The sequence below is a fragment of the Actinosynnema pretiosum genome (assembly GCF_024171695.1).
Lineage (GTDB): Bacteria > Actinomycetota > Actinomycetes > Mycobacteriales > Pseudonocardiaceae > Actinosynnema > Actinosynnema pretiosum.
The window spans coordinates 1-224689 of sequence record NZ_JAMTCF010000007.1 but is presented as its reverse complement, the minus strand read 5'-3'; the positions used below and the strand labels follow the sequence as shown (position 1 = coordinate 224689).

General features: G+C 72.0%; 227 protein-coding genes, 5 tRNA genes and 1 CRISPR repeat array (1 of these 233 cut by a window edge). Of the genes, 61 read left to right on the top strand and 171 right to left on the bottom strand.

Annotation, left to right across the window (positions count from 1 at the left end; genetic code table 11):
• From LV78_RS16530 to glmS, 4 genes are all read right to left on the bottom strand, one after another.
• Positions 1-1023, bottom strand: partial view of an alpha/beta fold hydrolase gene (locus tag LV78_RS16530; protein WP_253846136.1) — the 5' portion only. It extends 78 nt beyond the left edge of the window; 1023 of the gene's 1101 nt are visible here — the first part of the coding sequence; it begins with the start codon at positions 1021-1023; its stop codon lies beyond the left edge, outside the window.
• Complete coding sequence (gene alr / locus LV78_RS16525; protein WP_253846135.1) at positions 1020-2120, bottom strand: alanine racemase; 1101 nt, start codon at positions 2118-2120, stop codon at positions 1020-1022. The genes LV78_RS16530 and alr overlap by 4 nt, the downstream gene beginning before the upstream one ends.
• 115 nt (positions 2121-2235) lie before the next feature.
• Positions 2236-3639 carry an NAD(P)H-hydrate dehydratase gene (locus LV78_RS16520; RefSeq protein ID WP_253846134.1) on the bottom strand — a complete coding sequence of 468 codons (1404 nt, stop codon included), beginning with the start codon at positions 3637-3639 and terminating at the stop codon, positions 2236-2238.
• A gap of 115 nt (positions 3640-3754) precedes the next feature.
• The gene (gene glmS / locus LV78_RS16515; RefSeq protein WP_253846133.1) at positions 3755-5617 is read right to left on the bottom strand and encodes a glutamine--fructose-6-phosphate transaminase (isomerizing); all 1863 of its coding nucleotides are present in this window, start codon (positions 5615-5617) and stop codon (positions 3755-3757) included.
• Between the two features lie 134 nt (positions 5618-5751).
• Between glmS and LV78_RS16510 the strand changes: the two genes are divergently transcribed.
• A complete protein-coding gene (locus tag LV78_RS16510; RefSeq protein WP_253846132.1) occupies positions 5752-6564 on the top strand; it encodes a dienelactone hydrolase family protein in 813 nt (270 codons plus the stop codon).
• A 198-nt stretch (positions 6565-6762) separates the two neighbouring features.
• Here LV78_RS16510 and LV78_RS16505 read toward each other — a convergent pair whose 3' ends face one another.
• From LV78_RS16505 to LV78_RS16460, 10 genes are all read right to left on the bottom strand, one after another.
• Positions 6763-7233, bottom strand: a complete 471-nt coding sequence (locus LV78_RS16505; RefSeq protein WP_253846131.1) for a hypothetical protein — start codon at positions 7231-7233, stop codon at positions 6763-6765.
• Positions 7230-10097, bottom strand: coding sequence for a hypothetical protein (locus tag LV78_RS16500; protein ID WP_253846130.1), 2868 nt, complete (start codon positions 10095-10097; stop codon positions 7230-7232). Before LV78_RS16500 ends, LV78_RS16505 begins: the two co-directional genes overlap by 4 nt.
• Complete coding sequence (locus tag LV78_RS16495; protein WP_253846129.1) at positions 10094-10387, bottom strand: WXG100 family type VII secretion target; 294 nt, start codon at positions 10385-10387, stop codon at positions 10094-10096. Before LV78_RS16495 ends, LV78_RS16500 begins: the two co-directional genes overlap by 4 nt.
• Positions 10388-10668: 281 nt before the next feature.
• Entirely contained in the window at positions 10669-12003 is a 1335-nt protein-coding gene (glmM, locus tag LV78_RS16490; protein ID WP_253846128.1) for a phosphoglucosamine mutase, read from the bottom strand.
• 118 nt (positions 12004-12121) lie between these two features.
• Positions 12122-12715: a 30S ribosomal protein S9 gene (gene rpsI, locus LV78_RS41615; protein ID WP_253846127.1), complete on the bottom strand. Its 594-nt coding sequence runs from the start codon at positions 12713-12715 to the stop codon at positions 12122-12124.
• 23 nt (positions 12716-12738) lie between these two features.
• Positions 12739-13182 carry a 50S ribosomal protein L13 gene (gene rplM / locus LV78_RS16480; RefSeq protein ID WP_253846126.1) on the bottom strand — a complete coding sequence of 148 codons (444 nt, stop codon included), beginning with the start codon at positions 13180-13182 and terminating at the stop codon, positions 12739-12741.
• A gap of 303 nt (positions 13183-13485) precedes the next feature.
• Positions 13486-13776, bottom strand: coding sequence for a WXG100 family type VII secretion target (locus LV78_RS16475; protein ID WP_253846125.1), 291 nt, complete (start codon positions 13774-13776; stop codon positions 13486-13488).
• An 83-nt stretch (positions 13777-13859) separates the two neighbouring features.
• A complete protein-coding gene (locus LV78_RS16470; RefSeq protein ID WP_253846124.1) occupies positions 13860-14177 on the bottom strand; it encodes a WXG100 family type VII secretion target in 318 nt (105 codons plus the stop codon).
• Positions 14178-14325: 148 nt separating this feature from the next.
• Positions 14326-14742 carry a hypothetical protein gene (locus LV78_RS16465; RefSeq protein ID WP_253846123.1) on the bottom strand — a complete coding sequence of 139 codons (417 nt, stop codon included), beginning with the start codon at positions 14740-14742 and terminating at the stop codon, positions 14326-14328.
• Between the two features lie 17 nt (positions 14743-14759).
• The gene (locus tag LV78_RS16460) at positions 14760-16718 is read right to left on the bottom strand and encodes a type VII secretion-associated protein (RefSeq protein ID WP_253846122.1); all 1959 of its coding nucleotides are present in this window, start codon (positions 16716-16718) and stop codon (positions 14760-14762) included.
• 560 nt (positions 16719-17278) lie between these two features.
• On the opposite strand from LV78_RS16460, the gene LV78_RS16455 reads away from it, so the two are divergent.
• Positions 17279-17920 (top strand): hypothetical protein, encoded by a 642-nt coding sequence (locus tag LV78_RS16455; protein ID WP_253846121.1) that lies wholly within the window; start codon positions 17279-17281, stop codon positions 17918-17920.
• Positions 17921-18046: 126 nt separating this feature from the next.
• Here LV78_RS16455 and eccCa read toward each other — a convergent pair whose 3' ends face one another.
• A complete protein-coding gene (gene eccCa / locus LV78_RS16450) occupies positions 18047-22048 on the bottom strand; it encodes a type VII secretion protein EccCa (RefSeq protein WP_253846120.1) in 4002 nt (1333 codons plus the stop codon).
• A gap of 282 nt (positions 22049-22330) precedes the next feature.
• On the opposite strand from eccCa, the gene eccD reads away from it, so the two are divergent.
• Entirely contained in the window at positions 22331-23725 is a 1395-nt protein-coding gene (gene eccD / locus LV78_RS16445; protein WP_253846119.1) for a type VII secretion integral membrane protein EccD, read from the top strand.
• Between the two features lie 11 nt (positions 23726-23736).
• Complete coding sequence (mycP, locus tag LV78_RS16440) at positions 23737-25215, top strand: type VII secretion-associated serine protease mycosin (protein WP_253846118.1); 1479 nt, start codon at positions 23737-23739, stop codon at positions 25213-25215.
• 288 nt (positions 25216-25503) lie between these two features.
• Here mycP and LV78_RS16435 read toward each other — a convergent pair whose 3' ends face one another.
• The 3 genes from LV78_RS16435 to eccB form a co-directional block, all read right to left on the bottom strand.
• Complete coding sequence (locus LV78_RS16435) at positions 25504-26634, bottom strand: WXG100 family type VII secretion target (protein WP_253846117.1); 1131 nt, start codon at positions 26632-26634, stop codon at positions 25504-25506.
• Between the two features lie 14 nt (positions 26635-26648).
• The gene (locus LV78_RS16430) at positions 26649-26993 is read right to left on the bottom strand and encodes a hypothetical protein (RefSeq protein ID WP_253846116.1); all 345 of its coding nucleotides are present in this window, start codon (positions 26991-26993) and stop codon (positions 26649-26651) included.
• 303 nt (positions 26994-27296) lie between these two features.
• Complete coding sequence (eccB, locus tag LV78_RS16425) at positions 27297-28919, bottom strand: type VII secretion protein EccB (protein ID WP_253846115.1); 1623 nt, start codon at positions 28917-28919, stop codon at positions 27297-27299.
• Positions 28920-29152: 233 nt separating this feature from the next.
• Between eccB and eccE the strand changes: the two genes are divergently transcribed.
• The 3 genes from eccE to LV78_RS16410 all read left to right on the top strand — a co-directional run bounded on the left by eccE (position 29153) and on the right by LV78_RS16410 (position 33063).
• A complete protein-coding gene (gene eccE, locus LV78_RS16420) occupies positions 29153-30481 on the top strand; it encodes a type VII secretion protein EccE (protein ID WP_253846114.1) in 1329 nt (442 codons plus the stop codon).
• Positions 30478-31203 (top strand): hypothetical protein, encoded by a 726-nt coding sequence (locus LV78_RS16415; protein WP_253846113.1) that lies wholly within the window; start codon positions 30478-30480, stop codon positions 31201-31203. The genes eccE and LV78_RS16415 overlap by 4 nt, the downstream gene beginning before the upstream one ends.
• A gap of 300 nt (positions 31204-31503) precedes the next feature.
• Positions 31504-33063 carry a S8 family peptidase gene (locus LV78_RS16410; protein ID WP_253846112.1) on the top strand — a complete coding sequence of 520 codons (1560 nt, stop codon included), beginning with the start codon at positions 31504-31506 and terminating at the stop codon, positions 33061-33063.
• A 90-nt stretch (positions 33064-33153) separates the two neighbouring features.
• Here the strand turns inward: LV78_RS16410 and truA are convergent, their stop codons facing one another.
• From truA to LV78_RS16360, 10 genes are all read right to left on the bottom strand, one after another.
• Entirely contained in the window at positions 33154-34074 is a 921-nt protein-coding gene (gene truA / locus LV78_RS16405; protein WP_372494939.1) for a tRNA pseudouridine(38-40) synthase TruA, read from the bottom strand.
• Positions 34071-34637 (bottom strand): 50S ribosomal protein L17, encoded by a 567-nt coding sequence (gene rplQ / locus LV78_RS16400; RefSeq protein ID WP_253846111.1) that lies wholly within the window; start codon positions 34635-34637, stop codon positions 34071-34073. Before rplQ ends, truA begins: the two co-directional genes overlap by 4 nt.
• A 58-nt stretch (positions 34638-34695) precedes the next feature.
• Positions 34696-35748, bottom strand: a complete 1053-nt coding sequence (locus tag LV78_RS16395) for a DNA-directed RNA polymerase subunit alpha (protein ID WP_015805264.1) — start codon at positions 35746-35748, stop codon at positions 34696-34698.
• 145 nt (positions 35749-35893) lie between these two features.
• Positions 35894-36499, bottom strand: coding sequence for a 30S ribosomal protein S4 (gene rpsD / locus LV78_RS16390; RefSeq protein ID WP_253846110.1), 606 nt, complete (start codon positions 36497-36499; stop codon positions 35894-35896).
• A 23-nt stretch (positions 36500-36522) separates the two neighbouring features.
• Positions 36523-36930, bottom strand: a complete 408-nt coding sequence (rpsK, locus tag LV78_RS16385) for a 30S ribosomal protein S11 (RefSeq protein ID WP_015805266.1) — start codon at positions 36928-36930, stop codon at positions 36523-36525.
• Positions 36931-36963: 33 nt separating this feature from the next.
• On the bottom strand, positions 36964-37344 hold the full coding sequence (gene rpsM, locus LV78_RS16380; protein WP_096497116.1) for a 30S ribosomal protein S13: 381 nt from the start codon (positions 37342-37344) through the stop codon (positions 36964-36966).
• Between the two features lie 217 nt (positions 37345-37561).
• The gene (rpmJ, locus tag LV78_RS16375) at positions 37562-37675 is read right to left on the bottom strand and encodes a 50S ribosomal protein L36 (RefSeq protein WP_010148647.1); all 114 of its coding nucleotides are present in this window, start codon (positions 37673-37675) and stop codon (positions 37562-37564) included.
• Between the two features lie 50 nt (positions 37676-37725).
• The gene (infA, locus tag LV78_RS16370) at positions 37726-37947 is read right to left on the bottom strand and encodes a translation initiation factor IF-1 (protein ID WP_005166804.1); all 222 of its coding nucleotides are present in this window, start codon (positions 37945-37947) and stop codon (positions 37726-37728) included.
• A 152-nt stretch (positions 37948-38099) separates the two neighbouring features.
• Positions 38100-38639, bottom strand: a complete 540-nt coding sequence (locus LV78_RS16365; protein ID WP_253846109.1) for a DUF1707 SHOCT-like domain-containing protein — start codon at positions 38637-38639, stop codon at positions 38100-38102.
• Positions 38640-38673: 34 nt separating this feature from the next.
• Positions 38674-39150 (bottom strand): DUF1707 SHOCT-like domain-containing protein, encoded by a 477-nt coding sequence (locus LV78_RS16360; protein ID WP_253846108.1) that lies wholly within the window; start codon positions 39148-39150, stop codon positions 38674-38676.
• Positions 39151-39332: 182 nt separating this feature from the next.
• On the opposite strand from LV78_RS16360, the gene LV78_RS40775 reads away from it, so the two are divergent.
• Positions 39333-39464, top strand: a complete 132-nt coding sequence (locus LV78_RS40775) for a hypothetical protein (protein ID WP_301306655.1) — start codon at positions 39333-39335, stop codon at positions 39462-39464.
• Between the two features lie 88 nt (positions 39465-39552).
• On the opposite strand, the gene map is transcribed toward LV78_RS40775, so the two are convergent.
• From map to rpsL, 28 genes are all read right to left on the bottom strand, one after another.
• On the bottom strand, positions 39553-40329 hold the full coding sequence (gene map / locus LV78_RS16355; RefSeq protein ID WP_253846107.1) for a type I methionyl aminopeptidase: 777 nt from the start codon (positions 40327-40329) through the stop codon (positions 39553-39555).
• Between the two features lie 53 nt (positions 40330-40382).
• Positions 40383-40934 carry an adenylate kinase gene (locus LV78_RS16350; RefSeq protein WP_253846106.1) on the bottom strand — a complete coding sequence of 184 codons (552 nt, stop codon included), beginning with the start codon at positions 40932-40934 and terminating at the stop codon, positions 40383-40385.
• The gene (secY, locus tag LV78_RS16345) at positions 40935-42245 is read right to left on the bottom strand and encodes a preprotein translocase subunit SecY (protein WP_253846105.1); all 1311 of its coding nucleotides are present in this window, start codon (positions 42243-42245) and stop codon (positions 40935-40937) included.
• A gap of 519 nt (positions 42246-42764) precedes the next feature.
• Positions 42765-43208 (bottom strand): 50S ribosomal protein L15, encoded by a 444-nt coding sequence (gene rplO / locus LV78_RS16340; protein WP_096497121.1) that lies wholly within the window; start codon positions 43206-43208, stop codon positions 42765-42767.
• A complete protein-coding gene (gene rpmD / locus LV78_RS16335) occupies positions 43205-43390 on the bottom strand; it encodes a 50S ribosomal protein L30 (protein ID WP_015805275.1) in 186 nt (61 codons plus the stop codon). The genes rplO and rpmD overlap by 4 nt, the downstream gene beginning before the upstream one ends.
• A 2-nt stretch (positions 43391-43392) precedes the next feature.
• On the bottom strand, positions 43393-43998 hold the full coding sequence (rpsE, locus tag LV78_RS16330) for a 30S ribosomal protein S5 (protein WP_015105247.1): 606 nt from the start codon (positions 43996-43998) through the stop codon (positions 43393-43395).
• Positions 43999-44032: 34 nt separating this feature from the next.
• Positions 44033-44431, bottom strand: a complete 399-nt coding sequence (gene rplR / locus LV78_RS16325) for a 50S ribosomal protein L18 (protein WP_253846104.1) — start codon at positions 44429-44431, stop codon at positions 44033-44035.
• Between the two features lies 1 nt (position 44432).
• Positions 44433-44972 carry a 50S ribosomal protein L6 gene (rplF, locus tag LV78_RS16320; RefSeq protein WP_253846103.1) on the bottom strand — a complete coding sequence of 180 codons (540 nt, stop codon included), beginning with the start codon at positions 44970-44972 and terminating at the stop codon, positions 44433-44435.
• A 17-nt stretch (positions 44973-44989) separates the two neighbouring features.
• Positions 44990-45388 carry a 30S ribosomal protein S8 gene (rpsH, locus tag LV78_RS16315; protein ID WP_015805278.1) on the bottom strand — a complete coding sequence of 133 codons (399 nt, stop codon included), beginning with the start codon at positions 45386-45388 and terminating at the stop codon, positions 44990-44992.
• Positions 45389-45528: 140 nt separating this feature from the next.
• Positions 45529-45714: a type Z 30S ribosomal protein S14 gene (locus LV78_RS16310; RefSeq protein WP_015805279.1), complete on the bottom strand. Its 186-nt coding sequence runs from the start codon at positions 45712-45714 to the stop codon at positions 45529-45531.
• A gap of 3 nt (positions 45715-45717) precedes the next feature.
• Entirely contained in the window at positions 45718-46281 is a 564-nt protein-coding gene (gene rplE / locus LV78_RS16305; protein WP_253846102.1) for a 50S ribosomal protein L5, read from the bottom strand.
• A complete protein-coding gene (rplX, locus tag LV78_RS16300) occupies positions 46281-46595 on the bottom strand; it encodes a 50S ribosomal protein L24 (protein WP_015805281.1) in 315 nt (104 codons plus the stop codon). The genes rplE and rplX overlap by 1 nt, the downstream gene beginning before the upstream one ends.
• Before the next feature lie 2 nt (positions 46596-46597).
• Positions 46598-46966, bottom strand: a complete 369-nt coding sequence (gene rplN / locus LV78_RS16295; RefSeq protein ID WP_015805282.1) for a 50S ribosomal protein L14 — start codon at positions 46964-46966, stop codon at positions 46598-46600.
• A 62-nt stretch (positions 46967-47028) separates the two neighbouring features.
• Positions 47029-47310: a 30S ribosomal protein S17 gene (gene rpsQ / locus LV78_RS16290; protein WP_253846101.1), complete on the bottom strand. Its 282-nt coding sequence runs from the start codon at positions 47308-47310 to the stop codon at positions 47029-47031.
• Positions 47307-47555, bottom strand: a complete 249-nt coding sequence (gene rpmC, locus LV78_RS16285; protein WP_096497125.1) for a 50S ribosomal protein L29 — start codon at positions 47553-47555, stop codon at positions 47307-47309. The genes rpsQ and rpmC overlap by 4 nt, the downstream gene beginning before the upstream one ends.
• Positions 47555-47974: a 50S ribosomal protein L16 gene (gene rplP, locus LV78_RS16280; protein ID WP_096497126.1), complete on the bottom strand. Its 420-nt coding sequence runs from the start codon at positions 47972-47974 to the stop codon at positions 47555-47557. The genes rpmC and rplP overlap by 1 nt, the downstream gene beginning before the upstream one ends.
• 3 nt (positions 47975-47977) lie before the next feature.
• Positions 47978-48805 (bottom strand): 30S ribosomal protein S3, encoded by an 828-nt coding sequence (rpsC, locus tag LV78_RS16275; RefSeq protein WP_015805286.1) that lies wholly within the window; start codon positions 48803-48805, stop codon positions 47978-47980.
• Entirely contained in the window at positions 48805-49206 is a 402-nt protein-coding gene (rplV, locus tag LV78_RS16270; protein WP_096497127.1) for a 50S ribosomal protein L22, read from the bottom strand. Before rplV ends, rpsC begins: the two co-directional genes overlap by 1 nt.
• Before the next feature lie 35 nt (positions 49207-49241).
• A complete protein-coding gene (rpsS, locus tag LV78_RS16265; protein ID WP_015105260.1) occupies positions 49242-49523 on the bottom strand; it encodes a 30S ribosomal protein S19 in 282 nt (93 codons plus the stop codon).
• An 18-nt stretch (positions 49524-49541) separates the two neighbouring features.
• A complete protein-coding gene (rplB, locus tag LV78_RS16260) occupies positions 49542-50375 on the bottom strand; it encodes a 50S ribosomal protein L2 (protein WP_253846100.1) in 834 nt (277 codons plus the stop codon).
• Positions 50376-50397: 22 nt separating this feature from the next.
• Positions 50398-50697: a 50S ribosomal protein L23 gene (gene rplW, locus LV78_RS16255; protein WP_015805289.1), complete on the bottom strand. Its 300-nt coding sequence runs from the start codon at positions 50695-50697 to the stop codon at positions 50398-50400.
• A complete protein-coding gene (gene rplD, locus LV78_RS16250) occupies positions 50694-51389 on the bottom strand; it encodes a 50S ribosomal protein L4 (protein WP_253846099.1) in 696 nt (231 codons plus the stop codon). Before rplD ends, rplW begins: the two co-directional genes overlap by 4 nt.
• A gap of 2 nt (positions 51390-51391) precedes the next feature.
• Complete coding sequence (rplC, locus tag LV78_RS16245) at positions 51392-52042, bottom strand: 50S ribosomal protein L3 (protein ID WP_015805291.1); 651 nt, start codon at positions 52040-52042, stop codon at positions 51392-51394.
• 52 nt (positions 52043-52094) lie between these two features.
• On the bottom strand, positions 52095-52400 hold the full coding sequence (rpsJ, locus tag LV78_RS16240) for a 30S ribosomal protein S10 (protein ID WP_003938093.1): 306 nt from the start codon (positions 52398-52400) through the stop codon (positions 52095-52097).
• A gap of 341 nt (positions 52401-52741) precedes the next feature.
• On the bottom strand, positions 52742-53935 hold the full coding sequence (tuf, locus tag LV78_RS16235; RefSeq protein WP_253846098.1) for an elongation factor Tu: 1194 nt from the start codon (positions 53933-53935) through the stop codon (positions 52742-52744).
• Positions 53936-54072: 137 nt separating this feature from the next.
• A complete protein-coding gene (gene fusA, locus LV78_RS16230; RefSeq protein WP_253846097.1) occupies positions 54073-56175 on the bottom strand; it encodes an elongation factor G in 2103 nt (700 codons plus the stop codon).
• Positions 56176-56265: 90 nt separating this feature from the next.
• Positions 56266-56736 carry a 30S ribosomal protein S7 gene (gene rpsG / locus LV78_RS16225; protein ID WP_253846096.1) on the bottom strand — a complete coding sequence of 157 codons (471 nt, stop codon included), beginning with the start codon at positions 56734-56736 and terminating at the stop codon, positions 56266-56268.
• Positions 56736-57110, bottom strand: coding sequence for a 30S ribosomal protein S12 (rpsL, locus tag LV78_RS16220; protein WP_015805295.1), 375 nt, complete (start codon positions 57108-57110; stop codon positions 56736-56738). Before rpsL ends, rpsG begins: the two co-directional genes overlap by 1 nt.
• A gap of 723 nt (positions 57111-57833) precedes the next feature.
• Here rpsL and LV78_RS16215 point away from each other — a divergent pair.
• Genes LV78_RS16215 through LV78_RS16185 form a run of 7 tightly spaced genes read left to right on the top strand, consistent with a single transcriptional unit; the run spans position 57834 to position 68133 of the window.
• Positions 57834-58475, top strand: coding sequence for a YbaB/EbfC family nucleoid-associated protein (locus LV78_RS16215; RefSeq protein ID WP_253846095.1), 642 nt, complete (start codon positions 57834-57836; stop codon positions 58473-58475).
• The gene (locus LV78_RS16210; protein ID WP_253846094.1) at positions 58472-58792 is read left to right on the top strand and encodes a WXG100 family type VII secretion target; all 321 of its coding nucleotides are present in this window, start codon (positions 58472-58474) and stop codon (positions 58790-58792) included. Before LV78_RS16215 ends, LV78_RS16210 begins: the two co-directional genes overlap by 4 nt.
• Position 58793: 1 nt before the next feature.
• Positions 58794-64667 carry a WXG100-like domain-containing protein gene (locus LV78_RS16205; RefSeq protein WP_253846093.1) on the top strand — a complete coding sequence of 1958 codons (5874 nt, stop codon included), beginning with the start codon at positions 58794-58796 and terminating at the stop codon, positions 64665-64667.
• On the top strand, positions 64664-65212 hold the full coding sequence (locus LV78_RS16200; protein ID WP_253846092.1) for a scabin-related ADP-ribosyltransferase: 549 nt from the start codon (positions 64664-64666) through the stop codon (positions 65210-65212). The genes LV78_RS16205 and LV78_RS16200 overlap by 4 nt, the downstream gene beginning before the upstream one ends.
• Complete coding sequence (locus LV78_RS16195) at positions 65209-66921, top strand: hypothetical protein (RefSeq protein ID WP_253846091.1); 1713 nt, start codon at positions 65209-65211, stop codon at positions 66919-66921. Before LV78_RS16200 ends, LV78_RS16195 begins: the two co-directional genes overlap by 4 nt.
• Positions 66922-66940: 19 nt before the next feature.
• On the top strand, positions 66941-67801 hold the full coding sequence (locus tag LV78_RS16190; protein WP_253846090.1) for a phosphotransferase family protein: 861 nt from the start codon (positions 66941-66943) through the stop codon (positions 67799-67801).
• A gap of 38 nt (positions 67802-67839) precedes the next feature.
• On the top strand, positions 67840-68133 hold the full coding sequence (locus LV78_RS16185; RefSeq protein WP_015805300.1) for a TFIIB-type zinc ribbon-containing protein: 294 nt from the start codon (positions 67840-67842) through the stop codon (positions 68131-68133).
• A gap of 240 nt (positions 68134-68373) precedes the next feature.
• Here the strand turns inward: LV78_RS16185 and LV78_RS16180 are convergent, their stop codons facing one another.
• The 10 genes from LV78_RS16180 to rplJ all read right to left on the bottom strand — a co-directional run bounded on the left by LV78_RS16180 (position 68374) and on the right by rplJ (position 82568).
• Positions 68374-72270 (bottom strand): DNA-directed RNA polymerase subunit beta', encoded by a 3897-nt coding sequence (locus LV78_RS16180; RefSeq protein ID WP_015805301.1) that lies wholly within the window; start codon positions 72268-72270, stop codon positions 68374-68376.
• Between the two features lie 117 nt (positions 72271-72387).
• Positions 72388-75870: a DNA-directed RNA polymerase subunit beta gene (gene rpoB / locus LV78_RS16175; RefSeq protein ID WP_253846089.1), complete on the bottom strand. Its 3483-nt coding sequence runs from the start codon at positions 75868-75870 to the stop codon at positions 72388-72390.
• A gap of 412 nt (positions 75871-76282) precedes the next feature.
• On the bottom strand, positions 76283-77062 hold the full coding sequence (locus LV78_RS16170) for a hypothetical protein (RefSeq protein WP_253846088.1): 780 nt from the start codon (positions 77060-77062) through the stop codon (positions 76283-76285).
• A gap of 803 nt (positions 77063-77865) precedes the next feature.
• Entirely contained in the window at positions 77866-78501 is a 636-nt protein-coding gene (locus LV78_RS16165) for an Rv1363c family protein (protein WP_253846087.1), read from the bottom strand.
• 10 nt (positions 78502-78511) lie between these two features.
• Positions 78512-78670 (bottom strand): hypothetical protein, encoded by a 159-nt coding sequence (locus tag LV78_RS16160; protein WP_253846086.1) that lies wholly within the window; start codon positions 78668-78670, stop codon positions 78512-78514.
• Complete coding sequence (locus LV78_RS16155) at positions 78667-79506, bottom strand: MlaE family ABC transporter permease (protein WP_253846085.1); 840 nt, start codon at positions 79504-79506, stop codon at positions 78667-78669. The genes LV78_RS16160 and LV78_RS16155 overlap by 4 nt, the downstream gene beginning before the upstream one ends.
• A 1-nt stretch (position 79507) precedes the next feature.
• The gene (locus tag LV78_RS16150) at positions 79508-80290 is read right to left on the bottom strand and encodes an MlaE family ABC transporter permease (protein WP_253846084.1); all 783 of its coding nucleotides are present in this window, start codon (positions 80288-80290) and stop codon (positions 79508-79510) included.
• Complete coding sequence (locus LV78_RS16145) at positions 80287-81378, bottom strand: ABC transporter ATP-binding protein (RefSeq protein ID WP_253846083.1); 1092 nt, start codon at positions 81376-81378, stop codon at positions 80287-80289. Before LV78_RS16145 ends, LV78_RS16150 begins: the two co-directional genes overlap by 4 nt.
• 189 nt (positions 81379-81567) lie before the next feature.
• A complete protein-coding gene (rplL, locus tag LV78_RS16140) occupies positions 81568-81951 on the bottom strand; it encodes a 50S ribosomal protein L7/L12 (protein WP_253846082.1) in 384 nt (127 codons plus the stop codon).
• A 62-nt stretch (positions 81952-82013) separates the two neighbouring features.
• Entirely contained in the window at positions 82014-82568 is a 555-nt protein-coding gene (gene rplJ, locus LV78_RS16135) for a 50S ribosomal protein L10 (protein ID WP_015805312.1), read from the bottom strand.
• 276 nt (positions 82569-82844) lie between these two features.
• Between rplJ and LV78_RS16130 the strand changes: the two genes are divergently transcribed.
• Positions 82845-83762, top strand: a complete 918-nt coding sequence (locus LV78_RS16130; RefSeq protein WP_253846081.1) for a hypothetical protein — start codon at positions 82845-82847, stop codon at positions 83760-83762.
• An 89-nt stretch (positions 83763-83851) separates the two neighbouring features.
• On the opposite strand, the gene rplA is transcribed toward LV78_RS16130, so the two are convergent.
• From rplA to LV78_RS16105, 5 genes are all read right to left on the bottom strand, one after another.
• Positions 83852-84568, bottom strand: coding sequence for a 50S ribosomal protein L1 (gene rplA / locus LV78_RS16125; protein ID WP_015805314.1), 717 nt, complete (start codon positions 84566-84568; stop codon positions 83852-83854).
• 94 nt (positions 84569-84662) lie between these two features.
• Positions 84663-85097, bottom strand: a complete 435-nt coding sequence (gene rplK, locus LV78_RS16120) for a 50S ribosomal protein L11 (RefSeq protein WP_015805315.1) — start codon at positions 85095-85097, stop codon at positions 84663-84665.
• Positions 85098-85205: 108 nt separating this feature from the next.
• Positions 85206-85997, bottom strand: coding sequence for a transcription termination/antitermination protein NusG (gene nusG, locus LV78_RS16115; protein WP_253846080.1), 792 nt, complete (start codon positions 85995-85997; stop codon positions 85206-85208).
• Between the two features lie 85 nt (positions 85998-86082).
• Positions 86083-86493 (bottom strand): preprotein translocase subunit SecE, encoded by a 411-nt coding sequence (gene secE, locus LV78_RS16110; RefSeq protein ID WP_253846079.1) that lies wholly within the window; start codon positions 86491-86493, stop codon positions 86083-86085.
• A 31-nt stretch (positions 86494-86524) separates the two neighbouring features.
• Positions 86525-86597, bottom strand: a tRNA-Trp gene (locus tag LV78_RS16105).
• A gap of 191 nt (positions 86598-86788) precedes the next feature.
• On the opposite strand from LV78_RS16105, the gene LV78_RS16100 reads away from it, so the two are divergent.
• The 3 genes from LV78_RS16100 to LV78_RS16090 all read left to right on the top strand — a co-directional run bounded on the left by LV78_RS16100 (position 86789) and on the right by LV78_RS16090 (position 89384).
• Positions 86789-88030: a pyridoxal phosphate-dependent aminotransferase gene (locus LV78_RS16100; RefSeq protein ID WP_253846078.1), complete on the top strand. Its 1242-nt coding sequence runs from the start codon at positions 86789-86791 to the stop codon at positions 88028-88030.
• Between the two features lie 241 nt (positions 88031-88271).
• Positions 88272-88883, top strand: a complete 612-nt coding sequence (locus tag LV78_RS16095) for an MmpS family transport accessory protein (RefSeq protein ID WP_253846077.1) — start codon at positions 88272-88274, stop codon at positions 88881-88883.
• Between the two features lie 102 nt (positions 88884-88985).
• Positions 88986-89384 (top strand): hypothetical protein, encoded by a 399-nt coding sequence (locus LV78_RS16090; RefSeq protein WP_253846076.1) that lies wholly within the window; start codon positions 88986-88988, stop codon positions 89382-89384.
• Positions 89385-89417: 33 nt separating this feature from the next.
• Here the strand turns inward: LV78_RS16090 and LV78_RS16085 are convergent, their stop codons facing one another.
• The 6 genes from LV78_RS16085 to LV78_RS16060 all read right to left on the bottom strand — a co-directional run bounded on the left by LV78_RS16085 (position 89418) and on the right by LV78_RS16060 (position 93704).
• Complete coding sequence (locus LV78_RS16085) at positions 89418-89837, bottom strand: MaoC family dehydratase (protein ID WP_253846075.1); 420 nt, start codon at positions 89835-89837, stop codon at positions 89418-89420.
• Positions 89834-90280, bottom strand: a complete 447-nt coding sequence (locus LV78_RS16080; RefSeq protein ID WP_253846074.1) for an FAS1-like dehydratase domain-containing protein — start codon at positions 90278-90280, stop codon at positions 89834-89836. The genes LV78_RS16085 and LV78_RS16080 overlap by 4 nt, the downstream gene beginning before the upstream one ends.
• Positions 90281-90353: 73 nt before the next feature.
• Positions 90354-90518, bottom strand: coding sequence for a 50S ribosomal protein L33 (rpmG, locus tag LV78_RS16075; protein ID WP_015805323.1), 165 nt, complete (start codon positions 90516-90518; stop codon positions 90354-90356).
• A 288-nt stretch (positions 90519-90806) separates the two neighbouring features.
• A tRNA-Met gene (locus tag LV78_RS16070) sits at positions 90807-90879 on the bottom strand.
• A 44-nt stretch (positions 90880-90923) separates the two neighbouring features.
• Positions 90924-90999: transfer RNA gene (locus LV78_RS16065), tRNA-Thr, on the bottom strand.
• Between the two features lie 89 nt (positions 91000-91088).
• Positions 91089-93704 (bottom strand): putative bifunctional diguanylate cyclase/phosphodiesterase, encoded by a 2616-nt coding sequence (locus tag LV78_RS16060; RefSeq protein WP_253846073.1) that lies wholly within the window; start codon positions 93702-93704, stop codon positions 91089-91091.
• A 291-nt stretch (positions 93705-93995) separates the two neighbouring features.
• Here LV78_RS16060 and LV78_RS16055 point away from each other — a divergent pair, with 291 nt between their 5' ends.
• Positions 93996-94790 carry a GNAT family N-acetyltransferase gene (locus tag LV78_RS16055; RefSeq protein ID WP_253846072.1) on the top strand — a complete coding sequence of 265 codons (795 nt, stop codon included), beginning with the start codon at positions 93996-93998 and terminating at the stop codon, positions 94788-94790.
• 249 nt (positions 94791-95039) lie between these two features.
• Here the strand turns inward: LV78_RS16055 and LV78_RS16050 are convergent, their stop codons facing one another.
• Positions 95040-95561 carry a hypothetical protein gene (locus LV78_RS16050; protein ID WP_015805325.1) on the bottom strand — a complete coding sequence of 174 codons (522 nt, stop codon included), beginning with the start codon at positions 95559-95561 and terminating at the stop codon, positions 95040-95042.
• Between the two features lie 271 nt (positions 95562-95832).
• Here LV78_RS16050 and LV78_RS16045 point away from each other — a divergent pair, with 271 nt between their 5' ends.
• On the top strand, positions 95833-96075 hold the full coding sequence (locus tag LV78_RS16045; RefSeq protein ID WP_253846071.1) for a hypothetical protein: 243 nt from the start codon (positions 95833-95835) through the stop codon (positions 96073-96075).
• A gap of 1284 nt (positions 96076-97359) precedes the next feature.
• Here LV78_RS16045 and LV78_RS16040 read toward each other — a convergent pair.
• A tRNA-Tyr gene (locus LV78_RS16040) sits at positions 97360-97434 on the bottom strand.
• A gap of 285 nt (positions 97435-97719) precedes the next feature.
• Positions 97720-98925, bottom strand: coding sequence for a helix-turn-helix domain-containing protein (locus LV78_RS16035; protein WP_253846070.1), 1206 nt, complete (start codon positions 98923-98925; stop codon positions 97720-97722).
• A 191-nt stretch (positions 98926-99116) separates the two neighbouring features.
• Between LV78_RS16035 and tgmA the strand changes: the two genes are divergently transcribed.
• The 3 genes from tgmA to tgmC are packed head-to-tail and all read left to right on the top strand — an operon-like array spanning position 99117 to position 101625.
• A complete protein-coding gene (gene tgmA / locus LV78_RS16030) occupies positions 99117-99422 on the top strand; it encodes a putative ATP-grasp-modified RiPP (RefSeq protein ID WP_253846069.1) in 306 nt (101 codons plus the stop codon).
• Positions 99422-100387, top strand: coding sequence for an ATP-grasp ribosomal peptide maturase (tgmB, locus tag LV78_RS16025; protein ID WP_253846068.1), 966 nt, complete (start codon positions 99422-99424; stop codon positions 100385-100387). The genes tgmA and tgmB overlap by 1 nt, the downstream gene beginning before the upstream one ends.
• Complete coding sequence (gene tgmC, locus LV78_RS16020; RefSeq protein WP_253846067.1) at positions 100384-101625, top strand: ATP-grasp peptide maturase system methyltransferase; 1242 nt, start codon at positions 100384-100386, stop codon at positions 101623-101625. The genes tgmB and tgmC overlap by 4 nt, the downstream gene beginning before the upstream one ends.
• 105 nt (positions 101626-101730) lie before the next feature.
• Positions 101731-102064: a CRISPR direct-repeat array (repeat unit 29 nt; unit sequence CGGACCACCCCCGCAGGCGCGGGGAAGAC).
• Positions 102065-102108: 44 nt separating this feature from the next.
• On the opposite strand, the gene LV78_RS16015 is transcribed toward tgmC, so the two are convergent.
• From LV78_RS16015 to LV78_RS16005, 3 genes are all read right to left on the bottom strand, one after another.
• Positions 102109-103044 (bottom strand): SUMF1/EgtB/PvdO family nonheme iron enzyme, encoded by a 936-nt coding sequence (locus LV78_RS16015; RefSeq protein WP_253846066.1) that lies wholly within the window; start codon positions 103042-103044, stop codon positions 102109-102111.
• A gap of 35 nt (positions 103045-103079) precedes the next feature.
• Positions 103080-103859, bottom strand: a complete 780-nt coding sequence (locus LV78_RS16010) for an aminotransferase class IV family protein (protein ID WP_253846065.1) — start codon at positions 103857-103859, stop codon at positions 103080-103082.
• A 181-nt stretch (positions 103860-104040) separates the two neighbouring features.
• Entirely contained in the window at positions 104041-104349 is a 309-nt protein-coding gene (locus LV78_RS16005) for a helix-turn-helix domain-containing protein (protein ID WP_301306653.1), read from the bottom strand.
• A gap of 208 nt (positions 104350-104557) precedes the next feature.
• Here LV78_RS16005 and LV78_RS16000 point away from each other — a divergent pair, with 208 nt between their 5' ends.
• The 9 genes from LV78_RS16000 (at position 104558) to LV78_RS15960 (ending at position 112151) form a co-directional block, all read left to right on the top strand.
• On the top strand, positions 104558-104869 hold the full coding sequence (locus tag LV78_RS16000) for a hypothetical protein (RefSeq protein WP_253846063.1): 312 nt from the start codon (positions 104558-104560) through the stop codon (positions 104867-104869).
• Between the two features lie 28 nt (positions 104870-104897).
• Positions 104898-105053, top strand: coding sequence for a hypothetical protein (locus LV78_RS15995; protein WP_253846062.1), 156 nt, complete (start codon positions 104898-104900; stop codon positions 105051-105053).
• A gap of 184 nt (positions 105054-105237) precedes the next feature.
• Positions 105238-106203, top strand: coding sequence for an ABC transporter permease (locus LV78_RS15990; protein ID WP_253846061.1), 966 nt, complete (start codon positions 105238-105240; stop codon positions 106201-106203).
• Positions 106200-108395: a cell division protein FtsK gene (locus tag LV78_RS15985; protein ID WP_253846060.1), complete on the top strand. Its 2196-nt coding sequence runs from the start codon at positions 106200-106202 to the stop codon at positions 108393-108395. The genes LV78_RS15990 and LV78_RS15985 overlap by 4 nt, the downstream gene beginning before the upstream one ends.
• A gap of 152 nt (positions 108396-108547) precedes the next feature.
• Positions 108548-108823, top strand: coding sequence for a hypothetical protein (locus LV78_RS15980; protein ID WP_253846059.1), 276 nt, complete (start codon positions 108548-108550; stop codon positions 108821-108823).
• Positions 108824-108905: 82 nt separating this feature from the next.
• Positions 108906-109478, top strand: a complete 573-nt coding sequence (locus LV78_RS15975; RefSeq protein ID WP_253846058.1) for a DUF2742 domain-containing protein — start codon at positions 108906-108908, stop codon at positions 109476-109478.
• Positions 109475-110584: a DUF3631 domain-containing protein gene (locus LV78_RS15970; RefSeq protein WP_253846057.1), complete on the top strand. Its 1110-nt coding sequence runs from the start codon at positions 109475-109477 to the stop codon at positions 110582-110584. Before LV78_RS15975 ends, LV78_RS15970 begins: the two co-directional genes overlap by 4 nt.
• The gene (locus LV78_RS15965) at positions 110581-110766 is read left to right on the top strand and encodes a helix-turn-helix transcriptional regulator (protein ID WP_253846056.1); all 186 of its coding nucleotides are present in this window, start codon (positions 110581-110583) and stop codon (positions 110764-110766) included. Before LV78_RS15970 ends, LV78_RS15965 begins: the two co-directional genes overlap by 4 nt.
• A complete protein-coding gene (locus LV78_RS15960; protein WP_253846055.1) occupies positions 110766-112151 on the top strand; it encodes a tyrosine-type recombinase/integrase in 1386 nt (461 codons plus the stop codon). The genes LV78_RS15965 and LV78_RS15960 overlap by 1 nt, the downstream gene beginning before the upstream one ends.
• A 143-nt stretch (positions 112152-112294) precedes the next feature.
• On the opposite strand, the gene LV78_RS15955 is transcribed toward LV78_RS15960, so the two are convergent.
• Positions 112295-112375 (bottom strand) — tRNA-Tyr (locus LV78_RS15955).
• Between the two features lie 122 nt (positions 112376-112497).
• Here LV78_RS15955 and LV78_RS15950 point away from each other — a divergent pair.
• Positions 112498-112989: a YajQ family cyclic di-GMP-binding protein gene (locus LV78_RS15950; protein ID WP_253846054.1), complete on the top strand. Its 492-nt coding sequence runs from the start codon at positions 112498-112500 to the stop codon at positions 112987-112989.
• Entirely contained in the window at positions 112986-113864 is an 879-nt protein-coding gene (gene rfbA / locus LV78_RS15945) for a glucose-1-phosphate thymidylyltransferase RfbA (protein WP_253846053.1), read from the top strand. The genes LV78_RS15950 and rfbA overlap by 4 nt, the downstream gene beginning before the upstream one ends.
• A 22-nt stretch (positions 113865-113886) precedes the next feature.
• On the opposite strand, the gene htpX is transcribed toward rfbA, so the two are convergent.
• From htpX to LV78_RS15920, 4 genes are read right to left on the bottom strand one after another with little or no spacing between them, the layout of a single operon-like run.
• Positions 113887-114747 carry a zinc metalloprotease HtpX gene (gene htpX, locus LV78_RS15940; RefSeq protein WP_253846052.1) on the bottom strand — a complete coding sequence of 287 codons (861 nt, stop codon included), beginning with the start codon at positions 114745-114747 and terminating at the stop codon, positions 113887-113889.
• A 20-nt stretch (positions 114748-114767) separates the two neighbouring features.
• Positions 114768-115292: a 4Fe-4S binding protein gene (locus LV78_RS40770; protein WP_308208721.1), complete on the bottom strand. Its 525-nt coding sequence runs from the start codon at positions 115290-115292 to the stop codon at positions 114768-114770.
• Entirely contained in the window at positions 115285-115875 is a 591-nt protein-coding gene (locus tag LV78_RS15925) for an NADH-quinone oxidoreductase subunit C (protein WP_253846051.1), read from the bottom strand. Before LV78_RS15925 ends, LV78_RS40770 begins: the two co-directional genes overlap by 8 nt.
• Complete coding sequence (locus LV78_RS15920; protein WP_253846050.1) at positions 115875-116288, bottom strand: NADH-quinone oxidoreductase subunit B; 414 nt, start codon at positions 116286-116288, stop codon at positions 115875-115877. The genes LV78_RS15925 and LV78_RS15920 overlap by 1 nt, the downstream gene beginning before the upstream one ends.
• A 245-nt stretch (positions 116289-116533) precedes the next feature.
• Here LV78_RS15920 and LV78_RS15915 point away from each other — a divergent pair, with 245 nt between their 5' ends.
• The gene (locus LV78_RS15915) at positions 116534-117577 is read left to right on the top strand and encodes a LysR family transcriptional regulator (protein ID WP_253846049.1); all 1044 of its coding nucleotides are present in this window, start codon (positions 116534-116536) and stop codon (positions 117575-117577) included.
• Here the strand turns inward: LV78_RS15915 and LV78_RS15910 are convergent.
• Both LV78_RS15910 and ddaH read right to left on the bottom strand, forming a co-directional pair.
• Positions 117574-117723 (bottom strand): hypothetical protein, encoded by a 150-nt coding sequence (locus tag LV78_RS15910; protein ID WP_253846048.1) that lies wholly within the window; start codon positions 117721-117723, stop codon positions 117574-117576. The two genes, LV78_RS15915 and LV78_RS15910, sit on opposite strands and share 4 nt — an antisense overlap.
• A gap of 626 nt (positions 117724-118349) precedes the next feature.
• Complete coding sequence (gene ddaH / locus LV78_RS15905; RefSeq protein ID WP_344621187.1) at positions 118350-119228, bottom strand: dimethylargininase; 879 nt, start codon at positions 119226-119228, stop codon at positions 118350-118352.
• Between the two features lie 75 nt (positions 119229-119303).
• Here ddaH and LV78_RS15900 point away from each other — a divergent pair, with 75 nt between their 5' ends.
• The 4 genes from LV78_RS15900 to LV78_RS15885 all read left to right on the top strand — a co-directional run bounded on the left by LV78_RS15900 (position 119304) and on the right by LV78_RS15885 (position 123845).
• Positions 119304-119744 (top strand): Lrp/AsnC family transcriptional regulator, encoded by a 441-nt coding sequence (locus tag LV78_RS15900; protein WP_096497177.1) that lies wholly within the window; start codon positions 119304-119306, stop codon positions 119742-119744.
• A 164-nt stretch (positions 119745-119908) separates the two neighbouring features.
• Entirely contained in the window at positions 119909-120670 is a 762-nt protein-coding gene (locus LV78_RS15895; protein WP_253846047.1) for an enoyl-CoA hydratase, read from the top strand.
• 251 nt (positions 120671-120921) lie between these two features.
• Positions 120922-122805, top strand: coding sequence for a 2-oxoacid:acceptor oxidoreductase subunit alpha (locus LV78_RS15890; protein WP_253846046.1), 1884 nt, complete (start codon positions 120922-120924; stop codon positions 122803-122805).
• Positions 122802-123845, top strand: a complete 1044-nt coding sequence (locus tag LV78_RS15885) for a 2-oxoacid:ferredoxin oxidoreductase subunit beta (protein WP_253846045.1) — start codon at positions 122802-122804, stop codon at positions 123843-123845. Before LV78_RS15890 ends, LV78_RS15885 begins: the two co-directional genes overlap by 4 nt.
• Before the next feature lie 81 nt (positions 123846-123926).
• Here LV78_RS15885 and LV78_RS15880 read toward each other — a convergent pair whose 3' ends face one another.
• Positions 123927-126485 carry a sunset domain-containing protein gene (locus LV78_RS15880; RefSeq protein ID WP_443612912.1) on the bottom strand — a complete coding sequence of 853 codons (2559 nt, stop codon included), beginning with the start codon at positions 126483-126485 and terminating at the stop codon, positions 123927-123929.
• Between the two features lie 196 nt (positions 126486-126681).
• Here LV78_RS15880 and rarD point away from each other — a divergent pair, with 196 nt between their 5' ends.
• Positions 126682-127623 (top strand): EamA family transporter RarD, encoded by a 942-nt coding sequence (gene rarD, locus LV78_RS15875; protein WP_253846043.1) that lies wholly within the window; start codon positions 126682-126684, stop codon positions 127621-127623.
• Positions 127624-127767: 144 nt separating this feature from the next.
• Here the strand turns inward: rarD and LV78_RS15870 are convergent, their stop codons facing one another.
• From LV78_RS15870 to LV78_RS15785, 17 genes are all read right to left on the bottom strand, one after another.
• The gene (locus tag LV78_RS15870) at positions 127768-128769 is read right to left on the bottom strand and encodes a polyprenyl synthetase family protein (RefSeq protein WP_372494918.1); all 1002 of its coding nucleotides are present in this window, start codon (positions 128767-128769) and stop codon (positions 127768-127770) included.
• 21 nt (positions 128770-128790) lie between these two features.
• A complete protein-coding gene (gene nuoN, locus LV78_RS15865) occupies positions 128791-130374 on the bottom strand; it encodes an NADH-quinone oxidoreductase subunit NuoN (protein WP_253846042.1) in 1584 nt (527 codons plus the stop codon).
• Position 130375: 1 nt separating this feature from the next.
• Positions 130376-131938: an NADH-quinone oxidoreductase subunit M gene (locus LV78_RS15860; protein WP_253846041.1), complete on the bottom strand. Its 1563-nt coding sequence runs from the start codon at positions 131936-131938 to the stop codon at positions 130376-130378.
• Positions 131935-133842 (bottom strand): NADH-quinone oxidoreductase subunit L, encoded by a 1908-nt coding sequence (gene nuoL / locus LV78_RS15855; RefSeq protein WP_253846279.1) that lies wholly within the window; start codon positions 133840-133842, stop codon positions 131935-131937. Before nuoL ends, LV78_RS15860 begins: the two co-directional genes overlap by 4 nt.
• Positions 133843-133879: 37 nt before the next feature.
• A complete protein-coding gene (nuoK, locus tag LV78_RS15850) occupies positions 133880-134179 on the bottom strand; it encodes an NADH-quinone oxidoreductase subunit NuoK (RefSeq protein WP_015805347.1) in 300 nt (99 codons plus the stop codon).
• Entirely contained in the window at positions 134176-135009 is an 834-nt protein-coding gene (locus LV78_RS15845; RefSeq protein ID WP_253846040.1) for an NADH-quinone oxidoreductase subunit J, read from the bottom strand. Before LV78_RS15845 ends, nuoK begins: the two co-directional genes overlap by 4 nt.
• Positions 135006-135572, bottom strand: a complete 567-nt coding sequence (gene nuoI, locus LV78_RS15840; RefSeq protein ID WP_253846039.1) for an NADH-quinone oxidoreductase subunit NuoI — start codon at positions 135570-135572, stop codon at positions 135006-135008. Before nuoI ends, LV78_RS15845 begins: the two co-directional genes overlap by 4 nt.
• Positions 135559-136902 (bottom strand): NADH-quinone oxidoreductase subunit NuoH, encoded by a 1344-nt coding sequence (nuoH, locus tag LV78_RS15835; RefSeq protein ID WP_253846038.1) that lies wholly within the window; start codon positions 136900-136902, stop codon positions 135559-135561. Before nuoH ends, nuoI begins: the two co-directional genes overlap by 14 nt.
• The gene (locus LV78_RS15830) at positions 136899-139346 is read right to left on the bottom strand and encodes an NADH-quinone oxidoreductase subunit G (RefSeq protein ID WP_253846037.1); all 2448 of its coding nucleotides are present in this window, start codon (positions 139344-139346) and stop codon (positions 136899-136901) included. Before LV78_RS15830 ends, nuoH begins: the two co-directional genes overlap by 4 nt.
• Positions 139343-140638 (bottom strand): NADH-quinone oxidoreductase subunit NuoF, encoded by a 1296-nt coding sequence (gene nuoF, locus LV78_RS15825; protein WP_253846278.1) that lies wholly within the window; start codon positions 140636-140638, stop codon positions 139343-139345. Before nuoF ends, LV78_RS15830 begins: the two co-directional genes overlap by 4 nt.
• A 9-nt stretch (positions 140639-140647) precedes the next feature.
• Complete coding sequence (nuoE, locus tag LV78_RS15820; protein WP_253846036.1) at positions 140648-141412, bottom strand: NADH-quinone oxidoreductase subunit NuoE; 765 nt, start codon at positions 141410-141412, stop codon at positions 140648-140650.
• Positions 141409-142854, bottom strand: coding sequence for an NADH-quinone oxidoreductase subunit D (locus LV78_RS15815; protein WP_253846035.1), 1446 nt, complete (start codon positions 142852-142854; stop codon positions 141409-141411). The genes nuoE and LV78_RS15815 overlap by 4 nt, the downstream gene beginning before the upstream one ends.
• Complete coding sequence (locus tag LV78_RS15810) at positions 142851-143609, bottom strand: NADH-quinone oxidoreductase subunit C (protein ID WP_372494915.1); 759 nt, start codon at positions 143607-143609, stop codon at positions 142851-142853. The genes LV78_RS15815 and LV78_RS15810 overlap by 4 nt, the downstream gene beginning before the upstream one ends.
• Positions 143610-143614: 5 nt before the next feature.
• On the bottom strand, positions 143615-144163 hold the full coding sequence (locus tag LV78_RS15805) for a NuoB/complex I 20 kDa subunit family protein (RefSeq protein ID WP_253846034.1): 549 nt from the start codon (positions 144161-144163) through the stop codon (positions 143615-143617).
• An 11-nt stretch (positions 144164-144174) separates the two neighbouring features.
• Positions 144175-144540: an NADH-quinone oxidoreductase subunit A gene (locus LV78_RS15800; RefSeq protein ID WP_096497191.1), complete on the bottom strand. Its 366-nt coding sequence runs from the start codon at positions 144538-144540 to the stop codon at positions 144175-144177.
• Between the two features lie 347 nt (positions 144541-144887).
• Entirely contained in the window at positions 144888-146168 is a 1281-nt protein-coding gene (locus LV78_RS15795; RefSeq protein ID WP_253846033.1) for a geranylgeranyl reductase family protein, read from the bottom strand.
• A 738-nt stretch (positions 146169-146906) separates the two neighbouring features.
• Positions 146907-147599, bottom strand: a complete 693-nt coding sequence (locus LV78_RS15785; protein ID WP_253846032.1) for a demethylmenaquinone methyltransferase — start codon at positions 147597-147599, stop codon at positions 146907-146909.
• Between the two features lie 157 nt (positions 147600-147756).
• Between LV78_RS15785 and LV78_RS15780 the strand changes: the two genes are divergently transcribed.
• The gene (locus LV78_RS15780; protein WP_253846031.1) at positions 147757-148581 is read left to right on the top strand and encodes an inositol monophosphatase family protein; all 825 of its coding nucleotides are present in this window, start codon (positions 147757-147759) and stop codon (positions 148579-148581) included.
• Positions 148582-148720: 139 nt separating this feature from the next.
• On the opposite strand, the gene LV78_RS15775 is transcribed toward LV78_RS15780, so the two are convergent.
• Genes LV78_RS15775 through LV78_RS15745 form a run of 7 tightly spaced genes read right to left on the bottom strand, consistent with a single transcriptional unit; the run spans position 148721 to position 153745 of the window.
• Positions 148721-149389 (bottom strand): hypothetical protein, encoded by a 669-nt coding sequence (locus tag LV78_RS15775; RefSeq protein ID WP_253846030.1) that lies wholly within the window; start codon positions 149387-149389, stop codon positions 148721-148723.
• 17 nt (positions 149390-149406) lie between these two features.
• Positions 149407-150432, bottom strand: coding sequence for a 2Fe-2S iron-sulfur cluster-binding protein (locus tag LV78_RS15770; RefSeq protein ID WP_253846029.1), 1026 nt, complete (start codon positions 150430-150432; stop codon positions 149407-149409).
• On the bottom strand, positions 150433-150981 hold the full coding sequence (gene paaD / locus LV78_RS15765) for a 1,2-phenylacetyl-CoA epoxidase subunit PaaD (protein ID WP_253846028.1): 549 nt from the start codon (positions 150979-150981) through the stop codon (positions 150433-150435).
• A complete protein-coding gene (paaC, locus tag LV78_RS15760; protein ID WP_253846027.1) occupies positions 150978-151931 on the bottom strand; it encodes a 1,2-phenylacetyl-CoA epoxidase subunit PaaC in 954 nt (317 codons plus the stop codon). The genes paaD and paaC overlap by 4 nt, the downstream gene beginning before the upstream one ends.
• Before the next feature lie 8 nt (positions 151932-151939).
• Positions 151940-152230, bottom strand: coding sequence for a 1,2-phenylacetyl-CoA epoxidase subunit PaaB (paaB, locus tag LV78_RS15755; protein WP_015805366.1), 291 nt, complete (start codon positions 152228-152230; stop codon positions 151940-151942).
• Positions 152227-153162 (bottom strand): 1,2-phenylacetyl-CoA epoxidase subunit PaaA, encoded by a 936-nt coding sequence (gene paaA, locus LV78_RS15750; protein ID WP_253846026.1) that lies wholly within the window; start codon positions 153160-153162, stop codon positions 152227-152229. Before paaA ends, paaB begins: the two co-directional genes overlap by 4 nt.
• A 43-nt stretch (positions 153163-153205) precedes the next feature.
• Positions 153206-153745: a DUF3592 domain-containing protein gene (locus LV78_RS15745; RefSeq protein ID WP_308208720.1), complete on the bottom strand. Its 540-nt coding sequence runs from the start codon at positions 153743-153745 to the stop codon at positions 153206-153208.
• Positions 153746-153807: 62 nt separating this feature from the next.
• Between LV78_RS15745 and LV78_RS15740 the strand changes: the two genes are divergently transcribed.
• The gene (locus LV78_RS15740) at positions 153808-155049 is read left to right on the top strand and encodes an isochorismate synthase (protein WP_253846025.1); all 1242 of its coding nucleotides are present in this window, start codon (positions 153808-153810) and stop codon (positions 155047-155049) included.
• A 40-nt stretch (positions 155050-155089) separates the two neighbouring features.
• Here the strand turns inward: LV78_RS15740 and LV78_RS15735 are convergent, their stop codons facing one another.
• Positions 155090-156133, bottom strand: a complete 1044-nt coding sequence (locus tag LV78_RS15735) for an ADP-ribosylglycohydrolase family protein (protein WP_253846275.1) — start codon at positions 156131-156133, stop codon at positions 155090-155092.
• A 61-nt stretch (positions 156134-156194) separates the two neighbouring features.
• Between LV78_RS15735 and cds1 the strand changes: the two genes are divergently transcribed.
• On the top strand, positions 156195-157274 hold the full coding sequence (gene cds1, locus LV78_RS15730; RefSeq protein ID WP_253846274.1) for an L-cysteine desulfhydrase Cds1: 1080 nt from the start codon (positions 156195-156197) through the stop codon (positions 157272-157274).
• 68 nt (positions 157275-157342) lie between these two features.
• The gene (locus tag LV78_RS15725) at positions 157343-157741 is read left to right on the top strand and encodes a hypothetical protein (protein WP_253846024.1); all 399 of its coding nucleotides are present in this window, start codon (positions 157343-157345) and stop codon (positions 157739-157741) included.
• Positions 157742-157822: 81 nt separating this feature from the next.
• Here LV78_RS15725 and LV78_RS15720 read toward each other — a convergent pair whose 3' ends face one another.
• From LV78_RS15720 to LV78_RS15705, 4 genes are all read right to left on the bottom strand, one after another.
• Positions 157823-158695, bottom strand: a complete 873-nt coding sequence (locus tag LV78_RS15720; RefSeq protein ID WP_253846023.1) for a 1,4-dihydroxy-2-naphthoate polyprenyltransferase — start codon at positions 158693-158695, stop codon at positions 157823-157825.
• Positions 158696-158744: 49 nt separating this feature from the next.
• Positions 158745-159938, bottom strand: a complete 1194-nt coding sequence (locus LV78_RS15715; protein WP_253846022.1) for a DUF8814 domain-containing protein — start codon at positions 159936-159938, stop codon at positions 158745-158747.
• A gap of 115 nt (positions 159939-160053) precedes the next feature.
• A complete protein-coding gene (menE, locus tag LV78_RS15710; RefSeq protein ID WP_253846021.1) occupies positions 160054-161115 on the bottom strand; it encodes an o-succinylbenzoate--CoA ligase in 1062 nt (353 codons plus the stop codon).
• A gap of 84 nt (positions 161116-161199) precedes the next feature.
• The gene (locus LV78_RS15705; protein ID WP_015805376.1) at positions 161200-162111 is read right to left on the bottom strand and encodes a 1,4-dihydroxy-2-naphthoyl-CoA synthase; all 912 of its coding nucleotides are present in this window, start codon (positions 162109-162111) and stop codon (positions 161200-161202) included.
• Positions 162112-162422: 311 nt separating this feature from the next.
• Between LV78_RS15705 and menD the strand changes: the two genes are divergently transcribed.
• Positions 162423-164114: a 2-succinyl-5-enolpyruvyl-6-hydroxy-3-cyclohexene-1-carboxylic-acid synthase gene (gene menD, locus LV78_RS15700; RefSeq protein ID WP_253846020.1), complete on the top strand. Its 1692-nt coding sequence runs from the start codon at positions 162423-162425 to the stop codon at positions 164112-164114.
• A 68-nt stretch (positions 164115-164182) separates the two neighbouring features.
• Positions 164183-165733 (top strand): M1 family metallopeptidase, encoded by a 1551-nt coding sequence (locus tag LV78_RS15695; protein WP_253846019.1) that lies wholly within the window; start codon positions 164183-164185, stop codon positions 165731-165733.
• Between the two features lie 44 nt (positions 165734-165777).
• Here the strand turns inward: LV78_RS15695 and LV78_RS15690 are convergent, their stop codons facing one another.
• On the bottom strand, positions 165778-165987 hold the full coding sequence (locus tag LV78_RS15690; RefSeq protein WP_253846018.1) for a hypothetical protein: 210 nt from the start codon (positions 165985-165987) through the stop codon (positions 165778-165780).
• Positions 165988-166133: 146 nt separating this feature from the next.
• Between LV78_RS15690 and LV78_RS15685 the strand changes: the two genes are divergently transcribed.
• The 3 genes from LV78_RS15685 to LV78_RS15675 are packed head-to-tail and all read left to right on the top strand — an operon-like array spanning position 166134 to position 167377.
• Positions 166134-167012: a helix-turn-helix domain-containing protein gene (locus tag LV78_RS15685; protein ID WP_253846017.1), complete on the top strand. Its 879-nt coding sequence runs from the start codon at positions 166134-166136 to the stop codon at positions 167010-167012.
• A 2-nt stretch (positions 167013-167014) separates the two neighbouring features.
• Positions 167015-167191: a DUF397 domain-containing protein gene (locus tag LV78_RS15680; RefSeq protein ID WP_253846016.1), complete on the top strand. Its 177-nt coding sequence runs from the start codon at positions 167015-167017 to the stop codon at positions 167189-167191.
• Positions 167192-167194: 3 nt separating this feature from the next.
• Entirely contained in the window at positions 167195-167377 is a 183-nt protein-coding gene (locus LV78_RS15675) for a DUF397 domain-containing protein (protein ID WP_253846015.1), read from the top strand.
• On the opposite strand, the gene LV78_RS15670 is transcribed toward LV78_RS15675, so the two are convergent.
• The 4 genes from LV78_RS15670 to LV78_RS15655 all read right to left on the bottom strand — a co-directional run bounded on the left by LV78_RS15670 (position 167374) and on the right by LV78_RS15655 (position 169540).
• On the bottom strand, positions 167374-167853 hold the full coding sequence (locus tag LV78_RS15670) for an Imm1 family immunity protein (protein ID WP_253846014.1): 480 nt from the start codon (positions 167851-167853) through the stop codon (positions 167374-167376). The genes LV78_RS15675 and LV78_RS15670 overlap by 4 nt on opposite strands.
• Positions 167850-168521, bottom strand: coding sequence for a DddA-like double-stranded DNA deaminase toxin (locus tag LV78_RS15665; RefSeq protein WP_253846013.1), 672 nt, complete (start codon positions 168519-168521; stop codon positions 167850-167852). The genes LV78_RS15670 and LV78_RS15665 overlap by 4 nt, the downstream gene beginning before the upstream one ends.
• A gap of 223 nt (positions 168522-168744) precedes the next feature.
• Positions 168745-169074, bottom strand: coding sequence for a DUF4229 domain-containing protein (locus LV78_RS15660; protein ID WP_253846273.1), 330 nt, complete (start codon positions 169072-169074; stop codon positions 168745-168747).
• Positions 169075-169078: 4 nt separating this feature from the next.
• Positions 169079-169540 carry an Lrp/AsnC family transcriptional regulator gene (locus LV78_RS15655; RefSeq protein ID WP_253846012.1) on the bottom strand — a complete coding sequence of 154 codons (462 nt, stop codon included), beginning with the start codon at positions 169538-169540 and terminating at the stop codon, positions 169079-169081.
• A 158-nt stretch (positions 169541-169698) separates the two neighbouring features.
• Between LV78_RS15655 and LV78_RS15650 the strand changes: the two genes are divergently transcribed.
• Positions 169699-169908, top strand: coding sequence for a BldC family transcriptional regulator (locus LV78_RS15650; RefSeq protein ID WP_041838603.1), 210 nt, complete (start codon positions 169699-169701; stop codon positions 169906-169908).
• A 161-nt stretch (positions 169909-170069) separates the two neighbouring features.
• Positions 170070-170252 carry a hypothetical protein gene (locus LV78_RS15645; protein WP_253846011.1) on the top strand — a complete coding sequence of 61 codons (183 nt, stop codon included), beginning with the start codon at positions 170070-170072 and terminating at the stop codon, positions 170250-170252.
• Between the two features lie 299 nt (positions 170253-170551).
• On the opposite strand, the gene LV78_RS15640 is transcribed toward LV78_RS15645, so the two are convergent.
• The 4 genes from LV78_RS15640 to LV78_RS15625 all read right to left on the bottom strand — a co-directional run bounded on the left by LV78_RS15640 (position 170552) and on the right by LV78_RS15625 (position 175484).
• Positions 170552-172075, bottom strand: a complete 1524-nt coding sequence (locus LV78_RS15640; protein WP_253846010.1) for an AAA family ATPase — start codon at positions 172073-172075, stop codon at positions 170552-170554.
• A gap of 135 nt (positions 172076-172210) precedes the next feature.
• Positions 172211-173152: a c-type cytochrome biogenesis protein CcsB gene (gene ccsB, locus LV78_RS15635; protein ID WP_253846009.1), complete on the bottom strand. Its 942-nt coding sequence runs from the start codon at positions 173150-173152 to the stop codon at positions 172211-172213.
• On the bottom strand, positions 173152-174657 hold the full coding sequence (resB, locus tag LV78_RS15630) for a cytochrome c biogenesis protein ResB (RefSeq protein WP_253846272.1): 1506 nt from the start codon (positions 174655-174657) through the stop codon (positions 173152-173154). Before resB ends, ccsB begins: the two co-directional genes overlap by 1 nt.
• 50 nt (positions 174658-174707) lie before the next feature.
• Positions 174708-175484: a cytochrome c biogenesis CcdA family protein gene (locus LV78_RS15625; protein WP_253846008.1), complete on the bottom strand. Its 777-nt coding sequence runs from the start codon at positions 175482-175484 to the stop codon at positions 174708-174710.
• Positions 175485-175607: 123 nt separating this feature from the next.
• Here LV78_RS15625 and LV78_RS15620 point away from each other — a divergent pair, with 123 nt between their 5' ends.
• Positions 175608-176657, top strand: coding sequence for a M64 family metallopeptidase (locus LV78_RS15620; RefSeq protein WP_253846007.1), 1050 nt, complete (start codon positions 175608-175610; stop codon positions 176655-176657).
• A 342-nt stretch (positions 176658-176999) separates the two neighbouring features.
• Here the strand turns inward: LV78_RS15620 and LV78_RS15615 are convergent, their stop codons facing one another.
• The 7 genes from LV78_RS15615 to LV78_RS15585 all read right to left on the bottom strand — a co-directional run bounded on the left by LV78_RS15615 (position 177000) and on the right by LV78_RS15585 (position 182466).
• Entirely contained in the window at positions 177000-177941 is a 942-nt protein-coding gene (locus LV78_RS15615; protein WP_253846006.1) for an NADP-dependent oxidoreductase, read from the bottom strand.
• Positions 177942-178011: 70 nt separating this feature from the next.
• Complete coding sequence (locus tag LV78_RS15610) at positions 178012-178587, bottom strand: TlpA disulfide reductase family protein (protein ID WP_372494938.1); 576 nt, start codon at positions 178585-178587, stop codon at positions 178012-178014.
• Positions 178588-178595: 8 nt separating this feature from the next.
• Positions 178596-179201: a histidine phosphatase family protein gene (locus tag LV78_RS15605; protein ID WP_253846271.1), complete on the bottom strand. Its 606-nt coding sequence runs from the start codon at positions 179199-179201 to the stop codon at positions 178596-178598.
• A gap of 20 nt (positions 179202-179221) precedes the next feature.
• A complete protein-coding gene (hemL, locus tag LV78_RS15600) occupies positions 179222-180517 on the bottom strand; it encodes a glutamate-1-semialdehyde 2,1-aminomutase (RefSeq protein ID WP_253846004.1) in 1296 nt (431 codons plus the stop codon).
• A gap of 188 nt (positions 180518-180705) precedes the next feature.
• Positions 180706-181266, bottom strand: coding sequence for a hypothetical protein (locus tag LV78_RS15595; protein WP_253846003.1), 561 nt, complete (start codon positions 181264-181266; stop codon positions 180706-180708).
• Positions 181267-181279: 13 nt separating this feature from the next.
• On the bottom strand, positions 181280-181723 hold the full coding sequence (gene mce1N, locus LV78_RS15590) for a transport-regulating membrane protein Mce1N (protein WP_253846002.1): 444 nt from the start codon (positions 181721-181723) through the stop codon (positions 181280-181282).
• A gap of 2 nt (positions 181724-181725) precedes the next feature.
• A complete protein-coding gene (locus LV78_RS15585; protein WP_253846001.1) occupies positions 181726-182466 on the bottom strand; it encodes a hypothetical protein in 741 nt (246 codons plus the stop codon).
• Here LV78_RS15585 and LV78_RS42010 point away from each other — a divergent pair.
• Positions 182356-182691, top strand: a complete 336-nt coding sequence (locus LV78_RS42010; protein WP_372494937.1) for a hypothetical protein — start codon at positions 182356-182358, stop codon at positions 182689-182691. The genes LV78_RS15585 and LV78_RS42010 overlap by 111 nt on opposite strands.
• Here LV78_RS42010 and LV78_RS15580 read toward each other — a convergent pair.
• From LV78_RS15580 to LV78_RS15520, 13 genes are all read right to left on the bottom strand, one after another.
• The gene (locus tag LV78_RS15580; RefSeq protein ID WP_253846000.1) at positions 182615-183133 is read right to left on the bottom strand and encodes a hypothetical protein; all 519 of its coding nucleotides are present in this window, start codon (positions 183131-183133) and stop codon (positions 182615-182617) included. The two genes, LV78_RS42010 and LV78_RS15580, sit on opposite strands and share 77 nt — an antisense overlap.
• 70 nt (positions 183134-183203) lie before the next feature.
• Positions 183204-183818 (bottom strand): hypothetical protein, encoded by a 615-nt coding sequence (locus tag LV78_RS15575; RefSeq protein WP_253845999.1) that lies wholly within the window; start codon positions 183816-183818, stop codon positions 183204-183206.
• 98 nt (positions 183819-183916) lie between these two features.
• Positions 183917-184576: a hypothetical protein gene (locus tag LV78_RS15570; protein ID WP_253845998.1), complete on the bottom strand. Its 660-nt coding sequence runs from the start codon at positions 184574-184576 to the stop codon at positions 183917-183919.
• A 54-nt stretch (positions 184577-184630) separates the two neighbouring features.
• Entirely contained in the window at positions 184631-185197 is a 567-nt protein-coding gene (locus tag LV78_RS15565; RefSeq protein ID WP_253845997.1) for a hypothetical protein, read from the bottom strand.
• On the bottom strand, positions 185197-186171 hold the full coding sequence (hemB, locus tag LV78_RS15560) for a porphobilinogen synthase (RefSeq protein ID WP_253845996.1): 975 nt from the start codon (positions 186169-186171) through the stop codon (positions 185197-185199). Before hemB ends, LV78_RS15565 begins: the two co-directional genes overlap by 1 nt.
• Positions 186172-186608: 437 nt before the next feature.
• Positions 186609-188141: a bifunctional uroporphyrinogen-III C-methyltransferase/uroporphyrinogen-III synthase gene (locus tag LV78_RS15555; protein ID WP_015805403.1), complete on the bottom strand. Its 1533-nt coding sequence runs from the start codon at positions 188139-188141 to the stop codon at positions 186609-186611.
• Positions 188142-188155: 14 nt separating this feature from the next.
• Positions 188156-189097, bottom strand: coding sequence for a hydroxymethylbilane synthase (gene hemC / locus LV78_RS15550; RefSeq protein WP_253845995.1), 942 nt, complete (start codon positions 189095-189097; stop codon positions 188156-188158).
• Positions 189094-190410, bottom strand: coding sequence for a glutamyl-tRNA reductase (locus LV78_RS15545; protein ID WP_253845994.1), 1317 nt, complete (start codon positions 190408-190410; stop codon positions 189094-189096). Before LV78_RS15545 ends, hemC begins: the two co-directional genes overlap by 4 nt.
• Before the next feature lie 46 nt (positions 190411-190456).
• Positions 190457-191227, bottom strand: a complete 771-nt coding sequence (locus LV78_RS15540) for a redox-sensing transcriptional repressor Rex (RefSeq protein WP_253845993.1) — start codon at positions 191225-191227, stop codon at positions 190457-190459.
• A gap of 252 nt (positions 191228-191479) precedes the next feature.
• The gene (locus LV78_RS15535) at positions 191480-192130 is read right to left on the bottom strand and encodes a fasciclin domain-containing protein (protein ID WP_253845992.1); all 651 of its coding nucleotides are present in this window, start codon (positions 192128-192130) and stop codon (positions 191480-191482) included.
• An 82-nt stretch (positions 192131-192212) separates the two neighbouring features.
• Entirely contained in the window at positions 192213-193940 is a 1728-nt protein-coding gene (locus tag LV78_RS15530) for a molybdopterin-dependent oxidoreductase (RefSeq protein WP_253845991.1), read from the bottom strand.
• A 194-nt stretch (positions 193941-194134) separates the two neighbouring features.
• Positions 194135-194371, bottom strand: a complete 237-nt coding sequence (locus tag LV78_RS15525) for a glutaredoxin family protein (RefSeq protein ID WP_253845990.1) — start codon at positions 194369-194371, stop codon at positions 194135-194137.
• A 17-nt stretch (positions 194372-194388) separates the two neighbouring features.
• Positions 194389-195906 carry an AMP-binding protein gene (locus LV78_RS15520; protein ID WP_253845989.1) on the bottom strand — a complete coding sequence of 506 codons (1518 nt, stop codon included), beginning with the start codon at positions 195904-195906 and terminating at the stop codon, positions 194389-194391.
• Positions 195907-196098: 192 nt separating this feature from the next.
• On the opposite strand from LV78_RS15520, the gene LV78_RS15515 reads away from it, so the two are divergent.
• The 3 genes from LV78_RS15515 (at position 196099) to LV78_RS15505 (ending at position 199026) form a co-directional block, all read left to right on the top strand.
• Positions 196099-196752: a sigma-70 family RNA polymerase sigma factor gene (locus LV78_RS15515; RefSeq protein ID WP_253845988.1), complete on the top strand. Its 654-nt coding sequence runs from the start codon at positions 196099-196101 to the stop codon at positions 196750-196752.
• An 86-nt stretch (positions 196753-196838) separates the two neighbouring features.
• Positions 196839-198101 carry a DUF5667 domain-containing protein gene (locus LV78_RS15510; protein ID WP_253845987.1) on the top strand — a complete coding sequence of 421 codons (1263 nt, stop codon included), beginning with the start codon at positions 196839-196841 and terminating at the stop codon, positions 198099-198101.
• A 40-nt stretch (positions 198102-198141) separates the two neighbouring features.
• On the top strand, positions 198142-199026 hold the full coding sequence (locus LV78_RS15505) for an HAD family hydrolase (RefSeq protein ID WP_253845986.1): 885 nt from the start codon (positions 198142-198144) through the stop codon (positions 199024-199026).
• A 149-nt stretch (positions 199027-199175) separates the two neighbouring features.
• Here the strand turns inward: LV78_RS15505 and LV78_RS15500 are convergent, their stop codons facing one another.
• From LV78_RS15500 to LV78_RS15435, 14 genes are all read right to left on the bottom strand, one after another.
• Positions 199176-200174, bottom strand: coding sequence for a lysophospholipid acyltransferase family protein (locus LV78_RS15500; protein WP_253845985.1), 999 nt, complete (start codon positions 200172-200174; stop codon positions 199176-199178).
• Positions 200156-200407: a hypothetical protein gene (locus LV78_RS15495; protein ID WP_253845984.1), complete on the bottom strand. Its 252-nt coding sequence runs from the start codon at positions 200405-200407 to the stop codon at positions 200156-200158. Before LV78_RS15495 ends, LV78_RS15500 begins: the two co-directional genes overlap by 19 nt.
• On the bottom strand, positions 200404-201441 hold the full coding sequence (locus tag LV78_RS15490; protein ID WP_253845983.1) for an NAD-dependent epimerase/dehydratase family protein: 1038 nt from the start codon (positions 201439-201441) through the stop codon (positions 200404-200406). The genes LV78_RS15495 and LV78_RS15490 overlap by 4 nt, the downstream gene beginning before the upstream one ends.
• A 305-nt stretch (positions 201442-201746) precedes the next feature.
• Entirely contained in the window at positions 201747-201848 is a 102-nt protein-coding gene (locus LV78_RS15485; RefSeq protein WP_015105422.1) for a 30S ribosomal protein bS22, read from the bottom strand.
• A 167-nt stretch (positions 201849-202015) separates the two neighbouring features.
• Positions 202016-202270 carry a helix-turn-helix domain-containing protein gene (locus LV78_RS15480; RefSeq protein ID WP_372494908.1) on the bottom strand — a complete coding sequence of 85 codons (255 nt, stop codon included), beginning with the start codon at positions 202268-202270 and terminating at the stop codon, positions 202016-202018.
• 180 nt (positions 202271-202450) lie between these two features.
• A complete protein-coding gene (proC, locus tag LV78_RS15475) occupies positions 202451-203263 on the bottom strand; it encodes a pyrroline-5-carboxylate reductase (RefSeq protein WP_253845982.1) in 813 nt (270 codons plus the stop codon).
• 752 nt (positions 203264-204015) lie between these two features.
• Positions 204016-204837: a thioesterase family protein gene (locus tag LV78_RS15470; RefSeq protein ID WP_253845981.1), complete on the bottom strand. Its 822-nt coding sequence runs from the start codon at positions 204835-204837 to the stop codon at positions 204016-204018.
• Between the two features lie 38 nt (positions 204838-204875).
• The gene (locus LV78_RS15465; RefSeq protein WP_253845980.1) at positions 204876-205736 is read right to left on the bottom strand and encodes a proline dehydrogenase family protein; all 861 of its coding nucleotides are present in this window, start codon (positions 205734-205736) and stop codon (positions 204876-204878) included.
• 10 nt (positions 205737-205746) lie between these two features.
• A complete protein-coding gene (locus LV78_RS15460; RefSeq protein WP_253845979.1) occupies positions 205747-206565 on the bottom strand; it encodes a sugar phosphate isomerase/epimerase family protein in 819 nt (272 codons plus the stop codon).
• Positions 206562-208034 (bottom strand): Rv0497 family membrane protein, encoded by a 1473-nt coding sequence (locus LV78_RS15455; protein WP_253845978.1) that lies wholly within the window; start codon positions 208032-208034, stop codon positions 206562-206564. The genes LV78_RS15460 and LV78_RS15455 overlap by 4 nt, the downstream gene beginning before the upstream one ends.
• Positions 208034-209044, bottom strand: coding sequence for a Ppx/GppA family phosphatase (locus LV78_RS15450; RefSeq protein ID WP_253845977.1), 1011 nt, complete (start codon positions 209042-209044; stop codon positions 208034-208036). The genes LV78_RS15455 and LV78_RS15450 overlap by 1 nt, the downstream gene beginning before the upstream one ends.
• Before the next feature lie 27 nt (positions 209045-209071).
• Positions 209072-209752, bottom strand: a complete 681-nt coding sequence (locus LV78_RS15445; RefSeq protein WP_096497240.1) for a response regulator — start codon at positions 209750-209752, stop codon at positions 209072-209074.
• The gene (locus tag LV78_RS15440) at positions 209749-210933 is read right to left on the bottom strand and encodes a sensor histidine kinase (protein WP_253845976.1); all 1185 of its coding nucleotides are present in this window, start codon (positions 210931-210933) and stop codon (positions 209749-209751) included. The genes LV78_RS15445 and LV78_RS15440 overlap by 4 nt, the downstream gene beginning before the upstream one ends.
• A 108-nt stretch (positions 210934-211041) precedes the next feature.
• Positions 211042-211869, bottom strand: a complete 828-nt coding sequence (locus LV78_RS15435; protein ID WP_253845975.1) for an oxidoreductase — start codon at positions 211867-211869, stop codon at positions 211042-211044.
• 69 nt (positions 211870-211938) lie between these two features.
• Here LV78_RS15435 and LV78_RS15430 point away from each other — a divergent pair, with 69 nt between their 5' ends.
• Positions 211939-212571: a DNA-binding response regulator gene (locus LV78_RS15430; RefSeq protein ID WP_253845974.1), complete on the top strand. Its 633-nt coding sequence runs from the start codon at positions 211939-211941 to the stop codon at positions 212569-212571.
• Positions 212572-212668: 97 nt separating this feature from the next.
• On the opposite strand, the gene LV78_RS15425 is transcribed toward LV78_RS15430, so the two are convergent.
• The 6 genes from LV78_RS15425 to LV78_RS15400 form a co-directional block, all read right to left on the bottom strand.
• Positions 212669-213415: a phosphoglyceromutase gene (locus tag LV78_RS15425; protein ID WP_253845973.1), complete on the bottom strand. Its 747-nt coding sequence runs from the start codon at positions 213413-213415 to the stop codon at positions 212669-212671.
• 290 nt (positions 213416-213705) lie between these two features.
• Positions 213706-215259 carry an AMP-binding protein gene (locus LV78_RS15420; RefSeq protein ID WP_253845972.1) on the bottom strand — a complete coding sequence of 518 codons (1554 nt, stop codon included), beginning with the start codon at positions 215257-215259 and terminating at the stop codon, positions 213706-213708.
• 406 nt (positions 215260-215665) lie between these two features.
• Positions 215666-216745 (bottom strand): DUF4349 domain-containing protein, encoded by a 1080-nt coding sequence (locus LV78_RS15415; RefSeq protein ID WP_253845971.1) that lies wholly within the window; start codon positions 216743-216745, stop codon positions 215666-215668.
• Positions 216746-216812: 67 nt separating this feature from the next.
• Entirely contained in the window at positions 216813-217310 is a 498-nt protein-coding gene (locus LV78_RS15410; protein WP_253845970.1) for a type III secretion system chaperone family protein, read from the bottom strand.
• Positions 217307-218560, bottom strand: a complete 1254-nt coding sequence (mshA, locus tag LV78_RS15405; RefSeq protein WP_253845969.1) for a D-inositol-3-phosphate glycosyltransferase — start codon at positions 218558-218560, stop codon at positions 217307-217309. The genes LV78_RS15410 and mshA overlap by 4 nt, the downstream gene beginning before the upstream one ends.
• A 230-nt stretch (positions 218561-218790) precedes the next feature.
• Positions 218791-219936: a L,D-transpeptidase gene (locus LV78_RS15400; protein ID WP_253845968.1), complete on the bottom strand. Its 1146-nt coding sequence runs from the start codon at positions 219934-219936 to the stop codon at positions 218791-218793.
• Between the two features lie 103 nt (positions 219937-220039).
• Between LV78_RS15400 and LV78_RS15395 the strand changes: the two genes are divergently transcribed.
• A complete protein-coding gene (locus tag LV78_RS15395) occupies positions 220040-220771 on the top strand; it encodes an SDR family NAD(P)-dependent oxidoreductase (RefSeq protein ID WP_253845967.1) in 732 nt (243 codons plus the stop codon).
• Here the strand turns inward: LV78_RS15395 and LV78_RS15390 are convergent.
• Both LV78_RS15390 and LV78_RS15385 read right to left on the bottom strand, forming a co-directional pair.
• The gene (locus LV78_RS15390; protein WP_253845966.1) at positions 220725-221720 is read right to left on the bottom strand and encodes a chymotrypsin family serine protease; all 996 of its coding nucleotides are present in this window, start codon (positions 221718-221720) and stop codon (positions 220725-220727) included. The two genes, LV78_RS15395 and LV78_RS15390, sit on opposite strands and share 47 nt — an antisense overlap.
• Before the next feature lie 185 nt (positions 221721-221905).
• Positions 221906-223027, bottom strand: coding sequence for a UDP-N-acetylmuramate dehydrogenase (locus LV78_RS15385; RefSeq protein ID WP_372494907.1), 1122 nt, complete (start codon positions 223025-223027; stop codon positions 221906-221908).
• Here LV78_RS15385 and LV78_RS15380 point away from each other — a divergent pair.
• Positions 223026-223523: a DUF2505 domain-containing protein gene (locus LV78_RS15380; RefSeq protein WP_253845964.1), complete on the top strand. Its 498-nt coding sequence runs from the start codon at positions 223026-223028 to the stop codon at positions 223521-223523. The two genes, LV78_RS15385 and LV78_RS15380, sit on opposite strands and share 2 nt — an antisense overlap.
• A gap of 20 nt (positions 223524-223543) precedes the next feature.
• Positions 223544-224299: a class I SAM-dependent methyltransferase gene (locus LV78_RS15375; protein ID WP_253846269.1), complete on the top strand. Its 756-nt coding sequence runs from the start codon at positions 223544-223546 to the stop codon at positions 224297-224299.
• The last annotated feature ends 390 nt before the right edge of the window (positions 224300-224689 follow it).

Here is a 224689-nt window from a genome sequence, read left to right as displayed (position 1 = left end):
CACCAACTCGGCCTGCTCCATCATCACCATGTGGCCCGCGCCGGGGGCGCGGACCAGTTCGCTGTGCGGCATCTCCTCGGCCATCCGCTCCGCGTGCGAGAACGGGGTGAGCCGGTCGGCGTCGCCGCTGACCACCAGCACCTCGCAGTGCCGCAGACCGGCCAGCGCCTTGTACCGGTCGTGGGTGCCGAGCGTCTCCAGGAACTCGGTGAGCACCTGCACCTTGATCCCGGCGATCATCTCGTCCATCAGGTCGACGAGCGAGGTCGGCACGCCGCGATCGCCGAACGCGAGCGCCCGGATGCCGCTCCAGGTGAGGATGTTGGCCCGCCGCCTGGCCCACTCCACCGCGCTCGGCTGGAGCCCGGCGAGCCTGCCGACGCCGAGGGTGACCGGGTTGTACCGGGACAGCACCGACTTGGGCAGCCCCGCGCCGCCGACCTCGCCCGCCGCCGTGCCCACCAGCGCGACGCCGCGCACCCGCTCGGCGAACAGGGTCGGGTTCTCCTCGGCCAGCGCCATGATCGTCATGCCGCCCATGGAGTGCCCGACCAGCACCAGCGGCCCGGTGGGCGCCATCGAGCGGATCACCGCGTCCAGGTCGCGGGCCAGCTGGTCGATGGTGTTGGACTCGGCGGGCGAGCGGCCGGAGCGGCCGTGGCTGCGCTGGTCGTACAGCACCAGCCGCACCCTCGGGTCGACCAGCTCGGCCAGGTCGCGGCGCTGGAAGTGCCAGCAGCGGCGGTCGAGCGCGAAGCCGTGCACGAGCACCACGGTCAGCTCGGTCTCGCCGCCGTCCGCCGGGTCGACCTCCTCGGCCGACAGGGGCACGCCGTCGTCGGCGGCCACGGTGGACTCGCGGGTCGGGCGCAGCCTGCCGATGGGCTCGTCGGCCAAGGGGTCGTCCTGGTTCCGCTCGCCGGTGACCTTGCGGTGGTTGGCCGCGACGCCAACGGCGACGCCGGTCGCCGCGGCGCCCAGCACCCCGCCGACCACGCTCACGGCCTTCCACAGCGTCTTCACCGGTAGGTCCTCACCACGCGCGGCCGGTGCATCCCCGTCACGATCTCGTAGTCGATGGTGCCGGTGGTGTCCGCCCACTCGCGGGCGGTCGGCCCGCCGTCGACGCCGGTCCCGAACAGCACGACCTCGTCCCCCTCCGCGATCTCGTCGTCCCCGCAGTCCACCACGACCTGGTCCATGCAGACCCGCCCGACCACCGGGCGCCTGCGGCCCGCGAGCCGCACGTGCATCCGGTTGGACAGGGCGCGCGGCACGCCGTCCGCGTAGCCGACCGGCACCAGCGCGAGCGAGGTGTCGGACTTCGCGGTCCAGGTCAGGCCGTACGAGACGGACTCGCCCGCCCGGATGCGCTTGGTGCGCACCACGCTGGAGCGGAACGTCATGACCGGCCGCAGGTCGTGCTCGTCGGGCACCGGGTTGAGCCCGTACAGCGCGATGCCCGGCCGGACCAGGTCGAAGTGCAGGTCGGGCCGGGTGAGCAGGGCGGCCGAGTTCGCCAGGTGCCGCTTCGGGTCGAGGCCAGCGCGCAGGGCGGCGCGGTGGGCGTCGTCGAACCGCTCGGCCTGCGCGTCGGTGGCCGGGTGGCCGGGCTCGTCGGCGCACGCCAGGTGCGACCAGACGGCGTGCACCTCGACCTCGGGCGTGGCGGCGGCCAGCTCGACGAACGCCTCCCACTCGTCGGCGGGGCAGCCGTTGCGGGACAGCCCGGTGTCGATCTTGAGGTGGACGCGGGCGCGCCTGCCCGCCCGGCGCGCGGCGGCGGCTGCGGACTCCAGCGAGCCCGGCGTGGACAGGCCGAGGTCGACGCCCTCGGCGATCGCGGGCGCGAAGTCGGTGTCCGGGGTGTCGAGCCAGGCCAGCACGGGCGCGGTGATCCCCCCGGCGCGCAGCGCGAGCGCCTCCGGGATGGAGCAGGACCCCAGCCAGGTCGCACCGGCGCCGAGCGCGGTCCGCGCCACCTCGACCGCGCCGTGGCCGTAGCCGTCGGCCTTGACCACGGCCATCAGCTCGGCGCCCGGCGCGCGGGCGGCCAGGTACGCGGTGTTGTGCCGGAGGTTGTCGAGGTCGATGACGATCTCAGCGCGGGGAGCAGCCATAGCGCGGTTCATGGTGTCATAGCAGGTGATCGGCGGGCGGCGCGCCACTCGTGGCACGGGTGGGAGCGCACCGGCCGAGCCGAGGCGCTGGACCCGCGCGGGGCGCCCCGCGCCACTACGCGGCGCCTGCCCGCAGCGCGCGGATCGCGTCCGGCACGGCCCTGAGCAGCGCCGACGCCGGGATGGGCGCGCCGCGCGCGGCCAGGTCCGCCGCCGTCGAGTGGGCCCGCGCCGCGCAGGCCGCCGCGAGCAGCGGGTCGAGCCTGGCCGCCAGCAGCGTCCCGACCAGCCCGGACAGCACGTCGCCCGACCCGGCGGTGGCCGCCCAGCCCGCGCCCGCCCGGTTCACGAGCACCCGGCCGTCCGGTCCGGCGAGCACGGTCGCGTTGCCCTTGAGCAGCACCACCGCGTCGAACCGCTCGGCGGCGCGCTTCGCGGCGGCGACCCGGTCCCGCCCCACCGGTCCGGCCAGCCGCTCGAACTCGCGGTCGTGCGGGGTCAGCACCAGCGGGGTGCCGGGGTCGCGGGCGTCCCACAGGTCGGGGTTGTTGGCCAGCATGGTGATCGCGTCGGCGTCGGCGACCACCGGCACGCCCGCCTCCAGCACCGCGCGCAGCACGCCCTCGGCGCTGAGCCCGGTGCCCAGGCCGGGCCCGACCACCCAGGCCTGGACGCGGCCCGCGTCGGTGATCGAGCCGGTGCAGATCGACTCCGGCCAGGACGCCCGGACCGCCTCGGCCGCCGCGCCCGCGTACCGGACCATGCCGGAGGTGGCGAGCAGCGCGGCCCCGGCAGCCAGCACGGCCGCGCCGGGGTAGGTCGCGGAACCGGCGGCGATCCCGGTGACGCCCTGGGTGTACTTGTCGTCCGCGCGCCCCGGCACCGGCCAGTGCGCGCCGACCTCGGCGTCCTCCAGCTCGGCCAGGTCAGGGCCGGCCAGCTCGGGGCCGAGGCCGATGTCGACCAGCTCGACCCGGCCGCAGTCGGCGAGCGCGTGCACCGGCTTGAGGCAGCCGAAGGCGACCGTGACGTCGGCGCGCACGGCGGGCCCGGTGATCGCGCCGGTGTCCGGGTCGATCCCGCTGGGCAGGTCGACGGCGAGCACCGGGGCGTCGACGGCGGCGACGTGCTCGGCGGCGTCCGGGCGCAGCGGGCCGCGCGCGGACAGCCCGACGATGCCGTCGACGACCAGGTCGACCTCGCCCAGCCGGTCAACGACCCGCCCACCGGCCCTGCGGAACGCGGCCAGCCCCTCGGCGTGCGCGCGGTCCGGCCGGAGCAGCACCGCGGTCACCGCCACCCCCCTGCGCCGCAGGTAGTGGCCCGCCCACAGGGCGTCGCCGCCGTTGCCGCCCGCGCCGACCAGCAGGCCGACCCGGCGGCGCGGCCCGGTCAGCATCCCGAGCGCGACGCGGGCCAGCCCGAAGGCGGCCCTGCGCATGAGCGCGCCGTCCGGCACGCGCGCCATCACCCGCTCCTCGGCCGCCCGCACCCGCTCAGTCGTCCACAGACCCCGCATGGGTCCAGACTGCCCCAGACCGCTCGGCGGGACACGCGGGCGCCACCCCCGGCAGACCACGACCGCCCGCCGCCGGAGGTCGGCGGCGGGCGGCGTGCTCGGCGGACGTGCGCGCCTACTCGACCGTGACCGACTTGGCCAGGTTGCGCGGCTTGTCCACGTCGTACCCGCGCGACCTGGCGATCTCCGCCGCCAGCACCTGCAGCGGGACGGTGGACACCAGCGGCTGGAGCAGCGTCGGCACGGCGGGCACCTCGATGAGGTGGTCGGCGAACGGGCGCACCGTCTCGTCGCCCTCCTCGGCGATCACCACGGTCCGCGCGCCGCGCGCCTGGATCTCGCTGATGTTGGACACCAGCTTGGAGTGCAGCACCGCGCGGCCCTTCGGCGAGGGCATCACCACGACGACCGGCAGGCCCTCCTCGATCAGCGCGATCGGCCCGTGCTTGAGCTCGCCCGCCGCGAAGCCCTCGGCGTGCATGTACGCCAGCTCCTTGAGCTTGAGCGCGCCCTCCAGGGCCACCGGGTAGCCGACGTGGCGGCCGAGGAACAGCACGGCCTTGGAGTCGGCCAGGTCGCGGCCGAGCGCCTTGACCTGCTCGACGGTGCCCAGCACGCGCTGCACGGCGGCGGAGGCGGCCTCCAGCTCGGCGAACTCGCGGGCGACCTCGTCCGGGTACTTGGTGCCGCGCGCCTGCGCGAGGGCCAGGCCGACCAGGTAGTTCGCCGCGATCTGGGCGAGGAACGCCTTGGTGGAGGCGACGCCGATCTCCGGGCCCGCGTGGGTGTAGAGCACCGCGTCGGACTCGCGCGGGATCTGCGCGCCGTTGGTGTTGCACACCGCCAGCACGCGGGCCTTCTGCGCGCGGGCGTGCCGCACGGCCTCCAGGGTGTCGGCGGTCTCGCCGGACTGGGAGATCGCGACGACCAGGGTGGCGCGGTCGAGCACCGGGTCGCGGTAGCGGAACTCGCTGGCCAGCTCGACCTCGACGGGCAGCCGGGTCCAGTGCTCGATGGCGTACTTGGCGACCAGGCCGGAGTGGTAGGCCGAGCCGCAGGCCACGACGAAGACCTTGTCGACGTCGCGCAGGTCCTGGTCGGACAGGCGCTGCTCGTCGAGCACGATCCGGCCGTCGCGGAAGTGGCCGCGCAGGGTGTTGGCCAGCGCGTCCGGCTGCTCCTCGATCTCCTTGAGCATGAAGTACTCGTGGCCGCCCTTCTCGGCGGCGGACAGGTCCCAGTCGACCGTGAACGGCTTGGCCTCGGCGGGCGCGCCGTCGAAGTCGGTGACCTCGTAGCCGTCGGCGGTGATCACGACGACCTGGTCCTGGCCCAGCTCGACGGCCTCGCGGGTGTGCTCGATGAACGCGGACACGTCGGAGGCGAGGAACGTCTCGCCCTCGCCGACGCCGACCACGAGCGGGGAGGAGCGGCGGGCGGCGACGACCTGGCCGGGCTCGTCGGCGTGCGTCACGACGAGCGTGAACGCGCCTTCGAGGCGGCGGACGACGGCGCGGACGCTGCCGGGCAGGTCGCCCTTGGTGTCGCCGTCCGAGTAGGCCAGCGCGATCAGGTGCGCGGTGGTCTCGGTGTCGGTGTCGCTGGCCATCTCGATGCCGAGGTCTTCCAGCTCCGAGCGCAGCGCGGCGAAGTTCTCGATGATGCCGTTGTGCACCACGGCGACGCGGCCGGTGGCGTCGCGGTGCGGGTGCGAGTTGCGGTCGACGGGGGCGCCGTGGGTGGCCCAGCGGGTGTGGCCCATGCCGACGGTGCCCGCGAACCCGTCCCGGCCGACCTCGTCGAGGACGGCCTCCAGGTTGGCCAGCCTGCCCGCCTTGCGCTCGACGGCCAGGCCGCCCGCGCCGTCCAGGACGGCGACGCCCGCCGAGTCGTAACCCCGGTACTCCAGGCGCCTCAACCCGTCGAGCACCACGTCCAACGCCGAGCGGTGGCCCACGTATCCCACGATTCCGCACACACCGCACAGGGTAGCCAGATTCATGCGGTCCCCCGAACGTGTCGGTTCACACCGTTTTCGCAGGTAACGCGCATATTTGGTGTAGACCAATCGTGGCGTGCGGCACCGGGTCGCGATCGACTACCGTTGCCGGGGTGAGCGGCAACTCGGCGAAGCAGGTGCTCGACCAGCTCAGCAGGCCAGGGGAGCACGAGGTGCTGCGGGGCGACCTGGCCCTCGTCGGGCTGCCCGGCCTGGTCTACACCCCGGCGTCCGGCCTCGGCCTGCCCGCCGTCGCGTTCAGCCACGGCTGGCTCCAGCCCGCCACCCGCTACCGGGGCCTGCTGCGCCACCTGGCGTCGTGGGGCATCGTCGCGGCGGCCCCGAACACCCAGCGCGGCCCGCTCGCGTCGGCCAGGCTGATGTCCGCGAACCTGAGCACGGCGCTCGACGTGTGCACGGGCGTGCGGCTGGGCGAGGGCGGCATCTCGGTCGACCCGGAGCGCCTGGCCGTCGCCGGTCACTCGACGGGCGGCGGCGCGGCCGTGCTGGCGGCGGCGCGGGACCCGAGGGCGCGCGCGGTGGTGACCCTGGCGGCGACCGAGACGAGGCCGTCCGCGCTGGACGCGGCGCGCGAGGTCGGCGTGCCGGGCCTGCACCTGGCGGGCGGCGAGGACCGCATCGCGCCGCCGATCGGGCACGCGCAGGCGATCGCGGAGGCGTGGCGCGGGCCGGTGCAGGTGCGGATGCTGGAGAAGGCCTCGCACCTGGGGTTCACCGAGGGCAGGCACTGGAGCGAGCTGCTGCTGGACGGCAGGGGCGAGCGGTCGGCGCAGCGGCTGGCGCGCGGGCTGGTGACGGCGTTCCTGCTGCGGGTGCTCAAGGGCGAGCGGCGCTGGGACGCGCTGCTGGAGGACGACGTGCGCGGAGCGGAGCTGGTGTACCAGCGAGCGGCGCTGGGCCTGTAGGCCTCCGGCACGCGGCTCGGGCCGCTGACGCCGGGCCTGCGCGGGCGACGCCACCCGGACGCCGCGACGACTTCCCGACACCGGTGCGCCGGGTCGGGGCACCGGGCTCGGGGCACGGCGCGAGGGGCTCCCCTCCCCGAAAACGGGGGAGCCCCCACGCGCGGTGCCGCTCGTGCGGCGCTGCTCGTGCGACCGGGCTCAGGAGAGCCAGGTCTGGCCGCTCATGTCGTCGTCGTCCGGCGGCGGCGCGGCCCTGCGGCCCCGCGCGGGGGGCGTCGAGGCGGGCTGCTGCCAGGACGGCGTCTGCTGGGTGAACGGCTGGGTGGGCGGCGTCGGCTGCCCGCCCCAGGGCTGCTGCTCCACCGGGGCCTGGGCGGGTCGGGACGGCCGGGGGTCGCCCTCCTCGTCCTCCAGCCCGAAGGCCAGCTCGCCCGCGCCCCGGTCCACCTGCTTCGGCTGGGGCTTCTGCGGCGGCGCGGTCATCATCCGGTCGATCTTGTCGCGCAGCTGGGCGCGCTCGGCCTCGGCGCGCGCCTCGCGCTCCTTCGACTCGTGCTCCAGCCGCTTCGTGGTCTCCGCCAGATCGGCGGTGATCCGCGAGTTCTCCCTGCGGGTGCGGGCCAGCGCCTCGTCGAACGCCGCCTGGACCCGCTCGTCGACCTGGATCACCGGTTGCTCCCCTCGCCCAGCACGCCCTGCAGGCGGTTCATGGCGCTGCTGTCGTCGTCGAACAGCGAGCCCGAGGTGCGCCACTGGCCGGAGCTGCGCTCGGTGTCGCCGCCCTGACCACCGCCCTGGCCACCGCCGCCGCCACCCATCATGCCGCCGCCCATCATCCCGCCGCCCATCATGCCGCTCGCGGCCTGGCCGGAGCCGTCCTGCATGGACGGGAGCACGGCGGAACCGGCCTGACCGGCCTGGGAGGTGTGGGTGTCGGCGAAGCTGCCCGCGCCGTCCGGCGAGCCGCTCGACGAGGCGTCCTGCGAGCCGTGGCCCACGACGCCGTCCGGGGTGGAGCCGGACAGGGAGCTGCCGCCCAGCGCCGCGTCCACCTTGTCGAAGGCGCTGCCCGCGTCGCCGACCAGCGCGGCGCCCGAGGTGACGGTGGTGCCGCCGGACGAGCCGCCCGTGCCGGGGACGTCCCAGGTGGCCGCGCCGACGCCGGTGGCGCTCGGCGAGGTGGTGCCGCCCTGGGAGGTGGCGCCCTGCTGCGCGCCGTCGTACGCCGCCGCAGCGGGCTCGGTGAAGCCACGGGTGGTGTAGGAGGGCTCGGTGAAGCCCTGGACGGGCTCCGTGAAGCCGACCGGCTCGGTGAAGGCCTGCGGGGCCTCGGCGAGCGGCTCGGTGAAGCCCCGCGCGGTCTCCACCGGGTCGGCGAGGTCCTGCCCGACGAGCTGATCGGCGTCGGCCGCGAAGCCCTGCGCGGTCGAGGCCGCACCGGTCGCGGAACCGGCCGCGCCGCCCGGCAGACCGGCGCCCGGCAGCGAGCCGAGGCCCGCCGAGGTGGCGTCCTCGCCGAACTCGACGCCGAACTCGTTGGGCTTACCGCCTTGGCCGTCGTCGACGGACAGGTTGATCTCCCCGGTCAGCGGGTCGACCTCGGCGATGATCTTCAGGCCGTCCTGCTCGATGACGGCCCTGCCGTCCTCGCCCGCCTGGACCGGCGTGGCCGAGCCGCCCGCGCCGGAGGCGGAGCCCGCCGCGCCGCCGGAACCCGCGCCGCCCGCGCCACCGGCGCCGACCGCGCCGGAACCCGCCGCACCGGGCGTGGTCGCCGCGCCGTCGGCGGAGCCGTCCGCCACGACGCCGCCCTCGGGCAGCTCCTTGCCGGTGAGCGCCTTGTACGCGTCGGGGTTGGCGCTGAAGTCCAGGTCGTAGGTCTTCGGCTGGCCGTCCGGGGTGTCGACGGTGAGCTGCACGTGACCGTCCTCGTCGGGCTCGGTGACGGTCAGCTCGTTGTCGCCGCTGCGCACGGTGACCTGCTCGGGCTGCTTGCCGCCCCCACCGACCAGGCCGTCCGGCCCCTCGGTCCCGGAGCCGCCCGCGCCCGACGGCGCGGTGTCGTCCCCGGTCCCGGAGCCCGCGCCTCCGCCCTCGCCCTCCAGGCCGTCCGGCTTGCCGTCGCCGTCCGCGTCCAGGGGGTTCTCGGGGGTGGGGATCTCGGGCATCTCCGGCGTGGCGGGCGCGCCGCCGCCGGAGCCCGTCATCCCGCCGCCGGAGCCCGTGCCCGTCCCGCTGCCGGTGCCGGTTCCGGTGCCGGTGCCCGTGCCGGTGTTGGAGGAGGACTGCTGCGCGGTGGTGGCGTTGCCGTTCTCGCCGCTGAACGAGGGCGCGTCGGTGACCTCGCCGAGCGCCTTGTCCTTGATCTGCCCCTCGAGCTGGCCGAACATCGTGTCGTAACCGGTCTGGACGCCGGTCTGGACGCTGGTGCAGTACGAGTCGAAGGACTGCTTCTTGGCGTCGAACTCCTGGCAGAGGAGCTTGAGCTTCTCCTTGGACTCGGTGATGAGCCGCTCGCGCACGTCCTTGGCGTGGTCCGCGAGGCCGATCGCGGCCCCGATGCCCGAGCCGACGGGTCCGCCGAGGACCAGGCCGACGAAGGCCTTCCCGAACATCGAGATCCAGTCGCCCGACAGCCAGTCGCTGATCGTGACGTCGCTGGGCAGGAGCCCGCCCTTGGCCTTGCGGATCTCGTCCACCGCCTCGGCGGGCGCGAGCTGGCCGCACTTGTCCGAGTGCATGTCGTGGACCGCCTGGGCGAAGTCCTTGACCTGGTCCTGGATGTGCTTCGCCGCAGCGGTGATCGTGCCGGGCACGCCCTTGGTGGACTCGATGAAGCCACCGGCGGTGTTCAGGAACTTGCCGTTGAAGCCGTTGGCGGCGGTCGCCGCGTCGCCCTGCCAGCCGCCGAGGGTGTTCCAGGCGGAACCGAGCTGGTTCTGGTGGCCGTCCAGCTCGCCCGCGGCCTTGTCGACCTTCTCCGCGTCCTCGCGGAACTTGACCAGGTCGATGCCCCTGACCTGGTCGTAGTTCGCGTAGAGGTCGGTGAGGGCGGGCACCTGGCCGTTGTGGCCGCTGGCCTCGTTGGCGCCCTTGTAGAGCGGGATCCAGGTCTCGAAGAACCGCAGTCCGGGCGCGCCCGCGTCGAGCAGCTCGTCGGAGGAGCGGAAGTCGCCGGTCTCGTCCAGGGTCTTCTGGGTGGAGCCGAGCTCGCGCTCCCCCTTGGCCTTGGCGACGATGGAGTCGGCGTTCTTGCCGTCCTGCTCCCAGGCGGCGCGCGAACCCTCGTCGTGAGCGAGCTTCGCCCCGCTGAGGCCCACCGTGGGCACGAGGAGGACGCCCGTGCCGACGTAGTCCCAGAAACCGGGGTCGTCCGGCACCTCGACGCCGTTGGCCTCGCCGTAGCGGCGCACCTCGTCCTCGCTCGCGCCCGCCCCCGCCAGCGCCCGCACGAGCTGCTTCTTGGTGTCCCCGGTGACGTTCGGGTCGTCGAGGAGCTTCTTGATCTCGTTCTGGTCGGCCACCGCGATCACCCGCCGAACCTGGAGGCGTTGCCCTGCTCTTCGCCCTGGTACGAGTTCGCGACGTCCTTGAGCCGCTGGGCGACGTTGTTGGAGCCGCGCCCGAAGGTGTTCACGTTCTCCTGGAGGCGGTCGAAGTAGGCCTTGTACGTGGCCGCGACACCCTGGAACTTCCGCCCGACCTGGCCCGCGCCGACGCCGGGGGCCAACCCGGAGCTCATCTGGATGATGTCCGTCCCGTGGTCCTCGTACTGGCCCGCGACCTTCTGCAGATCAGCGGGACTGACCCCGTAACCAGCCACTGCTTCCGCCCTCCCCTTGAACTCCTGGTTCGGACGCGTTCAGGCGCCACCAGGTTCCGTGCACAGCCTGCCAGGTGGCTCTCCGCCGAACAGCGGATTTCGCATCGTCTTTGCCGGAGCGAACAACGCGCGAGGGGGCGGGATCGTCCTCGGACGGCGGTGAACTCGGAACGCCCGCGCAAAGGCGTCCCGAGTTCACCGATCCGGGAAAATGATCACTTCATCGAAGGGGGCAACGCACCCCGGCGGACCGCCAGGAAATTCCAACCCACGCCGCGCGCTCAGCGCACCGCGCTGACCACGCCCGCCAACCGCTGCGCCGCCGATTCCGCGAGCTCGTGCGTCGGGGCCTCGACCATCACCCGCACCAGCTGCTCCGTGCCCGACGGCCGCAGCAGCACGCGACCGGTGTCGCCCAGCTCCTCCGTCACGGCCGCCACCGCCTCCGCCACGGACGGGGCCGCGGCCACCGTCGCCTTGTCGGACACCACGACGTTCAGCAGCACCTGCGGCAGCCTGCGCATCACGCCCGCCAGCTCCGCCAGCGGCTTGCCGGTGGACGCCACCCGCGCCATCAGGCGCAGCGCCGTGAGCAGGCCGTCGCCGGTCGTGGCGTGCGCGGGCAGGACCACGTGGCCCGACTGCTCGCCGCCCAGGGCGTAGCCGCCCGCCCGCAGCTCCTCCACCACGTACCGGTCGCCGACCGCCGTGGTGCGCAGCGCGATGCCGTGCTCGCGCATCGCCAGGTGCAGGCCCAGGTTGCTCATGACCGTCACCACCAGGGTGTTGTCGGTCAGCTCGCCCGCTTCCTGCATGGCCAGCGCGAGCACCGCCATGATCTGGTCGCCGTCGACCTCGTCGCCGTTCGCGTCCACGGCGGCGCAGCGGTCCGCGTCGCCGTCGTGCGCGATGCCGAGGTGGGCGCCGTGCTCCAGGACGGCGGCGCGCAGCTGCGCGATGTGGTTCGAGCCGCAGTCCTCGTTGATGTTCAGGCCGTTCGGGGCCGCGTTGATCTCGACGACCTCGGCGCCCGCCCTGCGGTACGCCTCGGGGGCCGCGCCGGACGCCGCGCCGTTCGCGCAGTCCACCACGACCTTCAGGCCGTCCAGCCTGCTCGGCACGACCTTCAGCAGGTGCTCGACGTACTGGCTCAGGGCGTCCGGCACGTCGCGGACCCGGCCCACCTCGGCGCCGGTCGGGCGGTGCGCGCCCTCGCCGAGCTTCTGCTCGATCTCGTCCTCGACGGCGTCGGGCAGCTTGTGCCCACCGGCGGCGAACAGCTTCACCCCGTTGTCCGGCATGGGGTTGTGCGAGGCGGAGATCATCACGCCGACGTCGGCGCCGAGCGCGCCGACCAGGTGCGCGACGGCGGGCGTGGGCAGCACGCCCACGCGCAGCACGTCCGCGCCCGCGCTGGCCAGGCCCGCCACGACGGCGGCCTCCAGCATCTCGCCGCTGGCCCTGGGGTCGCGGCCGACCACCGCGACGGGGCGGTGCGACCGGTCGTGCTCGGCGAGCACCCGCGCCGCCGAGGCGGCGACGGAGAGCGCGAGTTCCGGGGTGAGGTCGGCGTTCGCGAGCCCGCGAACGCCGTCGGTGCCGAACAGCCGAGCCATGATGTGCGGGCCTCCGTGTGGTCGAAGCAGTGGCGAACCCCACACAGAGCACTGCGGGAGCAGCGGTTCGGTGAACCGCTGCTCCCGCAGTGTGGTGCTCGCCTTCCCGGTGAAGGGGTCAGCGCTTGCTGTACTGAGGCGCCTTGCGCGCCTTCTTGAGGCCGTACTTCTTCCGCTCCTTGACCCTCGGGTCGCGGGTGAGGAAGCCGGCCTTCTTGAGGACCGGGCGGTCCTCGGAGTCGACGGCGATCAGCGCGCGGGCGATCGCGAGGCGCAGCGCACCGGCCTGGCCGGTGGTGCCGCCGCCGCGCAGGTTCGCGATGACGTCGAACGTCTCGGGCTTCTCGGTCGTGACCAGGGGCTCGCGGATGAGCTGCTGGTGGACCTTGTTCGGGAAGTACTGGTCCATCGTCTTGCCGTTGAGCGTGAACTTGCCGGTGCCGGGCAGCAGGCGAACGCGGACGATCGCCTCCTTGCGGCGGCCGACGGTCTGCGCCAGGTGCGGCGCGCCGTTCAGCTGGTGGAGGACGACGGGAGCGGACTCCTCCTCGACCTCGCCCTCCTCGACCTCGACGTCGGCGTCGGACTCGACGTCACCGTCGACGGCGTCGGCCTCAGCGGCCTCGCCCTCGGTGGCCTCGGCCTCGACGGCGTCGAACTCGGCGACCTCCGCCGCCGGGGCGGCGTCGTTCTCGGTCTCAGGGGTGCTCACGGCGACTTCCTCGTTCTGCTCGGTCACTGGGCGACCTTCTTGATCTCGAACGGCTGCGGCTGCTGCGCGGCGTGCGGGTGCTCCGAGCCGGTGTAGACCTTCAGCTTGGAGGCCATCGCGCGGCCGAGGCGGTTCTTGGGCAGCATGCCCTTGATCGCCTTCTCGACCAAGCGGTCGGCGCGGGTGTCGAGGAGCTCGCCGAAGGACTGCTTGCTCAGACCACCGGGGTGGCCGGAGTGGCGGTAGGCGAACGCCTGCTCCCGCTTGTTGCCGGTCAGCGCCACCTTGTCCGCGTTGATGACGATGACGAAGTCACCGGTGTCAACGTGTGGGGCGTAGGTCGGCTTGTGCTTGCCGCGCAGCAGCGTCGCGGCCTGGGTGGCGAGCCGACCGAGCACCAGGTCCTGGGCGTCGATCACGTGCCAGGCGCGGGTCACCTCGCCGGGCTTCGGGCTGTACGTGCGCACGGGTCTACCTCGTCGTCACTTGCGTCAGGGGTCATTGCGGCGGCTGCTCAGGCCGGACCCCAATCACGGGCAAGGACCAGAACACGAGGAGCGCAGTGGGCGCACCCGGGTACCGCACAACAAAGTAGGAAGATACCGGTTGGGTGTCGGGCGGGTCAAAACGACCCCCCTGTCACGCTGTGCAACCGGTCGTCGAGAACGCGCCGGGGACCTGCCCCCGCACGTGCCGAGGCCCCGCGACCGTGAGGTCGCGGGGCCCGCGGCGCGGCTGGCGATCGCGGTCGCAGCGGACCGCGAGCGGGATCAGCCCCAGCGGCCGGTGTTCCGCTGCTCAGCGGACTGGTAGGCCTCGGTGGCCGCGGCGACGGCGGTACCGATGGACGCGAGGACCTGCTGCAGGTCGGCAGCGGAGGTGTCCCACTTGCGCTGCGCCTCCTGGTAGGTCTCGGAGCTCGAGCCCTCCCACTGCGCGATGACGGGCGCGAGGCGCTGCTTGAGCTCGTCCAGCTCGGTCTGCACCTTGGTGGCGTGGCCCGAGATGTCGCCCGCGGCGCCGGACAGCTGCCCGAAGTCAACCTTGATCTGGTCGTTCATGATCTCCCCTAGGAAGTGAAGCTACACAGCGGAAAAAGAATTGCAGGTGGAGCGAAGAGAGCGTGGGAATGAATTCCCAACGATCAGAAACCGCCACCGAGGCGGTTGGAGATGGTGGACATCTCCTGCGCCTGCTCCTCTTCCTGCTGGATGTAGGTCGCGGCCGTGCTGTCCATCTCGTTCGCGATGGCGAGCAGCGCCTCGTTCAGCTTGCGGGCGTCGTCGTTGAAGCGCTCGATCAGCTTGTTGAACGAGTCGGCGGCGTTACCCACCCACGCGGGGGCGAGCGAGTCCACCGTGGACCGCAGCTGGCCCAGGATGCCCTGGACGTTGCCGTTGGTGTTGGTGATGTCCCGAGCCGCGTTCTGGAGCTCGGGAGTTCCGGTGGAGTAACCAGCCATTGCGTGTGACCCCCTAGGTCATTGAGATCAAGCCTGTGCCGGGCCGGCACGGTGTTGCGACGCAGACACTGCCACGACCGGTTCCCCGCTGTCGCGCATTCACCGGAAGTAGTTGCGCGTGTAAACGCTCAGTGACGTGGCGCCCGCCTCAGCTCATGATTCGCGCTTGCGAAAAGTCCTCGTCATCGCCCTGCTCCACCGCCGGTCGCGCACCTCGGGCCGTCGCGGGACGTGACGCCGGTCGCGTTTGCTCGTGCACCCGATTTGCATTCGCTTCCGTTTGCGCTTGCGATTCCCCGGCGGCGCCCGGCATTTCCGAGGGCAAATTCTCGACGGGCAGCCCCCTGCCCTCGCGCCAGCCGCCCGCCACCCTGCGGACGTCCGGGGAGGTTCCGGTGGAGGCCGGGTCGGGCTTGCCCGCCCGCGCCCGGTCGGCGAGCTCCCTGGTGGCCGCGCGCAGGGCCGCGTTGCGCGCGCCGCCCTCGCCCGAGGCCCGGCTCGCCCTGGTGGTGGCGGCGGCCAGGTCCGAGCGGAACCTGGCGTAGGCGTCCTGGATGCCGGTCATGCCCCCTGCTCCGGAAGTCAGCTCGTCACGGACAGGGTCCGCACCACGTGCTCGCAGGCGGACCGCACCCGCTCGCGGTCCTGGTCCGCGTACCGGCAGCCGACGCTGACCTGCACGCGCTCCTGGAACACCACGTACCAGTCGGTCGAGGCGCCCTGGCCCGCTTCGCGGAAGTGCACCACATCCTTGCCCGCGAACGACGCGCCCGCGTCGAAATCGGACAAGCCGGCCCCGCCCGCCTCGTACTGGGCGCGCAGCTCGGCCTGCGCGCGACCGGGTTCGGCGGTCGCGTCGTAGTTGAGCCTGCGCTCCTGCACGACCAGCACGGCGCCGTCGCCGGTCGCGCCCGAGGGCTTGAGCTGCACCCTGCGCTCCTGCGCGTCGCTGCCGGACTGCTCCCAGCCCTCCGGCCGGGAGAAGCGGTAGTCGTACTGGGCCGTGACCCGCTCGTCGGCGGGCGGCGCGGACGTGGTCGGCGCGGGCGACGGGCCGGAACCGGACCACCAGCCGCCGGTGAGCGCGTAGGCGGTGGCCGCGCCGACCACCAGGACCAGCGCGAGCACCCCGCCGACCACCAGCGGCACCCGGCTGCGGCGCGCGGGCGGCCCCGGTCGGGGCCGGGGCTGCGGCGGCATGGTGCTCGGGAATCGGGTCAGCCGGGGCGGCGGGAGCGGTGGCGGGAGCTGCGGTTGGGCGAACGGGCCCGACTGCGGCGGGCCGGGTTGCGGCGGCCCCGGCTGGACCGGGCTCGACTGGACCGGGCCGGGCAGCGGCGGCGCGGTCATCCGCCGGGTGATCTTGCGGGTGCGCCCGTCGGCGGGGGTGATCTTGTGGGTGGCCCCGTCGTCGGGCGGGGTGATCCGGGTGGTCGGCCCCTCGGTCCCGGACGGCCCGCCCGCGCGGGGCTGCTCGCCGGGACCGGCCGCCGCGAGCAGCGCGCCCCTGGCCACCACGGTCTCCGGCTGGTCGATGCTGGTCGGCACCGCGCCGGTCTGCTCCAGCACCAGGCGCGCCACCAGCGGCACCCGGCTCGTGCCGCCGACCAGGAACACCGCGGCCAGCGCGCCGGGCTCCAACCCGGCGGCGCGCGCGGTGGAGGCCACCAGTGCGGCGGCCCGAGCCAGCGGCTCGGCCACCAGCCGCTCCAGGTCGAGCCTGGTGACGTGCGCGTCGGGCAGCGGCGGCGGCAGCGGCACGTCGGTGTAGGAGTGCCGGGACAGGGTCTCCTTGGCGCCGCGCACGTCCTGCCGCAGCACCCGCCGCTTGCGCCGGTCGGCCAGCTCCCTGCCCTCGACGAGCTGCGCCCACGCCGCGCGGTCGGCCTCGGCGAGCGAGCCGCCGATGTGCTCCAGCAGCGCCTGGTCGATGTCCGCGCCGCCGAAACCGGGGTCGCCCTCGGAGGCCAGCACCTGGAACGAGCCTGCGCGGCGCACCACGACGCTGGCGTCGACCGTGCCGCCGCCCAGGTCGAGCACGGCCAGCGCGGCGCCGTCCGGCACCGCGTGCGAGGCGGAGTGGAACACCGCGGCGGCGACCGGCTCCGGCACCAGCCGGACCTCGCGGCCGAGGCCGTGCGCGGCCCGCAGCAGCACGCCGGTGCGCACCGCGCCCCACGCGGCGGGGTGGGTGAGCACGAGCTGGTCGACCGGGGCCCCGCCCGCGAAGCGCCTGGCCTCGTCCACCGCGCGGGCCAGCACGGCGCGCACCGCGTCGGCCACCGGCAGCACCGTGGTGCCCAGCAGCAGCTCGGACTCGTCGACGCGGCGCTTCGGGTGCGGCTCGTAGCGCGCGGGGTCGACGGCGGCCTGCCGCTCGGCCTCCTGGCCGACGAACAGGGTGCCGTCGGCGGCGGCGAACACGGCGGACGGGACGATCGGTTGACCGTCGACCACGACGACCTGCGGTTCCCGCCCGCGCACCGAGACGGCGACGCAGGTGCTGGACGTGCCGAAGTCGACGGCGACGCGCAGGCTCATCCGCACCTCCCCGCGTCCGACCGGGGCCTGCCGGGACCATGCATACAGGATCGGTCCGACGCGCCGCCGCCCGGTGCGGCCGGGCTCCCCCGCCGCGAGCGCCCCGCGCCGGTCGCGCGGGAGGGCGCGAACACCTCCCCGACACCGCCGGGACACCTCCCGGTCGCTTTCCCCCCGCGCGCCGCGCGCCCGGCGCACCCCGGTGAGAACTCTCACGGGCGCGACGCGGTGGAACTCGCCCGTGCCCCGGTCGGGGCGTTCCGGTGAACGGGCCGAGCGCCTTCCGGAGCGGTTCGGGGAAAGGGGCCCTGGCATCCGCTCACCGGGAAGTGCATCCTTCTCGGACACCCGGTCCGGTGATTCCCGATCGGTCGCTCACGGAGACGTGATCGCTGGTCAGCAGCCTGTAACCGGTATCGGAAGGACTTGAGGGGAACAACCGGCGGAACAACCGAAGGGGGTGGTCAACCCACGTGTTCGCGTGTTCGGCTGGATCATATCGGCGGTGCGCGCCGGGTTTCCCGCCCGAACGCCCCCGCCACCCCGGAACGGAGCCCGAGATGACGACGGAAGCCGCGTTATCCGCACCCCACCAGCTGACCGGCGAGCACGCGCTGCGCTACGCGGGCCACTGGACGTGCGCGCTGCGCGAGCTGGCGACGGTGCGCTCGCTGCCCGAGCGCGGCTCGGACGCGGACAGCTCGCTGCGCAGGGTCGCGCGCGAGCTGAGCCCGGCGCGGCTGATCGCCCGGCCGCTGGCCGTGCCGCTGCCGGACACGACCGCGATCCGGGACGACGCCGACCGCGCCGTCGCCCGCTTCGGGCGGGTGCGCGCCGGGTCGGTGCACGCCCACGTGAGCGAGCGCACGGTGGCGACCGTCGCGGAGTGGGGGCTGCCCTCGCTGGTGCTGGAGCTGACCGGGCTGCGGGTCAGCGAGCACCTGCGGATGAACTTCACGGCGGGCCGGGTCGAGCTGAAGGTGGACTCGCGCCGGTTCGGCGACCTGCTGCTGGTGGTCCCGCTCGACGGCGGGGAGACGGTGGTGGCCCAGCCGTGGGGCCTGGAGCGGTACGAGGGGGCGCTGCTGCTGGACAGCACGTGCACGCCGTACGGGCGCCTGTCGGGCCTGGCGCTGAACGTGGGGCTGCGCAGGCTCACCAGGGGCGCCGGGGCGGGGAAGCGGGCGGCCGGGGCGCGCTGAGGGGCCGTGCGGGGGATCGCGCCGACCGTCCACCGACGACCGCCCGCCCGGAGCAGGACCCGGAAAGCGGAGGACCCCACCTCCCCGACAGCGGGGGAAGTGGGGTCCTCGTCGTTTCGCGCGCCCTTACTCCGGCTGGATCCAGGCGAACTGCACGCGCTGCTGGCCCAGCTTGCGGGTGACCAGCGTGCCCCGGCCGGGGGGCTGCGGCGAGGCCTTGAGGTTGCCGACGATGGCGCCCTCCTCCTTGGAGCCCGAGCCGACCATGACCGGCGCCGAGATCTCCCGGAGCTTGCCCAGGATCGGGTCGTACATGGCCCTGGACGCGCCACCCATGCGGCGGACCACGACGACGTGCAGGCCGACGTCCTTGGCCTGCGGGATGAACTCCGCCAGCGGGGCCAGCGGGTTCTGGCTGCCCTGCGGCGCCACCAGGTCGTAGTCGTCGACGATGACGAAGAGCTCGGGGCCCTTCCACCAGGACCGGTTGCGCAGCTGGTCCTGCGTGACGTCCGGTCCGGGCAGACGGCCCTTCATCGAGCCCTGCACGTCCTTGATCATGTCGACCAGCTGGGTCGACGAGACCGCGTAGGACAGCAGGTGGTCGGTGTCGATGAACCCGAGCATCGTGCGGCGGTAGTCGACCAGCATGATCAGCGCCTCGTTGGAGGTGTAGCTGTTCATGATGCCGCGCACGATGGTGCGCAGCATGTTGGTCTTGCCCGCCTCGCCGTCGGCCAGCGCCATGAAGTGCGGGTCGGCGTCGAAGTCCAGGTAGACCGGGGCCAGCTCGTCCTCGTTGACGCCGATCGGGACCAGGTGGCCCCGGTTCGGGTTGGTCGTGGCGACCGCCGTCATGAGCTCCTGGTGCGGCAGCAGGTCGGGCAGCAGTCGCACCGACGGCGCGTGCCTGCCCCGCCAGGAGCCGCTCACCTTGTTGATCATGTCCTGCACGCCCGCCGCCACGTTCTCGGGGTCCGAGAAGGTGTCGATGCGCGGCAGGGCGACCAGGAAGTGCAGCTTCTGCGGCGACAGACCGCGACCGGGACGACCGGGCGGGACGTTGACGGCGACCTTGCGGTCCACGTCGGACTCGCTCGGGTCACCGAGCCGCAGCTCCAGGCGGGTGCCCAGGAGGTCCTTCATCGCGGGCCGGATCTCGGCCCACCGGTTGGCGGCCACGACGAGGTGGACGCCGTAGGACAGGCCCTGGGCGGCGAGCGCCTGGACCATCGGCTCCAGCGCCTCGAACTCCTGCCGGAAGTTCATCCAGCCGTCGACGATCAGGAACGCGTCGCCGAAGTCGTCGTCGCGGATCTCGCCCCGGCGCTTGCGGTTGCGGAACTCGACCATCGAGTCGATGCCCTGCGCCCGGAACCTCAGCTCGCGCTCGGCGATCAGGCCGGACAGCTCGGCGACCATGCGGCGCGCCTTGTCCACGTCGAGCCTGGAGGCGAAGCCACCGACGTGCGGCAGCCGCTCCAGCGAGGCGAGCGTGCCACCACCGAGGTCGAGGCAGTAGAACTGCACCTCCTCGGGCGTGTGGGTCAGCGCCATCGACGTGATCAGGGTGCGGAGCATCATCGACTTGCCGGACTGCGGGCCGCCGACGATCGCGCCGTGCCCGGCCGCGCCGGAGAAGTCCGCCCACAGGTCGTCGCGCCGCTGCTCGAACGGCTTGTCGACCACGCCCAGCGGCACGGCGAGCCTGCCGTTGGCCGGGTAGCCGGGCGCGCACAGGCCCCGGTCGTCGGTCTGCTGGAGCGGCGGGAGGATCGCGTCGAGGGTCGGCGGCTCGTTGAGCGGCGGCAGCCACACCTCGTGGGCGTCCGGGCCCTGGTGCTTGAGCCTGCGGACGATGACCTCGAGCTCGCTCTCCTCGTTCTTGTCGTCCTCCTTCTTGACCTCGACGACCTGCTGCTTGGGCCGCTCGGGCTCCTTGGGGATCTCGATGTAGTCGGGCACGAAGTACCGGGGGCGCTTGTCGCCGCTCACCGGCGCGGCGGGACCGGCCACCTGGATGCCCGCGGGGCGGTAGGGGCCGGACACGTAGAGCGCCTTGAACCGGATCAGGCCGGAGCCCTGCACCGACAGGTAGCCGGAGCCGGGGATGGGCGGCAGCTCGTAGGCGTCGGGGACGCCGATCGCGGCGCGCGACTCCGCCGGGGAGAAGGTCTTCAGACCGATCCGGTACGACAGGTACGTGTCCAGGCCGCGCAGCTTGCCCTCCTCCAGCCGCTGCGACGCCAGGAGCATGTGCATCTGCAGCGACCGGCCGACGCGGCCGATCTGGAGGAAGATGTCGATGAAGTCCGGCTTGGCCGTCAGCATCTCGGAGAACTCGTCGATGCAGATGAACAGCGCGGGCAGCGGGTCGAGGTCGGCGCCGCGCTCGCGGGCCTGCTCGTAGTCCCAGACGTTCTTGTAGTTGCCCTTCGCCAGGACCTCCTGGCGGCGGGACACCTCGCCCGCGATCGCGTCCTTCATGCGGTCGACCAGGGTCAGGTCGCCCGCCAGGTTGGTGATCGTCGCGGCGACGTGCGGCGCGTCGTCGAGGCCGAGGAACGTCGCGCCACCCTTGAAGTCGACCAGGATCATGTTGAGCGCGGTCGACGAGTGCGTGGCCAGCAGGCCGAGCACCAGGGTGCGCAGGAACTCGGACTTGCCGGAACCGGTCGCGCCGATGCACAGGCCGTGCGGGCCCATGCCGTTCTCGGCCGCTTCCTTGATGTCCAGCTCGACGGCCTGGCCGAACTCGCCGATGCCGAACGGCACGCGGTACCGGTCGTGCATCGGGCGCGGGCGCCAGGCCTGCTGCACGTCGAAGGTCATCGGGTCGCCGGGGATGCCGAGCAGCTCCAGCAGGGCCGGGTTGGCCGACAGCGGGTCCTCGGTGTCGCCGCCCGCGTCGCCCACGCCGCCGATGCGGTACGGGGAGAGCCTGCGGGCCAGCGCCTCGACCTCGGTGAGGCTGAGCGAGTCCGGGCCGCCGAACCACTCGACGCCGCTGGCGCTGCGGGCGCCGAGCTTGCCGTCCTCGATCACCAGGCGCAGGCCGCGCCGGGCGGTCAGGTTGCCGAGGGACTCGGACAGGTCGAGCAGGGTGACGCCGACCAGGCCCTCCTCGAGGAGGATCTGCTCCTCCCTGGTCACGTCGCCGTCGTCGATGACGATGACGATGTGCGGCTGGTCGTTGGGCGGCGGCGCGTTGCGGGTGAACCGCTGGCGCTCGCGCAGCTGCTCGTCCAGCATCGCCTCGACCTCGGCGAGCGAGCTGGCCATCATGCGCAGCTGGCCGATGCCGTCGACGATCGACGGGTGCTGCACGTGCGGCAGCCACTTCGCCCACTCCCACTCGGCCTTGGTGCGGCCGGTGGTGACGACCGCGATGAGCAGGTCGTCGGGCGAGTGGAAGGTCGCCATCTGCGCGATGAGGGCGCGGGCGAGGCCGCGCTTCTCGTTGATCTCGCCGATCAGGCCGACGGCGGCGAAGCCGCGCAGCGCGATCGAGATGGGCAGGTCGGGCACCAGCGAGTGGGCGCGCACGAAGCGGCGCAGCGCCAGGGTCGCGATGGGCTCGAGCTCCTCGACGGGGCCGGTCTGCGGCGGGACGAGCCGGGTCGCCAACCGCTGCGAGCCCCGGCCCGCGCGCAGGTGGCAGAAGTCCGGGTCGCTCTGCCTGCGCTCCCACATCCGCCGCGTGGTGGCCAGCGACCAGAGCATCTGCGGGTCGGGGTGGACCCACTCGCGCTCGGCGCGCTGCTCGTCGGCCGCCTCGCGGGCGCGGTCGCGCATCTGGCCGAGGTACCGCAGGTAGTCCTTGCGGTCCTCGTTCATCTCGGCCTTCTTCTGGCCCTTCCCGGAGCCCATGCCGCTGGCCATCATGCCGATGGTCGACACCAGCATCATCCCCGGCATGATCATCGCCGCCGGGCTCCGATTGCTGTACGTGAACATCAGCGCCATCATGCCCACGGACGAGATGATCATGACGACGGGCATCGCCTTCATCATGATGTTGCCGGGGATGACGCGGGGCACCTCGGGTGGCGGTTCGAGGTGGACCTCACCGCCGGGCGGTCGGGGCGCAGCAAGGCGCGCCATGCGCTTGAACTGCAGCGTGCTCACCGAACAGGCACCTCACACAACTAGTAAGACCATCGCCTGGCACGGGCTCTTCGGCCCAGACCACGGGCGCTGACGCCCGGCCGACCGGCAACCGACACTATGGCGCATCACGGCGCGCCACGTCGGTGGGTCCGGGAAAACAACGGGCAACAGCTTCACCCGAACCGGCCTACCGGTGGGACCGCTGGGGCCATACTTGGGGCCGCCCGGTCGGCGTCGAGGTTGCCGAATAGGGTCGGGCGACCCGCAAGCACACACTCTTCCAGGAATTAGGGGGCGCTGGTGGCGACCGGTACGACGGTGTTCAGCCGGGTGACGGTGGTGGCGCCGCGAACGCGTATCGACGTCGCGCTTCCCGCCGACGTCGCGGTGGCCGACCTGCTGCCGATGCTGCTCGACATGGCCAAGGAGGCGACGCCCGACGGTGGCGTGCGCCACGGCGGGTGGTGCCTGGCGAAGCTGGGCGACAGCCCGCTCGACCCCGGCCGCACGCTGGCGTCGCTGGGGGTCGTGGACGGCGAGCTGCTTCAGCTGCGCAAGCGCAACGAGAACCCTCCGCCTCCGCTGTACGACGACGTCGTCGACGCGATCGCGGAGTCCGATCCGGACAGCTACCGGCCGTGGACCAAGGAGACCGCCCGCAAGTACGGCCACATCGCGGGCGCGCTCGGCCTGGCCGCAGCCGCCGTCGCGGTGCTGATGGCGGGCCCGGTCGGCGGCGGTTCCAGCCTGGCCGCGGCGATCAGCGCGGGCGTCGCGGCCATCGTCGCGATCGCGGCGGGCACGGTCGTGGCGCGGTCCTACTCGGCGATCGGCACGGGCGTGCTGATCGTCGCGGCGGGCAGCCTGCCGATGGCCTACGTGGCCGGGCTCTACGCGGTTCCCGGCCCGGTGGGCATGGCGAACCTGCTGCTGGCCAGCGTGCTGGTGCTGATCTTCGCCTCGGCGGCGATCCTGCTCATCGGCCGGGGCATCACGGTGTTCATCGCCGCGGCCACGGCGGGCGCGCTGAGCGGGCTGGCGTTCCTCATCGGGCTGTTCGTCGAGCACCCGATGGTCGGCATCGCCGCGGCCACGGCGGCGGTGAGCCTGGCCGCGCTGTCCGCGCTGCCCAGGCTGACCATCCAGCTCGCGAAGCTGCCCCTGCCCATGGTCCCCACGAACGCGGAGGACCTGAAGGAGGACACCGGCTTCCCGGAGTACGCGGTCATCGAGCGGCGCACGGCGAACGCGCACGAGTACCTGACCGGCATGATCATCGGCTGCGGCGGCGTCGCGGCGCTGTTCGCGGTCATCGCCGCCGGTGACGGCACGGTGTTCGGCCCGATCCTGGCGATCGTGGTCACCCTCGTGCTGCTGCTGCGCGGCCGGGCCTACGCCAACGGGGCCCAGGCGGTCGCGCTGCTGGTCAGCGGCATGTTCGCGGGCGCGGGCGTGCTGGTCGGCTGGCTGGTCGCGTCCTCGCCCGGCGACCGGCTGCTGTTCGTCTTCGGCGCGCTGCTCCTGGTCGGGGCGCTGTCGCTGGTGCTCGGCGTGATCTTCCCCCAGCAGAAGTTCTCCCCGGTGCTGCGCCGCACCGTGGACGTCCTGGAGGCCATCCTGATCGCGGCCGTGCTCCCGCTGGCGCTCGCCGTCATGGACATGTACGTGGTCATGCGCCAGCTCCTCCCGGCCTGAGGTTGGTGACCATGCGACGGACGACGCGCAGGGCCGCGGCGGTCACGGCCGTGGCCATGACCCTGCTCACCGCGCCGGGCGCGCTCGCCCAGCCCGCCGGGGACGACAGCCCGTCGAGCAGCGCGCCCAGCAGCACCGCGAAGAAGGCGCCGAACTCGCAGCCGCCCCCGCTGGACAAGGGGGCGCGCCCGCCGATCGGCCCGGCCAGCCGGGACGTGGAGTACCAGAAGCACCTGAGCTGCATCACCTCCAGCACCGGCAACCAGAAGATCGCCGAGAAGCCGTGGGGCCAGATGCAGCTGCGGCTGGAGGAGGCGCACCGCTTCGCCACCGGCAAGGGCGTCAAGCTGGCCGTCATCGACACCGGCGTGAACGCGAAGCAGCCCCGGCTGGAGGGCCGGGTCCAGGCGAGCGGCGACTACGTCGGCAAGGGCGAGGGCGACGGCGGCGTCGACTGCGACGGCCACGGCACCGAGGTGGCGGGCGTCGCGGCGGCCGGGCGGGACCCGGAGACGGGCTTCGTCGGCGCCGCGCCGGAGGCGCAGATCCTGGCCTACCGGCAGACCAGCGCGCACTACAAGTTCGAGGACCCGGCCAAGCAGGACAGCAGGCCGACGGCGGGCAAGGTCGGCACGCTGGCACGGGCCATCGTGAAGGCCGCCGAGGACGGCGCGGACGTCATCAACATCTCGCTGACCGCGTGCGAGTCGCCGAACCCGAACGGCTCCAGCGCCCAGGAGAAGCAGCTCCAGGCCGCGATCGACTGGGCGGTCAACACCAAGGACGCCGTCATCGTCACGGCGGCGGGCAACCTGGTGGCGAGCGACCCGAACAGCAAGTCCAGCGGGTGCGCGAGCCAGAACGACAACGCGGACCCCGAGACGGTCAAGGTCGTCGCCTCGCCGCCCTGGTACTCCGACGACGTGCTGTCGGTGGCCTCCATGAACCAGCAGGGCGGCGTGTCGACCTTCTCGGTGTGGGGCCCGTGGGTGAGCGTCGCGGCGCCCGGCGAGGACATCGTCACGCTGGACCCGGCGGGCAGCGGCCTGACCAACGCGACCGTGGACCCGAACGGCCAGGCCGCGCGCATCCAGGGCACCAGCTTCGCCGCGCCGTACGTGGCGGGCGTGGTGGCGATGGTGCGCGAGCGCTTCCCGGAGCTGAACGCGCACCAGGTGATGGACCGGATCAAGTCGACGGCCCAGCACCCCGGCAACCCCGGCGGCAGCGACCACAAGGTCGGCGCGGGCATGGTCAACCCCATCGCCGCGCTGACGGCCGAGCTGCCGCTGGAGCGGGCGGGCGCGAAGCCGGAGAACCCGGAGCAGATCTTCACCGACCTGAACACCGGGGCGCCGCCGAGCAAGACGCCGATGATCGTGGCGCTGGCGGGCACCGGGCTGGGGGTGGGGGCGCTGCTGCTGACCCTGTTCATCGTCCACACGGTGAACCGGAACCGGGAGCGGAAACCGGTGAAGTCGGCGTTCTGACGCCTCGTCCGACGACGAAAAAGGGCCCTCGGGAGGAATTCCTCCCGAGGGCCCTTTTCGCATTCCTGAAGCGCCTCAGAACTCCCGCAGACCCCCGGCCGGGCTCGAAACGCCACGTTCCGCAAACCCCTGAACCGGACACGAACGGGGCCTTTTCGCCACGCAACGTGACCAAAAGGCCCATTACGGGCCACCTTCGTCCCACCGGGAGGGGGAACTTTCCTTCGGCAAGCCGAAGCGAGTTCGATGAATTTTCCCGCAGCGGCCGGAGCCGCTGGACCAACCGGGTCAGTCCTCGCCGAGCACCGGCGGCGCGCTCCGCTTCGGCTTCCCGTAGACCTCTTCGATGGTCCCGGTGAGCCGGAACTTGGACTTGTGCTCCTTCTCGCCGCCCTGCTGGCCGCCGGGAGCGCCGCCCATCATGCCGCCGCCCATCATCCCCATGCCACCCATCCCACCGGCCGCGCCCGCTCCGCCGCCCGCTGCGGCGGCGGTCCTGGCAGCCGCGCCACCGGCGCCCTGCTCGGCGACGGCGCTGTAGCCGCCCGGCTGGAGCTGCCCCTGGGAGCCACCGGCGCCGGGCGCGGGACCGAGCGGCACGCCGCCGCCTCCGCCACCACCGCCGAGGCCGCTCACCGAGCCACCGCCACCACCGCCGGAACCGCCGCCCACCGCGCCACCGGCGCCTGCCGAGGCTTTCCGCGTCTCCGCCTCCGCCGCAGGCTCAGCGGGCTTCTCAGCCGCCTTCGCGGCGTCCTCGGCGGCCTTCGCGGCGGCCTTCCGCTCCGCGAGCTCCGAGGACTTCCAGTCCTGCTCGGGGAACCGGTGGTCCATCCGCACGGCGGCGAACTCGTCCTCGCCCTCGCCGGACACCGAGTCGCACAGCCGCAGGAACCCCTCCAGCATGTCCCGCACCGACTCGTGCAGCTCGCGGGCCGGGTCGCGCAGGTCCTCCAGGTGCTGGAGCACCCTGCGGTCCCCGTCCAGCGGCAGCGAGGCCGCCGCCGACACCGCCTCCGCCGCGTCGGCGAACAGCGAGGCCAGCTCCTCCACGGCCCCGCGCACCCCATCGGCGGTCGCGTCGAGCGCGTCGCCCATGACGTTCATGGCGTCGGACAGGTCGTGCCCGGCCAGCCCCACCTGCTGCATGTGCCGGACGAACGACTCGGCGTCCTGGCCCTGCCAGGCCGAGTCGAGCCTGCCCAGCGGCTTGGTCAGGTCGCGGGTGACGTGCTCGGCGACGAGGCCCGCCGCGCGCCAGCGCTCCGCCTCCGCGTGCAGGTCGGCCCACTTGCCCACGACGGGCTGGAAGTACTCCTCGACCAGGTCGCGCGCGCCGAGCCTGCGGCTGATGCCGGACAGGTAGTCCAGCTCCGGCTCGATCCTCGCGGCGATCTGGTGGCCGTCCTCGCGCGCCATCCCCGGTCCTCCCGCTAGCCCTGCTGCCGCTCGACGGCGCGGAGCATCGCCACCACTTCCTCGTCCTGCCCGCCGTAGCTGTCGGCCACCGCCGCGAGCCCCTCGGCCGCCGAGCCCAGGGTCGCGCAGGCCCGGTCGAGCTGCTGGTCCAGCACCTCGGCGGCCCGCCGGTAGGACTCGACGCTGCGCAGGGAGCGCCCGAGGTCGCCGAACGCCGAGGTCAGCGTCGGCCCCGAGCGCAGCTCGTCCCGCGCCTTCCCCAGCTCGTCGGCGGCCTCGCCGACCCGCCGCGCGTACAGCTCCAGCCAGCGGGCGTCGACCTCGACCTTCCCGCTGCCCCTGCCCACCTGCTCGACCACGTGCGCCCCCCAGACCTCTCCCCTCAGACGAACTGGAAAGCGGGGTGGTTCCCCGGAAGCGAGCGAGCGAGCTTCCGGAACCCCACCCCGGACAACCTCACCCTCCAGTCAAACCCCCCACCGGCCCCACCACACCACCGCACCCGCCCCACTCACTCCACCACCGCACTGCCCCGCCCCTCCACCCCACCCCCCAAACGCACATCGGGCCCGGCGATCGCCGGGCCCGATGTCTCGCGACTGGTGCGGCCCGCCGGTCACGCGCTGGTCCTCACCAGCGCGTTCCCGACGGCCGGGGCGGGGTCAGCCGCCTGCGGCCTGGTTGTTCGTGGGAAGCGTCCCGAGGCTCTTGTCCGTCGGGATGGAGTCCCAGCTCCGCGCCGCGTCGTTCCGGTTCATCTGCGGTCCGTTGGGCAGCAGCCGCAGGATCGACTCGGGCCCCGGCGCGAAGCCGTCCTGCCCGAGGCCGAGCGCGGCGGCCGTCGCCGTGTCCGGGACGCCGTACTTCACGCCGCGACCGGTGATGATGTGGATCGGGCCGCTGCCGAAGTCCTGGGTGGACGTCGCCGAGCGGACCACGGCCGCCTTGCCGGAGGCCATGACGAAGAAGTCCACGACCTCGCCGGTCGCGCCGACCTGGTTGATCCGCACCGGCACCGACGTGTTCTGCGTGGGCAGCGACGGCGCGATGGTCACCTGGGTGTGCTGCGACTTGTTGCCCGCGTTCACGTCCTTGGCGCTCCACCCCAGGCAGACCACGACGTTGTTCTGGTTGGGCACCAGGACGTCGGGCACCTCGCTCGGGTAGTCGGCCAGGTCGAGCGGGTTGTCCGGGCGCAGCGACTCGTTGATCTTGGCGATGTCGACGACCCTGGGCTCGCCCTGCGCGCGGCTCGCCCTGATCAGGTCGCCGGACGCCTTGCTGATCTCCTGCAGGCCGCCCTTGAGCGCCACGTAGAACACCGAGTTCTCACCGGTGCGCTTGACCTCGATGACGTTGCCGACCTTGATCGACTCGCCCGCGACGTAGTCGACCGACGCGCCCTGGTCCTCGATCTTCGGGGCGACGAGTTCCTTCGCCTCGGGGATCGCGTTGAGCAGGCCGACGCTGACCGCCCTGGGCTCCTTGCCGGTCAGGTTCAGCGCGTTGCGCACCTCGGGCTTGGTCAGGTCGACCTTCGCCCGCACGGTGCTGGTGGAAGTGATCTTGGAGTTCGTCGGCGCCTTGTAGACCAGGTAGGTCGCCGCGTCGTCCGCACCCGCCTTGACCAGCAGCGCCTTGTTGCCGTCGAGCAGCGAACCGCCGCCGCTGACGCCCGCGAGGACCGTGGTCTCGAACTTGCCCTTGGAGGCGGGGTTGTTGAGCGTGTCGTCCAGGTCGAGCCGGTCGCACACCGACCACTCCGAGCCGATCCGGCCCGCCGGGTCGGCGGGCAGCACGTCCGGCCCGTCCGGGATGCCGGTCAGCCGCCCCTTGGGCAGCTTGGCCAGCGCCTTCTCGCTCACCAGCTTGGGCTCGCCGCCCGCGGCCCCGCCGCCCGTGCCCGCCGCGTCCCCGCCGCCGACGGCCCCCTGGGACTGGTCCGGCGTGGACTGCTGGAACAGCAGCAGCCGCGCGGACGCCAGGTTCGTCATGGGGACCAGGACCTTGGGGTTGTTCTGGACCACGTAGACCTGGCCGGTCTCCTTGCTGATGGCGATCTGCGTCTGGTCGTCGACCTGGGGCTCCGGCGAGAAGAAGCCGTAGATCATGAACCCGAGGAGGCCGATGACGCCGAGCAGCACGCCGACCGCGGTCGCACGCGAGTGCGTGCGCATCGGGTCGTGCAGCATGACGGCGTCTCGGCGCACCAGGGCTGACTGCATCCGGCGCAGCACGAAGCGGTACGCCTGGACCTGTGACTTGGTGGTGGGTGTTGATGCCATTCTCGGCTCGCTGCTCTCCCAGTCGCGGTACGGTTCTGCACGATAGCCGGAGCAGAGGTAACCCGTACGCGGGATCGTGAAGACCCCACAGGGTGACACTCGAACCGGCATCCTCCTCGCCGCCCGAGGCGCACTGAACACCGAGGGGAAAGAGACCAGATCGGATGTCCGTGACCACTCCTCGCCCTGGACCGGGCCAGGGCCCCGGCCGGGGGCAGCCGCCCAGGCCAGGGATGCCCCGCCCCCCGCAGCCCCCGCCCCAGGGCCGTCCCGGCCCGGCGGGCGGTGGCGCGCAGGCTGTGCCCGCCTCCGCTCTGCGCGCCCGCAGGCGCGCCTCCGGTTCGAGCCTCGGCTCGCTGCCGGTCGCCAACCTGGTCGTCCTCGAGGTCGGCTTCGCCATCGGCCTGCTCCTGCTCGCCATCGGCGCCACCGGGGACGGCATCGACCCGGTCCTGATGTACTCGGCAGGCGGTGTGCTGCTGGTCGCCCTGATCCTGGCGTTCGCCAGGTCGCGCGGGCGCTGGCTGACCCAGTGGATCGTGCTGGTCGCGCGGTACAACACCCGCTCGCACAGCCGCACCGCCAAGACCGACGCGCCCGCCGAGTCCAAGCCGCAGGCGGAGGAGTCCTCCGTCATCGGCCCCGAGGACTCGCGGGTCGCGCTGCTGCGCCTGGCCGTGCCGGACCTGGTGATCGCGAAGGGCGTCGACCACGAGCGCAGGCCGCTCGGCCTCGCCTGGCACCAGGGCGCCTGGACCGCCGTGCTGCTGGTGGACCCGACGCCCGGCCTGATCAACCCGGTCGGCAGCGCGCCGAACCTGCCGCTGGGCGCGCTGGTCCCGTGCCTGGAGGACCGGGGCGTGGTGCTGGACGCCATCTCGGTGATCTGGCACTGCTACCCCGGCAGCGCCTCGCTGTCCGCGAACTCGCCCGCGCTGACCTCGTACCTGGAGCTGCTGGGCCCGCTGCCCACCGCCTCCCGGCGCACCACGTGGATCGCCGTGCGGCTGGACCCGAAGCGCTGCGCCGCGGCGATCCGGGAGCGCGGCGGCGGCGTCGTGGGCGCGCACCGCGCCCTCATCGGCGCGCTGTCCCGCGTCCGCAACGCCCTGGAGTCCGTCGGCGTGTCGATCCGGCCGCTGGACGCCGACGAGCTGATCCGCGCGGGCATCTCGGCCGCCGAGCTGACCTCGGTCGCGGGCTCGGCGAACCCGGTGTCGCTGCGCGAGAAGTGGTCGGGCGTCTCGGCGGGCGGCGTCGGCCACTCCAGCTACGCCATCACCGGCTGGCCGTCGAAGGGCATGCGCGCCAACCTGAACGGCCTGACCGGCGTGCGCGCGCTGTCGTCCACGCTGTCCATGTCGATCTCGCCGAGCAGCGAGGAGGGCCGGGTCGGCCTGCGCGGCCTCGTGCGGGTCAGCGCCCGCAACCAGGCGCAGCTCGACACCGCCGACACCAAGCTCAAGGCGATGTCGGACAAGCTGGACATCACCCTGACCCCGCTGAACGGGATGCAGGCGTCCGGCCTGTCCGCGACCCTCCCGCTGGGGGGCGTCGCGTGACGAACTCCCGACTGCTGGACAACCGGGGCGTCGGCAAGGGCGTCGCGCCCGAGTTCCTGGTGGACCCGAAGCTGCTGGACGTCACCAGCCCCTCCGGCGAGCGCGGCGGCATGATCTTCGGCTCCGGCCCGCAGGGCGAGCCGGTGACGGTCTCCGTGCTGCGCAACGCCCCGACCCGCATGGCGATGGTGGGCGGCCTGTACCTGGCGCGGCAGATCGCGCTGCGGGCCGCCGCGACCGGGGCCACCGTGGTGATCGCGACCGGGCGCCCGCGCGCGTGGGCCCCGGTGATCCAGGCGACCGGGGCCAACCCGGAGGACCGGAACTCGCCGGTGCAGCTGCGCAGGCTGAGCCCGGTCGAGCTGCCCCGGCCGTCCGAGGACAGCCCGGTGCTGGTGCTGCACGACGGCGGTCACGTGCCGCAGGAGCTGTTCCCGCCGCGCTCGCCGTGGCAGACGACGATGTACGTGCTGCCCTACCTGCACCCGCAGGCGACCAGCACGATCGTCAACTCCGAGCTGGTGCTGTTCCAGCGGATGCCGATGCAGCAGGCGCAGCAGGTGTGCCAGACGATGCGCAGGCCGCCGCAGCTGGCGCAGCAGCTGACCACGCTCAAGGACGACCAGGTGATCGCTGCGGGCTTCAACCTGTGGATGCCGCTGCGCCTGGTCACGAACCCGGCCGAGCAGCAGATCCTGGGCGCGGTGCGCCGGGGCGACTGACCCCGCCCGCCACGCCCGAAGCGCCCCGGAGCCCCGTGCTCCGGGGCGCTTCCCGTTGCGGGGCCCGGATTCCGGTTCGGCCCGGTTCCCGAAACGACGGTGTTTCGGCCGTGGAAACGCTGTGACCGCAGGGAAGCGGCTTCCCGCAGTCAGCCGGACGCCCGAGCGCGGGCATTAGCCTGACTTCCCCTCCGGGTTCTTGCGCGCCTCTCCCCCCGCCGGCTACGAACTAACGGATCGTGCCCGGCCGGTTGCGCTCCGGCAGCGGCCAGGGCACGCCCGGCGAGAGGGGAAACCGGCATGGACGTTCGCGGGACAGGGGTCAGACGGGCGGTCGGGATCGGGCTGGCGGCGGCGACGGCGTGGGCGGTCACGGCGGCGCTGGCGGCGGCGCCCGCCACGGCGGCCGAGGGGGACCTGCGGGGGCTGGGCGCGGAGAACGCCATCGCGGACAGCTACATCGTGGTGCTGAAGGGCGACGCCGGGGTCGCCGCGAGCACCTTGGGGAGCAAGTACGGCGCGCGGGTCGAGCGGACCTACACCAGCGCCCTGAAGGGCTTCTCCGCGCGGATGAGCGAGAAGCAGGCGCGGGAGCTGGCCGCCGACCCGGCGGTCGACTACGTCGAGCAGGACGCCGTCGTGAAGGTCGCCGACACCCAGTCGCCGGTGCCGTCGTGGGGCGTCGACCGGGTCGACCAGGGCCCGCTGCCGCTGGACGGCTCGTACACCTACCCCAACGGCGGCGAGGGCGTCACCGCGTACGTCATCGACACCGGCATCCGCTTCTCGCACAGCGACTTCGGCGGCCGGGCCACGTCCGGCCGGGACACCGTCGACAACGACGACGACGCCTCGGACTGCGACGGCCACGGCACGCACGTGTCCGGCACGATCGGCGGGGCCGCGCACGGCGTGGCCAAGCGGGTGGCGCTGGTCGGCGTGCGGGTGCTGGACTGCGCGGGCGAGGGCACCTGGGCGCAGGTCATCGGCGGCGTGGACTGGGTGACCGCGAACGCGGTGAAGCCCGCCGTGGCCAACATGAGCCTGGGCGGCGGCGGCAACGACGCACTGGACCAGGCGGTGCGCGGCTCGATCGCCTCCGGCGTGGTCTACGCGCTGGCGGCGGGCAACAACTACGGCGGCGATGCCTGCACCCGCTCCCCCGCGCGCACGGCGGAGGCCATCACGGTCGGCTCGACGGCGCGCACCGACGCCAGGTCCGACTTCTCCAACATCGGGACCTGCCTGGACCTCTACGCGCCCGGCACCGACATCACCTCGACCTGGCTGACCGACGACACCGCCACCAACACCATCAGCGGCACCTCCATGGCCACCCCGCACGTCGCGGGCGCGGCGGCGGTCTACCTGGCCGCGAACCAGAGCGCGACGCCGCAGCAGGTCCGCGACGCGCTGGTCGAGGCGGCCACGCCGGGCCTGGTCACCAATCCGGGGGCCGGGTCGCCGAACAAGCTGCTCAGGGTCATCGGCGAGCCCGCCGTGCCGCCGACCGGCTGCCGGGGCGTGGTGAACGACGAGGACGTCGCCGTGCCGGACCTGGGCTCGACGACCAGCTCGATCGCCATCAGCGGCTGCGCCGGGAAGGCGAGCGCGAGCTCGTCGGTGGACGTGCGGGTCAAGCACACCTACCGGGGCGACCTGTCGCTGGACCTGATCACGCCGTCCGGGGTGGTGCAGCAGCTGAAGGTGCACTCCAGCGCGGACAGCGCGGACGACCTGAACGCGACCTACCGGCTGAACCTGTCGGCGGAGACCGCGAACGGCACGTGGCAGCTGCGGGTCCGGGACAACTTCCCGCAGGACACCGGGTTCATCGACTCGTGGACGCTGAACCTGTAGTGGCCGCTGGTTGAGCGGCTCCGGGGACGGGACGGCGCGCGGACGCAGCGGGCCGTCCCGTCCACGGGGGCAGTCGCTCCCAGCGGGCCGTCACGCTTCAGGCGGCGACCCTCCGGGCCGCCCTGCGGGCCGCTCCGCGACCCGCACCCGCACGTTCCTGGTGATCTCGGCCCGCGCGGCCAGGTCCTCGTCGGCCGGGTAGTCCACCCGCACCAGGGACAGCCCGTGCGGCGGGGCCACCGTCACCTCGCTGGACCGGCTGTGCAGCGACAGCAGCGACGCGGGCCACTCCACCGGCTTGCGCCCCTCCCCCACCGCGAGCAGGGCCCCCACCAGGCTCCGCACCATCGAGTGGCAGAAGGCGTCCGCCGAGACGAACGCGGTCAGCAGGTCGCCCTCGCGCACCCACTCCAACCGCTGGAGCTCCCGGATCGTCGTGGCGCCCTCCCTGCGGCGGCAGTAGGCGCAGAAGTCCCGCTCCCCCAGCATGAGGCCGGACGCGGCGTTCATCGCCTCCACGTCGAGCTGACGGGGCCAGGAGAGGGTGTCCAGCCGCCGCAGCGGGTGCGCCCCGAACGGCGCGTCGGTCACCCGGTACTCGTAGTGCCGCCGCAGCGCCGCGAACCGGGCGTCGAACGCGGCGGGCACGACCCGCGCCGAGAACACCCGGACGTCGGCGGGCAGCGCGCGGGCCAGCCGCTTCGGCAGCCCGGCCACGTCGGTGGACTCCGGCAGGTCGGCGTGCGCGACCTGCCCGGCCGCGTGCACCCCGGCGTCGGTGCGCCCGGCCACGGTCAGCACGACGTCCTCGCGCAGCACCGTGGACATGGTGTCCTCCAGCACCCCGCAGACCGTGCGGCGGTTCGGCTGGCGGGCCCAGCCGGAGAACTCGGTGCCGTCGTACGCCAGGTCCAGCCGGACGCGCGCCCGGCCGACCTCCCCCGGAACACCGGCGAGCCCGCCGCCCCGAGTGGGGGTGACGGGCTCGCGGGTGGTGCTGGAGTCGCTCAGGACTCGTCCTTCTTGTCCTCGGCCTTGGCCTCGGCGCCCTCGGCGGGCTCCTCGGCGGCGTCCTTGGTGGCGGACTCGGGGGCCTCGGCGTCCTGGTCGACGGCCTTGGTCTCCTCGACCTTGGTCTCCTCGGCGGGAGCCTCGGTCTTCGCCTCGTCCTTGGCGAACTTGGTGCCGCGGGCCTTCTCGGCCTCGGAGGTCACCGTCTTCTGCTGCACCAGCTCGATGACGGCCATGGGGGCGTTGTCGCCCTTGCGGTTCAGCGTCTTCGTGATGCGGGTGTAGCCACCGGAGCGGTCCGCGAAGAACGGGCCGATCTCGGCGACCAGCTTGTGGACGATGTCCTTGTCGCGGATCACCTTCATGATCTCGCGGCGGTTGTGCAGGTCACCGACCTTGGCCTTGGTGATCAGCTTCTCGGCGTACGGGCGCAGCCGCTTGGCCTTCGCCTCGGTCGTGGTGATGCGACCGTGGGTGAACAGCGACGTGGCCAGGTTGGCCAGCATGAGCTGCTCGTGGGCCGGCGAGCCACCGAGACGGGGTCCCTTGGTGGGGGTGGGCATCGAATTGCTCCTCGGATTTCTTTCTGATCCTCTGCTCCGGCCCGGCCGCTAAGCGGCCTCAGAGCTGCTCGGTCTCCGCGTAGTCCTGGCCGTCGTCGTGGGAGTCCACGGACGAGTCCGCGCCCCAACCCTCTGCGGGGTAGTCGGACGCGGCAGCCGAGGGGTCGAACCCTGGAGGGCTGTCCTTCAGCGCGAGGCCCAGGCCGACGAGCTTCATCTTGACCTCGTCGATGGACTTGGCGCCGAAGTTGCGGATGTCCAGCAGGTCCGCCTCGCTGCGCGAGACGAGCTCGCCCACCGTGTGGATGCCCTCGCGCTTGAGGCAGTTGTAGGACCGGACGGTGAGGTCCAGGTCCTCGATCGGCATCGCGAAGGCCGCGATGGTGTCCGCCTCGGCGGGCGAGGGTCCGATCTCGATGCCCTCGGCGTCGACGTTCAGCTCGCGAGCGAGGCCGAACAGCTCCACCAGGGTCTTGCCCGCCGACGCCACGGCGTCGCGCGGCGTGATGGAGGGCTTGCTCTCGACGTCGAGGATCAGCTTGTCGAAGTCGGTCCGCTGCTCGACACGGGTGGCCTCGACCTTGTAGGTCACCTTCATGACGGGCGAGTAGATCGAGTCGACGGGGATGCGGCCGATCTCGGCCCCCGCCTGCTTGTTCTGGACGGCGGGGACGTAGCCGCGACCGCGCTCGACGACGAGCTCGATCTCCAGCTTGCCCTTGCCGTTCAGGGTGGCGATGTGCAGGTCGGGGTTGTGCACGGTCACACCGGCCGGGGGCACGATGTCACCGGCGGTCACCGCGCCCGGCCCCTGCTTGCGCAGGTACATGGTCACCGGCTCGTCCTCCTCGGAGCTGACGACCAGCTCCTTGAGGTTGAGGATGATGTCGGTGACGTCCTCCTTCACACCGGGAACCGTGGTGAACTCGTGCAGCACGCCGTCGATGCGGATGCTGGTCACGGCGGCGCCGGGGATGGAGGACAGCAGGGTGCGGCGGATGGAGTTGCCGAGGGTGTAGCCGAAACCCGGCTCCAGCGGCTCGATGACGAACCGGGAACGGGTCTCGCTGACCGCTTCCTCGCTGAGCGAGGGGCGCTGGGAAATCAGCACTGGGTTCTTCCTCTCTGAACCCGGCGACCGCTATTTGACGCCGGGAGAGCCAGTCGCGGAGACCGGCAAACGCGTTCGGCACACCATTTAGTGCCGTCGCGGGACCCGACTGGAGGGCGGCCCACCGGGCCGCCCTCCAGGAGGATCACTTCGAGTAGAGCTCGACGATCAGCTGCTCGGTGACGGGCGTGTCGATCTGCGCCCGCTCCGGGAGCTGGTGCACCAGGATGCGCAGGTTCGACGGCACGACCTGGAGCCAGGCCGGGATCGGCCGGTCGCCGAAGGAAGCGCGCGCGGCCTCGAAGGGCAGCAGCGGCAGCGACTTCGGCTTCACGTCGATGATGTCGAACTTCGACACCTGGTAGCTCGGGATGTTCACCTTGTGGCCGTTGACCAGGAAGTGACCGTGGCTGACCAGCTGGCGGGCCTGGCGACGGGTGCGGGCCAGACCGGCGCGGTACACCACGTTGTCCAGGCGCGACTCGAGGATCTGCAGCAGGTTCTCACCGGTCTTGCCGGTGCGGCGAACCGCTTCCTTGTAGTAGCGGACGAACTGCTTCTCAAGGATGCCGTACGTGTAGCGAGCCTTCTGCTTCTCCTGCAGCTGCAGGAGGTACTCGGACTCCTTGATGCGGCCGCGGCCGTGCTGGCCGGGCGGGTACGGACGGCGCTCGAACGCCTGGTCCCCACCGATGAGGTCGACCTTGAGGCGACGCGAGATGCGCGTGGCCGGTCCGGTGTAGCGAGCCATGAGTGCTTACTCCTCCCCGTGCCTCAGACCCGGCGCCGCTTGGGCGGGCGGCAGCCGTTGTGGGGCTGCGGGGTCACGTCCTGGATGGTGCCGACCTCGAGGCCGGCGGCCTGCAGCGAACGGATCGCGGTCTCGCGGCCGGAGCCGGGACCCTTCACGAACACGTCCACCTTGCGCACGCCGTGCTCGGCGGCCTTGCGCGCGGCGTTCTCCGCGGCCATCTGCGCGGCGAAGGGCGTCGACTTGCGCGAGCCCTTGAAGCCGACGTGGCCCGCGGAAGCCCAGCTGATCACGTTGCCCAGCGGGTCCGTGATGGACACGATGGTGTTGTTGAACGTGCTCTTGATGTGGGCCTGGCCGTGCGAGATGTTCTTCTTTTCCTTGCGCCGGACCTTCTTGACCCCGGCGCCCTGACGGGTCTTGGGTGGCATTCTGGGTGATCTCCTACTTCAGGGTCCGCGAGGTTACTTCTTGCCGGCCTTCTTCTTGCCCGCAACGGTCTTCTTCGGACCCTTGCGAGTGCGCGCGTTCGTCTTCGTGCGCTGCCCGCGGACGGGCAGGTTGCGACGGTGGCGCAGGCCTTCGTAGCAACCGATCTCCATCTTGCGACGGATGTCGGCCTGGATCTCGCGGCGGAGATCACCCTCAAGCTTGAAGTGCTCTTCGATGTAGTCCCGCAGCTTGGCGAGGTCGTCGTCACCGAGGTCCTTCACCCGGACGTCCGGGGAGATCTCGGTGGCCTTCAGCAGCTCCTTGGAGCGCGTACGACCGATGCCGAAGATGTAGGTGAGCGCGATCTCCAACCGCTTTTCGCGGGGGAGGTCGACGCCAGCGAGTCGTGCCATTCGGCGCTTGCTCCTAACAGTGGTGTCGCTCCAGGTTTGCTCCTCGCCCGTTCCCGGGACTGACTCGCTGCGTCAGTTCCGCCCGCTCTCGCGGGCGGCGTCCCGGCCCCGGCCTGGAGTCCGGGGGTGCGCCCACGCCCCTGATCAGGGGTGTGGGCAGGTGCGAAGAGGCTTGCTTGTCTCTAGCGTCGTGGTGAACGACGACAGCGGGTGCTGCTCAGCCCTGGCGCTGCTTGTGGCGCAGGTTCTCGCAGATCACCATGACCCGGCCGTGACGGCGGATCACCTTGCACTTGTCGCAGATCTTCTTGACGCTCGGCTGAACCTTCACGCCTGAGCTCTCCTGCTTGTGGCCGAGTGCCCGTGCCCGGGCACCGGAGGTCACTTGTAGCGGTAGACGATGCGCCCTCGGGACAGGTCGTAGGGCGAGAGCTCCACGACAACCCGGTCCTCGGGGAGGATTCGGATGTAGTGCTGACGCATCTTGCCGCTGATGTGCGCCAGGACCTTGTGCCCGTTCTCCAACTCGACTCGGAACATCGCGTTGGGAAGCGGCTCGACTACGCGGCCCTCGACCTCAATGGCCCCGTCCTTCTTGCCCATGTCCTCCGCGTTTCGTGACGGTGGGTACTTCCGGATTAGGGCACGCACGACCCCGAGTCCGTCTAGGCCCTTGCGAACCTGCTGCCTGCCGGGGTCTGACGACCTCCACGGGCATGGCGGAACCGGCGCGACGTGTGCGCCACCGCCCCATACTACGCTCCGCCGCCCGAACGCCCAAATCGGGTGACCATGGCCGCCAGAGCGACCCAGATCCACCACGGGTGCGGCATGATCTCCGCCCGCAGCGCGGCCAGCCCCCACACCAGGAACACGACCACGGCGAGCACGCTCAGCGCGTCGGACAGGTCCCGCGAGTTCCAGGCGTTCACCAGCGTGGTGACCCACTCGGGCCGGTCGGCGGGCGGCTGCTCGCTCCTGGCGGCGGCCTCGGCCGACCGGGGGTCTCCCGGCGCGGGCTCGGCGGGCAGGTGGTCGGCCGACCTCGGCGCGGCCGGGTCCTGCGAGCGCCAGCCGTTGACCAGCGCGGACAGCCACGACGCCCGCTCGACCGGCGCGGGCGGGGCCTCCGGGCGCGGCGGCCCGGTCAGCGCGGCGGTCAGCTCGGCGTACGTGGTCGCCGCCCGCACCGCGCCCGAGCGCCGCCGCAGCTCGTCCTCGCTGATCCGGCCGTCGGCGCGGGCCTCGCCCAGCACCTCCAGCGCCTGCGCCTTGTCGCGCTCCTCGGCGGTCACCGCTCCCCCGTCCCCTCAGCTGCTGCCCCCGAAGCTACCCCCGCGCCCGATGCTCGCGGGGCGCCAGCCACCACAGCGCGCCCAGCGCGGCGCCGAGGGGCGCGGTGAACCAGAGGAACCAGGGGTAGTCGAGCCCGTGCCCGTCGATGAAGTCGGAGATGTTCACCAGCAGCCAGACGACGAAGTTCAGCGCGCTCACCGCCAGCCAGACCTGGGTGAGCACCCGCAGCACGCGGTGGTACCTCGAGTCGGGCCTCGGGTAGCCGGCGGACGGCGCGGGCGCGGGCGGTCGCGGGCGGAAGTCGAGCGGCTCGGTGTCCGGCACCGGCAGGTCCGCGATGAGCCGGGCGAGGTCCCCGCGCGTCCTGGCGCGCAGCGCCTCCCCGACCCGCTCGTCGAACTCGGCCACGTCGAGGGAGCCCTCCACGTGGGCGCGCCGGAGGAAGTCCTGGACCTGCTCGCGGTCCTTGTCCGAGACCCTGATGTCCTCGGGCTTCACGGGTTCGATCACAGCTCCATGGTGGAGGCCCCCGGCCCCGCGCGGTATCCAGGTAGCCCCCGTCTGAGGGGGAAGAAACCCCACCCCCCTTAACCCGTTGGTGTGACAGCGGGACTGTTCGGTCCACGTCCGGGTGAAGCATCCGGTGGAATACCCCTACCGGGACCGCACGCGTCCCGAGGGAGGTGGACCCCGTGCTGACCACTGCACTGCTGCTCGCCGGGATCGCGTCCTGCGCCCTGCTGACCACCGGGCTGGCCGCGCGCAGGTGCCCTGCGGGCTGCGCGCCCGGCGAGTGCGACGCGGCCGGGCACGAGGCGGCCTAGCGCCGCGCGCGCCCCGGAGAACGCGGCTCAGAACGCGGAGCGGCCCCCGACCTCGAGAGGTCGGGGGCCGCTCGCACGACCGGGGTTCTCAGCCCTCCTCGGGCGCCGTCAGCACCCAGGGGCCGTCCTCCGTGATGGCCACGCTGTGCTCCCAGTGCGCGGCCTTCGACTTGTCCGACGTGACGACCGTCCAGCCGTCCGACAGCTCCACCGTCTGGTCCGTGCCCAGGGTCAGCATCGGCTCGATGGCGATCGCCATGCCGGGCTTGAGCCGGGGGCCCTTGCCGGGCTTGCCGTAGTTCGGCAGGAACGGGTCCATGTGCATCTTGGTGCCGATGCCGTGGCCGCCGTACCCGTCGACGATCCCGTACTCGATGCCGTCGCGCTCGCCCGCGGCGATCGTCTCGGACTCGATGGCGAACGAGATGTCCGACAGCTTCGCGCCCGCGACCGCCGCCTCGATGCCCGCGAGCATCGAGGTCCTGGTCGCCTCGGACAGCTTCAGCTCCGCCTCGGTGACCGTCCCGATCGGGACGGTGAGCGCCGAGTCGCCGTGCCAGCCGTCCAGGATCGCGCCGCAGTCGATCGACAGCAGGTCGCCGTCCGCGAGGATCTGGGTGCGGCTGGGGATGCCGTGGACCACCTGCTGGTTGACCGACGCGCAGATGCTCGCCGGGAACCCGTGGTAGCCCTTGAAGCTCGGCACGGCGCCCGCGTCGCGGATGGTCTGCTCGGCGAGCTGGTCCAGCTCGGCCGTGCTGACCCCGGCCTTGGCGTGCGCGGCCATCAGGGTCAGCGCCTTCGCCACGACCAGGCCGGAGGCGCGCATGGCCTCCAGCTGGCCGCGGGTCTTGATCTCGATCATGCGGTCACGACCGCCTGGTGCGATTCGCCGGAGGGCATCGAGCAGTCCACCGGTCACTTCTCGCCGCGCAGCGCGGCCAGCGCCCGCTCGCTGATCTCGGTCACGTCGCCGACCGCGTCGATCGTGACGACGATGCGGGAGTAGTACTCCAGCAGCGGCGCCGTCTCGGTGCGGTAGACCTGCTGGCGGTGCCGGATGACGTCTTCCTTGTCGTCGGCGCGCCCTCGGGCGAGCAGCCGCTCGACGACGATCTCCTCGTCGATCCGGAACTCCAGCACGGCGTCCAGCTCGTGGCCCTCGGAGCCGAGCAGGGCGCCGAGGACGTCCGCCTGGGCGACGTTGCGCGGGAACCCGTCGAGCAGGAAGCCGTTCGCGGCGTCCGGCTCGGCGAGGCGCTCGCGCACCATCTTGTTCGTCACCTCGTCGGGCACGAGCTCGCCGGCGTCCAGGTACTCCTGGACCTCCTGGCCGAGCGGGGTCTGCTCGCTGATGTGCGCGCGGAACAGGTCCCCCGTGGAGATGTGCGGCACGGCGAGCGCGGCGCTGAGATTCTTGGCCTGCGTGCCCTTGCCCGCTCCGGGCGGGCCGACGAGAACGAGTCGCATCTAGCGGAGGAACCCTTCGTAATTGCGCTGCATGAGCTGGCTCTCGATCTGCTTCACGGTGTCGAGGCCGACACCGACCATGATCAGCACCGCCGTGCCGCCGAGGGGGAAGTTCTGGTTCTGGCCCTCACCGGTCAGGTCGAGGAACAGGTTCGGCAGGATGGCGACGATACCGAGGTACAGCGAGCCGGGCAGCGTGATCCGCCCCAGGACGAAGCGGAGGTACTCGGCGGTGGGGCGACCCGGCCGGATGCCGGGGATGAACCCACCGAACTTCTTCATCTCGTCGGCGCGCTCGTCCGGGTTGAACGTGATGCCGACGTAGAAGTACGTGAAGAAGACGATCAGCAGGAAGTACAGCGCGATGTGCACCGGGCTGGACTGCGAGACCAGGTGGGTCGCGACGAAGGTCTGCCACCAGCCGGGCGCCGAGCCGTCGTTGGCGGCGGTCAGGCGCGAGATCAGGTCGGGCAGGTAGAGCAGCGACGAGGCGAAGATGACCGGGATGACACCGGCCTGGTTCACCTTGAGCGGCAGGTAGGTCGAGGTGCCGCCGTACATCCTGCGGCCGATCATGCGCTTGGCGTACTGGACGGGGATGCGGCGCTGGGCCTGCTCCACGTAGATGACGCTGGCGATGATCAGCAGGGCCGCCACGCAGACCAGCGCGAAGGTCAGGCCGCCTCGGCTCCAGATGACCTGGCCCTCGACCGGGACGCGGGCCGCGATGCCGGTGAAGATCAGCAACGACATGCCGTTGCCGATGCCCTTCTCGGTGATGACCTCGCCGAGCCACATGATGACGCTGGTGCCCGCGGTCATGGTCACGACCATGACGATGAGCGAGAAGATGCTGTCGTCCGGGATGACCGGGACGTCGCAGTTGGCGAACAGCTGACCGCGCACCGCCAGGGCGATGATGCCGGTGGACTGGAGGACCGCGAGCGCGATCGTCAGGTACCGGGTGTACTGGGTCAGCTTGGCCTGGCCGGACTGGCCTTCCTTCTTCAGCTGCTCGAACCGCGGGATGACCACGGTGAGCAGCTGGACGATGATGCTCGCGGTGATGTAGGGCATGATGCCCAGCGCGAAGATCGACAAGTTCAGGAGCGCGCCGCCGCTGAACAGGTTGATCAGGGAGTAGATGCCCTGCTGGTCGACCTGCTCGACGCACTTTTTGACGTTGACGAACGAGACGCCCGGCGCGGGCAGGGTCGCGCCCAACCGGTACACCACGATGATCCCCAACGTGAAGAGGATCTTCTTGCGTAGGTCCGGCGTCGCGAGAGCCGAGCGGAATGCGCCGAGCACGCGAACCTCCATCAGCGTTGCCGCCCCGCGTGGGTCGGCATCCTGCGGTACCGGCCGTTTTGCCGGCACGGTCTTGTGGGCTCCCGCCGGACAGGGCCGGCGGTGGTGGAAGCGACGGGTAGCCGCGACCGACCCGGAACCATCCGGGTACAGCCCGCGACTTTAACAGCCGCCGGGCCGGTCACCGCATCCAGTCATCCCCCACACTTACTACCCGATCGGCACCGGTGACCGGCAAGCCCCCGAATGGATCAAGTTCGGGGAGCGTAGCCGCTGGTTACGCCCATCGCGAACAGGCTCGCGAAGTGGGACGGCGAACAGGGGTGCCGCGTTTCGCGCGCACCTGCTAGCGGCGCAGAAGTCATCCAAATGTCACCCCTGGGGGTGGTGGTCGACGATCAGCGGGCCCGGATCAGGCGCGGAACGGCCCGAACCCGGACAGCAGAACGGCCCCCGGAGTCGGAACTCCGGGGGCCGTTCAGCAGTTCAGGCGTCACACGCCCGTGTCAGAGCCGAAGCTCAGAGCACGGTGGTGGTGCCACCGGCGGCGGCGATCTTCTCGACCGCGCTGCCCGAGAACTTGTTGGCGACGACGTCGAGCTTGACGCCGTTGATGTCGCCGTCGCCCAGCACCTTCACCAGCTCGTTCTTGCGAACGAGGCCGGCGTTGATGAGCGCGTCCACGTCGACCCGGCCGCCCTTGGGGAACAGGCGGGCGAGGTCGGCCACGTTCACGACCTGGTACTCGGTGCGGAACGGGTTGCGGAAGCCCTTGAGCTTGGGCAGGCGCATGTGCAGCGGCATCTGGCCACCCTCGAAGCGCGGCGAGACGTTCTTCCGCGCTCCGGTGCCCTTGGTGCCGCGACCGGCGGTCTTGCCCTTGGAGCCCTCACCACGACCCACGCGGGTCTTCTTGGTCTTGGCGCCGGGGGCCGGCCTCAGGTCATGGATCTTGATGGTCACGACTGGACCTCCTCGACGACCACCAGGTGGCGCACGGCGTGGATGAGCCCGCGCACCTGCGGCGTGTCCTCGCGGACCACCGACTGGCGGATCTTGCGCAGCCCCAGGGTCCGCATGGACTCCCGGTGGTTGTGCTTGGTACCGATGGTGCTCTTCACCTGGGTGACCTTGAGCTGTGCCATGGTCACACCGCCCCTGCGCGGGCGCGGAGCATGCCTGCGGGAGCGACGTCCTCGAGCGGGAGACCGCGGCGGGCGGCCACCTCCTCGGGACGCTGGAGGCCCTTCAGGGCCGCCACGGTGGCGTGCACGATGTTGATGGCGTTGTCGGAGCCCAGCGACTTGCTCAGCACGTCGTGGACACCGGCGCACTCCAGCACCGCGCGGACGGCGCCACCGGCGATGACACCGGTACCGGCCGAGGCCGGGCGCAGCAGCACGACACCGGCCGCCTTCTCACCCTGGACCGGGTGGGGGATGGTGCCCGCGATGCGGGGGACGCGGAAGAAGTTCTTCTTCGCCTCCTCGACGCCCTTGGCGATGGCGGCCGGAACTTCCTTGGCCTTGCCGTAGCCGACGCCCACCATGCCGTCGCCGTCGCCCACGACCACGAGGGCCGTGAAGCTGAAGCGGCGACCACCCTTGACGACCTTGGAGACGCGGTTGATCGCGACAACGCGCTCCAGGTGCGGGGTCTTCTCCTGGGCCGCGCCGCCGCGGCCGCCGTCACGACGGTCGCGGCGCTCTCCGCGCTCGCCCCCGCCGCCTTCGCGACGCGTGCGTCCTGGCATCAGGCGTCCCTCTCAATTCCGGTGATGATCATTGTCAGAACTCCAGCCCCGCCTCGCGGGCGGCATCCGCGAGAGCGGCGATCCGGCCGTGGTAGGCGTTGCCACCGCGGTCGAACACCACCTTGCTGATGCCAGCGTCCTTGGCGCGGGCCGCGGCCAGCTGACCGACCTTGGCGGCGCGAGCCTTCTTGTCGCCGTCGATCGCCCGGACGTCCGCCTCGACCGAGGAGGCAGCCGCCAGGGTGTGGCCGGCGAGGTCGTCGATGATCTGCACGGTGATGTGCTTCGACGAGCGGTGCACGACCAGGCGCGGGCGCTCCGCGGTGCCGCTGACCTTCTTGCGGAGGCGGAAGTGACGGCGGGTCTTCGCGATGCGGCGGGTGGTCGAGATGTCCTTGCCCACCGGCTTGCGCTTCGTTGCAGTCTCGCTCATGTCACTTACCCGTCTTTCCGACCTTGCGGCGGATCTTCTCACCCGAGTAGCGCACGCCCTTGCCCTTGTACGGGTCGGGCTTGCGCAGCTTGCGGATGTTGGCGGCGACCTCGCCGACGAGCTGCTTGTCGATGCCCGCCACCGAGAAGCGGGTCGGCGTCTCCACCGCGAAGGTGATGCCCGCGGGGGCCTCGACCTTCACCGGGTGGCTGTAGCCCAGGGCGAACTCGAGGTCCGAGCCCTTGAGAGCCACGCGGTAACCGACGCCGTGGATCTCCATCTTCTTCTCGTAGCCCTGCGTCACGCCGACGACCATGTTCTGCACCAGGGTGCGGGACAGGCCGTGGAGCGAGCGGCTGCGGCGCTCGTCGTTCGGGCGCTTGACCTCGATGGTGCCGTCGTCGGCCTTCTCGAGGGTGATCGGCTCGGCGATCGTCAGGTTCAGGGTGCCCTTCGGCCCCTTCACGCTGACGGCCTGGCCGTCGATGTTCACGTCGACCCCGGAGGGGACGGTGATCGGCAGCTTTCCGATGCGCGACATGCCTTCAGTCCCCCCTTCTACCAGACGTAGGCGAGGACTTCTCCGCCCACGCCCTGCTTGTTGGCCTGGCGGTCGGTCAGCAGACCACCAGAGGTCGAGATGATCGCGACGCCGAGACCGCCCAGGACCTTGGGCAGGTTGGTCGACTTCGCGTAAACCCGCAGACCGGGCTTGGAGACGCGGCGGAGGCCGGCGATGCTGCGCTCCCGGTTCGGGCCGTACTTCAGCTCGATCACCAGGTTCTTGGCGACCTCGCCATCCTCGTCGCGGTAGCTGGCGATGTAGCCCTCGCGCTTGAGGATCTCGGCGATGTTCGCCTTCAGCTTCGAGTGCGGCATCACGACCTTGTCGTGGTAAGCCGAGTTCGCGTTCCGCAGACGAGTCAGCATGTCTGCGATCGGGTCGGTCATCGTCATGGTGACCTGGTCAACCTTTCTCGCTGCGGTTCCCCAGCCAGGGTCCGAGCGGCCCGCCCCCTCGCGGGGGCGGGGCGCTGGTCGTGGACGGGCCTACAGCGAAGTGGATGTAGAGAGAAAAACCGGCCGCCGAGGCGGAACTACCAGCTCGACTTGCTCACGCCGGGCAGCTCGCCCCGGTGGGCCATCTCGCGCAGGCAGATCCGGCACAGGCCGAACTTGCGGAACACCGAGTGCGGACGACCGCAGCGCTGGCAGCGGGTGTAGGCGCGCACCTTGAACTTCGGCTTGCCCGCCGCCTTGTTGATCAGAGCCTTCTTGGCCATCTGTCAGTTCTCCTTGAACGGGAAGCCCAGGTGCTTCAGCAGCGCCCGGCCCTCCTCGTCGTTGGTGGCGGTCGTGACGACCGTGATGTCCATGCCGCGCGGGCGGTCGATGGCGTCCGGGTCGATCTCGTGGAACATCGACTGCTCGTTGAGGCCGAACGTGTAGTTCCCGTTGCCGTCGAACTGCTTGCCGGACAGGCCGCGGAAGTCGCGGATGCGCGGCAGCGCGATCGTCAGCAGGCGGTCGAGGAACTCCCACATGCGGTCGCCGCGCAGCGTGACGCGGGCGCCGATGGGCATGCCCTCGCGCAGCTTGAACTGCGCGATCGACTTGCGGGCGCGGCGGACCTCGGGGCGCTGGCCGGTGATGATCGACAGGTCGCGCACGGCGCCCTCGATCAGCTTGCCGTCGCGGGCGGCGTCGCCGACACCCATGTTGACGACGACCTTCACGACGCCGGGGATCTGCATCACGTTGGGGTACTCGAACTGCTTCTGCAGCTCGCCGGCGATTTCCTCGCGGTAGCGGGTCTTCAGCCGGGGCGTGATCTTCTCAGCGGTGGTCATCAGATGTCCTTCCCGTTACGACGGGAAATGCGGACCCGCTTGCCCTCGTCGTTCGTCCGGTAGCCCACACGGGTCGGCTTGCCGTCGGAGTCGACCACCATCACGTTGGACACGTGGATGGGGGCCTCCTGGGTCACGATGCCGCCCGACTGCGCGCCGCGCTGGGTCTGCGTGATCCGGGTGTGCTTCTTGATGCGGTTGACGCCTTCGACCAGGACGCGGTCGAGCGCGGGGTAGGCCTGGATGACCTTGCCCCGAGCACCCTTGTCCTTGCCGGCGATAACCACGACGGTGTCGCCCTTCTTCACCTTCATGGTCAGAGCACCTCCGGCGCCAACGAGATGATCTTCATGAACTTCTTGTCGCGCAGCTCACGGCCGACCGGGCCGAAGATGCGGGTGCCGCGCGGCTCGTTGTCGTTCTTGATGAGCACAGCGGCGTTCTCGTCGAATCGGATGTAAGAGCCGTCGGGACGGCGCTTCTCCTTGACGGTCCGGACGACGACGGCCTTGACCACGTCGCCCTTCTTGACACCCGCGCCGGGGATTGCCTGCTTCACCGTGGCGACGATGATGTCCCCGATGCCCGCGTAGCGACGGCCGGAACCACCGAGAACACGGATGCAGAGGATTTCCTTCGCACCGGTGTTGTCGGCGACCCGGAGCCGCGACTCCTGCTGGATCACTTACCTGTCTCCTTGACCATTCCTGGCCCGCCAGATTTCCGACCTGACGGGCTCGGTCTGACTTACTTGGCCTTCTCGAGGACCTCGACGAGCCTCCACCGCTTGGTGGCGGACAGCGGCCGGGTCTCCATGAGGAGGACGCGGTCGCCGATGCCAGCGGTGTTCTGCTCGTCGTGCGCCTTCACCTTGGCGGTGGAGCGCATGACCTTCGAGTAGCGGCGGTGCTTCTTGCGGTCCTCGACCGCCACCACGATCGTCTTGTCCATCTTGTCGGACACGACGAGGCCCTCGCGGACCTTGCGGTAGTTGCGCGCCTCGGTGGTCACTTCTTCGTTCTCGCTCATGCCGCACCCTCACCAGTGGAAGCCGCATCGGGGGAAGCCGAGAGACCCAGCTCCCGCTCGCGCATCACGGTGTAGACCCGAGCGATCTCGTTCCGGACCGTGCGCAGGCGGCGGTTGTTGTCGAGCTGCCCGGTGGCCATCTGGAAGCGGAGGTTGAACAGCTCCTCCTTGGCCTCCCGAAGGCGCAGCACGAGCTCCTCTTCAGTCAGCTCGCGCAGCTCGGAAGCGGTAGTACCCGCTGCCATCAGAAGTCACCACCCTCACGCGTGACGATGCGGCACTTCATCGGCAGCTTGTGGATCGCGCGACGGAGCGCCTCGCGGGCGATTGCCTCGTTCGGGAAGGACATCTCGAACAGGACGCGGCCCGGCTTGATGTTGGCCACCCACCACTCCGGAGAACCCTTACCGGAACCCATGCGGGTCTCGGCGGGCTTCTTCGTCAGCGGGCGGTCGGGGAAGATGTTGATCCACACCTTGCCACCGCGGCGGATGTGCCGGGTGATGGCGATACGAGCCGACTCGATCTGCCGGTTGGTCACGTAGGCGGGCTCCAGAGCCTGGATGCCGAACTCGCCGAAGGTGACCCTCGTGCCGCCCTTGGCAGCACCGGAACGACCGGGGTGGTGCTGCTTGCGGTGCTTAACCCTGCGCGGGATGAGCACGACTCAGCCCTCCGTCTTCTCTTCGGTCGCGGCCGGCTTGTCGCTGGCCTGTGCGTCAGCCGCGGCACGACCGGCCTCGGTGCTCGTCGCGGTGGTGCCGCTGGCACCGGAGCGACGGGCCCGGTTCGGGCGGTCACCGCGGTCGCGCCGAGGCGCGCGCTCGGCCGAGGGGGCCGCGTCGCGCTCGCGCTTGGCGCTGATGCCACCGACCACGTCGCCCTTGTAGATCCACACCTTGACGCCGATGCGGCCGAACGTGGTGCGGGCCTCGAAGAAGCCGTAGTCGATGTCGGCGCGGAGCGTGTGCAGCGGCACGCGGCCGTCGCGGTAGTGCTCCGAGCGGGACATCTCGGCGCCGCCGAGGCGACCGCCGCACTGCACGCGGATGCCCTTCACCTGCGAGGAGCGCATGGCCGACTGGATGGCCTTGCGCATCGCGCGGCGGAAGGCGACGCGGTTGGAGAGCTGCTCGGCGACACCCTGTGCCACGAGCTGCGCGTCCGACTCGGGGTTCTTGACCTCGAGGATGTTCAGCTGCACCTGCTTCTTGGTGAGCTTCTCCAGCTCACCGCGGATGCGGTCGGCCTCCGCGCCGCGACGGCCGATGACGATGCCCGGCCGGGCGGTGTGGATGTCGACGCGGACCCGGTCGCGGGTGCGCTCGATCTCCACCTTGGAGATGCCGGCACGCTCCATGCCGCGCGAGAGCAGCTTGCGGATCTTGACATCCTCAGCCACGTACTCGGCGTACTGCTTGTCTGCGTACCAGCGGGACTTCCAGTCGGTGGTGATCCCCAGCCGGAAGCCGTGCGGGTTGATTTTCTGACCCACTACCGAGCACTCCCCTTCGCGCTGGTCTTCTTGGGACGGCTCTCCACCTCGACGGTGATGTGGCTCGTCCGCTTGCGGATCCGGTAGGCGCGGCCCTGGGCGCGCGGGCGGAACCGCTTGAGGGTCGGGCCCTCGTCCACGTAGACCTTCGAGACCCAGAGGGTGTCGGGGTCCAGGGACAGGTTGTTCTCGGCGTTGGCCACGGCGCTCGCGAGCACCTTGCGGACCGGCTCAGATGCCGCCTGCGGCGCGAACTGGAGCACGGCCAGGGCCTCGCTGGCGCTACGACCCCTGATGAGCTCGACGACGCGACGCACCTTCATGGGCGTGTCGCGGACGTAGCGAGCCCGAGCCACGGCGCGCGGGAACTCCGGCGCTTCGGCTTCGTTACGGGCGTTCATCGCTGCTTCCCCTTGCTCTTTTCCTAGTTCGACGCCTAGCGGCGGCGCGACTTCCGGTCGTCCTTGATGTGACCCTTGAACGTGCGGGTCGGGGCGAACTCGCCGAGCTTGTGCCCGACCATCGCCTCCGTCACGAACACCGGCACGTGCTTGCGGCCGTCGTGCACCGCGATCGTGTGGCCCAGCATGTCGGGGATGATCGTCGACCTGCGGGACCAGGTCTTGATGACGGTCTTCTTACCCGACTCGTTGAGGACGTCCACCTTCTTGAGCAGGTGGTCGTCCACGAAGGGGCCCTTCTTCAGGCTGCGAGGCATCCTTCACTCCCTCCCTGCTCAGCGCTTCTTACCGGTGCGACGACGCCGGACGATGAGCCTGTCGCTTGCCTTGCGGCGGCGGGTACGGCCTTCGGGCTTACCAGCCGGGTTGACCGGGTGGCGACCACCGGAGGTCTTGCCCTCACCACCACCGTGGGGGTGGTCCACCGGGTTCATGGCGACACCGCGGACGGTGGGCTTCTTGCCCTTCCACCGCATGCGGCCGGCCTTGCCCCAGTTGATGTTCTGGTGCTCCGCGTTGCCGACCTCGCCGACCGTGGCGCGGCAGCGCACGTCCACGTTGCGGATCTCGCCCGAGGGCATCCGCAGCTGGGCGTACGGGCCGTCCTTGGCGACGAGCTGGACGCTCGCACCCGCGGAACGCGCGATCTTGGCGCCGCCACCGGGGCGCAGCTCGATCGCGTGGACAACGGTACCGACCGGGATGTTCCGGAGCGGCAGGTTGTTGCCCGGCTTGATGTCGGCCTTGGGGCCGTTCTCGATCACGTCGCCCTGGTGCAGCTTGGCCGGGGCGATGATGTAGCGCTTCTCGCCGTCGACGTAGTGCAGCAGCGCGATGCGGGCGGTGCGGTTGGGGTCGTACTCGATGTGAGCGACCTTGGCCGGGATGCCGTCCTTGTCCGTGCGGCGGAAGTCGATCAGGCGGTAGGCCCGCTTGTGGCCGCCACCCTTGTGCCGCGTCGTGATCTTGCCCGAAGCGTTGCGGCCACCACGGCCGTGCAGCGGGCGGACCAGCGACTTCTCCGGCGTCGACCGAGTGATCTCGGCGAAGTCGGAGACGCTCGCACCGCGACGACCGGGGGTCGTCGGCTTGTACTTGCGAATGCCCATCTCTACGCAGTCCTCGTCGTCATCAGGCGGCCGGGCCGCCGAAGATCTCGATCGGCTTGCTCTCGGCGGACAGCGTCACGATGGCGCGCTTGGTGTCCTTGCGCTTGCCGTAACCCGTCTTGGTGCGCTTGCGCTTGCCCTGACGGTTGATCGTGTTGACGCTGACGACCTTGACGCCGAAGACCTTCTCCACGGCAATCTTGATCTGGGTCTTGTTCGAACCGGGGGACACCAGGAAGGTGTACTTGTTCTCCTCCAGAAGCCCGTAGGACTTCTCGGAGATCACCGGCGCGAGCAGGATGTCCCTGTGGTCGGGGATCACTTCTCGTCCTCCTGTGCCACCTCGGACGAACCGGCGACCGCCTCGGCCGAGCCCTTGCCCTGCTGGGACTTGCTCGCGAGGAACACGTCCAGGGCGCTCTTGCTGAACACCACGTCGTCGTTGACCAGCACGTCGTACGTGTTGAGCTGGTCGGGCGCGATGACGTGCACGTGCGTCAGGTTGCGCAGGCTCACCCACGACACCTCCTCGTCGCGCAGCAGCACGACGAGAACGCGACGGGCGGTGCTCACCGACTCCAGGACCTTGCGGGCGGTCTTGGTGGACGGCTTGTCGCCCTCCACGAAACCGGTCACCACGTGGACCTGGTTCGCGCGCGCCCGGTCGGAGAGGGCGCCACGCAGGGCGGCGGCCTTCATCTTCTTGGGGGTCCGCTGGGAGTAGTCGCGCGGCACGGGACCGTGCACGACGCCACCACCGGCGAACTGCGGCGCGCGGGTCGAGCCCTGACGGGCGCGGCCGGTGCCCTTCTGCCGGTACGGCTTCTTGCCGCCACCGGAGACCTCGGCGCGGGTCTTCACCTTGTGCGTGCCCTGGCGCGCGGCGGCCTGCTGGGCCACGACGACCTGGTGCAGCAGGGCGATGTTCGCCTGCGCGTCGAAGACGGAGCCGGGCAGCTCGACGCTGCCGTCGGTCTTGCCGTCCGGGGTGCGGACCTCAACGGAAGTCGTCATGATCAGGCACCGCCCTTCGCAGCGGTCTTGACGAACACGGTGCCGCCCTTGGGGCCGGGAACCGCGCCCTTGATGAGCAGCAGGCCGGACTCGGCGTCGACGCGGAAGACCTTGAGGTTCTGGGTCGTCACGCGGGCGTGGCCCATGCGGCCCGCCATGCGGAGGCCCTTGAACACGCGGCCGGGCGTGGCGCAGCCGCCGATCGAACCGGGCGAGCGGTGCTTGCGCTGGGTGCCGTGGCTGGCGCCGAGACCGGCGAAGCCGTGGCGCTTCATGACACCCGCGTAGCCCTTGCCCCTGCTGGTGCCGACCACGTCGACAACCGCGCCGGCCTCGAACACCTCAGCGGTGATCTCCTGGCCGACCTGGTACTCGGAGGCGTCCGTGGTGCGCAGCTCCGCCAGGTGGCGGCGGGGCGTGACGCCCGCCTTGGCGAAGTGGCCCGCAACGGGCTTGATGACCTTGCGCGGGTCGATCGCGCCGAAGGCCAGCTGCACGGCCGAGTAGCCGTCGTTCTCCTGGGTCCGAACCTGGGTGACCACGTTCGGCTCGGCCTTGACGACGGTCACCGGGACGACCCGGTTGTTCTCGTCGAAGACCTGAGTCATGCCGAGCTTGGTGCCCAGGAGGCCCTTAACCTGCCTGTCAGACATGGGTCTCGTTACTCTCCGCCCCAAATGGGATCAACACTGCCGCGTCCAACGCTTACTGGATGTTGACGTCGACGCTCGCCGGCAGGTCGATGCGCATGAGCGCGTCCACCGTCTTCGGCGTCGGGTCGAGGATGTCGATCAGACGCTTGTGCGTGCGCATCTCGAAGTGCTCGCGCGAGTCCTTGTACTTGTGCGGCGAGCGGATGACGCAGTAAACGTTCTTCTCAGTGGGCAGCGGCACAGGCCCGACGACCCGAGCGCCGGTGCGCGTCACGGTCTCGACGATCTTGCGCGCGGACGCGTCGATCGCCTCGTGGTCGTAGGCCTTGAGCCGGATGCGGATCTTCTGTCCCGCCATAGTGGCTTGCCGTTCCTCTGCTTCTAGTACCGCCGCGGTGCGGGCACCTTTCGCGAGGTCACGGGACCTCCGGCGCGCTCCGCCCCCTATTCAGGACTGACACCGAGCGGTGTCACGGTGCCCGGTCCACGCGGTCGGGCGTGTCGCCCTCCCGGCCATAAACCGGTCCCACTGATGAAACCTGTGGGATTGTGTGCCCAACACGATCATGATCAAACCCCGCTCGTGACGGGGCGGCCAGGTCCATGGTTCTGGACCGGCCGCCCCGACGAGCAACCCGTCAATAGTTGCACACTCTCGTGCGCAAGCCAAATCCGGGGGGTGATTCAGTTAGCGCGAGGTCACTTGATGATCTTGGTGACCGAGCCCGCACCGACGGTGCGGCCACCCTCGCGGATGGCGAACCGCAGGCCCTCGTCCATGGCGATCGGCTGGATCAGCTTCACGGCCATCGAGGTGTTGTCGCCCGGCATGACCATCTCGGTGCCCTCGGGGAGGGTCACGACGCCGGTCACGTCGGTGGTGCGGAAGTAGAACTGCGGGCGGTAGTTGTTGAAGAACGGCGTGTGGCGACCGCCCTCGTCCTTCGACAGGATGTAGACCTGCGCGTCGAACTCGGTGTGCGGGGTCGTGGTGCCGGGCTTCACGATCACCATGCCGCGCTCGACGTCCTCGCGCTTGATGCCGCGGAGCAGCAGCGCGGCGTTGTCGCCGGCCTGGCCCTCGTCGAGGAACTTCTTGAACATCTCGATCGAGGTCACCGTGGTCTTGCGCGAGGTGTCCTTGATGCCGACGATCTCGACCTCTTCGTTCACCTTGATGATGCCGCGCTCGATGCGACCGGTGACGACGGTGCCACGACCGGTGATCGTGAAGACGTCCTCGACCGGCATCAGGAACGGGCGCTCGATGTCGCGCGGGGGCTCCGGGATGCTCTCGTCCACGGCGTCCATGAGGCCGATGAGCTTCTCGCCCCACTCGGCGTCGCCCTCCAGCGCCTTCAGCGCGGAGACGCGGACGACGGGCAGGTCGTCACCGGGGAACTCGTACTCGGAGAGCAGCTCGCGCACCTCGAGCTCGACGAGCTCCAGGATCTCCTCGTCGTCCACCATGTCGGCCTTGTTCAGGGCCACCACGATGTAGGGCACACCGACCTGGCGGGCCAGGAGCACGTGCTCCTTGGTCTGCGGCATCGGGCCGTCGGTCGCCGCGACCACCAGGATGGCGCCGTCCATCTGCGCCGCACCGGTGATCATGTTCTTGATGTAGTCGGCGTGACCGGGGCAGTCGACGTGCGCGTAGTGGCGCTTCTCGGTCTGGTACTCGATGTGGGCGATCGAGATCGTGATGCCGCGCTGCTTCTCCTCCGGCGCCTTGTCGATCTGGTCGAACGGCGTGAAGGGGTTCAGGTCCGGGTACTTGTCGTGCAGGACCTTGGAGATCGCTGCGGTCAGCGTCGTCTTGCCATGGTCGATGTGACCGATGGTGCCGATGTTGACGTGCGGCTTCGTCCGCTCGAACTTCGCCTTCGCCACTGGATTGTCCTCCTGGACTTCTATTGCTTTACCCGGCGGGTGTGGTTCGACCCGCCGGGCATCACGTCAGGGTTTTGCGGACCCCAGGGACTGAACCCCCGGAGAGCCCGCGTGGTGCTGCGGTGCTCCGGTTTGGGTTACTCGCCCGTCGCCTTCGCGATGATCTCCTTCGAGACGTTCGCGGGAACCTCTGCGTAGGAGTCGAACGTCATCGAGTAGTTCGCCCGACCCTGGGTCTTCGACCGCAGGTCACCGACGTACCCGAACATCTCCGACAGCGGGACGAGCGCCTTGACGACGCGAGTTCCGCTGCGCTCCTCCATGGCCTGGATCTGGCCGCGGCGGGAGTTGAGGTCGCCGATCACGTCGCCCATGTACTCCTCGGGCGTGGTGACCTCGACAGCCATCAGGGGCTCCAGGATCGCGGGGCTCGCCTGGCGAGCCGCTTCCTTGAGCGCCATCGAACCGGCGATCTTGAACGCCATCTCCGACGAGTCGACCTCGTGGTAGGCGCCGTCCGTCAGCGTCAGCTTCACGCCGACCAGCGGGTAGCCCGCCAGCACGCCGTACTGCATGGCGTCCTGCGCGCCCGCGTCGACCGAGGGGATGTACTCCCTCGGGATGCGGCCACCGGTGACGGCGTTGACGAACTCGTAGAGCGCGCCGTCTTCCTTCTTCTCCAGCGGCTCCAGGTCGATGAGGACCTTGGCGAACTGGCCGGAGCCACCGGTCTGCTTCTTGTGGGTGTAGGAGTACTTCTCCACCTTGCGGCGGATCGTCTCCCGGTACGCCACCTGCGGCTTGCCGATGTTGGCCTCGACCTTGAACTCGCGGCGCATGCGGTCCACCAGGATGTCCAGGTGGAGCTCGCCCATGCCCGCGATGATGGTCTGGCCGGTCTCCTCGTCGAGCTTGACCCGGAAGGTCGGGTCCTCCTCGGCGAGCTTCTGGATCGCGGTGCCCAGCTTCTCCTGGTCGGCCTTCGTCTTGGGCTCGATGGCCACTTCGATGACCGGCTCGGGGAAGGTCATGGACTCCAGCACGATCGGGTGCTGACCGTCCGACAGGGTCTCACCGGTCGTGGTGTCCTTGAGACCGATCACGGCGTAGATGTGGCCCGCGATGGCCTCGGTGACCGGGTTCTCCTTGTTGGCGTGCATCTGGAAGATCTTCCCGATGCGCTCCTTGCGGTCCTTGGTCGAGTTGATGACCTGGGACCCGGAGGCGACCTGACCCGAGTACACCCGGATGTAGGTCAGCTTGCCGAAGAAGGGGTGCGCGGCGATCTTGAACGCCAGCGCGGCGAACGGCTCGTCCTTGGCGGGCTTGCGCGTGACCACGGTCTCGCCGTCCTGCAGCGTGCCCTCGACCGGCGGGAGGTCGAGCGGCGACGGCAGGTAGTCGATCACGGCGTCGAGCATGGGCTGGACGCCCTTGTTCTTGAACGCCGAGCCGCACAGCACCGGGTAGGCCGAGCCGTCCTTGACGATCTGGCGGATGCCCGTCTTGATCTGCTCGACGGACAGCTCCTCGCCCCCGAGGTACAGCTCCATCAGGGCGTCGTCGGTCTCGGCCACGGCCTCGACCAGCTGCTCGCGGTACTCCTGCGCGCGCTCCAGCAGATCCGCGGGGATCTCCTCGACGGCGTAGTCCTCGCCCTTCTGGACCTCGCCGCGCCAGGTGAGGGCGCGCATGTTGATCAGGTCGACGACGCCGATGAAGTCGCTCTCGGAGCCGATCGGCAGCTGGAGCGGCAGGGGCTTGGCGCCCAGGCGCTCCTTGATCGTCCTGATGGTGAAGTAGAAGTCCGCGCCCAGCTTGTCCATCTTGTTGACGAAGCAGATGCGGGGAACGTCGTACTTCGAGGCCTGCCGCCACACCTGCTCGGACTGGGGCTCGACGCCCTCCTTGCCGTCGAACACCGCGACGGCGCCGTCGAGCACGCGGAGGTTGCGCTCCACCTCGACCGTGAAGTCGACGTGGCCCGGCGTGTCGATCAGGTTGATCTGGTGGTCCTTCCAGAAGCAGGTCGTCGCGGCCGACGTGATCGTGATGCCGCGCTCCTGCTCCTGCTCCATCCAGTCCATCACGGCCGCGCCGTCGTGGACCTCGCCGATCTTGTAGCTGATCCCGGTGTAGAACAGGATCCGCTCGGTCGTCGTGGTCTTGCCCGCGTCGATGTGGGCCATGATGCCGATGTTCCGGACCTTGGCCAGATCAGTGAGCACGTCCTGTGCCACGGGTGTTTCCCCTGTCTTGAGCTAGCTGGAAGCAGGCTCACTAGGGCCGGGAGGAGCCCGGCCGGGGGAAGACCCCGGCCGGGCGTCACGTCACCAGCGGTAGTGGGCGAAGGCCTTGTTCGACTCGGCCATCTTGTGGGTGTCCTCGCGGCGCTTGACGCTCGCGCCCAGGCCGTTGCTCGCGTCGAGCAGCTCGTTCATCAGGCGCTCGATCATGGTCTTCTCACGGCGCTGCCGGGAGAAGGTGATCAGCCAGCGCAGGGCGAGCGTGGTCGAACGACCCGGCTTCACCTCGATGGGGACCTGGTAGGTCGCGCCACCGACGCGGCGGCTCTTGACCTCCAGGGCGGGCTTGACGTTGTCGAGCGCGCGCTTCAGCGTCACGACCGGGTCGGTGCCGGTCTTCTCGCGAGCACCCTCCAGGGCGCCGTACACGATCCGCTCGGCCACGGAGCGCTTGCCGTCGACCAGCACCTTGTTGATGAGCTGGGTCACCAGCGGAGAGCTGTAGACCGGGTCGGAGATCAGCGGCCGCTTCGGGGCCGGTCCCTTGCGGGGCATCAGCTCTTCTCCTTCTTCGCGCCGTAGCGGCTGCGAGCCTGCTTGCGGTTCTTGACGCCCTGGGTGTCCAGCGAACCGCGAATGATCTTGTAGCGGACGCCGGGGAGGTCCTTCACACGACCGCCGCGCACGAGCACCATCGAGTGCTCCTGCAGGTTGTGGCCCTCACCGGGGATGTACGCGGTGACCTCGATGCCGCTGGTCAGGCGAACACGGGCGACCTTGCGCAGAGCCGAGTTCGGCTTCTTGGGCGTGGTCGTGTAGACGCGGGTGCACACACCGCGCCGCTGCGGGCTGCCCTTGAGGGCCGCCGTCTTCTGCTTGGCGACCTTGTCCTGCCGGCCCTTGCGGACCAGCTGCTGGATCGTTGGCATACGCCTGGCTGCTTCTTCCGTTCACGTGCCCGCCGTCGGGACGGCGAGCGCTGTTACCTGGTCCCTCTCTGCACCCGAGGTCGGGCGTGTCGCACCCCACCGGCATGGCCGAGCGGGGGTTGAACCGCCTCACCACAGGTCCGCAGGCGACGTCCCAGGACACCCCTGCGTGTGGAGGTCACCGCGACCCGCCCTCCAGAACAACTGGCGCGTGGGCACGCGGCGCGACCCGACATGGGTCGGGCACGAGTACCAAAGATACTCCGCACGGTCAGCACCGGTCAAAACGGCCCCGCCCCGGGGGTGGAACCCGCTCTCGTTCACCCGTGCGGTCGATTCAACCACCGGTTCCGGAGATCCGCACGGCAGTTTTCCCGGCGCCGGTGAGCGCCGCGTGGCCGCAGGCGGCGCGGCTTTCACCGGACCGCGCGGCGGGGCCGTCGCACGGCCGGGGTCCGGGTGCGCGCGGCCGGGCGCAGAGCCACCCGGACGCGCGGGCGCGACGGGTCGGCGGGCCGCCGCGGGCGTCCCCTCCGGACACCAGCGGGCGCGCCTGCGGGGACGGCGCCGGAACCGGGTCGAACGGCCACTCCGGACGGTGCGCCCCGCCCCTCCGGTGATCTCGGCTCCAATGCGCCGAATCCCCGTACAGGGATGGGCGGGAGCATTAGATTCCGATGCGCTTTTCCCTCACCCACCGTCACCGGAAGGCCCGGACGCCACATGCCCGACTGGGACGACAACGACGCCCTCGCCGCCCGGAACGCCCAGCTGCGCGACACGCTCGACAGCGTCATGCGCGAGGTGAGGCAGCGCACCGAGGCGCTCAAGGACGTGCAGGCCGCCGTCGCCGCCCTGTCCGGCCGCGCGTCGTCGCCGGACGGCTCGGTCACCGCCGTGGTCGACTCCACGGGCGTGCTGGACCGGCTGGAGCTCGGGCCCCGCGCGTTCGAGCGGTCCACCCCGGAGCAGCTGGCCAGGACCATCACGGCGGTGGTCCGGCAGGCCGCCGGTTCGGTGCGCGACCAGGTGAGCGGCGCGATGGCCCCGCTGGCCGAGGACGGCGAGCCGAGGATCGACCTGCCGGACATCCTGCCCGGCGCGCCGTCGCTGCGGGACATGCTGAGGGTCGAGCCGCGCGACGAGACCCCGCCGCCCCCGCCGCCGGGCGACGACTTCGACGGCCCGGTGCTGCGCCCCAGCTCGGCGCCCGAGCCCCCCTCGGCGCAGCCCCCGCACCCCCAGCCGCCGCACGGCGCACCCCCGCAGCGCCCCGGCAAGCCCGCCCCGCGCAGGCCCGCCCCGTCGGACGACGACGAGGACTTCGGCGGGAACTCGATCATGAACAGGGGTGACAGCTGGTGACCGGCGGGTCGATGGAGATCAGGGCGGAGGGCGTCGTCGCCGCCGCCAAGAAGATCGACAACGCGGGTGCGGACCTGGGCGAGCGGATCGCCGCGCTCACCTCGGCGCTGGGAGCCGAGGGCGCCTGCTGGGGCGGTGACGAGTCAGGGCAGCAGTTCGCCAAGAACTACCAGCCGAGCGCGGACAAGGCCGTGGACGCGATGCGGAAGGCCGCCGAGGCGATCGCCTCCATCGCCAGGGGCCTGACCGAGCAGGCCGAGTCGGTGCGCGGGCTCGACGACGAGATCCGGGCGCGCCTCGGCCGGGCGGACGGCTGACGTGGGAATCGAGATCCCCGGTTGGCTGGAGAAGGTCGCGTGGCTCGCGGCGGGCGAGTGGCCGGAGGGCGACGAGACCGCGCTGCGCAGGCTCGGCACGGCGTGGGACCGGGCGGCGGAGGACGTCGACGCGGTGCTCCGCGACGCCGACGCGGCGGTGGCCGAGGCGCTGTCCAACATGGACGGCGAGTCGGCGGACGCGGTCCGGCGGTTCTGGGCCCAGTACGCGGACGGCGACCAGGCGGCGCTGAAGGCGCTGGAGGAGCAGTCGCGGGGGCTCGGCGCGGAGTGCCGCAACTGCGCGCTCCAGATCGAGTACGCGAAGCTGTCGATCCTGATCGCGCTGGGGATCTTCCTGGCCGAACTGCTGGCGATGCTGGCGTCGGCGGTGTTCACGGCGGGCGCGTCCACGGCGGGCATCGTGCCCGCGCAGATCGCCACCAGGGTGACGATCCAGACGATCGTCCGCCAGCTGGTCCAGTCGCTGGTGCAGCGCCTGGGGCGGAGCCTGGTCGGCGCGGTGGTGCGGTCCGTGGTGACCGAGGTCGCCACGTCGGTCGGCACGGACCTGGCGGTGCAGGCGATCCAGATCGCGAAGGGCGACCGCCAGGGCATCGACGGCAAGCTGGTCGGCGACGCGGCCCTGTCCGGCGCCATCTCCGGCGGCACCGGCGCGCTGATCGGCGCGGGCGGCGACAAGCTGCTCGGCAACGGGCTCGAGGGCCTGGCGAAGAACGCGCTGAAGGACGCCGCCGAGGAGGCGGTCACCGGCGTGGCCTCGACGGTCGTGGAGGCGGCCGTCACCGGCGAGGACCTGAAGTTCGACGACCTGCTGCAGAGCGCGGTGGGCGGCGGCGTCGGCGGCTTGGTCGGGGGCGCGAAGAACCACTTCGACGGCGCCTCGCACGGCGGTTCGGCGCTCGATCCGGGTGGGTCCCTCGACCTGGGCGGCGGCTCTGCCGACGCGCCGTCGACCAGGCTGGACCTGGACGCGCGGTCGGCGCCGGTCCCGACGGGGAGCCTGCCGCACGAGGGCGGCGGTCCGCAGCAGGCTGGCCCTGCGGAGCCGCAGGCACCCAGGCGCGCGCAGGACGCGACGTCGGCGTCGTACGCGACGACGACCCCGGCGGAGCCCGCGCACGCCCCGCAGTCGTTCCAGGAGCCCGCGCAGAGGGGACCGCAGCAGGCCGCGCCCCAGCAGTTCGCGCCGCAGCAGTTCCCCCAGTCCGCTCCCGCGCAGTCCGCTCCCGCCCAGGCGCCCGCGTCCACGCAGGGCAGCGGCACGCAGGCGCAGCAGCCGACCCCCAGGAGCACAGCTCCCACCCCGCCGCACGCGCCGCAGTCCGCTCCGCACCAGCCGTCCAGCCCCACGCCGCAGTCGACCTCGCAGGGCTCGCAGCACCAGCCGCAGTCCACCGCGCCCCAGTCGCACCCGGCGCAGCAGCAACCGCACTCCCCCGCGCCGCAGCAGGCGCCGCAGTCCCAGCCGCAGGCGCCCCAACCGCAGTCGGCCCAACCACACCCCCAGTCCCAGCCACAGGCGCAGCCGCACACCCCACCCCAGTCCCACCCCGGCCAGCCCACCCCGAGCGCACCCGCGCCCGGCCCCCAGCAGCCGCACCAGCCGCCCGCCCCGCAGTCACCCACCCAGCACGCGCCCGCCCACCAGTCCCCCGTCCAGCAACCCCACCAGCAGGGCACGACCACCCAGCAGAGCGGCACGACGACCCCGCAGTTCCAGGGCGGCTGGTCACCGCAGCAGGCCCCGCCGAACCTCCCGAACCGCGCACCGGACCAGCCGGTCCCGGACGGCCGTCCGCAGCAGCAGGCGTTCCAGCCGCAGCAACCGCACTTCCCGCAGCCGAGCCCCCAGCCGAGCCCCCAGGCGGGTCCGCCCCGGAGCAGGCCCGCGTCACCGCAGGCCCCGCTCGGCGGGCAGCACCCCCGGCCGACCGGCCCGCCCCCGCAGCAGGGCCACCCCGGCAGGCCCCAGGGCGACCCGTCCCGGCCGCACCGGACCGAGCGCCCCGCACCGGACCAGCGCGGGCAGGCGCCCGCGCGACGCTCGGACGGCCCGCCCCCGGACGTCCCGCAGCAGCGGCCGACCGCCCCGGCGCGCCACCAGGACGCCCCGGCGGCCCAGCGCGCCGACGCCCCCGCCCAGCGGGTGGACGGCCCGGCTCCCCACCGGGACGCCCCGGCCACCCCGCACCGCGACCCGGCGAGCGAGTCCCCGCGCCCGCGCACCGAGCAGGAGCAGGTGTCGCGGATGCGCAAGCGGTTCTCGCTGCCCCCGGAGCTGGCGCACCTCCAGCCGCGCGCGGCCCTGACCAGGTCGGGCCTCTCGCTGCACCAGGACAAGCTCCACCCGGCCGTGCACCGCTCGGCGGACCGGGTCCCCGAGGACCCGAGCACCTACACCGTCGACGTCCACGGCACCGGGACCAGCGCGTCGGTGGACGGCAACCGCCTGTCGCCCGAGCAGCTCGCGGACATCATCCGGTCCACCGGCGACTGGGACGGCCGGAAGCCGATCCGGCTCATCTCCTGCAACACCGGCACGGACCCCGGCGGCTTCGCCGCGCGGCTCTCGCGCGAGCTGGGCGTGGAGGTCATCGCCCCGTCGAAGTACGCCTGGGTGGACGAGGCGGGCAACGTGTTCGCCTCGTCGAAGGAGCCCTCCCCCGACCGCCCGGACGGCGCTCCCGGCTGGCCGCCCAACGGCTCGTGGATCACCCACCGACCGGACGGCACCAGCACCGACCACAACTCGACCACCCCGCCGGGCCACGCCGCGAACTGGGGCGACACCACACCGGGCAAGGCGCCGAGGGCCTGGCACCGCGCCTCGCCCGACCAGCCGCCGCGCTGGGCCGGTCCCGCGCACGACCAGCACGGCGGTCAGGCGGGCAACCCGCACCAGACCAGGTCGGGCAAGGGCGCGCTCGGCTGGGTCAAGCAGGTGTTCACCCGCCAGCCCGAGGTCGACCCGCACGCGAACTCCCCCTTCCGGGGCTGGACCCCGGAGGCCGCGCAGCAGCGCCAGCAGCAGGGCCTCACCGGCCAGCAGCCCTGGGCCGCCCCGCAACCCCAGCCGCCCACGGTCCACCCGTCGACGCCGGTCCCGCCCGGCCAGACCGCCGGACACCCCGGTTGGCCGGGCGGCCCGCAGCACCCCCACGGCCAGGCCCAGGGCCCCGGCAGGCAGCAGGCCCCCGCGCCCTTCGGCAACGGCGACAACTCCCGGCGCACGCCGAACGGCAACCCCGGCGCGCCGCAGTTCGGGCAGCCCGCGGCGAGGCAGCCGCTCGGGCAGAACCACTTCGGCGCGCCGCCCCAGCAGGGCGGTCACCCCCACCAGCCGCTCGGCGGCCAGCACCAGCAGCCCGGTCCGGGCCGACCGGGCGCCCAGTCGCAGCAGCAGGGCATCCCGCAGGGCCACCGGCAACAGGCAGGCATCCCTCAGGGCTACCAGCAGCAGCCGGGTCATCGGCCTGCGGGCGGCCAGCCCGGAATCGGCCAGCCCGTGGGCGGACAGCCCATGGGCAGCCAGACCGCAGGCGGACAGCCCGTGGGTGGACAGCCCGTAGGCGGACAGCCCGTGGGCAGCCAGCCCTTGGGCAGCCATCGAACCGGCGGTCAGCCGGGGGGCCAGCCGCAGGGCTTCGCCCAGCCGAGGCCCGCGCAGCCCGGCCTCCCCCAGCCCGGCCTCCCCCAGCCCGGCCCCGCGCAGCCCGGCCTACCGCAGGCCCGCCCCGCGCAAACCGGCCCCGCGCAGCCGGGCTACCGGCAGGGCCCGCCGCCGCAGGCGGGTTCCACGCCTCCGGGCGCGGGTAGGCCGGGGCCGCAGCAGTTCAGCCCGAACCCCGCCCCTGGGCGGCCCGGTTTCGCGCAGCCCGGCTCACCACAGCCAGGTTTCGCACGGCCGACCACTCCGCAGACCGGCCCCGCCCAGCCAGACGCCGTTCGGCAGGGTTCGCCGCAGCCAACCCCTGCCCAGCCGGACGCCGCTCGGCCGAGTTCACCGCAGCCAGCCCTTGCCCAGCCAGGCGCCGCTCAGCCAGGTTCACCGCAGCCAGGCCAGGCCCAGCCAGGCCCCACCCCGCAGCAGCGGCACCCCCAGACCCCGCCCTCCGGCTTCCAGCAGGGCGGCCAGGTCGCGCCGTCCGCGCCCCCGGTCGACAACCGCAGCCAGCGGCCTGCGTCCCCGCCCCCTCCGGTGGGTGGTCAGCCGCAGGGCGAGCGCCCGCCCGCGCACCGACCCACGTCCCCGGACGCGCAGCAGCCGGGCGCTCCCCGCGCGGAGACTCCGGCACGTCCGCAGCAGACCGCCGACCTGCCCGCCCCCGAGGTCGAGCAGACCACCGGGCGCCCGCAGCAGGCGCTCGCGGACCTGCCCCGGCCCCACCAGCCGTCCCCGCAGGACGTGCACGCGCAGAGCGCGCCGGAGCAGGTCGCGCCGGAGCAGCCGAAACCCGAGCGGTCGGCCGAGCCGGAAACCGCCGCGAAGCCCGTCGAGCCCACGCCACCCGCAGCACCACGCGGCATCGCCGACCGGCTGGTCGACGGGCTCGCCGACCCCACCACCCCCGTCGGGCGCGACCACGCCCCGGCCCCCGACCGGACCCCCGACCACCGGCCGGAGGACTCCGGGTCCCCCCTGCCCGAGCAGCCCGCCCACGACCTCGGGCCCGACGAGTGGAAGTCCGCCGACCAGCTGCTCGAGGACTTCCTGGCCGCCTTCCACGAGCAGCTCGACCAGGAAGCGGCGTTCCGGGACGCCGTGAAGACCCCGTCCGGGCTGGAGTGGGTCGACCCGAGGAAGCAGACGATCCCCCCGGACGGCTGGCCCGACGGCCTGTCCGACGAGGAGCTGCGGGCGCTGCCGCAGGACGAGCGCAGGCGGCGCGAGGCCGAGGTGCTGCTGCGCGAGGAGGCGCTGCGGACCTACCGCGCGGAGGGCGGGTACGCGCTGACCCCGGAGGAGGCCCAAGAGCTGACCCGGATGAGCTACGTCGGCGACGACGGGCGCTTCGTCCACCTGCCCGACGTGCCCGAGCACGGCATCACCCCGGACTTCCTGAACGACCTGAACAGGTACCTGGAGGAGCGCGGCCGTCCGAGGTACGAGGAGTACGACTTCAAGCCCGGCGAGCCCATCCCGGAGGAGTACCGGCTGACCAGGTCGGCTCCCGAGGAGATCACCAGGAACGACCTCGACCTCACCGGCCAGGAGGTCCACGACCTGGTCCTGGGGAGCAGTGGCGACCTCAAGCAGCTGGTCTGGCACTCGTACGGGGACGAGTGGCACCTCAAGAAGAACGCCTACTACCGGATGGACTCCCGAGGTCCGGAGCAGGTGGCGGCCGAGGGCTTCACGCCGATCGGCGACCCCGCCGACTACCACTTCAACGTGGAGTCGCACATCTCCGGGAACACCACCAGCAGCGGGTTCGTGTCGGCCTGCCGGGACCTGAAGGACATCTTCTCCCGCACCGGCGCGCAGCACGATCCGGGCGGCGCCCGCACCCCGTACGAGGTGTTCGACAACGGGGACGGCACCGCGACGGTCGAGGGGTGGGTGCACGCCTTCCACGTCCCGGCGGGGATCGACGCCGACGCCACGCTGCGGGACAACCCGGTGGGCGGCATGTCGGGCGACTCCGCGCACCAGGAGAGCGAGATCACCGTGCCCGGCGGCGTCCCGCCCCGGAACATCTCCTCGTCCTTCCTGATGCGGATGGTCGTCCCCCTCGTGGACGGCGTCCCCGACTTCAAGAACGTGACGCGCCGGTCGATCGGCGAGCACGTCGAGAACCCCGGCTTCGACCCCGACCCCGAGCGGCCCGCGACGCGGACAGGCGGAAGAACATGATCATCTGGCGGAAAGCCGCGGACTACCTGAACCCGAAGAACGCGCTCTTCCGGCGCGAGGCCACCCCGCCCGAGCAGGTGTTCGCCGAGGGCTTCCGCGCGGGCGGCGACGAGTTCGGCCTCGACCACCACGTCATGTTCGGCCAGGTCGAGCGGAGCGCGTTCGTGTCCTTCTCCCTCGGGGTGGAGAACCCGCTGCTCCAGCGGCCCGACGAGCGCGCTGCGACAGTGGTCCAGGACAGCAGGAGCTGGATCCAGGTCGAGTACCTGTACCAGGTCTTTCACCCGAACGGGCTGCACGTGGACGCCACCTGGCACGAGCTCGGGCGCCCGCCGCTCCCCGCCGGGCAGCGCGGGCAGCTGCTGATCCCCGGCGGTGTCCCCGGCGCGCTGGTGAAGGACGCGATCCCGATCCTGCTCACCTACCGGCTCGACGAGTACGGGTACCTCTACCTCCACTCGAAGTCCTTCAAGGACAACATCCCCAACGCAGCCTTCGCCCCCGACGAGGTCGAGTGGGTCGGCAACACCGGAGCGCAGAAGTGAGAGCGATCTTCCCCGAGTCCGCTGACCCGGTCCGCTGCGCGGTCGCCAACGACGAGCTGCGCGCGGTGGAGTCCTGGGAGTGGAGTCCCTTCGGCGGCAGGCTCACCTTCGCGGACGGCACGGTCGGGCAGCCGCCGAACTCGTACGAGGCGGTGCTGACCGCGTGGCCCTGCGTGACCGTGGAGGGCAGGACCGCGACGTTCGAGAAGCTCGTCGAGGGCGGCAAGGTCCTGGTGACGACGTCGGGCTGGCGGGTGCCGGAGGGCGGGGTCCCCGCACCGCACGCCGTCATGACGCCCTCGCTCGACGTCGTGGAGAGCCTGTTCCAGTACCGCGCCTCCTACCTCCCCGGCACCGACGCCTCCCCCGCGCCGTTCCTCTACCGGGCGTCGGAGTTCCCCGAGCCCGCCCCCGAGGAGGGAACCGAGGAGCACCTGGCCGCGCTCAAGGCGCTGATCGCCGAGCACGCGCCGGAGGGCTGGCTCTCGGCGCGGATCGAGGTGGAGGCGCTGAGCGGCTGGCAGCTGCTGACCGCGACCGCCCTGCTGGACGGGGACGAGGAGGTCGTCCACTGGTACCCGCCGCTGATGGTGGGCCAGTGGTTCGACCGGCTGCGCTCCCGGATGTACCGGTCGTCGCGGGGCGCCTGGTACAAGGCGGACCTGACCTTCGCACCCGACGGCGAGGTCGTCGCCTCGTACGACTGGCAGAGCGAGCCGCGCTGGCGGACGTTCAACTTCCGCTACCCGGACGAGCACCCCAACCCGCTGGTCAAGCACGACCTGCTGCGCTTCCCGAGAGCGCTCCAGGACGCGCCGGAGTGGGTCGTGCGGGCCAACTCGGACGGGCTGGACCTGGAGGTCACCCCGGACCGGGGCGTGCTCCCGCAGCAGGAGCCCCCGGTCCCGGCGATGATCCCGGCCAGGGTCTTCGAGCACTTCTCCGGCGACGGCGAGACGGGCTACCGGGTCGGCTCCCACCGCCCCCGGCTTCACCCGGACGAGCGGCAGCTGGTGCTGGACTACCTGAACAACGCGGTCGCGGTCCTGACCGGTCGGGGCCTGGAGGTCGACCGCATGGACCCGGCGCACCCCGAGACGGTGCCCGCGGTGTTCCTGACCGACGGCCGGTGGGTGTGGGCGGGGATGATCGCCTACTACCTGGAGCACCACGACCTGCCCCCCGAGCCGGGGCTGCTCGCGCACATCAGGTCGCGGCGCTACCTGCTGCCGGAGCGGGTGTCGTCGGTGTCGCGGGCGCGCGCGCTGTCGTACGCGATGAACCGGCAGGGCAGCCACGACCTCGCGGACCTCGAACCGGGGGTGGCCGAGGAGGTCGAGACGGCGCTGGACGCGGCGCGGGGCATCGCCGAGCACCTGGGCCTGAACCCGATGGCGTACTCGCTGGGCGAGCACGCCGACGGCGCGATCAACCTGGTGCGGCAGGACGACGACTTCGTCGTGTACTGGGACTACCGGGGGCGGCGGCAGTTCTACACGGCCTTCGACAACCCCGGTGACGCGGCGACCTACCTGATCGGGTTCTTCTACAGCTACACGACGGCGCTGCGCGAGCCCGTGGACCTGCCTCGGGCGCAGGACGACGAGCAGGGGGCGACCGGGCAGGTGTCGACCGGGCAGGCGCAGGACCAGCAGGCGGGGAACCAGCAGCCCGCCGAGGGCGGGCAGCCGCCCCCGCCGCAGGCCTGATCGGTGGTTCACTGACGCCGTGGACGAGTTGATCACCGCGATGGGCGCGCTCGCCGGGGCCGAGGGCGGCTCCGGCGCCGTCGAGGTCGTCGCGGTGCGCGGGGACGTCGTGGTCGTGCGGGCCGGGGACGTCGTGCTGAAGGCGCACGAGCCCGGCACGGACGGCGGCGCGCTCGGGGCTCGGCTGGACGTCGCGCGCGGGCTCGGCGGGGTGCTGCTCGCGCCGCTCGGGCCCCCGGTCGAGGTGCTGGGGCGGGTGGTGACGCGGTGGCCCTTCGGGGAGGCCGTGCCGCAGTCCGAGCCCGAGGCGTTCCCGCTGGCGGACGCCGGGCGGTTGCTGGCGGCGCTGCACCTGGCGCCCGTGCCGCCGGGCACGCCCGAGGCGAGCGCCTGGAGCCGGATGGCGCGGGCCGTGCGGGAGGTGCCCGCCGGGGTTCCCGGCGCGGACGTGGTGCTGGGCGCGTTCGGCACGCTGCCCGACCCGCCGCGCGGCGCGGCGCTCGTCCACGGCGACTGGCACCTCGGCCAGCTGCTGCGCCACGACGGGGGCTGGCGGCTCATCGACCTCGACGACCTCGGGTGGGGCCACCCCGCCTGGGACCTCGCCCGGCCCGCCGCGCTGCTGCTCGTCGGGGTGCTGGACGGGCGCGAGTGGGACCGGCTGCTGACCGCCTACCTGGACGCGGGCGGACCGGCCGTCGACCCCGCCGACCCGTGGGCCGCGCTGGAGGCGCCCGCGCGGGCGCTCGTGGTGCAGATGGCGGCTCGGGCGCTGACCGCGTCGGTCCGCGACGGCGCGCCCCTGGAACCCGCGCAGGAAGCCCTGGTCGCGGCCTGCGACCGGATCGTCTCGACCCACCGGGGACCGCGCCGCGGCTAATATCGCGGTCACCGGGCGAAGACCAGGAGGTACCAGTGATGCAGTGTCCCAAGTGCCATGCGCAGATGCGCACCTATGACCGCATGGGCGTGCACATCGAGCAGTGCGACGGCTGCCGGGGCGTCTTCCTCGACTACGGCGAGCTGGAGGCGATCACCCGGCTGGAGAAGCAGATGGCGACCCCGCCGCCGCCCCCTCCCGCCGCCGCTCCCGCACCCGCGCAGGTCCACTACGTGCAGCAGCCGCCGCCCGTCTGGGGTCAGCCGCACTACGGCGGCCACTACGGCCACCGCAAGCACCGCGGCCTGTCCGGCCTGTTCTACTCCTCGTGACCACTCGGGGGTGGTGACCACGCGGGGGTGAACCACGCAGGGGGACCGAGGGGGTTGTCCGTCACCGGACCGACCGATCGCCCGGACCTTCGCTGAACGAGATCGGCGGCGCCCGAACCGGGCGCCGCCGATCTGCTTTTCACCCGGTCGTGAGCCCCCGCGAGCAGCACCGCAGGCGCCGGGAAACGGGAGAAGGCCCCCGGCGAGACGCCGGGGGCCTTCCCACAACCAGAGCTCCGGTCAGCGGTAGTCGCGGCCGAAGTCGTAGTCGTCCAGCGGAACCGCGGCGCCCGTGCCGGTCCCGAACACGTCCGGCGTGTAGTAGCCGTCGTCGTAGCTCGGGATGGCGTACGCGGCGGCGCGCGCCTCCTCGGTCGGCTGCACCTGGATGTTCCGGTACCGGTTGATGCCGGTACCGGCCGGGATCAGCTTGCCGATGATCACGTTCTCCTTCAGGCCGATCAGCTTGTCCGACCGCCCGTTGATGGCGGCGTCGGTCAGGACGCGCGTCGTCTCCTGGAAGGAGGCCGCCGACAGCCACGAGTCCGTGGCCAGCGACGCCTTCGTGATGCCCATCAGGACCGGGCGACCGGCGGCGGGCTCGCCGCCCTCGGCCACGACCTGGCGGTTGCCCGACTCGAAGTCCGCGCGCTCGACCAGCGAGCCCGGCAGGAACTCCGTCGCACCCGAGTCGATGATCGTGACCCGGCGCAGCATCTGCCGGACGATGACCTCGATGTGCTTGTCGTGGATCGCCACGCCCTGGGCGCGGTAGACCTTCTGGACTTCCTGCACCAGGTGCAGCTGGGCCTCGCGCGGACCCATGACCCGCAGGACCTCGTGCGGGTCGGGCGTGCCCTCCAGCAGCTGCTGGCCGACGCTCACGTGGTCGCCGTCCTGCAGCGGGCCGGTGGCCGTGTTGGCCAGGCGCTGACGCTTCGAGAGCTTCTCGAAGAGGATCTCCTCGGACCCGTCGTCCGGGATGAGGGTGATCTTCCAGAAGCGGTCGCCGTCCTCGATCCGCACGCGGCCGTCGACGTCGGCGATGGGCGCCTTGCCCTTCGGGACGCGGGCCTCGAACAGCTCCTGGACACGCGGCAGACCGGTGGTGATGTCGTCACCGGCCACACCACCCTGGTGGAAGGTGCGCATCGTCAGCTGGGTGCCGGGCTCACCGATCGACTGGGCGGCGACGATGCCGACGGCCTCGCCGACGTCGACCAGCTGGCCGGTGGCCATCGAGCGGCCGTAGCAGGACGCGCACACGCCGACCGCGGACTCGCAGGTCAGCACGGAGCGGACCTTCACCCGGACGACGTTGTTGGTCACCAGGGTCTGGAGCGCCGGGTCGCCCAGGTCGTCACCGCGGTTGAGGACGAGGTTGCCGTCCTTGTCGGTGATGTCCTCGGCCAGGGTCCGGGCGTACACGCTGGTCTGCGCGAACTCGTGCAGGCCGACGCGGTCGCTCAGGACCTCGCCCACGGTCATGCCGACGCCGCGGGTGGTGCCGCAGTCGATCTCGCGGATGATGACGTCCTGCGAGACGTCCACGAGACGACGGGTCAGGTAGCCCGAGTCCGCCGTGCGGAGCGCGGTGTCGGCCAGACCCTTGCGGGCGCCGTGCGTGGCGATGAAGTACTCCAGGACCGACAAGCCCTCGCGGAACGAGTTCTTGATCGGGCGCGGGATGTACTCGCCCTTCGGGTTCGTGACCAGGCCGCGCATACCCGCGAGGGAGCGGACCTGGGTCATGTTGCCCGCCGCGCCGGACTTCACGATCTTGCGGATCGAGTTGTCCTCGGGGAAGTTGTCCTCCATGACCTGGGCGACGTCCTCGGTCGCCTTGGTCCACACCTTGACGAGCTCGTTGTTGCGCTCGGTGTAGGACAGCTGACCGCGCTGGTAGCGCTTCTCCACCGCGTCCGCGAGCTTCTCGTACTCGTCGAGGATGCCCTGCTTGGCCTCGGGGACGAGCACGTCGGAGATCGCGACGGTCACGCCGGAGCGGGTGGCCCAGTGGAAGCCGGCGTCCTTCAGCTTGTCCAGCGTCCGGGCGACGGTGACCATCGGGTACCGCTCGGCGAGGTCGTTGATGACCGTGGCCTGCCGCTTCTTGGGCATGACCTCGTTCAGGAACGGGTAGTCCTGCGGCAGGACCTCGTTGAACAGCACCCGGCCGAGGGTGGTCTCGGCCAGCCACGGCTGACCGGGCTCCCAGCCCTCGGGCTCCTGGCCGCGCGGCGGGTTCTTGTCGGTGATGCGGATCTTGCACATCGCCTGCAGGCCCAGCGCCTTGCGGTCGAACGCCATCTGCGCCTCGGCGGGCGAGGAGTACGCCTGGCCCTCGCCGAGGTCGTCCTCCTTGTGCCAGGTCAGGTGGTACAGACCCGTCACCATGTCCAGTCGCGGCATGGCCAGCGGCTTGCCGGACGCGGGCGAGAGGATGTTGTTCGACGACAGCATCAGCACGCGCGCCTCGGCCTGGGCCTCGGCGGACAGCGGCAGGTGCACGGCCATCTGGTCACCGTCGAAGTCGGCGTTGAACGCCTCGCAGACGAGCGGGTGGAGCTGGATGGCCTTGCCCTCGACCAGCTGCGGCTCGAAGGCCTGGATGCCGAGGCGGTGCAGCGTGGGCGCGCGGTTGAGCAGCACGGGGTGCTCGGTGATGACCTCTTCGAGGACGTCCCACACGGCGGGGCGCGCGCGCTCGACCATGCGCTTGGCCGACTTGATGTTCTGCGCGTGGTTCAGGTCCACCAGGCGCTTCATCACGAACGGCTTGAACAGCTCCAGCGCCATCTGCTTGGGCAGACCGCACTGGTGCAGCTTGAGCTGCGGGCCGACCACGATGACCGAGCGGCCGGAGTAGTCGACGCGCTTGCCGAGCAGGTTCTGGCGGAACCGGCCCTGCTTGCCCTTGAGCAGGTCGGACAGCGACTTGAGCGGGCGGTTGCCCGGACCGGTCACCGGACGGCCGCGACGGCCGTTGTCGAACAGCGCGTCGACGGCCTCCTGCAGCATCCGCTTCTCGTTGTTGACGATGATCTCGGGCGCGCCGAGGTCGATCAGTCGCTTGAGGCGGTTGTTGCGGTTGATGACGCGGCGGTACAGGTCGTTCAGGTCGGAGGTCGCGAAGCGGCCACCGTCGAGCTGCACCATCGGGCGCAGGTCCGGCGGGATGACCGGGACGCAGTCCAGGACCATGCCCTGCGGGTTGTTGCGGGTCGCCTGGAACGCGGCGACGACCTTGAGGCGCTTGAGGGCGCGGAGCTTCTTCTGGCCCTTGCCGCTGCGGATGGTCTCGCGCAGCACCTCGGCCTCGGCGTCCACGTCGTAGTCGCCGAGCAGCTTCTGGATGGCCTCGGCGCCCATGGCGCCGGTGAAGTAGTCGCCGTACCGGTCGTACAGCTCGCGGTAGAGCTGCTCGTCCGCGATGAGCTGGGCGCGCTCCAGCTTGACGAACGTGCTCCAGATCTCGTCGAGCCGGTCCAGCTCGCGCTGGGCGCGGTCGCGGAGCTGGCGCATCTCGCGCTCGCCGCCCTCCTTGACCTTGCGGCGGACGTCGGACTTGGCGCCCTCGGCCTCCAGCTCGGCCAGGTCGGCTTCCAGCTTCTGCGCGCGGGCCTCGACGTCCGCGTCGCGGCGGTTCTCGACGCGCTTGCGCTCGACCTGCATCTCGCTGTCGAGCGTGGGCTGGTCGGTGTGGCGCAGCTCCGCGTTGACGCCCACGATGACGTAGGCCGCGAAGTAGATGATCTTCTCGAGGTCCTTGGGGGCCAGGTCGAGCAGGTAGCCCAACCGGCTGGGGACGCCCTTGAAGTACCAGATGTGGGTGACCGGCGCGGCCAGTTCGATGTGGCCCATGCGCTCGCGGCGCACCTTGGCGCGGGTCACCTCGACGCCGCAGCGCTCGCAGATGATGCCCTTGAAGCGCACGCGCTTGTACTTGCCGCAGTAGCACTCCCAGTCCCTGGTGGGACCGAAGATCTTCTCGCAGAACAAGCCGTCCTTCTCCGGCTTGAGCGTGCGGTAGTTGATGGTCTCGGGCTTCTTGACCTCGCCGAAGGACCACTGGCGGATGTCGTCCGCGGTGGCGAGACCGATGCGGAGCTCATCGAAGAAGTTGACGTCGAGCACGTCTACTCTCTTCCCCTTTTGGATCGGTTGCCCCGAAAGCAGGGCTGGAGGGCTGGCTCAGGAGCTGGGGGGAGCCGAGGGGGCGCCGGTAGGGGCGCCCTCCTCGGTTCCGGCGGGTCAGTTGACGACGTCGTCCACGGACGGCGACTCGGACCGCGACAGGTTGATGCCGAGGTTCGCGGCCGCGCGCTCCAGGTCTTCGTCGTCGCCGTCGCGCATCTCGATCGCGGCGCCGTCCGAGGACAGCACCTCGACGTTGAGGCACAGCGACTGGAGCTCCTTGAGCAGCACCTTGAAGGACTCCGGGATGCCCGGCTCCGGGATGTTCTCGCCCTTGACGATGGCCTCGTAGACCTTCACGCGGCCGAGCACGTCGTCGGACTTGATGGTGAGCAGCTCCTGCAGGGTGTAGGCGGCGCCGTACGCCTGCATCGCCCAGCACTCCATCTCACCGAAGCGCTGACCACCGAACTGCGCCTTACCACCCAGCGGCTGCTGCGTGATCATCGAGTACGGGCCGGTGGAGCGCGCGTGGATCTTGTCGTCCACCAGGTGCAGCAGCTTCAGGATGTACATGTAGCCGACCGACACGGGGAAGGGGTACGGCTCGCCGCTGCGCCCGTCGAAGAGCTGCGCCTTGCCGTTCTCCTTGACCATGCGCTCGCCGTCGCGGTTCGGGACCGTCGAGCCCAGCAGGCCCGTGATCTCCTCCTCGCGCGCGCCGTCGAAGACGGGCGTGGCGGTCTTCGTGCCGGGGTCGACCTCGTAGAGGTCGGCGGGCAGGTTCTTCGCCCAGTCCGGGTCGCCGTTGATGCTCCAGCCCTGCTTGGCGATCCACCCGAGGTGGGTCTCCAGGACCTGGCCGATGTTCATACGACGGGGGACGCCGTGCGTGTTCAGCACGATGTCGACCGGGGTGCCGTCCTCCAGGAAGGGCATGTCCTCGACGGGGAGGATCTTGCCGATGACGCCCTTGTTGCCGTGGCGACCGGCGAGCTTGTCGCCGTCCTGGATCTTGCGCTTCTGGGCCACGTACACGCGGACCAGCTCGTTCACGCCGGGGGGCAGCTCGTCGTCGTCCTCGCGGCTGAACACGCGGATGCCGATGACCTTGCCGTACTCGCCGTGGGGCACCTTGAGCGAGGTGTCGCGGACCTCGCGCGCCTTCTCGCCGAAGATCGCGCGGAGCAGCCGCTCCTCGGGGGTCAGCTCGGTCTCGCCCTTGGGCGTGACCTTGCCGACGAGGATGTCGCCCGGCTGGACCTCGGCGCCGATGCGGATGATGCCGCGCTCGTCCAGGTCGGCCAGGACCTCCTCGGAGACGTTCGGGATGTCCCGCGTGATCTCCTCGGCGCCCAGCTTGGTGTCGCGGGCGTCGATCTCGTGCTCCTCGATGTGGATCGAGGTCAGGACGTCGTCCTGCACGAGGCGCTGCGACAGGATGATCGCGTCCTCGTAGTTGTGGCCCTCCCACGGCATGATCGCCACGAGCAGGTTCTTGCCCAGGGCCATCTCGCCGTTCTCGGTGCACGGGCCGTCCGCGAGGACCTGGCCCTCCTGCACCCGGTCGCCCTCGTGCACGATGGGCTTCTGGTTGATGCAGGTGCCCTGGTTCGACCGGCGGAACTTGTGCATCCCGTAGGTCTGGCGGGAGCCGTCGTCGGCCATGACCGTGACGTAGTCGGCGGAGATCTCCTCCACCACGCCGGTCTTCTTGGCCACCACGACGTCGCCCGCGTCGACCGCGGCGCGCAGCTCCATGCCGGTGCCGACCAGCGGGGACTCGCTGCGCAGCAGCGGCACCGCCTGGCGCTGCATGTTCGCGCCCATGAGGGCGCGGTTCGCGTCGTCGTGCTCGAGGAAGGGGATCATCGCCGTCGCGGCGGAGACCATCTGGCGGGGCGAGACGTCCATGTAGTCGACGTCGCGCGGGTCGATCATCTCGACCTCGCCGCCCTTCTTGCGGACCAGGACCTTGGCCTCGAGGAAGTTGCCCTCCCCGTCGACCTTGGCGTTCGCCTGGGCCTTGACGTACCGGTCCTCCTCGTCCGCGGTCAGGTAGTCGATCTGGTCGGTGACCTGACCGTCGACGACCTTGCGGTACGGCGTCTCGATGAAGCCGAACGGGTTGACCCGCCCGTAGGAGGACAGCGAGCCGATCAGGCCGATGTTCGGGCCTTCAGGGGTCTCGATGGGGCACATGCGGCCGTAGTGCGACGGGTGGACGTCGCGGACCTCCATGCCCGCGCGCTCACGCGACAGACCACCGGGGCCCAGCGCCGAGAGGCGGCGCTTGTGGGTCAGACCGGCCAGCGGGTTGGTCTGGTCCATGAACTGCGAGAGCTGGGACGTGCCGAAGAACTCCTTGATCGCCGCCACGACGGGGCGGATGTTGATCAGGGTCTGCGGCGTGATCGCCTCGACGTCCTGGGTCGTCATGCGCTCGCGCACGACGCGCTCCATGCGGGAGAGGCCGACCCGGATCTGGTTCTGGATCAGCTCGCCGACGGTGCGCAGGCGGCGGTTGCCGAAGTGGTCGATGTCGTCGACCTCGACCGGCACCTCGGTCTCGCCCGGCTGCATGCTGGTCTCACCGGCGTGCAGGCGGACCAGGTACTCGATCGTCGTGACGATGTCGTCCTCGGTCAGCACGCCGGTGCTGATCGGGGTGTCCAGGCCCAGCTTCTTGTTGACCTTGTACCGGCCGACCTTGGCGAGGTCGTAGCGCTTCTCCTTGAAGAAGAGCGTCTCCAGCAGGGCCTGGGCGGACTCCTTCGTCGGGGGCTCGCCGGGGCGCAGCTTGCGGTAGATGTCGAGCAGGGCCTCGTCGGTGCCCGCCGTGTGGTCCTTCTCCAGCGTCGTCAGCAGCGTCTCGCTGAAGGAGAAGCGCTCGCGGATCTGCTCGGTGCTCCAGCCGAGCGCCTTGAGCAGCACGGTGACCGGCTGGCGGCGCTTGCGGTCGATGCGGACACCCACGGTGTCGCGCTTGTCGACGTCGAACTCCAGCCACGCGCCCCTGGAAGGAATGATCTTGACCGAGAAGACGTCCTTGTCGGTCGTCTTGTCGATCGCGGTGTCGTAGTAGACGCCGGGGGAGCGGACGAGCTGGGACACGACGACCCGCTCGGTGCCGTTGATGATGAACGTGCCCTTGTCGGTCATCATCGGGAAGTCACCCATGAACACCGTCTGGCTCTTGATCTCGCCAGTGGTGTGGTTGGTGAACTCCGCGGTGACGAACAGCGGGGCCGCGTACGTCATGTCCTTGTCCTTGCACTCCTCGGTCGAGGCCTTGACCTCGTCGAAGCGCGGATCGGAGAAGGACAGGGACATCGAGCCGGAGAAGTCCTCGATGGGGGAGATCTCGTTCAGGACCTCTTCGAGACCGCCCGTCGGCGCCTCGTCACCTGCGTCGACCCGGCGCTGGAACCACGCCTCGTCGCCGGTGAGCCACTCGAACGACTGGATCTGGAGGTCGAGCAGGTTGGGCGTCTGGAGCGGCTCGTGGATCTTCGCAAACGAAACCCGCTTCGGCGCTCCGGGAATCCCCGACGTGGAGTTGGTCGCAGCAGTGGCCTTGGTCGCGCGAGAGATCGCCAAGATGCGTCCTTCCAGGGACAGTTAGCTGGCTAGTCAGCGGAACTAGCACGGCTGTCAAGGGTGCGGCGATGCCCGGCAATCCAGCTCTCGGCGAAGGGCAAACGGAAAGAGGGCAGCGCAAAGGGGCAGTCTAGCTGCGCGCGCGCAGGCTGTCGAGAGGCACCTGGAAGGACCTTTCTCGTGCTCACCGACAGAGTGACCCGGACGACGCTCGCAGTCAAGATGCCACGCGACGATCACCCTCGTGGCGCACCGCGCGTTTACCGGACGTGACGGCCGTGACCTGCGGGAACGATGCGGAGGCGGTCGTCCGAAGCGGACGCGGGCGGTACGGGCGGGGGAAAACCGCCGGTCGGGACCGTGGAGCGGCAGCCGCGATCGTGTGACCCAAATCACTGGTTTTCAGCCTTGTTCACCCTGCGTTCGCACACTTGGCCAACTCCGCCGACTGCGCCACGTCCTGCCCGAACAGGTCCAGGCCGTCGACCAGCCAGCGGTCCCCCTCCTTGCGCGCCCCGACCCGCATCATCGCGACGCCGCCGCCGCTGCGGTTGTCGGTGGTGCGGGTGGTGACCTGGTCGAGGAAGAGCAGGACGGTGGCGCGGTCGCCGTCGAGCGAGGTGACGCCGCTGGTCACGGCCTTCACGGTGACCACCAGCTTCTGCTCGGGGGCGAGTTCGCGGACCGGGCCGGAGATCACCTCGTGCTGGCACTTCGCGCGCCCGACCAGCACCTCGCCCGCAGCGCGCTCGGCGGCGCCCGCGTCGGCGAAGTCGTAGGAGAAGGCCCGCTCGATCGCGGACCGCACCTGCCCGTCGACCTCGGCGGTCGCGGCGGCGTCCACGAGGGCGCGGTCGTGGGTGGCGCGGGGGGCCGAGGTCTGGAACCAGGCGCCGAGGGCGGCGAGGAGGGCGGAGAGCAGGACCAGGGCGGCGGGGAGCCGCCAGGAGCGGCGGGGCGGGGTGGGGGGCTCCGGGGTGGCGGCGCCTCCGGCGGGAGCACCGGCGTCGGTGACGTCTTCGGCGGGAGTCCCGACATCGGTGACGCCCTCGGCAGGAGTCCCGGCGTCGGTGACGCCCTCGGCAGGAGTCCCGGCGTCGGTGACGCCCTCGGCAGGAGTCCCGGCGGCCGTGGCGCCTTCAGCGGGAGTCCCGACGTTGGTGGCGCGCTCGCGGGACGACGGGGCGGACACGCTCCCGAACGGCAGGACGCGGTGCCCGCGCTTGCGCTTGGCGCGTGGGCGCGGCGGTTCGCCACCACCCGCGACCGGCGGATCACCCTCAGTCGCGGCCGGGGTGGCGGAACCGGGCCTGAGCGGCTTTGTGACGTTCTTGATCAACTCAGGTGAGTGATCGTTCCGGGAAGCGGCCACCGGTGGCTCCACGGCGCGTTGAGGGGCCGATTCGGGGGGCGGGGACGCGGACTCGACCGCTGATGCGGGCGCTCCGGGTGCTCCGGCCTCCGAGCCGGGCTCCGGGGCGGGCGTCGACGTGGCCGCTCCCCCGGCGCGCGTAGTCGGCGCGGGCGGATCACCGGCGAGCGGGGTCGCGCTTCCGGCGCGCGGCGCGGACCCGGTCCCCGCCCGTCGTGCGTCCGGGGTCTCCCCGTGCGGCGCGACCGTGCTGCCGCTCTGCGACGCGGGTAACTCCTCCCCGCCTGGCGCGACCGCGCCGCCGCCCTGCGATGCGGGCAGCCCCTCCCCGCCTGGCGCGACCGCGCCCCCACGTGGTGCGGAGGCCGATTCCTCCCCCCTCGGCGCGACCGGGGTCTCCCCGTGCGGCGCGACCGAGGTGTCGTCCTGCCGCGCGCTCGGGGCACCGGCGTTCGAGGTGCCTGCGTTCGGGATGCCGGTGCTCGGGTTACCGGTGCTCGGGGTGGGTGGTGGTTCCGGAGGCGCGGGTGGGCCGGGTTTGCGCAGGCCGGCGACCCTCGGCCTGGTCCTGGGCGGGATGGGGGTGGGGCGGCGGCGCCGGGGTGGCATCCGAGGTGCTCCTCTCACGCGCCGCCGGCCGCGACCGGACCCAGCGCGGCCAGCTTCCAGCCGGCGTCGGTCCTAATCAGCGCGGTCCGGTAGCGGTTGGTCTTCTTCACCGGTTGGCCGCCCTCCGGGGCGACGGTGGTCTCCACGACGGCGATCAGCGCTGCGGTGCCCGCTCGGGCGTCCAGCTCGGTCACGGCGGCGTCCAGCACCCGGCTGGTGGTGACCGTCCTCGCCTGCTCGATCTGCTCGCGCCGGGTCTCCCGCCCCTCCTCGACCTCGCGGCGCAGGTCGCCGGTCGAGCTGTCCAGCCACCGGTCCAGGTCCTCGTCGACCTCCCGGAAGTCGAGGGTGGTGAAGTTGACGACCCCGATCTGGCCGACCCTGAGCACCTCGTCCCGTTCCCGCGCGTAGGCCACCGAGTCACCGGTGGACGTGCTCCACCAGCCCAGCCCGGCCCACAGCGCGTACCCGGCGGACAGCACCACGAGCACCACCGCGACCGGGAGCGCCCACGCGCGCGAACCCGCGACCGGCGCACCCCCGGCCCGCGCCTCGCCCGCCTCCCGGTCCGCGCCGACGACCGACGCGTCCACCTCGTCCGCCGCGCGCACCTCCCCCTCCCGCAGGTCCGACTCGCGTGCTCCCGCCACGTCCCCTCCCTCAGCCCGGCAGCCCGGACAACTCGCCCACCCCGATCAGCACCCGCGCCCCGTCCTCCCCCGTCGCGGGCTCCCGCCCCGGCCGCGCGGGCGGGCAGCCCACCGCGAGCCGCCCGATCCCCTCCAGCGCGGCCACCTCCTGGCGGCGCGCGCGGCTCATCCGGCGATCCGCACCGTCGTGGTGGTGCCCCAGATCGCCAGGCTGAGGAAGAAGTCCAGCAGGCTCGTGGTGACGATCGCGGTGCGCACCGCCCGCCCGACCGCGACGCCCACGCCCGCAGGGCCGCCGGACGCCCGGTACCCGTAGTAGCAGTGCGTCAGGATGATGACCACCGCGAACACCAGGACCTTGCCGAACGACCACAGCACGTCCTCGGGTGGCAGGAAGAGCGTGAAGTAGTGGTCGTAGGTGCCCGCCGACTGCCCGTAGAAGTGCACGGTGACGGTCCGCGCGGCCAGGTACGAGGTGAGCAGGCCGATCACGTACAGCGGCACGATCGCCGTGAACCCGGCCACGATCCGGGTGGTCACCAGGTACGGCAGGCTCGGCACGCCCATGACCTCCAGCGCGTCGATCTCCTCGGAGATCCGCATCGCGCCGAGCTGCGCGGTGAACCCGGACCCGACCGTCGCCGACAGCGCCAGGCCCGCCACCAGCGGCGCGATCTCGCGGGTGTTGAAGTAGGCCGAGACGAACCCGGCGAACGCCGAGGTGCCGATCTGGTCGAGCGCGGTGAACCCCTGCAGGCCCACGACCGTGCCGGTGAACACCGACAGGCCCACCATCACGCCGATCGTGCCGCCGATGACGGCCAGCGCGCCGCTGCCGAAGCTCACCTCGGCGAGCAGCCGCAGCACCTCGCGGTGGTAGCGGGTGATCGCGCGGGGCGTCCAGGCGAGCGCGCGCAGGTAGAACCACAGCTGGTCGCCGAGGGAGTCCAGCCCCCGCAGCGGCGCGCCCGCGACGCGCCGCGCCCGCTCACCGGTCGTGGCCACGTCAGCTCCCCTTCGCGGGCACGACCTGGAGGTAGATCGTGGTGAGGACGAAGTTGGCGAAGAACAGCAGCAGGAACGTGACGACCACGGCCTGGTTGACGGCGTCGCCGACGCCCTTGGGGCCGCCCGCCGGGTTGAGCCCCCGGTAGGCGGCGACGATGCCCGCGATGAACCCGAACACCAGCGCCTTGAGCTCGCCGATCCACAGGTCCGACAGCTGCGCGAGCGCCGAGAAGCTGGCCAGGTACGCGCCGGGCGTGCCGTCCTGGAGGACGACGTTGAAGAAGTAGCCGCCCATGACGCCGACGACGCTGACCATGCCGTTGAGCAGCACCGCGACCACCATCGCGGCCAGCACCCTGGGCACCACCAGCCGGTGCACCGGCGAGACGCCGAGCACCTCCATGGCGTCGATCTCCTCGCGGATCGTGCGGGAGCCGAGGTCGGCGCAGATGGCGCTGCCGCCCGCGCCCGCGATGAGCAGCGCGGTCACGATCGGGCTGGCCTGCTGGACGATCGCCAGCACGCTGGCCGCGCCGGTGAACGACTGGGCGCCGATCTGCCTGGTCAGCGAGCCGAGCTGGAGGGCGATGACCGCGCCGAACGGGATGGACACCAGCGCGGTCGGCAGCACCGTGACGCTGACCAGGAACCAGCACTGCTGCACGAACTCGCGCACCTGGAGCGGTCGCCGGAAGGAGGCCGCGACCACCTGGCCCGCGAGCGCGAACAGCCTGCCGGTCTCGCGCAGCAGACCGGCTCCGGGTAACGCCGGGGTGCTCACGCGAGGTCCCCCGGTCCGGTGCGGGGAGCCAGCGCTCCGGCGGGCCGCTCGTCCACCCGCGTCGGCGGGTTCGCCGGTCCCGCGAGCGCGGCGTAGCGCTGCCGCTCCTGCGGGGTCAGGCTGGCCACGATGCCCTGCCTGGCGCGCGGCGGCAGGGTGTGCAGGACGTCCATGACCCGGTCCTTGCGCCTGCGCACCGCCCGCCTCGGCGGCAGGCCGGGCGTGGGTTCGAGCTGCGGGACGACGCCGCGCACGTCCTCGTCCGGCGGGCCGTCCGCGTGCCCGGCCGCGCGGTGCGCCAGCTCGGCGGCGATGGTGGCCTGGTCCTTCTCCTCGGACATGCCGATCGGCCCGTTCCTGCGGCCGTTGAGGAACTGCGCCACCACCGGTTCCTCGCTGGTCAGCAGCACCTCGCGGGGCCCGAACACGACCAGCTCGCGGCGGAACAGCATCCCCAGGTTGTCCGGGACGGTGCGGGCCACGGTGATGTTGTGCGTGACGATCAGGATCGTCGCGTCGATCTGCGCGTTCAGGTCGATCAGCAGCTGGCTCAGGTACGCGGTGCGCACCGGGTCGAGCCCGGAGTCCGGCTCGTCGCACAGGATGATCTGCGGGTCGAGCACGAGCGCCCGCGCCAGCCCGGCCCGCTTGCGCATCCCGCCGGAGATCTCGCCGGGCAGCTTCCGCTCGGCCCCGACGAGGCCGACCATCTCCATCTTCTCCAGCACGATCCGCCGGATGCCGGTCTCGGACTCGCGGGTGTGCTCGCGCAGCGGGAACGCCACGTTGTCGTAGAGGTTCATCGAGCCGAACAGCGCGCCGTCCTGGAACAGCACGCCGAACAGCTTGCGGACGCCGTACAGCTCCCGCTCGGAGCAGCGGACCAGGTCAGTGCCGTTGACGGTGATGCTGCCGCGCTCGGGCTTGAGCAGCCCGACCAGCGACTTCAGGAACACGGACTTGCCCGTCCCGGACGGGCCCAGCAGCACGCTGACCTCGCCCGCGGGCACGGTCAGCGACACGTCCCGCCAGATGTTCTGCCCGCCGAAGGACTTCGTGAGGCCCTCGACCACCACCTCGACGCCCATCCCACCTCCCCGTCGCCGCCGTCGTCGGCCGCGCCGCCGTGACATCCAGCACGTGAGCGTCTTCACAGTGCAACGAGGCGCTCCCTAAGGGGTTACTCCTCGGTCGGGGGAACGTCAGTAACGGAAAGGCAACAAAAAAGGGCGGGTCCCCCGAATGGGGGACCCGCCCTTGAAGCGCAGAGCGTCAGATCACTTGAGCGAGATCTTGGCGCCGGCAGCCTCGAGCTTCTCCTTGGCGGCGTCGGCGACGTCCTTCGCCACGTTCTCCAGGATCGGCTTCGGAGCGGCCTCGACCAGCTCCTTGGCCTCCTTCAGACCCAGGCCCGAGACGACCTCGCGGACGACCTTGATGACCTGGATCTTCTTGTCACCGGCGGACTCGAGGACGACGGTGAAGTCGTCCTTCTCCTCGACCTCGACGGCGGCAGCGGCGGCCGGGCCGGCGGCGACGGCGACCGGAGCAGCGGCGGTGACCTCGAAGGTCTCCTCGAACTGCTTCACGAAGGCCGACAGCTCCAGGAGGGTCATCTCCTTGAACGCGTCGAGCAGCTCGTCGGTGCTGAGCTTCGCCATGGTGGCGGTCCTTTCTGTTCAACGCCCGAACTGCGGCCGGACGCGGAGTCTGGTTGGTGTGATCAGCTCTCGGCGGGCTCGGCGGGAGCGTCGGCGGGCGCGTCGGCCTGCTTCTTCTCCACCAGAGCAGCGGCCAGGCGAGCGACCTGGGAGGCGGGGGCGTTGAACAGACCCGCGGCCTTGGCCAGGTTGCCCTTCATCGCGCCCGCCAGCTTGGCGAGCAGCACCTCACGGCTCTCGAGGTCCGCGATAGCGGTGACCTCGTCAACCGAGAGGGGGCGGCCATCCATGTAGCCGCCCTTGATGACCAGGGCCTTGTTGTCCTTCGCGAAGTCGCGCAGGGCCTTCGCCGCGTCGACCGGCTCGCCCTCGACGAACGCGATCGCGGTCGGGCCGACGAGCAGGGCCTCGAGGCCCTCGACGCCCGCGTCCTCCGCGGCACGCTTGACCAGCGTGTTCTTCGCAACGGTGTAAGTGGTGCCCGCGCCGAGAGCGCGACGCAGCGTGGTGAGCTGCGCCATGGAGAGGCCACGGTACTCGGTGACGACAGCGGCCGAGCTACCGCGGAACTTGTCCGACAGCTCGGCGACGGCCGAAACCTTGCTGGGCTTCGCCATGATCGCCTCCTCTCTGGGCTTGGTGACGCCGATCAGCCGAGAGGTCCGCGTTCTGGGCACAAAAAAACGCCCCTGCGCAGCAGCACAAGGGGCGGACTTGATCGCGGCGAACCGCGACCGGGTCTTTCCTCGTCCTCCTGCGCGGGTCGCCCGCTGTACCAGCGGGACCTTCGTCCTCACGCCCGAGAGGGCGCGATGAGACCAGCGGTCTTGGGTGGAACACGGCAAGCGTAACCGACGCTTCCCCGTTGGACCAAATCCGGGATGATGATGGTTGTGACGGACGAGCAGCGCCCACCTGACCTCGACCCTGAGCAGCTCCGCCGGTTCCAGGAGTTCCAGCGGTTCCAGGAGTTCGAGCGCTTCCAGGAGGCGCAGCGGCAACAGGGCGCGCTCCCGCCCGGCGGCGCGGACCCCGAGCACCTGCCCCAGGTCGTCGAGGGCAGCGCGGTCGACCGGGGCCCGGTGACCGACCCCCGGCTCGCCGAGGGCGCTCCCGGCGTCCCGCCGCAGCAGCCGCCGCCCGGTCCGCACCCCGGCCCCGTGCACCCCGGCCCTGGGCACGGCGGGCACCCCGCGCCCGGCTACCCGCCCCCCGGCTACCCGGCGCCGTACCAGCAGCCGTACCCGCCGCCCGCGCCCGCCGTGCACAAGGGCAAGCCGTGGTGGCAGCACGTGCTGGCCAGCAGGCTGGTCCGGCGGCTGGTGACCCTGGGCGTGCTGCTGCTGGTGCTCCAGTACTTCTACGACCAGCACTTCGGCGGCGAGCAGCCCGGCGACCTCGCGCAGACCGCGGGCGGTCCGACCGGCGAGGCCGTGGAGATGGCGCCGGACACGCCGGTGAAGACGATCGCGAAGCTGTACGGCGACGTGGGCTCCGGCCGGGTCCGGGCGTGCAAGGTGCTGTTCAGCGAGGACGCCGCCAGGGACGGGTTCGCCTCGGCCTTCGGCGCGGGCACCTGCGAGGAGGCGTTCGCCGCGCTCAAGCCGCAGGTCACGCACGTGACGAACTACAGCGGCATCTCGTTCTCCAGCGAGCTGTACAAGACGCCGACGACCGACGTCGTGGTGGTCAGCTCCTGCGAGGCGGTGGTGTCCGGCGGTCCGAGGCTGGGGAAGTTCACCGTCACCAAGCAGACCAACGAGAAGTGGATGATCTCGGCCTACGAGCAGGAGACCTGCGCGCAGCCCTAGCGCTCCCCCACGTCCCCCGAAGTCCCGGAGAAGCGCAGAACCCCCGGTCTGGTGACCGGGGGTTCTGCGTCAGCTCAGGTGCGGGACCGTCAGACAGCGGCCTCGTCGGAGAGCAGGTTGCGCGTGCGGTTCGGGTCCACGGGGATGCCGGGGCCCATCGTCGTCGAGACGGTCACCTTCTTGACGTACCGGCCCTTCGCGGCGGAGGGCTTGGCACGCAGGATCTCGTCCAGCGCGGCGGCGTAGTTCTCGACCAGCTTCTCCGGGTCGAACGACACCTTGCCGATGACGAGGTGCAGGTTCGCCTGCTTGTCGACGCGGAAGTTGATCTTACCGCCCTTGATGTCCGTCACGGCCTTGCTGACCTCGGGGGTCACCGTGCCGGTCTTCGGGTTCGGCATCAGGCCACGCGGGCCGAGGATGCGGGCGATGCGGCCGACCTTGGCCATCTGGTCCGGCGTCGCGATCGCGGCGTCGAAGTCCAGCCAGCCGCCCTGGATGCGGGCGATCAGCTCGTCGGTGCCGACCGCGTCCGCACCGGCGGCCTCGGCCTCGGCGGCCTTGTCACCCGTGGCGAAGACGATCACGCGGGCGGTCTTGCCCGTACCGTGCGGCAGGTTCACGGTGCCGCGGACCATCTGGTCGGCCTTGCGCGGGTCGACGCCCAGCCGGATGGCGACCTCGACGGTCGCGTCCAGCTTCACCTTGGAGGTCTCCTTGGCGAGCTTGGCGGCCTCCAGCGGCGAGTACAGCCGCTCCCGGTCCACCAGCTCGGCGGCGTTCTTGTACGCCTTGCTGCGCTTCATGCTTCTGTCCTTCTGAGTGGATCAGTAGTGGTCGGGGCCGCGCTCGGCCCTCCCACGCTGTCGGGGTGCCCCGCGAACGGGGCGCGGAGGAGGGTCAGCCCTCGACCGTGATGCCCATGGAGCGGGCGGTGCCGGCGATGATCTTCGCGGCCTGGTCGACGTCGTTCGCGTTCAGGTCGACCATCTTGGTCTGCGCGATCTCGCGCACCTGCTCCATGGTCACCTTGGCGACCTTGAGGCGGTGCGGCTCGCCCGAGCCCTTCTCCACGCCCGCGGCCTTGAGGATCAGCTTCGCGGCGGGCGGGGTCTTGAGCTTGAAGTCGAACGACCGGTCCTCGTAGACCGAGATCTCGACCGGCACCACGGTTCCGCGCTGCGACTCGGTGGCCGCGTTGTACTGCTTGCAGAACTCCATGATGTTGACGCCGTGCTGGCCCAGCGCGGGGCCGACCGGCGGGGCCGGGTTCGCGGCGCCGGCCTTGATCTGCAGCTTGATGACCGCTGCGAGCTTCTTCTTCTTGGGTGGCATCTCAGTGCTTCCTCTATTGCGGTGTCCGCGCGCGGCCCTGCCAGCCGCAGCGTGGCTGCCCGCTCCCCCTGTGGTCCCCCCGGCTCAGACCGGGGGGAGGGAGGCGGATCAGATCTTGGAGACCTGGCTGAACGACAGCTCGACCGGCGTCTCGCGACCGAAGATCGACACGAGGACCTTGAGCTTCTGGCCGTCCGCGTTGACCTCGCTGATGGTGGCGGGCAGCGTCGCGAACGGACCGTCCATGACGGTGACCGACTCGCCCACCTCGAAGTCCACCTCGACGGTCGACTTGACCGGGGTGCTCGCGGCCTTCTTGCCCGCGGCGGGCTCCTGCTTGCCCTGGGGGAGCAGGAACTTCAGCACCTCGTCGACGGTCAGCGGCGACGGCTTGGAGGTCGCGCCGACGAACCCGGTGACACCGGGCGTGTTGCGCACCGCGCTCCAGGAGCCGTCGTTCAGCTCCATGCGGACCAGGATGTAGCCGGGCAGCACCTTGCGCTGCACCTGCTTGCGCTGGCCGTTCTTGATCTCGGTGACTTCCTCGGTCGGCACCTCGACCTGGAAGATGTAGTCCTCCATGTCGAGCGTCTGGATGCGCGTCTCGAGGTTGGTCTTGACCTTGTTCTCGTAGCCTGCGTACGAGTGCACGACGTACCAGTCGCCGGGCGCGCGGCGCAGGGCCTCGCGCATCTCGGCGGCCGGGTCGGCGGACTCGGCGTCGATCGGGGTGCTGTCGAGGTCGACGACGTCGACAGCGGCGTCAGCGGTGTCCTCGGCGGAGACCTCGGTGGTGTCCTCCGCCGCCTCGACCTCGACGCGCTCCTCCCCGGTGCCGGGGTCCCGCTCGTCGGTCAGGTCGGTCAGCTCCTGGGCGCTCGCGCCGTTCTCGGAGGTCACTGTTGGTCTCGCTTCCTTTCGTGCATCACGTGCCCAGCCTGTCACAGCCCCGCGACGTCTGCGGGGCGGACCGGGCGAGCCGGCGTCAGCCGAACAGCCAGAACACGCCCTCGGCGAAGGCGATGTCCAGACCGAAGACCAGCGCCGTCATGAAGGCCACGAAGACCAGCACGACCGAGGTGTAGGTGACCATCTGCTTGCGGGTCGGCCAGATCACCTTCCGGAGCTCGCCGACGACCTCGCGGATGTAGCGGAAGAAGCGCGCGAAGATGTTCGGGCGCTTCTCCTTGCCCTCGCGAGAGCGGGTCGGCTTGCCCTTCTTCGCGGAGTCCGAGGTGGAGTCCACCTTGTCGGACTTCGACTCCGCGGAACGTCCGGCGTCCTTTCGGGACGCCGGACGCGCGGTGCCACGGCGCTCGCGGCGCGCGGCGGCGGTGACCGGCCGGGACGCGTCTTCGCGCTTTTCCGGCTGGCCCTGCTCGCGGCCCTCGCTCATGCCGTCCTCCGCTCACCATCGCGTTTCGACGCAGGGGCGACAGGACTTGAACCTGCAACCTGCGGTTTTGGAGACCGCTGCTCTGCCAGTTGAGCTACACCCCTTTGGGTCCTCGCGGACCCCTGGCGGGAGACGCCTTGCACCCCCCTCACGAGGCCTTGTGGAGACCCTGTGAGGTGTGATGGGGCGTTCCAAGACCGGAAGCATACTGCACAACCCCGCCGATCTTCCAACTTGCCCGGTCAGCGGGGGTGCGGACGCGGGTATCGGGGGCGCGTCTGCCACGATTGGCGCCATGGCTGAGCCTGAGACGACCCCCGCGCCCACCGCCCCCTCGCACCCCCGGATCTCCCGGCGGATCGGGGGCATCGCCGAGTCCGCCACGCTGGCGGTCGACGCGAAGGCGAAGGCGCTCAAGGCGGCGGGGCGACCGGTGATCGGGTTCGGGGCGGGCGAGCCCGACTTCCCGACGCCGGAGGCGGTCGTGGCCGCCGCCCAGGCCGCGTGCGCCGACCCGCGCAACCACCGCTACACCCCGGCCGCGGGCCTTCCCGAGCTGCGCGAGGCCGTCGCCGCGAAGACCAAGCGCGACTCCGGCTACGAGGTGGCCGCGAGCCAGGTGCTGATCACCAACGGCGGCAAGCAGGCCGTCTACCAGGCGTTCGCGACCATCGTCGACCCCGGTGACGAGGTGCTGCTGCCCGCGCCGTACTGGACCACCTACCCCGAGGCGATCACCCTCGCGGGCGGCGTCCCGGTGCAGGTCACGGCGGACGAGACCACCGACTACCTGGTGACCGTCGAGCAGCTGGAGGCGGCCCGCACGCCGCGCACGAAGGTGCTGCTGCTGTGCTCGCCGTCCAACCCGACCGGCTCGGTCTACAGCCGCGAGGCCATCACCGCGATCGGGCGGTGGGCGCACGCCAACGGCCTGTGGGTGATCAGCGACGAGATCTACGAGCACCTGGTCTACGACGGCGCCGAGGCGGTCTCGCTGCCGGTGGCCGTGCCGGAGATGGCCGACCGCACGATCGTGCTCAACGGCGTGGCCAAGACGTACGCGATGACCGGCTGGCGGGTGGGCTGGCTGATCGGCCCGGCCGACGTGGTCAAGGCCGCCTCGAACCTCCAGTCGCACCTGTCCTCGAACGTGTCGAACGTCGCACAGCGCGCCGCGCTGGAGGCCGTGTCCGGCTCGCTGGACGCCGCGCACGCGATGCGCGTCGCGTTCGACCGCAGGCGTCGCCTGATCGTGGAGCTGCTGTCCGCGATCCCCGGCGTGGAGTGCCCCACCCCGACCGGCGCGTTCTACGTCTACCCGTCGGTGAAGGCGCTGATCGGCAAGGAGCTGCGGGGCCAGGAGATCACCGACTCGGTGACGCTGGCCGCGCTGATCCTGGAGCACGCCGAGGTCGCCGTGGTCCCCGGCGAGGCGTTCGGCACCCCCGGCTACCTGCGCCTGTCCTACGCGCTCGGCGACGAGGACCTCAAGACCGGCCTCGACCGCATGGCGAAGCTGCTCGCCGAGGTGAAGTAGCTCACCGAAGCCCCACCCCGAAGGCGGTCCCCGACAGGGGGCCGCCTTCGGCGTTCCACCCCCTAAAAAGGGGAACCCGAAAGGGCGAAAAACGCGGTATTTCACGGTGAACCCCGGCCTAACGCCCCCTCCGATGGGGTCCAAATGCCCTATTGAGGTTTCGGCCGTTAACAAATTCTTGGCGATCACGACTAATCCGTCGTCCGGCTCGCCGAGAGCCACCGCACCACGGGAGTCACCGATGTCCTACCCCCAGCAGCCCACCCAGTACGCGCCGCAGGGCCACCCGCAGCCCGCGCAGAACGGGCTCGCGACCGGCAGCCTCGTCCTGGGCATCGTGGGCCTGCTGCTCAGCTTCATCCCGATCATCGGCCTGGTCGCCTGGCCGCTGGTGATCGTCGGCCTGATCCTCGGCCTGGTCGCCGTCTCGAAGCTGAAGAAGAACCCCGCCAACAGCAAGGGCCTCGCCATCAGCGGCACCGTGCTGTCCGCGCTGGGCCTGCTCGTGTGCATCCTCTGGGCCGCTGCCTTCGGCGCGACCGTGAACGAGGTCGACAAGCAGTCCGAGCGCGAGGTCACCGTGGTCTACGAGGTGACCGGCGAGGCCCCGTCCGTCTCGGTGAACTACTCGACCTTCGGTGACGGCAACATGCAGAACAGCAGCGAGGACGTGACCACCCTGCCGTGGTCGAAGGAGCTGAAGACCAAGGGCCTGTTCAGCGGCGGCTCGCTGACCGTGAGCACGGGCGCCGAGGGCGGCTCGGTGACCTGCAAGGTGACCGTCGACGGCCAGGAGCAGAAGACCTCCACCGCCTCCGGCCCGTTCGCCATCGCCTCCTGCAGCGGCTTCTGAGCGTCTCCTCGGGTGTCACACGTTCGGGGGTAGTCCGCTAACGGGCCCGCACCGCTCCCGATGCCCCGTGCGGAGCGTCCGCATCGACGGAGGGGCTGGGGCATGGGTTCCGCGCGGGAGGTGGAGCGGTCGCGGCGGTGGCTGGTGGTGTCCGCCGCGTCGCTGCTGCTGCTCGGCGCGCTGGTGGGCGCGGTGCTGGTGAACGGCCCGTCGGGGCCGAGGTCCGCGACCGTGGTCTACGAGGTCACGGGCGAGGCCGGGCACGCCACCGTCGTCTACTCGACGTTCGACGACGGCGGCGTGTCCACCGGCCAGGAGGAGCTGACCTCGCTGCCGTGGCGCCGCGAGGTGACCGCGCCGGGCGACGCGCGCGGCGTGCTCACCGTGACGATCGGCGAGCAGGGCGGCGAGGTGGGCTGCCAGGTGAGCGTGAACGGCGTGGAGCGCCGCTCGGCGACCGCGTCGGGCCCCGGCTCCAGCGCGTTCTGCGGCGGTTTCTAGCCCCTCAGCGCCGCGCTGGGCGCCGTTCCCCCGCTACGGGAGGCGGACGCGCGCCGAGGCGCCGCCGAGGACGGACTTGCCGTCGTGGCTGGCGTTGATGTTCACCTTGAAGGTCCCGTCCTCCAGGACCTTGGTGACCTTCGCGGTCACCTCGACCACGGCGCCCTCGTCGTCGTCGGGCACCGGGACGGGCCTGCCGAACCGGGTCCCGTACTCGACCACGGCGGCCGGGTCGCCCGCCCACTCGGTGACGATGCGGCAGGCCAGGCCCATGGTGAGCATCCCGTGGGCGATGACGCCGGGCAGCCCGACGCCCTCGGCGAACCGCTGGTTCCAGTGGATGGGGTTGAAGTCCAGCGACGCGCCCGCGTACGCGACCAGGTGGGCGCGGGTGATGCGCAGGGTGATGGGCGGCAGCTCGTCGCCGACGCTCACCTCGGCCGCGGTGATCACGATTCCCCCCTGACGACGAGCGTGGACTTGGCGGTGGTGACGGCGGCGCCGTGCTGGTCGGTGATCTCCGCGCGCAGCGAGAGCATGTCGTTGCCCATGCGCGAGGTGATGTTGTCGACGGTGAGCGCGACGCTGAGCACGTCCCCGGCGACGATGGGCCGGTGGTGGCTGAACGCCTGGTCGCCGTGCACCACGCGGGTGTAGTCGAGCCCGAGCTCGGGGTCCTCGACGAGCTGCGAGTTGGCGCTCATCGAGACCAGGATCGCGAACGTGGGGGGCGCGATGACGTCCGGGTGGCCCGCCGCGCGCGCGGCGTCCGCGTCCCGGTGCACCGCGCTGGTGGCCCCGACCGCGTCGGCGAACTCCCGGATCTTCTCCCGCCCGACCTCGTAGGGCGGCGTAGGCGGGTAAGACCGTCCGATGAACGAAGCGTCGAGTGGCACGAGACGCAGATTACGCGACGAGGCCCGCCCCGGAACCAGCCGGGACGGGCCTCGCGTCGCTACGAGAAAAACCTCAGCGGGTTTCCTTGTGCGCCTTGTGCGTCTTGCAGTTCGGGCAGAACTTCTTGATCTCCAGGCGGTCCGGGTCGTTGCGCCGGTTCTTCCTGGTGATGTAGTTGCGGTGCTTGCACTCCTCGCACGCAAGAGTGATCTTCGGTCGAACGTCGGTAGCAGCCACGGTCCTCGCCTTTCTCAGAGCACACGATCCCGAAGCCTGAAGCGGGCTTACCACTCCAGCGGGTCCACAGAGAAACCTTCTCTGCAAAGGAACCAACACACCACAAGGGCCAGAACAAAAACTGTTCTGACCCAAGACCCGAGAAAAAGGAACTTCCCCCACCAACCGGACCCCCGAAAGGGGGTCCAGGGGGCGAAGCCCGCCTGGACGGGGTCCGGGGGCGTGCCCCCGGTGTGATGCGGAGCGAACACGCCTGCGCTCTCCGCAGGCACAATTCACCCATTCGCGTAGCGGTGGCCGGACTTGAACCGGCGACACAGCGATTATGAGCCGCTTGCTCTACCAACTGAGCTACACCGCTTTACACGACACGGGCCGCGATGCTCATGCACCGCGGCCGAGTCGTGGAGCCCCTTTACGGAATTGAACCGTAGACCTTCTCCTTACCATGGAGACGCTCTGCCGACTGAGCTAAAGGGGCTTGCCGCTCTTCGTGCGTTCTCGCTTCGCTCTCTGAGCTGAGGAGAACTCTACACAAGATCCCGCACGAAGTGAAATCGGGGGGTGCCTCTAGTGCACCAGAGTGAGCACCGTCTCATCCCGGGAGCCCCTGACCTGCACCGTTCGCGCTCGCAACCACGCTTCGAAGCGGTCCTCGGACAGCGGCCGGGAGATCAGGTAGCCCTGGGCGACGTCGCAGCCCATGCCGACGAGCTGGTCGCGCGCGGCGTCGTCCTCGACGCCCTCGGCGACGACGGTGAGGCCGAGCGAGTGCCCCAGCTCGACGATGGAGCGGACGACGGCCATGTCGCCGAGGTCGGTGCCCATGCCGAGCACGAAGCTCTTGTCGATCTTCACCTCGTCCACCGGGAGCTGCCTGAGGTAGGCGAGCGACGAGTAGCCGGTGCCGAAGTCGTCCACGGCCAGCACGACGCCCATGGTGTGCAGCCTGCGCAGGACGGGCAGGGCGCGCTCGGGGTCGGCCATGACGCCGGACTCGGTCAGCTCGAACGTGAGCAGCTCGGGCGGGACGCCGTGGCGCTCCAGGGCTTCCTTCACCCGGTCGGGGAACTCCTCGTCGGCGAGCGTGCGCACGGACAGGTTGACCGCGATGGACATCCGCAGGTCGCGGTCCATCCAGCGGCGGACCCGCTCCAGGCCCTTGTCCATGACGAAGTCGGTGAGGACGTCGACGAGCCCGGTGGCCTCGACGGCGGGGATGAACTCGTCGGGGTCGACCCGGCCGAACTCGGGGTGCTTCCACCGGACGAGCGACTCGGCGCCGATGACCTGCCTGCTCGGCAGGGCGATCTTCGGCTGGTAGTGCACCGAGATCTGGCCGTTCTCCAGCGCCGAGCGGAACTGGGTGACCAGCTGGAAGCGGCGCAGGAAGATCTGGCCCATGCTCGGCGCGTAGGCGCGCATGGGCTCGTTCTCGCTGGTGGCGCGGAGGGCGACGTCGGCGCGCTGGAGGAGAGAGTCGGCGTCCTTGGCGTCGTCCTCGACCTCGGCGATGGCGGCCCAGCCGACGATGGCGCCCGCCTCGACGGTGAGCCGGTCGACGGGGTACGGCACGGACAGCCGGGCGCGCAGGCGCTCGGCGATCTCCTTGACCCGCTCGGCCTTGCGGTCGACCAGCAGCGCGGCGAACGCGCCGCCGTCGAGCCGGGCCAGCGGCACCTCGGGGCCCAGCTCGTCGCGGAGCCTGCGGCCCGCGGCGACGACCATGCGGTTGCCCCAGGCCTGGCCGAGCGCGTCCAGGACGGTGGACAGCACGTCCAGGTCGACCCGGAGCACGACGGCGGCCTCGGCCTCGCGGACGGGCTCGGCGGCGGCCTCCAGGAAGCCGGTGCGGTTGAGCAGGCCGGTCAGCGGGTCGTGGTAGGCGTCGTGGCGGAGCCTGGCCAGGAGCCTGCGGTTGTCCACGGCGGTGGACAGGTGGTTGGCGAGGGTGCGCAGGAGCTGGATGTCGGCCTTGCCGAAGCCGCGCCACCGGCTGAGCCGGTCGTGCACCTCGACGGCGCCGAGCAGCTGGGTGGCCCCGCCGCGCAGCGGGACGACGAGCGCCTCCTGGGCGTCGCGGCGGACGAGGGCATCGGTGGCCTCCTCGCCCGCGTCGGCGACCCGGAAGTAGCGGACCTGGGTGCCGGGGAGCTGGAGCATCGCGTCCTCGCGGGAGACGCGGGCGTCGTCGCGGCGCATGGCCTGCGGCAGCGGCTCGCCCGCGACGAGGGTGCGCATGGGGGCCTGCGGGTCGGTGCGCAGGCGCAGGACGACGCGGTTGGCGTTGAGCTGCTCGCGGATGCGCTCGGCGATGTGCTGCCACTCGTCGGCCTCGGCCTTGCCGTCCTCGGGGTCGACGGCGGTGGTGGCCCCGCCGCGCGGGCCGGTGCCGTGCCTGCCGGAGCGGGCGACGCGGAGCGAGACCTCGCTGAGCGCCTCCAGGTCGCGCTGCTCGCGCAGCAGGCCGGAGTAGGCGAGGTAGATGGCGGTGATGCCCGCGAAGGCGAGCACGATGAGCAGGCCGCCCCACTGGGCGTGGTCGGCTACCTCGTAGGCGACCAGGCCCGCGGCGGTGTTGAGGAGCGCGACGACGAGGGTCTGCAGGACGAGCCTGCCGCTGGGGGCCACGCGCATCCCCTTGCCCATGAGGCGCAGGGCGGTGAGGCCGAGGACGCTGGCGAGCAGCGGGACGCTGATGGTGCCGACGAACGCGCCCGCCCAGGCGGGGCCCGCGTCGCCGACGAACCGGTCGACGGCGTCGGCCACCGCGAAGGCGACCGAGATCTCCATGAACATCAGGCCCGCGTTGTAGACCGCGCGGTCGAGCACGCGCCTGCCCAGGAGGGTGCCGACGCCCGCGACGACGTGGGCGGCGAGGACGACCTCGAAGGGCGCGACGAGCAGGCCGAGGACGAGCGGGATCTCGGTGAAGGAGATCGTCCAGGCGACGCCGCTGCGGACGTCGACGTTGATGGCGAGCTGCTCGGCCAGCAGGAAGCCGACGACGAGCAGCGGGCCGGTCCACAGCAGGCTCAGGCGCGCCGGGTCCTCGGGGAGGCCCGATCCGACGAGGAACGCGGACAGGACGCCCGCGACGAGCAGGAGCACCGCGAAGGCGGTGAACGCTCGGTTGGTCGACCTGGGCGACGTGTTCGACGTCGGGGCCGAGGTCTGGTCGGACATCCAGCCTCCTCGTCGGCCGGGTCGCGGGGTCGGCCGGATCAGCCTGCCTGCGGGGTCCTGGCGTGACTGAGGGGTCCCGAACACCCACCGAGACCCCTCCTATACCTCAATGTACCCCGGTTGGGCGATAAAATGGCAGGTTGGTGAGTGGGTTGACACGTGAAGTGACAGATCGACTCACACGATCAGGTCTTCCGACACTGGGCGGGGGATAGCAGGCCCATTTGGCGGCGTCGGGGCTTGCGGCGCTCGGCCCTGGAGCTCGGCGGTTGGGCGGCGCTACGTTCGGGTGTGGACTCCCTGCTGCCCCCTCCCCCGGCCGCCAGCGATCCCTACTCGGTGCGGGAGCACTCGCTCGACGAGCTGGGTTCGACCTGGTGGGCGCCGCGCGCGCACGTGCTGCGCTGGAGCCCCGACGACGACCTGGAGCGGCGGCTGCGGGAGTGGCCGCTGACCGGCGGGGGTGATCCGGAGACGGCGGCGCTGGTGACCGTGCCCAGCCGCGCCGAGGACGCGCCCCGCGTGCTGCTGGCGCACGGCTTCGCGCCGCTGGTGGTGCTGGCGGTGCGGGAGGCGGGGCGGCCGACGCCACCGGGTGATCCGGCGGTCGAGGTGCGGGAGCTGCGGGGCGAGGACCTGGACGTCGCCGCGGAGCTGCACCTGGAGGTGGTGCGGGTGGACGCGCGGTACGGGGTGGTGACCGAGCGGCCGAGGACCGGGGCGCTGCTGCGGGAGCTGCTGGCCGAGGAGGTCGGGCGGCCGGAGCCGGAGGCGTGGCTGGCGTGGCGGGACGGGGAGCCGGTGGGGCTGCTGACGTGCCAGGGGCCTGGGACGAGCGGGTGGATCGCGGGGCGGACGTCGGTGTCGCCGGTGGCGTACCTGGGGGTGCTCGGGGTGCGGGCGGACCTGCGCGGGGGCGGGGTCGGCGGGGCGCTGGTGGCGTGGCTGCACGCGCGGCTGGACGCGGCGGGCGTGGGCGCGACCCTGCTGCACCACTCCCTGCCGAACCCGCGCTCGACGCCGTTCTGGGGCTCGCGGGGGTACCGGCCGCTGTGGACCACCTGGCAGCGGCGGCCTGCACGGTGACGGGGTGGGGGGCTCGGCACCGCCGAGGGCCGGGTCCGAGCCCGTCGGCCGGGCGGGTGACGCGCAGCGGCCTGGAGGTGAAGGCCTGGTGAGGCGCGCGGGGCCCTGGTTCGCGGACCGGCGGGGTGGGGACCGGGGCCGGTTGCGGTTGCGGTTGGAGCGGTCGTGCCGGGGTTCGGTCGTGCCGGGGTTCGGTCGTTCCCGGCTCAGGTCCTGCCCAGGGCGTTCAGGTCCTGCCAGGGGTTCGGGTCAGACGAGCGCGGGGGTCGGGCCGGGCAGTTCGGGGGTCAGCTGGTCGCGGATGGTGGCCAGGCAGCGGCGGGCCTCGACGGCGGCGTGGTGCTGCGCGGCGGCGCTGCCCGCGGCCTCGCGCATCACCAGCCAGGTCGCGGACATCGCGGCGGGGCGCTGGTCGGCGCGCACGGCGGCGAGCAGTTCGCGCTGCTCGGGGAAGGGGTGCAGGGCGATCTGCTCGGTGCAGGCGCGCAGCTCGGCGACGGTCGGGCAGGTCAGGACGCGCGGGGCGACGAGGTGCTCCAGCTTGGCGGGCAGGTCGACGGCGGCCAGCTCACCGGCGGAGAGCGGCCCGAAGTCGAGCACGGCGTCGAGCCCGCGCTCCAGCTCGTCGGCGGCGGCGAGCAGCGCCACGAGCCGTTCGCGCGGCGGCGGCTGCCGGGTCGCGGGCTCGCGCCGCGCGCCGGGGGGCCGCAGCGCCAGCCCGATGACGACGCCGACCACGACCCCGGCGATGACGATCCAGGTTCCGGTCATGCGGGACAGCATCCCGCCAACCGAAACCCATAACACCGTTACTGACGACGACGTGCCGTTCCCGTCGCCGACCGGTCGTCGAGACTTCGGCTGGGCCGATCAGACCAGCCGATCACCCTGTTCGGCAGACAGCGCGACGGCCACCCCGATCGAGCGACATCTTGACCGGTCCCGCCCTCGACCGGCCGGGTGAAACGCGGCGTATCCGGTACGCGTCGGGGTTCGGAGCGCTCTCCTTGGTGCGGGGGAAGCGACGGACGAGGGGGACGTCATGATCGAGGTGATCGAGCTGTCCGGCCGGGTGCGGTCGATGCTGCGCGCGGTGGCCGCCGGGCGGGCGGAGCTGTCCGGGGGCGGCGAGCCGGACCTGTACGTGGACGGGTTGCCGTGCTCGGACCGGGCGGCGATCCACGACCTGGTGCACCTCGGGCTGGTGCGGGCGCGCGCCGCGGTGCGCCTGGACGAGCGCGCGGGCGCGGAGCTGACCGACGCGGGACGGGCGGCGATCGCGTAGGGCTCGAACATGTGTTCGAGATGAGTTATGCTTCATACGGGGCGGGCACGCAAGTGAGAGGAAGCACTTGCGCGCCCGCCCTTCCCGTTGGGCCACCCTCCCCGTCGACCGGGGGCGACCTTGCCGGGGCACGCACCACGGCCCAGGGGACGCACCGCGCCACCGGCCAACGCCGCCCCCGGACGCCCCTCCACCTCACATGGGCACCGCCCGCACGGGGCGGAACCGGCGAAGAACGAAAACCCGCTCCCTCCGCACAACTGATTCCCACCGCGAACGGGCGGGCAGGAAGACCCCACGAGTGTGGAGCGCGCACTTGCCGACCTGCGGTTCCGACCGCAAGGGGAATTGACGCCCCCGCGTGTCGCGTAGACACTTGAGCCGTTGATTCGTTGCATCCACGCAACGGATGAACACCGCGAAATCCGCGTGGGTGACTTCGCGGACACCGAGGGCCGTGCCGGAACTCCTTTCCGACACGCCCCCCGGCGCGTACTGCTGTGGCGCTACAGGTCCATGTCGGACCACAGCAGGACTCGGATGATCAGCCAGACGACGCGGAAGGCCGTCCTGACCGCCTGCCAGCGGCCGGGATGCCTTCCGCGCTCAGGGCAGCGCCCGGCACGAGGTGCCGGTTCCCGCCCTTCACCGTCGTCATCAGGCTTTCCACCGTGCTTCTCGCGCATCCGCTTCCCGCCCATCGGCTTGGCGGGCCCGGCGCCCCGGAGGAACCGGACCGGGCGCCCGCCCCGGAGTCGTCGGCGGAGACGTGCTCTTGAAGCCCCACGATCGTCCAATGGACGGACAAACCAGTGCAAGGCTCGCCCGAACGCCGTTGCGCTCGCACAACGCTTTCCTGGATATTCCGAATTTTTTGAATCGCTCAGCGCAACGCTTTCACCTGGGGAAACAGCGAAAATTATTCCGAATTTTCACATTCCATCCTTGCCCGACGCGAACAGACCCCGTTCACGGCCCCGCCGGAACATCACCCGATGGAGTGCACTTTCTCGCGCAGCCGGAAGACGGACGACGTCACACCAACCACCACGGACATGACGCGGGTCACAAGGACGGCGCGGTCCGAGCACCGCGCCGGGGAACGACCAGCCTCCCGGAGGGGGTTCACCCGGAACGGTCGGAACACCTGCAGGGGTGACGAACTTCGGCGCGCCTCGGTGCGGACAGCCGCAGAAGGCCGGTGCCCGCCGAACGCGGCCAGGCGCAGAACGAGAACACCCCCGCGACCTGTTCTAGCTGGTCACGGGGGTGTTCATCGTGTTGTGGCGGGTAGAGGATTCGAACCTCTGTAGCTTTCGCGACGGATTTACAGTCCGTCCCCGCTCCGCCCCCTGAGCTGCTGTTTCTATCACCGATGCGGCTATTTCGGTACGCACTCGGTACGGACAGGGCTGACCGCCGTCCCCGAGCCCCACTCACCGGGGGTGGGCGAGCGAGCTCGGGGAAGCCGCACCCGACACGTCGGTGACTGCGGTGACCTCGGTAACCCAGCAGGTCAGCGGGTTACCGACCACGGTGCGGTTACCGCAACCTTCGCGCCGGGATCGGTAACCCGGCCCACCTCGGTAACCCCGTGACCAGCCCGGTTACCGCAGTCACCGCAGTCACCGCCCGCTGAGGCCGTCAGTCGGCGAGCCCGATCCAGGTGGCGAACTTGCTCAGGTCCGGGTTGCTGCGGCGGTGCAGGCTGACCAGGACGCGGGTCGTCTCCCGAACCATCGGGTGGAAGCGGGTCTGCTCCGGCGCGGCGCGGCGGGCTTGTTCCAGCGCGCGCAGGGTGCCGGGCCGGTCGCCGAGCATCAGGTGCGCCCGCGCCAAGTCGATGTGCAGGTGGCCGATCCTGGTGGCGGGCAGGCCGCTCCCCCGCTTGAAGTCCGCGCCGATGCGAACGGCCCGTTCCGGGTCGCCCAGCTCGACCGAGGCCGCGACGTCGTGGATCGCGGTGTTCGTCGGCCCGAAGGTCAGCTGGTAGTGCACCCGGTCGCGGCGGACGCGCGCGCCGAGTTCAGCGGCAGCGCCGAGGTGGGCGCGGGCGGTGTCGGCGTCACCGGCGCGGGAAGCGAGGGTGCTGGCCCGCAGGTGCAGGCTGCCGTACACGGTGACCGCAGCCGAACCAGACAGGTCCACGTGCTCATCGAGCTGGTGGCGGGCGTTGTCGAGCAGCTGCAAGCCGCGGCCGTAGTCCCCTGCGGCTTGGAAGGCGTTCACCCTGGTCCACTGCGCGAGTCCCACGGCAAGCGGGTCGCCGGTCCGGTCGGCCGCCCACCCCAGCTTGTGCTCGATCGACTCGGCGAGATCGGCGTAGCCGAGCCGGTAGGCCAGGCCGTGCGCGGCGTAGAACGCCGTCACCAGCAGCTCGAAAACCTCTTCCTGCTCACGGGCGCCGGTGACGCTGTGCCTCGCCAGGGTCAGCTCTTCCAGCAGCGCGGGCAGGGTGAACGCGAGTCGGGCGTAACGCCCGGAGCGCCGCCGCCGACTGACCCCCTCAACGTCGGCCCGGAGTCTTTCGACGGGCCGGAACGGGACGCTCTCATCCGGGGCCAGATCGTAGCCACGAAGCGCGGCGCGCAACCGGTCGATGGCGTTGTCCACGCCGCTCTCGCGATGCTCGGCTTGGTAGGGCTGGCCGTGGACGCGCTCGATCGGCACGGCGAGCGCGCGGGCGACGGCGGCAACCAGCGCGTTGCTGGCGGCGCGGTCACCAACCTCCACCTTGGACAGCAGGCTTAAGGAGATGTTCGCGCGGGTGGCTAACTGGCGCTGTGTCAGCCCTGCGGCCTTGCGCAGCACCGTGATGTTCTCGCCGGTCGCCGGGGGACTCGCTGCCATCGCCACGCCCTTCTCGAAGGCTTGCCGGATGCGGCCCGAGTCTAGGTTCCGAGGCCGTCCGGAACCTAGATCGTGATGACGCTCTGTGCCGACCTGTGCAACATCTGTGCAATTCCACGGGACCGAACCACGGTTGTCTCGTGCTCAGGGCCGCTGACCCGCAGCAGCCCTGAGCCGAAGGAGGCACCGCAATGGCCGACTTACCCGGCACCCTCGTGGACGCCAACCCGTTGTCCAGCGCCCAGCTCCGCAACACCATCCGCGCCCACGTCGTGTCGACCGCACCCGGTCCCGACGAGACCCGGCCGTTCGGGCTGCGGTTCGCCACGACCGTTCCGACGCCGGTCCGCCGCACGGTCTCCTACTGCCCCACCCGACAGCTCGCGGTGGACACCGAGCGCAGGCCGCTGATCGAGACGATGGGCAAGGAGTGGGCCACCAAGTCCTCCACCGACGGCGACGAGGGCCCGGAGGAGAACTGGGGCTGGGAGGAGTAATGACCGTCCTCATCCTGGCCCAGGAAGCCGACGCCCCCACCGACGCGGTGGTGGCCGAGTTGACCCGCCGGGGTGTCGAGGTGTTCCGCGCCGACACGAGCTGGTTCCCGCGCCAGCTCGTGCTCGACGCGGAGCTAGTCGACGGTCGGTGGGCAGGCACCCTGTCAACCGACCACCGCACGGTCGACCTCCGCGACATCCGATCCGTCTGGTACCGCGACCCGTCCGCGTTCGTGTTCCCGCCCGAGCTGACCGAGGTCGAGCGCGCCTACGCGCACCGTGAGGCCCGATTGGGGTTCGGCGGGGTGCTGGCGGCGCTGCCCGACGTGCTGTGGGTGAACCATCCGAACCGGGCTGCCGACGCGATGTACAAGCCGTTGCAGCTCACCACCGCTGCGTCCTGCGGGTTGCACGTGGTGCCGACGCTGGTGACGAACTCGCCGACTGCGGTGCGGCGGTTCGCCGCGACGCTGCCGGGTGGGGTGGTGCACAAGTCGTTCGGGCCGAACACCCTCACCGAGGGCGGGGCGGTCAAGGTCGCGTACACCCGCCGGTTCGAGCCCGCCGACCTGGACGAGCTGCGAGGGGTTAGGTCGACCGCGTTGCAGGCGCAGGCGTGGGTGGACAAGGGGGTGGAGGCCCGCGTGGTGGTGCTGGGCGAGCGGATGTTCACCATCGTGATCACCGCGAACTCGGCCGCCGCTCATGAGGACTGGCGGGCGGACTTCGACGCCCTGGCCTATGAACTGGTGGACACGCCGCCCGAGGTGGAAGCCGGGATCAGGGCGTACATGAGGACGCTCGGGCTGGCGTATGCGGCACTCGATTTCGGGATCGAGCGGGACACCGGGCGTTTCGTGTTCTACGAGAGCAACTCGGCGGGCCAGTATGGGTGGCTCGAATCCCAGACCGGCACGCCGATCACTGCGGCGCTGGCAGACCTACTCACGGGAGTGCGCACGTGACGACCGTCCCTGACGAGGAGTGGCGCCCGCGCGCTGCCGAACTGGCCGACATGCTCGGCGAGCTGGGGAAGCTCACCGACCCGGCCTGGCGGGACGCGGTGCGCGCCGTCCCCCGGCACGCACTCGTGCCGCGCTTCCACACCCAGGACACGAACGGGACGTGGGTCGAGTCCAGCACCAGCACGGCGGAGGGGCGGGCGGCGTGGCTGGACGCGGTGTACTCCAACAAGCCGTTGGTCACCGCGCTGCGCCAGGACGCCGAAGTGGGCAGGGTGCTGTCCTCGTCCAGCCAGCCCGGCCTGATGACCAGGATGCTGGAAGCCCTGGACGTCCGGGACGAGCATCGGGTGCTGGAGATCGGCACCGGAACCGGCTACAACGCCGCCCTACTCTCACACCGGCTCGGCGCGGAGAACGTGTTCTCCGTCGACGTCGAACCCGACCTGGTCGACCTGGCCCGGTCACGACTGGCCGAACTGGGGCACGCGCCAACACTGGTGGTCGCGAATGGGGCGCTCGGCTTGGCAGAGCACGCGCCCTTTGACCGGATCATCGCCACCTGCGCTGTGCCCGCCATCCCTTGGGCGTGGATCGAACAACTACGGGTCGGCGGCACAGTGCTGACCGACCTGAAGATCACACAGAACGCGGGCAGCCTGGTCAAGGTCACCCGCACCTCGGAACACCGCGCTGAAGGCCGGTTCGACCCGACTTACGCGGCGTTCATGGGGCTGCGCCACCAGCCCGGTGGACCTACGCAAGCAGTGGCCAGAGCAGCACGTGACAGCAGCGACGTCCACGAGTCCACGAGTCCCGTAGACCCACAGACACCGTGGAAGAACATGGTGGTGTGGTTCCTCGCCGCACTCGACCTGCCCGCCGACGTGACAATCGGCTACACCGGGCCAAGCACCACCAGCCCACCCACTGCCGTCACCCTCTCCACCCCGGACGGCTCATGGGCGCAGATCGCCCTTACCGGAGCGCACGGGCTCCACGAGGTCACCCAGGGCGGACCACAACGGCTCTGGCAGGCGGTGGAGAACGCCCACGACCTGTGGAACCACCTGAGCCGACCGGACTGGGACCAGTTCGGACTGACCATCACCCCGGACAGCCACACCCTCTGGCACGACCGCCCCGACAGCGAGGACCGCTGGACTCGCCCGGCAGGCGCGGTTCACGAGAAGCGCTGGGATAGAAGGGCCTTGAGCCCCGGCCCAGATCCCACGCGGTAACAAACAGCTTCGGGCGCGGGCCGACTCCTGGTCGACCCGCGCTCGCCAGTATCCCCGCAAACGCAGGGAAGACTGCTCGTGTCTGGCGCGGCGGTCACGGTGGACCGAACCACCCCCGCAGGCGCGGGGAAGACGAGTACTCGACGTCGGTAAGGGAGTGCTGGCGCGGACCACCCCCGCAGGCGCGGGGAAGACCCGGGGTGGTGGTGCGAGTGGAGCACGAGCGTGGGACCACCCCCGCAGGCGCGGGGAAGACGACGCCGGGCGCCCGCGAGGCGTCAGCGGGCGCGGACCACCCCCGCAGGCGCGGGGAAGACGCCCTGGACATCAGTCCCGACCACCCGCCCACCGGACCACCCCCGCAGGCGCGGGGAAGACCTTGTCGGTCTCGTCGTCCCACTCGCGCCCGGCGGACCACCCCCGCAGGCGCGGGGAAGACACTTTTTGACCTGCGGGTTTGCGCGCAGTAGGGGCCGTTTTCATTCACTTTGCTCCCCCGCCACCGAACGCTTCCACCGGGGCAACGCACCTGAACCCGGTGTCATCGTCACACATCGACACCGCCGCGTCGTTGAACGACGACGGGGTGGCGCGGTTGAACGGGCTGGTCCACGCGCCGCCCTTCAGCTCTTGGCGGCCCGGCTTGGACTCCGTCGCGCACCACTCCCACACGTTCCCGCACAGGTCGTACACCCCGTACGGGCTCGCGCCGCTCTGGTAGCAGACGCGAGGGGTTGTCTGGCCCACGCCGTTCTCCCGCACGTTGCACTTCGCCGGGGTCGGCTGGTCGCCCCACGGGTAGACCGTGCCGCGGGTTCCTCGTGCTGCCTTCTCCCACTGCTGGGAGGTCGGTAGCGCCTTGCCCGCCCAGGCCGCATAGGCCGCCGCGTCCTCCCAGGTCACGAAGACCACCGGGTGGTCCGCCAGCTCCGCCGGGTGGCGCCCATCCGGCCAGTGGTGCGGCGGGGCGTGGCCGGTGGCCACGATGAACCTCGCGTAGTCCGCGTTCGACACCGGGTAGACGTCGATGTAGAAGTCCGGGATCCACACCGGGGTGTTGCTTGGGCCGGACAGGAAGACGCTGCCGTCCACCTTCACCATCAGGCTGCCGTCCGCCGGGTGGTGCACCTGGCTGGAGCCGATCGGCTCGACCTGGACGTTCTCCCCCGAGCCTGGCACCAGCGAATCGCCAGTGAGTAAAGAGAACCGTGCCTTCGTGTCGGGATCGCTTCGGGTCAGGCACGTGTCCAGCGCAGCCTGGTTGACCGGGCGCGGTCGGATCGACTCGCGCCCTGCCTCCCACTTGGAGATCATCCGCTCGCTGACGCCCAGGTGGGCCGCGAACTCGCGGATGCTCATCCTCTTCGCTTCACGCAGCGCCCGAACTTCCACCCCGGACCAACTCTGCACGGTCGCCATCCGTCTTTTCCTCCCCGCCAGCCCGAAACAGGCTTCTACACTGTCTCGGCCGGAATGTCTTCGTACATCTTCCGCAGCTCCCCCAACATCGGGTGACCACTTTCCCACGCGACGTCGTCAACCGACAGGATCTCCCGAACACCGGTCGAGGCGTTGGTGGCGAATGCCGCTTCCATCTGGCTCAGATCAGCCAGTGAGAGCGGTTCGGTGGACACCGGCTCGTCAAGTTCCTGGTGCAGCAGGGTCATCGTGATCCCCGCCAGGTAGGCGGCGCGCGGCCACACGATCTGGCCGTCGCGCACGAACCCGATGTTCGACGTGGCCACCTCGGAGATGTAGCCGTCGGGGTTCAGGAAGAGCACGTCGTCAAAGCCCTCACGCTGTGCGGTGCGGCGGCGCTGGAGGGCGCCGAACAAGCCGATGTGCTTCACCGTGGGAAGTTCGCGCTGGTAGGACGCTGCCTGCAATCTCATCGGCGACGGGACCTTGTCGGACGCCGAGCGCTTGGTGACGAGGATGTGCGGCGTGGCGTCAGAACCGATGGTGCCCAGGTCGATACCCGGGTCATAGCTGGTCACGCGGACCACGGTGCGGTCCCCGGAATCCGGCAGCGCGGACCGAACGCAGTGGCGCACCATGTCGGTGTCCAATTCCACGTCGAACAGGAGACGGCAATCGCGCGCCAAGCGCTGCAAGTGCAGCGACAAACCGCGCACCTTGCCATCCTCTGCCAACATCGACGTGAAGTGGCCGTAGTTAGTGAGCGCCAGGGCTTTGACCTCTTCCAGGGTCACCGGCGCGCCGTTGAGTTCCATGCCCCCACCATCTCACCCGCTCCCCCGTGCTTGAAGCCCCGGAGCAGCCAAGTTCGGTGAAAGTTCAGCGGTACAGGTTCAGTGAAAGTTCAGTGAGCGGGGCGTAGTCGGGCAGTTCTGCAATAGCTATCCGGCGGTCAGGCTTGAAGTGCAAGCAGCCGACGCCACCGGAAAGGCCCGCTCATGCACTTCGCTCGGAACTTCCCTCGCCCACCACCCGCTCCAACTCGGCGACCCGCTCCCGCAGGTCTTCCATCGCCGCGGCGAGCTCGGCCATGGTCGGCTCCCGGTGGACAGCGCCATCGGACGGCGCTCGCCCGTCCCGCACGGCTGCCAGGTGCTCGCGCGGCCATCCCAGCGCTTCGGACACCGCCGCGAGGGTGCGTGGGCGCGCGTTGGTCGCCTTGGCCTTCTGGAGCAGCCGTAGCGCGGCGACGCTCACCCCGGAGCGCTCCGCCAACTCTTGCTGCTTCATCCCGCGATCGCTCAACCGAGCGTTGATCGCGGTGGCGACGCCTTCCCAGTCGGGTATCAAACCAGCCTCCCATTAGCGCTTTTACCAGCGATAACTCTAGCGCTGAGCGCTACCCAAACCGACGCCACCAGTGCGGTTCACCCGTTTGGAGGTATACACCTCCGCCAACAACAGCGCTACTGTTAGCGCCACTGCAAGCGATGAACAGTCGAGGAGGAACCCGGTGAACACCCCAGCCACGTACCCCGACGGCCTCACGTGGGCTGTCCTGAACGCCATTCAGGAGCAGGTCTCGCGTGAGGATGTCCCGGCCGCCGAGCCGACCTCTGCGCTGGTCAGCGGTGAGGCGCAGATGCGCCGGAACCTGCGCGTCCTGCGCCGGGCGCTCAACGGCGTGACGGCCCACCACGGCGTCGGCCTGGTGCAGGCCGTCGCCGAGCTGCGCGAGACGTTCCCGCACCTGCTGGTGACCACTGCCGAGGACAGCTCCCAGGTGGAGCCCACCGCGTCGCCCGCCGTCCGGCGGGTGGCCTGACGACGCCGAATCCCGGAGAGGAACTGCCGTGATCACGACGGACTGCCGAGGCTGCGGCGAGATCGCCGACTGCGACATCAACGAGCTGTGCGACTACTGCGCCAACGACCCGGAGATCAACCCCGACCTCTGCGACGAGTGCGGTGGCTTCGGGTGCGAGTGGTGCACCGAGATCTACGAGTGATTTCGCCCGGACCGGCGGCTGTCCCGCCAAGAACTCCCGCCGGTCCGGTTCCCACCCAACACGCCCCGAGGGGCGGGTCAGGAGAACCAAGCATGTCCAGCCGGACGCGAACCCACAAGCCACCCGCCGAGGTATCGCCGGGCGAGTCCCACCTCACGGTGCCCACGGTGGCGGTGGTGCTGCGATGACCAGCGCCTACCCTCCCCAGCTCGACCGCCTCGCCATGAAGGTCGACAAGCTCGCCGACGACCACGGTCGTCTCCCCTCGCGCAACGAGGTGATGCGCACCTTCAAGGTCGGCGGCCCCAAGGCCAAGGCCGCGCTGGACGCGGTCAAGGCCATGCGATCCGCCGGGTTCGTGGCGGGCACCAGCCTGGTCACGTCCCCCGCTCGGCGGCTGCACTCCGTGCCCACCCCGGACGAGGGCACCGCAGAGGACACCACTGAGTTCGGCACCGAGCACGACGCCGCCCCGGCCGCTGAGCACGCCAAGCCCGCGAGTGCCCCGGCTGACATCACCACCAGCACCACCGTGGACGCGGTGGTCCCCACTCCGACGACCAGGGCTGAGCCAGCCCCGTTCACCCAGGTCAGCACCCTCGCAGACCTGGGTACGCCCCACGTCCCGACCGGCGGCGCGGTGGAGCAGGGCAGAGTCCGAGGTGCGTGGGCGGTGCTCACCGGTCGCACCGCCGAGCCCCGGCAGGTACGCCAGGTCCGGCCGTGGCCGGTGCTGGTGATCGCGCTCGGCGCGTTCGTCGCCATCTGGGGCGGCTGGGTGGAGCTGGGTAAGCTCACCGGGTTCGGCGAGATCACCCCGCTGCCCGGCATCGCGGACGGCTGGACCATCGACTCCGCGATCACGCTCCCGCTCGGGGTCGAGGCGTACGCGGCGTTCGCGCTGCGGGTCTGGCTCTCCGACACCACCAGGTCCGGGCGTGCCCGCCGGTTCGCCAAGTGGTCCGCGCTCGGCGCGCTGGTGCTCGGTGCGGCCGGACAGGTCGCCTACCACCTCATGTCCGCCGCCGGGCTCACCTCCGCGCCGTGGCAGATCACCACGGCGGTCTCCTGCCTCCCGGTCATCGTGCTCGGGCTCGGCGCGGCCCTGGCGCACCTGATGCACAACGGCGACCAGGAGGTGACCCGATGAGCCTGCCTACCGCGATGAGCACCCCCGACCCCGACGAGAACAACGTGGTCCACCTGGCCGACGCCCGCGCCAGGGCTGCGGCGGCTGAACCACCTGCCGTGGTGGAGCGGGCACCGGAGGTCCTGGACGCCGAGGTGGTGGCGGACGACGCCCCGACCGCGCTGGTGCAGGTCGACCAGCCGGACAGCTCGGACGACTCCACCTGGGTGTCCCGGCTGCGGGAGACCGAGCGGCTGCCGATCATCCCCGGCTACCTGCGCACGCTGTCCGAGGTGCGGCAGACCGCCGCGTGGGTGGGCAGGCACTACGCCCACGCCACCGGCTACCACGCGGCGCGCACCCCGCTGTACCTGCTCAAGCTCGCCGCGCGGTCCCCACAGGGCGCGTTGCTGCTCATGGCCGCGACCGGCCGGTGGGTCGCTGATGCCGAGGGGCGTCCGCTGCGGCGGGAGATGGCGGTCAGGGGTGAGGCGGAGAAGTACCTCCGCCTGGTGCAGGAGCGGAACGCGCGGGTCCGGTTCCGGACTGTCCTGCTGGCGGCTGGGTCCGCGCTCGGCGTGGTGCTGCTGGTGCTGCTGCCCGGTGTCGCGCCCGAGTGGGTGTGGTGGGTCTGCGTCACCGCAGCGCTCGCCGTGCTGGGCAAGCTCGGCACGCCGCAGGACCGGCCGGTGGCCGGGCGCGCCGTGGTCGGGCCGCAGGCGCAGAAGCTCACCAGCGACGTGGTGGTCCGGGCGCTGTCCTCGCTCGGCATCGGCGGGATCAACCAGGCGGTGGGCAAGAACGTCCACGCGATCGGGTTCACCGCGCCCATCACCCGCGACGGGCCCGGCTGGCGGGCAGACGTGGAGTTGCCGCCGGGCGTGACGGCCACCGAGGTGGTGGAGAAGCGGGACAAGCTCGCGTCCGGGCTGGGGCGTCCGCTGGGCTGCGTGTGGCCGGAGAACAACACCAGCGGCCACCCCGGTCAACTCGTGCTGTGGGTGGGCGACCGGGACATGTCCAAGGCCAAGCAGCCCGCGTGGTCACTGCGGCGCGGTGGCGCGGTCGACCTGTTCAAGCCGCAGCCGTTCGGCACGGACGTGCGCGGCCGGTGGGTCGAGGTCACGCTCATGTTCGTCGCCGGGATCATCGGCGCGATCCCCCGCATGGGCAAGACGTTCACGCTGCGGGAGCTGCTGCTCATCGCCGCGCTCGACCCGCGTTCCGAGCTGCACTCCTACGACCTCAAGGGCACCGGCGACCTGTCACCGCTCGGGCCGGTGTGCCACCGGTACCGGGCCGGTGACGACCCGGAGGACCTGGAGTACGCGGTGGCCGACCTGCGGGCGCTGCGGCAGGAACTCCGGCGTCGCACCAAGGTGATCCGGGAGCTGCCCAAGGACCTGTGCCCGGAGAACAAGGTCACGACCGAGCTGGCGTCGAAGAGGTCGTTGCGGCTGCACCCGATCGTCATCGGCGTGGACGAGTGCCAGGTGTGGTTCGAGCACCCGGAGTTCGGCGCGGAGGTCGAGGAGATCTGCACCGACCTGGTGAAGCGCGGTCCGGCCACCGGGATCGTGCTGCTGCTGGCGACGCAGCGGCCCGATTCCAAGTCGATCCCCACGCAGATCAGCGACAACGCGGTGCTGCGGTTCTGCCTCAAGGTCACCGGGCAGATGGCGAACGACATGGTGTTGGGCACGAGCAGCTACCGCAACGGCGAGCGGGCCACCCAGTTCTCGTTCTCCGACAAGGGGATCGGGCTGCTGAAGGGCGTCACCGACGAGACGAAGACGGTCAAGGGCGTCTACGTGGACGGGCCCGGCGCGGAGACCATCGCGGGCCGCGCTCGTGCGCTGCGGACGGCCGCCGGGTCGCTCACCGGGTACGCCGCCGGTCTGGACGCCGAGGTGGTCGACGGGGACGTGACGTCCACGCTGCTGCCGGACGTGCTGGCCGCGATGGGCTCGGCGGACAAGATGTGGTCCGAGTCCATCGTGGAGCGGTTGGCCGAGCTGCGACCCGGTGCCTACGGGCCGTGGGCCGACCAGGACGGCAAGGGCCGCGCGGTGCAGCTCGCTGCGGCGCTCAAGCCGCACGGGGTCAGCACCGGCCAGGTCTGGGGCACAGGTGCGGACGGCAAGGGCGCCAACCGCCGGGGGCTCACCCGCGCCGACGTCGCCGCAGCCGTCACGGACAGTGTCAGCAAATAGTCGCCGGGAGCGGCTGCGGGCGCGCGCTAGGTCTAGCACCCAGCCCCGCTAGACCTAGCGCCCCCGCTAGCGCCTCACAACCACGCTGATCAGCGCCCTAGCTCCTAGCGGCGCGGGTCGAGCGCACCCGAAAAACGCTTCGGAGGCCACCTGTGGACCCCCTCACGACGATCATCACCACTCCCGCGCTGCTCATCACCGCAATCACCGTGGGTTACCTGCTCACCTGCGCGATCTGGCCGTTCAAGCGCTGCCGGAAGTGCCAGGGCGCGGGCCGCCACCGCTCGCCGGTCATGCGGGCGTACCGCACCTGCGGCCACTGCCGGGGCGACGGCTACCGGCTCCGGATCGGCCGCCACGTGTGGAACGCCCTGACCCGCAACGGCCGCGCCCGCCGGGCCAACCGCAAGAACCGCAAGGACCTCTGACTCCCGCTCCTGGCCGACCGCACCGGGGACGTGCCATCCCCGTCCCCGGTGCGGGGCCACCCAGTCCACTGGAGACACAGCGATGAACGCTGACTACCGACGCCCGTTCTGCGACCCGGACTCCCAACGCCCGTGGAATCGCCCCGCCCACGCCAGCACCGACCCCGTGCGCGCTTGGGCCGAACCGCTGCTGCGCCGCGCCTACGCCGCCTCCCGGCAGCAGCCCGCTGGGTGCTCGCACGGCCCGATCCCCTGTGTCGGGAGCAGGGAGTGGGCAGCGCTGCCCGACACCGACCCCCGCAAGCCCGCCGCCGTGGTGATGGCCGCGCTGGCGCGGGTGGAGGAGAACACCCCGCACGCCATCGCCACCCGCGTCGCCGCCGATTGGGCCGACGCCCAGATGGGCCGCCGGGAGCGCGCCCGCGAGTTCGCCCACGCCCCGGACGAGCTGGGACACATCATCGGGCACCTGCCGTTCTGCCTGTCCGAGCGGCGCAAGCTCACCAGCGAGCTGCCCTGCGCACACCTCGGCTGCACGCAGGTGGTCCGCTTCACCCACCCGCTACCGAACGCACTGGCTGCCAGGCTGCCCGACACGTCCTGGGTGCGTTGCGACGCCCACGGCGGCACCAAGCCGCTGGGAGTGGCGGCATGAGCGCCGCGCCGGTCGACGGGGCGGCCGTGCTGGACCAGGTGCGCGACTTCGTGAGCCGGTTCAACGCCTTTCCGGACGAGCACTGCGCGCCGATGCTCGCCCTCTGGTACGCCCACACCTGGGCCGCCGAGCACTTCTACATCACCCCGCGCCTGGTTCTGTCCAGCGCCGAGCCAGCCTCAGGCAAGACGCGGGTGCTGGAGGTCGCCCAGTTCCTGGTGAAGGCACCGGAGATGACGTTCAGCGCCACCTCGGCCGCGCTGTTCCGGATGGTCGGGGCCGGTCCGATCACGATCCTGTTCGACGAGGTCGACGCCATCTTCGACACCAAGGGCGGTGGCAACGAGGACCTGCGGGCGCTGGTCAACGCCGGGTACAAGCGCTCCGCGACCGTGGCCCGCTGCAAGGGCGACGCCGGGAACATGGTGATCGAGCGCTTCCCGGTCTACGCCCCCGCCGCGCTGGCCGGGATCGCGGGCCGGATGCCCGACACGATCACCACCCGCGCCATCACCGTCCACATGCGCCGCCGCAAGGGCGACGAGAAGGTGGAGCAGTTCCGGGAGCGGCGGGTGGACGAGGAGTCCACGCCGATCCGGGAGGCGCTGGCCGCGTGGATGGACGCGGTGGGCGAGCGGGTCGGGGCCGCTTACCCGGAGGTGCCCGAGAGCGTCACCGACCGGTCGGCCGAGATCTGGGAGCCGCTGCTGGCGATCGCGGAGATCGCGGGCGGGCACTGGCCGGAGACCGCTCGGGCCGCCTGCACGCACTTCGTGAGCGCGGCGCAGACCAACCCGGTGTCCGACCGGATTCGGCTGCTGGCCGACCTGCGCGGGCTGTTCACCGATCGCGGCGTCACGCGCATGAGCACCGTGGAGATCCTGGCCGTGCTGCACAGCATGGACGAGGCCCCGTGGGGCGACTTCCACGGCAAGCCGCTCACGGCCCGGCAGCTCGCCGCCGAGCTGAACGCCTACGGCGTGAAGGTCACCACCTACAAGAGCAGCGGCAAGAGCTTCAAGGGCTACGTCATCGACGGGGAGACCGGGCTCGGCGACGCGTGGGCGCGCTACCTCCCGGCCGAGGTGAAGGAGGTCGCGCCGTGAGCAGGGACGAACTCCTGACGGTCGCCGAGTTCTGCGGGGAGTTCAAGATCTCCCGCTCCACCCTCTACGAGTGGCTGGCGAAGGGGCAGGCGCCGAAGCACCGGAAGCTCCCCAACGGGCAGTTGCGGTTCAAGCGCGCCGACGTGGACCGGTGGTTCGACTCGTGCGCGGAGGCAGCGTGATGAACACGAGCTACGACGTGCGCATCTACGCGATCGACGTCTACCGGGGCAAGCGCACCACCACCCACTGGGTGCAGTGGTCCGTTGACGGCACGAGGTTCAAGGAGAAGTTCAAGACCAGCGCGCTCGCCAAGAGCTTCCGCGCCGATCTCCTCAGCGCCACCAATCGGGGTGAGGCGTTCAGCCGGGAGACCGGCCTCCCGATCCGGATGACGCGCACCAGGGAGACGTCCCCGTGGTTCGCCTTCGCCTGTGCGTTCGTGGACATGAAGTGGCGGGACTCGGCCCCCGGACAGCGGCGGACGATCGCCGACACCCTCATCCCGATCACCAGCGCGCTGCTCATCCCCGGCCGGACCCACCCGGACGTCGTGGTCCTGCGCAGGGCCATGCGGGTGGCGTTCAACAGCAACACCAGGGAGGCGGAGCACACCGCGCAGGTCGCGGAAGCGCTGGCCTGGCTGGCGCGGAGCACCCGACCGGTGAGCGACCTGGCGAAGCCCGACGTGCTGCGGTCGTTGCTCGCGGACGTGGAGCGGAAGCTGGACGGCGGGCGGGCCGCCCACGACACGGTCCGGTTGCGCCGGATCACCCTCGGCAGCGCGCTCGACTACGCGGTGGAGCGGAAGCTCCTGGAGTCCAACCCGCTGAAGGAGGTCGCGCTGAAGAAGCGCAAGAGCGTCACGAGCCAGGTGGACCGGCGGTCGGTGGCCAACCCGGTGCAGGCGCGGACCGTGCTCGCCGCCGTGGCGGGCGTGGGGCGGACCGGGCGGAAGCTGACGGCGTTCTTCGGGCTGATGTACTTCGCGGCCCTGCGCCCAGAGGAGGCGTCCGCGCTGCGGCTGCGCGACCTGGCGTTGCCGCCACGCGAGTGGGACCGGGAGGCCGGTCGGTGGCGGGTGACCGAGTCGGGGGACATCCACTTGGAGATCGCCACTCCGGAAATCGGGGCTGAGTGGACCGACAGCGGCCGAAAGGACGAGGAGCGAGGGCTGAAGCACCGGGAGGAGGACGAGGGCCGCACGGTGCCGCTCACGCCCGAACTCGCGCTGCTGATCTACGACCACCTCGACGAGTTCCGGCCTTCACCCGATGGGCTGCTTTTTGAAGCGGAGCGCGGAGGCCGGATCGGCAGCTCCACCTACTGCCGGACGTGGGCGTTGGCGCGGGCTGCGGTGTTCACCCCGGAAGTCGCCGCTTCCCCACTAGCGAAGCGGCCTTATGACCTCCGTCACGCCTGCGTGTCGACCTGGCTCAACCTGGGCGTGGAACCGACCCGAGTGGCCATGTGGGCGGGGCAAGCGTGGCCGTTCTGCTGCGGGTCTACGCGAAGTGCGTGGACGGCGGGGAGGAACGTGCCCGGCAGCTCATCCAGAAGGGGATGAACACCCTCTAGGGGGACGCGGAACTTCGGTACGTCCTCGGTACAGACAGCCGTAGAGGACCGGTTCCAGCCGTACAGAGCCGGACAAGACGAGAACACCCCCGTGACCTTTTCAACCAGGTCACGGGGGTGTTCTACGTGTTGTGGCGGGTAGAGGATTCGAACCTCTGTAGCTTTCGCGACGGATTTACAGTCCGCTCCCATTGGCCGCTCGGGCAACCCGCCCCGCACCCCGTACCGGCGGTGCGTGGAGAACAATACACACACCCGTTCACCCCCTTGCAACCGGGATACCCCGGTAGGCTCGCCACGGTTCCAGGACACACCGACGCGGAGGTACCGGGCACGTGGCAGACCCGTCGTTCGACGTGGTGAGCAAGGTCGACCGCCAGGAGGTCGACAACGCGCTCAACCAGGCGGCCAAGGAGTTGAGCAACCGGTTCGACTTCCGGGGGACCGGCACCGAGGTGTCGTGGGCGGGCGAGGAGGCGATCTCCTTCCAGTCCGAGACCGAGGAGCGCTGCCGGGCCGCGGTCGACGTGTTCCAGGAGAAGCTCATCAAGCGGGGCATCTCCATGAAGGCGTTCGAGATCGGCGACCCCGCCGTGTCCGGCAAGGTGTTCAAGGTCACCGGCACGCTCGTGCAGGGCATCTCCTCCGAGAAGGCCAAGGAGATCTCCAAGCGCATCCGGGACGAGGCTCCCAAGGGCGTGCAGGCGCAGATCCAGGGTGACCAGCTGCGGGTGTCCGGCAAGAAGAAGGACCACCTGCAGGAGGTGATCGCGCTGCTCAAGGGCGCGGACTTCGGGATCGCCCTCCAGTTCACCAACTACCGGTGAAGGGCGTCGTCCTCGCCGGTGGCAGCGGCACCCGGCTGCACCCGATCACGCAGGCGGTGTCGAAGCAGCTGCTGCCCGTCTACGACAAGCCGATGGTGTACTACCCGCTGTCGGTGCTGATGCTCGCGGGCATCCGCGAGGTGCTGCTGATCTCGACCCCGGCCGACCTCCCGCTGTTCCGCCGCCTGCTGGGCGACGGCTCGCAGTTCGGCCTGCGGCTGGAGTACGCCGAGCAGGCTCACCCGAACGGGTTGGCCGAGGCGTTCGTGATCGGCGCCGACTTCATCGGCGAGGACGACGTGTCGCTCGTGCTGGGCGACAACATCTTCTACGGCCAGGGCTTCTCCAAGGTCCTCCAGGGCAACGCCGCGAACCTCGACGGGTGCGTGCTGTTCGGCTACCCCGTCAAGGACCCCGAGCGCTACGGCGTCGGCGAGGTCGACGGCTCCGGCAAGCTGCTCAGCATCGAGGAGAAGCCCGCCGTCCCGAAGTCGAACAAGGCCATCACCGGCCTCTACCTCTACGACAACGGCGTGGTCGACATCGCCCGCTCGCTCAAGCCGTCGCCGCGCGGCGAGCTGGAGATCACCGACGTGAACCTGGCCTACCTGCGCGAGGGCCGGGCACACCTGGTGGACCTCGGGCGCGGCTTCGCCTGGCTGGACACCGGCACGCACGACTCGCTGCTGGAGGCCGGGCAGTTCGTGCAGGTGCTGGAGCACCGGCAGGGCGTGCGGATCGCCTGCCTGGAGGAGATCGCGTACCGGATGGGCTTCATCAGCGCGGAGCAGTGCTACGCGCAGGGCGAGAAGCTCGCCAAGTCCGGGTACGGGCAGTACGTGATGAACGTGGCCTCCGAGGGCCTGGGCGGCTAGCGGCGGTGCGGGCGGGCGGGGGCTAGCGCTCGCGCGCCAGCTCCTCCAGCCTGCGCACGCGGTCCGCGATGGGCGGGTGCGTGGCGAACAGCCGCGCCCGGTGCTCCCCCGGCCGGAACGGGCTGGCGATCATCAGGTGGGCCTGCGCGACCAGGGCGGGCTCCGGCGCGAGCGGGGCGGCCAGCGCGCCCGCCTCCAGCTTGCGCAGCGCCGACGCCAGCGCCAGCGGGTCGCCGGTCAGCTCGGCGGCCGACGCGTCCGCCTGGTACTCGCGGGACCGGCTCACCGCCGCCCGCACGATCCCCGCCGCGACCGGGCCGAGCACCGCGATCACCAGCAGCGCGATCGGGTTGGGCCGCTCGTCGTCGTCATCGCCGAACAGGCCCGCGACGAGCGCCAGGCCCGCCAGCGCGCTCACCACGCCCGCGAGGGCCCCCGCCACGCACGACACCAGGACGTCGCGGTCGCGCACGTGCGACAGCTCGTGCCCGAGCACGGCCCGCAGCTCCCGCTCGTCGAGCAGCTCCAGGACGCCGGTGGTGCAGCAGATGACGGCGTTGCGCGGGTTCCGGCCGGTGGCGAAGGCGTTCGGGGCGGCGGTGGGGCTGACGTAGAGCCTGGGCACCGGCTGCCTGGCCGCCTTGGCCAGCTCGCGCACGACGCGGTGCAGAGCGGGCTGCTCGACCTCGGACACCGGGCGGGCGCGCATGGCCCGCAGGGCGAGCTTGTCGCAGTTGAAGTAGGCGTGCGCGGTGACGCCGACGGCGACCACCAGGCCGACGAGCAGCGCCGTCTCGCCGAAGAACGAGCTGATCAGGACGATCAGCGCGCTCGTCGCGCCGAGCAGGACCGCCGTTCTGACCCCGTTGAAGTGCTTGTGCACGGTGCTCGCCTCCGGGTGCCTCAGGTCCTCCCTCTCAACGCCCCCGGCCCTGCGGCGGTTCCTGCGCCCGGTCGCGCCCCCGGTCGCGCGCCCTGCCCGGCGCCCGGTCGCGCCCCCGGTCGTCCCGGCCTGCCCGAGGCGGTCTCCGGGGCGGGTTCGGCGGCCGGGTCGAGCGGCGGCGGTGGCGGCACCTGGTCGACCCAGGTGGCCAGCACGTCCCGCTCGTGGACCAGCTCGGCGACCGCGCCGGAGCCGTCCGGGGTCCCGGTGCCGGGGTAGGAGAAGTCCGGCGCCCAGTGCAGCGCGTCGAACGGGCAGGCCTCGACGCAGATGCCGCAGTAGAGGCACTGGCCGTAGTCGATGGCGAACCGGTCCAGGACGTTGCGGGCGCGCGGGCGCGCGGACCCCGGCTGCTGCTCGACCTCGGTGTGCGAGTCGATGTGGATGCACCAGTCGGGGCACTCGCGGGCGCAGATCATGCACACGGTGCAGTTGGCCTCCAGCAGCGCGATGACGCCCCTGGTGCGCGGTGGCAGGTCAGCCACGGTCGTCCTCCGGAGGTGCGGTCTGCGGGCGCGGTCCCCACGACGGGTCGGGCACGCCGGGCGGCGCGGCGCGCCTGCGGCTGGGCGCCGACGAGCCGTCCTCGCCGGGTTCGAGGCGGCCGGGCCAGGGGCGCACCACGCGGGAGACGAGCACGAAGTCCTTGCGCAGCGGGTGCCCGGCGAACGAGTCGGGCAGCAGCAGCCGCTCGGGTTCGGGCCGCCCGAGGATCGGGATGCCGAACATCTCGGCGGCCTCCCGCTCGTGCCAGGCGGCGCCCGCCCACAGCCCGGCGACGCTGGGCAGCTCCTCGTCCGCGCCGACCTCGGTGCGCAGCGCCAGTCCCTCGCGGGTGTCCGGGTTCGCCACGTGCAGCAGCACCGCGTGCGCGCCGCCCGAGGCTCCGGGACGGCCCGCGTCCTCGACGCCGAGCCAGTCGAAGAAGGCGCAGCCCAGCTCGTCGCGGGCGTGCGCGGCGGCGGTGGTCCAGTCGGCGAGGGCGACGTGCGCGGTGGTCTGCCCGAAGGCGGTCCTGACCTGGGCGCCGGGCACCCGCTCGGCGAGCGCGGCGGTGGCCGGGGGCATCAGGAGACCATCCGGTGCAGCGCGGCGAGGCCTTCGAGGAGCGCCTCGGGACGGGGTGGGCAGCCGGGGACGGCGACGTGGACCGGCAGCGCCTGGTCGATGCCCTTGGTGACGCTGTACGAGTCCCAGTACGGGCCGCCGGTGTTGCTGCACGCGCCGACCGAGAGCACGTAACGCGGTTCCGGCATCTCCTGGTACGCGGCGAGCACAGCGGGCAACATGACGTCGGTGACCGTGCCCGACACGACCAGCACGTGGGCCTCCCCCGCAGAGCGGACCGGGTCCACGCCGAGCGCGCCCAGGTCGTGCCCGCCGTCCAGGGCGGCCATCACCTCGACGCCGCAGCAGGCGAGCCCGAGGTCGAGCACGGTGACGCGGTACGTGGTGCCCCAGTCGAGGGTGGAAACCGTCACGGCGGATGAGATTAGTACGTGGGGGCCCACCGGGCTGCCACCCGGCGGGCCCCCAACCCCCCAAACCCCCTGCTCGCTCCCGGCTGTCCCCCGCCGGTCGCGGGAGAATTCTCTTACGGGTGACACGTCCGCGTCCAGGTAAATTGATCAAGTTCTTCAGATTACTTCCCCGCGAAATGCGGTCAAGTCCAGTTCAACTAACCGGTAGAACACTTCGCGCGCGGCGCGGACACGAGAGGCAGCGGATGTCCACCTCGACGCAGTTGCTCCTGCCAGCGGGCAACCGGCTCAGTCGACTGCTGAACACGCCACCGGCACTGCTGGACACCACGTTCGACCAGCTCAGGACGCTGATCGCGGTGTACGAGACGAAGTCCGCGCTGCGCGCGGCGCGGGCGCTGGGCCGGGAGCAGTCCAGCGTCCAGAAGCAGATCGACACGCTGAACCGGAACTTCAGGCAGCTGTGCGGTGAACCCCTGGTGGTGAAGCAGGGGCGCGGCAAGGACGTGCTGATCACGCCCACCGGCGAAGCGCTGGTGGAATTGGCGCGGACCACTTTGACCGAGTGGCTGGATTCGATTCACGAGTGCAGGCGCAAGCTCGGCACGACGCTGACCGTGGGCACCACGCGGTTCATGCTCGACTCGCTGGCGAAGGCCTGGGACCACGTCGCCGAGGAGTTCCGGGTGCGCGACGTCGAGCTGAAGGTCGTGCACATCCGCACCAAGGACATCTGGACCAAGCTGGAGAGCAAGGAGGTCGACATCGTCTGCGGCAGCGTCGTGACGCCCGCCGGGCGGACCGTCGCGGAGGCGTTCGGCGACTTCGACGTGATCGACTGGCGGCGGGGCGGGCTGGCGCTGCTGACCAACCTGCCGGAGGACCGGCTGGGCGCGAGCGCGGGCACCGGCGAGCTGCCGAGGCTGCCGCTGGTGGTGCCGTCGGACGGGCTGATCGCGGAGTTCCTGCGCGGCTGGTTCGGGCCGGACTACCGGAGCGAGCTGGACATCGCGGCGGAGATCGACGAGATCCAGTACGGCATGTCGCTGCTGCGCTCGGGCCTGGTGAAGGGCTGCATGATCGTCACCTCGGGCCTGGGGGTGGTCGCGGCGAACAACGAGCTGCGCGAGGGGTCCGGGCTGCGCGTGGTGGAGCTGCGCAACGACCGGAAGCCGGAGCTGGAGCGCCTGGTCGGGGTCTTCGCCCGCAAGGACGAGCGGGCGAAGTTCCCGGCCGACCACCCGCTCAACCTGCTGTGGGCGGCGTTCGAGCGCGAGCGCCCCGCTTAACCGGCGCGCTTGTCCTCGTGCCCGGTCCGCTGCCGGGCTCGCTTGACCAACCACTCGGTCCCGCTGAGCGGCGCGGGCGCTTCCCGCCGCGCCGTTTCGCCCTGGTGCGGGCTGGGGGCCGGGCGCTGGGCGTCGACTTCGTTCACGGCACGCTCCCTACCTGTGCGACGGCAGTGCTGTCGATCGGAGCACCAGGGGGGTGTCGCACGCCAGCGAGGTCATGCGAACGGGTGAAGTCGGCAAATGCGCTGGCGAGAGGCGTGCGGGACCCGCTGCGGACGACCGGGCGGGCCGCTCCGCAGGGCGCGTCCCACCGGGCGGCAGGGGCGCGGAGCAGGGCCTCGGGGACATCATGCGCGGGCCGGTGGGGGTGGTCGCCGGATTTCGCCCGATCGGGGGTGGTCGAGGCCGACGGGGTGGCGGTGGGGGGCGCGCGGCGCTCACCCCGGACCGGGTGACGGGGTCGGACGGCGGTGGCGAGCAGTAGCGGCACAACATGTTGCGGCCGGGTACTGGTTGGACCACTTCATGTTGGGGTTGTCCACAGGGACGCGAAGAACTCCACAGGCGTTGACCAGCGGAAATGGATCTGTTTCACATGTTGTCCACAGAATCATCCACAGCGGTGACGGACCGTGGTCAACGCTGGTTCCGAAGGCTGTGCGCGGGGGTTCGGGGCGAATCAGGCGGGGATTCGAGCGCTCCCCGGCGCACGGGCGCCGGGGAGCGGTGATCGACGGGCGAGCGGCCGGAGCCGGGGCGCCGCGCGGCGTCAGTCCCGGATCTCCAGGGTGCAGCACTTGGGGCCGCCGCCGGACTTGCGCAGCTCCGAGATGTCCACCGGCACGGCCGTGAAGCCCCTGCGCTCCACCTCCGCCGCCAGGCGGCGGGCCTCCACCGGCAGCACCACGTTGCGGCCGTCCGAGACCGCGTTCAGGCCGAGGCACGCGGCGTCCCGCTCGTCCGCCAGCACCGCGTCCGGGAACAGCCCGGCGAGCACCTCGCGCGACCCCGGCGAGAACGCCTCCGGGTAGTACGCCACCAGGTCGTCGGCCAGCACGAACAGCGCCGTGTCCAGGTGGTAGTACCTCGGGTCGACCAGGCGCAGCGACACCACCGGCACGCCCAGCGCCTCCTGCGCCTCGGCGTGCGCCGCCGGGTCGGTGCGGAAGCCGGTCCCGGCCAGCAGGTAGCGGCCGGTCCAGGCGAAGTCGCCCTCGGCCTCGTTGATCCGCTCCGGCATGACCACGCCGGGGTAGCCGTTGGCCTCGAACCAGCGGCGGAAGTGCTCGGCCTCGGGGGCCCGCTGCGGGGCGCGGAAGCGCGAGCCCAGGACCCGGCCGCCGACGACGGTGCCCGAGTTGGCCGCGAACACCATGTCCGGCAGGCCCCGCACCGGCTCGACCACGTCGACCCGGTGCCCCAGCGCCTCGTACGCGCCCTTGAGCTCGCGCCACTGCCGCACGGCCAGCTCGACGTCGACCGGCTGCTCCGGGTCCATCCACGGGTTGATCCGGTACTCGACGGCGAAGTGCCTCGGCTCGCACATGAGGTAGCGCCGCGCGGTCGGCACCCGCGCGGGGGCGGGGGCGTCGGCGACGGCGAGGGTGAGGGGCGCGTCGCCGGGCGCGACCAGGGAAACCGAAGTCATGGATCGAAATGTAAGTGAGCCCCTGACCGTCGAACAATGCCGCTGCATTGCGCTTCGTCATGCAGAATGTTGCGTGTGGACTCGATCGACCAGCGGATCATTTCGTGCCTCGTGGCCAACGCCCGCTCCAGCTTCGCGGACATCGGCAAGGACGTGGGGCTGTCGGCCCCGGCGGTGAAGCGCCGGGTGGACAAGCTCCTGGACACGGGCGTGCTGCGCGGCTTCACCGCCGTCGTCGACCCGGCCCAGCTGGGCTGGGGCACCGAGGCGCTGGTCGAGGTGCACTGCCGGGGCAACGTCACCCCGCACGACATCAAGGCCCGCCTGGAGCCGATGCCGGAGGTGATGGCCGCCTACACGGTGTCCGGCGCGGCCGACGCCGTGGTGCACCTGCGGGCGGCGAGCATCCACCACCTGGAGACCGCGCTGGAGCGCCTGCGCGCGGTGGAGATCATCGACCGGACGGTGTCGACCGTCGTGCTGTCCCGCCTGCTGGACCGGCCGCAGGCGCCGTGAGCCGCGCGGCGGAGCGCCGGTTCCGCCACGCACAGCACGCCCGCGCCGCGCAACCCCGCCGAAGCCTCTCCGCGACCCCCTGACCGGGGTCGCGGACCCCCTGGCCACCCCCTAGCCGCACCGACCGGGGGTCCGGTCACCGCTCCGCTCCGTAGAGTCACCCCATGCCCGAGGTGCTGCTGGACCGCTCCGACCGCGTCGCCGTCCTCACCGTGCACGACCCGGACCGCCGCAACGCGCTCACCGAGGCCCTGTCGCGGGAACTGGCCGACGCCGTCGCCGCGTGCGAGGCGGACCGGGACGTCAACGCGCTCGTGGTCACCGGCGCTCCCCCGGCGTTCTGCGCGGGCGCCGACCTGACCGCGCTCGGCGAGGCCCGAGAGGAGGGCCTGCGGCGCATCTACGCCGGGTTCCTGGCCGTCGCGAACTGCTCGCTGCCCACCGTGGCGGCCGTGGGCGGCGCGGCCGTCGGCGCGGGCCTGAACCTGGCGCTGGCCTGCGACCTGCGGCTGGTCGGCCCGAGGGCCCGCTTCGACGCCCGCTTCCTGCGCCTGGGCATCCACCCCGGCGGCGGCGCGACGTGGCTGCTGGAGCGGATCGCGGGCCCGCAGACCACCGCCGCGATGGTGCTGCTCGGCCAGGTGCTCGACGCGGACGAGGCGGTGCGGCGCGGCCTGGCCTGGGACCGGGTCGACGGCGGGCACGACGAGCTGGTCGCCTCGGCCGTCGACCTGCTGAAGGTCGCCGCCGAGGCCCCGCGCGAGCTGGTCGAGGTGACCAAGGCCACCATTCGCGCCACCTCCGCGCTGCCCGCCCACGCGCCCGCCGTGGAGGCGGAACTGGGCCCGCAGGCGGCGTCCACGGCCTCGCCGGAGTTCGCGGCCAGGCTCGCCGAGGCGAAGGCGGGCCGGTCGGGGCGGACGTGACGGGACGCACGTTCGCACCCGTTTGATCACGGGTAGTAGCGTTGTTCCCGGAATTCACGCACGGACCGCAACCGTGCGGGGAGCGAACGATCGAAGCCGCTACCACACCAGCCTCGTGCGCCACAGCACTTCGGTCTTTCCCACCTCCCGAAAGCACGAGAAATTCCCCACACCGCGCAGGACTACCCTCGGGTGTCGGGGCGGGCGCCCCTCCCGCCCCTGCTTCCGCGAGAGAGGGATCGGCTCAGGAGATGACTAGCGACCTGGACAGCGGCGCCTCGACCGGTGGTCCCGAGGTCCGCAGGCTGGACCGAGTGGTGATCCGCTTCGCCGGCGACTCGGGCGACGGGATGCAGTTGACCGGCGACCGGTTCACCTCGGAGGCAGCCGCGTTCGGCAACGACCTCGCGACCCTGCCGAACTTCCCCGCCGAGATCCGGGCGCCCCAGGGCACCCTGCCCGGCGTCTCCTCGTTCCAACTGCACTTCGCCGACTACGACATCCTCACCCCCGGCGACCGCCCCGACGTGCTCGTGGCGATGAACCCGGCCGCGCTCAAGGCGAACATCGCCGACCTGCCCGCGGGCGGCATCCTGATCGTCAACACCGACGAGTTCTCCAAGCGCAACCTCACCAAGGTCGGCTACCCGGCCAACCCCCTGGAGGACGGCTCGCTGTCCTCGTACCAGGTGCACGAGGTCGCCATGGGCACGCTCACGCTCGGCGCGGTCGAGTCCACCGGGCTCGGCAAGAAGGACGGCGAGCGGGCGAAGAACATGTTCGCGCTCGGCCTGCTGTCCTGGATGTACCACCGGCCGACCGAGGGCACCGAGCGGTTCCTGCGGGAGAAGTTCGCGCGCAAGCCCGACATCGCCGAGGCGAACGTGCTGGCGTTCCGGGCCGGGTGGAACTACGGCGAGACGACCGAGTCGTTCGCGGTGACCTACGAGGTGGCCCCGGCGAAGCTGGCGCGCGGCACCTACCGGCAGATCACCGGCAACACCGCGCTGGCGTACGGGGTGGTGGCCGCGGGCCAGCGCTCCGGGCTGCCGGTGGTGCTGGGCACCTACCCGATCACCCCGGCCTCGGACGTCCTGCACGAGCTGTCCAAGCACAAGGAGTTCGGCGTCACCACGCTCCAGGCCGAGGACGAGATCGCGGGCATCGGCGCCGCGCTCGGCGCGTCCTACGGCGGGGCGCTGGGCGTGACCTCCACGTCCGGCCCCGGCATCGCGCTCAAGTCGGAGACCATCGGCCTGGCCGTGATGACCGAGCTGCCCCTGGTCGTGATCGACGTGCAGCGCGGCGGGCCGTCGACGGGCCTGCCGACCAAGACCGAGCAGGCCGACCTGCTCCAGGCCATGTTCGGCCGCAACGGCGAGTCGCCGGTGCCGGTGATCGCCCCGCTCTCCCCCGCCGACTGCTTCGACGTGGCGCTGGAGGCCGCCAGGATCGCGCTGGAGTACCGGACGCCGGTGCTGCTGCTGTCCGACGGCGCGATCGCGAACGGCTCGGAGCCGTGGCTGGTGCCGGACGTCGAGTCGCTGCCCGACCTGTCGGTGGCGTTCGCGACCGAGCCGAACGCGCCGGACGGCACGTTCTGGCCGTACCTGCGGGACCCGGAGACGCTGGCGCGGCCGTGGGCGGTGCCGGGCACGCCGGGGCTCCAGCACCGCATCGGCGGGCTGGAGAAGGCCGACGGCACCGGCAACATCTCCTACGACCCGGCCAACCACGACCACATGGTGCGGCTGCGGCAGCGCAAGATCGACGGCATCCGGGTGCCCGACGTGGTCGTCGACGACCCCGGCGGCCGGGCGCGGGTGCTGGTGGTCGGCTGGGGCTCGTCGTACGGGCCGATCGGCGCGGCGGCGCGGCGGGTGCGCAAGCAGGGGCTGTCGGTGGCGCACGCCCACCTGCGGCACCTGAACCCGTTCCCGGCGAACCTGGGCGAGGTGCTGGCCCGCTACGACCGGGTGGTCGTTCCGGAGATGAACCTGGGGCAGCTGGCGCTGCTGCTGCGCGCCCGCTACCTCGTGGACGTCGTCTCGCACACGAAGGTGCAAGGGCTGCCGTTCAAGGCGGAGGAGTTGCAGGGCGTGCTGTCCGACGTGATCCAGGGGGTGTCCGCGTGACCGCGATCGACCTCGGCCTTCCCGGACTGGGCGGGGTGCCCACCGAGGACGGGCCGCAGAAGGCCAAGGACTACAAGTCGGACCAGGAGGTCCGCTGGTGCCCCGGCTGCGGGGACTACGTGGTGCTCAACGCCGTGCAGTCGTTCCTGCCGACGCTGGGGCTCAAGCGCGAGAACATCGTGTTCGTGTCGGGGATCGGCTGCTCGTCGCGGTTCCCGTACTACATGAACACCTACGGGATGCACTCCATCCACGGCAGGGCGCCCGCGATCGCCACCGGGCTCGCGGTGGCGCGGCCGGACCTGTCGGTGTGGGTGGTGACCGGTGACGGCGACGCGCTGTCCATCGGCGGCAACCACCTGATCCACACGCTCCGGCGCAACGTGAACCTGAAGATCCTGCTGTTCAACAACCGGATCTACGGGCTCACCAAGGGCCAGTACTCGCCGACCTCGGAGGCGGGCAAGGTCACCAAGTCCACGCCGTCCGGGTCGCTGGACCACCCGTTCAACCCGGTGTCGCTGGCGCTGGGCGCGGAGGCCTCGTTCGTGGGCCGGGCGATGGACTCGGACCGGGTGGGGCTGACCGACGTGCTGCGGCAGGCCGCCGAGCACCGGGGGTCGGCGCTGGTGGAGATCTACCAGAACTGCCCGATCTTCAACGACGGCGCGTTCGACGTGCTCAAGGACGCCGACTCGGCGGCCCAGCGGATCATCCCGGTGGAGCACGGCAAGCCGATCGTGTTCGGCGGCGGCGAGCACGCGGTCGTGCGGCGCGGGTTCGGGCTGGCGGTGGCGCGCACGTCCGAGGTGGACGCGGCGGACGTGGTGGTGCACGACGCGAACGACCTGGAGCTGGCGTTCGCGCTGTCCCGGCTGTCGACGCAGGACCTGACGCACGTGGTGACCGGCGTGTTCCGGCGCTCGGCTCGGGAGACCTACGACGACGCGGCGCGGGCGCAGGTGGAGAGGGCCAAGGCGGCCCGACCGGCGAACCTGGCGGCGCTGCTGCGCGGGAAGGACACCTGGACGGTGGCCTGACCTGGAACGCGAGAAGGGGCTCCCCGGACGTTTCCGGGGAGCCCCTTCTCGCGCAGGCGCCGTCGTGCGCCGCTCAGCCCGTCACGGGGCCTTGTGGAAACCGGCCTTCTCGGCGTCCGAGGTGGTCCGGAACCACACGTCGGCGCGCGTCTCGCGGAAGTTCGCGGACGCGTCCGTGAAGTACCGGCGGCCGGTCAGGGTCGCCTTCACCACGAACTCCGGCGCGGGCGCCTTGCCGTCGGACTTCGGCAGCACCGAGCCGGGCCCGAACGGGGAGCGCGGGTTGAAGCCCTCCGGCTGCTGGTAGCGGGACGAGGCCGTCTCCTGGCCGCCGCCGGTGGTGGGGCTGAAGCCGACCGGCCTCGGGCGCATCGGGCGCGCCGGGGGCGGGCTGGTGGACTTCACCGGCGGGATCAGCGGCTGCTGCGGCTTCGGGAAGCTGCTCTGCGACTTCACCGGGCGCTGCGGCAGGCCGCTCGCCGCCTGCTTGCGCGACGCGTCGGCGGCCAGCTCGGCCGCGGTCTTCTCGGCCTCCAGCAGCTCGGGCGACAGGGTCGGCACGAACGGCTGGTCGTCGTAGGCCTTCGCCGCGGCGGGGGTCTTGGGCGCCGGGGTGGCCGGGGTGACCGGCTCCGACTCCAGGACCTCCTCCTCGGCCAGCGGCTCGAACAGCGAGCGCTTCGGCTTCGCGGGCTCCTGGGCGGTGGCCTTCGGCCGCGCGGGGCGCACCGGCAGGGGCGCCGCCTCGGGCTCGGGCTCCGGCTCGGGGTCCGGGAGGCTGTGCCTGCTCACCGGCTCGGGCTCCGGCTCGGGCTCGGGGTCCGGCAGGCTGTGCCTGCTCACCAGGCCGAGGTCGGACTCGGGCTCCGGCTCGGCGCGGGCCGGGGGCGGCGCGGGCCGGTCGTCCTCCAGCGGCGGGGTCCTGGACGCCCAGAACGCCTCCAGCTCGGACTTCGGCGGCTCCGGCTCGTCCTCGGGCTCCTCGGGCCGGGCGAACAGGTCGACGCCCTGGGAGCTCGGGTCGGTCATCTCGAACAGGTCGCGCTCGTCCGCGACGGGCTCGGAGTGGCCGAACATGCCCCGGTCGCTCGCGCCCCGGTCCCGCTTGGGCAGGTCGACCGGCTCGTAGTCGTCCTCGTAGCGGCGGTCGTCGGCGTCGGCGACCAGGTCGCCGCGCGAGCGGTCGTCGGCGTGCGCGTCGCGCTCGTCCAGGACGTGGCCGCCGTGCGCGGTGAACCCGTGCTCGTCGTGCTCCCGGTCGCCGAAGTCGCGATCGCCCAGGTCCCGGTCACCCAGGTCGCGGTCGTCGAAGTCGCGGTCGTCGCGCTCGTCGTACCCGCCCAGGTCGTGACCGGCGACGGGGGCCAGCGTCTCGGTGGGCGCGCCCACCTGCTCGGCGCGCTCGTCGGCCGCGTCCTGGCGGGCCTGCGCGGCCAGCGACTCCTCGAACGCGATGCGGTCGGCCTCCGGGTCGCGCTGGGCGCGCTGCGCCCTGCCGGGCAGCGCGTGCTCCGGGTCGGCCTCCAGCGGGCGGACCTCGGTGCGCGCGTCGTCCAGGTCGTCGGCGGCCACGGGGGCGCGCACGTCGGTCCGCTCGGCGTCGTACCCGTCGCCCGCGAACCCGTCACCGGCGAAGCGGTCGTCGTGGTCGTCGTGGTCGTCGCGCTCGTCGGCGTCCACCGGGGAGTGGTAGACCGTCGGCCCCGAGGCCAGGTCGCCGCCCCTGGGGCCCTCGTCGCCCGCCTGCCCGCCGAGGTCGCCGCCGAAGTCGCCACCGAGGTCGCCGCCGCGCACCGCCGGGTACTCGCCGGTCTGGTCGGTCTCCGGCCAGCGGTCCTCGTCGTGCAGGTCGCGCGGGCTGTCCACCTCGGCGATCGCGTCGGCCAGCTCCTTGGCCGGGATGAGGGTGGTCTCCTCGTTGGCCGCGCGGCGCTCGGCGCGCGTGGTGATCTCCGGGTTGCCCTCCTCGTCCTGGGCGTCCGGGTCGAACACGTCGGACCGGTGCGGCGCGGGCGGCTCGTGGTCGGCGGGCAGCCGGACCGGCGCGAGCACGTGCGTCTCCTCGGCGGGCAGCTTCTCCGCGCGCGGCTCGTCCTCGTCCCGCGCGGGGACCGGCTTCGGCACGTCCAGCCGGGTCAGCACCGGCTTGTCCCGCTCCTCGTCCGACGGCGGGACGGGCTTCGGCATCATCGCGGTGCCGGTGGGCGAGCCGCCGAGGCGGTCGCCGATGTCGCCGCGCGGCTCGACCCGGTCGAAGGCGTCGAAGTCGCGCTCGTCCTGCTCGCGGTCGTCCGCCTGACCGGGGGCGTCGTACCCGCCCGCGGCGCCGTCCTCGTCCCGCGCGTCCCGGCCAGAGCCGAGGTCCAGCAGCGAGGCGCGGTCCTCCCGCCGCGTCGGGGTCGCCTCGAAGCGCTCCTCCTCGTCGGCGAGGGGGGAGTGCCAGTCGTCGAACTCGTCGCGCGCCGGGGACGCGACCTGCGTCCGGTTCGCGGCGCGGTCGACCGAGGTCGCGTCGCGCAGCCTGCGCTCCAGCTCGGCCACCTCGCGCTTCACGGGGCGCACGAGGACGAACCACGTCAGCAGCACACCTGCGAGGAAGGCCAGCAGGCTCCACAGCCACACCTGCCCGAACAGCCACATCACGGGATACCCTCCGACCGCACGAACTGCCTGAAATCCCGACACGCTCCGCCACCATCAGGACTCACCCGGAAGTGGAGCGGTGTAAAGCTACCTCGGTTCCCCGCTCAACCACCTGCGGCTGCCCGGAACTCGCAGCTCCTCAAATGGTAGGTCATTCAGCTCAACGGACCAGCCGAAATACCAGGCGTACAGTATGCCGGTGACGCCGTTGACGAACTCCAGCTCGATCTCGTCGAACACCAACGACACGAACAGGGGAATCGCTTACGGCGTAGCAGCATACGTGCTCTGGGGTGTGGTGCCCGCTTACTGGCCCCTCCTCGCGGCAGCCGGAGCGGTCGAGCTGCTGGCCCACCGCATCGTGTGGTCGCTGCTGTTCATGGCTCTCGTCACAGCCGCGCTGGGCAAGTGGGGCGCGCTGCGCGGACTCCCCCTGCGCTCCTGGCTGCTGGTCACCGCCGCGTCCGCGCTCATCGCGGTGAACTGGGGCGTCTACATCTACGCCGTCAACAGCGGCCGGGTGGTCGAGGCGGCCCTCGGCTACTTCATCAACCCGCTGTTCAGCGTGCTGCTGGCGGTGCTGGTGCTGCGGGAGCGGCTGCGGCCCGCGCAGTACGCGGCGATCGGCGTGGCGGGCGCGGCCGTGGTGGTGCTGGCGGTCGACTACGGAACGCTGCCGTGGATCTCGCTGGCGCTCGCGTGCTCATTCGCGTTCTACGGATTGATCAAGAAAACCGTGCCGCTGGATTCCACCGCGAGCCTCACCGCGGAGAGCGCGGTGATGACGCCGGTGGCTCTCGGTTACCTGTTGTGGTTGGGCTCGGCGGGGACGTTCACCGGACACGGCGCGGCGCACACCGCGTTGATGGTGTCGACGGGTTTGGTGACCGCCGTCCCGCTGATGCTGTTCGGTGCGGGAGCGCGCCGGATTCCCATGATCACCTTGGGGATGCTCCAGTACCTGGCGCCGGTGTTGCAGTTCGCGTGGGGCGTATTCGTGATGCGCGAGCCGATGCCCGCGTCGCGCTGGTTCGGGTTCGCAATGGTGTGGGTCGCGTTGTCGCTTTTCACCGGCGACGCGGTGGTCCGCTCGCGCAAGCAGCGCAAGCTCCTCGCGGTCACCCCTCCGGTGTGATCGGGGTCTCCCCCGCCACTGCGGAATTCCGCGCCTCGGAGCACCCGCCCGGACGGTCCCGGAACGCCGGAACGGCGCCCCGCGCGGTGCGGGACGCCGTTCCGGAAGATCACACCGGGTCACCCCCGGCGCTCCTGGCCCCGGCTAGCGGGACCTGCTGACCACGTACTCGCTCACCGACTCCAGCGCGTCGCGCGCCCGGCCCTCCGGGAGGACCGCCAGGCAGCCCCTGGCGCGCTCCGCGTACTCGTCCAGGGTCTTCCTGGCCCGCTGGAGCCCCGAGGACGCCCTGAGCAGCTCCAGGGCCTCCAGGACCTCGGCGTCGTCCTCGATCGGGGCGGCGAGCAGCCGGGCCAGCCGCGAGTCCGGCTCGTCCTGCAGCGCGTACAGCATGGGCAGCGTCTTGACGCCCTCGCGCAGGTCGGTGCCCGGCGTCTTGCCCGACTCCTCCGGCGGCGACGCGATGTCGATCACGTCGTCGGAGATCTGGAACGCCGAGCCGATCACGTCCCCGTACGCCTGGAGCGCCGCGACCTGCTCCTCGGTCGCGTCCGAGAACATGCCGCCGAAGCGGGCCGCGGTCGCGATCAGGGAGCCGGTCTTCTCGGCGATCGTGGTCAGGTAGTGCTCGACCGGGTCCTCGCCCTCGCGGGGCCCCATGGTCTCGCGCATCTGGCCGGTGACCAGCTCGCCGAACGTGCGCGAGATGGTCCTGGCCGCCTCCGTCCCGAGGTCGGCGACCAGCGTCGAGGCGTGGGCGAACAGGTAGTCGCCGGTGAGGATGGCGATGCTGTTGTTCCACTTGGCGTTGGCCGACGCCGCGCCCCGGCGCATGGTGGCCTCGTCCATGACGTCGTCGTGGTACAGGGTGGCCAGGTGGGTCAGCTCGACCACCGCGGCGGCCTTGACCACGCTCTCCCGGTCCCAGGACGGGCCGAACTGGGCGGCCAGGATGGTGAAGAGGGGGCGGATGCGCTTGCCGCCCGCCTCCACCAGGTGCAACGAGGTCTCCATCACCGGGTTGAACTCGCTGCGGACGACCTCCCGCAGGATCCCCTCGACCTCGTCCAGGCCGCTCTGCACAACCTCCGCGAGCACGGGGTCCGCAAACCGGAACCCCGTCCCCGCCCGCTCGCTACTGGTCACGGTTGGAAGCCTACGTACCGACTAGAAGATGAACTGGCCGGACCCCGCCCAATCGAGGGCGAAGGCGGGCCAGACCCCGAGCACCAGCGTGATCACCGCGCCGAGCGTGATCGACGCGGTGGTGAAGGCGCCGGGAACGGTCACGGTCGGGCCGTCCGCCGCGGGCTCGCTGAAGTACATCAGCACGATCACCCGCAGGTAGAAGAACGCCGCGATGGCGCTCACCACCAGCGCGAACACCACGAGCGGGGCCATGCCCGCGTCGATCGCCGCCGCGAAGACCACGAACTTGCCGATGAACCCGCTGGTGAACGGGATGCCCGCGAGGGCGAGCAGCAGCAGCGTGAACACCGCCGCCGTGATCGGCGAGCGCTTGGCCAGACCGGCCCACTGGGACAGGTGGGTGGCCTCGCCGTCGGCGTTGCGGACCAGGCTGACCACGCCGAACGCGGCGATCGTGGTGAAGCCGTAGGCCGCGAGGTAGAACATGGTCGCCGACAGGCCCTCCGGGGTGAGCGCGATCGCGCCCACCAGCAGGAAGCCCGCGTGCGCCACCGAGGAGTAGGCGATCATGCGCTTGACGTCGGTCTGGGTCAGGCCAAGCACCGCGCCGATCACCATGGACACGCCCGCCAGGACGGCGAGGACGATGTTCCACTCCCAGCTGGAGCCCTCGAAGGCCACGTGCAGCACCCGCAGGATGCCGCCGAAGGCCGCGACCTTGGTGCAGGCCGCCATGAAGGCGGTGACCGGGGTCGGGGCGCCCTGGTAGACGTCCGGGGTCCAGGCGTGGAACGGGCCGACCGAGGCCTTGAACAGCAGGCCCACCACCAGCAGGCCGAAGCCCGCGTACAGCAGCGTGTCGGACCGGTCGGTGGCGGCGGTCGCGGTGGCGATGTCCGCCAGCTTGACCGAGCCGGAGTAGCCGTAGAGCAGCGCGACGCCGTAGAGGAAGAACGCCGAGGCGAACGCGCCGAGCAGGAAGTACTTCACCGCGGCCTCCTGCGAGAGCAGGCGGCGACGGCGGCCGAGGCCGCACAGCAGGTACAGCGGCAGCGACAGCACTTCCAGCGCGATGAACATGGTGAGCAGGTCGTTCGCCGCGACGAAGACCATCATGCCGCCGAGGGCGAACAGGGTGAGCGGGAACACCTCGGTCTGCATGACCGAGGCGACCGCGCGCGCCCTCGTCGCCACGCCGCCACCACCACCGCCGGTGCCACCGGCCTGCGGCTCGGGGGCGAACGCGCCACCGGGCTCGACCGAGCGGTCGGCGATGAGCAGCAGCGAGCCCACCGCGAGCAGCAGCAGCGTGCCCCACAGGAAGACCACCGGCGGGTCGACCGCGATGGCGCCCGAGAAGGTCACCACGCCGACGTCGACGGTGTCGGCCGCGCCGCCGTGCACGATGAGCGAGCCCGCCGCGCCCGCGAGCGCGAGCACGGTGAGCACGACCTGGGCGGGCCAGCGGGACTGCTTGGGCAGGAACGCCTCCAGCAGCACGCTGACGCAGGCGGCGCCGAGGATGACGAGCACGGGCGCGACGGCCCCGTAGTCGATCTCCGGGACGGTGAGCCGCTCCACTTGAGCGAGGATCGTCGTCACGTCACTTGCCTTCCTGCGCGACCGGGTCGGCCACCCCGACCTCGCTGAGCGTCGCCCCGACGGACGGGGTGATCACGTCCAACACCGGCTTCGGGTAGAAGCCGAGCACCAGGATCAGCGCCACCATCGGCGCGAGGACGGCGATCTCCCGCTTGTTCAGGTCGGGGACGCTCGCGCGCTCGGGGTCGGTGGTGGCGCCGGGGCCGCCGGTCGCCCCGATCAGCGCGGTGCCGCGCACCGGGCCCTGGAAGATGCGCTGGTAGAGCCAGAGGATGTACAGCGCGGCGAGCACCATGCCGAGCGCCGCGATCACGGTGTAGACGGGCTCGTTCGGGAACGAGCCGATCAGCACCAGGAACTCGCTGACGAACGAGCTGGTGCCGGGCAGCGCCAGCGAGGACAGGCCCGCGATGAAGAACAGGCCCGCCAGCACGGGGGTCAGCTTCGCCATGCCGCCGTAGTCCTCGATCAGGCGGGAGCCGCCGCGCGCCATGACCATGCCCACGACCAGGAACACCATGCCGGTGGAGATGCCGTGGTTGACCATGTAGAGCACCGAGCCCGCGCCCGCCTGCGAGCTGAACGCGAAGATGCCCAGCGCGATGAAGCCGAAGTGCGCGATCGAGGTGTAGGCCACGAACCGCTTCATGTCGGACTGGCCGACCGCGAGCAGCGAACCGTAGATGATGCCGACCACCGCGAGCACCAGCACCAGCGGCGCGAGCTCCTTGCTGGCCGCAGGGAACAGCGGCAGGCAGTAGCGCAGGAAGCCGAAGGTGCCGATCTTGTCGAGCACGCCGACGAGCAGCACGCCCGCGCCGACCGGCGCTTCCGCGCCGGCGTCGGGGAGCCAGGTGTGCAGCGGGACCAGCGGCGCCTTGATGGCGAAGGCCACGAAGAAGCCGAGGAACAGCCAGATCTGGGTGGACAGCGGGGCCTCGCGCGTCGCGGTGACGAGCGTGGCCCAGTCGAACGTGCCCTTGCCCAGGGTCTGCGCGCTGGTGACGTACAGGCCGATCACCGACGCGAGCATGACGAGCCCGCCGAGCAGCGAGTAGAGGAAGAACTTCATCGCCGCGTACTGCCGGTTCGCGCCGCCGAAGCGGCCGATGAGGAAGTACATCGGGACGAGGACGCCCTCGAAGAACACGTAGAACAGGAAGACGTCCGTGGCGGCGAAGACGCCGACCATGCCCGCTTCCATGACCAGCAGCAGCGCGAAGAAGCCGCCCGCCGTGCGGCCCTCGGGCAGCTTGTCCGCCCAGGAGCCGCCGATGACCACCGGCACCAGGAAGGCGATCAGGGCGATCATCACCAGCGCGATGCCGTCGACGCCGAACGACAGGTGCACCCCGAAGTTCGGGATCCACTCGACCGAGCTGGTCAGCTGGAGGCGGTCGCCCCCCGGCTCGTAGGCGGCCCAGGCCAGCCCGGCGAGCACCAGCTCGCCGAGCGAGAACGCCAGCGCGGTCAGCTTGGCGAGGCGGTCGTTGCCGCGCAGCAGCACCACGACCAGGCCGCCGACCAGCGGCAGCAGGAGCATTGCGATCAAGGTCCAGCTCACGAGAACCTCACCATCAGCAGCGCGCCCAGGACGAAGATCGAACCCAGGAGCATCGAGAGCGCGTAGGAGCGCACGAAGCCGGTCTGCATCCTGCGCAGCCTGCCCGAGCTACCGCCCAGCAGCGCCGCCGAGCCGTTGACCAGCCCGTCGACGCCCTTGTTGTCCACGAACACCAGCGCGCGGGTCAGCCAGGTGCCCGGACGCGCGAACAGCGCCTCGTTGAGCGCGTTCCCGTACAGGTCGGCGCGCGCGGCGCGGACCGGGAAGGACACCCGCTCGGGGCGCTCCACCGGCTGCGGCTTGCGGCCGAAGATCAGGTAGGCCAGGACCGCGCCCGCCGCCGAGAGGGCGAGGACGAGGGCGTTGACCGCGCCGTGGCCGAGCACGCCGTGCTGCTCCTGCAGCTCGCCGACCACCGGGGCCAGCCAGTTCGCGAGGTTGTCGCCGCTGCTGAGGAAGAAGCCGGCGCCGACCGAGCCGATCGCCAGCACGACCATCGGCGCGGTCATGCTGACCGGCGACTCGTGCGGGTGGTACTCGCGGCCGTCCGCCGACTTCAGGTCCGCCCAGCGGGGCTTGCCCAGGAAGACCAGGACCAGCAGGCGGGTCATGTAGAACGCGGTCAGGAACGCGCCCAGCGCCGCGACGCCGCCGAACACCCAGCCGCGCCAGCCGTGCTCGCTGAAGGCCGCCGCGATGATGGCGTCCTTCGAGAAGTAGCCGGACAGGAACGGGAAGCCGATGAGCGCCAGGTAGCCCAGCGCCCAGGTGGCGAAGGTGATCGGCATCTTCTTGGCGAGGCCGCCCATGCGGCGGATGTTGCCCTCGTCGTTCATGCCGTGCATGACCGAACCGGCGCCGAGGAACAGGCCCGCCTTGAAGAAGCCGTGCGTGATCAGGTGCATGATGCCCAGCGCGTAGCCGAACGGGCCGAGGCCCACGGCCAGGATCATGTAGCCGATCTGGCTGACCGTCGAGTAGGCCAGGACCTTCTTGAAGTCGTCGTACGCGCAACCGATGAGGCAGCCGATCAGCAGCGTGAACGCGCCGATGGCCATGACGACCAGGCGGCCGTCCTCGGTGAGGTTGTACAGCGGGTTGGAGCGTGCGACGAGGTAGACGCCCGCCGTGACCATGGTCGCGGCGTGGATGAGGGCCGACACCGGGGTGGGGCCCGCCATGGCGTCCGGGAGCCAGGCCTGGAGCGGGAACTGGCCGGACTTGCCGCACGCGCCGAGCAGCAGCAGGAGCGTGATGGCCAGGACCGTCCCGGACGACAGCTCGTCGACGCGGGAGAACACCTCGGTGTACTGGGTGGTGCCCAGCTCCTTGAACATGATGAAGATGGCGATCGCGAGGCCCAGGTCGCCGACCCGGTTCATCAGGAACGCCTTCTTGGCCGCGCTGCCCGCCTCGGGCTTGTGCTGGTACCAGCCGATGAGCAGGTACGAGGCCAGGCCGACGCCCTCCCAGCCGAAGTACAGGGTCACGAAGCCGTTGCCCAGCACCAGCAGGAGCATGGCGGCCACGAAGAGGTTCAGGTAGGCGAAGAACTTCCGCCTGCCCGCCTCGTGCGCCATGTAGCCGATCGAGTAGACGTGGATCAACGAGCCGACGCCGGTGATCAGCAGCACGAAGGTCAGCGACAGCGGGTCGAGCCGAAGCGCGAACTCGACGTTCAGGGCCTCGACCGGCACCCAGTCGAACAGGTGCAGCTCGCTGGAGCGCTCCTCGGGGCTGAGCCCGAGGGTGCTGAAGAACAGGGCGAGGCCGTAGGCGAACGACGCGACGACGGTGGTGGTGCCCAGCAGGTGGCCCCACCTGTCGGTGCGCTTGCCGCCGAGCAGGAGCACGGCGGCGCCGAACGCGGGGAGTGCTAGGAGCAACCAGGCGAGAGCACCGATCCCGCCGGCGTCAACAGGTTCCGTCACCGGTGACCTCTCAGTACTTCAGCAGGTTGGAGTCGTCGACCGAGGCCGAGCGACGCGACTTGAAGATCGCCATGATGATCGCGAGGCCGACGACGACCTCGGCCGCGGCGACCACCATCACGAAGAACGCCATCACCTGGCCGTCGAGCTGCCCGTTGACGCGGGCGAAGGTGACCAGGGTGAGGTTCACCGCGTTGAGCATCAGCTCGACGCACATGAACACGACGATGGCGTTGCGCCGCACGAGAACGCCCACCGCGCCGATGCTGAACAGCAGGGCGGAGAGCAGCAGGTAGTAGGTGGGGGTCACGACTCTCCCTTAAGAGCGCGCGCGTCCGCCTGGTGCCCGCTGCCTGCCACGTCCGTGACGTCCTCGTCGAGGCGCGACCGGTCGGTCGTCTCGATCAGCTCGGACAGCGATTCCTTGGCGACCGAACCGTCGGGGAGCAGCGCGGGCGTGGCCACCGAGTTGGCGGTGGCGAACACGCCGGGGCCGGGCAGCGAGCCGGGGCGGTCGCCCCGGAAGCGCTCCACGACCAGCTCGCGCTGCGTCTTCTTGGTCTCCCGGATCTTCGAGGTGAACGCCAGCACCATCGCGCCGACGGCGGCGGTGATCAGCAGCGCCGAGGTCAGCTCGAAGGGGAACAGGTAGTCCGTGAAGATCCGGGCGCCGATGTTGGCGACGTTGCCGCCGCCGGTGGTGTTGGGCTCCACCAGGCCGACCGCCTGCACCTCGGTGAGGGAGCGGGCGAGCGCGCCGACCACGAGGCCGCCGAAGCCGATGCCGAGCACGGCGGCGGCGAGCCGCTGGCCGCGCAGGACCTCGACGACGGAGTCGGAGCTGTCCCTGCCGACGAGCATCAGCACGAACAGGAACAGCATCATGATCGCGCCGGTGTAGACGATGATCTGCACGAAGCCGAGGAACGGCGCCTGCTGGACCATGTACAGGCCGCCGAGGCTGAGCATGGTCATGACCAGCCAGAGCGCCGAGTGCACGGCGTTGCGGGCGAACAGCATCCCCAGCGCGCCCGCGAGGGCGAGGGGGCCGAGCACCCAGAAGGCGACGGCCTCGCCGGTGGACACGACGTCCGCGGCGGGCTGGACCACCCCCGGCTGGGCCAGGAACTGGGAGATCACTTGCGCGCCTCCTCGGGACCGTTCTCCACCAGCGCGCCCTCGGGCACGCCCGCCTTGCGGGCCAGCTCGGGGCCGTTCACGTAGTAGTCCTGCTCGTCGGAGCCGAGCCGCATGGGGTGCGGCGGCTGCTCCATGCCCGGCAGCAGCGGGGCGAGCAGGTCCTCCTTGGTGAAGATGAGCTTCTGCCGGTCGTCGTCGGCCAGCTCGAACTCGTTGGTCATGGTGAGCGACCGGGTGGGGCACGCCTCGATGCACAGGCCGCAGCCGATGCACCGCAGGTAGTTGATCTGGTAGTCCGCGCCGTACCGCTCACCGGGTGAGAAGCGGGCCTCCTCGGTGTTGTTCCCGCCCTCGACGAAGATCGCGTCGGCGGGGCAGGCCCAGGCGCACAGCTCGCAGCCGACGCACTTCTCCAGCCCGTCCGGGTGCCGGTTGAGCTGGTGGCGGCCGTGGTACCGCGGCGCGGTGACCTTCTTGACCTCGGGGTACTCCTCGGTGACGACCTTCTTGAACATCGTCGAGAAGGTCACGCCGAAGCCCTTGACGGGATCAAGCATCCCCATCGCTGGCCTCCTTCTTGGCGGTCGTTGCCGCTGCGGGCTCCTTGGCCGCAGAGCCGTTGCTCCCGGCGGGGCTGCCGTCGGGCAGCTCGGCCACCCGCACCTGGCGGCGGGGCGGCGGCTTGGGCACTGCGAGGTCCAGCGGGGGCACGGGGAAGCCGCCACCGGTGACCGGCACCGCGTCGGGGTCGACCCGCTCGCGGTTGTCGGGCAGCAGGAACGCGACCAGCAGGGCCGCCGCGAGCACCGCGCCGAACACCGCCAGCACGGTCGGCGTCCCGAGGGCCCCGGCCTCGATCTCGGTGCGGATGTAGCGGGCGAACGCCACCGCGACGAACCAGACCAGCGCGATCGGGACGAGGACCTTCCAGCCCAGCTGCATGAACTGGTCGTAGCGCAGGCGGGGGAGCGTGCCGCGCAGCCAGATGAACAGGAACAGGAACGCCAGGGTCTTGAGGACGAACCAGACCAGGCCGAGCCAGCCGTTGTTCAGGAAGTGGTCGTCGTCGACGAACGGGAACCGCCAGCCGCCGAGGAACAGCGTGGTCGCCAGCGCCGAGACGGTCACCATGTTGATGTACTCGGCGAGGAAGAACAGCGCGAACTTGAACGAGCTGTACTCGGTGTGGAAGCCGCCGACCAGCTCGGACTCGGCCTCGGGGAGGTCGAAGGGCGCGCGGTTGGTCTCGCCGACCATCGAGATCACGTAGATGACGAAGCTGACCGGCAGCAGGTAGAAGAACCAGCCGCTGGTCTGCGCGTCGACGATGTCCGCGGTGGACAGCGACCGGGAGTTCATCACCACGGCGATGATCGACAGGCCCATCGCGATCTCGTAGGAGATCACCTGCGCGGCGGAGCGCAGCGCGCCCAGCAGCGGGTAGGGCGAGCCGGAGGACCAGCCGCCGAGGACGATGCCGTAGACGCCGATCGAGGAGCAGGCCAGCACGACCAGCACGCCGACCGGGAGGTCGACCAGCTGGAGGGCGGTCTGCTCGCCGAAGATGCTGACCTGGCCGCCGATCGGGATGACCGAGAAGGCGGTGAAGGCCGGGACGCAGGCGATGACCGGCGCGATGAAGTACACCCACTTGTCCGCGAGGACGGGGCGCACCTCCTCCTTGAACGCCAGCTTGATGCCGTCGGCCAGCGACTGGAGCCAGCCGCCGGGGCCGTTGCGGTTGGGGCCGGGGCGCTGCTGCATCCGCCCGACGACCTTGCGCTCCCAGACGATCATGAACAGGGTCATGAGGACCAGGAAGGCGAAGACGCCGACGACCTTGACCAGGACCAGCCAGACCGGGTCGTCAGCGATGAGTTCTGCGGTGCTCATGCCCTGCCTCCGGGAGAAACGGCCACCACGGAACCGTGGCCTGCCACGAGGGTCCGGCGGACGGTCGACTCGCCCGAGTTGCCGGGCAGCCACACGACGCCGTCGGGCAGGTCCGCCACCGCCACGGGCAGCACGACCTCACCCCGCTCGGTCGAGACGGTGACCTCGGCGCCGGGCTCGACGCCCAGGTCGCGCGCGGTCGCCTCGGACAGCCAGGCCGCGGTGGGCCGGGCGGTGCCCTTCAGGTGCGGCTCGCCGTCCTGCATGGACCCGTTGTCCAGCAGCCTGCGCCAGGTCGCCAGCACCGCCTGCCCGCGCTTGGGCTGCGGCAGCAGCGGCGCGCTGACCGTGGGCGCGCCCGCCTGGGCGGTGCCCCGGCCGAGCCGCGCGAGGTCGGCGGCTGCGGCGGCGGGCGTCTGGGTGAACAGGTCGGCGTCCATCTCGACGGCCAGGGTGTCGAGCACCCGGCCGTCGGGCAGCGCGCCGGTGCCCTCCAGGGTCAGCGCGAACTCGCGGCGGCGGCCCTCCCAGTTGAGGAACGTGCCGGACTTCTCCACGGCGGGCGCGATCGGCAGCACCACGTCGGCGTGCGCGGTCGCGGCGCTGGGCCGCAGCTCCAGGCTCACCACGAACTTCGCGGCGGACAGCGCCTGCTCGGCGAGCGCGGGGTCGGGCAGGTCGAACGGGTCGACGCCCGCCACCAGCAGCGCGTCCAGCCCGCCCGACGCGGCCTCGGCGAGGATGCCGGAGGTGTCGCGGCCGGGCTTGGCGGGCAGCGAACCGGCCGCGAGGCCCCACGCCTGCTCGACCTCGGCGCGCGCGGCGGCGTCCGAGACGAGCCGACCGCCGGGCAGCAGGTTCGGCAGCAGGCCCGCTTCGAGCGCGCCCCGCTCACCGGCGCGGCGCGGCACCCAGGCCACCTTCGCCCCGGTGCGCTTGGCGAGCGCGGCCACCGCCGAGTACAGGCCGGGGACCTCGGCGGCGCGCTCGCCGACCATGATCACCGAGCCGGGCTTGCCGAGCAGCTCCACCACGTCGGCGGCGTGCTCGGGCAGCGCGTTCAGCGCGGCGGGCTCGCCGCCGGGCACGCAGGCCAGCAGCGTGCCGAGGGTCTTCTCCACGGCCGGGGTGGTGAACTGGCCGAGGTGGAAGACCTTCGTGCCGCGCTTGCGGGCGGCCTTGCGCAGCCGCAGGAAGACGACCGGGGCCTCCTCCTCGGGCTCGAACGCGACCAGCAGCGCGGCGGGCGCGGCCTCGATGCCCTTGAAGGTCACCCCGCCGGTCTCCGGCGTCACGCCGAGCACGGTGGAGGTCAGGAACTCGACCTCCTCGGCCGAGTGCGGCCGGGCGCGGAAGTCGACGTCGTTGGTGCGCAGCGCGATGCGGGCGAACTTGCTGTAGGCGTAGGAGTCCTCCAGCGTGAGCCGACCGCCCGCGAGCACGCCGACGCCCTTGCCGTCGCGGGCCTGCGCGAGGCCCTGCGCGGCGGCCTGGAGCGCCTCGGTCCAGGACGAGGGCCGCAGCTCACCGCTCTCGTCGCGCACCATCGGCCGGGTGAACCGGTCCTCCTGGGTCGCGTAGCGGAAGGCGAAGCGGCCCCGGTCGCAGATCCACTCCTCGTTGACCTCGGGGTCCTCGCCCGCCAGCTTGCGCTGCACCTTGCCGCGCCGGAAGTCGGTGCGCTCGGCGCAGCCCGACGAGCAGTGCTCGCACACGCCGGGGGTGGACACCAGGTCGAACGGGCGGGCCCGGAACCGGTAGGCGGCGCTGGTGAGCGCGCCGACCGGGCAGATCTGGATGGTGTTGCCGGAGAAGTACGACTGGAACGGCTTCTCCTCGGCCACGCCGATCTGCTGCTGCGCGCCGCGCTCCAGCAGCTCGATGAACGGGTCGCCCGCGATCTGCGCCGAGAACCGGGTGCAGCGCTGGCAGAGCACGCAGCGCTCCCGGTCCAGCAGCACCTGGGTGGAGATGGCGATCGGCTTCGGGAAGGTCCGCTTGGGCTCCACGAACCGCGAGTCGGCCCGGCCGTGCTTGAGCGCCTGGTTCTGCAGGGGGCACTCGCCGCCCTTGTCGCAGATCGGGCAGTCCAGCGGGTGGTTGATCAGCAGCAGCTCCATCACGCCCTGCTGCGCCTTGTCGGCGACGGGCGAGGTGAGCTGGGTCTTGACGACCATGCCGTCGGCGACGGTCATGGTGCAGGAGGCCTGCGGCTTCGGCATGGGCCGACCGCCCATCTCGACCTCGACCAGGCACTGGCGGCAGGCGCCAGCGGGCTCCAGCAGCGGGTGGTCGCAGAAGCGCGGCACCACGATGCCCAGCCGCTCCGCGGTGCGGATCAGCAGCTCGCCCTTGGGGGCGACGACGTCGGACCCGTCGATGACGAGCTTGACGTGGCCCTCGGGGACCACGACCTCCGAGCTCTTGTCCGGCGCGATGGTCATGCGCTTGCTCCCGCCAGTTCGGTGGCCTTGAGCTTGGCTGCGTTGCTGTCGCACAGGGCCAGGAACTCGTCCTTGAAGTACTTGATGCCGCTGGTGATCGGGCTGACCGCGCCGTCGCCGAGCGCGCAGAAGGAGCGCCCGAGGATGTTCGAGCAGACGTCGAGCAGCGTGTCGATGTCGCTCGGGGTGCCCTCGCCGCGCACCATCCGCTGGAGGGTCTTGGTCAGCCAGTAGGTGCCCTCGCGGCACGGCGTGCACTTGCCGCAGGACTCGTGCTTGTAGAACTCGGTCCACTTCATGACCGCCCACGGGACCGACACGGTCTCGTTGAAGATCTGCACGGCCGTGGTGCCGAGCATGGAGCCCGCCTCGGCGACGCCCTCGAAGTCGAGCGGCACGTCCAGGTGCTCCGCGGTGAACAGCGGGGTGGACGAGCCGCCCGGCGTCCAGAACTTCAGCGGGACGCCGTCCTTCATGCCGCCCGCCATCTCCAGCAGCGTGCGCAGCGTGGTGCCCATGGGCGCCTCGTACTGGCCGGGCCGCTCGACGTGGCCGGACAGCGAGTAGATCTTCGGGCCGGGCGACCGGTCGCGGCCCATGCTGCGGAACCAGTCGGAGCCGCCGTTGACCACGTAGGGAACCGACGCGATGGTCTCGACGTTGTTCACCACGGTGGGCGAGGCGTACAGGCCCGCGGTCGCCGGGAACGGCGGCTTGAGCCTGGGCTGGCCACGACGCCCCTCGAGGGAGTCGAGCAGCGCGGTCTCCTCGCCGCAGATGTAGGCGCCCGCGCCCGCGTGGACGACGAGGTCCAGGTCGAAGCCGCTGCCGAGGATGTCCTTGCCGAGGTAGCCCGCCTCGTAGGCCTCGCGCACGGCGGCGTTGAGCCTGCGGATGACGTGCAGCACCTCGCCGCGCACGTAGATGGCGGCGAAGTTGGCCCTGATGGCGTAGGAGGTGATGATGATGCCCTCGACCAGCGAGTGCGGGTCGGCCATCATCAGCGGGATGTCCTTGCAGGTGCCGGGCTCGCCCTCGTCCGCGTTGATGACGAGGTAGTGCGGCTTGCCGTCGCCCTGCGGGATGAAGCCCCACTTCATGCCCGTGGGGAAGCCCGCTCCGCCGCGACCGCGCAGGCCGGAGTCCTTGCACTGCTGGATGAGCTGGTCGGGGTGGACCTTGAGCGCCTTGCGCAGCGCCGTGTACCCCTCCAGCTGCTCGTAGGTCTTCAGCGTCCACGAGCGCGGCGACAGCCAGCGCTTGGTGAGGACGGGAGTCAGGTTGTCGACCATCTCACTCACCTACTTCTTCTCCGGCAGCGGCGGGAACTCCGCCTTCTCCGGCATGGCGGGCGCGGTCCAGCCGCGCTCGGCCGCCAGGGAGGCGCCGCGCAGCGTCTCGGGGGCGGCGGAGGGGCCGTCCAGGTCGGCGTCCCTGCCCTCGAAGAACCCGGCGAGCTGGAGCTCGGCCTGCCGGAAGTCGGTCAGCGGGGCGCCGCGCGTCGGGTGCGGCTTCTCCCCCGCCTGCAGGGACTTCACCATCTCCAGCGCGCCGTCGGGCGTCTGGTTGTCGAAGTACTCGTAGTTGACCTGCACGACGGGCGCGAGGTCGCAGGCCGCCAGGCACTCGGCGTGCTCCAGCGTGACGGAGCCGGGCGCGCCGGGCTCGCCCGAGGTCTCCTCGTGGCCGAGCGGCTTGCCGTCCGTCCCGAGGTGGTCGCGCAGCTTCGCGTAGATGTCGTCGCCGCCGAGGGCCGCGCACAGCGTGTTGGTGCACACGCTCACCAGGTGCTCGCCGCAGGGCTTGCGCTTGTACATCGTGTAGAAGGTCGCGACCGCGCTGACCTCGGCGGCGGTCAGGTCGAGGAGGTCGGCGCAGAAGGCGATGCCCGCCTTGCTGACGTGCCCCTCGACCGACTGCACGAGGTGCAGCATCGGCAGCAGCGCGGACCTGGGGACGGGGTAGCGGGCGATGATCGCCCGCGCCCGGTCGGTCGTCTCCTGGTCGAAGACGACCGCGCCGGGTCCCTGCGCGCCCGAGGTCTCGGGTTCCTGAATCTGGGTCATCGGTCACACCCACCCATCACCGGGTCGAGGGAGGCCACCGCGGCGATCACGTCGGCGACCATGCTGCCCTCGCACATCGCGGGCATCGCCTGGAGGTTCACGAAGCTGGGTTCGCGAACGTGCACGCGCATCGGCCGGGTGCCGCCGTCGGAGACGACGTGGAAGCCCAGCTCGCCGCGCGGCGACTCGACGGGCACGTACACCTGTCCGGCGGGCACGTGGAAGCCCTCGGTCACCAGCTTGAAGTGGTGGATGAGGGATTCCATGGACTGGCCCATGATCTTGCGGACGTGCTCCAGCGAGTTGCCCATGCCGTCGCTGCCGATGGTCAGCTGCGCGGGCCAGGCGACCTTCGCGTCGGCGACCATGACCGGACCGGGCTGGCGCAGCCGCTCGACCGCCTGCCGGACGATCTTGAGCGACTGGTGGATCTCCTCCAGCCGCAGGCGGTAGCGGGCGAAGCAGTCGGCCTCGTTCGCGACGGGCACGTCGAACTCGTAGTTCTCGTACCCCGAGTACGGCTCGACCTTGCGCAGGTCCCACGGCAGGCCCGCGGAGCGCAGCGGCGGACCGGTGATGCCGAGCGCGAGGCACGCGTCGACGGGCAGGTAGCCGATGCCCGAGAGGCGGTTGCGCCAGATCGGCTGGCCGGTGAGCAGCTTGTCGTAGTCCGGGAGCCGCGAGTCCATCACCTTGAGGAAGGCGAGGACCTTCTCCTCGGTGTCGGCGGGCAGGTCCTGGGCGAGGCCGCCGGGGCGGATGAACGCGTGGTTCATCCGCAGGCCGGTGAGGTGCTCCAGCAGGTGGAGGACCTCCTCGCGCTCGCGGAAGCCCGCCGTCATGCCGGTGAGGGCGCCCAGCTCCATGCCGCCGGTGGCGAGCGCCACCAGGTGCGAGCTGACCCGGTTGAGCTCCATCAGCAGGACCCTGGCGTCCTGGGCGCGCTGCGGCACCTCGATGCCGAGCAGCTTCTCCACGGCGAGGCAGTAGGCCGTCTCGCTGTGCAGCGGCGCCAGGTAGTCCATGCGCGTCACGAACGTGACGCCCTGGGTCCAGGTGCGGTACTCGGTGTTCTTCTCGATGCCGGTGTGCAGGTACCCGATGACGCTGCGGGCCTGGGTGACGGTCTCGCCCTCCAGCTCCAGCACCAGCCGCAGCACGCCGTGCGTGGACGGGTGCTGGGGGCCGAGGTTCATGACGATGCGCTCGTCGCCCGCGGCCTCGGCGAGGACCTCGTCCCAGTCGCCGCCGGTCACCGTGTAGACGGTGCCCTCGGTGGTCTCGCGGGACGCCGCAGCGTCGGGCGCGGTCGTGCCCGCGGACCCGGTGGCGGCGGTGGTGGAGTCGTGCTCGGTGGTGGTGGTCGCCCTGGCGTCGTCGGAGGGAGCGCCCTCCGCCGAGGTGTCGGTGCCGTGGGTGACGTCGGACAGCCGTTCGCTCATGAGTAGGACCGCCTCTGGTCGGGCGGGGGGATCTCCGCGCCCTTGTACTCGACCGGGATGCCGCCGAGGGGGTAGTCCTTGCGCTGGGGGTGACCGTCCCAGTCGTCCGGCATCAGGATGCGGGTCAGTCCGGGGTGACCGTCGTAGACGATGCCGAACATGTCCCAGGCCTCGCGCTCCTGCCAGTCCGTCGTCGGGTAGACGGAGACCAGGCTGGGCACGTGGGGGTCGTCGACGTCGACGGCGACCTCCAGGCGGACGCGCCTGCGGTAGGTCATCGACGTGAGGTGCACGACGGAGTGCAGGCGCTGCGCGGCCTCGGGACCGTAGTCCACGCCGGACAGCGAGCTGCACAGCTCGAAGCGCAGCGCCGGGTCGTCGCGCAGCAGGCGGGCGATGTCGACCAGGTGCTCGCGGCGCAGGTAGAACGTGATCTCGCCGCGGTCGACGGTGATCTGCTGGATCGCGTCGGCGGGCAGGCCCTGCTCGCCCATGGCCGCGAGCAGCTCGTCGACGACCTCGTCGAACCAGCCGCCGTAGGGGCGCTCGGACGGGGCGGCCACGTGCGCGGGCAGCTTGAGCCCGCCGAAGCCGGAGGTGTCGCCGCTGCCCGCCACGCCGAACATGCCGGTGCGGTTGCGGCCCGCGACGACGCCGCCGTGCGCGAGGTGCTCCTCGTGCTGGGACTGCGACATGTCGGAGGAGCTGAGCGCTCCCCCCGAGTCGGGCGCCGGGTTCTTGTCTTCGTCAGCCATGCCGGTCACTTCCTCGCGAACCGCTGGGACGACGGGATGAGCTCCGTCTTGTGGCCGGAGGCGGCCAGCTGCGCGGCGCGTTTGGGCCCGAGGGGCTCGTCCATGATCTTCGCGTGGATCTTGAGGATCGCGTCGATCAGCATCTCGGGGCGGGGAGGGCAGCCGGGCAGGTACATGTCGACCGGGACGATGTGGTCGACGCCCTGCACCACGGCGTAGTTGTTGAACATGCCGCCGGAGGACGCGCACACGCCCATGGCCAGCACCCAGCGCGGCTCGGGCATCTGGTCGTAGATCTGGCGGAGCACCGGCGCCATCTTGTTGGTCACCCGGCCCGCGACGATCATCAGGTCGGCCTGGCGCGGCGAGGCCCTGAAGACCTCCATGCCGAACCGGGCCAGGTCGTAGCGGGGGGCGCCGGTGGTCATCATCTCGATCGCGCAGCACGCCAGGCCGAACGTGGCAGGCCACAGCGAGGACTTCCGGGTCCAGTTGACCAGCTTCTCGACGCTGACCAGCAGGACCCCGCTGGGGAGCTTCTCCTCGAGACCCATCTGAATACCCTTCAGTTCCAGTCGAGCCCGCCGCGTCGCCACACGTACGCGTAGGCGAAGCCGAGGGTCCCGACGAACAGGGCGATCTCCACCAGGCCGAACAGGCCGAGCCGGTCCGCGGAGACCGCGAAGGGGTAGAGGAACACCATCTCGATGTCGAACAGGATGAACAGCATCGCCGTGAGGTAGTAGGCGATCGGCATGCGACCGCCGCCCACGACGGGCTGGGGGGAGGGTTCGATCCCGCACTCGTAGGCGTCCAGCTTGGCGCGGTTGTAGCGGCGAGGTCCGATGTACGGAGCGATCGTCGCCGAGAACAGCGCGAAGGCCGCGGCGAGTGCGAACATCAATACGAGGGGGAGATAGGGCTGGAGCACTCTCCGACGTCCTTTCCTCGCTGTCGCTGTGCAGGCGGAGCCCTGCTCGGTTGGGCACCCTAGGTGCGTTCTGCCGAGCCTTGGAAGTTAGGCGGGCCTAACAATCCGCAGGTCGCTTGTGAAAGCCTTCACAAAGTCTGACAGACAGCTGTGAAGTGATTCACATGACCCGGACCCCAGTCTAGAACTCCCCAGAACGGACGAACAGCCACCCCCAGTAACCTTCGTGACCTGCGAAAACACGCAGGGTAGGCACGCGACAGCGGCGCGGGAAGGCCGAGCTGGTTCGTAGAAAAAGGAAACAGCGCCGATCCGAGAATCGGCGCTGCTTCGTTCGGGTGAGTCGACTAAGCCGTTGGAGCCATCTTCGTCGCCGCCGTGATGATGCGGTCGAAAGCGTCCCCGTCCTTCGGGTCGTATAGCCCAGCGAGGAGCTTCAGCACAAGTTTCATAAGGCCCTTGCGCGGAAGTCCGTACTTGGTCGCGGTGCTCATGATCGTGGGGTTGCCGATGAGCTTGCTGAAGATGTTCCCGAGCCGGTAGTAGCTGCCGAGGGCCTGCTCGATGCGCACCGGGTAGCCGTGCAGCGCGCGCTCCCGGCTGGGGCCGTCGGGCCTGGCCATGGCCTGCACGACGGTCTCCGCGGCGATCTTGGCGGACTCCATCGCGTAGCCGATGCCCTCGCCGTTGAACGGGTTGACCATGCCGCCCGCGTCGCCGACCAGCAGCAACCCGTTGCTGTAGTGCGGCTTGCGGTTCAGGCCCATGGGCAGCGCGGCGCCGCCGATGCGGCTGGTGGCGTTCTCCTCGCGGAAGCCCCACTCCTCCGGCGTGCCGTCCAGCCAGGACTTGAGCAGCGCGCGGTAGTCCGTGGTGCCGTAGGCCTTCGAGGTGCTCAGGATGCCCAGGCCCACGTTGACCGTGCCGTCGCCCATGCCGAAGATCCAGCCGTAGCCGGGGAGCAGCACGTTGTTCTTGCGGTCCCACAGCTCCAGGTGCGACTCCAGGTGGTCGTCCTTGGTGCGCGGGCTCGCGTAGTAGCGGCGCACCGCGACGCCCATCGGCTTCGCGTCGTCCTTCTGCAGGCCCACCGACAGCGCCAGGCGCGCGGACACGCCGTCGCAGGCCAGGACCAGCGGCGCGCGGTAGGTGACCGGCTCCTTGTCCTTGCCGACCTTGGCCGTCACGCCCACCACCCGGCCGCGCTCGACGACCGCGCCGGTGACGTTGTTGTTCTCCTTGAGCCTGGCCCCCGCCTCGACGGCGGCCTTGGCCAGCATGTCGTCGAAGTCCTGCCGGGGCCGCACCACGCCGTAGGGCGGGAACGAGGCCAGCTCGGGCCAGGCCAGCTCCATGGTGACCCCGCCGCCGACCACCCGCAGGCCCTTGTTGTGCAGCCAGCCCGCTTCCTCGCGGGTGTCGATGCCGAGGTCGATCAGCTGCTTGACGCCGCGCGGGGTCAGCCCGTCGCCGCAGACCTTCTCGCGGGGGAAGCTGCCCTTCTCCAGCAGCAGCACGTCAAGGCCTGCCCGCGCCAGGTAGGTGGCGGCGGTCGAGCCCGCGGGACCCGCGCCGACCACGATCACTTCGGCGTCCTCGTCCGCCCTGCGGCGGCTGGGAGTCGTCATCCCCGCTCCTTGTGCACTTGTTCACAAACCAGTGGTCGGGAGTCTACTGACCCTGAATGGGACGAGACCGGACATGACCGGCGCTCGGCGGGCGGCGGGGTGGGTGGGGACGGGGGCGTCCTGGGAGTTACCTGGCAGTTTCCGGCGCGGGTGGCGGCGGGAGGGGCGAGGGGCGCGGGGGTGCCGGTGGCCGAGGAGCGCGGACGGGTCGCGCGGGCGGGCGCGGGGGCGTCGGCGCGGGTGGGGCCGGGTCACGGGGGTGGCGGTGGGTGTGCTGGGCGGGGCGGCGGGGGCGCCGGACGTGGCGTCGGGAGGCCGAAGCCGGACCTCGGAGGTCCGAAGCTCGGGTTTTCCGGTGGCACAGGCCACACTTTTGCCCCTGGGACCTCGGTCCTAGGGGTGTTCAGGATCTTGGTCCCGGATCGCCGGTCGACGGCGGAGTGACGATTTTTGCGGCGTGCGTCACGCTCAGCGATGAGCGGAGGTGGATCGAACCGTTCGGACCGCGCCCGTTGGGCGGGGGCGCGGTCGCCCACGCGCAGGGCTGATACTGCCAACTGTTGACAGTCAACAGTTGGCAGTACGGGTTAGTGATGCCGCGCTTCAGCCGTGCGGTCGTGCGGTGCAGTGCGGCAGTGCTCCGACCGCCGCCCCGCCTGCCCGCCGAACGCCACCCGCCGCTCAGCCTGCCTACCGCTCGCCCACCGCTCGTCTACCGCCTGTCTACCGCTCGCCCCGTCAGTCGAGCGGCTTGACCGCGCGGTGCAGGGCGACCAGTCCGCCGGTCAGGTTGAACCAGGCGACGTCGTCCCACCCGGCTCGGGCGACGATCTCGCCGAGCGCGCGCTGGTCGGGCCAGGTGGCCATCGACTCGGCGAGGTAGTTGTAGGCGACCGGGTTGGACGACACCCGCTTGGCCACCACCGGCAGCACCTTCAGCAGGTGCCGCTTGTACACCGCGCGGAACGGTCCGAAGGTCGGGCTGGACACCTCGCACACCACGAGCCTGCCGCCGGGGCGCACGACCCGCGCCATCTCCCGCAGCGCCGCCTCGGTGTCCTGGAAGTTCCGCAGGCCGAACGAGACCGTGACCGCGTCGAAGGCGCCGTCGCGGAAGGGCAGGTGCAGCGCGTCGGCGGCGACCTTGGGCACCGCCCGCTTGGCCCCGCCGCGCAGCATCCCGATGGAGAAGTCTGCGGCGACGCACCAGGCGCCCGACTCGGCGTACTCGACCGTGGACACCGCGGTGCCCGCGGCCAGGTCCAGCACCTTCTCACCGGGGCGGGCGTCCAGCACCCGCCTGCTCCACTCCCGCCAGCGCCGGTCGAACCCCAGTGTCATGACGGAGTTGGTGCGGTCGTAACCCTCCGCCACGCCGTCGAACATCTCGGCGACCTCGCGGGGGTTCTTGTCCAGACCTGCGCGCGACATGTGTGAAGACTAAGTGACGCGGCGGGGTGTTCTCACCTCGCACGTCACTCTCGGTGGTGTGAACGGCGTCGGAACAGCGCGTGTCGCGCTTGACGTTCGTCGCCGCTTCACCGGGAGGTCGCGTCGCGGACACCAGGAGCCGTGACACTAGGTCGGCATGACGGTCTTGTCGTCCCGCCCGACCCAGCCAGCCGATCCGGGCCTGGTGTCGCTGGCGCTCGAAGTGGCGGGGCGGCTGGCCAACGACGCTTCGGATGTGATCATGGCGACGGCCGGTCGCGGAGCGCGACCGGACGAGGACGCCTCCCCCTTCGACTGGGTGACGGACACCGACCGGACCCTGGAACGGCACACCCGCCGGGTGCTGACCGCCGAGTTCCCGGCGATCCCGGTGTTCTGCGAGGACTCGGCGGGCCCGGTTGCGCCGGACGCGGAGTACCGGTGGGTGGTCGACCCGGTGGACGGCGGCGCGAACTACGTGGCCGGGGTCCCGTGGTGCGCGTACAGCCTGGCGCTGGTCGACCGCTGGGGCCCGGTCGTGGGCGTGGTGGCGGACCCGTACCGGGCGCAGATCTACGCGGCGGCGCGGGGGCGCGGGATGCGCGCGAACGGCACGCCGGTGCGGCTGGGCGACAAGCCGGCGAACGCGATCGTGTGCACCGAGATGACGCGGACGGGCCCGTGGCCGGGGATGGGCGAGTTCATCTCGCGCGCGGCGGGGGCCGGGACGGGCGTGCGGGTGCTGGGCTCGAAGGCGCTGGCCGTGGCGCAGGTGGCACTGGGCCACGCGGCGGCGGCGGTGCTGGACAGCTACCACGAGTGGGACGTGGCGGGGGCGGTGTCCCTGGCCGTCGAGTCGGGCGCGGCGGTCCTCGACCGGCGCGGCGACGACGCGAGGCTGCCGGAGGACGGCCTGCTCGTGGCGGCGCCGGAGGTGGCGGAGGAGGTGCTGGGGTGGTGGCGGTCGTCGATGGCGCGGTGAGCGCGGTCGCGAAAGCTGTTGCACGCACTGCTCCGTTTGCAGTACGCTGGGTTGTGCCGGGCCCAATAGGGCCCGGAAGTGAACCCGGTTTACCAGCCGGACGACTGGTTGCCGGGTTTCGCGCTGTCCAGGCCCCGCTTCACCCCTGCGCCAGGTTCGGCACCTGCTGCTCCAGCATCTCCAGGTGCACCCGCGCCGACGCGAGGTCGGGTTGTTCCACCAACCTCAGCGCCACACGACCGGCCTCGTCCTCGAACGCCGTGAAGTCCTTCACCGCCGCCGCGAGCCGCTGGCTCACCGGGTGGTCCTGGGCGGTCGCCTCCAGGGCACGGCCCAGGTCTGCGATGCGGCGGACGTCGTTCAGCTCGGCCGTGAACTGGCCGACGATGCGGTTCAGCCACTCCGCGCCCGGCGACGGGGGCACGGTCGCCGCTGCGGCGGCCACCCTGCGGACCGACAGCTCGCACCGGCCGACCATCGCGCCCCACCGGTCGGTGGGGCCCGCGTGCGTCGCGGGCACGCCCATCGGGGGCGACGGGGTCGGGAACTGCGGCACCGGCGGCTGCTGGTGGAACGGCGCGGACTGGGGGAACGCGGGTTGGAAGCGGGTCGCGGCGCGCTTGCGGAGCGCCCCGATCAGGGCGCCGATCGCCAGACCCGGCAGACCGCCGAACATCAGGCTCATGGTGAGCAGCGTCAGCACGCCCACCACGCCCCCGGCGGACCACATGTCGTCGACCGCCGCGATCGTGAGCAGCATCACGAGCAGCGACCCCGCCGCCAAACCGCCCAGCACCCAGTTGCGCATCAGCCGATGGTGCCAGATCAAGCGTCGTAGTCGACCCTGATCGGCCCGGACACCGGCATCGACTGGCAGGTCAGCACGAACCCCGCCGCCACCTCGTGCGGTTCCAGGGCGTAGTTCCGGCGCATCTCCACCTCACCCGTCACCAGCTTCGCCCGGCACGTCCCGCACACCCCGCCCCGGCACGCGAACGGCAGGTCGCCGCGCACGTGCTGGGCCGCCTCCAGGACCGGCACGTCGCCGGGCAGCTCCACGGGGGTCTCGCGGCCGTCCAGCACCACCACGCCCGGCACGAAGTCCTCCAGCACCCGCTCCGGCCGGTTCGGCGGGGGTGGCGGCTCGGCGACGTGGAACAGCTCGTGGTGCACGCTGCCCTCCGGCGCGCCCAGGCCCTCCAGCACCTTCCGCGCGTCCTTGACCAGCCCGTGCGGCCCGCACAGCCACCACTGGTCGACGTCCCCGGCGGGCACCACGCCGGTCAGCAGCGCCGACAGCCTGGCCGCGTCCAGCCTGCCGCTGAACAGCTCCACGTCCCTCGGCTCCCGCGACAGCACGTGCACCAGCTGGAACCGCCCCCGGTGCCGGTCCTTCAGGTCGGCCAGCTCGTCCGCGAACATGACCGTGTCGCTGCGCCGGTTGCCGTAGACGAGGCTGACCCGCGCCCCGCGCCCCAGCTCGGTCGCCGCGATCGACAGCGCGGGCGTGATGCCCGACCCGGCCACGACCAGGCCGTGGTGCTCGCCGCCGGACGGGGTGAACCGGCCCTGCGGGGTGCCCACCCGGAACACGTCGCCGACCCGCGCCCGGTCGACCAGCCGCACCGAGAACAGCCCGCCCTCGACCCGCCGCACGCCGATGCGCAGCGGCTCGCCCTCGGCCGCGCAGATCGAGTACGACCGGTGCTCGTCCCCGTCGCGCAGCGCCACGTGCTGCCCGGCCCGGAACGCGTACTCCCCGGCCAGCTCGGGCGGCACGGCGAAGGTGACCGCGACGGCGTCCGCGCACAGCCGCTCGACGGCGGAGACCACCAGGTCGTGGAAGGCCATCTAGATCTCCTTGACGTGCTCGAAGGGCTCCGCGCAGGCCAGGCAGCGGCGCAGCGCCTTGCACGCGGTCGCGCCGAACCGGGACAGCTCCTCGGTGCGGCCCGACCCGCAGCGCGGGCACACCACCCGGCTCGGCGGCGGCGCGAGGTTCAGCGGCACCGGGCCGACCGGGCGCGGGCCGATCCTGGACGGCGGCGCGATGCCCGCCTCGCGCAGCTTGCGCAGGCCCGCCTCGGTGATCCAGTCGGTGGTCCACGCCGGGTGCAGGCTGGTGCGCACCTCGACGTCGGCGAACCCGGCCTCGGTGAGCCCGCGCCGCAGGTCGGCGCCCATCTCGTCCACGGCCGGGCACCCCGAGTAGGTGGGGGTGATGGTGACCAGCACCCGCCCGTCGCGCTCCACGACCTCCCGCAGCACGCCGAGGTCGGCCAGGGTCAGCACGGGCAGCTCGGGGTCGAGCACCGCCGAGGCGACCTCCAGCGCGGACCGGCCGGGCGCGGGCGAACCGGGCGCAGGCGAACCGGGCGCGGACCGGCCTGCCCCGCTCACCAGCGCGCCCCCGGCAGCGACCGGTGCACGTGCTGCATCTCCGCCAGCAGGTACCCCATGACCTCGGTGTGCACCCCGTCCCGCCCGCCCCGACCGGCCACCAGCGCGGCCGGAACCGGATCGGGCCTGGTCAGCCCACCCGCCGCGCACACCGCGTCCAGCACCCCGTCCACCTCGGCGCGCAGCCCGCCGGGGTCGACCGCGACCCCGGCCAGCCGCAGCTCCACCGGGTGCGCGGTGAACAGCTCCTCCAGGTGCGGCCACACCCGCTCAAGCCCGGCTTGCATCCTGCGGTGCGACTCGTCCGTGCCGTCGCCGAGCCGCACGGCCCACTGCGCGGCGTGGTCCCGGTGGTACGCCAGCTCCTTCACCGCCTTGGCCGCGACCGCCGCGAGCACCGGGTCGGCGCTGCCGCGCAGCCGCTCGAACGCCGCCAGCTTCCACGAGGACAGCACGAGCAGCCGGGCGATCGTGGTGGCGAAGTCGCCGCCCGCGAACGGCCCGCACTCGATCTCGGCCAGGTGCACGTTGCGGAACTCGCGCTCGTCGCGCAGGTAGGCCAGCGCGTCCTCGTCCCGCCCGGCGCCCTCGACCTCGCCCGCCCTGGTCAGCAGCAGCCTGGCCTGCCCGAGCAGGTCGAGCGCGATGTTGGCCAGCGCGACGTCCTCCTCCAGCTCGGGCGCGCGCGAGCACCACTGCGCGAGCCGCTGGGACAGCACGAGCGCGTCGTCGCCGAGCATCAGGCAGTAGGCGGCCAGGTCGCCCCGGTCCACCCCGTCCGGCACGTCCCGCCCCACGCCCGCGAGCGGTTCGGCGAAGCCGGTGCCGAACGCCCAGTGCCCGCCACCGCCCCACTCGCCGTCGTCCGCGAGGTCGGCGAGCCCGTGCCCGTCACCTGCGCCGCCCTGCTGACCGACACCGCCCTGCTCACCGGTGCTGCTCTGCTCCACGGCGGGCCTCACAGGTGGGGGACGTCGTCGGGGATGGCGTAGAAGGTCGGGTGCCGGTAGACCTTGTCGCCGCTGGGCGCGAAGAACGGGTCCTTCTCGTCCGGCGAGGACGCGGTGATCGCCTCGGCGGGCACCACCCAGATGGACACGCCCTCGTTGCGCCGGGTGTAGAGGTCGCGGGCGTTGCGCACCGCCAGCTCGGCGTCGGGGGCGTGCAGGGAGCCGACGTGCACGTGGTTGAGCCCGCGCTTGCCCCGCACGAACACCTCCCACAGCGGCCAGGAACCGTCGGAGCTCATGCCGCACCCGCCTCTCGGGCCGCGCGCTTGGCGGCGTGGGCGGTGGCCGCGGCCCGCACCCACTCGCCCTCCTCGTGGGCGGTCCGCCGGTGGGCGACCCGCTGGGCGTTGCACGGCCCGCTCCCGCCGACGACCCGGCGGAACTCGTCCCAGTCCGGGGTCCCGAAGTCGTGGCGCCCGCGCTCGGCGTTCCAGCGCAGCTCGGGGTCGGGCAGGGTGACGCCGAGCTTGTCGGCCTGCGGGACGGTCATGTCCACGAACTTCTGCCGCAGCTCGTCGTTGGTGTTGCGCTTGATCCGCCAGGCGACGGACCGCTCGGTGTTGGCGCTCTCCGCGTCGGGCGGGCCGAACATCATCAGCGACGGCCACCACCAGCGGTCCACCGCGTCCTGGACCATCGACCGCTGCGCGTCGGTGCCGGACATCATCGTGGCCAGCAGCTCGTAGCCCTGCCGCTGGTGGAAGGACTCCTCCTTGCAGACCCGGATCATGGCCCGCGCGTACGGCCCGTACGAGGTCCGGCACAGCGGCACCTGGTTGCAGATGGCGGCGCCGTCCACGAGCCAGCCGATGACGCCCACGTCGGCGAAGGTCAGCGTGGGGTAGTTGAAGATCGAGGAGTACTTCTGCCGACCGGTGATCAGCCGCTCGGTCAGGTCGGCCCGGTCGGCGCCGAGGGTCTCGGCCGCCGCGTAGAGGTAGAGGCCGTGGCCCGCCTCGTCCTGGACCTTGGCCAGCAGGATCGCCTTGCGGCGCAGCGAGGGCGCGCGGCTGATCCAGTTGCCCTCCGGCTGCATCCCGATGATCTCGGAGTGCGCGTGCTGGGCGATCTGCCGCACGAGCGTGCGCCGGTACCCGTCGGGCATCCAGTCCCTGGGCTCGACGCGCTGATCGGCGGCGAGGACGCGCTCGAACTCCGCTTCCAGCTCCATGCAGCCGATTGTTACACGGAACACACCGCGCGGAGAAGAACTGTCACACGCGACGCCGCAGCCACCAGGCGAGCGGTCCGAGCACCGCCCACACGGCGAGCAGGAACGTGCCGACGGGCAGCAGCGCGAGGGTGAACGTGCGGCCCTCGACGCGGGCCAGCTCGGTGTCGTCGGTGTCGTACTCGATCCACACCACCTGACCGGCCTCCAGGCCGTCCGGGTAGAGCACGCCCTGCGCCGGGCTGTGCACCGCGCCGTCCGGGGTGGCGTAGCGCACGACGGTGCGCTGGAAGGACACCGAGACCACCTCGGCGGCGGCCCGGCCGCGCCTGCTCTCGATGGCGTCGTCGTCGCGCCAGCAGGCGGCCACCAGCACCACGCCGACCAGGGTCACCAGGGCGCCCAGCACCAGCACCGACCTGCCGAGCAGCCGCCGGACCGAGCGCCGCCGGACCGAGCGCCGCCGGGTCGAGCGGGGGCGGTCTGCGGGACGACCGCCGGGACGATCGGCGGAGCGGCCCGCGGAACGGCCGTCCGGACGGTCGTCGGCGCGGTCGTCGGAGAGCACTGCGTCGTCCACCACAACGGAGCAGTCTAGGGCCGCCCGGCCGGGGAAACGCGGAACCGAGTCCATACCCTCGAAGGGTGACCTCCGCTCCCCCGTCCAGGACCCGCACCCGCCTGCGCGTGACCACCACCCCGGTCACCGGCCCCGCCTTCCCCGAGGACCTGCTGTCCAGGCTCCCCGACCCCGGTGGCGCGCTGGCGTGGGTGCGCGAGGGCTCCGGTCTGGTCGGCTGGGGCGAGGCCGCGCGGTTCGAGACCTCGGGCGCGGGCCGGTTCGCCGAGGCCGACCGGCTGTGGCGGGAGTTCACCTCGGAGCTGGACGTCGAGGACGCCGTCGGCGTGCCGGGCACGGGCGCGGTGGCGTTCGCGAGCATGGCGTTCGCGGACGAGCCCGGCAGCTCGGTGCTGGTGGTGCCGCAGGTCGTGCTGGGCCGCCGGGGCGAGCACCGCTGGGTGACCACGATCGGTGAGGTGGACGGCGACCCGCTGGAGCGGGCGGTGCGCCCGGTGCGGCGGCCGTCGACCATCCGCTACTCGGACGGCCGGGTGCCGGTGACCCGCTACCGGGAGGCGGTCGCCGAGGCGGTGCGCCGGATGCGGGCGGGCGAGCTGGCGAAGGTGGTCCTGGCGCACGACCTGCTGGCCGTGGCCGACGCGGACATCGACGAGCGGTTCCTGCTCGGCGGGCTGGCCAGGCGGTACCCGGAGTGCTGGGTGTACGCGGTGGACGGGCTGGTCGGGGCGACCCCGGAGCTGCTGCTGCGGCGCACGGGGGAGGTCGTGGACTCGCGGGTGCTGGCGGGCACGACCTGGCCGGGCAGCGGCACCGACGAGGACGCGCTGCTCGCCTCGGGCAAGAACCGCGAGGAGCACGAGTACGCGATCGCGTCGCTGACCGAGGCGCTGCGGCCGTTCTGCGCCGCGCTGTCGGTGGACGGGCCGTCGGTGCTGCGGCTGCCGAACGTGTCGCACCTGTCCAGCGACGTGATCGGCACCCTGCGCGACGACCCGTCGCCGCTGCGGCTGGTGGAGGCGCTGCACCCGACGGCGGCGGTGGGCGGCACGCCGAAGGGCGACGCGGTGCGGTTGATCCGGGAGCTGGAGGGCGCGGACCGCGAGCGCTACGCCGGGCCGGTCGGGTGGATCGACGGGAACGGCGACGGCGAGCTGGGCATCGCGCTGCGCGGGGCGCAGGTCGCGGGGCGGACGGCGCGGCTGCGCGCGGGCTGCGGCGTGGTGGCCGACTCCGACCCGGACACCGAGGTGCGCGAGGCGCACGCCAAGACGCTGCCGATGCGCGAGGCCCTGGAAGGGCTGTAGGCGGCCGAACGGCGTGAGGGCGCGGGGCGCGGGCGAGTGATCAGCCCCAGCCCTGCCCGCCCCACCCGCTGCCCGCGGGCGCGAACGCCTGCTCGGCCTCGGTGCACAGCCACTCCATCATCGCCACCAGCTCCAGCTGCCGCAGCCAGTCCTGCGGGATGGCGTCCACGCCGTCGCGCGCCCCGAGCAGGTTGCCGCACACCGACCCGGTCGAGTCGCTGTCGCCGGAGTGGTTGACCGCGAGCAGCAGCGCCTCCCGCATGTCCTTCCCGGCCAGCGCGGCGGCGAGCCCGATCGCGAGCGCCTCCTCGCCGACCCACCCCGCGCCCAGCTCGCTCTCGATCAGCTCCGGGGTGATCCGCGCCTTGCCGGTGCCGATCCGGATCGCCCGGTCCAGCGCCTCGGCCTGCTCCTCGTGCCCGCGCCACCGCACCAGCTCGGCCCGCGCCCGCTGCGCGGCCCGCACCAGGTCCTTCTCGCCGAGCAGCAGCTGCTGCACCAGCACCGCCATCACCCCGCCGGACAGGTAGCCGCTCGGGTGGCCGTGCGTGTACGCGCCGGTGCGGGCGGCGATCTCGAACACCACCGACGGGTCGTGCGACCACAGCGCGATCGGCGCGGTGCGCATCACCACGCCGCAGCCCTTGGAGTCGTTGAGCGGCCGTTCGAGGCTGCTCGCCCTGCCCTTGCGGGCCGAGCGCAGCGCGGTGAGGCAGGTGTTGCCGGGGGCGCGCAGCGCGTTCATCGCGGGCAGGTCGACCAGCCAGCCGCCCTTGGGCGCCTCCTCGACCATGCCGTCCGGGCGCATCTGCTTGTCCTGGGTGTGCAGCCAGCGCTGGTAGGCGGCCTGGATCGCGAACACCGGGTTCCCGCCGCCGCGCTTGGCCAGCAGCAGGCCCTCCAGGGTGAACAGCAGCATCTGGGTGTCGTCGGTGATCATCCCCGGCGCGCCGTACAGGTCCTCCATTTCGGTCACGCCCTGGGGACCGTGCATCCCCCTGATCTTGTCCATCGGCTTGAACTCGACGGCGGCGCCCAGCGCGTCGCCCACCGCGCCTGCCAGCACGCACCCCACGATCGGCATCACAGGCAGAAAGTAGTCGGTGCGGGCTATCGTGCGCCCCGTGAACAGCTCAACCGACTCGGTGGACCGCTGCTGCGGCAGCACCAGGGACTGGGTGTGCTCGGCGGTCGGCATCATCGAGGCCGACGCCAACCGCAGCGCCGACACCCACCTCCTGCCGTTCCCGCTGCCCCCGTCGTGGGGCGTCGACCTGTACCTGAAGGACGAGTCGACGCACCCCACCGGCTCGCTGAAGCACCGGCTGGCCAGGTCGCTGTTCCTGTACGCCATCTGCAACGGCTGGGTGGTCGAGGGCACACCGGTGATCGAGGCCTCCTCCGGGTCCACGGCGGTGTCCGAGGCGTACTTCGCCCGGATGCTCGGGCTGCCGTTCATCGCGGTGATGCCCCGGTCGACCAGCAAGGAGAAGGTGGCGCTGATCGAGCGCCAGGGCGGGCGCTGCCACTTCGTGGACTCCCCCGGCGCGATCTACGACGAGTCCCGCAGGCTCGCCACCGAGCTGGGCGGGCACTTCATGGACCAGTTCACGCACGCCGAGCGGGCCACGGACTGGCGGGGCAACAACAACATCGCCGAGTCGGTGTTCCAGCAGATGGCGCTGGAGCCGCACCCGGAGCCGGAGTGGGTGGTGGTCGGCGCGGGCACCGGCGGCACCAGCGCCACCATCGGCCGGTACGTGCACTACCGGCGGCTGCGCACGAAGCTGGCCGTGGTCGACCCGGAGCACTCGGTGTTCTTCGACGCGTGGCGCGACAACGACCCGGACCTGGTCGGCACGCGCGGATCGCGGATCGAGGGCATCGGCAGGCCGCGCGTGGAGCCGTCGTTCGTCGGGCAGGTCATCGACCGGATGATCAAGGTGCCGGACGCGGCGTCGATCGCGGTGGTGCGGCACGTCGAGGAGGTGCTGGGCAGGCGGGTCGGCGGGTCGACCGGCACGAACCTGTGGGGCGCGTTCCAGCTGATCGCGCAGATGCTCGCGGACGGGCGGAAGGGCAGCGTGGTGACGCTGCTGTGCGACGGCGGCGAGCGGTACGCGAACACCTACTACGACGACGAGTGGGTGGCCGGGCAGGGCATGGACCTGGCCCCGCACCTGGAGACCCTGGTGCGCTTCCGGTCCACCGGGACGTGGTCCTGAAGCTGGGAACTGATCGTCCGTTCAGCACGTCGGATGCGGAAGTTGTCCACAGTCGGGAGGGGGACCGGGTGAGCGGGTGGCGGACGCCGGACGTGGTGACGGCGGAGGACGTGTTCGCCCGGTCGATCGCCGAGGCGGAGCGGGTCGCGCGCGAGGCCGCGAAGGCCCGGCCGGAGCGGGAGCCGTCGGCCGAGGACATCAAGCGGGTCATCGCCTACGCGAAGTCCCCCGAGGCCTCGCCCGAGCTGCGCGCGCTCCAGGACCGGATCGCGCGCGGCGCGCTGAGCTGGCGCGAGGTGCTCACCGGCGAGGCGTCGGCGGACCGGGGCGTGCGGGCCGCGTTCGAGGTCGAGCGGGAGAAGCTGGCCGAGCTGTGCGTCGGCGAGCGGCGCCCGCCCGCGCCGCCGAAGCGCGCCCCGCGCGACGACGACGACGCGCCCACCTCGTTCACCGAGGACGCCTGGTAGACCGAGGACGCCAGGTGGGCCGAGGACGCCCGGCAGCCGGAGCGCCCGGCGGCGGGAGCAGGCGGGTCGGGCGCGCGGGCCTCAGCCGAGGACCAGCGCGCCCGCCGTCGCGACCGCCCACAGCAGCATCGCCAGCCCGGTGTCCCGCAGCACCGGGATCAGCGCCTTGCCCTTGTCGCCCTTGAGCACCCGGCGCGCGCCGAGCGCGGCCAGCGGCAGCGACAGGAAGCCGAGCAGGGCCAGCGGCTCGCGCACCCCGTTCGCCGCCGTGATCACGAACGGCACGACGACCAGCGCGAGGTACAGGTAGCGGGTGTCCCGGTCGCCCAGGGTGGTCGCCATGGTGCGCTTGCCCGCCTGGAGGTCGGTGGGGATGTCCCGGAGCGTGTTCGCGACCATCACGGCGGTGGAGAACGCGCCCATCGCGACCGAGCCGCCGATGCCGATGCCGGTGATCTCGCCCGCCTGCACGTACAGCGTGCCCAGCACGGCGGCGGGCCCGAAGAACAGGAACACGGCCAGCTCGCCGAGGCCCGCGTACCCGTAGGGCTTCTTGCCGCCGGTGTAGAACCAGGCGCCCGCGATGCACACCGCGCCGAACCCGATCAGCCACCAGTACCCGGACAGCGCCACCAGGGCGAGGCCCGCGAGCGCGCCGACGCCGAGCGCCGCGAACGCCGCGTTCCGCACCGCCTTCGGCCGCGCCGCGCCCGACCCGACCAGCCGGAACGGGCCGACCCGGTTGGCGTCGGTTCCCCGGATGCCGTCCGAGTAGTCGTTGGCGAAGTTCACCCCGACCTGGAACGCCATCGACACGAGCAGCGCCAGCAGGGTCCGCACCGCGTCGAACGCGTCGATGTGGAAGGCCGCTCCCGCGCCCACCAGCACGGGAGCGATCGAGTTGGGCAGCGTGCGCGGACGGGTGCCCGAGATCCACTGGGCGAGGGTGGCCATGCGCGCAATCCTCCGACATGGCGGCGGGCGGCCCGCTGCCAGGTCCTTCTCAGCAGAGCTTGGCGCCCACGACGCCGGTGACGTAGGCCTTGGCGACGTACTTGCCGGTGGCGATCCGGTACCACAGGTTCGAGGTGCCCTCGGGGCCGGTGACGCTCTGCCCCCTGAGCTGGCAGAGCACCCTGACCTGCGCGTAGTCCGCCGCGATGCCGACCTGGGGCGCGGTCGCGGACGCCGCGCCGCGCACGTTGAGCGGGCCGTCGCCGCCCGTGCGCACGTAGCCGGTCAGGCCGGAGGCGGTCCACAGGTAGGAGACCGTGACCCAGTCGTTGTCGGAGAGCTTGAGGCCGTCCCAGAACACGCCGTCGGCCAGGTCGACGCCCGCCGGGTTGACCACCCTGCGGTCGAACTGGTCCTTGCCGCCGTTGTAGCCGTTCAGGTAGGCCGCCTGGGCCTGCGGGGTGCCCTGCGGCAGGTCCTTCCAGGACTCGCGGGTGGCGGGCGGGTTCCAGTAGTCGTCCTTGGTGTTCCACGGGCCGACGTCCCACACCGGGGCCCACTCGCAGCGGCCGTTGTCCGCGCAGACCTGGACCGTGTACGAGCCGGTGCCCTTGGGCGAGAGGCCGCGCCGCGAGGGCAGGGCGACGAAGTGGTCCCGCTCGGTGATCACGTGGCCGTTGGCGGTGGTGCCGCCGACCAGGCCCTCCCTGGTGGCGAACACCCGGTACGTGGTGCCGTTCACGACGCCGCGCGCGTCGTCCTGCGCGGCCCTGGCGGCGGTGGTGTCGGGGACCAGGCGGACCGAGCGCACCTCCGGACCGGTGGTCGCGGCGCCCCCGGCGCCCCCGGTGGTGAGCGCGACCCTGGCCTGCGCGGTGCGCGCGCCGGGCGGCAGCGCGGCCCCGGCGGGCAGCCACTCCCCCCACGCGCCGTCACCGGCGGCCACCCGGACGTCCACCTGGACCGCGCTCCCCTCCGGCGCGGAGCCGTCCACCTCGGCGGCCACCGCCGCCACCGGTCCGGCCAGCTCGCGCGGGGCCAGCAGCAGGTAGCCCTCGCGGGCGCCGGGCGCGAGCCGCAGCACCCCGCCGCCCGCCGCGACGCCCACGTCGTCGCCGTCCACGGCGGTCAGGTCGGCGGTCCACGGCTCCACCGGCGCGGGTTCGGCGAGCGCCCGCGCCGGGACGGCGAGGGCGGTCAGCAGGGTGGCCGCGACGAGCGGCGCGAGGCGAGGCCTGGGCATTCGGGTCCTCCTCGGGGCTCACGGCGAGCGCGCCGGTTGGTGCGCGCCCGACCCCCTGGAGGGGAACCCCGACCGGCCGAGGCGGCAACCGGAGATCCCCGCCCACCCGAGGAGATCACCCGATGGTGGCCAGCAGCTTCGCGACCTCGACCCGGTCGACCTTGCCGGGGCCGCGCAGCGGCAGCGCGGGCAGGAACACGACCCGCTTGGGCGCGGACACCCGCCCCGCGCTCTCCCGCACGGCCGCGATGAGCGCGTTCGGGTCGGGCGGCTCGGCGCCGGGCGCGAGCACCACGGCCGCCGCGACCACCTGCCCCCACTCCTGGTCGGGCAGCCCGACCACGCACGCCTCCAGCACCCCCTGCTGCGCCGCCAGCACCCGCTCCACCAGCACCGGGGGCACGTTCTCCCCGCCGCTGACGATCACGTCGTCGGCCCGGCCGAGCACTTCGAGCAGGTCGCCGTCGAACCGCCCGAGGTCGCCGGTGCGGAACCACTCGCCGAACCGCTCGCCGCCCCGGTAGCCGAGCGCGAGCACCGGCCCGGACAGCTCGACGCGCCCGTCGTCGGCCAGCCGCACCCCGACCCCGTCCAGCGCGGCCCCGTCGTAGACGCAGCCGCCGGAGGTCTCGCTCATGCCGTAGGTGGTGACCACCGCGACGCCGAGCCCGCGCGCCTTCTCCAGCAGCGCGGGCGGGGTGGCGGCGCCGCCGATCAGCACGCCGTCGTACCGGCGCAGCGCGGACAGGCCGGGCCCGTCCCCGGCGACGAGCCTGGCCAGCTGGGTCGGCACGAGCGCGGTGTAGTGCCTGCCGGGGACGTCGAGCAGGTCGGCGGAGGCGGCGGCGAACCCGGCCGCGCGGAACCCGCTGGCCATGTCCAGCACGACCGGCTCGGTGCCCGCCACGACCGAGCGGACCAGCACCTGCATCCCCGCGATGTGCCCGGTGGGCAGCGCGAGCAGCCAGGTGCCCGGCCCGCCGAGCCGCTCGTGGGTCAGCTCGGCCGACGCGGTGAGCGCCGACGCGGCCACCAGCACCTCCTTGGCGTCCCCGGTCGAGCCGGAGGTGAGCACGGCGAGCGCCGCCTCCCGCTCCCAGCCGACCAGCTCGGCGCGGTCGACGCCCAGCGCCGCCTCGCCCGCGAACGCCGCGCGGACCTCGTCCAGCGCCGTCATGGGACCTCCTCGGCCGGTTCGCCCCGCTCGGCGGGGGGGTGTGCTCGGTGGTGGTTCGACCTGCTTAGTGGCGGTAAGGGCTGCTCAGTAGTGGTACGGGTAGTCCGACCAGTCGGGGTCGCGCTTCTCCAGGAACGCGTCGCGGCCCTCGACGGCCTCGTCGGTCATGTAGGCGAGCCGGGTGGTCTCGCCCGCGAACAGCTGCTGCCCGACCAGGCCGTCGTCGATCAGGTTGAACGCGTACTTGAGCATCCGCTGGGCGGTCGGCGACTTGCCGTTGACCTCCTTGGCCCACTGCAGCGCGGTGGACTCCAGCTCGGCGTGCGGCACGACCGCGTTGACCGCGCCCATCTCGCGCATCTCGGCGGCGCTGTAGGCCCGGCCGAGGAAGAAGATCTCGCGCGCGAACTTCTGGCCGACCTGCCTGGCCAGGTAGGCGCTGCCGTAGCCGCCGTCGAAGCTGCCGACGTCGGCGTCGGTCTGCTTGAACCGGGCGTGCTCCTCGCTGGCGATCGTCAGGTCGCACACCACGTGCAGGCTGTGCCCGCCGCCCGCAGCCCAGCCGGGCACCACGGCGATCACCACCTTGGGCATGAACCGGATCAGCCGCTGGCACTCCAGGATGTGCAGCCTGCCCGCGCGGGCCGGGTCGACGGTGTCGGCGGTCTCGCCGGACGCGTACTGGTAGCCGCTGCGGCCCCGGATGCGCTGGTCGCCGCCGGAGCAGAACGCCCAGCCGCCGTCGCGCGCCGACGGCCCGTTGCCGGTGAGCAGCACGCAGCCGACGTCGGAGCTCATCCTGGCGTGGTCGAGCGCGCGGTACAGCTCGTCGACGGTGTGCGGGCGGAAGGCGTTGCGCACCTCGGGCCGGTTGAACGCGATCCGCACGGTGCCCTGGTCGACGGCGCGGTGGTAGGTGATGTCGGTGAAGTCGAACCCCTCCACCGGCTTCCAGCGGGTCGGGTCGAACAGCTCGGAAACAACCTGGTCTGCCACGTGGGCGACTTTATGTGCTCGTCCACCGGGACGGCGGGCGAGCCCCCACCGGCCGGTCCGCTGCGCCGATCGTCCGCACCGGCGCTGAGATCCGCGACACGCGCCGGTTCCGCGACCCGCCCGTTCCCGACCGGTCGCGGGCCCGCGCGGGTGGCGGGGGACGATCGCCCGCGCGGCCCCTGAGCTGCCCTTGCCCGCCCGGCGGGGAATCCCCGGACAACCGTCCTGAGCTGCCACGACACCCGCCCGCCCGGTCCGCCCCCGACTCGGCCCGGCGTTCGACCGCTCCCCGGCTGGGCGACAATGACCGGGTGAACCCGTCCACCGCTCAGGCGAGGGTGCTCGTCGACGAACTCGTCCGGAACGGCGTCCGGCACGTCGTGCTGAGCCCCGGATCGCGCAACGCCCCGCTGTCGTTCGCGCTGCACGACGCGGCGGTGGCCGGGCGGCTGGAGCTGCACGTGCGGATCGACGAGCGCAGCGCGGGCTTCCTCGCGCTGGGCCTGGCGCTCGCGGGCACACCCGTCGCGGTGACCTGCACGTCCGGCACAGCCGTGGCGAACCTGCACCCGGCCGTGCTGGAGGCCGCGCACTCGGGCGTGCCGCTGATCGCGCTGACCGCCGACCGCCCCGTCGAGCTGCACCGGGCGGGCGCGAGCCAGACCGTGCGGCAGGACGGCGCGCTCGGCCTGGAGACGCTGCACCTGCCGGTGGCCGAGCGGCGCGCCGGGCAGAACGCGCTGTGGCGCTCGCTGGTGTGCCGGGCGGTCGCGGCGGCGCGGGACGGCGGGCCGGTGCACCTGAACGTGCCGTTCCGCGACCCGCTGACGCCCGAGGGCGGCGACTGGGTGGAGCCGCTGGAGGGCCGCCCGTTCGACCAGCCGTGGACGCGGACCGCGCCGCGCTCGGTGACCGCGCCGCACCCGGCCGACCACCTGGGACCGCGCACGCTGGTGGTGCTGGGGGACGCGGCGGTGAGTGCACGCGGGGCGCTCTTCCCCGCGGGCACTCAGGCCCCTGCTTGTGAAAATGTCACCGACGTGGAGGCGGTGTGCGACCTGGCGGCCCGCGCGGGCTGGCCGGTGGTCGCCGAGCCGACCGCGCCCGGTCGCACCGTGCAGCACGGGTCGCTGCTGCTCAACGCCGGTCCGCTGCCCGAGCGGCTGCGTCCGGACGCGGTCGTGGTGGTGGGGCGCGCGACCCTGTCCAGGGGCGTGCAGGCGCTGCTGGGGTCGACGCCGGTGGTGCACGTGGTGACGGCCGCGTCGGACTGGCCGGACCCGAAGTTCTCCGCGACGCACGTGTCGGCCTCGCTCGCGCCGGGCGCGCACGAGGTGGACGACGACTGGCTGACCGCGTGGCGGCACGCCGACAAGGTGGCGGGCGAGGTGGTGGCCGCGCTGCTGGCGGACGAGCCGTGGCCGACCGGGATGCACGTGGCGCGCGCGGTCGTGGAGGCGCTGCCGCCGGGGTCCGCGCTGTTCCTGGGCTCGTCGAACCCGGTGCGCGACGTGGACTTCGCCGCGCCGCCGCGCCAGGACGCGGTGGTGCGCGCCAACCGGGGCGTCGCGGGCATCGACGGTAGCGTGTCGACCGCGATCGGGCTGGCGCTGGAGTGCGGGCCGACGACGGCGCTGATGGGCGACCTGACGTTCCTGCACGACTCGAACGGCCTGCTGATCGGCCCGCACGAGCGGCGGCCGGACCTGACCGTGGTGGTGCTCAACGACGACGGCGGCGGCATCTTCGCGCTGCTGGAGCAGGGCGCGCCGGAGCACGCGGACAGCTTCGAGCGGGTCTTCGGCACCCCGCACGGCACCGACCTGGCGGCGCTGTGCGCGGCGCACGGGGTGCCGCACGTGCTCGCCGGGTCGGCCGAGGAGCTGCGGTCGGAGATCACCCGTCCGAGCGGTATCAGGGTGGTGGAAATCCGCGCCGAGCGCGCCGGGTTGCGCGAACTGCACAAAAGGTTGAAAACGGCGGTGTCAAGCGCGGTCCAGTAGTCGGAAAGAGCGCGGAAAACCTCCGCACGGCGGATTCCGGATTTCCGCGCGGTCGTTAGCTTCGCCGCATGTCCCTGAAAGCGAAGCTCACCACCGGCGTCGCGCTCGCGTCGTCGCTGCTGCTGCTCAGCGGGGTCGCCGGTGCGGCGGCTCCGGGCGCTCCGGGCATCGGAGACCCGTACTTCCCGAAAGCCGGGAACGGCGGGTACGACGTGTCGCACTACGACATCAGGCTGAACTACGAACCGGCGGGCGACCGGCTCTCCGGCACCACGACGATCCTGGCGCGGACCACCGAGGAGCTGTCCGCGTTCAACCTCGACTTCCTGCTGGACGTCAGTTCCGTCCGGGTGAACAACCGGGTGGCCGCGCACTCCGGGACGCCCGACGGCGAGCTGACCGTGGTGCCGGGCGGCGTGCTCCCGGCGGGGGCCGAGCTGACCATCGTGGTGGCGTACTCGGACGTCCCGTCGCGGCACGCCGTCGACGGCTTCACCGGGTGGAAGCGCACCCCGGACGGCGCGCTCGCGATCGACCAGCCGGACATCGCGCCGTGGTGGTTCCCGAGCAACAACCACCCGAGGGACAAGGCGACGTTCGACGTGTCGGTAGCCGTGCCCGACGGGGTCGAGGTGCTGTCGAACGGGCTGTTCCAGGGCACGGTCAAGCAGATCAACGGCTGGACGCGGTGGCGGTGGCGCGAGCTGGAGCCGCAGGCCACGTACCTGGCGTTCGTCGCGATCGGGCAGTTCGAGGTGCGGCAGTCGGTCGCGCCGAGCGGGCAGGCGTCGGTGACGGCGTACTCGGAGCGGCTGGGCGCGGACGGTCCGGCGGCGCGGGCGAGCGTGGAGCGCACGCCGGAGGTCGTGGAGTTCCTGGAGGGCAGCTTCGGGCCGTACCCGTTCACCGGTGTGGGCGGGGTCGTCGCGCCGGGGATCGGGTTCGCGCTGGAGAACCAGACGAGGCCGACCTACGACGGCGGGTTCTTCCGGCGCGGGTCGAACACGTACGTGGTGGCGCACGAGATCGCGCACCAGTGGTTCGGGGACTCGGTGTCGGTGCGCGGGTGGCGGGACATCTGGTTGAACGAGGGGTTCGCCAGCTACGCGGAGTTCCTGTGGTCGGAGCACACCGGGGAGGGGACGGCGGCGGAGAACGCCGAGTACCTGTACGGGCTGCACCCGGCGGGCGACCCGTTCTGGACGGTGCTGCCGGGCGAGCCGGGCGCGGGCGCGATCTTCGACGGGGCGGTGTACGACCGGGGCGCGATGGCGGTGCACGCGGTGCGGACGGCGGTGGGGTACGAGGCGTTCTTCGCGGTGCTGAAGCGGTGGACGGCGCAGGAGCGGTTCGGGGACGCGACGATCGAGGACTTCCAGGCGCTGGCGGAGTCGGTGTCGGGGGTGGACCTGGACGAGGTGCTGCGGGTGTGGCTGTTCACGCCGGAGAAGCCCGCGACCGGGCCGGGCGCTGCGGGGTACGCGGCGGATTCGGCCGGGTCGGCTGACGCGGCCGGTGCGGCGGAGTCGACCGGGTCGGCTGGTGCTCGGGTCGTCGCCGAGCCGAAGTCGCGCCAGAAGATCGCGGAGACGCACGCGCTGCTCGCGCGCGGCGAGTGACCTGACGGATGCCTGACGCGGGACGGCCTCCGGGCCGTCCCGCGTCACCCGGCGGCGCGGATCTGGGCGAGCGCGGCCGTGGCGACGTCGACCAGCGCTTCGAGCCCGTGCTCGGAGACGGCGAGGAAGAGCTCGCGCCCGTCGTCGTGCCCGAGGGTGAACTGGGCCTGGTCGCCCACCACCTCGCAAGCGATCGGGCAGTGGTCGTCGACGACGACGGAGGCGGCGACGAGGACGGTGCCGTTGGCTGGCATGGTTGATCCCCTACACTTCACTTTGCGTGGACATCCGGCTACGGAGAGCGCCGAAATTCCGAATATGTGGCGCTTGTGGAGCCTAAGAGGAAACTTCCCCTTAGCGCAGTCCCTCGAACGGGTGGCGGGTCACGGAGGGGACGACGATGCACGCTCGGCAGACCGTGGAGCGCAGGCAGCTGGGGCTGTCGCTGAAGCGCTTCCGCGTGGCCAAGGGCGTGTCGCAGGCCGAGCTGGGGCGGGTGATCGGGCAGAGCGACTCGCGGGTCAGCAAGGTGGAGGACGGCACGGGAACCCTCAACGCCGACCAGCTCACCGCCGCGCTGGACCACCTGGACGTGCACGGGGACGACCGGAAGACGGTGCTGGAGCTGGGCGCGCGGGCGCGCAAGCGGTTGCGGCGGAGCGCGAACGACCAGCAGCCGTACACGGACACGCTGCCGGGGTCGTTCCAGCGGTTGGCCGACATGGAGGCGGACGCGTCGGCGATCCACTGCTACGAACCTGCGGTGGTACCGGGGTTGTTGCAGGCGCCGGGGTACATCCGGGCGGTGATGCGCGGTGGCGAGGGCGTGTTCTGGGAACCGTCCGAGGCGGAGATCGAGAGCCGATACCTGTTCCGCCGGAACCGGCAGATAACGACGTTGGAAGCCGAGCGCCCGAAGAAGCTGGAATTCGTCTTCACCGAGGACGCGCTCAACGGCTACGAGGGCGGTGAGGAAGTCATGCGCGAGCAGTCGGAGCACCTACTGCACCTGTTCAAGCGGTATCGGAACATCACGGTGCAACTGCTTCGTGTGGGCGACCTGAGGAACCCGGTGGCCACAGGTGGAATCGCGGTGCTGGACTTCGACGGAAGTGCCCCCAAGGTGGCCTTCGCAACAGCCGCCTACGGTCCATCGACATATTTCGACAACAAAGCAGACACCGACCTTCTCATCCGCGCCTTCCGGAAGCTCCAAGGGTTGGCGTGTGATCATGCGGAGAGCGTCGAGCTGATCCACAAGAAGCTGATGGAGGCCTAGCGATGTCGGGTGACTGGTTCAAGAGTAGCTACAGCGGGGCTGCGAACGACCAGTGCGTGGAGTGCCGCTTGGCGGACGAGAACGCCTCGGTGCGGGACTCGAAGAACCCTGCAGGCGGGGTGTTGCGAGTGAGTGCGACGGCTTGGACGGCGTTCACCGCTCGCCTGAAGCGCGCCTGAGCCATGTCCGCACGCGACACGGGGTGGTTCAAGAGCAGCTACAGCAATGCCGGTGGCGACCAGTGCGTGGAGTGCCGCGCGGTGGTCGACCGGGTCTCGGTGCGGGACTCCAAGAACCCCGCCGGGGGCGTGCTGCGGGTGAGCGCGGCGTCCTGGTCGGCGTTCACCGCTCGCCTGAAGCGCTAGTAGACCTCGGAGTCCTGCCAGTCCACGTTGTCCGGGCGGCGGCCGGTGCGGAGGAGCCGCCTGAGCGCCTCCCGCCACACCGGCAGCGGCAGGTGGGCGCTGCTCGGGAACAGGGTTCCGGTCGCCTTGTCGATGAACAGGTCGGTGGTCGCGGCGCCCGCCGCGGCGTTCCAGGTGACCCAGGTGCCGCCGTCGGCATCCCCGTCCACCCGGTCGGGGGCGAAGTCGGCGGGCCCCTGGCACAGCACGGCCCCGACCGCCGCCACCGCGCTGGCGTCGATCTTCACCTGGTGGTCGGGGAACCCGTCCCCGACCTCGGGCCGCTCGCGGACCACCAGCACCGACGGGTGCGGCTGCGGGTGCGCGAGGACGTGGTCGAGGACCGCGTCCAACTCCTCCACCGACCGCACCACCTCGGGCCGCCCGCGCCCCTCGGGGTCGTCCGAGCGGTAGTACCAAACGTTCAGCGAGGTCACCGCGAACTCCTCCCCCGGAACACGTGCCTGCCCTCCGGGTCGTGCACGACCAACTCCTGACCGGCCTTCAGGATGACAGCCGCCAACCGCCTGCAGGACAGCGGACCGTCGCAGACCAGGTTGTTGATCACGACCTCGGCCCGTTCGCCCCCGCGCTCCCGCAACCGCCACGCCACTTTGATCTCGACGTGCATGGCGACCGTCGGCACACCCCGGCGCACCACCCCGGCGGCGATCAAGTGCTCCGCGATGCGCTCGTGCTCCCCATCCGGCTCCCGGCCGCTCTGCACCAGCTCGGTCCCGCCACCCGAGCGGTAGCGCGCGTACCCGCTGGTGACGTAGGCGGGCAGCTCCCGCCTCTCCCACTCGGTCTCCACCGGCACGCTCGCAGCCGGAACACCAGTGAGCGCGACCAGCACCCGTTCCCCGTGCTCGATGCCGACTGCCAGCAACTCGCGCAGCCGCACCGCCCCCGAGACGACCGAGCGCCACAGACCCGCAACCTCGGCGAAGTCGGCTTCCAGCGCCTCGGCCCCCGCACCGGCGGCGACCAGAAGACCGACCGCCTGACCAGCGCTCTCCTCGACCAGCGACAGGGCCACCACCGCCCGCCGGGCGTCGTCCAGCGCCCGGTCCACGAGTAGGGCGACCTCGGAAAGGCTCGGCACGGTCTCCGATGGCACACCACGCGGAGCCGGGTCGCAACCCCGGTGGTCGCCCTCGGCGCGCACCCGTCAGGAATGACGGACCGCGTCCTGCGGAGTGAGTTGGGTCACCTTTACCCCGGCCGTCACCCCCCGAAAGCCCGTCACACGGACGAGCGAAGGCGGTTCCTGAGCGCTTTGGTAAGGAATCCTTGACCCTAGGTGGGGCAAACCCCAAGCCGAGGGGTCAGTTCGAGCCCGTGTCGCCGCTCGTGGTCGTGGCCGAACCGGACTCCGAAGGCGCGTCGGCGGTCACGTCGGGCTCGCCGCGCAGCTGCGCGCGCAGGCGCTCGCGCTCGGCCTTGCGCACCTGGTCGCGCTCGTTCAGCCCGATCGCCACCCGCTGCCTGAGGCCCTTGAACACGAAGAGCGACAGCGGCAGCGCGACGACCAGCGACACCAGCAGCGCGACCAGCAGGGGCACGTTCACCATGACCAGCGCCAACGCCACGAGCGCGACCATCGCGAACCGCGCTGCCACGTAAAGCGCCACGTCACGACCCAGATGCACGACCATCACCCTACGCGTCCAACCCCACCGTGGTCGTGTTGGGCCTGCCCTCGAACCTGGTCGACAGCACGACCGTCGTCCTGGTCCGCGCGACGCCGGGGATCTTGCGCAGGGCGCCCAGCGAGCGCTCCAGCTCGTCCACCGTGGGCACCCGCACCTTGACGATGAACGACTCGTCCCCGGCGACCCGGTAGCACGACTCGACCTCGATCAGCTCGGCCAGCGACAGCGCCACCTCGTTGTCGTCGGCGGTGTCCGTCGGGTGGATGCTGATCAGCGCCGTGACGCCCAGCCCGACCGAGCTCGGGTCCACGACGGCGTGGTAGCCGACGATCACCCCGGTCGCCTCCAGCTTGCCCACCCGCTCGTGCACGGCCGAGGCCGACAACCCCACCTTGCGTCCCAGGTCGGCGTAGGTGGCCCGGCCGTTCTCCCGCAGGGCGGCGATGATCTGGCGATCCACTGCGTCCACCCGGCAAGCCTAGGCCCACCGGCAACCGGTGTCCGAATTCCTGCGGTTCGTCCCTTTGCTACCTCTTTACCATCACCCAAGCGTTCGAGTACCCGACGGGTGGGATGCCACGATGCGTCCGGTACGTCTGATCGCCAGGGGAGGCCACCGTGACCACGATGCAAGCACATCCAGGGGAACGCCTGCTGACTCCCGGTGAGGTCGCCAACCTCTTCCGGGTCGACCCGAAGACCGTGACCCGCTGGGCCACCGCGGGCCGCATCGGCTCCATCCGCACGCCGGGCGGGCACCGCCGGTTCCGCGAGTCCGAGGTGCAGACCCTGCTCCACCAGCTCACCACCGAGGCCACCGAGCCCGTCCGGCACTGACCCGGCACTGCCCCGGTGCCTACCCGGCACTGACGGCGCGCTCCGGCGCACCCGGCGCCGACGGCGGGCCGCCGGGTCGGGGGAACCGGGGGAACCCGGTGCGCCCGACCGGAGTCGTTCACCCTCCCGACACGGGTAACCTCGTGCTCAAGGAGGTGCCCATGCTGTACGTGCTCGCGCTGATCGGCGCCCTCACCATCGCGGTGCTGCTCTGGCGCGCGTTCGGGTCCGCACGGCCCGAGAGCGCCTCGACCAGGCGGTTCGTGGCGCCCGACGACGACCCTGAATTCCTGCGCAAGCTCGGCGAGCAGCAGAGCAAGCAGAAGCCGCAGGACGAGGAGTGACGCGGCGGGGCCTCCCGGTGAGGCCCCTCGCGCGTCCAGCGGGCACGCGGCGGCAACCCGCCGTCAACCTGGCGCGTCCCCGTCCCGGTGCGTCCCGACCCCGGTGCGTGGCGTGGCGCGAGTCTGCGCCTTCCTGACGGCTGTGCGCCCCTGTCCGCTGTGCGTTCTCGTGTGCCAACCAACCAACGTTCAGCAGGCGTTGACGCCCCCCGAACGCGCGAAAGCCGCCGCCCGCGGTGCGGGACGGCGGCTTGTCACGTTCTCCCCAGAGGGCCCTGCGGGCCCGAGCAGAACTCAGGTCACTTGCTGGGGAAGTCGTCCGCCACGACGGCGGCCAGCTCCAGCAGCGCCAGCCTGGTGTCCGGGCTGAGCTTGTCCAGCTCGATCTCGGCCCCCTCCTCCAGGTGCGCGTCGAACGGGATGCGGACGACCGCGCGGCACCGCTGCGCGAAGTGCGCCGCCAGCTTGTCCAGGTCGACCTTGCCCGACCCCGGACGCACCGAGTTGATCACCGCGACGGACTTGGCGACGAGGTCGCGGTACCCGTGCGCCTCCAGCCAGTCCAGGGTCGCCGCCGACGTCTGCGCGCCGTCCACCGAACCGGACGACACCAGCACCAGCGAGTCGGCCTGGTCGAGCACGCCCTTCATGGCCGAGTGCATCAGACCGGTGCCGCAGTCGGTGAGCACGATGTTGTAGAAGTGCTCCAGCAGCGCGACGGTCCGCAGGTAGTCCTGGTCGCTGAACGCCTCGGAGGCCGCCGGGTCCTGCTCGGAGGCCAGCACCTCCAACCGGCTCGGCGACTGCGAGGTGTACGCGCGCACGTCGCTGTACTTGGTGATCCGGGCGACGTCGCGCAGCAGGTGCCGCACGGTCGCGGTGGTCTCCCTGGGGACCTTCAGCGCCAGCGTGCCCCGGTCCGGGTTGGCGTCGACGGCGATGACCCGGTCGCCGCGCAGCGAGGAGAACGTGGAGCCGAGCGTGGTGGTCGTCGTGGTCTTGCCGACGCCGCCCTTCAGGCTCAGCATGGCGATCTTGTAGCACCCGCGCAGCGGCTGGTTGATCCGCCCGATCAGCTCGCGCCTGCGCACGTCGGCCGGGCTCTCGCCGAGGTTGATCAGACCGCCGGAGATCGAGTGCAGCGTCTTGCGCCACCCGGACTGCGGGGGCCGCTTCGCACGCTTTATCAACTGCTGCGACGACACCTCGTTGGCCTTGCTGCCGTCGCCGCGCTGCTGCGGGGCCTGCTGCTGGCCGTAGCCGCCGTACCCGCCCTGCGGGAAGTTGCTGGGCGCCGGGTAGCCGGTGGGCTGGCCGCCGACCTGGTACCCGCCGGACTGCGAGCCGGGCACCGGGTAGCCGCCGGACTGGGAACCGGGCACCTGGTAGGCGCCGGACTGGGAACCGGGCACCTGGTAGGCGCCGGACTGGGAACCGGGCGGTGGGTAGGCGCCGGACTGCGAACCGGGCACCTGGTAAGCGCCGGACTGCGAACCGGGCACCTGGTAAGCGCCGGACTGCGAACCGGGCGCCGGGTACGCCCCCGACTGGGAATCCGGCACCTGGTACGCGCCGGACTGCCAGTCCGGCACCTGGTAGGCCCCCGACTGCGAGCCGGGCACCGGGTACGCCCCGGACGCCCCGCCGCTGACCGGCACGCCCCCCGACGGCGTGCGCTCGATGTAGGCGGTCGTCGGGTCCGCGTACATCGAGTCCGCGTAGCCCTGGCCCTGCTCCACCGGGTAGCTGCCGGAGTGGTTCGGATTGCCCTCCGAACCGGGCTGCCGCCTCGGAGAATCAGGGTTCTCGTAGTGACCGGTCACCGCTGGGGTCCTCCCTGAGGATGCGGATCGAGACCTCCCCGACCCCACGGGTGCGACGGTAGTAGGGGGCAACCGGTTCCACGACAGCGGGAGCGAACGATCGGCTCTCGATCGGCTAACGCCCCGGCGCGGCTCTCAGTTGACGCCTGCGTACGAGTGCAACCCGGTGGTCACGAGGTTGACGAAGAAGAGGTTGAAGATGGTCATCGCGAACCCGAGCATGTTGATCCACGCGGCGGGCTTGCCCCGCCATCCTGCCGTGGCGCGGGCGTGCAGGTAGGCCGCGTAGACCACCCAGGAGACGAACGCCACCGTCTCCTTCGGGTCCCAGCCCCAGAACCGGCCCCACGCGGCCTCGGCCCAGATCGCGCCGGTGATGATGCCGATGGTGAACAGCGGGAACGCGAACACGGTGCTGCGGTAGGCGATCCGGTCGAGCACGTCGCTGTCGGGCAGCTTCGCGAACCGCTCCGGGTTACCGGCCTTGATCAGGTAGAGCAGGCTCGCGACGCCGGGCACGAAGAACACGCCGCTGGAGACCGAGATGACCGAGACGTGGATGACCAGCCAGTACGACTGGAGGGCGGGCACGACCGGCGCGGCGTCGGTGTAGAGGACGGTGCCGCCGAGGAACATGATGATCACGACGGGGGTCAGGATGATCCCGCCGAGCTTGCGGACCGGGAAGGTGCGCATCAGCACGAGCCAGGTGACGACGGCGGCCAGCGTGAGCATCGCGCCGTACTCGTACATGTTGCCCCACGGCGCGCGGCCGGTGGCCAGGCCTCGGGTGACCAGCGAGGTCAGGTGCAGCAGCGCGCCCAGCACGGTCAGCGCGGCGCCCATGCGGCCGAGGCGCTCGGCGCGCGGGAGCTTGGGCTCCTCCACGACGCGGCCGGGGGTCCACGCGCCGTCGTCGCCGACGCCTGCGGTCGCGCCGACCAGCGCCCGCTCCTCCTGGGGCTTGGTGCGGGCGAACGCCTGCTCGCACAGGTAGAGGACAGCGGCCAGGACGTAGACCGCCACCGCGGCGACGTAGGTCCAATCGCTGTAGTCCGCCATCGCGGTCGCCTGCATCAGCTCTTCCTTCGTTCCGACGGGCCGGGTCCCAGCAGGTCGCGGGACAGGTCGGTGAACTCGTCGCCGTAGCCCGCTTGGTCGGTGCGCGCCAGGCCGCCGACCTCGATTACCGTACGCCCGTCCTGGCCGGGGGTCGCCCTGACCCAGATCCGCCTGCGCTTGACGCTGAGCGAGACCATCAGGCCCAGGATGATCAGGATCGAGAACACCAGCACGTAGACCTGGGACGGGTCGTGCGAGATCTGGATGGACACCCAGTCGCGCACCCCGTCGAACCTGATCCGCGTGCCGTCGTCCAGGGTCAGCTCCTCGCCGACGCCCAGGTTCTGCCTGGCGACCTTGGCGAGCTTGCCGCTCTCCACCTGCTCCTGCGAGATGGAGAAGATCGACTGGCCGCGCCCGGTGTCGGTGCCCAGGTCGCCCCGGTAGACGTCGATCGCGACCGCCGGGTCGCGGGGCTCGGGGAAGGAGGAGGTGAGGATCTCGCCGTGGTAGAACGCGGTCGGCGCGAGCAGGCCGGTGATGGCGAGCTGGCTCTTGCGGCGCTGCTCGGCGTCGGTCACGCCGGGCGGGTCGAACTTGGTGGCGCCCTCGGACGCGAAGGTCACCTGGTCGACCGGCCGCCACTGGATCGCGCCCTCGCGGACCTCCCCGTTGGGGAAGGTGACGGTGAACAGCGGCGTGTAGCCGTGGCCGAGCAGGTAGACGCGGTCGCCCGCCGTGCGCAGCGGGTGGTTCACCTGGAGCAGGTAGTCGCGCCACGTGCCGGTGACCAGGTCCTCGCCGGACTGGTACTGGACGTTCGCGCTGAACTGCTCGGCCTGCCCGTTCTCCAGGTAGGACGCGGAGAAGTCGTCGATCTTGACGCAGAACTGGGACAGGTCGGTGCCGTCGACCTGCAGGCCGGGGCGGAACGTGTCGTAGTTGTAGACGCCGGAGTTGCAGAACTGGCCGCCCTGCGTCTGCACGATGACCTGGCCCTCGTAGCCGACGAGCTTGCCGACGGCGAAGGCGATGAGCAGGCCCAGCAGGGAGAAGTGGAAGACCAGGTTGCCGGTCTCGCGCAGGAAGCCGCGCTCGGCGCTGACGCTGCGCGCGCCGTCCGCCTCCTCGCGCTCGACCAGCCGCCAGCCGCGCAACCGCTTGCGGGCGGCGGTGATGGTCTCCTCGACGGTGCCGTCGACCTCGCCCTCGGCGTGGTGCGGGAGCCTGGCCAGGTTGCGCGGGGTGAGCACGGGCTTGGCCCGCATCTGCTTGTAGTACTCCCAGGTGCGCGGGAGCAGGCAGCCGACGAGCGAGGCGAACAGCAGCACGTAGATCGCGGCGAACCAGGTGCTGGCGTAGACGTCGAAGAAGCCCAGGTCGTCCAGGTACTCGGCCCACCAGCCGTTCTGGGCGATGTAGTCGGCGGTCTTCTGCGAGTTGAGCGGGCGCTGCGGCAGCATCGCGCCGGGCATGGCCCCGAGCGCGAGCAGGAACAGCAGGGTCAGCGCCGTGCGCATCGACGTGAGGCCGCGCCAGGTGTTGCGCAGGAAGGCGATCACGGCGCGCACTAGAGCGGCAGCTCGAAGTCGTTGACGACGGCGATCCGCAACCAGCCCACGAAGTCCCCCCACAACCCGGTCACCAGCGCGACGCCCACCAGGATGAGGAGGACGCCGCCGAAGATCTGCACCGCACGGCCGTGGGTGCGCAGCCAGCCGGTCATCCGGACCGCCCAGCGGGTGCCCAGCGCGATCAGCACGAACGGCAGTCCGAGGCCGAGGCAGTAGGCGAGCACGAGCAGGGCGCCGCGACCGGTGGCCGACCCGATCTCGGTGCCCCTGGCCAGCGCGAGCACGCCCGCCAGGGTCGGGCCGAGGCACGGGGTCCAGCCGAGCGCGAACACGCCGCCGAGCAGCGGGGCGCCGAGCAGCCCGCCGCGCGGCACGCGGTGCACCCGGACGTCGCGCTGGAGCACCGGGATCAGGCCGGTGAACACCAGGCCCATGGCGATGGTGATCACGCCGCCGACCCGCTGGAGCAGGTCCTCGTTGAGCCACAGCACCTCGGTGGCGCCGAGCACGACGAACGAGGTGAGCGCGAAGACGACGGTGAACCCGAGGACGAAGAGGAGGGACGCGCCCGCGACCCGCCAGCGGCCGGCCTTGCGGTCCTCGTCGGCGGCGACGGCGGGCGCGTCGGCGCCGACCAGGCCCGCGAGGTACGCGAGGTAGCCGGGGACGAGCGGGACCACGCACGGCGACGCGAAGGAGATCGCCCCCGCGAGGAGGGCGACACCGGTGGCCAGAAGCAACGGCCCGGAGGTCACCAGCTCCGTCGGGTTCACGGGTTTCAGGGTAGGTAACCGCACGTGACGGGCTCGCACCGGACACCCCTAGCCGCGACCCAGGTCACACTCAGGGGTGGTGCTCCCCTTGTGGGTGATCGGTGGCGTCCATAGCTTGATCACATGCGTGCACACCGGCTCACCTTGCCCGTGCTGGTCGCCGCTGCCTCGCTCCTGTCCGCGCCTGTGGCCACGGCCACGGCTGCGCCGGATGTGGAGTGGGTGGAGGCGTTTTCGCCCGATGGGACGATCACCCAGGTCCCGGTTCCACCGGCTTTGGAGGCCCCGGAGAAGAGATCCGGAGCGGGGGAGGTAGCGGGGGAGGTCGCGGCGGAGGTCGTGCCGATCCAGGAGACCGGGGCGCCTGGGGATCGGTTCGATCTGGTGTTCGTGGGTGACGGGTACGCGGAAGGGGATCTGCCCGCTTATCGGCGTGACGCCGAGTCGAAGTGGGAGGAGTTGTCCGCGGTCGAGCCGTTCAAGACGTACAAGCAGTACTTCAACGTGTGGCGGGTCGACGTGATCTCCCCGGAGTCGGGGGTGGACAACGATCCTTCGCTGGGGACCGCGAGGGACACGGCGATGGACATGGGGTTCTGGTGCCAGGGGCGGGATCTGGCGACGGAGCGGTTGTTGTGCGTGGACGAGGCGGCTGCGCGGAGGTACGCGGCGCTGGCGCCTCAGGCGGATCAGGTGATCGCGCTGGGGAACACGTCGAAGTACGGCGGCGCGGGGGGTGGGGTCGCGACGGCGGCCGGGGGGAACGAGTCGGCCGGGCAGATCGCGGTGCACGAGCTGGGGCACTCGATCGGCGGGTTGGCTGATGAGTACGAGTACCCGTATGAGAGGTATGCGGGGGCGGAGCCGTGGGAGTTGAACGTGACGGCGGATGCGAGTGGGGGGAAGTGGGCCTCGTACCTGGGGAAGGAGTCCCCGGACGGTGGGGTGGTGGGGTTTTACGAGGGGGCTCGGTATTACCGGTACGGGTTGTACCGGCCTACTGAGAACTCGATCATGCGGACGTTGGGGCGGGAGTTCAACCTGATCGGGTTGGACGTGATGGCGGAGGCGTTCAAGGCTCGGATTCCGGAGTTGGGGGCTGAGCGGGTGGCCGGGCCTGCGGTGGTGCAGTTGGGTGACCGGTGGCCTGGGAGTGAGCGGTCGGGGAGCTGAGGGGCAAGAGGTGAGGGGCGAGAGGTGAAGGGCAAGAGCTGAAGGGCTCGCCTCGCCGGCGGGGCAGGCCTCCAAAAACGAGGGACACAGGCTCTGCCGGCCGGTGACACTTCCGCTGGTGGTCCCATTTACCCCTGCGGTGGATGGGGTCCCTCGTCTCCGTTTGGCCTCCTTTCAGGCAAGCACACTCGTCAAGACGCCGGATGACTTTGTTGGTCTGCCGTGGCAGTGCGGCGGCATCTTGACGAGCGTGCTCGGGCTTCGCCAGGCCAAACGGAGACGAGGGACGCGGGAGTGGGGCTGCTTGGGCTCGCTGCGCTCGCCCCGCAGCCCGCGAGGTGGTCAGGTGAAGTCGAGGACCAGGCGGCCTCGTAGGGCGCCGGCTTCCAGTAGGCGGTGGGCTTCTGCGGCTTGTTCTGCGGGGAGGACCTTGGCTACGCGGAGGGTTAGGTGGCCTTCGCTTGCGGCCTGGCTCAGGGCGGTGAGGGTTTTGGTGTCGGTCATGCGGTTCGGGACCATTACCGGGTGGACTTTGATGCCGCGTTCGGCTGGGGCTGACCAGCCTCGCAGTTCGATCAGGGTGCCGTTGTCGGCCAGTGCGGGGAGCAGTTCTGCGGTTTGGGCGGAGGCGTCGATCAGGCCTGGGACGCCTTGGGGGTGGAGTGCCCTGATGTGGTTCGCCACGTCTTTGCCGCGTTGCACCACGTGGTCCGCGCCGAAGGAGCGGACCAGGGCTGCGTCTTGTTCTGCGGCGTCTGCGATGACTTGCAGGCCGTCGGCGTGTGCCAGTTCCACCGCGTAGCCGCCTACCGCGCCTGCGGCGCCGGTCACCGCGACGGTCGCGCCTCTCGGCAGAGCCAGTTCGTCCAGGGCCATGCGCGCGGTCATCGCGTTCATCAGGAGGGTGGAGGCCGCCATCAGGTCCACGCCCTCCGGGGCGGGGACGACTGACGCCTCCGGGACCACCACGTGGTCCGCGTACGCGCCGCCTTGTGGGGTGGTGAACAGGACCAGGGCCACGACCGGCTGGCCCACTGCCAGCCTGTGGACGCCTGGGCCCACCTGGTCGACCACGCCTGCCGCGTCCATGCCGGGCACGTGCGGGGGGCTCGCGTTCAGCATTCGGACCGCGTGGCCGCCTGTGCGCAGGAGGACGTCCGTGGGGTTGACGGCTGCCGCGTGGACGCGGATTCGGACTTCGCCTGGGCCCGCTTGCGGTTCGGGGAGGTCGAGCAGGCGGAGTTCTTCCGGGCCGCCGAAGCGGTGCACGCCGATGGCTCTCATCAACCGCACAACCCCCGGTAGCGGTCCGACCATCCCATGTCTGGCCGGACCGCTTCGGGGTGGCGAAGTGCTACTCGGCGGCCAGTTCCTCGACCAGGGGCAGGAGGTCGGTGGCGATCAGGCTCTCCAGGAACACGGCGGCCACCCGGTGCTGCTTGTCCAGGACGATCGTGGACGGGACGGCGTTCGGGGGGTAGCCCTTGAAGGCCAGCAGGGTGCGGCCCGAGTCGTCGTAGATCGACGGGTAGGTGAGGCCGCGGTTGGACTTGAAGTCGCGGCCGGCGTTGATCGAGGTTTCCCGGACGTCCAGGCCCAGGACCTGGACGCCCTTGGGGCCCGCCTCGTCCTGGACCTTCTGCATCTCGGGGGCCTCGGTCCGGCACGGCGGGCACCAGGCGCCCCAGACGTTGACCACGACGACCTTGCCCTCGTAGTCGTCCAGGGAGATGGTCTTGCCGTCCTCCATGAGGGACGGGCCGCTGAGGCCGCTGATCGGCTTGCGGTCGTCGCCGTCGTAGCGGATGCGGACCTGGCCGTCGGGGGCGACGAACTGGAACTCGCCGCCCACCGCGACCGCGTCGTTCCCGGTCGCGCAGCCGGAGGCGAGCGCGAGCGTGAGCAGCGCGGGCGCCAGTCTCCGCCACACCACCCTGCTCACGCCCCGGTCACCCTGGGGTCGGTGCTGCCCGCGGGCTCGCTGTAGACGATCCGGACCAGCTCCTCGCCCTGGAACACCAGGCTGGTGAGCGAGGCGAGCGAGCACTCCCGCCTGCGCGGGTCGTGCCACATGCGCTTGCCCTCCAGGAAGCGGCGCAGGGTCCAGATCGGGAGCTGGTGGGACACGATCACCGCCTCGTGGCCCTCGGCGATCGTCCGCGCCCGCTGCACGCCCGCGAGCATCCGGTGCGCGATGTGCAGGTACGGCTCGCCCCACGACGGCAGGAACGGGTTGACCAGCTTCGGCCAGTGCTGCGGCTGCCGCAGCGCGCCGTCGCCGACCGCGACCTTGAGGCCCTCGAACTTGTTGCCCGCCTCGATCAGGCCGGGGTCGGTGGCCAGGTCGAGCCGGTGCGAGTCGGCGATGGGGGTCGCGGTCTGCTGCGCGCGCTCCAGCGGGGACGCGACGACGTGGGTGACGTCGTGGTCCGCGAGGTGCTCGGCGACCAGGAGGGCCTGCCGCTCGCCCTTGTCCGACAGCTTGAAGCCCGGCAGGCGGCCGTACAGGATGCCGGTGGGGTTGTGCACCTCACCGTGCCGCATGACGTGGACGACGGTCCGGCTCACTGCTGGGCCTCCCTGGCGGCGCGGGCCGCGTGCGGCAGCGCCTCGGCGATCTGGTCGAAGTCGGCGTCGGTCATGGCCGCGTTGACGAACCACGCCTCGAAGGCGCTCGGCGGGGCGTACACGCCGCGCTCCAGCAGGGCGTGGAAGAACGGGGGGAAGCGCCAGGTCTGCGCGGCCTGGGCGCCCGCGTAGTCGACGACCTCGTCCTCGGTGAAGAAGACGCTGACCAGGTTGCCCGCGAACTGCACCCGGTGCGGCACGCCCGCCTCGGTGAGCGCGGAGGTGAACAGCGCGCCGAGGCGGCTGGCGTTGGCGTCGAGCGCGCGGTAGACGTCGTCGGTGGCGGCGCGCAGCGTGGCCAGCCCGGCGGCGACCGCGACGGGGTTCCCGGAGAGCGTGCCCGCCTGGTAGACGGGGCCTGCGGGGGCGAGCTTGGCCATCACGTCGGCGCGACCGCCGAACGCGGCGGCGGGCAGGCCGCCGGACATGACCTTGCCGAAGGTGTAGAGGTCGCCGGGCACCGCGTCGATCCCGAACCAGCCGGAGCGGGACACCCGGAAACCGGTCATGACCTCGTCCACGACCAGCAGCGCGCCGTTCGCGTGGCACAGCTCGCGCAGCTTGGCGTTGAAGCCGTCGCGCGGGGCGACCGCGCCCATGTTGCCCGCGGCGGCCTCGGTGATGACGCACGCGATCTCGCCGTCGTTCTCGGCGAACGCGGCCTCCAGCGCGGCGACGTCGTTGTAGGGCAGCACGAGCGTGTCGGCGGCCTGCGCGCCGGTGACGCCCGGCGAGGTCGGCAGCCCCAGGGTCGCGACGCCGGAGCCCGCCTGGGCGAGCAGCGCGTCGACGTGCCCGTGGTAGCAGCCGGAGAACTTGACGACCTTGCGCCGCCCGGTGAAGCCCCTGGCCAACCGGATGGCGCTCATGGTCGCCTCGGTGCCGGAGTTGACCAGCCGGACCTGCTCGACGGGCAGGACGCGGCCGATGATCTCCTCGGCCAGCTCGATCTCGCCCTCGGTGGGCGTGCCGAACGACAGGCCGTGCACGGCCGCCGCGCGGACCGCCTCGACCACCTCGGGGTGGGCGTGGCCGAGGATCATCGGTCCCCAGGACGAGACCAGGTCGACGTACCGGTTGCCGTCGGCGTCCCACAGGTGCGGGCCCTCGCCGCGCACCATGAACCGGGGCGTGCCTCCGACCGAGTGGAAGGCCCTGACCGGGGAGTTGACGCCGCCGGGGATCACCGTTGACGCGCGGTCGAACAGGGCCTGGGATCGTTGGGCTGTCACCGGACCAGTCTCACACGAGGGTGGAGGGGGAGGGCGGTGCGCCCCCGCGCCGCGCAGCGGCGCGAGACCACCGGCCGCTGCGCGTCGGAGCCGCGTTGTGGCTGGGTCTGACTGGTCTTCCCGCTGGTCCGCGCCCCGCTCCCGCGAGGCTCCTGCGAGGCCCCTACGAGCGGGAACGCCTGGATCGGCTAGGTGCGGGCGGTTCCGCTGGGACCAGCGTCACGCTCGGGAGCGGCGGTAGCGGTGGCGGGTGAGTGGCCGTTGCCGGTGGTGGGCGAGTGGCCGTTGCCGGTGGCGGGTGAGTGGCCGTTGCCGGTGGGGTGCTGGGCGCCCGTTGGGGTGAAGCGCTCGGCGGGGAACGGCTCTTGGCCGTCGTGGTCCTCGAACCGGTCGTCGGGGTAGTCGTCGGAGTAGTCGTCCACGTCGTGCTCGAAGCCGTCCTCGCCCTTGGTGCGCACGGCCAGCACCGCCTGCCGCACGGCGTCCAGCACGAGCAGCCCGGCGAGCACGCCGAGCACGACCGCCCCGCCGATCCAGTTGCCGAAGTACCGCGTGGACTCCAGCTGCGGGAGGTCGGGGCCCGCGTCGTAGCTGTAGTGGCGGATGCCCCGGTCCCAGGTCCAGGAGGCCGCCACCAGCAGCAGCACCGCGCCCAGCAGCTCGGCCGCCGCGGTCAGCGCCCGCCTCGGCTGGTGCAGCGCGGGTCCGGGAGCCTCGGTCGGCGCGCCGGTCGTCACAGCGGTCGTCACGACCAGCAGCCTCTCACGACCGGCCCGGCGCGCGCAGCAGGCGGTCGACGGCCTCGGTCAGGGCGGCCCGGTCCTGGGCCCAGCCGAGCGCGACGGTGCCGTCCGTCAGCCGCACGGGCACCGGCTCGGTGCCGCGCGGCAGGCTCCAGCCGCCGCCGAGCACGCGCGCGCCCGCCCTCGGCTCGACGTCCCTGACCTCGGCGATGTCGCGCACCGGCAGCTCCTCGCGGCCCTGGTGCAGCGCGACCGGCGTCAGCCGGACGCCGAGCACCCGCCTGCGGCCCTGCACCCACACGGCGGTGGGCAGCAGCAGCACGACGGCCACGACCAGCCAGAACAGCGGGCGGGCCCCGCCGGTCAGCGCCTCGACGGCGAACCCGGCCAGCGCGAACGCGGGTCCCCAGGCGAGCGGCCACCAGGTCGCGCCGCGCTCCGAGTACAGGGTGGGCTGCTCCACCGTCACCGCACCCCCGCCGCGAAGTGGTGCTTGGCGGGCGGCAGGAAGCTCAGCACGGCCGCGAGCAGCGGCAGGCCGAGGCGCAGCACGACGAGGAACCAGTCGAGCGCGTCACCGTCCGCGCCGCCCACCTCGAACAGCAGGGCGAGCAGCCCGAGCAGCACCCCGCCGAACGCGAGGCCGAAGCGGGCGCCCGAGCTGCCGCGCAGCAGGCGGACCGCGCAGGCCACCCCGCCGATCGCGACGCACGAGGTGAAGAACAGCGCCATGATCGCCCCGCCGCCGTCGAGACCGCCCTCGCGGTAGAGGGTCAGCGAGAGCGAGCCGACGGGCCAGGCCAGCGAGGCGGCCACCCACAGGGCGAACGAGATCAGCACGACGAGGGGGCGCTGACCGGGGCCGACGAGGACGTTCTGCACCGGGGTCATCTGCGGTGGGGACATCTGCGGGAGGCCCGGCTGCCACGGCTGTTGCGGGTGCTGCGGGTTCGGACCCCCGTAGGAGGGCTGCTGCGGGTAGGGCTGCGCCGGGTAGGCGTGTTGCGGGTAGCCGTGCGGCTGCGCGCCGGGGTCGTACTGGGTCGGGTCGTACTGGCTCGCGCTGTACTGGCCCGCGCCGTACTGGTCGGGGCTGTGCTGGTCAGGGCTGTACTGACCCGCGCCGTACTGGCCGGGGCTCGTGCCGGGCTGGCCGGGGTCCCCCTGGCCCTGCTGTCCCTGATCGCCCCACGACGGCTCGCTCATGCGTTCTTCTCCCTGGCGGCTGCTCCTGCCGGACGCCCCCCGCACCCGGCCGACCGGCGGGTGGGCGCCCCGAGCACGGGACGGCCACCGCCGGATGTGTCACCGCATCGGGCGTCCCCGGACAAGGGGACGGATGCGGATGAGAGGACTAACGGTAGCGGCCCGCCGCGAAGTAGGCCTTGGCCTTGGTGGTGTGGAGCGCGCCTGCGCCCACCAGGGGGATGAGCGCGATCACGAGGGCGGGGAGGGTGGCGGCGAGCAGCAGGCAGCCCAGCGCGATGCAGGCCAGCACGGTGAGCGCCACTCGGGCCCACGGCTTGCCGAGGCGCGCGTGGTAGGCGAACAGCGCCGCCAGCCCGGCGAACACCACGATCAGCACGAGCGCGGCGATCAGGGCCGTGGTGACCAGGGGCACGAGCTCGGCCTCGGACACGCCGGGGTACGGCCGCGCGGTGGCCACCGTGTCCACGATCTCGTCGAACGCGGTCAGTGTCGAGGCCGCCAACAGCGTGAACAGCGCGGAACCGGACACCCAGACCCAGAAGGCCGCAGTGACCTCGCTCGGGCGTCGCACCTGCGGCGCGGGCGCTTCCCACGGCCCGGAGCCGGTGAACGGCGGTGCGGGCGAGTAGGGGTGCGAGGGGTGGGGCTCCTGCGGCGGGGTCACGGGCCAAAACGGTAATTACGGGCACGGGCCGCTGTCCACTCCCGGTGGACGGCGGCCCGTGGCCGCTGCGTCAGTTGCTCGCGAAGTAGCGGCTCGCGCCACCGGTGAACATGAGGACGATCGCGCCGATCATGACCGGCAGGCCCACCAGCGCCAGCAGGCCCTGCAGGACGCCGAAGATGCCGAGGGAGAACAGCAGACCGACCGCGAGCACGGTGCCGAACAGCGAGAAGAGCACCGAGATGCCGCCGAGGATGGCCAGCACGATGCGGGCCCAGTTGGCGCCGTTGCGCATCGCGAACGCCACCGCGACCCAGGCTGCGGTGATGGCGAGCGAGAGGAGCAGGTTGACGTAGGAGGGGCCGCTGGCCGCGAGCGACTGCTCGATCAGCTCCGGCGACATGCCGAGGCCCTCCAGGGTGACCCTGACCTGCTCCTCGTATGTCAGCAGGGTCAGCAGCGAGCCGACCACGGATATCGCCGCGGAGACCAGCCAGAGCAGGAAGGACAGGTCGACGTTCTTCGGGCGGGTGACCTGCTGCAGGGAGGCCGGGTCCGGGGCGGAGGCCGGGTAGCCGGCCTGCGGGTACGCCTGCTGCGGGTACGCCTGCTGGGGGTAGCCCTGCTGGGGGTAGCCCTGCTGGGGCTGCTGCTGGGAGGGGTCGTACGGGTTAGGGGTGGTCATGGCCCGGACGGTAGAGACCGTGTGAGGTTCACGTGAGCCGAACGAGTGAGTAACTACAATCCGTTAGCTACCCTGCGACCTCGTCCGGCTCCACGCCGTCACCTGGTCGCGAAGTAGCGGCCCGCACCGCCGGTGAACATGTAGACGATGGCCGCGAGCATGACCGGAATGCCCACGATGCTGAGCAGCGCCTCCACGACGCCGAGCGCCCCGATGGAGAACAGCACGGGGAGCGAGAGGAGGCTGAAGAGCGAGCTGAACACCAGGGACAGCGCGCCGAGGACGGTCAGCACGATGCGCGCCCAGTTCGCGCCGTTGCGCATCACGAACGCCACCGCGACCCAGATCGCGTTGATCGCCAGCGAGATCACGACGCTGACGACGCTGACGCTCGTGTCGATCTCGGCCGGGTCGACGGGCAGACCCGCCTCGGTGAGCCGGGCCGCGGTCTCGGCGACCGTCGCCTCGATGTTGAGGTTGGTGACGATGAGCGTCAGCACGGACAGGACCGCGCTGACCATCCAGAGCAGGAAGGACAGGTCGACGGACTTCGGGCGGGGCGTCGGCTCGCCCTCGGACATCGGGTTGGCCGCCGGGAACGAGGGATAGCCCTGCGGCGGGGTGCCCGCCTGCGGGTAGCCCTGCTGCGGGTAGCCCTGCTGCGGGTAGCCCTGCGGGACGCCCGCCTGGGGGTACCCGGCCTGCGGGTACCCCTGCGGCGGCTGTCCCGGCGTGCCGTGCGGATCGGGGGTGGTCATGATCGGAACGGTAGAGAACCGACAAGCCGGACATGACGCAGCACAACCGTCCGACTACAACCCGTTAGCTACCGTGCGTCGCGGGCCGGTCACGGGTGGTCGCGGGAGGAAGTAGCCCTTGGTCGTCGGGTGGTACATCAGCACCAGCGACACCGGGTAGACCACCAGCAGCACACCGCCCACGACCAGGTCGGACACCGGCGGCGCCGCGACCTTCAGCACCTCCGCCAGCCCCGTGCCCACCGCCAGCAGCGAGATGCCGTTCGAGGCGATCCCGAACCCGGCGAACACGGTCAGCACGATCCGCGCCCAGTTCTGCCCGCTGGCGAACCGCACCGCCAGCAGCACGTACACCGCCGTCATCAGCAGCTGCACCATCAGCGCGCCGCCGATCGTCGCGGTGACCCCGTCGTCGATCATCGACTGGTGCCAGTCCGGGTACTCGGCCCTGACCTGCGCGGTGACGGCCGTCCGGTCCATCAGCCGCACGACGAGCCCCACCAGCCCCAGCGCGGCGACCCCGAACCACAGCCGCTGCGCGAGCACCACCATCCTCGGCGGCGCGGGCTTCTTGGGCTTGTCCTCGTCCTTCTTCGGCGCGCCGAACCACCCCTCGCTCATCAGCGGTCCAACCAAGCCGCGGCCTCGGCCGCCCAGTAGGTGAGCACGATGTCGGCGCCCGCGCGCCGGATCGAGGTCAGCAGCTCCAGCACGGTGCGCTCGCGCTCGATCCAGCCGTTCGCGGCGGCGGCCTCGACCATCGCGTACTCGCCGGAGATCTGGTACGCCGCCACCGGCACGTCGCTGGCGTCGGCGACCTGCCGCAGCACGTCCAGGTAGGGCAGCGCGGGCTTGACCATGACCAGGTCGGCGCCCTCGGCGAGGTCCAGGGCCAGCTCGCGCAGCGACTCGCGGACGTTCGCCGGGTCCTGCTGGTAGGTCTTGCGGTCGCCCTTGAGCTGCGACTCCACCGCGTCCCGGAACGGCCCGTACAGCGCCGACGAGTACTTGGCGGTGTAGGCGAGGATGCCGGTGTCGGCGAACCCGGCCTCGTCCAGCGCGGTCCGGATGAACCCGACCTGGCCGTCCATCATGCCGCTGGGACCCACCAGGTGGGCGCCCGCGCGGGCCTGGGCCACGGCCATCTCGCCGTAGACCTCCAGGGTCGCGTCGTTGTCGACGGTCCCGTCGGCGGCCAGCACGCCGCAGTGCCCGTGGTCGGTGAACTCGTCCAGGCAGCAGTCCGACATCAGCACGGTGGCGTCGCCCAGCTCGGAGCGCAGGTCGGCCAGGGCGGCGTTGAGGACGCCGTCCGGGTCGGTCGCGCCGGAGCCGACGGCGTCGCGCTCGGCGGGCACGCCGAACAGCATGATCCCGCCGACACCCGCCTCGACCGCCTCGACGGCGGCCTTGCGCAGCGAGTCGCGGCTGTGCTGGAAGACGCCCGGCATGGAGGCGATCTCGACGGCCTCCCGCGCGCCCTCCTTCACGAACGCGGGCAGCACGAGCTGACGCGGCCTGACGTCGGTCTCGGCGACCAGCCTGCGCATGGCGGGCGTGGTGCGCAGGCGGCGGGGGCGGTGGGACGGGAACACTTCCGGTGCACTCCTCGGCGGCTGTCGGGTCCGCCCGTCCGCCGCCTCGCGGGGCGCCGCCGGGCGGCGGGCTTGCTGGACCACCCGCGCCGGGGGCCCGGCGCGGCCGTGCGGTCGCACCCGGATCGATCACCGGGCGTGACGACGCCGGGGCGGTCCGCGCTCGGCGGGAACCGGTGGTCCGGCTCACGTCCAGCGGCGGTCCTGCTCGGCGCGCTCCCCGGCGGGGGCGGCGCTCGACGCGCTCGTCACCGAGCGTCGTCACACCGATTCTGTCCCCGCCCCGCCACCACCGGCGCACCGGGGGTGCCGCGCGCCCCCCGCTCCGGCGGCGAGCCGAACGGGTCACCGCGCACCAGGCACAACGCGCGCGGCCCGCCCCGGAGTTCCGGGACGGGCCGCGCGAGGCTCAGATCACGCCGGTCTCAGCGGGTGGCTCAGGACCTGCGCAGGCGCTTGGTCTTGCGCGGCGGGGGCAGCGCGCCCTCGGCGCGCAGCCTGGCCGCGTGCTGCGCCAGCGCGTCCACCAGCGCCGGGACGTTCGCGTCCTCGGGCTGCACGTCCACGCGCAGGCCGAACTCGCGCGCCGTCTCCGCCGTCTGCGGGCCGATGCAGGCCACCAGCGTGCGGGCGTGCGGCTTGCCCGCGATGCCGACCAGGTTCCGGACCGTGGACGACGAGGTGAAGCACACCGCGTCGAACCCGCCGGACTTGATCATCTCGCGGGTGTCGGCGGGCGGCGGGGCGGCCCGCACGGTGCGGTAGGCCGTCACGTCGTCGATCTCCCAGCCCCGGTCGCGCAGGCCCGCCGCGAGGGTCTCGGTGGCGATGTCGGCGCGCGGCAGCAGCACCCGGTCGACCGGGTCCAGGATGTCGTCGTACGGCGGGAAGTCGGCCAGCAGGCCCTCGGAGGACTGCTCGCCGGACGGCACCAGCTCCGGGATGATGCCGAAGCCGCGCACCTTCGCCGCGGTGGCCTCGCCGACGCAGGCGATCTTCACGCCGGAGAACGCGCGGGCGTCCAGGCCGAACTCGCGGAACTTCTCCCACACCGCGCGCACCGCGTTGGTCGAGGTGAACACGACCCACTGGTAGCGGCCGTCGACCAGGCCCTTGACCGAGCGCTCCATCTGCGCCGGGCTGCGCGGCGGCTCGACGGAGATCGTCGGCACCTCCACGGGGATGGCGCCGTGCGAGTGCAGCCGGTCGCTCATCGCGCCCGCCTGCTCCTTGGTCCTGGGCACCAGCACGCGCCAGCCGTACAGCGCCCGCGACTCCCACCAGGACAGCTTCGGCCGGTTCGCGACCGCGCTGCCGACCGTGACCACCAGCGGGCCGGACAGCTCGCCCGCGTCGGCGGCCAGCGAGGCCAGCGTGGTGTCGACGGTGCGCTGGCTGAAGCCGGTGCCGTCGGCGGTCACCGCGACCGGGGTCTGCGGGGCCAGGCCGTGCTCCACCAGCGAGGACGCCGCCTCGGCCAGGTGGCCGCCGGTCGCGTGCAGCACGAGCGTGCCGGTCGCCGAGGCGAGCCCGGCCCAGTCGACGGCGCCGCGCACGTCGGCCTCGGTGTGCACCGCGCCCAGCGCGACCCCCGCGTACGCGGGGACGGCCGTGCCCGCGGGCACGCCGGGGACCACGTCGAAGGCGATCGTGGTCTTGGAGACGGCGTGCGCCTCCTTGACCACGGAGTCCAGGGTCAGCGGGTCGCCCGCGACCAGCCGGACCACGGCCGCGCCGTTCTTGGCCTCGGCCACCAGGTCCTTCGCCACGTCCGCGGGCTCGCCGACCGCTGGCCGGACCTCGACGCCGTCCGGGACCAAGGCGACCACCTCGGCGGGCACGTCCGGGTCCGTCACGACCAGCTCGGCCTTGCCGAGGAGGTCGCGGGCCCGGACCGTGAGGAGCCCGGTGTCACCTGGGCCGGAGCCCACGAAGGCGACTCGGCCGGGGGTCTTGCGCGCGCGGGTCATCAGGGCACTCCCCATCAACTACGCCCCGCCGACCGCGCTGCGGCGTGGCCGGAGAGGTCGAGCAACTCGGCGGCCAGCGCGCGGCCGAGTTCCTCTGCTGCGGTCAAGTCACCGGTGGCCGACGCGCGGAGGAGGTCGCCGTCCTCCGCCGCCACGACCCCGCGGAGGGAGATGCGGAGGACCACCGCTCCCTCGTCGTCGAGGTCTTCCACCACATCGGCCAGTGCGCCGACCGGCGCGCTGCACCCGGCTTCGAGCGCGGCCAGCATGGCGCGCTCGGCGGTGACAGCGGCCCGACTGGCCGAATCGTCGAGCGTGGAGCGGAGCAAGTGCTCGGTGTCGACGTCGTCGACCCGGCACTCGATCGCCAGTGCGCCCTGCGCGGGCGCGGGGAGCATCTGGATCGGGTCGAGGACCTCGGTGATGTTCTCGACCCGGCCGAGCCGGGAGATCCCGGCGCGGGCGAGCACGACGGCGTCCAGCTCGCCGTCGAAGACGCGGGCCATGCGGCTGTCGATGTTGCCCCGGATGGGCAGGATCTCCAGCCCGAGGCCGAGCGCGGCCAGCTGGGTGGCGCGGCGCGGGGAGCCCGTGCCGACCTTGGAGCCGGGGGGCAGCTCGCCCAGGGTGAGCCCGTCGCGGGCGACCAGCGCGTCGCGCGGGTCCTCCCGCTGCGGGATCGCGGCCAGCGAGAGCCGGGTGTCCGGGGCGGTGGGCAGGTCCTTGTACGAGTGCACGGCGACGTCGACCTCGCCGTGCGCGAGCGCGTCGCGCAGCGCCGAGGTGAAGACCCCGATGCCGATCTCCGCGATGGGCGCGTGCGAGCGGTCACCGGGCGTGGAGACCGTGACGATCTCCACCTGGGCGCCCGCGGCGCGCAGGGCGTCGGCGATGATGCCGGTCTGCGCGAGCGCCAGCGCGCTTCCTCGGGTGCCGATCCTCAGGGTGCGGTTCACCGCATCTCACCTTTGTGTTGCGGGGACTGGGGGGTGCTGATCGAGGCGGGCGCCTGCGGGTCGAGGCCGAACAGCTCGCGCAGCGCCTCGGCGTAGCCCGCGCCGCCCGGCCCCGCGGCCAGCTGCTTGACCCGCACGGTCGGCGTGTGCAGCAGCTTGTCGACCACCCTGCGGACCGTCTTGGCCAGCTCGGCGCGCACCGCGCCGTCCAGCTCGGGCAGCCGGGAGTCGAGCCGCAGCAGCTCGGAGTCGACCACCTCGGCGGCGCGCTTGCGCAGGGCCGTGACGGTGGGCGTGACCTCGGCCGAGCGCTGCCCGGCCAGGTAGGCGCGGACCTCCTCGGCCACGATCTCCGCCGCGCGCTGGGCGTCCTGCCCGGTCGGGGCGTCGGACAGCCTGCGCTGCAGGGTCTCCAGGTCGACCACCCGCACGTTCGCCAGCAGTTCGGCGGCGGGGTCGACGTCCTTGGGGAGGCCGAGGTCGCAGACGACCAGCGGCCGGTCGGGCGCGCGGTCGCCGATGGCCTCGGCGCCGACGGTGAGCTCCACCGAGCCGGTGCAGGCGAACAGCACGTCGGCGGCGGCGACCTGCTCGAACAGGGCGTCCAGGCCCACCGACTCGGCGGGCACGCCCTCGGCGCGCAGGGCCTCGGCGAGGCGGGCGCCGTTGGCGGCGGTGCGGTTGGCGATGGCGACCGAGCCGATGCCCGCGCGGCGCAGGTGCGCCACGGCGAGACCGCCCATGGAGCCCGCGCCGACGATCAGGGCCCGCTTGCCCGCCAGGCCGCCGAGCGCCTGCTCGGCGTCGGCGAGGGCCTCGGACACCACGGACGCGCCCGCGTGGTCGATGCCGGTGTCGCTGTGCACCCGCTTGCCCACGCGCAGCGCCTGCTGGACCAGCTCGTGCAGCGTGCGCCCGACCACGCCCGCCTCGTCGGCTGCGGCGTACGCGGAGCGCAGCTGGCCGAGGATCTGGGCCTCGCCCACGACCATCGAGTCCAGGCCCGCGGCCACGGAGAACAGGTGGTCCACCGCGGCGCCCGCGTAGTGGACGTACAGGTGCTCGAAGAGCTCGGCGGTGTCCACGCCCGACTGGCGGGCGAGCACCTCGACGACCTCGTTCATGCCACCGTGGAAGGTCTCGACGACGGCGTACACCTCGACCCGGTTGCAGGTCGAGAGCAGCACGGCCTCGGAGACGCTGGGGGCGGCGAGCAGCTGGCCGAGGACCTTGGGAAGGTCGGAGACGGCCGCGCGCTCCAGCACGGGCACCGGTGTGGTCCGGTGGGACAGCCCCACGACGAGGAGGCTCATACCGCGACCACGCCCCACGGAGCCGTCCGGCTCACTACCCGCACGCTCACGGGCGAATCACCACCCCGTCCACACCGACTCCGCTGGCTCCGCTGACCACTTCCCCGGCGGCTTCGTCAGCCCGTCGCGCGACGTGGAACGACAGGATCTGCATCTCGACCGCCAGGTCGACCTTGCGCACCTCGACGTTGTCCGGGACCTGGAGGACGACGGGTGCGAAGTTCAGGATGCACTGCACTCCGGCGGATACCAAACGGTCGCAGACGGCCTGGGCCGCCTGGGGCGGGGTCGCGATGACCCCGATGGACACCTCCCGCTCGGCGCAGACCGAGGTGAGGTCGTCGATGTGGCTGACCGGGATTCCCCCTACCGGGACACCGGTCAGGTCGGGGTCCATGTCGAACAGCGCGGCCACCGGGAAGCCCCTGCTGGGGAAGCCGCCGTAGTTGGCCAGCGCGTGACCAAGATTACCGATTCCCACCACCGCGACGCTGTGCTTGCGGGTGAGCCCGAGGATGCGCTCGATGTGGCTCACGAGGACCTCGACGTCGTAGCCGACGCCGCGCGTGCCGTACGAGCCGACGTAGGACAGGTCCTTGCGGAGCTTCGCCGAGTTGACCCCGGCTGCCCCGGAGAGCTCCTCGCTGGAGATGGTCGTCACGCCCTGATCGGCCATGCCGGAGAGCACCCTCAGGTACACCGCGAGCCGGGCGACCGCCGCTTCGGGGATCGCGCGGGCCCGCTCCCGGACCTCGGCCTCCGCAGGGGCCTTCGGGGTGGTCGCGCTCGCGTCACCCTCGCCCCGCTGAGCCGCCACGCTGGTACTCCTCAGACGTCCGCCACCAAGAGCCGCCGGGCACCTCCACCAGCGGTGTGATGCGACCACCGTACAGCTTGTGAACGCACGCACAAAGTCGGCGGAACCGCCCCGTCACACCGGGTGAAGTCGACGAACACGTCGGAGCCCCCCGGACAGCGCTCCCGGAGGTCGCCCCCGGAGCCACCCCCGGAAGGCGGCGAGCCGCGGGCCCGTCCCCGGTCCCCGCGGCTCGCCTGCGCTGCCCCCCGATCAGGCGGCGGGCGCGGTCAGCACGGTGTCGATCACGAACACGGTGGCGTTCTTGGTCGGGATGTTCCCGCACAGGACCTTCGCGTCGTTGACCATCATCGACTCGCCGGAGCCGGTGATCTTGAGCTCCTCCCCGGTCAGCGCCTTGACGGTGCCCGCGGCCTCCAGGCCCTCGGCGTCGTAGCGCTTGCCGACCACGTGGTACTGCAGGACCTTGGCCAGCTCCTCCGGCTTGGCCGCGAGCTCCTGGAACTTGGCCTCGCCGAGGGCCTCGAACGCCGGGTCGGCGGGCGCGAACACGGTGATCGCGGTCTGCGCGTTGAGCGTGTCGACCAGGTTCGCCGCCTTCACGGCGGTGACCAGCTTGGTGAGCAGCGGGTTGTTGCTGGCGGCGGTGGCCACCGGGTCGGTGACCATGCCCTCCAGGGAGCCCTTGTTGGACGGGTCCTGCGGGACGCTGGCGCAGCCGGGGCCGAAGACGTCGGTGGTCTTCGTGGCGCCGTCCGCGCTGCTCATCTGGGTCATCGGCGCGGACGACGAGGCGGCGGGCGCGCTGCTCGTCGACGCGGTGTCCCCGCTGCCTCCGCAGGCGGTGAGGGCCAGGGACGCGACCAGCGCGGTTCCGACGAGGGCGAGCTTGCTGTTCCGCACGGCGGATCACTCCTCAGTGAGTTCAACCATCAGTGGATTCCACTGATTCGTTCGACTCGTATCGCCCTGAGGTTCAGTTCTTTCACCCGACCGTGAAGAAAATCGAGTGCCAGCCGGTCGCCCCGTCCGGGATCGGGGGCACCCGCTCCTGCGGCTGGGTCCGGCCGTCCCGGTCGGTGGCGCGCACCTCGACGGTGTGGCCGCCGGGCGGCAGGTCCAGCTCGGCCCGCCACATCCGCCAGGTCGAGGCGTTCACCTCGGCGGCCAGCCGCGCGGTCTGCCACGGGCCGCCGTCGGCGCGCACCTCGACCTTGCCGACGCCCACCGGCTGGGCCCAGGCGACGCCGGTCACCACGGCCTTGCCGGTGACCGTGGACAGGCCCTTGGGGCTGTCGATCCGGGACATGACCTTGATCGGCCCGAACTGGCCCCAGCCGCGCTCGCGCCAGTAGCAGGTGCGCTCGGCGAACGTGGTGAGCAGCAGGTCGACGACCCACTTGGTGGCTGAGATGTACCCGTAGAGGCCGGGCACGACCAGCCGGGCCGGGAAGCCGTGCTCGACCGGCAGCGGCTCGCCGTTCATGGCCAGCGCGATCAGGGCGCCCCGGTCGGGCTCCATGACGACGTCGACCGGCGTGCCCGCCGTCCAGCCGTCCGCGCTGGTGGAGAACAGCTGGTCGGCTCCGGGGCGGACGCCCGCCTCGAGCAGCACGTCGCGCAGCGGGACGCCGACGAAGGTCGCGGTGGAGGCGTAGGGGCCGCCGACCTCGTTGGAGACGCAGGTGAGGGTGGTGACCTGCTCGACGAGGTCGCGGCTGCGCAGGTCCTCGTAGCTGAGGGTGAGCTCGCGGTCGACCAGGCCGTGGACCTTGAGCGACCAGTCCTCGGCGCGGACCTTGGGCACGGTCAGGGCGGTGTCGACGCGGTAGAAGTCGGCGTTCGGGGTGAGGAAGGTCGGGGTGCCCTCGGCGGCGAAGTCGACGCCGTCCGGGAGGGCGGGGGCGCGGACGGCGGGTTCGAGGCTGCCGACGGCGGTGCGGGAGCCCTCGACGTCGGTCCGGCTGCCGATGAGCTGGCCGGAGGCCCCGGCGACGACGGCCGCGCCCGCGACGGTGAGGAACGCGCGGCGGTCGGGGGCGACGGGCTTCTCGGCGGAGGCGGGGGTGGGGGCTGCGGGGGTGGGACCGGGGGCGGCCGGGGCTCCCCCGCGCGGGTCGGGACCGATCGGGTCGTCCTCGGCCGGGACACCACCGGTTCGGGCGCGTCCGTCCGGGTCGGCGTCGGCGGCGTCGGGGGCGCCGTCTGGGGCGCGGTCGGCGGTGGTGGCCTTCGGGGCGGGTCGGGTCGGGGCGCGGCCTGGCGGCTGAGCGCCGCCAGGAGCCGTCGGGGCGCTCACCCGGCCGTGCAGCCAGCGGAACGCGCCCACGCCCGCCACCAGGCTCGCCAGCGGGGCGAGGACGGCCAGCCTGCCGAGGTCCGGCCGGTACAGCACGGCCGCGATGCCGATCAGGCCCAGCGCGCCCGCCAGCACCGTGCCGGGCAGCGGGGAGCGGCGGGACAGCAGGCCGGCCAGCACGGCGAGCAGCGCGATCACCACCGCCATGCCGAGCAGCAGCACGGGCTTGTCGGCGGTGCCGAAGGTGCGGACGGCGAAGTCCTTCACCGGGGTCGGCGTGAAGTCGATCGCGGTGTTGCCGACCGCCAGGTACGGCGAGGCGGACAGCCCCACGAACCCTGCGGCCAGGTGCCCCGCCGCCAGCGCGGCGGCCACCGAGAGCAGCCCGAGCAGTGCGGCCTTCCAGCGAGTCATGCCGGACATTCGACACCGGCTCCGGCCCGGTTCGCGCGGTGGCGGCTTACCACCCCTGGGTGGTTTTTCCCGCTCAGCGCACCCGAGCGGCCTACGCGCGCGCACGGGTGGGCGCGACGCGAGTGGCCCCGGTCCCGGTCAGGGCAGCGCGGTCAGGCGGGCGCGGTCAGGCGGGCACGGTCAGGCCAGTGCGGTCAGGCCAGCGCGGCGCGCAGCCGGTCCTCCTCGACCTCCCAGTACCCGTGCTCCTCGCCGTCGACCAGGATCACCGGCACCCGGTCGCCGTACTCGGCGCGCAGCTCCCGGTCCGAGTCGACGTCGACGACGTCCCACGGCACGCCCAGCTCGCCGCAGATCCGGTCCAAATCCGCCCTGGCCTGCTCGCACGAGTGGCAGTCGACGCGGGTGACGAGGGTGACGTGGTGGCTCACGGCCCCCATCCTCCCCCTCAGATCAGCGGCGGCCGGAGCAGGGCCCGCGCGACCTTGCCGGTCGGCGAGTGCGGCAGCGCCGAGGTGAACTCCACCGAGGTCGGGACCTTGAACTTCGCCAGCCGGTCCGCGCAGTGCTCGCGCACCCGCGCCTCGTCCAGCTCGACCCCGTCCGCCAGCGCCAGCACGACCTTGACCGCCTCGCCGGTCCGCTCGTCCGGCACGCCCACCGCCGCCGCCTCGACCACGCCGGGCAGCTCGCGCAGCACCGCCTCGATCTCGTGCGGGTAGACGTTGAACCCGTTGACGATGATCAGGTCGCCCGCCCGGTCGACCAGGTGCAGGTCCCCGTCGGAGTCCAGGTAGCCGACGTCGCCGGTGCGGAACCAGCCGTCCTCGGCCGGGCCGTGCGCGCCGTCCGGCCAGTAGCCGCTGAACAGGTTCGCGCCGCGCACCGACACCAGCCCGGTGCCCGGCTCGTCCTCCTCCAGGTCGAGCGGGGAGCCGTCGCTGTCGACCAGGCGCAGCTCGACGCCGGGCAGCGGGCTGCCCACCGAACCCGGCTTCGCCGTGCCCGTGACCAGCGAGGACGTCAGCACGGGACCGGTCTCGGTGAGGCCGTAGCCCTCGTGCACGACCAGGCCCGTCGCGGCGCGCATCCCGGTCAGCACCTCGGGCGGCAGCGGGGCCGCGCCGGAGGTGAACAGGCGCACGGTGGCCAGGTCGCGGCGCAAGCGCTCGACCGGCTGGGCCAGCAGCGCCCGGTACATCGGCGGCACGCCGACCAGCGCGGTCACCCGGTGCTCGCGGATCGCGGTGAGCGCGGCGTCCGGGTCGAACCGCTCGACCAGCACGGCGGTGGCACCCGCGCCCGCGACCTGGAGCAGGCCGGGGCCGAGCCCGTAGACGTGGAACAGCGGCAGCGCGAGCAGCACCCGGTCCCCCGCCGTGACCGGGGCGGGGCGCAGCTCGGCGCACTGGTCGACGTTCGCCAGCAGCGCCCGGTGCGACAGCATCGCGCCGCGCGGCACGCCCGAGGTGCCGGAGGTGTAGCCGATCACGGCGACGTCCTCGCCGCCCCGGACCGCGTCGACCGGGTCGACCGAGCCCGCCGCCACGTCCAGCGCGGGCGCGGGCAGCACGGTGACCTCCGGGTTCAGAGGCTCGCCCGCGTCGGCGTCTTCGGCTAGGTCTGCGAGGTCGCCCACCAGCAGCCGGGCCCCGCTGTCGGCGAGCAGCCGGTCCAGCTCGCGGCGCGGCTGACCCGCGCCCAGCAGCACCAGGACGCCGCCCGCGCGCAGCGCGCCGAACACCGCCGCGCAGAACGCCGGGCCGGACGGCAGCCGCACCGCGACCCGGTCGCCCGGCCGCAGCCCCTCGGCCACGAGCCTTCGGGCCTCCGCGTCCACCGCCGCGTCCAGCCGACCCCAGTCCAGGACCTCCGACGTGGTGACGTCGACCACGGCCGGGTGGCCCGGTCCCCTGCGCGCCGACTCGCGCACCAGGTCTGCGACGTTGCGGGCGGGAGCGACCAAGGCAGCCTCCTCGTCGGGGACCCTGCGGGACCTGGTCGCAGTCTGGCACGGTCGGGGCCGCGCACGTAGTGCCCTCGGGTGACCCCGCTCGCGGAACGCGCGCACCGGTCCCTACTGTCACCGAATCCCTGATACAGAGGTGGGGAAACGTATGCTGCGGGAGCGTCGACTCCGTGGAGGTGCCGCGAGCCGATGACCGCGAGGACGCGCGAGAACAGCGCGAGACCCCGCCGTGGTCTCCGCTCCCTGTGGGGCGGGGGCAGGCGGTCGAGCACGGGCGAGGACGTGGACGGCGAGGCGCCAGACGAGCCGTGGGCCCTGGTGCGCGCCGCCCAGGGCGGCGACAAGGAGGCGTTCGGCGCCCTGTACGACCGGTACGTCGACGTGGTGTACCGCTACGTCCTGTTCCGGATCGGGGACCGGACGCTGGCCGAGGACGTCACCAGCGAGACGTTCCTGCGGGCGCTGCGGAGCATCGGGTCGATCAGCTACCAGGGCCGGGACGTGGGCGCGTGGTTCGTGACGATCGCCAGGAACATCGTGTTCGACCACGTGAAGTCCAGCCGGTACCGGTTGGAGATCACCACGGCCGAGCTGGCGGACAACCGCGAGGCGGCGGACGGGCCGGAGCAGGAGGTGCTGGCGCTGGCGACGAGCGAGGAGCTGCTCCGCTGCGTCCGCCAACTGGGGGATGACCAGCGCGAGTGCATTACCCTGCGCTTCATCCAGGGCTTGTCCGTGGCCGAGACCGCGGCGAAGATGGGGCGCAACGAGGGTGCCGTCAAGGCCCTGCAGCACCGCGCGGTGCGCCGGTTGGCCCAACTGCTGCCACAGTGGTTGCGGTGAGCGGCGCCGGACCGCTCGGTCGCGCGTAACCCCGGAACATCCCGGTTCGTTACTTCGGTGCAGGCACGCTGGTCGGACGGTGCGGGATGGTGGGTAGAGGAATCACGCCGCTGGGGCGTCACGGGGACGACGAGGAGTTCGCCCGCGCTGTCGAGGCGCTGCCGGAGGGCAAGGCGGACCCGGACTTCGCGCGTGAGCTGGCCGTCGTCGAGGTGCTCAGGCGGGCGGCCGAGCAGGGCGGTCCGGACTCGGACACCAGGGCTCGGATGCGCGCGCGGGTGCTGGACGGGATGGCCGCCTCGATCGCCGACACGGCGATCCTGGAGCCGGTGGGTGGCGCTGACGGCGCTGATGGCACGGATGGCTCTGACGGCACGGGCTCGCGCGTCGACGCGGGCTCCGGCGCGGGCCGGGGTGGCGTCACCGACCTCGGGGAGCGGCGAAGACGCGGCGGCGCGCGCGGGCGGTTCCTGGTCGCCTCGGCGGCGGCGCTGTGCCTGCTGCTGTCGCTGGCGGGGATGTCGGTCCTGCTGAGCAAGGACGCGCTGCCCGGCGACGCGCTGTACGGGGTCAAGCGGACCGCCGAGGAGGCCCAGCTCGGGCTCACGTTCGCCGAGGACGGCAAGGGCTTCAAGCGGCTGGAGTTCGCCGCGTCCCGGCTGTCCGAGGTGGAGACGCTGGCCGGGCGGGGCCGGGACACCGGCGGCGGACCGGTCGCCGGGTACCTGACCGCGTTCTCCGACTTCGACGCGGACGCGTCGGCGGGCGCGCGGGCGCTGGTCGCGCACGGCACGGCGGTCGACCGGGGCGCGCTCGGCTCGCTGTACGAGTGGGCAGCCGCCCAGTCGCACAAGCTGGACTCGGTGCGCCACGAGCTGCCCGCCGACGCGGACGCACGCGCGGGCGGGTCGATGGAGCTGCTGGGCCGCATCGGGCTGCGCGTGGTCGGCCTGCTGGCCCGCGCCGAGTGCGCGGTGGTGACCTCGGGCACGTCCGACGACCTCGGACCGCTCCCCGCCGAGGAGCGGTGCGAGCCGGTCGGCCAGGAACCGGGCCCGACGTCGGCGGTCCCGTCCACGACCTCGTCCGCGCCCGTGCCCGGCACCGGTCAGGTGAGCCCCGGCACGACCGGCGCGCCGAGGCCCGACGTGGTCCCCACCACCGGTGCGGGGCGGCCGACGGTGGTGACCACCACGCCCAAGGCGGGCCAGCCGCAGACCGAGCAGCCCGGAGTGCAGCTGCCGCTGCCGCAGCTCACGGACCTGCTGCCCACCCTCCCGCTGCCGTCGCTGCAACTGCCGCTGCCGCTGGAGCTGCCGGGGCTGTCCGGCATCCTCCCCACCGGCTGATCGCTACTCTTGTCGCATCGAACCCCTGGGAGGCGCTGGAGTGGTGTCGAAGCGTGTGGTGCAGGGCTCGGCCGAGCGCGAGAGGCTCGCCGAACTGGCGGGCGAGGCGTCGGCGGCGGCTGCACTCGCCGACGCACCGGGTCAGGCGGCGTCGGACTTGACGGCAGCCGCCTTCTTCGACGTGGACAACACGATGATGATGGGCGCGTCGATCTTCCACTTCGCGCGCGGGCTCGCGGCCAGGAAGTACTTCAGGAACTCGGACCTGGTGGGCTTCGCCTGGCAGCAGCTGAAGTTCCGGGTGGGCGGCCGGGAGAACCCGCAGAGCGTGAAGGAGTCGCGCGAGCAGGCCCTGTCGTTCGTGGCGGGGCGCAGCGTCGCGGAGATCATCAGCCTCGGCGAGGAGATCTACGACGAGCTGATGGCGGACAAGATCTGGGCGGGCACGCAGGCGCTCGCGCAGATGCACCTGGACGCCGGTCAGCGCGTGTGGCTCGTGACGGCGACGCCGGTCGAGCTGGCGACGATCATCGCCAGGCGGCTCGGGCTCACCGGGGCGCTGGGCACGGTCGGCGAGAACGTGGACGGGATCTACACGGGCAGGCTCGTGGGCGACCTGCTGCACGGCAAGGCGAAGGCGCACGCGGTGCGCGCGCTGGCCGCGCAGGAGGGCCTGGACCTGCGCCGGTGCACGGCGTACTCGGACTCGGTGAACGACGTGCCGATGCTGTCGGTGGTCGGCACGGCGGTCGCGGTGAACCCGGACTCGGGCCTGCGCGAGACGGCGCGCAAGCGCGGCTGGGAGACGCGGGACTTCCGCACGGCCCGCAAGGCGGCCCGGATCGGGGTGCCCTCGGTGCTGGGGCTGGGCGCGGTGGCCGGGCTGGTCGCGGCGGGTGTGGCGTGGCGGCGCGGGCGGTGGTGAGCACGCTGCGGTGAGATCGCGGCGGTGAGTTGGCTGTGGTGAGTTGGCTGCGATGAGATCGCTGCGGTGAGTTGGCTGCGGTGAGTTGGCTGCGGTGAGTTGGCTGAGCGCGCCGGGCTTCCCGAGAGGGGAGGCCCGGCGCGCTGGTTTCAGCCCAGGAAGATGTTCCGCCGCTGCGCGAGCAGGCGGTACAGGGTCTGCTGGATGGTCTCCCGCACCTGGTCGGTCAGGTTGAACACCAGCATCGGGTCGTCCGCCGCCGCCGGGCCGTGCTCGGCCGTGCTGATCGGCTCGCCGAACTCGATGTGCCACTTCGTCGGCAGCGGCACGACGCCCAGGGGGCCCAGCCACGGGAAGAACGGGGTCACCGGGAAGTAGGGGAAGCCGAACAGCCTGGCCAGCGGCTTCAGGTCGCCGATCTTCGGGTAGATCTCCTCGGCGCCCACGATCGAGCAGGGGATGATCGGCACGCCGGTGCGCAGCGCCGCCGAGACGAACCCGCCCCGGCCGAACCGCTGCAGCTTGTAGCGGTCGCGGTAGGGCTTGCCGATGCCCTTGAAGCCCTCCGGCCACACGCCGACGACCTCGTCGGACTTCAGCAGCCGCTCCGCGTCCGGGTGGCAGGCCAGGGTCTGGCCGGACTTGCGCGCCACCGCGCCCAGCACCGGCGTCTTGAACACCAGGTCGGCGCCGAGCATCCGCAGGTAGCGGCCCGCCGGGTGCTCCGCGCGCACCGCGTAGGCGGTCATCATCGCGTCGAGCGGCATGGTGCCCGAGTGGTTGGCGACGATCAGCGCGCCGCCCTCGCTCGGGATGTTGTGGACTCCGCTGGTCTCGACCCGGAACCACTTCTCGTACAGCGGTCGGAACACCGGGAGGAGCAGGTTGTCGGTGAGGTCGGGGTCGAAGCCGAACTCGTCCACCTCGTACTCGCCCTGGACCCGCCTGCGCGCGAACGCCAGCAGCTCGGCCAGCCGCTTCTCCCAGTCGGCGGGCTCGGGGGCGGCGTCCTGCGCCGTCACCCGCTCGGCGTCGGCTGCCAGCTCGCGCGCGGCGCCGTCGAACGGGTCGTCCGGTCGCCGAGGCGCTCCCCGCTCGCGGGAGGCGCGACCACCGCCGCGCAGGGGGATCACCCGTGCCTCGGCCACCCGGCTCCTCCTCCGCTCGCCACCGCCTGCGTCGTTCGCGCCAGCGCTGTCCGCACCAGCGCCGTCTGACCCCGCGTCGTCCCCGCCCGCACCGAACCGCTCCGCCCGCACCCGACCCGCTCGATCCTCGTCCACCCGGCGACGCCCCGCCGGTCCACGACCCGTCCGGGACCGCTCAGCGGCCCCGCCACCACCCGGTCCGACGACCGGCCCAGCACCGGCCCGGCGCTCACCGGAACCGCGCCGCGACGTCCAGGACGCCGCGCTCCACCCCGGCCACCAGCTCCGGGTCGATCACCGGCCGCATCCCGCGACCGCTCACGTAGTCGTCGAACGCCTGCTGCGTCGTCCACCGGGGTGTGAACCCGAACTCCTCCTTCAACAGGGTCGTGTCCACCACCCGCCCCCAGTTCAGGAACCGCATCTGGTCCGCGGAGAAGTCCACCAGCCGCGCGCCCCGGAACAACCGGCCCGCCAGCGGCACCGCGGGGCTCGGCACCGGCAGGTTGAGCCGCCCGGCCCGCCGGATGGCCTGCGACAGCAGCAGCACCCCGTCCCCGCCCGCGTTGTACACGCCGGGCAGGTCGCGCACCGTCGCCCGCTCCATGACCGCCAGCGCGTCCTCGGAGTGCAGCACCTGCACGCGGGCGTCGTACCCGAGCACGGTCGGCACGACCGGCAGGGCGAAGTACCTGGTCAGGACGGTGTCGATGCGCGGGCCGATGAAGTTGGTGAAGCGCAGCATCGTCACGACCACGTCGGGCCTGCGCCTGCTGAACCCCCGCACGTACCCCTCGACCTCGACCGCGTCCTTGCTGTAGCCGCTGGTCGGCAGGTCCTTCGGGGCCATGTCCTCGGTGAACACGGCGGGGTCGCGCGAGCTGGACCCGTACACCGCGCTGGTCGACTTCACCACGAGCTTGCGCACGTGCGGCGACTTCTGGCACGCGGCCAGCAGCTGCATCGTGCCGATGACGTTCATCTCCTTGAGCACCGTGCGCCTGGCGGGACCCGGCGGGTTCGCCGTGACCGAGGCGTGCACGACCGTGTCCACGGCGGCGGAGGAGATGACCTTGGCGATGAGCGGGTTGCGGATGTCGGCGCGGACGAACTCGGCGCGGCCCATGCGGCGCAGCACGTCGCGCGGCGGCGGCTCGGTGTCCACGGCCAGCACCCGCTCGACGCTCGGGTCGGCGGCGAAGCGCGCGGCGAGGTGGCCGCCGAGGAAGCGGCTGCAACCGGTGACGAGCACGACCTTGGGCGCCATTCGACTCCTGTGCCGGGGTGCCTGCGACGGTGGGAAGACGCTTCGGATGCTACGCGCGTGCGGTCGGCCGCGACCGCCGCGCGGCGGGCCGGGGGCGCTGGTCGCGCCCGGCGGTGGACCGGGTGGCGGCGGGGCCTGACGCGTCCGGAGCAGGGGCGGCGCGGGCGTTCGAGCCGGCGCGGGCGCACCCCGCACGCGGCGGGAGGAGGACCGGGCGACCGGTGCGGGTCACCCGTCCGGAGCAATACGACTCCGCCGGTCCCCGCGACTGGGCGGGGACCGGCGGAGTTGAGGACCCGCAGGGGTTACTTGCCGCGCTTGCGACGCTGGACGCGCGTCTTGCGGAGCAGCTTGCGGTGCTTCTTCTTCGACATGCGCTTGCGGCGCTTCTTGATGACCGAGCCCATGCGGGTTCCTTAGCTACTAGACGTCGAGGGACTCCACGCGCTGGTGGAGCACCCACGACGAGGGCGCGCCTACACCAGGCACGAACGGCCTACGAGTTTACCCGCTCGATGGCGAACGCCCGCACCCGGAGTCGCCGAACGGCCACATCCGGCCTCGGCGAACGCCCTCACCCGGCGTCGAAGTACGCGTTGCGCAAGTACTCGTCCACCGCCTTCTCGGGCACCCGGAACGACTTGCCGACCCGCACCGCGGCCAGCTCGCCGGAGTGCACCAGCCGGTACACAGTCATCTTCGAAACCCGCATCACCAGGGCCACCTCGGCGACCGTCAGGAACGTGACCTGCCCGATTCCAGTGCCGGTTCCAGTGCCGGTTCCGGTTCCGGGTCCCGTTCCGGTGCGCGTGTTGTCCTCCGCAGCCATGTCATCACCGCGTCCTTCGACACGCGTCGTGCCGTCGGCTTCCCCACCGGCGGTTCGACACGCACGTGTTCTCCCGAGGGTAACGGGAGTGGTGTGGCCACTGCGACGGCCAACGGCCGGATCGGGGGGTGGGGAGGTGGGGGTGGGAGTGGTGAGGGGGTGGCGGGAGGGCGGTGGGGGTCAGCGGTCCTCGGTGGCCTTGCCGAGTTCGACGGAGCGGTCGCGGGCGGCCTCGATGGCGGCCAGGAGGGCGGCTCGGACGCCGTGCTTCTCCAGTTCGCGGATGGCCATGATGGTGGTCCCGGCCGGGGAGGTGACGGCCTCGCGGAGGATCACCGGGTGCTGGCCGCCCTCGTCGAGCATGGTCGCGGCGCCCACGGCGGACTGGATGATCAGCCTGCCCGCCAGGTCGCGGGGGATGCCGAGCAGGATTCCTGCGTCGATCATGGCTTCCACCAGGTAGAAGAAGTAGGCGGGGCCGGAGCCGGAGAGGGCGGTCACGGCGTCCTGCTGGGACTCGGGGACGCGGGCCACCTCGCCGACGGTGCTGAGGAGGTCCTCGACGAGGGCGAGGTGGTCCTCGGTGGCGTGCGCGCCGGGGGAGATGGCGCTCATGGCCTTGCCGACGAGCATGGGGGTGTTCGGCATGACCCGGACCACCGGGGTTCCGGCGGGGAGGCGGGACTCGTAGAGCGAGGTCGGCAGGCCCGCGCAGAGGGAGACGATGAGGGTGTCGGGCTTGAGGGAGGGGGCCAGGTCGGTCAGGAGCGGGTCGATGTCCTGGGGTTTGACGGCGACGACCAGGACGTCGGCGCGGGCGGCGGCGTCCGGGACGCTGACGGCCTCCACGCCGTAGCGGGCGGAGAGCTCCGCGCCCCGGCCGGGGTGCTTCTCGGTGAAGAGGAGGGAGGCGGCGTCCCGGCCACCGTTCAGCAGGCCGGAGAGCAGGGCCTCACCGATCTTGCCCGCGCCCAGCACAGCGATCGTCGTCATGGGGCAAGACTCCCACGGGGGTGAAAAGCTGAAGGGCATCGCCTCGCCGGCGGGGCAGACCTCCAAAAAAGAGGGGACACGAGCTCTGCCGGCCGGTGGCGGTTTCGGGGGTGGTGCGGTTTACCCCTGCGGTGGGCGGGGTCCCTCTTCTCCGTGTGGCCTCCTTTCAGGCAAGCACAGGCGTCAAGACGCCGTTTGACTCGGGCGGTCTTCCGGGCGGTGCGGCGGCGTCTTGACACCTGCGCTCGGGCTTCGCCAGGCCACACGGAGAAGAGGGACGCGGGATTGGGCGGCTGCGGGCTCGCTTCGCTCGCCCCGCAGCCCGCGAGGCGGTCGCGTCAGCAGCGCCGGATTGTGCCCGTCCCCCGGCTGGTCCATCCCCCGGCTTGGCCCGTGTGCGACCGGGCTTGGCCCGCACGTGTCCCCCGGCCTGGCTTGCGCGTGTCCCCGTCTCAGCTCACGCGCGTCCCCCCGATTTAGCCCCGCCTATCCCGTCTCAGCTCGCGCCCTTCCCCCGACTTGGCCCGCACGTGTCCCCCGTTTTGCTCACTTGTCGCTTTTCGTCGCTGGTCAGCGGCTTGCTGCCAACTGTTGACAGTCAACAGTTGGCAGTTTGGTGCGTGCTCGGTGGCCATCGTGCGCTGTGGCTGGCTGTGGCTGGCTGCCGGGCACGGCTGCGGGCGTCCCTCCGGCCGGTCCGTCTCCTCCGAGGCCCGGTCAGGCCGGGAGCGGGTCAGGCTGGGGGTGTGGGGTCAGGCCGGAGGTGGGGTCAGGGCCAGCTTGCGGGACTGGAGGACCAGTTTGCCGGTCGCGTCCACGACCACGACGTCCTCGTCGTACCACTGGCCGTGCACGGCTCGGCAGGTCACCTGGAGGCGCAGCCAGCCGCCCGGTGCGGGGGTCGCGCGGACCAGGGCGGTCAGTTGCACGGCCGGGGACCAGCCTCGCCTGCCCAGGTTGACGGTCACCGGGACCGGGACGTCTGCGGTCACCAGGGTGAAGTACGGGTCGGCCTGCTCGCCGTGGGGGCGGGCCCACATGCGGAGCAGGAGCGGGCCTGCGGTTCGGCCGCGCAGGAAGCCCGCGCTGACCGGGTCCAGGCGCAGGTCGCAGGCGCTCGCCAGGCGCAGGCCGCCCTCTGCGGCCAGGGCCGACACGTCCACGGCGTCCGGCGGGGGCGCGGCGGCCAGGTCCGGCAGGTCGGCGTACTCGACCGACGTGGGCAGCGCGCCCACGGTCACGGCGGCCTCCACGCAGGTCTGGCCGCGCTGCTCCAGCGCGCAGGTGACCACCGCGGCGGCGCGGCCCGCCCTGCGGACCGAGGTGCGGATCAGGACCGGGCCCACCTCGGCGGCGCGCAGGAACTGGGCCGAGACCGCCAGGGGGGCGGGGCCCGGCGGTGGGGGCTGGGTTCCTGGTGCGGGGGCGCCTGCGGCGTGGGCGGCGGCGCGGGCCAGGACGGCCAGCAGGAAGCCGCCGTGCGGGGACTGGCCGGTTGTCCACTCCGCGGGCAGGGCCGCGGTGTAGGTGCCGTCGCCCAGCGGGCGGACGGCGCTGGCCTGGGAGAACTGCACGGTGCTCCTCGCTGGGGTGGGCGCGGGGCCTCTGGGGCTCACGCGCGGCCGACCAGGCCGCGCAGCAGGAGCGCGACGTCGGCTGGGCGCTCGACCAGCCGGTCAAGGCGGTCGGGCCAGGCGGGGCCGTACGGGGCGCGCACGCGCACCACGTCGCCCGCCGCCGCCAGCCGGTCGCGCTCCGCCGTGCGCACGCCCAGCGGCAGTTGCAGCTCGTACTCGCCGGGGTCCCGGCCGAACCAGCGGGCGCGCTCGCCCGCGATCTCCAGCAGCCTCGGGTCGTGCGTGGCGAAGACCGGGTTGCCGTCCGCCTCCAGCAGGAGGTTGAGGCAGCGGACGTAGGCCAGGTCAGCGGCGTGCGGGTCGGTGCGGGCCACCGAGCCGGGCTCGCGCGGGCCGCCCCGGTCCAGGCGGACCCGGCTGCCCGCGAGCGCCGCGCAGTCGTCCTCGGTGCGCAGCAGCGCGGCCCGCAGGGCGACGGCGGTGCCCGGCCACTCGCGGCGGACCTCGCCGAGCACGCGCAGGAGGGCGTCGACGTCCACGTGGTCGTCGGCCTCCAGGGTGACGGTGGTGCCGCACTGGGCCGCCGCGGCGGCGAGCCGGGAGGCGTTGTCCAGGGCGAGGCGCTCGTCCACGAGCAGTCCGACGGCGGAGAGCGGCACGGTCACGTCGGTGTCGCAGGCCAGGCCGGTGGCGTGCAGCAGGTCGAGCAGCTCGAGGTCGGCCTGGACGGCGGACTCGGCGGACTCCCGGTCGGCCGAGGGGCCCGCGCAGTGCTCCAGGGTCACCCGGAAGCCCAGGTCGACCAGGGTGGTGGCGGTGGCGACGGCGTCGGAGCCGGTCTGACCGGCCGCGAACCTGCGCGCGGCGGACGGGAGCAGCGCGCGGGGCGGTTTCACGATCAAGAGGTTAGCGCCACTCCAGGTGCAGGCGCGCGAAGAGGAGCGCCTCGTTCAGCATCTCGGTGCGCTCGGCGGTGCTGCGGGCCTTGCGGGTGTTCACCTCCAGCACCACCTGCCCGGTGAACCCGCCCCTGGCCAGGCCCTCGCACAGCTGCGCGCACGGCTGGTTGCCCCGGCCGGGCACCATGTGCTCGTCCTTGGACGCCCCGCTGCCGTCCGCCAGGTGCACGTGGGTGAGCCCGTCACCCATCCGCTTGGCCAGCTCCAGCGCGTCCATCTGCGCGGCGGCCGTGTGGGACAGGTCGAGCGTGTAGTGCCGGTGGCCGACGTCGGTCGGGTCGATCGAGGGCTTGAACGCCGTCATCGCCACCGACCGGCCCCGGCCGAGGCCGCTGCGCACCGGGAACATGTTCTCCACGGCGATCGCGATGCCGCTCTGGTCCTCCAGCTCGGCGACCAGCGCCGGGAACACCTCGGCGTAGCGGCGCTGCCAGATGAACGGCGGGTGCAGCACCACGGTCGGCGCGCCCAGCTCGGCCGCCGCGCGCACGCTGCGCCGCAGCCGCTCCACCGGGTCGGACGACCAGACCCGCTGGCTGATCAGCAGGCACGGGGCGTGCACGGCCAGCACGGGGACGCCGCTGCGCTCGACCAGCCTGCCGAGCGCGGCCACGTCCTGGCTGACCGGGTCGGCCCACACCATGACCTCGACGCCGTCGTAGCCCAGCTCGGCCGCCGACTCGAAGGCCGAGGCGGCGGGCTGGGGCCACACCGAGGCGGTGGAGAGCCCGACCGGGATCTTCCGGACCGGGACCTCCCCGCTCAAGACTTCACCAGCAGCATCGCCGCGGGCGACACGGTGACGATCAGGCCGACCAGGACCGCGAGGATCGTGGTGCCCAGGTCGTCGGCGCGGCGGATGCGGCGCACCAGCAGCACCAGGCCGACCGTGACGGCCAGCGCGACGACCAGCGCGGCGGGCGCGAGGGTGCGCCACAGGAAGCTGAAGCCGAGCCACAGCGCCGCGCCGCCGACCACGCCGACGGCGAGCTGGCCGATCATGACCAGCCACTCCTTGGCGGGCGAGCGCGGGGTCTCGTCCTCGTCCAGCTCGTCCACGTCGGACAGGCCCGCGGGGCCGTCGGACGCGGCCTTGCGGGCCTTGTCCTTCTTGCCCCTCTTCCGCTCGGGCTCGTCCTCCGGCTCGGCGAGGGCCTCGTCCTCGTCCACGAACTCGTGGAACTCGGTGCCCTGCTGGACCTGCGCGTCCCGGTCGCCCTGCGGGGGCTTGGGGGCGCCGGGCGGGGTGTCCGAGTCGAGCGCGTCGCCGAACCAGTCCTCGGAGGTCTGGTCGGGCAGCGGCTCGGGCATCCGCGTCGGCGCGGGCGGCACGATCAGCACCGACTCGGTCGGCATCGACTCCAGCGGCACGTTCGGGACGAGCTGGTCCGGCACCCTCGGCAGGATCTCGGTGACCGCCTCGCGCGGCGGCGCGCCCGGTCGCCCCGGAGCGGGGGGCCTGACCGCCGGGTTGAGCCGGTCGACGGGCCGCTCGGGCACGTCGACGCCGTGCATGTCCAGCTGGGTCGCCTCGGCCGACGCGGCGGGCGCGCCGCCGAGCCGGTCGGCGACGGGGCGCTCCAGCGCGGTGCGCTCGGCCACCCGCTGCGCCTCGGCCTGCGCCTGCTTGCGGGCGCGCCGGGACGCGGGCATGGGGGGCGGCGGCGGGGGCTCGTCGTCGACGATCGGGGGGACCACGCGGGTCTCCTCGGCCGGGTCGACGGCGGGACCGCGCCGCACCGGCGGCGGCGGAGCCACCGGGGGCGGCGGCGGTGGGGGGGCCACCGGCGGCGCGACCGGCGGCTGGTAGCTGGTGCGCTCGTCGTACCCGCCGCGCTCGTCGTAACCGGCCCGGTCGTCGTACCCGGCGCGCTCGTCGTAGCCGCCGCGCGGGTCGTCCTGGTAGCCGCGCTCCTCCTGGTAGGGGGCGTGCTCCTCGACCGGGGGCGGCTGCGGCTGGCGCCTCGGCGGTCGCTGCGGCAGCCCAGGGGTCGGGCGCTGCGGCGCGGGCGGCGGGGTCTCCTGGACCTCCTCCTCGCGCACCGGCGCCATGCGACCGCTGTCCGTGGAGACGCGGTCGATTATCGCCTGCGGCCCCGTCGTCTCCGAGGCGTCTTCCTCCGCGCGGCGGCGCCTCCTCCGGGGCTTGGCGTCGTCTCCCGCCTTGCCGCCGTACTGGGCCAGCAGCTCCGCGACCGTGCGCGTGGTCTGCTCCGACTCGCTCTCTCGACTCATCAACTCCACCGTGCCCCGTGGCGGCCAGTCCGTCCAGTCTCACCCGACCGCTTGGTGGGCGCCTCGGAGGTGTCCTGCTCCGGACCACCAGTCTGGTCCAGTCGGCGCAGGATGACACCCTCCCTCAGCGCCCACGGGCAGATCTCCAGCTCACCGAGTGAAAGGGCCCGCATAGCGGCCTCGGCCACCAGCGCACCCGCCACGAGCTGGTGCGCTCGCGACGGGCTCACCCCCTCCAGCTCGGCGAGGTCGTGCGACGACATCCGCGAGATGAACGCGACGAGCTGCCGCAGGCCCGCGGCGGTCAGCACGCGGCGCGCGCGCGGACCGGCCGACGACGGCGCGGCCCCGGTGAGGCGCGCCAGCGTGCGGAACGTCTTCGAGGTGGCGACGGCCCGGTCGGGCCGCCCGCCCGCCAGCAGCTCCGCCGCGACCGGGGCCAGCTGCCCGTCCAGCCACTCGGCGGTCTCGTGGATCTCGGTCCTGCCCGGCGGGTCCTTGCGGAACCGGGTGCGGGTCAGCCTGCCCGCGCCCAGCGGGACGGACAGGGCCGTCTCGGGCTCCTCGTCCATCCCCGCCGCCAGCTCCAGCGACCCGCCGCCGATGTCGAGGCACAGCAGTCGGCCCGCCGACCAGCCGTACCAGCGGCGGACCGCCAGGAAGGTGCACCGCGCCTCGTCCTGGCCCGAGAGGACCTCGAGCTCGACGCCGGTCTCCTCGCGCACCCGCTCCAGCACGGCGGCGGAGTTGCCCGCCTCACGCACGGCGGAGGTGGCGAACGCCATCAGCTCGGCGCAGCCGAGCCGCTCCGCCGAGGCCTTGGCCGCCGCGACGGCGCGGACCAGGTGGTCCGCGCCCGCTCGGCTGAGGTCGCCCCGCCCGTCGAGCTGCTCTGCCAGCCGGAGAACGGACTTCTCGGACCGGGCAGGCGTTGGGTGGGCACCACGATGCGCGTCCACCACCAACAGGTGGACCGTGTTGGAACCGACGTCAAGCACCCCGAGGCGCACGCGGAGCACCGTACCCGGTCGGGTGGATCAGGACTCGAACTTGTAGCCCAGACCTCGCACGGTAACCAGGTGACGGGGTGCGGCCGGGTCGGGCTCGACCTTGGACCTGAGCCGCTTGACGTGCACGTCCAGCGTCTTCGTATCACCGACGTAGTCCGCGCCCCACACCCGGTCGATGAGCTGACCGCGCGTGAGCACCCGGCCCACGTTGCGCAGGAGGTACTCCAGCAGGTCGAACTCCTTGAGGGGCAGCGCGACTTCTTCACCGTTGACAGTCACGACGTGCCGCTCGACGTCCATCCGGACCGGCCCCGCCTCCAGGACCTGCGGCAACAGCTCCTCGGACTCGCCGCCCCGGCGCAGCACGGCGCGGATGCGGGCGATCAGCTCGCGCGCGGAGTAGGGCTTGGTGACGTAGTCGTCGGCGCCCAGCTCGAGCCCGACCACCTTGTCGATCTCGCTGTCCCTGGCCGTGACCATGATCACCGGGACGGCCGAGCGCTGCCGCAGCTGCTTGCAGACGTCGGTGCCGCTCATGCCGGGGAGCATCAGGTCGAGCAGGACGATGTCGGCGCCGTTGCGGTCGAACTCCTCCAGCGCCTCGGGGCCGGTGGCGGCCAGCGCGGCGGTGAAGCCCTCCTTGCGGAGCAGGAAGGCGAGCGGATCGGCGAAGGACTCCTCGTCCTCCACGATGAGCACCCTGGTCACAGCTCTCCTCCGTGGTTGCCCGCGCCGGTGGTGGCGCGCGCGGCCGGTTCCCGGTCGGGAACGTCGTTCTGGGCCGTGCGGTCGGCCGGGACGCGCAGCGTGAAGGTCGAGCCGGTGCCGGGGCGGCTCCACAGCTTCACCTCGCCGCCGTGGTTGTTGGCCACGTGCTTCACGATGGCCAGCCCGAGGCCGGTGCCGCCGGTGGCGCGCGAGCGCGCCCGGTCGACCCGGTAGAAGCGCTCGAACACGCGGGTCTGCTGGTCCTCGGCGATGCCGATGCCCCGGTCGGTGACGGCGATCTCGACGCAGCCGTCGACGAGCCTGCGGCTGACCGAGACGGGGCTGCCCGGCGGGGAGTACGCGATGGCGTTCTCCAGCAGGTTGCTCAGCGCGGTCACCAGGAGGGTGCGGTCGCCCTCGACGGACAGGCCGCTCGCGTCGTCGGTGCCGACCTTGATGCCCGCGGACTCGGCGGACAGCCGGGTGCGGCTGAGCGCCTCGGAGACGACCACGTCCACGTCCACGTCGCTCAGCTCGGGCAGCTTCTCGGCGCCCTGCAGCCGGGAGAGGGCGATCAGCTCGGTGACCAGGGCGCCCAGCCGGGTGGCCTCCTGCATGATCTTCGCGCTGAACCGGCGGACCTCCTCCCGGTCGTCCGCGGCGTCGAGCACGGCCTCGGCGAGCAGCGCGAGCGCGCCCACCGGGGTCTTGAGCTCGTGGCTGACGTTCGCGACGAAGTCCCGGCGGGTGGCCTCCAGGCGGACCGACTCGGACTCGTCGGAGGCGTCCACGACGACGAACTCGTCGGTCAGGACCATGACCCTGGCGTGCACGGCCTCCGGCTGGCGCCCCCTGACCTCCAGGGGCGACAGGTCCACGGCGACGGGCTCACCCGTGGCGCGGGTGCGCTCGGCGGCGGTCCGCGCCCGGTCGTCGACGCGGTTGTTGCGCACCACGCCGAGGTCCTCGGCCCGCTGGTTGTGCAGCACCACGTCGCCGAAGCCGTTGAGCACGACGATGCCGTCGTGCGAGGAGCGGACGACCATCGCCATGAGGTCCGCCACGGTTAGCCCGGAGGGGCGGCTGTCCTTCCCGCGCGCCGAAGCACGTCCGAGGAAGAACGCCGCACCACCGATCAGCAGAACGCCGATCGCCAGGGCGAAGTAACCCGCTGCGCTCACACCCGCATCGTAAGCAGCCCTACAGGGGTTCGGCCTAGTGCGCGTGCGCGGTTCGTGATGCCCACGACACCGTTCAGGGTCCAAGTTCGCCCGTGCGATAGCCCTAGTTCACCCAGTCGTGTCCAAGTCGGCCATGTCCTGTTCGGACAGCCGCAACTGGCCGGCCGCCGTGTTCTCCTCCAGGTGACGCACGGACGACGTGCCGGGGATCAGCAGCACGTTCGGCGCGCGGTGCAGCAGCCAGGCGAGGGCGACCTGCCGGTCGGTCGCGCCGTGGCGCTCCGCGACCGCCGCCAGAGCCTCGTGCTGGAGCGGGGAGAAGCCTCCGAGGGGGAAGAACGGGACGTACGCGATGCCCTCGGCGGTGGTGTGGTCGAGCAGGGCGTCGTCCTCGCGCTGAGCGATGTTGTACATGTTCTGCACGCACACCACGGGCGCGATCGAGCGGGCCTGGTCCAGCTGGGACCGGGTGGCGTTGCTGACGCCGAGCTCGCCGATGAGGCCCTGCTCGCGCAGCTCGGCGAGCACGGTGAACTCGCGCTCGACGTCGCGGTCCTCGGGGCCGTGCGGGCCGCCGACGCGCAGGTTCACCACGTCGATCCGGTCGACGCCGAGGGTGCGCAGGTTGCTGTGCACGGCCTCGCGGAGCTGGTCGGAGCCGTGCGCGGGCACCCAGTCCTTGGCCTCGTTGCGCACGTAGCCGACCTTGGTGACCAGCACCAGGTGCTCCGGGTACGGGTGCAGGGCCTTCCTGATCAGCTCGTTGACCACGTGCGGGCCGTAGAAGTCGCTGGTGTCGACGTGGTCGATCCCCAGTTCCACGGCGCGGCGGAGCACGGCGACGGCGGCGTCGGGGTCGGCGGGCGGCCCGTAGACGCCGGGGCCCGCGAGCTGCATGGCCCCGTAGCCGACCCGGTTGAGCTTGAGCATGTCCATGGCCGGAAAGCCTGCCTCCCGGTGGCGGCGGCTGTCATCCGGTGGCAGCTTCCTGCCATCCTCGGTGGGGTGAGCGGTATCGCGGTGGTGCACGGCGAGGCGGAGCTGTACGACCGGACGGCGCACCTGTTCGCGTCGGCGGAGACCATGTCGTGCGCGGCGAACGAGCTGGTCACGTGGGTGGCGGCGCACCGGGGCGGGGTGATGTCGCGGCAGCGGCCGAAGACCGGCGTGCGCAAGCTGTTCCGGCTGGGCGCGCTGCTCGACCCGGCGTGGGCCGGGCACGTCGAGGCGGTGCTGTCGGCGGGCGCGCGGGTGCGGCTGTCCCGGCACGAGGTGAACGAGACGATCCTGCTGGACGACCGGGTGGCGATCCTGGCCGGTGACCGGTCGCGGGGGCCGCGCGGGTACACGGTGGTCAGCGAGCCGCAGCTGCTGAGCGGGATCAGGTCGCTGTTCGAGGCGGCCTGGGAGTCCGGTGAGGAGCTGTCCGAGCACGCGGGGGCGATGGCGGAGCTGCGGGCGGTCGCGCCGGGGGTGGCGGACGCGCTGAACCGGGGGTGGACGGACGACGCGGCGGCGCGGGAGCTGGGGATGTCGGTGCGCACCTACCGGCGGCGGGTGGCGGACCTGATGGCGGCGCTGGGGGCGTCGTCGCGGTTCCAGGCCGGGGTGCGGGCCCGCGAGCTGGGGTTGTTGTGACCGGTGGCGGGCGCGGGTGCGGCTCCGGATGTGGAGCAGCCCCGGTTCAGCGCTGATATCAGCGCTGAACCGGGGCTGGACCAGCTCGTGTCGGGGGTCAGCGCCCCTGGTTGGCGACGGCCTTGATGGCGTCGGCCGCGGCGTCCGGGTCGAGGTAGGTGCCGCCGGGGTTGGTCGGCTTCAGGTCCTCGTCCAGGTCGTAGCGCAGCGGGATGCCCGTGGGGATGTTCAGGCCCGCGATGGCCTCGTCGGAGACGCCGTCGAGGTGCTTGACGAGGGCGCGCAGCGAGTTGCCGTGGGCGGCGACCAGGACGGTCTTGCCCGCGCGCAGGTCGGGCACGATCTCGGTCTCCCAGTACGGGATCATCCGCTTCACGACGTCGAGCAGGCACTCGGTCGGCGGCAGGTCGGGACCGAGGTCCGCGTAGCGCGGGTCGGCGTCCTGGCTGAACTCGGTGCCGGGCGTGATGGGCGGCGGCGGGGTGTCGTAGGAGCGGCGCCAGAGCATGAACTGCTCCTCGCCGAACTCCTCCAGCGTCTGCTTCTTGTTCTTGCCCTGCAGCGCGCCGTAGTGCCGCTCGTTCAGGCGCCAGTCCCGGCGCACCGGGATCCAGTGCCGGTCGGCGGCGTCGAGCGCGAGGTTCGCCGTGGCGATCGCGCGGCGCAGCAGCGAGGTGTGCACCACCTCGGGCAGGAGACCGGCGTCGCGCAGCAGGGTGCCCCCGCGCTTCGCCTCCTGAACGCCCTTCTCCGACAGGGCGACGTCCACCCAGCCGGTGAACAGGTTCTCCGCGTTCCAGACGCTCTCGCCGTGGCGGAGCAGCACCAGGGTTCCGACAGCCATGGCGCCAGCCTGCCAGATGGGTGACGGGCGCGCGCCGGGGCGGGTCTGAACCGATCGAGGAGGCGTGGGGCCGGTGGCGCGCGGTGGCGGAGCGCGGCCGTCCGGGCGCGGAACGCAGGCGCCGCAGGGGAAATCGGGCGAGCGGGGGCGCACGCGCGGTCGCGGTCGGGACTGCCGGGCGAGCGCCGGAGGGGGCCGCGCCGACCGTCCCGACCGGACGGACCCGTTCGGGAGAGCTAAGTCACACGGGAGGTGCGGGGCCGCTCGCGACGCGCGGCCCCGCGCCGCCGTCACGCCCGCTCGCGCGCCCGCAGGTCCTTGCGCAGGATCTTCCCGGACGCCGACTTCGGCACCGCGTCGATGAACTCCACCGCCCGCACCTTCTTGTGCGGCGCGACGCGCTCGGCCACGTAGGACACCACCCCGGCCTCGTCCAGGTCCGCGCCCGGCTGGCGCACCACGAACGCCTTCGGGATCTCCTCGCCGTCCGCGTCGCGCGCGCCGACGACCGCCGCGTCCGCGATGGCCGGGTGGGTCAGCAGCAGGGCCTCCAGCTCGGCGGGCGGCACCTGGTAGCCCTTGTACTTGATCAGCTCCTTGACCCGGTCGACGATCCAGAAGTTCCCGGCCTCGTCGACCTCCGCCACGTCGCCGGTGTGCAGCCAGCCGTCCTCGTCGAGGGTGGCCGCGGTCGCGTCCGGGTTGTTCAGGTAGCCCTTCATCACGTTCGGGCCCCGGCACAGCAGCTCGCCGCGCCCGGTGGTGTCCTCGCCGGTGGCCGGGTCGACCAGCCTGCACTCCAGGTTCGCCACCGGCGGCCCGACGGAACCGACGGGCACGTCCACCGCCCCGGCCGGGATGGCGTGGCTGACCGGGCTCATCTCCGTCATGCCGTAGCCCTGCATCACCCGGCAGCCCAGCCTGCGCGCCACCGACTCGGCCAGCTCGGCGTCCAGCGGGGCCGCGCCGGAGAACAGGGCGTCCAGGGCGGACAGGTCGTACCGGTCCACCAGCGGGTGCTTGGCCAGCGCCACCGCGATCGGCGGCGCGATGTAGACCCGGTCGGTGCGGTGCTCGGCGATGACCCGCAGGAACTCCGGCAGGTCGAACCTCGCCATCGTCACGACCCGCGCGCCGACCGCGAGGGACATGTTCATCAGCACGTTCATCCCGTAGATGTGGAAGAACGGCAGCACCGCGAGCACGCGGGTGTCCGGCCCGACGCCGAGCCCGATCTCGCACTGGACGATGTTGGCGACCAGGTTCCGGTGGGTGAGCATGACGCCCTTGGCCCGGCCGGTGGTGCCCGACGAGTACGGCAGCACGGCCAGGTCGTCGGGACCGGCCAGGTCCTCGGGCGCCGGGTCCGCGCACGCCAGCAGGTCGGCCGCGCTCTCGTGCCCCTCGGCCCCGTCGAGCACGACGACGTCGGCGACCCCGGCCCGCGCCGCGGCGGCGATCGACTGCGGCAGCAGCGGGGAGACGGTGAGCAGCAGCTTCGCGCCCGCGTCGGTGAGCTGGTGGGCGATCTCGTCGGCCGTGTAGAGCGCGTTGACCGTGGTGACGGCGGCCCCGGCGCGCAGCACGCCGTGGAACGCGGTGGCGTAGGCGGGGGTGTTCGGGCTGATCAGGCCCACGACGTCGCCCCGTCCGACGCCGCGCGCGGCGAGCCCCGCGGCGAACCGCTCGATCGAGGCGGCGAGCGCGGCGTAGCTGGTCTCGGCGCCGGACGCGCCGTCCACCAGCGCGACGCGGTCGGCGCGGTCGCCCAGGTCCTCGAACAGGAAGCGGTGCAGCGGGAGGTCCGGGACCACGACGTCGGGGTGCGGACTGCGGAAGACCATGGGCGGTGCCTCATTCGCTCGGTGGCGTCGACCGCCATCGTGATCCAAGCCACACGACCGGGTCAAGACACGGGGAGTAGCGATCAAGCCGTTACTTACCTCGGCTAATAACACTCGAATGGAGTAAAGGAAAGCCTTGTAATGATCGCCGCCGATCTGCCAAGTTGGCAGGGCTCAAGCGGGTCGGCTCCCACGCACTCCAACGACCCGCCTGAGACACCCCGCGGTGCGCACTCCCCCCGTCGAACCGCGGGCCCGCTCGGACTGATCGGACTCCCCCCAGTCCTCGTCCGCACGCAGCGGGATCGACGCGGGGCGGCTTGAGATACTGACTCCCCCTCACCTCCAAGCCGCCCCGCGCTCCCCGTCGATCACTCACCCGCAGTAGCGGCGATCCGGTGAATGCTCACTCTTTCGGTCGTACCGCGCCCTGTTCGGCCGCCGGTTCTTCCCGATCTTCGGGAAGAGCGGTCCCACCAGGCCCGGAACCGGCTTCGGGATCACCCCCGGCCGCGCCGCCAGCCGCACCGCCGACCGCACCGCCCGCCACCCCGCCGCCGAGCGCCCGCCCGGACCCGCGCCCGGCCCGCCGACGCCGCCGCAGGACCACCAGCGCGGTCACCGGGATCGCGAGCACGACCAGGAACGGCAGCGAGGCCCCCAGCGCGGCCAGCACGAACGCCAGCGCCACGACCAGCGCGTCCCAACCCCCGCGCAGCGCGTCCAGGAACCCCGGCGGCCCGTCCGGGGCGGCCTTCCCCGCCTCCGCCCGCACCACCACGGTCACCGTGGACAGCGCGACGCGCCCCTTCAACGACTCCAGCCGCCCCTGCAGCGACTCCAGGTCGGCCTGCCGCCGGGTCAGCTCGCCCTCGATCTGCGCGATCTCGGCGGTGGTGGCCGCCCGGTCCAGCAGCGCCCTGACCCGCTCCACGGACGCCCGCTGGGTGGCCAACCGCGCCTGGACGTCCACGACCTGCTCGGTGACGTCCTCGGTGCGCACCTCGCGCCGCTCCACCGAGACCCCGTCCAGCCCGCCCAGCGCCCCCAGGAAGTCCTCGAACCGCTCCCCAGGCACCCGGACCACCGCCGTGCCCCTGCTGCCGCTGGAGCTCTCGCTGGCGACGAACCCGCCGCGCTCCTCGGCGGCGGCCCCCACCCGCGCCACCACGCCGTCGACGTCGCCGGACACCAGGTCCACGTCGGCCGTGCGCACCAGGTCCCGCCCGGACAGCACCTCCCCCGGCTGCTCGGGCTGTCCGGGGACCTGCTGCCCGCTCCCGGCCGAGTCCTGCCGGGCCGGGTCCTGCCGGGCCGGGTCCCGCTGGGCCGGGTCCTGCCGGGCCGGGTCCCGCTGGGGCGCGATCCCCCGCGCGCCGCCCTCGTCCGGCGCCACCATCGCGGGCGCCGTCGACGGCGTCCCGCCCCCGGAGCACCCGACCAGCAGACCCAGCGCCACCACGCCCACCACCACGACACGTCTCACCGCGACCCCTCCCTCGAACGCTGCCGGTGGGACGGTGCGGGGTGGGCCCGGCGTTGCCGCTAGCGGATCACGAGTCGGACACGAGGTGCCGGAACGCGCTCAGGTTGGCCAGCGGCTCGCCCCGCGAGACCCGCCACGCCCACTCCCGCCGGATCGCCGAGGCGAACCCGAGCTCCAGCAGCGGGTTGAAGTCGCCGTCCGCCGCCTCCAGCACCTGCCCGAGCACCCGGTCCAGCTCGTCCGGCGTCACCGCGTGCCGCCCGATCCGCCCGACCAGGTAGACGTCGCCCTCGCCGTCGAGCGTGTAGTGCACCCCGTACAGCCGGGCGTTGCGCCGCAGCAGGAACCGGTAGACCTCCTCGAAGGACTCGTCGGGCCTGCGGCACACGAACGCCTCGACCAGCACCGCGTGCCGCCCCACGACCAGCCAGCAGTTGGTGCGCAGCTTCTTCGTCCCCGGCAGCTCCACGAAGAACCGCCCCGGCTCGGGGCTCTCGTGGGCGAGACCCCGGTCGTCCAGTGCGGACCTGATGACCGCGTCCAGCTCGGCATCGGTCGGGCTCACGCGTAGACCTCCTCCCGGAACACGTCACGCGCCTGCTCGTACGCCGCGAGCAGCGATTCGGTCGTGCGGTCCCAGGAGAACCCTCGCGCATGGCCGACCGCGTTGCCCGCCAGCTCCGCCCGCAGCCCCGGCGCGAGCACGAGCCGGGACAGCGCGTCCGCCCAGTCCGGGGTGCGGTGCCCGGCCACCAGCAGCCCGGTCACCCCGTCGCGCACGGCCACCGGCAGCCCGCCGACGGCGGCGGCCACCACGGGCGTCCCGCACGCCTGGGCCTCCAGCGCCACCAGCCCGAACGACTCGTTGTGGCTGGGCACGGCGACCGCGTCGGCCGCCCGGTACACCTGGGCGAGCGAGCCACCGCCCTGCGGCGGCAGGAACCGCACCACGTCGGCCACGCCGAGCGCGCGCGCCAGCCCGACCAGCTCGTCGGGGGTCCGCATCCCGGACCCGGACGGCCCGCCGACGACCAGCACCACGAGCCGCGACCGCAGTCCGGGGTCGCGCTCCAGCAGGGCGGCGGTGGCGCGCACGAGCACGTCCGGCGCCTTCAGCGGCTGGATGCGCCCGACGAACGCGAGCACGAGCGCGTCGGGCGGCAGGCCCAGCGAGCGCCTGGCCTCGCCCCGGTCGCCGGGGGTGAACCGGTCGAGATCCACGCCGGGCGGCACGACCAGCACCTTGGCCGGGTCGGCCGCGTACAGCCCGGTGAGCTGGTCGGCCTCCACGTCGGTGTTGGCGATCAGCCGGTCGGCCTCGGCGACGACCTGCTCCTCGCCGATGACCCGCATCCTCGGCTCGGGCGCGTCGGACTCGGCCAGCGCCAGGTTCTTCACCTTGGCCAGGGTGTGCGCGGTGTGCACCAGCGGCACGCCCCAGCGCTCCCGCGCCAGCCAGCCGACCTGCCCGGACAGCCAGTAGTGCGAGTGGACGACGTCGTAGTGGCCCGGCTCGTGGCGGGCCTCGGCGCGCAGCACGCCCGCGGTGAACGCGCACAGCTGGCCCGGCAGCTCCTCCTTCTCCAGCCCGGAGAACGGCCCGGCGACCACGTGCCGCACCTTCACGCCCGGCGCCAGCTCCGCGACCGGGGGCAGCTCGGACGAGGTGGCCCTGGTGAAGATCTCCACCTCGACGCCGCGCCTGGCCATCGCGGTGGCGGTCTGCACCACGTAGACGTTCATGCCGCCCGCGTCGCCGGTCCCCGGCTGCTCCAGCGGCGACGTGTGCACCGACAGCACCGCGACCCGCTTCACCGGACCACCTCCGCGACGGACGCGACCGGGTTCGCTGCTGGCTCCCGACCGAGGACAGATGTCTCCACGGCCATGACCAACGTCTTGAAGGACTCTCAACTTCCCGGTTCGTGCGCACCGTCACAGGTGCGCCCCGAAAACCCGGAGGGCCCCGCTCGCGGGTGCGAGCGGGGCCCTCCTCGGAAGGTCTCGTGCGGTCGGCTCAGCCGGTCGGCCTCACCGGGCCTGGATCACAGGGCCGACATGGTCTGCCACTGCGACCACGGGATCTGCCAGTCGTACCAGTCGAACTGCGGGGGCAGCGTGTGGCTGGCCCCGGTGACCTCCACCGGGTCGCCGACCAGCGCCGAGTCGTAGTAGTCCTTGGCGTCGGCCTCGGACAGGTTCGCGCAGCCGTGCGAGGTGTTGTTCTTGCCGATGTTGGCCAGGTTGTCGTTGTTCTCGTGGATGAACTCGCCGTGGTTCGAGAACCGCACGGCCCACTTCTTCAGCACGTTGGTGTAGCCGTAGCGCGGGTTGTCGAAGCTGAACTGCGGGTCCTTCTGCATGACCACGAACGTGCCGTTCGGCGTGTTCAGGTCAGGCTCGTCGTCCTTGCCGAACGACGCCGGGTAGCTCTTCACGGTCTGCCCGTCGCGCTGCACCACGAGCTGGTGCGACGGGGTGTCGATCTTCACGACCTGGTTGCGGCCGATGGTGAAGTCGCTGGTCACGTCGGCCCGCCCGTACGCGCCGCCGCCGTAGGCCACGCCGTACAGCTTCGCCTCGACGCGGATCTTCGTGTTCGCGGGCCAGTAGTTCTCCGGCCGGTAGTGCACCTCGCGGGCGTTCAGCCAGGCCCAGCCGCCCTGCACGTTCGCGCTGTTGGTGACGGTCAGCGCCTTCTCGACGGTCGCCTTGTCCTGCACGTCCACGTCGAACTCGACCTTGATCGGCACCGCGACGCCCATGACCTGGTCGTCACCGGGGAACAGCGTGGCGCGGACCTGGCTGGCCGGGGTGAGCGTGGTGAACGAGCCCTTCAGCTCGACCGGCTTGCCGTCCGACCCGGTGGCCTTCCCCGAGTAGCTGTACTGCTTGCCGAAGCCCAGCGGCTCGGTGCTGGCCCAGCTCCTCTTGTCCTCGGCGAGCGCGCCCTGGACCGCCTGGCCCTCCGGGTTGGTCACGGCGACCTGGTCGATCGCCCCGTCCTGCACCTCGACCTTGACCGGCGAGTTCACCGGCACGTCCTTCGTCCCGTCGGCGGGGTTCGCGGTGAGCTTCGCGACCGGCGGGTTGTCCCCACCGACCGGCGACGGGCTCCCCTGCTCCACGTTCGACGAGCACCCGACCAGCAGCGCGCCGCCCACGAGCAGCGCGGCCAACTTCTTTCGCACGTTTCCGACCTCCCACCGACAAGGACGTCCCAGCACCCCGGCAAGTGCAGGTGACCTGCGCCACAGACCGGGCCCCACCCGAGGATCGACCTAGGATCGCGGTGTGAACCGTCCTACCGCAGTAGTCACCGGAGCCAGCGCGGGAATCGGCGAAGCCACCGCGCGCAGGCTGGCCGCCGAGGGCTTCCACGTCGTGCTCGGCGCTCGCCGCCTGGAACTGATCCAGAATATCGCGGCTCAGGTGAACGGCACGGCGATCGAGCTCGACGTGACCGACGCCGCGTCCGTCGCGGCCCTGGTCGAGGCCGTGCCCGAGGTCCGCGTCCTGGTCAACAACGCGGGCGGCGCCCGCGGTCTGAGCAGCGTCGCCGAGGCCGACGAGGAGCAGTGGCGCTGGATGTGGGAGACCAACGTGCTCGGCACGCTCCGGGTCACCAAGGCGCTGCTGCCCAAGCTGATCGCCTCCGGCGACGGGCACGTCGTCACGGTGACCTCGATCGCCGCGTTCGAGGCCTACGACAACGGCTCCGGCTACACCTCGGCCAAGCACGCCCAGTCCGCGATGCACCGCACGCTGCGCGGCGAGCTGCTGGGCGAGCCGGTCCGGGTCACCGAGGTCCTGCCGGGCATGGTCGAGACCGACTTCTCGGTCAACCGGTTCGACGGGGACGCCGAGCGCGCCGCCGCCGTCTACCGGGGCCTGACCCCGCTGACCGCCGACGACGTCGCCGACACCATCGCGTTCGCGGTGACCAGGCCCTCGCACGTCAACCTGGACACCATCGTGCTCAAGCCCCGCGCCCAAGCGTCCGCGAGCCGAGCCCACCGGGTGTGAGCAGGTAGACGTCGAGCTGGTCCAGCACCGGCCCGACCGGGTTGGCGAACGACCGGTGCGGGCTGCCCGCGCAGTAGAGCCCGACCACGTGGTTCTCCTCGTCGAGCAGCACCGCGCCGGAGTCGCCGTGGTCGCCGAACCCCGGCGTCTCCACCCGGATCTGGTCGTGCAGGGTCCGCACGCCGATGCCCGCGCCGTAGTCGAGCCGGATGACCGCGTCGGTGGACGCGACCACCCCGGCGGTGATCCCGGTGGTGCGCCCGCGCTTGCGCACCGGTGAGCCGACGCGGGCGTCCGCCGCGCCGAGCACCGGGCCGAGGCCGACCACCTCGGGCGAGGTGTGCCTGGCGTGCAGCAGCAGCGCCGCCGCGTCGACCCGGCTGGACAGGGCGGCGCGGGCGAGCGTGGCGATCCGGTCGCGCACCGGGTGGCCCCCGTCCACCCTGGACGGGTGCACCATCGGGTCGCCGACCTCCCACGCGTCGTCCACGCAGGCCACGTGGAACGCGGTCAGCGCCATGGGCCGGTGGGTTCCCCTCGCCCGCACCAGCGCGCCGAGGGTGCCCGCGACGAGGTAGTCGTCCGCCCTGGGCACGTCGGGCGGCACGAACCGCACCGAGCGGCTGGGCCCGACGCCGATGCCGCCGAGCACGCGGCCGTGCCGCTCGGCCCCGCTCCCGCCCTGCGGCGAGGCCAGCGTGTGGTGCGGCGCGAACGTGTCCTGCACGACGTCCGTGGGGACGCCGAGCACGTCGGGCGGGATGGTGTGGCGTCCCGCGGCGCCCTTCTCGCGGACGTAGACGACGATCGCCAGCCGCCCAGTCGGCTCGCCGCCGACGACCTTCTCCCCGATGTCCACACCGACCACACCGGGCCTGCGCAGGAAGTCGTCCTCGACCAGCCTCTTGAGCGGCCTGACCGCCGCCCTCCCGTAGTCCGGATGGTCCATGACGACCTCCGTGTAACGCTCCTACCACCATGAAACGCGCTGGGTGAGGATTCGTCACACGGAGTCACCCATTCGGCCTTCACCACGTGGAGGCGAGCGGAACCCCTTGCCGGGCAACGGTTCCACCCCCGGCAACCACCAGGCGTACCCCCGGTCACCCGAGGTCAACCCGCGCGTCGCCGGGGTTAGAGCGAACAGCCCACCATGACCGGTTCCGGGTGCAGCTCCACGCCGAACGCGCCGCGCACCCCGTCCCTGACCTCCCTGGCGAGGTCGAGCAGGTCCTCGGTGGCCGCGCCGCCCCGGTTGGTCAGGGCCAGGGTGTGCTTGGTGGACAGCGCGACCCGCCCGCCGGGACCCCGGTGGCCCTTGGTGAAGCCGGCGCGCTCGATCAGCCAGGCGGCGGACAGCTTGCGGTGGCCGGGGGTGGCCGGGTAGGTCGGCACGGGCACCTCGTCGCCGAGCCGCTCGGCGATGCGGATCAGCACCCCGCCGAGGGTGGTCTCGTCGAGCAGCGGGTTGGTGAAGAACGAGCCCGCGCTCCACGTGTCGTGGTCGGCGGCGTCGAGCACCATGCCCTTGCCCCTGCGCAGCTCCAGCACCGCCTTGCGGGCGGCGTCGGCGGGCACCCGGTCGCCCTGCTCGACGCCGAGGACGCGGGCCAGCTCGCCGTAGCGGATCGGGGCGGACTGGCCGCCGGAGGTGAGCGCGAACCGGGCCCGCAGCACGACGGCGCGGTCGGTTCCCTTCAGGACGGAGGTCCGGTAGGCCAGGCCCAGCGCCTCGGCGGGCACCTGGTTGACCCGGCCGGTGGCCCGGTCCAGCAGGTCGACCGAGGTCAGCACCTGCGACACCTCGACGCCGTACGCGCCGACGTTCTGCACCGGGGTCGCGCCGACCTGGCCGGGGATGCCGGACAGGCACTCCAGCCCGCCGAGGCCCTGCGAGACGGCGTCGGCGACGACCGAGTCCCAGTCCTCGCCCGCTTCCACGGTGAACTGGACGAGCCCGTCGCCGAGCGGGTCGACGCGGCGACCGGCGGTGCCCACCTGGATCGCGGTGCCCGCGAAACCGGCGTCCGCGACGACCAGGTTCGATCCCCCGCCGAGCAGGAGCACGGGGTCGCCGGTAGCGTCCGCGGCGCGGACGGCGTCGACGAGCTCGGCGGCGGTGGTGGCGCGCAGGAAACGCGCGGGCGGGCCACCGAGCCGCAGTGTGGTGCACTCGGCGAGCGGCACGCGACCGCGCTCCTGGGCACTGGACGACAGCGGGGTGGTCACAGGGGTAAACGGTAGCCTCCGCGACATGGCACGCCGCATCGAGCACCTGACCGAGACGACTTGGCCCGCCGCCGACGTGTACGCGGCGCTGGTCGACGAGTCGTACCTGCGCGCCCGCCTGGAGGTGCTCGGCGGCTCGGGAGGCGCCCTGCTCAGCCACGCGGTGACCGCCACCGGCGTCGCCTACGAGCTCCGCCAGGGCGTCAGCTCGGCCGACCTGCCGCCCATCGCGAGCAAGGTCCTGGGCGGTGACCTGGTCATCAAGCGCGCCGAGTCGTGGACCGAGGCGGGCCGCACCTGCACGTCCAGGGTGGACATCGCCGGGGTCCCCGGAGAGCTGGACGGCACCATGACGGTGGCCGACAAGCCCGGTGGCGGGTCCACGATCACCCTCACCGGACAGGTGAAGGTGAAGATCCCGCTGGTGGGCGGGAAGGTCGAGGAGATGGTCGTCGAGCAGGTCGCGAAGCTGCTCGACAAGGAGACGGAGTTCACGTCCCAGTGGCTCGCGCGCCGAGGCTAGCCGCAGGCCGCGCGCGGGCGATGGGCCTGCCCACGCGCGGCACCACCAACCCGAACCGCCTGCGCCGGGTGGACAGGTGGGTCGTGTCGGCCCACCGCGACCTGCTCACCGGGGCGCCGCTGGTGGTGGACCTGGGGTACGGGTCGACGCCGATCACCACCGTGGAGATGGCCGCGAGGCTGCGCGCGGTGTGCCCGGACGTCCGGGTGCTGGGCCTGGAGCTGGACGCCGAGCGCGTGGAAGCGGGCAAGGCCGTGGCGGACCCGCCGGGGCTGGACTTCCGGCGGGGCGGTTTCGAGCTGGCGGGCGCGAGGCCGGTGCTGCTGCGTGCGTTCAACGTGCTGCGGCAGTACACGGAGGAGCAGGCGGTCGAGGCGTGGGGAACCATGCTGGGAAGGCTCGCGCCGGGCGGGGTGCTCGTGGAGGGCACCTGCGACGAGGTGGGCAGGCGCTGCACGTGGGTGTCGCTGACCGCGGAAGGGCCGCAGACGTTCACCTTGTCGTGCCTGCCTGCGGACCTGGACACGCCGGGGGATCTGGCGGAACGGTTGCCGAAGGCGCTGATCCACCGCAACGTGCCGGGCGAACGGGTCCACGCCCTGCTGGCGGAACTGGACGCCTGCTGGGCGACGGCGGCCCCGTTCGCACCGTTCGGGCCCAGGGCCCGGTGGGTGGAGTCGGTGCGACTGCTGTCGACGAGGTGGCCGGTGCTGGACGACCGGAAGCGGTGGCGCTTGGGTGAGGTCACCGTGCCCTGGGAGTCGGTGCGACCCTAGGGTTTTGGGCTTTCGCTTTTCGCTTTTGCTTGCGCTTTTTCTTTCGCTTTTGCTCGTGGTTTTTCAACCGTCACCGCGCAGCGGGCTGTGGAGCGAGCGCAGCGAGCCCACAGCACTGCTCCCGCGTCCCTCGTCTCCGTTTGGCCTGGCGAAGCCTAAGCGCGCTTGTCAAGATGCCGCCGCATTGTTCGGAAGACCACCCGAGCCGTACGGCGTCTTGACAAGTGAGGTGATCTCAGTGAGGTCTGTGCTGGTCAGGTCCCGCGGGCATGGCACAGGGAGCCTTCCGGTAGGACTGGATTTGCGAAGACCCCGTCCAGGAAAGACTCCCTGTGATCCCCCATCCTGCCATCCTCGACGTCCCCCACGCACTGGCCAGGCACCTGGCCC

Coding starts and splice junctions, on each gene's coding strand:
- LV78_RS15515 (WP_253845988.1), top strand. CDS start 196,099: ATGACCGCGAGGACGCGCGAGAACAGCGCGAGACCCCGCCGTGGTCTC.
- rpsG (WP_253846096.1), bottom strand. CDS start 56,736: ATGCCCCGCAAGGGACCGGCCCCGAAGCGGCCGCTGATCTCCGACCCG.
- rplR (WP_253846104.1), bottom strand. CDS start 44,431: ATGAGCGAGACTGCAACGAAGCGCAAGCCGGTGGGCAAGGACATCTCG.
- rpsK (WP_015805266.1), bottom strand. CDS start 36,930: ATGCCACCCAAGACCCGTCAGGGCGCCGGGGTCAAGAAGGTCCGGCGC.
- LV78_RS16475 (WP_253846125.1), bottom strand. CDS start 13,776: ATGAACGACCAGATCAAGGTTGACTTCGGGCAGCTGTCCGGCGCCGCG.
- LV78_RS15620 (WP_253846007.1), top strand. CDS start 175,608: ATGCGTGCACACCGGCTCACCTTGCCCGTGCTGGTCGCCGCTGCCTCG.
- eccB (WP_253846115.1), bottom strand. CDS start 28,919: ATGGCATCAACACCCACCACCAAGTCACAGGTCCAGGCGTACCGCTTC.
- LV78_RS15970 (WP_253846057.1), top strand. CDS start 109,475: ATGAGCGCCGCGCCGGTCGACGGGGCGGCCGTGCTGGACCAGGTGCGC.
- rplV (WP_096497127.1), bottom strand. CDS start 49,206: ATGAACGCCCGTAACGAAGCCGAAGCGCCGGAGTTCCCGCGCGCCGTG.
- LV78_RS15985 (WP_253846060.1), top strand. CDS start 106,200: ATGAGCCTGCCTACCGCGATGAGCACCCCCGACCCCGACGAGAACAAC.
- LV78_RS16410 (WP_253846112.1), top strand. CDS start 31,504: ATGGACGTTCGCGGGACAGGGGTCAGACGGGCGGTCGGGATCGGGCTG.
- resB (WP_253846272.1), bottom strand. CDS start 174,657: ATGCGCACGGCGCTGACCCTGCTGTTCCTGCTCGCGCTCGGGGCCATG.
- LV78_RS16455 (WP_253846121.1), top strand. CDS start 17,279: ATGACGACGGAAGCCGCGTTATCCGCACCCCACCAGCTGACCGGCGAG.
- ccsB (WP_253846009.1), bottom strand. CDS start 173,152: ATGCAGGCGACCGCGATGGCGGACTACAGCGATTGGACCTACGTCGCC.
- LV78_RS16010 (WP_253846065.1), bottom strand. CDS start 103,859: ATGGAACTCAACGGCGCGCCGGTGACCCTGGAAGAGGTCAAAGCCCTG.
- LV78_RS15565 (WP_253845997.1), bottom strand. CDS start 185,197: ATGAGCGAGGGGTGGTTCGGCGCGCCGAAGAAGGACGAGGACAAGCCC.
- rplE (WP_253846102.1), bottom strand. CDS start 46,281: ATGACCACCGCTGAGAAGATCACGCCCCGGCTGAAGACCCGCTACCGC.
- LV78_RS15380 (WP_253845964.1), top strand. CDS start 223,026: ATGGCACGCCGCATCGAGCACCTGACCGAGACGACTTGGCCCGCCGCC.
- rpmD (WP_015805275.1), bottom strand. CDS start 43,390: ATGGCACAGCTCAAGGTCACCCAGGTGAAGAGCACCATCGGTACCAAG.
- LV78_RS16185 (WP_015805300.1), top strand. CDS start 67,840: ATGCAGTGTCCCAAGTGCCATGCGCAGATGCGCACCTATGACCGCATG.
- LV78_RS16100 (WP_253846078.1), top strand. CDS start 86,789: ATGGCTGAGCCTGAGACGACCCCCGCGCCCACCGCCCCCTCGCACCCC.
- LV78_RS15915 (WP_253846049.1), top strand. CDS start 116,534: ATGTCCACCTCGACGCAGTTGCTCCTGCCAGCGGGCAACCGGCTCAGT.
- secE (WP_253846079.1), bottom strand. CDS start 86,493: ATGAGCGAGGGCCGCGAGCAGGGCCAGCCGGAAAAGCGCGAAGACGCG.
- rpsL (WP_015805295.1), bottom strand. CDS start 57,110: ATGCCAACGATCCAGCAGCTGGTCCGCAAGGGCCGGCAGGACAAGGTC.
- LV78_RS16460 (WP_253846122.1), bottom strand. CDS start 16,718: ATGAGCCTGCGCGTCGCCGTCGACTTCGGCACGTCCAGCACCTGCGTC.
- LV78_RS15605 (WP_253846271.1), bottom strand. CDS start 179,201: ATGCGGCACGGTGAGGTGCACAACCCCACCGGCATCCTGTACGGCCGC.
- LV78_RS15895 (WP_253846047.1), top strand. CDS start 119,909: ATGCCCGAGGTGCTGCTGGACCGCTCCGACCGCGTCGCCGTCCTCACC.
- rplC (WP_015805291.1), bottom strand. CDS start 52,042: ATGTCTGACAGGCAGGTTAAGGGCCTCCTGGGCACCAAGCTCGGCATG.
- LV78_RS15735 (WP_253846275.1), bottom strand. CDS start 156,133: ATGCCGATCGTGGGGTGCGTGCTGGCAGGCGCGGTGGGCGACGCGCTG.
- nuoF (WP_253846278.1), bottom strand. CDS start 140,638: ATGGTCGACAACCTGACTCCCGTCCTCACCAAGCGCTGGCTGTCGCCG.
- LV78_RS16465 (WP_253846123.1), bottom strand. CDS start 14,742: ATGACCGGCATCCAGGACGCCTACGCCAGGTTCCGCTCGGACCTGGCC.
- LV78_RS15615 (WP_253846006.1), bottom strand. CDS start 177,941: ATGAGAGCCATCGGCGTGCACCGCTTCGGCGGCCCGGAAGAACTCCGC.
- LV78_RS16035 (WP_253846070.1), bottom strand. CDS start 98,925: ATGGCAGCGAGTCCCCCGGCGACCGGCGAGAACATCACGGTGCTGCGC.
- infA (WP_005166804.1), bottom strand. CDS start 37,947: ATGGGCAAGAAGGACGGGGCCATTGAGGTCGAGGGCCGCGTAGTCGAG.
- LV78_RS15685 (WP_253846017.1), top strand. CDS start 166,134: ATGCACGCTCGGCAGACCGTGGAGCGCAGGCAGCTGGGGCTGTCGCTG.
- LV78_RS15925 (WP_253846051.1), bottom strand. CDS start 115,875: ATGCCCCCGGCCACCGCCGCGCTCGCCGAGCGGGTGCCCGGCGCCCAG.
- LV78_RS15810 (WP_372494915.1), bottom strand. CDS start 143,609: ATGGCTGACGAAGACAAGAACCCGGCGCCCGACTCGGGGGGAGCGCTC.
- LV78_RS15720 (WP_253846023.1), bottom strand. CDS start 158,695: ATGGCCACCCTCGCCCAGTGGATCTCGGGCACCCGTCCGCGCACGCTG.
- nuoI (WP_253846039.1), bottom strand. CDS start 135,572: ATGGGGATGCTTGATCCCGTCAAGGGCTTCGGCGTGACCTTCTCGACG.
- LV78_RS16095 (WP_253846077.1), top strand. CDS start 88,272: ATGTCCTACCCCCAGCAGCCCACCCAGTACGCGCCGCAGGGCCACCCG.
- LV78_RS15375 (WP_253846269.1), top strand. CDS start 223,544: ATGGGCCTGCCCACGCGCGGCACCACCAACCCGAACCGCCTGCGCCGG.
- tgmA (WP_253846069.1), top strand. CDS start 99,117: ATGGCCGACTTACCCGGCACCCTCGTGGACGCCAACCCGTTGTCCAGC.
- rplJ (WP_015805312.1), bottom strand. CDS start 82,568: ATGGCGAAGCCCAGCAAGGTTTCGGCCGTCGCCGAGCTGTCGGACAAG.
- LV78_RS16015 (WP_253846066.1), bottom strand. CDS start 103,044: ATGGCGACCGTGCAGAGTTGGTCCGGGGTGGAAGTTCGGGCGCTGCGT.
- eccE (WP_253846114.1), top strand. CDS start 29,153: ATGCCCCGCCCCCCGCAGCCCCCGCCCCAGGGCCGTCCCGGCCCGGCG.
- LV78_RS16060 (WP_253846073.1), bottom strand. CDS start 93,704: ATGTCCGACCAGACCTCGGCCCCGACGTCGAACACGTCGCCCAGGTCG.
- LV78_RS15390 (WP_253845966.1), bottom strand. CDS start 221,720: ATGGACCATCCGGACTACGGGAGGGCGGCGGTCAGGCCGCTCAAGAGG.
- LV78_RS16200 (WP_253846092.1), top strand. CDS start 64,664: ATGATCATCTGGCGGAAAGCCGCGGACTACCTGAACCCGAAGAACGCG.
- rplA (WP_015805314.1), bottom strand. CDS start 84,568: ATGAAGCGCAGCAAGGCGTACAAGAACGCCGCCGAGCTGGTGGACCGG.
- rplK (WP_015805315.1), bottom strand. CDS start 85,097: ATGCCACCCAAGAAGAAGAAGCTCGCAGCGGTCATCAAGCTGCAGATC.
- LV78_RS15795 (WP_253846033.1), bottom strand. CDS start 146,168: ATGACGACTCCCAGCCGCCGCAGGGCGGACGAGGACGCCGAAGTGATC.
- rplF (WP_253846103.1), bottom strand. CDS start 44,972: ATGTCGCGCATCGGAAAGCTGCCGATCACCGTCCCCTCCGGGGTCGAC.
- LV78_RS15480 (WP_372494908.1), bottom strand. CDS start 202,270: ATGGCTGCGGAGGACAACACGCGCACCGGAACGGGACCCGGAACCGGA.
- rpsD (WP_253846110.1), bottom strand. CDS start 36,499: ATGGCTCGCTACACCGGACCGGCCACGCGCATCTCGCGTCGCCTCAAG.
- LV78_RS16350 (WP_253846106.1), bottom strand. CDS start 40,934: ATGCGACTCGTTCTCGTCGGCCCGCCCGGAGCGGGCAAGGGCACGCAG.
- LV78_RS16160 (WP_253846086.1), bottom strand. CDS start 78,670: ATGAGCCGCGCGCGCCGCCAGGAGGTGGCCGCGCTGGAGGGGATCGGG.
- rpsE (WP_015105247.1), bottom strand. CDS start 43,998: ATGCCAGGACGCACGCGTCGCGAAGGCGGCGGGGGCGAGCGCGGAGAG.
- LV78_RS15545 (WP_253845994.1), bottom strand. CDS start 190,410: ATGAGCCTCCTCGTCGTGGGGCTGTCCCACCGGACCACACCGGTGCCC.
- LV78_RS15880 (WP_443612912.1), bottom strand. CDS start 126,485: ATGTGGCTGTTCGGGCAGGTGTGGCTGTGGAGCCTGCTGGCCTTCCTC.
- LV78_RS15510 (WP_253845987.1), top strand. CDS start 196,839: ATGGTGGGTAGAGGAATCACGCCGCTGGGGCGTCACGGGGACGACGAG.
- LV78_RS15830 (WP_253846037.1), bottom strand. CDS start 139,346: ATGACCATCGCGCCGGACAAGAGCTCGGAGGTCGTGGTCCCCGAGGGC.
- alr (WP_253846135.1), bottom strand. CDS start 2,120: ATGGCTGCTCCCCGCGCTGAGATCGTCATCGACCTCGACAACCTCCGG.
- LV78_RS15455 (WP_253845978.1), bottom strand. CDS start 208,034: ATGAGTCGAGAGAGCGAGTCGGAGCAGACCACGCGCACGGTCGCGGAG.
- LV78_RS15990 (WP_253846061.1), top strand. CDS start 105,238: ATGACCAGCGCCTACCCTCCCCAGCTCGACCGCCTCGCCATGAAGGTC.
- nuoE (WP_253846036.1), bottom strand. CDS start 141,412: ATGACCCAGATTCAGGAACCCGAGACCTCGGGCGCGCAGGGACCCGGC.
- LV78_RS16310 (WP_015805279.1), bottom strand. CDS start 45,714: ATGGCCAAGAAGGCTCTGATCAACAAGGCGGCGGGCAAGCCGAAGTTC.
- LV78_RS15975 (WP_253846058.1), top strand. CDS start 108,906: ATGAACGCTGACTACCGACGCCCGTTCTGCGACCCGGACTCCCAACGC.
- LV78_RS15805 (WP_253846034.1), bottom strand. CDS start 144,163: ATGGGTCTCGAGGAGAAGCTCCCCAGCGGGGTCCTGCTGGTCAGCGTC.
- LV78_RS15645 (WP_253846011.1), top strand. CDS start 170,070: ATGCTGTACGTGCTCGCGCTGATCGGCGCCCTCACCATCGCGGTGCTG.
- LV78_RS15775 (WP_253846030.1), bottom strand. CDS start 149,389: ATGCGCAACTGGGTGCTGGGCGGTTTGGCGGCGGGGTCGCTGCTCGTG.
- LV78_RS16520 (WP_253846134.1), bottom strand. CDS start 3,639: ATGCGGGGTCTGTGGACGACTGAGCGGGTGCGGGCGGCCGAGGAGCGG.
- LV78_RS15785 (WP_253846032.1), bottom strand. CDS start 147,599: ATGTCGCGCGCAGGTCTGGACAAGAACCCCCGCGAGGTCGCCGAGATG.
- rarD (WP_253846043.1), top strand. CDS start 126,682: ATGCCGGTGACGCCGTTGACGAACTCCAGCTCGATCTCGTCGAACACC.
- LV78_RS15575 (WP_253845999.1), bottom strand. CDS start 183,818: ATGACCACCCCTAACCCGTACGACCCCTCCCAGCAGCAGCCCCAGCAG.
- LV78_RS16045 (WP_253846071.1), top strand. CDS start 95,833: ATGATCGAGGTGATCGAGCTGTCCGGCCGGGTGCGGTCGATGCTGCGC.
- LV78_RS15530 (WP_253845991.1), bottom strand. CDS start 193,940: ATGACTCGCTGGAAGGCCGCACTGCTCGGGCTGCTCTCGGTGGCCGCC.
- LV78_RS15385 (WP_372494907.1), bottom strand. CDS start 223,027: ATGTCGCGGAGGCTACCGTTTACCCCTGTGACCACCCCGCTGTCGTCC.
- LV78_RS15715 (WP_253846022.1), bottom strand. CDS start 159,938: ATGCCCAGGCCTCGCCTCGCGCCGCTCGTCGCGGCCACCCTGCTGACC.
- nuoH (WP_253846038.1), bottom strand. CDS start 136,902: ATGAGCACCGCAGAACTCATCGCTGACGACCCGGTCTGGCTGGTCCTG.
- mycP (WP_253846118.1), top strand. CDS start 23,737: ATGCGACGGACGACGCGCAGGGCCGCGGCGGTCACGGCCGTGGCCATG.
- LV78_RS16215 (WP_253846095.1), top strand. CDS start 57,834: ATGCCCGACTGGGACGACAACGACGCCCTCGCCGCCCGGAACGCCCAG.
- LV78_RS15815 (WP_253846035.1), bottom strand. CDS start 142,854: ATGAGCGAACGGCTGTCCGACGTCACCCACGGCACCGACACCTCGGCG.
- LV78_RS15490 (WP_253845983.1), bottom strand. CDS start 201,441: ATGGCGCCCAAGGTCGTGCTCGTCACCGGTTGCAGCCGCTTCCTCGGC.
- rpsJ (WP_003938093.1), bottom strand. CDS start 52,400: ATGGCGGGACAGAAGATCCGCATCCGGCTCAAGGCCTACGACCACGAG.
- tgmB (WP_253846068.1), top strand. CDS start 99,422: ATGACCGTCCTCATCCTGGCCCAGGAAGCCGACGCCCCCACCGACGCG.
- LV78_RS16470 (WP_253846124.1), bottom strand. CDS start 14,177: ATGGCTGGTTACTCCACCGGAACTCCCGAGCTCCAGAACGCGGCTCGG.
- LV78_RS15585 (WP_253846001.1), bottom strand. CDS start 182,466: ATGAGCGAGCCGTCGTGGGGCGATCAGGGACAGCAGGGCCAGGGGGAC.
- rpsH (WP_015805278.1), bottom strand. CDS start 45,388: ATGACGATGACCGACCCGATCGCAGACATGCTGACTCGTCTGCGGAAC.
- LV78_RS15960 (WP_253846055.1), top strand. CDS start 110,766: ATGAACACGAGCTACGACGTGCGCATCTACGCGATCGACGTCTACCGG.
- LV78_RS15435 (WP_253845975.1), bottom strand. CDS start 211,869: ATGGACATGCTCAAGCTCAACCGGGTCGGCTACGGGGCCATGCAGCTC.
- paaB (WP_015805366.1), bottom strand. CDS start 152,230: ATGAGCTCCGACGGTTCCTGGCCGCTGTGGGAGGTGTTCGTGCGGGGC.
- LV78_RS15650 (WP_041838603.1), top strand. CDS start 169,699: ATGCAAGCACATCCAGGGGAACGCCTGCTGACTCCCGGTGAGGTCGCC.
- LV78_RS15890 (WP_253846046.1), top strand. CDS start 120,922: ATGACTAGCGACCTGGACAGCGGCGCCTCGACCGGTGGTCCCGAGGTC.
- LV78_RS16050 (WP_015805325.1), bottom strand. CDS start 95,561: ATGACCGGAACCTGGATCGTCATCGCCGGGGTCGTGGTCGGCGTCGTC.
- map (WP_253846107.1), bottom strand. CDS start 40,329: ATGATCGAGATCAAGACCCGCGGCCAGCTGGAGGCCATGCGCGCCTCC.
- paaA (WP_253846026.1), bottom strand. CDS start 153,162: ATGGAGCTGGAAGCGGAGTTCGAGCGCGTCCTCGCCGCCGATCAGCGC.
- proC (WP_253845982.1), bottom strand. CDS start 203,263: ATGACGACGATCGCTGTGCTGGGCGCGGGCAAGATCGGTGAGGCCCTG.
- ddaH (WP_344621187.1), bottom strand. CDS start 119,228: ATGACTTCGGTTTCCCTGGTCGCGCCCGGCGACGCGCCCCTCACCCTC.
- LV78_RS15570 (WP_253845998.1), bottom strand. CDS start 184,576: ATGACCACCCCCGATCCGCACGGCACGCCGGGACAGCCGCCGCAGGGG.
- LV78_RS15680 (WP_253846016.1), top strand. CDS start 167,015: ATGTCGGGTGACTGGTTCAAGAGTAGCTACAGCGGGGCTGCGAACGAC.
- rpsM (WP_096497116.1), bottom strand. CDS start 37,344: ATGGCACGACTCGCTGGCGTCGACCTCCCCCGCGAAAAGCGGTTGGAG.
- rplX (WP_015805281.1), bottom strand. CDS start 46,595: ATGAAGGTGAAGAAGGGCGACACCGTCGTGGTTATCGCCGGCAAGGAC.
- LV78_RS15555 (WP_015805403.1), bottom strand. CDS start 188,141: ATGACCCGCGCGCGCAAGACCCCCGGCCGAGTCGCCTTCGTGGGCTCC.
- LV78_RS15675 (WP_253846015.1), top strand. CDS start 167,195: ATGTCCGCACGCGACACGGGGTGGTTCAAGAGCAGCTACAGCAATGCC.
- rpsS (WP_015105260.1), bottom strand. CDS start 49,523: ATGCCTCGCAGCCTGAAGAAGGGCCCCTTCGTGGACGACCACCTGCTC.
- LV78_RS16435 (WP_253846117.1), bottom strand. CDS start 26,634: ATGGCGCGCGAGGACGGCCACCAGATCGCCGCGAGGATCGAGCCGGAG.
- LV78_RS15660 (WP_253846273.1), bottom strand. CDS start 169,074: ATGGTCGTGCATCTGGGTCGTGACGTGGCGCTTTACGTGGCAGCGCGG.
- LV78_RS15695 (WP_253846019.1), top strand. CDS start 164,183: ATGTCCCTGAAAGCGAAGCTCACCACCGGCGTCGCGCTCGCGTCGTCG.
- LV78_RS15485 (WP_015105422.1), bottom strand. CDS start 201,848: ATGGGCTCGGTCATCAAGAAGCGCCGCAAGCGCATGTCGAAGAAGAAG.
- LV78_RS15425 (WP_253845973.1), bottom strand. CDS start 213,415: ATGGCTGTCGGAACCCTGGTGCTGCTCCGCCACGGCGAGAGCGTCTGG.
- glmM (WP_253846128.1), bottom strand. CDS start 12,003: ATGGCTCGGCTGTTCGGCACCGACGGCGTTCGCGGGCTCGCGAACGCC.
- LV78_RS15690 (WP_253846018.1), bottom strand. CDS start 165,987: ATGCCAGCCAACGGCACCGTCCTCGTCGCCGCCTCCGTCGTCGTCGAC.
- LV78_RS16090 (WP_253846076.1), top strand. CDS start 88,986: ATGGGTTCCGCGCGGGAGGTGGAGCGGTCGCGGCGGTGGCTGGTGGTG.
- rpsQ (WP_253846101.1), bottom strand. CDS start 47,310: ATGAGCGAGAACGAAGAAGTGACCACCGAGGCGCGCAACTACCGCAAG.
- rplQ (WP_253846111.1), bottom strand. CDS start 34,637: ATGCCCACCCCCACCAAGGGACCCCGTCTCGGTGGCTCGCCGGCCCAC.
- rplD (WP_253846099.1), bottom strand. CDS start 51,389: ATGACGACTTCCGTTGAGGTCCGCACCCCGGACGGCAAGACCGACGGC.
- LV78_RS15420 (WP_253845972.1), bottom strand. CDS start 215,259: ATGGTCTTCCGCAGTCCGCACCCCGACGTCGTGGTCCCGGACCTCCCG.
- rpmC (WP_096497125.1), bottom strand. CDS start 47,555: ATGGCAGCGGGTACTACCGCTTCCGAGCTGCGCGAGCTGACTGAAGAG.
- LV78_RS15770 (WP_253846029.1), bottom strand. CDS start 150,432: ATGGCCTTCCACGACCTGGTGGTCTCCGCCGTCGAGCGGCTGTGCGCG.
- menE (WP_253846021.1), bottom strand. CDS start 161,115: ATGACGGCGCTGGACGAGGTCCGCGCGGCGTTCGCGGGCGAGGCGGCG.
- rplB (WP_253846100.1), bottom strand. CDS start 50,375: ATGGGCATTCGCAAGTACAAGCCGACGACCCCCGGTCGTCGCGGTGCG.
- LV78_RS16145 (WP_253846083.1), bottom strand. CDS start 81,378: ATGGGCGTCGAGGTGGTGGTCGAGGGCCTCACGAAGTCCTTCGGCGGG.
- rplL (WP_253846082.1), bottom strand. CDS start 81,951: ATGGCGAAGCTCAGCACCGACGAGCTGCTCGACGCGTTCAAGGAGATG.
- LV78_RS15780 (WP_253846031.1), top strand. CDS start 147,757: ATGACGGTCTTGTCGTCCCGCCCGACCCAGCCAGCCGATCCGGGCCTG.